This window comes from Streptomyces sp. NBC_00483, from assembly GCF_036013745.1.
Classification (GTDB): Bacteria; Actinomycetota; Actinomycetes; order Streptomycetales; family Streptomycetaceae; genus Streptomyces.
The window spans coordinates 1,653,953-1,882,160 of the sequence record NZ_CP107880.1; the positions used below are offsets into that span (position 1 = coordinate 1,653,953).

Annotated in this window: 202 protein-coding genes and 1 pseudogene (2 of these 203 cut by a window edge); 101 read left to right on the forward strand and 102 right to left on the reverse strand. The window is 71.0% G+C overall.

Annotated features, from left to right (window positions below; translation table 11 throughout):
* From OHA73_RS07110 to OHA73_RS07130, 5 genes are all read left to right on the forward strand, one after another.
* On the forward strand, positions 1–756 hold the 3' portion of the coding sequence (locus OHA73_RS07110) for an FAD-dependent oxidoreductase (protein WP_327654550.1). 645 nt of this gene lie to the left of the window's left edge; only the last 756 of its 1,401 coding nucleotides appear in the window; its start codon lies beyond the left edge, outside the window; it ends in the stop codon at positions 754–756.
* Positions 753–1,940 carry a CaiB/BaiF CoA transferase family protein gene (locus tag OHA73_RS07115; protein WP_327654551.1) on the forward strand — a complete coding sequence of 396 codons (1,188 nt, stop codon included), beginning with the start codon at positions 753–755 and terminating at the stop codon, positions 1,938–1,940. Before OHA73_RS07110 ends, OHA73_RS07115 begins: the two co-directional genes overlap by 4 nt.
* On the forward strand, positions 1,937–2,755 hold the full coding sequence (locus OHA73_RS07120; protein WP_327654552.1) for an enoyl-CoA hydratase-related protein: 819 nt from the start codon (positions 1,937–1,939) through the stop codon (positions 2,753–2,755). The genes OHA73_RS07115 and OHA73_RS07120 overlap by 4 nt, the downstream gene beginning before the upstream one ends.
* Positions 2,756–2,787: 32 nt before the next feature.
* The gene (locus tag OHA73_RS07125) at positions 2,788–3,699 is read left to right on the forward strand and encodes a dihydrodipicolinate synthase family protein (protein WP_327654553.1); all 912 of its coding nucleotides are present in this window, start codon (positions 2,788–2,790) and stop codon (positions 3,697–3,699) included.
* 122 nt (positions 3,700–3,821) lie between these two features.
* Positions 3,822–4,595: an SDR family oxidoreductase gene (locus OHA73_RS07130; RefSeq protein ID WP_327654554.1), complete on the forward strand. Its 774-nt coding sequence runs from the start codon at positions 3,822–3,824 to the stop codon at positions 4,593–4,595.
* A 12-nt stretch (positions 4,596–4,607) separates the two neighbouring features.
* Here the strand turns inward: OHA73_RS07130 and OHA73_RS07135 are convergent, their stop codons facing one another.
* The 3 genes from OHA73_RS07135 to OHA73_RS07145 all read right to left on the reverse strand — a co-directional run bounded on the left by OHA73_RS07135 (position 4,608) and on the right by OHA73_RS07145 (position 7,833).
* Positions 4,608–5,006: a nuclear transport factor 2 family protein gene (locus OHA73_RS07135; RefSeq protein ID WP_327654555.1), complete on the reverse strand. Its 399-nt coding sequence runs from the start codon at positions 5,004–5,006 to the stop codon at positions 4,608–4,610.
* 88 nt (positions 5,007–5,094) lie between these two features.
* On the reverse strand, positions 5,095–6,615 hold the full coding sequence (locus OHA73_RS07140; protein WP_327654556.1) for a class I adenylate-forming enzyme family protein: 1,521 nt from the start codon (positions 6,613–6,615) through the stop codon (positions 5,095–5,097).
* Between the two features lie 99 nt (positions 6,616–6,714).
* Entirely contained in the window at positions 6,715–7,833 is a 1,119-nt protein-coding gene (locus OHA73_RS07145; protein ID WP_327654557.1) for an alpha/beta hydrolase, read from the reverse strand.
* Positions 7,834–7,956: 123 nt separating this feature from the next.
* Between OHA73_RS07145 and OHA73_RS07150 the strand changes: the two genes are divergently transcribed.
* The 3 genes from OHA73_RS07150 to OHA73_RS07160 all read left to right on the forward strand — a co-directional run bounded on the left by OHA73_RS07150 (position 7,957) and on the right by OHA73_RS07160 (position 10,810).
* On the forward strand, positions 7,957–8,529 hold the full coding sequence (locus tag OHA73_RS07150) for a VOC family protein (protein ID WP_266716240.1): 573 nt from the start codon (positions 7,957–7,959) through the stop codon (positions 8,527–8,529).
* Between the two features lie 3 nt (positions 8,530–8,532).
* On the forward strand, positions 8,533–10,035 hold the full coding sequence (locus OHA73_RS07155) for a class I adenylate-forming enzyme family protein (RefSeq protein ID WP_327654558.1): 1,503 nt from the start codon (positions 8,533–8,535) through the stop codon (positions 10,033–10,035).
* An 88-nt stretch (positions 10,036–10,123) separates the two neighbouring features.
* Positions 10,124–10,810: a TetR/AcrR family transcriptional regulator gene (locus tag OHA73_RS07160; protein WP_266716236.1), complete on the forward strand. Its 687-nt coding sequence runs from the start codon at positions 10,124–10,126 to the stop codon at positions 10,808–10,810.
* 110 nt (positions 10,811–10,920) lie between these two features.
* Here OHA73_RS07160 and OHA73_RS07165 read toward each other — a convergent pair whose 3' ends face one another.
* Together OHA73_RS07165 and OHA73_RS07170 are read right to left on the reverse strand one after the other, a co-directional pair.
* Positions 10,921–11,772 carry a class II fructose-bisphosphate aldolase gene (locus OHA73_RS07165; protein ID WP_327654559.1) on the reverse strand — a complete coding sequence of 284 codons (852 nt, stop codon included), beginning with the start codon at positions 11,770–11,772 and terminating at the stop codon, positions 10,921–10,923.
* A 34-nt stretch (positions 11,773–11,806) separates the two neighbouring features.
* Positions 11,807–12,724 carry an SIS domain-containing protein gene (locus OHA73_RS07170; RefSeq protein ID WP_327654560.1) on the reverse strand — a complete coding sequence of 306 codons (918 nt, stop codon included), beginning with the start codon at positions 12,722–12,724 and terminating at the stop codon, positions 11,807–11,809.
* A 192-nt stretch (positions 12,725–12,916) separates the two neighbouring features.
* Here OHA73_RS07170 and OHA73_RS07175 point away from each other — a divergent pair, with 192 nt between their 5' ends.
* The 3 genes from OHA73_RS07175 (at position 12,917) to OHA73_RS07185 (ending at position 15,873) form a co-directional block, all read left to right on the forward strand.
* Positions 12,917–13,696, forward strand: a complete 780-nt coding sequence (locus OHA73_RS07175; protein WP_327654561.1) for a DeoR/GlpR family DNA-binding transcription regulator — start codon at positions 12,917–12,919, stop codon at positions 13,694–13,696.
* Between the two features lie 159 nt (positions 13,697–13,855).
* Complete coding sequence (locus OHA73_RS07180; protein ID WP_443063041.1) at positions 13,856–15,067, forward strand: MFS transporter; 1,212 nt, start codon at positions 13,856–13,858, stop codon at positions 15,065–15,067.
* Positions 15,068–15,123: 56 nt separating this feature from the next.
* Positions 15,124–15,873 carry a maleylpyruvate isomerase family mycothiol-dependent enzyme gene (locus OHA73_RS07185; RefSeq protein ID WP_327654562.1) on the forward strand — a complete coding sequence of 250 codons (750 nt, stop codon included), beginning with the start codon at positions 15,124–15,126 and terminating at the stop codon, positions 15,871–15,873.
* A gap of 21 nt (positions 15,874–15,894) precedes the next feature.
* Here the strand turns inward: OHA73_RS07185 and OHA73_RS07190 are convergent, their stop codons facing one another.
* The 3 genes from OHA73_RS07190 to OHA73_RS07200 form a co-directional block, all read right to left on the reverse strand.
* On the reverse strand, positions 15,895–16,560 hold the full coding sequence (locus OHA73_RS07190) for a response regulator transcription factor (RefSeq protein ID WP_327654563.1): 666 nt from the start codon (positions 16,558–16,560) through the stop codon (positions 15,895–15,897).
* Positions 16,557–17,819 (reverse strand): sensor histidine kinase, encoded by a 1,263-nt coding sequence (locus tag OHA73_RS07195; RefSeq protein ID WP_327654564.1) that lies wholly within the window; start codon positions 17,817–17,819, stop codon positions 16,557–16,559. The genes OHA73_RS07190 and OHA73_RS07195 overlap by 4 nt, the downstream gene beginning before the upstream one ends.
* Before the next feature lie 78 nt (positions 17,820–17,897).
* On the reverse strand, positions 17,898–18,623 hold the full coding sequence (locus tag OHA73_RS07200) for a TetR/AcrR family transcriptional regulator (RefSeq protein ID WP_327654565.1): 726 nt from the start codon (positions 18,621–18,623) through the stop codon (positions 17,898–17,900).
* Between the two features lie 149 nt (positions 18,624–18,772).
* Here OHA73_RS07200 and OHA73_RS07205 point away from each other — a divergent pair, with 149 nt between their 5' ends.
* Entirely contained in the window at positions 18,773–19,231 is a 459-nt protein-coding gene (locus OHA73_RS07205; protein WP_266716223.1) for a nitroreductase/quinone reductase family protein, read from the forward strand.
* 65 nt (positions 19,232–19,296) lie between these two features.
* Here OHA73_RS07205 and OHA73_RS07210 read toward each other — a convergent pair whose 3' ends face one another.
* Positions 19,297–20,535: a geranylgeranyl reductase family protein gene (locus tag OHA73_RS07210; RefSeq protein WP_443063042.1), complete on the reverse strand. Its 1,239-nt coding sequence runs from the start codon at positions 20,533–20,535 to the stop codon at positions 19,297–19,299.
* Positions 20,536–20,678: 143 nt separating this feature from the next.
* On the opposite strand from OHA73_RS07210, the gene OHA73_RS07215 reads away from it, so the two are divergent.
* Together OHA73_RS07215 and OHA73_RS07220 are read left to right on the forward strand one after the other, a co-directional pair.
* The gene (locus tag OHA73_RS07215) at positions 20,679–22,040 is read left to right on the forward strand and encodes a dipeptidase (protein ID WP_266716219.1); all 1,362 of its coding nucleotides are present in this window, start codon (positions 20,679–20,681) and stop codon (positions 22,038–22,040) included.
* Positions 22,041–22,112: 72 nt separating this feature from the next.
* Positions 22,113–22,874, forward strand: a complete 762-nt coding sequence (locus tag OHA73_RS07220) for an MBL fold metallo-hydrolase (protein ID WP_327654567.1) — start codon at positions 22,113–22,115, stop codon at positions 22,872–22,874.
* Here OHA73_RS07220 and OHA73_RS07225 read toward each other — a convergent pair.
* Positions 22,844–23,839 carry an NUDIX domain-containing protein gene (locus tag OHA73_RS07225; RefSeq protein ID WP_327654568.1) on the reverse strand — a complete coding sequence of 332 codons (996 nt, stop codon included), beginning with the start codon at positions 23,837–23,839 and terminating at the stop codon, positions 22,844–22,846. The genes OHA73_RS07220 and OHA73_RS07225 overlap by 31 nt on opposite strands.
* Positions 23,840–24,486: 647 nt before the next feature.
* Here OHA73_RS07225 and OHA73_RS07230 point away from each other — a divergent pair.
* Positions 24,487–24,915, forward strand: a complete 429-nt coding sequence (locus OHA73_RS07230; protein WP_267071619.1) for an STAS domain-containing protein — start codon at positions 24,487–24,489, stop codon at positions 24,913–24,915.
* A 102-nt stretch (positions 24,916–25,017) separates the two neighbouring features.
* Here OHA73_RS07230 and OHA73_RS07235 read toward each other — a convergent pair whose 3' ends face one another.
* The gene (locus tag OHA73_RS07235; RefSeq protein ID WP_327654569.1) at positions 25,018–25,980 is read right to left on the reverse strand and encodes an ROK family protein; all 963 of its coding nucleotides are present in this window, start codon (positions 25,978–25,980) and stop codon (positions 25,018–25,020) included.
* A 105-nt stretch (positions 25,981–26,085) separates the two neighbouring features.
* Here OHA73_RS07235 and OHA73_RS07240 point away from each other — a divergent pair, with 105 nt between their 5' ends.
* Positions 26,086–27,168 (forward strand): LacI family DNA-binding transcriptional regulator, encoded by a 1,083-nt coding sequence (locus OHA73_RS07240; RefSeq protein ID WP_266716209.1) that lies wholly within the window; start codon positions 26,086–26,088, stop codon positions 27,166–27,168.
* Positions 27,169–27,199: 31 nt separating this feature from the next.
* On the opposite strand, the gene OHA73_RS07245 is transcribed toward OHA73_RS07240, so the two are convergent.
* The 6 genes from OHA73_RS07245 to OHA73_RS07270 form a co-directional block, all read right to left on the reverse strand.
* The gene (locus OHA73_RS07245; RefSeq protein ID WP_327654570.1) at positions 27,200–27,673 is read right to left on the reverse strand and encodes an NUDIX hydrolase; all 474 of its coding nucleotides are present in this window, start codon (positions 27,671–27,673) and stop codon (positions 27,200–27,202) included.
* 88 nt (positions 27,674–27,761) lie between these two features.
* Positions 27,762–29,060 carry a DUF6986 family protein gene (locus tag OHA73_RS07250; RefSeq protein WP_327658425.1) on the reverse strand — a complete coding sequence of 433 codons (1,299 nt, stop codon included), beginning with the start codon at positions 29,058–29,060 and terminating at the stop codon, positions 27,762–27,764.
* 169 nt (positions 29,061–29,229) lie between these two features.
* A complete protein-coding gene (locus OHA73_RS07255) occupies positions 29,230–30,192 on the reverse strand; it encodes an electron transfer flavoprotein subunit alpha/FixB family protein (RefSeq protein ID WP_327654571.1) in 963 nt (320 codons plus the stop codon).
* Positions 30,193–30,251: 59 nt separating this feature from the next.
* A complete protein-coding gene (locus OHA73_RS07260; protein WP_266716203.1) occupies positions 30,252–31,040 on the reverse strand; it encodes an electron transfer flavoprotein subunit beta/FixA family protein in 789 nt (262 codons plus the stop codon).
* A 259-nt stretch (positions 31,041–31,299) separates the two neighbouring features.
* On the reverse strand, positions 31,300–31,806 hold the full coding sequence (locus tag OHA73_RS07265; protein ID WP_266716201.1) for a flavin reductase family protein: 507 nt from the start codon (positions 31,804–31,806) through the stop codon (positions 31,300–31,302).
* 236 nt (positions 31,807–32,042) lie between these two features.
* Entirely contained in the window at positions 32,043–32,363 is a 321-nt protein-coding gene (locus OHA73_RS07270) for a TlpA family protein disulfide reductase (protein WP_266716199.1), read from the reverse strand.
* Between the two features lie 186 nt (positions 32,364–32,549).
* Between OHA73_RS07270 and OHA73_RS07275 the strand changes: the two genes are divergently transcribed.
* Complete coding sequence (locus OHA73_RS07275; protein ID WP_266716197.1) at positions 32,550–33,278, forward strand: lysophospholipid acyltransferase family protein; 729 nt, start codon at positions 32,550–32,552, stop codon at positions 33,276–33,278.
* Positions 33,279–33,300: 22 nt separating this feature from the next.
* On the opposite strand, the gene OHA73_RS07280 is transcribed toward OHA73_RS07275, so the two are convergent.
* The 6 genes from OHA73_RS07280 to OHA73_RS07305 form a co-directional block, all read right to left on the reverse strand.
* Entirely contained in the window at positions 33,301–33,900 is a 600-nt protein-coding gene (locus OHA73_RS07280) for a transglutaminase domain-containing protein (RefSeq protein ID WP_327654572.1), read from the reverse strand.
* Between the two features lie 78 nt (positions 33,901–33,978).
* Positions 33,979–35,049: a threonine aldolase family protein gene (locus OHA73_RS07285; protein ID WP_327654573.1), complete on the reverse strand. Its 1,071-nt coding sequence runs from the start codon at positions 35,047–35,049 to the stop codon at positions 33,979–33,981.
* The gene (locus tag OHA73_RS07290) at positions 35,046–35,807 is read right to left on the reverse strand and encodes an SDR family NAD(P)-dependent oxidoreductase (protein WP_267071612.1); all 762 of its coding nucleotides are present in this window, start codon (positions 35,805–35,807) and stop codon (positions 35,046–35,048) included. The genes OHA73_RS07285 and OHA73_RS07290 overlap by 4 nt, the downstream gene beginning before the upstream one ends.
* Before the next feature lie 32 nt (positions 35,808–35,839).
* Positions 35,840–37,249, reverse strand: coding sequence for a DUF6421 family protein (locus OHA73_RS07295; RefSeq protein WP_327654574.1), 1,410 nt, complete (start codon positions 37,247–37,249; stop codon positions 35,840–35,842).
* Between the two features lie 81 nt (positions 37,250–37,330).
* Positions 37,331–38,353: an alpha/beta hydrolase gene (locus OHA73_RS07300; RefSeq protein ID WP_327654575.1), complete on the reverse strand. Its 1,023-nt coding sequence runs from the start codon at positions 38,351–38,353 to the stop codon at positions 37,331–37,333.
* A 131-nt stretch (positions 38,354–38,484) separates the two neighbouring features.
* Positions 38,485–39,615 (reverse strand): LLM class flavin-dependent oxidoreductase, encoded by a 1,131-nt coding sequence (locus OHA73_RS07305; RefSeq protein WP_327658426.1) that lies wholly within the window; start codon positions 39,613–39,615, stop codon positions 38,485–38,487.
* Between the two features lie 187 nt (positions 39,616–39,802).
* On the opposite strand from OHA73_RS07305, the gene OHA73_RS07310 reads away from it, so the two are divergent.
* The 4 genes from OHA73_RS07310 (at position 39,803) to OHA73_RS07325 (ending at position 41,923) form a co-directional block, all read left to right on the forward strand.
* Complete coding sequence (locus tag OHA73_RS07310) at positions 39,803–40,330, forward strand: FABP family protein (protein ID WP_327654576.1); 528 nt, start codon at positions 39,803–39,805, stop codon at positions 40,328–40,330.
* 40 nt (positions 40,331–40,370) lie between these two features.
* The gene (locus OHA73_RS07315) at positions 40,371–40,973 is read left to right on the forward strand and encodes a PadR family transcriptional regulator (RefSeq protein ID WP_327654577.1); all 603 of its coding nucleotides are present in this window, start codon (positions 40,371–40,373) and stop codon (positions 40,971–40,973) included.
* Positions 40,974–41,051: 78 nt separating this feature from the next.
* Complete coding sequence (locus tag OHA73_RS07320) at positions 41,052–41,177, forward strand: hypothetical protein (RefSeq protein ID WP_266716181.1); 126 nt, start codon at positions 41,052–41,054, stop codon at positions 41,175–41,177.
* A 62-nt stretch (positions 41,178–41,239) separates the two neighbouring features.
* Entirely contained in the window at positions 41,240–41,923 is a 684-nt protein-coding gene (locus OHA73_RS07325) for a glycerophosphodiester phosphodiesterase (RefSeq protein ID WP_266716179.1), read from the forward strand.
* A gap of 9 nt (positions 41,924–41,932) precedes the next feature.
* Here OHA73_RS07325 and OHA73_RS07330 read toward each other — a convergent pair whose 3' ends face one another.
* The gene (locus OHA73_RS07330; RefSeq protein ID WP_266716177.1) at positions 41,933–42,466 is read right to left on the reverse strand and encodes a GNAT family N-acetyltransferase; all 534 of its coding nucleotides are present in this window, start codon (positions 42,464–42,466) and stop codon (positions 41,933–41,935) included.
* A gap of 93 nt (positions 42,467–42,559) precedes the next feature.
* Here OHA73_RS07330 and OHA73_RS07335 point away from each other — a divergent pair, with 93 nt between their 5' ends.
* From OHA73_RS07335 to OHA73_RS07350, 4 genes are all read left to right on the forward strand, one after another.
* On the forward strand, positions 42,560–42,952 hold the full coding sequence (locus tag OHA73_RS07335) for a VOC family protein (protein ID WP_266716175.1): 393 nt from the start codon (positions 42,560–42,562) through the stop codon (positions 42,950–42,952).
* A gap of 240 nt (positions 42,953–43,192) precedes the next feature.
* Positions 43,193–44,623, forward strand: a complete 1,431-nt coding sequence (locus OHA73_RS07340) for an NAD(P)/FAD-dependent oxidoreductase (protein WP_266716173.1) — start codon at positions 43,193–43,195, stop codon at positions 44,621–44,623.
* Positions 44,624–44,782: 159 nt separating this feature from the next.
* Positions 44,783–45,295 (forward strand): hypothetical protein, encoded by a 513-nt coding sequence (locus tag OHA73_RS07345; protein ID WP_327654578.1) that lies wholly within the window; start codon positions 44,783–44,785, stop codon positions 45,293–45,295.
* A complete protein-coding gene (locus OHA73_RS07350) occupies positions 45,292–45,627 on the forward strand; it encodes a hypothetical protein (protein ID WP_327654579.1) in 336 nt (111 codons plus the stop codon). The genes OHA73_RS07345 and OHA73_RS07350 overlap by 4 nt, the downstream gene beginning before the upstream one ends.
* 61 nt (positions 45,628–45,688) lie before the next feature.
* On the opposite strand, the gene OHA73_RS07355 is transcribed toward OHA73_RS07350, so the two are convergent.
* Positions 45,689–47,086 (reverse strand): MFS transporter, encoded by a 1,398-nt coding sequence (locus OHA73_RS07355; RefSeq protein ID WP_327654580.1) that lies wholly within the window; start codon positions 47,084–47,086, stop codon positions 45,689–45,691.
* A gap of 453 nt (positions 47,087–47,539) precedes the next feature.
* Here OHA73_RS07355 and OHA73_RS07360 point away from each other — a divergent pair, with 453 nt between their 5' ends.
* Genes OHA73_RS07360 through OHA73_RS07370 form a run of 3 tightly spaced genes read left to right on the forward strand, consistent with a single transcriptional unit; the run spans position 47,540 to position 50,381 of the window.
* On the forward strand, positions 47,540–48,655 hold the full coding sequence (locus OHA73_RS07360; protein WP_327654581.1) for a Gfo/Idh/MocA family protein: 1,116 nt from the start codon (positions 47,540–47,542) through the stop codon (positions 48,653–48,655).
* Entirely contained in the window at positions 48,652–49,632 is a 981-nt protein-coding gene (locus OHA73_RS07365; RefSeq protein WP_327654582.1) for a PmoA family protein, read from the forward strand. The genes OHA73_RS07360 and OHA73_RS07365 overlap by 4 nt, the downstream gene beginning before the upstream one ends.
* On the forward strand, positions 49,626–50,381 hold the full coding sequence (locus tag OHA73_RS07370; protein WP_327654583.1) for a cupin domain-containing protein: 756 nt from the start codon (positions 49,626–49,628) through the stop codon (positions 50,379–50,381). The genes OHA73_RS07365 and OHA73_RS07370 overlap by 7 nt, the downstream gene beginning before the upstream one ends.
* Before the next feature lie 96 nt (positions 50,382–50,477).
* Here the strand turns inward: OHA73_RS07370 and OHA73_RS07375 are convergent, their stop codons facing one another.
* Positions 50,478–51,014 (reverse strand): MarR family winged helix-turn-helix transcriptional regulator, encoded by a 537-nt coding sequence (locus OHA73_RS07375; protein ID WP_327654584.1) that lies wholly within the window; start codon positions 51,012–51,014, stop codon positions 50,478–50,480.
* A gap of 56 nt (positions 51,015–51,070) precedes the next feature.
* Positions 51,071–52,747, reverse strand: coding sequence for an FUSC family protein (locus OHA73_RS07380; RefSeq protein WP_327654585.1), 1,677 nt, complete (start codon positions 52,745–52,747; stop codon positions 51,071–51,073).
* Between the two features lie 188 nt (positions 52,748–52,935).
* On the opposite strand from OHA73_RS07380, the gene OHA73_RS07385 reads away from it, so the two are divergent.
* The 5 genes from OHA73_RS07385 to OHA73_RS07405 all read left to right on the forward strand — a co-directional run bounded on the left by OHA73_RS07385 (position 52,936) and on the right by OHA73_RS07405 (position 56,998).
* Positions 52,936–53,493: a DUF5134 domain-containing protein gene (locus OHA73_RS07385; protein WP_327658427.1), complete on the forward strand. Its 558-nt coding sequence runs from the start codon at positions 52,936–52,938 to the stop codon at positions 53,491–53,493.
* Positions 53,494–53,579: 86 nt separating this feature from the next.
* Positions 53,580–54,515 carry a M56 family metallopeptidase gene (locus tag OHA73_RS07390; RefSeq protein WP_266716159.1) on the forward strand — a complete coding sequence of 312 codons (936 nt, stop codon included), beginning with the start codon at positions 53,580–53,582 and terminating at the stop codon, positions 54,513–54,515.
* A gap of 102 nt (positions 54,516–54,617) precedes the next feature.
* A complete protein-coding gene (locus OHA73_RS07395; RefSeq protein ID WP_327654586.1) occupies positions 54,618–55,298 on the forward strand; it encodes a phosphatase PAP2 family protein in 681 nt (226 codons plus the stop codon).
* A 79-nt stretch (positions 55,299–55,377) separates the two neighbouring features.
* Positions 55,378–56,073, forward strand: coding sequence for an HAD family hydrolase (locus OHA73_RS07400; RefSeq protein ID WP_327654587.1), 696 nt, complete (start codon positions 55,378–55,380; stop codon positions 56,071–56,073).
* A gap of 208 nt (positions 56,074–56,281) precedes the next feature.
* Positions 56,282–56,998, forward strand: coding sequence for a TetR/AcrR family transcriptional regulator (locus OHA73_RS07405; protein WP_327654588.1), 717 nt, complete (start codon positions 56,282–56,284; stop codon positions 56,996–56,998).
* Here OHA73_RS07405 and OHA73_RS07410 read toward each other — a convergent pair.
* The gene (locus OHA73_RS07410; RefSeq protein WP_266716151.1) at positions 56,986–58,485 is read right to left on the reverse strand and encodes an LVIVD repeat-containing protein; all 1,500 of its coding nucleotides are present in this window, start codon (positions 58,483–58,485) and stop codon (positions 56,986–56,988) included. The genes OHA73_RS07405 and OHA73_RS07410 overlap by 13 nt on opposite strands.
* A 108-nt stretch (positions 58,486–58,593) precedes the next feature.
* Here OHA73_RS07410 and OHA73_RS07415 point away from each other — a divergent pair, with 108 nt between their 5' ends.
* The 3 genes from OHA73_RS07415 to OHA73_RS07425 all read left to right on the forward strand — a co-directional run bounded on the left by OHA73_RS07415 (position 58,594) and on the right by OHA73_RS07425 (position 62,152).
* Positions 58,594–59,238 carry a DUF305 domain-containing protein gene (locus OHA73_RS07415; RefSeq protein WP_266716149.1) on the forward strand — a complete coding sequence of 215 codons (645 nt, stop codon included), beginning with the start codon at positions 58,594–58,596 and terminating at the stop codon, positions 59,236–59,238.
* Positions 59,239–59,332: 94 nt separating this feature from the next.
* Positions 59,333–60,679 (forward strand): NADP oxidoreductase, encoded by a 1,347-nt coding sequence (locus OHA73_RS07420; RefSeq protein WP_266716147.1) that lies wholly within the window; start codon positions 59,333–59,335, stop codon positions 60,677–60,679.
* Positions 60,680–60,766: 87 nt separating this feature from the next.
* Positions 60,767–62,152: a nucleobase:cation symporter-2 family protein gene (locus OHA73_RS07425; RefSeq protein WP_327654589.1), complete on the forward strand. Its 1,386-nt coding sequence runs from the start codon at positions 60,767–60,769 to the stop codon at positions 62,150–62,152.
* Here the strand turns inward: OHA73_RS07425 and OHA73_RS07430 are convergent.
* Positions 62,072–62,446 carry an ArsR/SmtB family transcription factor gene (locus OHA73_RS07430; protein ID WP_327654590.1) on the reverse strand — a complete coding sequence of 125 codons (375 nt, stop codon included), beginning with the start codon at positions 62,444–62,446 and terminating at the stop codon, positions 62,072–62,074. The two genes, OHA73_RS07425 and OHA73_RS07430, sit on opposite strands and share 81 nt — an antisense overlap.
* Positions 62,447–62,645: 199 nt before the next feature.
* Here OHA73_RS07430 and OHA73_RS07435 point away from each other — a divergent pair, with 199 nt between their 5' ends.
* Positions 62,646–63,728 carry an NADH:flavin oxidoreductase/NADH oxidase gene (locus tag OHA73_RS07435; RefSeq protein WP_327654591.1) on the forward strand — a complete coding sequence of 361 codons (1,083 nt, stop codon included), beginning with the start codon at positions 62,646–62,648 and terminating at the stop codon, positions 63,726–63,728.
* Positions 63,729–63,779: 51 nt separating this feature from the next.
* Here the strand turns inward: OHA73_RS07435 and aztD are convergent, their stop codons facing one another.
* The 4 genes from aztD to aztB are packed head-to-tail and all read right to left on the reverse strand — an operon-like array spanning position 63,780 to position 68,089.
* Entirely contained in the window at positions 63,780–64,979 is a 1,200-nt protein-coding gene (gene aztD, locus OHA73_RS07440) for a zinc metallochaperone AztD (RefSeq protein WP_327654592.1), read from the reverse strand.
* Positions 64,980–65,013: 34 nt separating this feature from the next.
* Positions 65,014–65,979 (reverse strand): zinc ABC transporter substrate-binding protein AztC, encoded by a 966-nt coding sequence (gene aztC / locus OHA73_RS07445; protein WP_327654593.1) that lies wholly within the window; start codon positions 65,977–65,979, stop codon positions 65,014–65,016.
* Positions 65,976–67,199 (reverse strand): hypothetical protein, encoded by a 1,224-nt coding sequence (locus tag OHA73_RS07450; RefSeq protein WP_327654594.1) that lies wholly within the window; start codon positions 67,197–67,199, stop codon positions 65,976–65,978. The genes aztC and OHA73_RS07450 overlap by 4 nt, the downstream gene beginning before the upstream one ends.
* Positions 67,196–68,089, reverse strand: coding sequence for a zinc ABC transporter permease AztB (gene aztB / locus OHA73_RS07455; RefSeq protein WP_327654595.1), 894 nt, complete (start codon positions 68,087–68,089; stop codon positions 67,196–67,198). The genes OHA73_RS07450 and aztB overlap by 4 nt, the downstream gene beginning before the upstream one ends.
* A gap of 14 nt (positions 68,090–68,103) precedes the next feature.
* Between aztB and aztA the strand changes: the two genes are divergently transcribed.
* Positions 68,104–68,847 carry a zinc ABC transporter ATP-binding protein AztA gene (gene aztA / locus OHA73_RS07460; protein WP_327654596.1) on the forward strand — a complete coding sequence of 248 codons (744 nt, stop codon included), beginning with the start codon at positions 68,104–68,106 and terminating at the stop codon, positions 68,845–68,847.
* A 69-nt stretch (positions 68,848–68,916) separates the two neighbouring features.
* Here aztA and OHA73_RS07465 read toward each other — a convergent pair whose 3' ends face one another.
* Both OHA73_RS07465 and OHA73_RS07470 read right to left on the reverse strand, forming a co-directional pair.
* Positions 68,917–69,408, reverse strand: a complete 492-nt coding sequence (locus tag OHA73_RS07465) for a nuclear transport factor 2 family protein (protein WP_327654597.1) — start codon at positions 69,406–69,408, stop codon at positions 68,917–68,919.
* A 9-nt stretch (positions 69,409–69,417) separates the two neighbouring features.
* Positions 69,418–70,251, reverse strand: a complete 834-nt coding sequence (locus OHA73_RS07470; protein ID WP_327654598.1) for a helix-turn-helix domain-containing protein — start codon at positions 70,249–70,251, stop codon at positions 69,418–69,420.
* Between the two features lie 118 nt (positions 70,252–70,369).
* On the opposite strand from OHA73_RS07470, the gene OHA73_RS07475 reads away from it, so the two are divergent.
* Positions 70,370–70,729, forward strand: coding sequence for a nuclear transport factor 2 family protein (locus OHA73_RS07475; protein ID WP_327654599.1), 360 nt, complete (start codon positions 70,370–70,372; stop codon positions 70,727–70,729).
* A gap of 20 nt (positions 70,730–70,749) precedes the next feature.
* On the opposite strand, the gene OHA73_RS07480 is transcribed toward OHA73_RS07475, so the two are convergent.
* From OHA73_RS07480 to OHA73_RS07490, 3 genes are all read right to left on the reverse strand, one after another.
* Positions 70,750–71,538: an amino acid ABC transporter ATP-binding protein gene (locus OHA73_RS07480; protein ID WP_327658428.1), complete on the reverse strand. Its 789-nt coding sequence runs from the start codon at positions 71,536–71,538 to the stop codon at positions 70,750–70,752.
* Positions 71,539–71,648: 110 nt separating this feature from the next.
* Positions 71,649–72,437 carry an amino acid ABC transporter permease gene (locus OHA73_RS07485; protein ID WP_266719079.1) on the reverse strand — a complete coding sequence of 263 codons (789 nt, stop codon included), beginning with the start codon at positions 72,435–72,437 and terminating at the stop codon, positions 71,649–71,651.
* A 62-nt stretch (positions 72,438–72,499) separates the two neighbouring features.
* Entirely contained in the window at positions 72,500–73,333 is an 834-nt protein-coding gene (locus tag OHA73_RS07490) for a transporter substrate-binding domain-containing protein (protein ID WP_443063043.1), read from the reverse strand.
* Between the two features lie 216 nt (positions 73,334–73,549).
* On the opposite strand from OHA73_RS07490, the gene OHA73_RS07495 reads away from it, so the two are divergent.
* Together OHA73_RS07495 and OHA73_RS07500 are read left to right on the forward strand one after the other, a co-directional pair.
* The gene (locus OHA73_RS07495) at positions 73,550–74,500 is read left to right on the forward strand and encodes a LysR family transcriptional regulator (RefSeq protein ID WP_327654600.1); all 951 of its coding nucleotides are present in this window, start codon (positions 73,550–73,552) and stop codon (positions 74,498–74,500) included.
* A 116-nt stretch (positions 74,501–74,616) separates the two neighbouring features.
* Positions 74,617–75,447 (forward strand): transporter substrate-binding domain-containing protein, encoded by an 831-nt coding sequence (locus OHA73_RS07500; RefSeq protein WP_327654601.1) that lies wholly within the window; start codon positions 74,617–74,619, stop codon positions 75,445–75,447.
* Between the two features lie 12 nt (positions 75,448–75,459).
* Here OHA73_RS07500 and OHA73_RS07505 read toward each other — a convergent pair whose 3' ends face one another.
* Positions 75,460–77,034, reverse strand: a complete 1,575-nt coding sequence (locus OHA73_RS07505) for a M81 family metallopeptidase (protein WP_327654602.1) — start codon at positions 77,032–77,034, stop codon at positions 75,460–75,462.
* Entirely contained in the window at positions 77,031–78,218 is a 1,188-nt protein-coding gene (locus OHA73_RS07510) for an ROK family transcriptional regulator (protein ID WP_327654603.1), read from the reverse strand. The genes OHA73_RS07505 and OHA73_RS07510 overlap by 4 nt, the downstream gene beginning before the upstream one ends.
* Positions 78,219–78,481: 263 nt before the next feature.
* On the opposite strand from OHA73_RS07510, the gene OHA73_RS07515 reads away from it, so the two are divergent.
* The 5 genes from OHA73_RS07515 to OHA73_RS07535 all read left to right on the forward strand — a co-directional run bounded on the left by OHA73_RS07515 (position 78,482) and on the right by OHA73_RS07535 (position 85,490).
* Positions 78,482–80,323, forward strand: coding sequence for a peptide ABC transporter substrate-binding protein (locus OHA73_RS07515; protein ID WP_327654604.1), 1,842 nt, complete (start codon positions 78,482–78,484; stop codon positions 80,321–80,323).
* Entirely contained in the window at positions 80,320–81,270 is a 951-nt protein-coding gene (locus OHA73_RS07520) for an ABC transporter permease (RefSeq protein WP_266716111.1), read from the forward strand. The genes OHA73_RS07515 and OHA73_RS07520 overlap by 4 nt, the downstream gene beginning before the upstream one ends.
* A complete protein-coding gene (locus tag OHA73_RS07525) occupies positions 81,267–82,172 on the forward strand; it encodes an ABC transporter permease (RefSeq protein WP_327654605.1) in 906 nt (301 codons plus the stop codon). Before OHA73_RS07520 ends, OHA73_RS07525 begins: the two co-directional genes overlap by 4 nt.
* A 76-nt stretch (positions 82,173–82,248) precedes the next feature.
* The gene (locus tag OHA73_RS07530; RefSeq protein ID WP_327654606.1) at positions 82,249–84,288 is read left to right on the forward strand and encodes an ABC transporter ATP-binding protein; all 2,040 of its coding nucleotides are present in this window, start codon (positions 82,249–82,251) and stop codon (positions 84,286–84,288) included.
* A gap of 113 nt (positions 84,289–84,401) precedes the next feature.
* Complete coding sequence (locus OHA73_RS07535; RefSeq protein ID WP_327654607.1) at positions 84,402–85,490, forward strand: WD40/YVTN/BNR-like repeat-containing protein; 1,089 nt, start codon at positions 84,402–84,404, stop codon at positions 85,488–85,490.
* Between the two features lie 48 nt (positions 85,491–85,538).
* Here OHA73_RS07535 and OHA73_RS07540 read toward each other — a convergent pair whose 3' ends face one another.
* The 5 genes from OHA73_RS07540 to OHA73_RS07560 all read right to left on the reverse strand — a co-directional run bounded on the left by OHA73_RS07540 (position 85,539) and on the right by OHA73_RS07560 (position 91,139).
* The gene (locus tag OHA73_RS07540; RefSeq protein WP_327654608.1) at positions 85,539–86,459 is read right to left on the reverse strand and encodes a Gfo/Idh/MocA family protein; all 921 of its coding nucleotides are present in this window, start codon (positions 86,457–86,459) and stop codon (positions 85,539–85,541) included.
* Positions 86,456–87,688 carry an ROK family transcriptional regulator gene (locus OHA73_RS07545; RefSeq protein ID WP_327654609.1) on the reverse strand — a complete coding sequence of 411 codons (1,233 nt, stop codon included), beginning with the start codon at positions 87,686–87,688 and terminating at the stop codon, positions 86,456–86,458. Before OHA73_RS07545 ends, OHA73_RS07540 begins: the two co-directional genes overlap by 4 nt.
* 38 nt (positions 87,689–87,726) lie before the next feature.
* The gene (locus OHA73_RS07550) at positions 87,727–88,593 is read right to left on the reverse strand and encodes a carbohydrate ABC transporter permease (RefSeq protein ID WP_266719077.1); all 867 of its coding nucleotides are present in this window, start codon (positions 88,591–88,593) and stop codon (positions 87,727–87,729) included.
* A 32-nt stretch (positions 88,594–88,625) separates the two neighbouring features.
* On the reverse strand, positions 88,626–89,648 hold the full coding sequence (locus OHA73_RS07555) for a carbohydrate ABC transporter permease (RefSeq protein WP_327654610.1): 1,023 nt from the start codon (positions 89,646–89,648) through the stop codon (positions 88,626–88,628).
* Positions 89,649–89,732: 84 nt separating this feature from the next.
* Positions 89,733–91,139 (reverse strand): ABC transporter substrate-binding protein, encoded by a 1,407-nt coding sequence (locus tag OHA73_RS07560; RefSeq protein WP_327654611.1) that lies wholly within the window; start codon positions 91,137–91,139, stop codon positions 89,733–89,735.
* Between the two features lie 130 nt (positions 91,140–91,269).
* On the opposite strand from OHA73_RS07560, the gene OHA73_RS07565 reads away from it, so the two are divergent.
* From OHA73_RS07565 to OHA73_RS07600, 8 genes are all read left to right on the forward strand, one after another.
* A complete protein-coding gene (locus tag OHA73_RS07565) occupies positions 91,270–92,316 on the forward strand; it encodes a zinc-dependent alcohol dehydrogenase (protein WP_323179632.1) in 1,047 nt (348 codons plus the stop codon).
* 102 nt (positions 92,317–92,418) lie between these two features.
* Entirely contained in the window at positions 92,419–93,219 is an 801-nt protein-coding gene (locus OHA73_RS07570; protein WP_327654612.1) for a sugar phosphate isomerase/epimerase family protein, read from the forward strand.
* Positions 93,216–94,565, forward strand: a complete 1,350-nt coding sequence (locus OHA73_RS07575; protein WP_327654613.1) for an MGH1-like glycoside hydrolase domain-containing protein — start codon at positions 93,216–93,218, stop codon at positions 94,563–94,565. The genes OHA73_RS07570 and OHA73_RS07575 overlap by 4 nt, the downstream gene beginning before the upstream one ends.
* Positions 94,562–96,451, forward strand: a complete 1,890-nt coding sequence (locus OHA73_RS07580) for an amylo-alpha-1,6-glucosidase (protein WP_327654614.1) — start codon at positions 94,562–94,564, stop codon at positions 96,449–96,451. The genes OHA73_RS07575 and OHA73_RS07580 overlap by 4 nt, the downstream gene beginning before the upstream one ends.
* 73 nt (positions 96,452–96,524) lie before the next feature.
* Complete coding sequence (locus tag OHA73_RS07585; protein WP_266716087.1) at positions 96,525–97,202, forward strand: uracil-DNA glycosylase; 678 nt, start codon at positions 96,525–96,527, stop codon at positions 97,200–97,202.
* A complete protein-coding gene (locus OHA73_RS07590) occupies positions 97,199–98,167 on the forward strand; it encodes an N-acetylglucosamine kinase (protein ID WP_327654615.1) in 969 nt (322 codons plus the stop codon). Before OHA73_RS07585 ends, OHA73_RS07590 begins: the two co-directional genes overlap by 4 nt.
* A 140-nt stretch (positions 98,168–98,307) precedes the next feature.
* Positions 98,308–99,243, forward strand: coding sequence for a sirohydrochlorin chelatase (locus OHA73_RS07595; protein WP_266716083.1), 936 nt, complete (start codon positions 98,308–98,310; stop codon positions 99,241–99,243).
* Positions 99,244–99,347: 104 nt separating this feature from the next.
* Positions 99,348–99,998 carry a class I SAM-dependent methyltransferase gene (locus OHA73_RS07600; protein ID WP_266716082.1) on the forward strand — a complete coding sequence of 217 codons (651 nt, stop codon included), beginning with the start codon at positions 99,348–99,350 and terminating at the stop codon, positions 99,996–99,998.
* On the opposite strand, the gene OHA73_RS07605 is transcribed toward OHA73_RS07600, so the two are convergent.
* The 3 genes from OHA73_RS07605 to OHA73_RS07615 form a co-directional block, all read right to left on the reverse strand.
* Positions 99,995–101,035, reverse strand: coding sequence for a lactonase family protein (locus OHA73_RS07605; RefSeq protein ID WP_327654616.1), 1,041 nt, complete (start codon positions 101,033–101,035; stop codon positions 99,995–99,997). The genes OHA73_RS07600 and OHA73_RS07605 overlap by 4 nt on opposite strands.
* A 118-nt stretch (positions 101,036–101,153) precedes the next feature.
* On the reverse strand, positions 101,154–102,467 hold the full coding sequence (locus OHA73_RS07610; protein WP_327654617.1) for a nitric oxide synthase oxygenase: 1,314 nt from the start codon (positions 102,465–102,467) through the stop codon (positions 101,154–101,156).
* A 324-nt stretch (positions 102,468–102,791) separates the two neighbouring features.
* On the reverse strand, positions 102,792–104,282 hold the full coding sequence (locus OHA73_RS07615) for an FUSC family protein (RefSeq protein ID WP_327654618.1): 1,491 nt from the start codon (positions 104,280–104,282) through the stop codon (positions 102,792–102,794).
* A 620-nt stretch (positions 104,283–104,902) separates the two neighbouring features.
* On the opposite strand from OHA73_RS07615, the gene OHA73_RS07620 reads away from it, so the two are divergent.
* Entirely contained in the window at positions 104,903–105,196 is a 294-nt protein-coding gene (locus OHA73_RS07620) for a hypothetical protein (RefSeq protein WP_266719075.1), read from the forward strand.
* A 172-nt stretch (positions 105,197–105,368) separates the two neighbouring features.
* A complete protein-coding gene (locus OHA73_RS07625; RefSeq protein WP_327654619.1) occupies positions 105,369–106,328 on the forward strand; it encodes a phosphotriesterase family protein in 960 nt (319 codons plus the stop codon).
* A 44-nt stretch (positions 106,329–106,372) separates the two neighbouring features.
* Here OHA73_RS07625 and OHA73_RS07630 read toward each other — a convergent pair whose 3' ends face one another.
* The 5 genes from OHA73_RS07630 to OHA73_RS07650 form a co-directional block, all read right to left on the reverse strand.
* Positions 106,373–106,684, reverse strand: coding sequence for a hypothetical protein (locus OHA73_RS07630; RefSeq protein ID WP_443063202.1), 312 nt, complete (start codon positions 106,682–106,684; stop codon positions 106,373–106,375).
* Positions 106,681–107,415 (reverse strand): HNH endonuclease family protein, encoded by a 735-nt coding sequence (locus tag OHA73_RS07635; RefSeq protein ID WP_327654620.1) that lies wholly within the window; start codon positions 107,413–107,415, stop codon positions 106,681–106,683. The genes OHA73_RS07630 and OHA73_RS07635 overlap by 4 nt, the downstream gene beginning before the upstream one ends.
* Before the next feature lie 116 nt (positions 107,416–107,531).
* On the reverse strand, positions 107,532–108,113 hold the full coding sequence (locus OHA73_RS07640) for a hydrolase (RefSeq protein ID WP_267071551.1): 582 nt from the start codon (positions 108,111–108,113) through the stop codon (positions 107,532–107,534).
* A 46-nt stretch (positions 108,114–108,159) separates the two neighbouring features.
* Positions 108,160–109,479, reverse strand: coding sequence for an MFS transporter (locus tag OHA73_RS07645; RefSeq protein WP_443063203.1), 1,320 nt, complete (start codon positions 109,477–109,479; stop codon positions 108,160–108,162).
* Positions 109,480–109,556: 77 nt separating this feature from the next.
* Entirely contained in the window at positions 109,557–110,012 is a 456-nt protein-coding gene (locus tag OHA73_RS07650; protein ID WP_327654621.1) for a MarR family winged helix-turn-helix transcriptional regulator, read from the reverse strand.
* Positions 110,013–110,237: 225 nt separating this feature from the next.
* Here OHA73_RS07650 and OHA73_RS07655 point away from each other — a divergent pair, with 225 nt between their 5' ends.
* Complete coding sequence (locus OHA73_RS07655) at positions 110,238–110,822, forward strand: sigma-70 family RNA polymerase sigma factor (protein ID WP_267071550.1); 585 nt, start codon at positions 110,238–110,240, stop codon at positions 110,820–110,822.
* On the forward strand, positions 110,819–111,571 hold the full coding sequence (locus OHA73_RS07660; protein WP_327654622.1) for an anti-sigma factor: 753 nt from the start codon (positions 110,819–110,821) through the stop codon (positions 111,569–111,571). Before OHA73_RS07655 ends, OHA73_RS07660 begins: the two co-directional genes overlap by 4 nt.
* A 40-nt stretch (positions 111,572–111,611) precedes the next feature.
* On the opposite strand, the gene OHA73_RS07665 is transcribed toward OHA73_RS07660, so the two are convergent.
* The 5 genes from OHA73_RS07665 to OHA73_RS07685 are packed head-to-tail and all read right to left on the reverse strand — an operon-like array spanning position 111,612 to position 117,087.
* On the reverse strand, positions 111,612–112,430 hold the full coding sequence (locus tag OHA73_RS07665) for a DUF1295 domain-containing protein (protein ID WP_327654623.1): 819 nt from the start codon (positions 112,428–112,430) through the stop codon (positions 111,612–111,614).
* A complete protein-coding gene (locus OHA73_RS07670) occupies positions 112,423–113,754 on the reverse strand; it encodes a cyclopropane-fatty-acyl-phospholipid synthase family protein (RefSeq protein ID WP_327654624.1) in 1,332 nt (443 codons plus the stop codon). Before OHA73_RS07670 ends, OHA73_RS07665 begins: the two co-directional genes overlap by 8 nt.
* Positions 113,751–115,043: a cyclopropane-fatty-acyl-phospholipid synthase family protein gene (locus OHA73_RS07675; RefSeq protein WP_327654625.1), complete on the reverse strand. Its 1,293-nt coding sequence runs from the start codon at positions 115,041–115,043 to the stop codon at positions 113,751–113,753. The genes OHA73_RS07670 and OHA73_RS07675 overlap by 4 nt, the downstream gene beginning before the upstream one ends.
* Positions 115,040–115,795, reverse strand: coding sequence for a DUF1365 domain-containing protein (locus tag OHA73_RS07680; protein WP_443063044.1), 756 nt, complete (start codon positions 115,793–115,795; stop codon positions 115,040–115,042). The genes OHA73_RS07675 and OHA73_RS07680 overlap by 4 nt, the downstream gene beginning before the upstream one ends.
* A complete protein-coding gene (locus OHA73_RS07685; RefSeq protein ID WP_327654627.1) occupies positions 115,789–117,087 on the reverse strand; it encodes an NAD(P)/FAD-dependent oxidoreductase in 1,299 nt (432 codons plus the stop codon). The genes OHA73_RS07680 and OHA73_RS07685 overlap by 7 nt, the downstream gene beginning before the upstream one ends.
* Positions 117,088–117,313: 226 nt before the next feature.
* On the opposite strand from OHA73_RS07685, the gene OHA73_RS07690 reads away from it, so the two are divergent.
* Entirely contained in the window at positions 117,314–117,685 is a 372-nt protein-coding gene (locus OHA73_RS07690; RefSeq protein WP_266716054.1) for a DoxX family protein, read from the forward strand.
* 51 nt (positions 117,686–117,736) lie between these two features.
* Here OHA73_RS07690 and OHA73_RS07695 read toward each other — a convergent pair whose 3' ends face one another.
* The 4 genes from OHA73_RS07695 to pulA form a co-directional block, all read right to left on the reverse strand.
* Positions 117,737–118,378 carry a fasciclin domain-containing protein gene (locus OHA73_RS07695; RefSeq protein WP_327654628.1) on the reverse strand — a complete coding sequence of 214 codons (642 nt, stop codon included), beginning with the start codon at positions 118,376–118,378 and terminating at the stop codon, positions 117,737–117,739.
* Between the two features lie 66 nt (positions 118,379–118,444).
* On the reverse strand, positions 118,445–120,064 hold the full coding sequence (locus tag OHA73_RS07700; protein ID WP_327654629.1) for a molybdopterin-dependent oxidoreductase: 1,620 nt from the start codon (positions 120,062–120,064) through the stop codon (positions 118,445–118,447).
* 96 nt (positions 120,065–120,160) lie between these two features.
* Positions 120,161–120,973 carry a MerR family transcriptional regulator gene (locus OHA73_RS07705; RefSeq protein ID WP_327654630.1) on the reverse strand — a complete coding sequence of 271 codons (813 nt, stop codon included), beginning with the start codon at positions 120,971–120,973 and terminating at the stop codon, positions 120,161–120,163.
* Between the two features lie 46 nt (positions 120,974–121,019).
* Positions 121,020–126,338: a pullulanase-type alpha-1,6-glucosidase gene (gene pulA, locus OHA73_RS07710; protein WP_443063045.1), complete on the reverse strand. Its 5,319-nt coding sequence runs from the start codon at positions 126,336–126,338 to the stop codon at positions 121,020–121,022.
* A 217-nt stretch (positions 126,339–126,555) separates the two neighbouring features.
* On the opposite strand from pulA, the gene OHA73_RS07715 reads away from it, so the two are divergent.
* Positions 126,556–127,992, forward strand: a complete 1,437-nt coding sequence (locus tag OHA73_RS07715) for an alpha-amylase (protein ID WP_327654631.1) — start codon at positions 126,556–126,558, stop codon at positions 127,990–127,992.
* A gap of 4 nt (positions 127,993–127,996) precedes the next feature.
* On the opposite strand, the gene OHA73_RS07720 is transcribed toward OHA73_RS07715, so the two are convergent.
* The 5 genes from OHA73_RS07720 to OHA73_RS07740 all read right to left on the reverse strand — a co-directional run bounded on the left by OHA73_RS07720 (position 127,997) and on the right by OHA73_RS07740 (position 133,501).
* Complete coding sequence (locus OHA73_RS07720; protein ID WP_327654632.1) at positions 127,997–128,434, reverse strand: hypothetical protein; 438 nt, start codon at positions 128,432–128,434, stop codon at positions 127,997–127,999.
* Positions 128,435–128,506: 72 nt separating this feature from the next.
* Positions 128,507–130,168 (reverse strand): glycoside hydrolase family 13 protein, encoded by a 1,662-nt coding sequence (locus OHA73_RS07725; protein WP_267071538.1) that lies wholly within the window; start codon positions 130,166–130,168, stop codon positions 128,507–128,509.
* A 24-nt stretch (positions 130,169–130,192) separates the two neighbouring features.
* On the reverse strand, positions 130,193–131,116 hold the full coding sequence (locus tag OHA73_RS07730) for a sugar ABC transporter permease (RefSeq protein WP_266716041.1): 924 nt from the start codon (positions 131,114–131,116) through the stop codon (positions 130,193–130,195).
* Positions 131,117–131,135: 19 nt separating this feature from the next.
* The gene (locus OHA73_RS07735) at positions 131,136–132,128 is read right to left on the reverse strand and encodes a carbohydrate ABC transporter permease (RefSeq protein ID WP_327654633.1); all 993 of its coding nucleotides are present in this window, start codon (positions 132,126–132,128) and stop codon (positions 131,136–131,138) included.
* 98 nt (positions 132,129–132,226) lie between these two features.
* Complete coding sequence (locus OHA73_RS07740; protein ID WP_266716039.1) at positions 132,227–133,501, reverse strand: extracellular solute-binding protein; 1,275 nt, start codon at positions 133,499–133,501, stop codon at positions 132,227–132,229.
* 272 nt (positions 133,502–133,773) lie between these two features.
* On the opposite strand from OHA73_RS07740, the gene OHA73_RS07745 reads away from it, so the two are divergent.
* The 6 genes from OHA73_RS07745 (at position 133,774) to OHA73_RS07770 (ending at position 140,679) form a co-directional block, all read left to right on the forward strand.
* A complete protein-coding gene (locus OHA73_RS07745; protein WP_267071536.1) occupies positions 133,774–134,859 on the forward strand; it encodes a LacI family DNA-binding transcriptional regulator in 1,086 nt (361 codons plus the stop codon).
* 588 nt (positions 134,860–135,447) lie between these two features.
* Complete coding sequence (locus OHA73_RS07750) at positions 135,448–136,635, forward strand: hypothetical protein (protein ID WP_327654634.1); 1,188 nt, start codon at positions 135,448–135,450, stop codon at positions 136,633–136,635.
* Positions 136,632–138,830: a tetratricopeptide repeat protein gene (locus tag OHA73_RS07755; protein WP_327654635.1), complete on the forward strand. Its 2,199-nt coding sequence runs from the start codon at positions 136,632–136,634 to the stop codon at positions 138,828–138,830. Before OHA73_RS07750 ends, OHA73_RS07755 begins: the two co-directional genes overlap by 4 nt.
* Positions 138,827–139,390 carry a flavin reductase family protein gene (locus tag OHA73_RS07760; RefSeq protein ID WP_327654636.1) on the forward strand — a complete coding sequence of 188 codons (564 nt, stop codon included), beginning with the start codon at positions 138,827–138,829 and terminating at the stop codon, positions 139,388–139,390. The genes OHA73_RS07755 and OHA73_RS07760 overlap by 4 nt, the downstream gene beginning before the upstream one ends.
* Before the next feature lie 54 nt (positions 139,391–139,444).
* Positions 139,445–139,930, forward strand: a complete 486-nt coding sequence (locus OHA73_RS07765) for an Lrp/AsnC family transcriptional regulator (protein ID WP_266716029.1) — start codon at positions 139,445–139,447, stop codon at positions 139,928–139,930.
* Positions 139,931–139,962: 32 nt separating this feature from the next.
* The gene (locus OHA73_RS07770; protein ID WP_266716027.1) at positions 139,963–140,679 is read left to right on the forward strand and encodes an HAD family hydrolase; all 717 of its coding nucleotides are present in this window, start codon (positions 139,963–139,965) and stop codon (positions 140,677–140,679) included.
* Here the strand turns inward: OHA73_RS07770 and OHA73_RS07775 are convergent.
* Positions 140,627–142,291, reverse strand: a complete 1,665-nt coding sequence (locus OHA73_RS07775) for an AMP-binding protein (protein ID WP_327654637.1) — start codon at positions 142,289–142,291, stop codon at positions 140,627–140,629. The two genes, OHA73_RS07770 and OHA73_RS07775, sit on opposite strands and share 53 nt — an antisense overlap.
* 11 nt (positions 142,292–142,302) lie before the next feature.
* Complete coding sequence (locus tag OHA73_RS07780) at positions 142,303–142,956, reverse strand: TetR/AcrR family transcriptional regulator (protein ID WP_266716023.1); 654 nt, start codon at positions 142,954–142,956, stop codon at positions 142,303–142,305.
* 141 nt (positions 142,957–143,097) lie between these two features.
* Here OHA73_RS07780 and OHA73_RS07785 point away from each other — a divergent pair, with 141 nt between their 5' ends.
* The 3 genes from OHA73_RS07785 to OHA73_RS07795 all read left to right on the forward strand — a co-directional run bounded on the left by OHA73_RS07785 (position 143,098) and on the right by OHA73_RS07795 (position 148,521).
* A complete protein-coding gene (locus OHA73_RS07785; RefSeq protein WP_327654638.1) occupies positions 143,098–146,250 on the forward strand; it encodes an acetyl-CoA carboxylase family protein in 3,153 nt (1,050 codons plus the stop codon).
* A gap of 29 nt (positions 146,251–146,279) precedes the next feature.
* Entirely contained in the window at positions 146,280–147,347 is a 1,068-nt protein-coding gene (locus tag OHA73_RS07790; RefSeq protein WP_327654639.1) for a Ppx/GppA phosphatase family protein, read from the forward strand.
* Between the two features lie 112 nt (positions 147,348–147,459).
* Positions 147,460–148,521, forward strand: a complete 1,062-nt coding sequence (locus OHA73_RS07795; protein WP_327654640.1) for an FAD-dependent monooxygenase — start codon at positions 147,460–147,462, stop codon at positions 148,519–148,521.
* A 153-nt stretch (positions 148,522–148,674) separates the two neighbouring features.
* On the opposite strand, the gene OHA73_RS07800 is transcribed toward OHA73_RS07795, so the two are convergent.
* The 3 genes from OHA73_RS07800 to OHA73_RS07810 all read right to left on the reverse strand — a co-directional run bounded on the left by OHA73_RS07800 (position 148,675) and on the right by OHA73_RS07810 (position 150,827).
* Positions 148,675–149,721 (reverse strand): LLM class flavin-dependent oxidoreductase, encoded by a 1,047-nt coding sequence (locus OHA73_RS07800; protein ID WP_327654641.1) that lies wholly within the window; start codon positions 149,719–149,721, stop codon positions 148,675–148,677.
* Positions 149,721–150,233 (reverse strand): SRPBCC family protein, encoded by a 513-nt coding sequence (locus tag OHA73_RS07805; protein WP_266716015.1) that lies wholly within the window; start codon positions 150,231–150,233, stop codon positions 149,721–149,723. Before OHA73_RS07805 ends, OHA73_RS07800 begins: the two co-directional genes overlap by 1 nt.
* 96 nt (positions 150,234–150,329) lie before the next feature.
* Positions 150,330–150,827 (reverse strand): winged helix-turn-helix transcriptional regulator, encoded by a 498-nt coding sequence (locus tag OHA73_RS07810; protein ID WP_327654642.1) that lies wholly within the window; start codon positions 150,825–150,827, stop codon positions 150,330–150,332.
* A 168-nt stretch (positions 150,828–150,995) separates the two neighbouring features.
* Between OHA73_RS07810 and OHA73_RS07815 the strand changes: the two genes are divergently transcribed.
* Together OHA73_RS07815 and OHA73_RS07820 are read left to right on the forward strand one after the other, a co-directional pair.
* Positions 150,996–151,853, forward strand: a complete 858-nt coding sequence (locus OHA73_RS07815) for an AAA family ATPase (RefSeq protein WP_327654643.1) — start codon at positions 150,996–150,998, stop codon at positions 151,851–151,853.
* A complete protein-coding gene (locus OHA73_RS07820) occupies positions 151,850–153,205 on the forward strand; it encodes a vWA domain-containing protein (RefSeq protein ID WP_327654644.1) in 1,356 nt (451 codons plus the stop codon). The genes OHA73_RS07815 and OHA73_RS07820 overlap by 4 nt, the downstream gene beginning before the upstream one ends.
* A 60-nt stretch (positions 153,206–153,265) precedes the next feature.
* Here OHA73_RS07820 and OHA73_RS07825 read toward each other — a convergent pair whose 3' ends face one another.
* Positions 153,266–153,580, reverse strand: coding sequence for a hypothetical protein (locus OHA73_RS07825; protein WP_327654645.1), 315 nt, complete (start codon positions 153,578–153,580; stop codon positions 153,266–153,268).
* A 205-nt stretch (positions 153,581–153,785) separates the two neighbouring features.
* On the opposite strand from OHA73_RS07825, the gene OHA73_RS07830 reads away from it, so the two are divergent.
* The 4 genes from OHA73_RS07830 to OHA73_RS07845 all read left to right on the forward strand — a co-directional run bounded on the left by OHA73_RS07830 (position 153,786) and on the right by OHA73_RS07845 (position 158,687).
* A complete protein-coding gene (locus OHA73_RS07830) occupies positions 153,786–154,799 on the forward strand; it encodes an acyltransferase family protein (protein WP_266716006.1) in 1,014 nt (337 codons plus the stop codon).
* A gap of 155 nt (positions 154,800–154,954) precedes the next feature.
* Positions 154,955–156,289: a uracil-xanthine permease family protein gene (locus OHA73_RS07835; RefSeq protein ID WP_327654646.1), complete on the forward strand. Its 1,335-nt coding sequence runs from the start codon at positions 154,955–154,957 to the stop codon at positions 156,287–156,289.
* On the forward strand, positions 156,286–157,596 hold the full coding sequence (locus OHA73_RS07840) for an amidohydrolase family protein (protein WP_327654647.1): 1,311 nt from the start codon (positions 156,286–156,288) through the stop codon (positions 157,594–157,596). The genes OHA73_RS07835 and OHA73_RS07840 overlap by 4 nt, the downstream gene beginning before the upstream one ends.
* Before the next feature lie 101 nt (positions 157,597–157,697).
* A complete protein-coding gene (locus OHA73_RS07845; RefSeq protein ID WP_266716001.1) occupies positions 157,698–158,687 on the forward strand; it encodes an isopenicillin N synthase family dioxygenase in 990 nt (329 codons plus the stop codon).
* Positions 158,688–158,735: 48 nt separating this feature from the next.
* Here the strand turns inward: OHA73_RS07845 and OHA73_RS07850 are convergent, their stop codons facing one another.
* Positions 158,736–160,199: an aminotransferase class I/II-fold pyridoxal phosphate-dependent enzyme gene (locus OHA73_RS07850; RefSeq protein ID WP_327654648.1), complete on the reverse strand. Its 1,464-nt coding sequence runs from the start codon at positions 160,197–160,199 to the stop codon at positions 158,736–158,738.
* Positions 160,200–160,386: 187 nt separating this feature from the next.
* Between OHA73_RS07850 and OHA73_RS07855 the strand changes: the two genes are divergently transcribed.
* The gene (locus tag OHA73_RS07855) at positions 160,387–161,460 is read left to right on the forward strand and encodes a YihY/virulence factor BrkB family protein (protein WP_327654649.1); all 1,074 of its coding nucleotides are present in this window, start codon (positions 160,387–160,389) and stop codon (positions 161,458–161,460) included.
* A gap of 32 nt (positions 161,461–161,492) precedes the next feature.
* On the opposite strand, the gene OHA73_RS07860 is transcribed toward OHA73_RS07855, so the two are convergent.
* Genes OHA73_RS07860 through OHA73_RS07875 form a run of 4 tightly spaced genes read right to left on the reverse strand, consistent with a single transcriptional unit; the run spans position 161,493 to position 166,291 of the window.
* Positions 161,493–162,602, reverse strand: coding sequence for an XdhC family protein (locus OHA73_RS07860; protein WP_327654650.1), 1,110 nt, complete (start codon positions 162,600–162,602; stop codon positions 161,493–161,495).
* Positions 162,595–164,724: a xanthine dehydrogenase family protein molybdopterin-binding subunit gene (locus OHA73_RS07865; protein WP_327654651.1), complete on the reverse strand. Its 2,130-nt coding sequence runs from the start codon at positions 164,722–164,724 to the stop codon at positions 162,595–162,597. Before OHA73_RS07865 ends, OHA73_RS07860 begins: the two co-directional genes overlap by 8 nt.
* Entirely contained in the window at positions 164,721–165,713 is a 993-nt protein-coding gene (locus OHA73_RS07870; RefSeq protein WP_266715991.1) for an FAD binding domain-containing protein, read from the reverse strand. Before OHA73_RS07870 ends, OHA73_RS07865 begins: the two co-directional genes overlap by 4 nt.
* Positions 165,710–166,291, reverse strand: coding sequence for a 2Fe-2S iron-sulfur cluster-binding protein (locus OHA73_RS07875; RefSeq protein ID WP_327654652.1), 582 nt, complete (start codon positions 166,289–166,291; stop codon positions 165,710–165,712). The genes OHA73_RS07870 and OHA73_RS07875 overlap by 4 nt, the downstream gene beginning before the upstream one ends.
* A gap of 213 nt (positions 166,292–166,504) precedes the next feature.
* On the opposite strand from OHA73_RS07875, the gene OHA73_RS07880 reads away from it, so the two are divergent.
* Complete coding sequence (locus OHA73_RS07880; RefSeq protein WP_327654653.1) at positions 166,505–167,104, forward strand: TetR/AcrR family transcriptional regulator; 600 nt, start codon at positions 166,505–166,507, stop codon at positions 167,102–167,104.
* 115 nt (positions 167,105–167,219) lie between these two features.
* Here OHA73_RS07880 and OHA73_RS07885 read toward each other — a convergent pair whose 3' ends face one another.
* Positions 167,220–168,014 carry a LysR family substrate-binding domain-containing protein gene (locus tag OHA73_RS07885; protein ID WP_327654654.1) on the reverse strand — a complete coding sequence of 265 codons (795 nt, stop codon included), beginning with the start codon at positions 168,012–168,014 and terminating at the stop codon, positions 167,220–167,222.
* 59 nt (positions 168,015–168,073) lie between these two features.
* Here OHA73_RS07885 and OHA73_RS07890 point away from each other — a divergent pair, with 59 nt between their 5' ends.
* Positions 168,074–168,478, forward strand: a complete 405-nt coding sequence (locus tag OHA73_RS07890; protein ID WP_266715985.1) for a DUF5997 family protein — start codon at positions 168,074–168,076, stop codon at positions 168,476–168,478.
* 97 nt (positions 168,479–168,575) lie between these two features.
* Here OHA73_RS07890 and OHA73_RS07895 read toward each other — a convergent pair whose 3' ends face one another.
* Complete coding sequence (locus tag OHA73_RS07895; RefSeq protein ID WP_327654655.1) at positions 168,576–169,805, reverse strand: MFS transporter; 1,230 nt, start codon at positions 169,803–169,805, stop codon at positions 168,576–168,578.
* Positions 169,802–170,389: a helix-turn-helix domain-containing protein gene (locus OHA73_RS07900; protein ID WP_327654656.1), complete on the reverse strand. Its 588-nt coding sequence runs from the start codon at positions 170,387–170,389 to the stop codon at positions 169,802–169,804. Before OHA73_RS07900 ends, OHA73_RS07895 begins: the two co-directional genes overlap by 4 nt.
* On the opposite strand from OHA73_RS07900, the gene OHA73_RS07905 reads away from it, so the two are divergent.
* Entirely contained in the window at positions 170,388–170,909 is a 522-nt protein-coding gene (locus OHA73_RS07905; protein ID WP_266715979.1) for a GNAT family N-acetyltransferase, read from the forward strand. The two genes, OHA73_RS07900 and OHA73_RS07905, sit on opposite strands and share 2 nt — an antisense overlap.
* A 36-nt stretch (positions 170,910–170,945) precedes the next feature.
* Here the strand turns inward: OHA73_RS07905 and OHA73_RS07910 are convergent, their stop codons facing one another.
* Positions 170,946–171,332 (reverse strand): ANTAR domain-containing protein, encoded by a 387-nt coding sequence (locus OHA73_RS07910; protein WP_267071512.1) that lies wholly within the window; start codon positions 171,330–171,332, stop codon positions 170,946–170,948.
* 318 nt (positions 171,333–171,650) lie between these two features.
* On the opposite strand from OHA73_RS07910, the gene OHA73_RS07915 reads away from it, so the two are divergent.
* The 3 genes and pseudogenes from OHA73_RS07915 to OHA73_RS07925 all read left to right on the forward strand — a co-directional run bounded on the left by OHA73_RS07915 (position 171,651) and on the right by OHA73_RS07925 (position 176,532).
* Positions 171,651–172,607: a helix-turn-helix transcriptional regulator gene (locus OHA73_RS07915; RefSeq protein ID WP_327654657.1), complete on the forward strand. Its 957-nt coding sequence runs from the start codon at positions 171,651–171,653 to the stop codon at positions 172,605–172,607.
* A 317-nt stretch (positions 172,608–172,924) separates the two neighbouring features.
* A pseudogene (locus OHA73_RS07920) lies at positions 172,925–174,028 on the forward strand (silent information regulator protein Sir2); the annotation flags it as partial.
* A gap of 140 nt (positions 174,029–174,168) precedes the next feature.
* On the forward strand, positions 174,169–176,532 hold the full coding sequence (locus OHA73_RS07925) for a phosphoketolase family protein (protein WP_327654658.1): 2,364 nt from the start codon (positions 174,169–174,171) through the stop codon (positions 176,530–176,532).
* 15 nt (positions 176,533–176,547) lie between these two features.
* Here OHA73_RS07925 and OHA73_RS07930 read toward each other — a convergent pair whose 3' ends face one another.
* Genes OHA73_RS07930 through OHA73_RS07945 form a run of 4 tightly spaced genes read right to left on the reverse strand, consistent with a single transcriptional unit; the run spans position 176,548 to position 180,928 of the window.
* A complete protein-coding gene (locus OHA73_RS07930; RefSeq protein WP_327654659.1) occupies positions 176,548–177,792 on the reverse strand; it encodes a Gfo/Idh/MocA family protein in 1,245 nt (414 codons plus the stop codon).
* 7 nt (positions 177,793–177,799) lie between these two features.
* Positions 177,800–178,648, reverse strand: a complete 849-nt coding sequence (locus OHA73_RS07935) for a carbohydrate ABC transporter permease (RefSeq protein ID WP_266715972.1) — start codon at positions 178,646–178,648, stop codon at positions 177,800–177,802.
* A complete protein-coding gene (locus OHA73_RS07940) occupies positions 178,641–179,630 on the reverse strand; it encodes a carbohydrate ABC transporter permease (RefSeq protein WP_327654660.1) in 990 nt (329 codons plus the stop codon). The genes OHA73_RS07935 and OHA73_RS07940 overlap by 8 nt, the downstream gene beginning before the upstream one ends.
* A complete protein-coding gene (locus OHA73_RS07945; RefSeq protein WP_267071507.1) occupies positions 179,630–180,928 on the reverse strand; it encodes an ABC transporter substrate-binding protein in 1,299 nt (432 codons plus the stop codon). Before OHA73_RS07945 ends, OHA73_RS07940 begins: the two co-directional genes overlap by 1 nt.
* A gap of 235 nt (positions 180,929–181,163) precedes the next feature.
* Between OHA73_RS07945 and OHA73_RS07950 the strand changes: the two genes are divergently transcribed.
* Entirely contained in the window at positions 181,164–181,973 is an 810-nt protein-coding gene (locus OHA73_RS07950) for a YhjD/YihY/BrkB family envelope integrity protein (protein ID WP_267071506.1), read from the forward strand.
* Here the strand turns inward: OHA73_RS07950 and OHA73_RS07955 are convergent.
* Positions 181,965–183,368 carry a DUF2252 domain-containing protein gene (locus OHA73_RS07955; protein ID WP_327654661.1) on the reverse strand — a complete coding sequence of 468 codons (1,404 nt, stop codon included), beginning with the start codon at positions 183,366–183,368 and terminating at the stop codon, positions 181,965–181,967. The two genes, OHA73_RS07950 and OHA73_RS07955, sit on opposite strands and share 9 nt — an antisense overlap.
* 134 nt (positions 183,369–183,502) lie before the next feature.
* Here OHA73_RS07955 and OHA73_RS07960 point away from each other — a divergent pair, with 134 nt between their 5' ends.
* Complete coding sequence (locus OHA73_RS07960) at positions 183,503–184,831, forward strand: diacylglycerol/lipid kinase family protein (RefSeq protein WP_327654662.1); 1,329 nt, start codon at positions 183,503–183,505, stop codon at positions 184,829–184,831.
* Between the two features lie 19 nt (positions 184,832–184,850).
* On the opposite strand, the gene OHA73_RS07965 is transcribed toward OHA73_RS07960, so the two are convergent.
* Complete coding sequence (locus tag OHA73_RS07965; protein WP_327654663.1) at positions 184,851–185,321, reverse strand: DUF7144 family membrane protein; 471 nt, start codon at positions 185,319–185,321, stop codon at positions 184,851–184,853.
* A 206-nt stretch (positions 185,322–185,527) separates the two neighbouring features.
* Here OHA73_RS07965 and OHA73_RS07970 point away from each other — a divergent pair, with 206 nt between their 5' ends.
* Together OHA73_RS07970 and OHA73_RS07975 are read left to right on the forward strand one after the other, a co-directional pair.
* Positions 185,528–185,800 carry a hypothetical protein gene (locus OHA73_RS07970; RefSeq protein WP_266715958.1) on the forward strand — a complete coding sequence of 91 codons (273 nt, stop codon included), beginning with the start codon at positions 185,528–185,530 and terminating at the stop codon, positions 185,798–185,800.
* A 133-nt stretch (positions 185,801–185,933) separates the two neighbouring features.
* Positions 185,934–186,410, forward strand: a complete 477-nt coding sequence (locus OHA73_RS07975) for a LuxR C-terminal-related transcriptional regulator (protein WP_266715956.1) — start codon at positions 185,934–185,936, stop codon at positions 186,408–186,410.
* Between the two features lie 22 nt (positions 186,411–186,432).
* Here OHA73_RS07975 and OHA73_RS07980 read toward each other — a convergent pair whose 3' ends face one another.
* From OHA73_RS07980 to OHA73_RS07990, 3 genes are all read right to left on the reverse strand, one after another.
* Complete coding sequence (locus OHA73_RS07980) at positions 186,433–188,724, reverse strand: LuxR C-terminal-related transcriptional regulator (protein WP_327654664.1); 2,292 nt, start codon at positions 188,722–188,724, stop codon at positions 186,433–186,435.
* Between the two features lie 162 nt (positions 188,725–188,886).
* On the reverse strand, positions 188,887–189,372 hold the full coding sequence (locus OHA73_RS07985; protein WP_266715952.1) for a DUF1269 domain-containing protein: 486 nt from the start codon (positions 189,370–189,372) through the stop codon (positions 188,887–188,889).
* Complete coding sequence (locus tag OHA73_RS07990) at positions 189,372–189,926, reverse strand: DUF1269 domain-containing protein (RefSeq protein WP_266715950.1); 555 nt, start codon at positions 189,924–189,926, stop codon at positions 189,372–189,374. The genes OHA73_RS07985 and OHA73_RS07990 overlap by 1 nt, the downstream gene beginning before the upstream one ends.
* Before the next feature lie 132 nt (positions 189,927–190,058).
* Between OHA73_RS07990 and OHA73_RS07995 the strand changes: the two genes are divergently transcribed.
* Genes OHA73_RS07995 through OHA73_RS08005 form a run of 3 tightly spaced genes read left to right on the forward strand, consistent with a single transcriptional unit; the run spans position 190,059 to position 195,679 of the window.
* Positions 190,059–191,492, forward strand: a complete 1,434-nt coding sequence (locus OHA73_RS07995) for a hypothetical protein (protein WP_327654665.1) — start codon at positions 190,059–190,061, stop codon at positions 191,490–191,492.
* Positions 191,493–191,516: 24 nt separating this feature from the next.
* A complete protein-coding gene (locus tag OHA73_RS08000) occupies positions 191,517–194,198 on the forward strand; it encodes an MGH1-like glycoside hydrolase domain-containing protein (RefSeq protein ID WP_327654666.1) in 2,682 nt (893 codons plus the stop codon).
* A 5-nt stretch (positions 194,199–194,203) separates the two neighbouring features.
* On the forward strand, positions 194,204–195,679 hold the full coding sequence (locus OHA73_RS08005) for an alpha-amylase family glycosyl hydrolase (RefSeq protein WP_327654667.1): 1,476 nt from the start codon (positions 194,204–194,206) through the stop codon (positions 195,677–195,679).
* A 68-nt stretch (positions 195,680–195,747) separates the two neighbouring features.
* On the opposite strand, the gene OHA73_RS08010 is transcribed toward OHA73_RS08005, so the two are convergent.
* The 4 genes from OHA73_RS08010 to OHA73_RS08025 are packed head-to-tail and all read right to left on the reverse strand — an operon-like array spanning position 195,748 to position 201,619.
* Positions 195,748–197,457, reverse strand: coding sequence for a SulP family inorganic anion transporter (locus OHA73_RS08010; protein ID WP_327658432.1), 1,710 nt, complete (start codon positions 197,455–197,457; stop codon positions 195,748–195,750).
* A gap of 25 nt (positions 197,458–197,482) precedes the next feature.
* The gene (locus tag OHA73_RS08015; protein ID WP_327658433.1) at positions 197,483–200,143 is read right to left on the reverse strand and encodes a cation-translocating P-type ATPase; all 2,661 of its coding nucleotides are present in this window, start codon (positions 200,141–200,143) and stop codon (positions 197,483–197,485) included.
* A 38-nt stretch (positions 200,144–200,181) separates the two neighbouring features.
* Complete coding sequence (locus OHA73_RS08020; RefSeq protein ID WP_327654668.1) at positions 200,182–201,153, reverse strand: polyphosphate kinase 2 family protein; 972 nt, start codon at positions 201,151–201,153, stop codon at positions 200,182–200,184.
* 46 nt (positions 201,154–201,199) lie between these two features.
* A complete protein-coding gene (locus OHA73_RS08025; RefSeq protein ID WP_327654669.1) occupies positions 201,200–201,619 on the reverse strand; it encodes a DUF7144 family membrane protein in 420 nt (139 codons plus the stop codon).
* A 160-nt stretch (positions 201,620–201,779) separates the two neighbouring features.
* Here OHA73_RS08025 and OHA73_RS08030 point away from each other — a divergent pair, with 160 nt between their 5' ends.
* Entirely contained in the window at positions 201,780–203,228 is a 1,449-nt protein-coding gene (locus tag OHA73_RS08030) for an MFS transporter (protein WP_443063046.1), read from the forward strand.
* On the opposite strand, the gene OHA73_RS08035 is transcribed toward OHA73_RS08030, so the two are convergent.
* The 3 genes from OHA73_RS08035 to OHA73_RS08045 all read right to left on the reverse strand — a co-directional run bounded on the left by OHA73_RS08035 (position 203,219) and on the right by OHA73_RS08045 (position 204,770).
* On the reverse strand, positions 203,219–203,674 hold the full coding sequence (locus tag OHA73_RS08035; RefSeq protein WP_327654670.1) for an RDD family protein: 456 nt from the start codon (positions 203,672–203,674) through the stop codon (positions 203,219–203,221). The two genes, OHA73_RS08030 and OHA73_RS08035, sit on opposite strands and share 10 nt — an antisense overlap.
* Entirely contained in the window at positions 203,671–204,354 is a 684-nt protein-coding gene (locus OHA73_RS08040; protein ID WP_327654671.1) for a hypothetical protein, read from the reverse strand. The genes OHA73_RS08035 and OHA73_RS08040 overlap by 4 nt, the downstream gene beginning before the upstream one ends.
* Before the next feature lie 101 nt (positions 204,355–204,455).
* Positions 204,456–204,770: a hypothetical protein gene (locus tag OHA73_RS08045; protein WP_267071495.1), complete on the reverse strand. Its 315-nt coding sequence runs from the start codon at positions 204,768–204,770 to the stop codon at positions 204,456–204,458.
* A 239-nt stretch (positions 204,771–205,009) separates the two neighbouring features.
* Here OHA73_RS08045 and OHA73_RS08050 point away from each other — a divergent pair, with 239 nt between their 5' ends.
* Positions 205,010–207,274, forward strand: a complete 2,265-nt coding sequence (locus OHA73_RS08050) for a penicillin acylase family protein (protein ID WP_267071494.1) — start codon at positions 205,010–205,012, stop codon at positions 207,272–207,274.
* Between the two features lie 47 nt (positions 207,275–207,321).
* Here the strand turns inward: OHA73_RS08050 and OHA73_RS08055 are convergent, their stop codons facing one another.
* A complete protein-coding gene (locus tag OHA73_RS08055; protein WP_327654672.1) occupies positions 207,322–209,358 on the reverse strand; it encodes a glycosyltransferase family 2 protein in 2,037 nt (678 codons plus the stop codon).
* Positions 209,359–209,390: 32 nt separating this feature from the next.
* Positions 209,391–210,743 (reverse strand): GDSL-type esterase/lipase family protein, encoded by a 1,353-nt coding sequence (locus OHA73_RS08060; RefSeq protein ID WP_327654673.1) that lies wholly within the window; start codon positions 210,741–210,743, stop codon positions 209,391–209,393.
* Between the two features lie 225 nt (positions 210,744–210,968).
* Here OHA73_RS08060 and OHA73_RS08065 point away from each other — a divergent pair, with 225 nt between their 5' ends.
* The 9 genes from OHA73_RS08065 to OHA73_RS08105 all read left to right on the forward strand — a co-directional run bounded on the left by OHA73_RS08065 (position 210,969) and on the right by OHA73_RS08105 (position 225,826).
* Positions 210,969–212,318, forward strand: coding sequence for a hypothetical protein (locus tag OHA73_RS08065; RefSeq protein ID WP_327654674.1), 1,350 nt, complete (start codon positions 210,969–210,971; stop codon positions 212,316–212,318).
* Positions 212,319–212,340: 22 nt separating this feature from the next.
* Positions 212,341–213,951 (forward strand): glycosyltransferase family 2 protein, encoded by a 1,611-nt coding sequence (locus OHA73_RS08070; RefSeq protein WP_327654675.1) that lies wholly within the window; start codon positions 212,341–212,343, stop codon positions 213,949–213,951.
* Between the two features lie 2 nt (positions 213,952–213,953).
* Positions 213,954–216,179 (forward strand): hypothetical protein, encoded by a 2,226-nt coding sequence (locus OHA73_RS08075; RefSeq protein ID WP_266715934.1) that lies wholly within the window; start codon positions 213,954–213,956, stop codon positions 216,177–216,179.
* Entirely contained in the window at positions 216,172–218,205 is a 2,034-nt protein-coding gene (locus tag OHA73_RS08080) for a glycosyltransferase family 2 protein (RefSeq protein ID WP_266715933.1), read from the forward strand. The genes OHA73_RS08075 and OHA73_RS08080 overlap by 8 nt, the downstream gene beginning before the upstream one ends.
* Positions 218,206–218,347: 142 nt before the next feature.
* Entirely contained in the window at positions 218,348–219,847 is a 1,500-nt protein-coding gene (locus OHA73_RS08085; RefSeq protein ID WP_266715932.1) for a bifunctional cytidylyltransferase/SDR family oxidoreductase, read from the forward strand.
* 29 nt (positions 219,848–219,876) lie between these two features.
* The gene (locus tag OHA73_RS08090; RefSeq protein WP_327654676.1) at positions 219,877–220,692 is read left to right on the forward strand and encodes a rhamnogalacturonan acetylesterase; all 816 of its coding nucleotides are present in this window, start codon (positions 219,877–219,879) and stop codon (positions 220,690–220,692) included.
* A 2-nt stretch (positions 220,693–220,694) separates the two neighbouring features.
* Entirely contained in the window at positions 220,695–221,504 is an 810-nt protein-coding gene (locus OHA73_RS08095) for an Ig-like domain-containing protein (RefSeq protein WP_327654677.1), read from the forward strand.
* A gap of 14 nt (positions 221,505–221,518) precedes the next feature.
* On the forward strand, positions 221,519–223,126 hold the full coding sequence (locus tag OHA73_RS08100) for a glycosyltransferase family 2 protein (protein ID WP_327654678.1): 1,608 nt from the start codon (positions 221,519–221,521) through the stop codon (positions 223,124–223,126).
* A gap of 165 nt (positions 223,127–223,291) precedes the next feature.
* Positions 223,292–225,826 carry a DUF7927 domain-containing protein gene (locus OHA73_RS08105; protein WP_327654679.1) on the forward strand — a complete coding sequence of 845 codons (2,535 nt, stop codon included), beginning with the start codon at positions 223,292–223,294 and terminating at the stop codon, positions 225,824–225,826.
* 176 nt (positions 225,827–226,002) lie between these two features.
* Here the strand turns inward: OHA73_RS08105 and OHA73_RS08110 are convergent, their stop codons facing one another.
* Positions 226,003–227,226: a macrolide family glycosyltransferase gene (locus OHA73_RS08110; RefSeq protein ID WP_267071483.1), complete on the reverse strand. Its 1,224-nt coding sequence runs from the start codon at positions 227,224–227,226 to the stop codon at positions 226,003–226,005.
* Between the two features lie 73 nt (positions 227,227–227,299).
* On the opposite strand from OHA73_RS08110, the gene aac(6') reads away from it, so the two are divergent.
* Complete coding sequence (gene aac(6'), locus OHA73_RS08115) at positions 227,300–227,773, forward strand: aminoglycoside 6'-N-acetyltransferase (protein WP_267071482.1); 474 nt, start codon at positions 227,300–227,302, stop codon at positions 227,771–227,773.
* Here the strand turns inward: aac(6') and OHA73_RS08120 are convergent.
* Positions 227,742–228,208, reverse strand: partial view of a hypothetical protein gene (locus OHA73_RS08120; RefSeq protein WP_267071481.1) — the 3' portion only. It continues 418 nt past the right edge of the window; only the last 467 of its 885 coding nucleotides appear in the window; the start codon falls outside the window, past its right edge; the stop codon is at positions 227,742–227,744. The genes aac(6') and OHA73_RS08120 overlap by 32 nt on opposite strands.

The window sequence follows — 228,208 nt, forward strand, 5'->3', positions numbered from 1 at the left end:
GCCGGCTACCTCACCACGCTCGTCTTCCGGCTCGGCGGCATCGACACCGACGCCGCCGAACGCTACGAGCAGGAGCACCCGCGCGAGGTCCGCGCCCTCAACCGCAAGATCAAGCGGATGCTGGGCGGCGCCTGGGAACTGTGGTGGCTCAAGACCCCGATCCCCGGCGTGGTGTGGTGCAACTGCCCCCACATGACCGGCTTCGACGGCACCGACCCTGCCTCCCTCACCGAAGCCGAGTTCGAGGCGCGGGACCGCATCGCGACCGCCCTCGACACCATCCGCCAGGAGCTGCCCGGCTTCGAGAAGGCGTACCTGCTGGACGTCGCCGAGCAGATGGGCGTACGGCAGACCCGACTCCTGGAAGGCGAGTACGTGGTGACCAAGGACGACATCACCGCGCGACAGCACTTCACGGACTCCGTTGCCCGCGGGCGCGACTACTACTACCCGTACCGGTCGCTGCTGCCGCGCGACGTCGACCAGTTGATCGTGGCGGGCCGGCACTATTCGGCCACCCCCGAGGCGCAGCGCATGTCCCGCGAGATACCGCCGTGCATGGCGATGGGGCAGGCGGCGGGGATCGCCGCGGCCACCGCCGTCGAACAGGGCGTTCTCGTACGCGATGTGGACCCGGCCGTGATCCAGCGCCGGATGCGCGACCAGGGGGCCGACCCCGGCGACGTACCCGCCGCGAACGCCACGACCGCCACCGCCGCACAGCCCTCGCAGCCTTCGCAGGAGGCCCTCGTATGACCACCACCCAGCCGCTCACGGGCGTCACCGTCCTCGACTTCACGCAGGTCTTCATGGGCCCGTCGGCGACCCAGCTCCTCGGCGACTACGGCGCCGACGTCATCAAGGTCGAGCGTCCGGGGACCGGCGACATCTCCCGGACCTCGATCCCCGACGAGGCCGGGCTCGACAACCCGATCTTCCTGTCGATCAACCGGAACAAGCGCAGCATCGCCCTCGACACCCGCACCGAGGAGGGCCTCGCGGCGGTGCGCGAGCTCGCGCGCACGGCCGATGTCGTCGTCTCCAACTTCCGCGCGGGCGTCATGGAACGCCTCGGCCTCGGCTACGAGGATCTGAAGTCCCTGAATCCGCGCGTGATCTGGGCGTGCGGCACCGGCTTCGGCAGCTCGGGACCGTATGCGCACAAGGGCGGCCAGGACGCCGTCGCGCAGGCCTACAGCGGGGTGATGTGGCGCAGGCCCGCCGACGACGACCCGGTCGGCCTGTACGCCACCACGCTGTGCGACTACACGACGGGCATGCACCTGCTCCAGGGCATCCTGCTCGCGCTGCTGCACCGCGACCGCACGGGAGAGGGGCAGCGGGTCGAGGTGTCGATGTACGACTCGATGCTGCACATGCAGATGCAGGAGGCCTGCCAGCAGCTCAACAGGGGCTCCGAGATCAACTGGGCGGCGATGCCGCTGACCGGCGTCTTCCCGACCACGGACGGCGCTGTCATCTTCGTCGGCGGCTTCCGGGACAACGCGCTGCATCACATCAGCATCGCCCTGGAACTGGACGAGGATCTTTCGCTCCGTCCCGAACTCGCCACGCTGGACCAGCAGTTCGCGGCACGGCCCGAACTCCAGGAGATCTTCCGCACGGCCGTCGCGGGACGCTCCACCGAGTACTGGGTCAAGCGCCTGGAGGAGCAGGACATCCTGTGCGCCCCGGTGCGCAGCCTCGCCGACGCGCTCGACGACGAGCAGACCGCCGTCAACGAGATGATCGTCGAGATGCGGCACCCGGTGGCCGGCACGGTCCGCGCGCTCAACGCGCCGATCAAGCTCTCGGCGGCCGAGGCGACGGTGCGGCGGGTGCCGCCCCGGCTCGGGGAGCACGGGGACGAGATCCTGGAATCCCTCGGGTACGACGCCGAGCGGATCGCCCTGCTCCGCGAGAAGGGGGTCCTGCGATGAGCGCAACCCCGGCCGAGGCGCCCCCGGTCGACGAGATCCGCTTCGAGCGGGACCGTGACGGCCATCTCGCCCGCGTCACCATCGACCGCCCCGCCGTCCTCAACGCCCTTGACGGCAAGGCGACTTCCCGACTGAACGACATCTGGTCCGAGATCGAGTCCGATCGCGCCATCCGCGCCGTGGTCGTCACCGGAAGCGGTCCCCGCGCCTTCTGCACGGGCGCCGACATGTCCGCCGACGCGGCCCCGAAGACGGGCCTCGAATACTGGGCCGACCTCGACCCGAACGGCTTCGGCGGCCTCGGCCTGCGCACCACGCTCGACGTCCCCGTCATCGCCCGCGTCAACGGCTACGCGCTCGGCGGCGGCATGGAGATGGTCCTCGGATGCGACATCGTCATCGCGGCCGAGCACGCCCAATTCGGCCTCACCGAACCCCGCGTGGGCCGCATCCCGCTCGACGGCGGCGTGTTCCAGCTCCTGCACCGGCTGCCGCACACCCAGGCGATGGGCCTGCTGCTGACCGGACGGCGCGCGCCGGCGGCCGAGCTGCATCGGATGGGCCTGGTCAACGAGGTTGCTCCGGACGGCGAGTTGGACGCGACGGTCGAGCGGTGGGTGGACGACGTACTCGCCTGCGCGCCCACGTCCCTGCGCGCCATCAAGCAGATGGTGCAGCGCGCGGGCCATCTGCCGCCCGGCGAGGCCCACGCGATGCGGCTGCCCGCGCTCACCGCCGCCCTCGACAGCGAGGACGGCGAGGAAGGTGTGCGCGCCTTCCGCGAGAAGCGCAGGCCGCAGTGGCCGGGCCGCTGACACACCCTTCCGTACGACAAGGAGCGCTCGACATGACACATCACCTCGCGCCCGGTGTCTGGGGCGTGGTGGCCACCCCGTTCACGGGCCCTTCGCTCGACGTCGACGAGGCCTCGCTGGCCCGTCTCGTGCGCCACTACGCGGGCATCGGCACGAGCGGCCTCACCGTGCTCGGCGTCTTCGGCGAGGCGGCCCGGCTCGACGCCGCCGAACGCGGCCGGGTCCTCGACACCGTGGTCGCCGCGGTGGACCTGCCTCTCGTCGTCGGTGTCACCGCGCTGTCCACGGCACCCGCCGTGGAGGAGGCCGCGCAGATCCGCGCGGCGCTCGGCGACCGGCTCGCCGCGCTCATGGTGCAGGTCAACTCGCCGCGCCCGGACGTGGTCGGCGAGCATCTTCAGGCCGTCCACAAGGCGACAGGCGCGCCGATCGTGGTGCAGGACTACCCGGTGAGCAGCGGCGTGCGGATCACGACGCCGGATCTCGTCACCGTCGTACGGGAGTTGCCGGCGGCGGCGGCCGTCAAGGCGGAGGCGCCGCCCACGCCCGCCGCCGTGGCCGCGCTGACCGAGGCCCTCGACGTGCCGGTCTTCGGCGGCCTCGGCGGACTCGGCCTGCTCGACGAGCTCGCGGCGGGAGCGGCCGGCGCCATGACCGGATTCTCCTGCCCCGAGGGCCTGTTGGCCTGTGTCGAGGCGTATCGCGTCGGTGGCTACGAGACGGCTCGCGCGGCCTACGAGCCGTATCTTCCGCTCGTCAATTTCGAGGCGCAGGCGGGTATCGGCCTGGCCGTCCGCAAGGAGGCGATACGCCGCCGCGGCCTGATCGAGGGGTCCGGGGTGCGGCCGCCGGCGCCGACCATGCCGGTGGCGCTCCACGCACAGCTGGACCGGCATCTGACGGCCACACCAGGCGCGTTGCCCTCGGAGAAGGAGGCCCGCTGATGGGGGTCGCAACGCGGGGGCCGAGCACGGCAGACACCGCGCGGACCGCCGGGCCCGGACACGACACACAACAACGCCCGCACCACGATCACCGTGCGGGCCGATTCACGGAGGTGCGCTGAATGGACTTCGGAATCAAGGGGCGCGTCGCCCTCGTCGCCGCCTCCACCGGTGGCCTCGGCCGTGCCGTCGCCGAGGCGCTCGCCGCCGAGGGCGCCCGGGTCGTGGTGAGCGGGCGGCGCGGCGAACAGGCGGCCGAGGTCGCCGCCGGACTGCCGGAGGCCGTCGGGGTCGCCGTGGATCTGCGGACGCCGGAGGGGCCACAGCAGCTCGTCGACGCGGCGCACGAGGCGTTCGGGGCACCGGACATCGTGGTGCTCAACGGACCGGGGCCGCCGCCCGGCGCCGCCGGGGACACGGACGGCGACGCGTATGCGGCCGCCTTCGACACCCTTTTCCTGGCCCAACAGCGGCTCGTCGAGCTGACGTTGCCCGCGATGCGCGCGAAGGGGTGGGGGCGGGTGCTCGCGGTCGGCTCCAGCGGGATCGCCGCGCCGCTGCCAGGACTCGCCGCGTCGAACGCGGGACGGGCTGCGCTCGCCGCCCACCTCAAGACCCTCGCGGCGGAGGTGGCGGCGGACGGTGTGACGGTGAATCTGCTGCTGCCGGGGCGCATCGGCACCGCGCGGGTGGCGGAGCTGGACGCCGCCAAGGCCAAGCGGCTCGGGAACACCCCCGAGGAGGTCGCCGCGGAGTCGCGGGCCACGATCCCGGCGGGCCGCTACGGGGAACCTCACGAGTTCGGCGCCGCGGCCGCGTTCCTGTGCTCGGAGCCCGCCTCGTACGTCACGGGGACGGCGCTGCGCGTCGACGGGGGCCTGGTGCGGAGCCTTTGACGGTTGCTCAGCTCACCCGGACTGCGCCTCCCGCGCCGCTCGGATCGTGGCGCGGTGGGCGGAGTCCAGGTACTCGTCGATGCGGCTGATCCGGCCGTCCTCGATCCGTACGTACATGGCGGCGTGCAGCGTCACCGCGGCGCCGCCGGGCAACGTGCCGTGCAGGACGTGTTGTTGGAGCACGCCGTCGTCGAGGCGGGCCCGGCGGACGATCTCGTAGCGCAGGTCGGTGACCGTGCGGTGCAGGCCGCGCAGCACCTTGAGGTTGTCCTCCACGGACTGTTCCACGAGGTCGTCGTTGTGCCAGATGACGGCGTGCGGCGCGTACAGCGAGCGGACGGTGTCGATGTCGCCGGCCTCGATGGCGGCGAAGAACCGGTCAATGAGCCGGTCGATGAGCCGGTCGTCCATGGGCACTCCTCTGGAGGGGATGTGGAGCGGTGAGCGACGGATCGATGCGAGGGGTCAGTGGGCGGTGCGGACGGATCACGGCCATGGGTCAGTCGGCGGTGCCGCGGCCGCGCAGCTCGCGCTTGAGTACCTTGCCGGTCGTGGTGCGGGGCAGCTCGGCGGTGAACTCGACGCTGCGGGGGCACTTGAAGTGGGCCAGGTGTTCGCGGGTGAAGGCGATGACCGCCTCCGCCGTAGGTGTGCTGCCGGCTGCCGGTACGACGACGGCGTGCACGGCCTCGCCCCAGCGTGTGTCGGGGCGACCGACGACGGCTGCCTCCGCGACGTCGGGATGGCGTGCGAGGACCGCCTCGACCTCCGCGGGGTAGACGTTCTCCTCACCCGTGATGATCATGTCGGTGGCCCGGTCGAGGATGGTCAGATAGCGGTCGGCGTCGAGCCGGGCGATGTCCCCGGTGCGGTACCAGCCGCCGTCCGTGACGGCCTCGGCCGTGGTCTCCGGGGCATTCCAGTAGCCGCTGAAGAGGCAGTCGCCGCGGATCAGGAGTTCACCCGCCTCGCCGGCGGGCACCGGCCGCCCCTCCGGGTCGACGATCGCGACCTCCCAGCCGAAGGAGATCCGCCCCGCCGTGGCCAGGCGCGGGTTGTCCGGCTGGTGGTCCTCCGGCGCCAGCAGGCTGATCATGCTCTGGCTCTCGGTGTTGCCGTAGATCTGCCGGAACCGGCAGCCGAACGTGGCGAGCGCGGCCGCCAGTGACGTCGGGGTGATGGGCGCGGAACCGTAGGCGATCTCGACCAGGCTCGACAGGTCGGGGGCGCGGTCACGGCCGCGTACCTCGGCGACGAGCATGTCGACGATGGACGGGCCCGCCGTGAAGAACTGGATGCGTTCGCGTTCGACCGTGTCGATCGCCGTCGTTGGGCGGAATGCCGTGGGGACTATCAATGTGCCTGCGGTGAGCAGCACTTGGAGGGCCTGGCCGAGGCCGCCCAGGTGGAACAGCGGCATCAATTGCAGGTGGCGCGCGCCCGCGACCTGGTCGCCGACCTCCAGGGCGAAGGCGGCGACGCTGGTGATCAGTGCACCGTGACGCAGTGGAACCGCCTTGGGCCTGCCGGTGGTTCCGCTGCTGTGCACGAGGGCCATGACCGCCTCGCCGCGCAGCTGTTCAACGGGCCGGGCGGGAGCGGGGGCGTCCAGGGTGTCGCCGTCGAGCCATCCCTCGGGGAGCGGGCCGCCGCCGATGCGGACACGTATGGGGAGGTCGTGGGGCGAGGCGAACTCGGCGTCGGCGGCGACGGCCACCGGCTGGAGGAGGTCGAAGAGGTTCTTCAACTCGGCTGGCGAGAGACGCCAGTTGACCAGGGCGGGGATGGCGCCGACGCGCATCAGCGCGAAGGAGTGGACGAAGAAGTCCGCACTGTTGCGTGCGATCACCGCGACCACGTCACCGGGCGCGACGCCCGCCCGCGCCCAGCCACCGGCCCGCCGTTCCACCGCGGCGAGCAGCTCGGCGTAGGTGAGACGGGTCCCCCGGTCGTCGATCAGTGCGGGAATGTCCGGGCGCGTGGTGGCCCGCCATTCCAGGACATGGATCCAGCTCTGCATCCGTGCGCCTCCATCCGTCGACGTGACTCTCCACTCGTTTCCGTACGTCTCCAGCCGGCTACGTACGCCTCTCTCCCCGGCTCCGTACGTCTGTTGGTGTCACGGCGTGCGTTCCGCCACCCAGTTCGCGATCAGGTCGGCGGCCAGGGACCGGGTGCCGTCCGGCTCCTGGAGGTAGTGGTCGGACTTGACGGTTTCGAGGCGCTTGTCCGGGGCGGCGAGATGGCGGAACAACGCGTCCGCGTCGCTGTCGTACACGCAGGCGTCGGCCGTGGCGTGCACCACGAGGGACGGCACGGTGATCCGGGCCAGGTGCGGGGCGGCGATGCACTGCGAGGTGCGCAGGCTCCACATCGACAGCCAGGTGCGGAGCGTGGAGAGCGTTCCGATGCCGAACATGCCGTAGTTGGCGCGGGCGGGATCGCCCAGATAGCACCAGTTGGGGCGGCGGTCCGACGGCTCGATGGCCGGGTCGATCATCCGCAGGTCGGCCCAGGTGCGGTGGAGTTGGAAGAGCTGGTCGCGGGCGCGCGTGCCGCGCAGCGCGTCGAGCCGCTCGAGCACCCAGTCGGTGATCCGCTCGTTGCGGGCCCGCTGCGCCGCCCGGTAGCGCCGCTGGAAATCCGCGTCGTACGGGGCCGGATTGCGCGGGCCGAAGGGGTCGAGGTCCGGATCGACGGAAAGTGCGTCGGTCTCGTCCGTGACCGACGGGTCCATCCAGTTCGTGAGCACCTCGGGACGCCCCGAGTGCGCCGCGAGGGCCACGAACAGGTCGCCGGCGTCGAGGTGTTGGATGGCGTCCACGGGACGGCCGCCCGCCGTGGGCAGCACATTCGGCTCGACCGCCTGCGACTGGTAGGCGGCCATCAGGGAGCCGCCGCCGGAGTTGCCGAGCAGCACGACGCGCTCGACGCCCGCGACCTCCTTGAGCCAGCGCACCCCGACACCGATCTCCGCCAGCGCGTGGTCGAGGAGGAAGTACGGCTCGTTCCCGCGGAACCGGGTGTTCCAGCCGAGGAAGCCGTAGCCCCGCTCGGCGAGATACGACGCCAAGTAGTGCTCGGAGAAGTCCACGTTGTAGTGGGTGGCGATGAACGCCGTGGTCGGGCGGCGCCCCTCGGGGCGGTGGTAGATGCCCTGGCAGGGATGGCCACCGGCCCCCGCCCGCCCCACCAGCGGCGATGCCAAGCCGACGAATTCCCTGGTGATGTCGTGCACTGCGCTGCCTCCTCTGACGAGAACGGCTCCCGAACGCCTGATGCGTCGGCACCCTAGCGCAGTTCTGAATCTGAGTTTAGATTCAGAACAGGATTCACCGGTCGACGACAGGAGGTCCGGCACATGACATGGCGGAACCCGAAGTACGAGCTGGGCGGGGTCAACCATCTCGCCCTGGTGTGTGCGGACATGGAGCGCACGGTGGACTTCTACACACGGGTCCTCGGCATGCGCCTGATCAAGACGATCGAGTTCCCCGGCGGCGCCGGGCAGCACTTCTTCTTCGACATGGGCGGCGGCAACGCGCTGGCGTTCTTCTGGTTCGCCGACGCGCCCGACGCCGTGCCGGGCGTGAGCCGGCCGGTGACCGTGCCGGGCATCGGCGAGTGGATCTCGGCGGTCGGCACCATGAACCACGTCGCGATCAACGTGCCCGAGGAGCGGTTCCTGGAGTACCGCGCCAAGCTCAAGGAGGACGGCGTCCGGGTCAGCCCGGTCATCGACCACGACGACAGCGAGGACGGATACGCCGAGAAGCTGCACGACGGCGTCTTCGTGCGGTCCTTCTACTTCCAGGACCCGGACGGCATCCTGCTCGAATTCGCCTGCTGGCGCCGGGAGATGGGCGAACCCGGCGATGTCGCCCACACCCCGCGGACCGCGGCCGACCGGGTCCCTCCGACTACGGCCGGCTGACCCGTGCCGGCCTGGCAGCACGTACTGGACTGGCGCGCCGCGCACGACGCCGACCGGATCGCGCTCAGCGACGACCGGGGCGGCGAGCTCGGCTACGCGGAGCTGGCGGACGCGGTGGAGCGCGAGGCGGCGCGCCTCGCGGCGGCCGGGGTGGCGCCGGGCGACGTGGTCCCGCTGCTCGCGCACAACAGGGTGGAGTGGGCGGTCGCGCTCTTCGGCCTGCTCCGGGCCGGGGCGCTGCCCGCGCCGGTGAACTGGCGGCTCGCCGCGCCCGAAGTCGCCGTGCTGCTGGACATGATGAAGGTACGTCATGTGGTGACGGACGAGGCAGGGGCCCAACTCCTGGGCGAGGGTGGCGGGTTCGGCGGTACTGTCCTTTCGCTGACGCCCTACGCCCCCACCGGCGACCCGACCCCCGTACGCCCTCACGAACGCATGCTGACCTCCGCTCCTTGCGCGCTGCTGCACACCAGCGGCACGACCGGGCGGCCCAAACTCGTGCCGGTCACCCACGAGATGCTGATCTCGGCGGCCACCTTCATGTCACTGGAAGTGCCAGAGGCCGTGCCGGGCGCCCGCCACCTGAGCGCGCTGCCGCTGTTCCACGTCGCGGGGCTCGTCAATCTGGGCTACGCCCTGTTCACCGGCGGCCATCTGCACCTGCTGGACGGTTTCGCGCCGGCCCGGTTCGTGGACGAGCTGGTCGCCCGCCGCGTCCAACTCACCCAGCTCGTACCGACGTTGGTGGACGCGGTGACGGCGGAAGTGGCCTCGCGCGCGACACCGCCCGACCTGTCCGCGCTGGTCGAGGTGGTGTACGGGGCGTCGGCGATCCGGCCCGAGGTGCTGGAGCGGGCCGTCGCCACGCTGGGCTGCCGGTTCCGGCAGGCGTACGCGAGCACCGAGACGGGACCGCTGCCGATCAGCTCGCTGACACCCGCCGACCACGACGTGTCCCGCGGGCGCCTCGCCACCGCGGGCCGCCCCTCACTGGGCTGGGAGATACGGCTCGGTGAACACGGCGAGGTCCAGGTGCGCGGGGCGGCCCCCTTCCCCGGCTACTGGAACGATCCCGACGCCACCCGCCAAGTGCTCACCGACGACGGCTTCTACCGCACCGGGGACATCGGGACGATCGACGACGAGGGCTATCTCACCCTCGTCGACCGGCTCAAGGACATGATCGTGTCCGGCGGCGAGAACGTGTACCCGGCGGAGGTGGAGGCAGTGCTCGCGGCGCATCCCGCGGTCCGCGAGGTCGCGGTCATCGGCGTTCCGCATCCGCGCTGGGGCGAGACGGTGCACGCCGTGCTCGTCCCCGTCGACGCGGAGGGCGGGTTCGCGCCCGAACCGTTCCTCGCCTGGGCGCGTGAGAGGCTCGCCCATTTCAAGACGCCGACCGGCATCACCGTCGCCACCCGCCTGCCGCGCAATGCCACGGGAAAGGTGCTCAAGGGGCCGTTGCGCGAACCGTTCTGGGCCGGGCACGCGCGCCGGGTGTCGTAACACCGCCCAACGGCCCCCGTCCCACCCGTCGTCCCTGGTACGGGGCCGATCCGGATAGCATCGCGGCGGCAAGAGGGGAGGCCGCAGCATGCGGAGACACACCGTCAGGCCCGCGCGCAAGGCGACGACGGCGACCCGTCCCGGCGCCGAGCGCGCGGCGAAGGCGACCCGGAAGGGGCGGGAGACGGACGAGGCGTTCCGCGCCGCGGCCCGGACCGTGTTCGCCAGGGACGGCTACCTCAACTCCCGGATCAGCGACATCGCGGCCGAGGCCGGCAAGTCGGTGGCGTCGTTCTACAACTACTACGACACCAAGGCCGACCTGCTGGCGGCGCTCGCCGAGGACTTCCACCACGAGGCGTCCGAGCTCACGAAGCGGCCCTACCGCGCGGGCCTCGCACCCCAGGAGGCGCTGCGCGAGGCGGTGGCCGCGTTCTGGCACACGTACCGCAGGCACCGCGGCGAACTCGTCGGGGTGTTCCAGGCGTCGATGCTGGAGGAGGAGTTCCGCGAACGGTGGCTGGCGATCCGCGCCGAGGGCACCGGGATGATCGCGGCCGAGATCCGGCGGGCGCAGAAGGACGGGTACTGCCCCGGGGCCGACCCCGAGCTGACGGCGTCGGCCCTTTCGGCGATGCTGGAGCACTCCTGCTACATCTGGATGGGGCACGGCGACAGCGGGACCGGGACCGCAGCGGACACCGCGGCGGACGAGGAGCGCGCCATCGACGCGCTCGCCACGATCTGGGTCAAGTCCGTGTACTGGCGCCCGTAGGACGGCCGTTCAGGCGCGTACCGCCCCGATCGGTTCGCTGTCCTCAGGCGCGTACCAACCCGAGCGGTTCGCTCCCTCAGCCGCGTACCGCCCCGATCAGCTCGCTCCCTTCAGCCGCGCACCACCCCGATCAGCTCGCTCACGGTGCGCACCATCGCCTCGCGCGCCACCTTGAGGTACTTGCGGGAGTCGACCGCCTCCGGGTGCGCGGTGAGGAACTCGCGGATGGCGGACGTCATCGCGATGTTCAGGGCCGTCCCCACGTTGACCTTGGCGATGCCGCCGCGGACGGCCGCTGCCAGCTCGTCGTCGGGCACGCCGGACGAGCCGTGCAGCACCAGCGGCACGTCGAGGCCGTCGGCCAGCCGCTTGAGCAGGTCGTGGTCGAGCGTGGCGGTGCGGGTGGTCATCGCGTGCGAGGAGCCGACCGCGACGGCGAGCGCGTCCACGCCCGTGTCGGTGACGTAGGCGCGGGCCTCGCCGGGGTCGGTGCGGGCGCCGGGCGCGTGCGCGTCCAGGGGCGCGGCGCCGTCCTTGCCGCCGACCTGGCCCAACTCCGCTTCCACCCAAAGGCCGTTGGCGTGCCCCCAGTCGGCGGCGGCACGCGTCGCGGCGAGGTTCTCGTCGTAGGACAGCCGCGCGGCGTCGTACATCACCGAACCGAACCCGGCGTCGGCGGCCTGCCGCAGCAGCTCGTCGCTCTGTACGTGGTCCAGGTGCAGGCCCACGTCGACGCGCGCCGACTCGGCCGCCGCGACCGCGGCGCGGGCCAGCGGCAGGAGCCGGCCGTAGCGGTAGCGCACGGCGTTCTCGCTGATCTGGAGGATGACGGGGGCGTCCGCCGCCTCGGCGCCCGCGACGACCGCCTCGATGTGTTCGAGGGTGATCACATTGAACGCGGCCACGGCGCCGCGCCGGGCCGCCGCCGCGCCGACGAGGGTCCCTGTTGCTGCGAGGGGCACTGCCCCTCCCTTCTCAAGTCCTGTACAGAGAGGGTCAGTTGGCGTCGAGGATCACCGAGCGGGTGAGGTGGCGCGGGCGGTCCGGGTCGAGCTCCCTGCGGGCCGCGACGGCGACCGCGAGGCGCTGGGCGCGGACCAGTTCCGCCAGCGGGTCGAGGCCGCCCTCGATCCAGAGCCCGCCGGTCGTGGCGACCTGCGCGGCAAGACCCTCGGGCGCCTCGCCGAGCATCCACGTCGCGGTGCCGGAGGTGGTGATGCTGATGGGGCCGTGGCGGTACTCCATCGCCGGGTACGCCTCGGTCCACGACAGGGATGCCTCGCGCATCTTGAGCGCCGCCTCGTTCGCGAGGCCGACCGTCCAGCCGCGGCCGAGGAAGGTGAACTGCTCGCAGTTCACGAGGCCTTCGGGCAGCGGCTCGGCGAGCGCCGTGCGCGCGTCCGCGACTGCCTGCTCCGAGTGCAGGCCCAGGTGCGCGCGGAGCAGCGTGAGGGCCGTGGTGGCGAAGCGGGTCTGGACGACCGACTGCTCGTCGGCGAAGTCGAGGACGACCAGGTCGTCCGCGGCGTCCGCGATCGGGGTGGCCGGGTCGCCGGTGATCGCCGTGGTGCGGGCCCTGCCCCGGTGGGCGGCGAGGAGGTCGAGGACCTCGGTGGTGGTGCCGGACCGGGTCAGCGCGATCACGTGGTCGTAGGAGCGGCCCGCCGGGAACTCCGACGCGGCGAACGCGTCGGTCTCACCCTGCCCCGCCTGCTCGCGCAGCGCGGCGGCGGCCTGCGCCATGAACCACGAGGTGCCGCAGCCGACGATCGCCACCCGCTCCCCCGCCGCGGGCAGCGCCGCCTTGTGCCGGGTGGCGAGCCCGGCGGCCCGCGTCCAGCACTCCGGCTGGCTGTTCAGTTCGTTCTCGACGTGGCTTTCCTTGTGGCCCGTCCGGCCTTGGTCGTTGCTCATGCCGTGCCCCCACTCCGCGGTTGGTCACGCCTCTGGGGGCGCGCTCACTGGATGCGTGTTCTTGCAAGATATAGCGAGCTTTCGCGCACAATCAAGCATTCGTGCGCATGCCAGTTAAGGTCGTGACACCGACGTGCCACCGAATGCACCACCGCACGTACCACCGAAACGAACGACGAGTTGGAGCCGCCGATGTCCCGCGACGCCCGCTGGAAGTCCCTCCTGGAACTGCTGGTCGAGCGCGGGCGCCTGGACGTGGAGGACGCGGCGAGCGAGCTCGGCGTCTCCGCCGCGACCATCCGCCGCGACTTCGACGGGCTCGCCGAGCAGCAGATGCTGGTGCGCACCCGCGGCGGCGCTGTCGTGCACGGCGTGAGCTATGAACTCCCGTTGCGCTACAAGTCCGCGCTCGGCGCCGCCGAGAAGCAGCGGATCGCGAAGGCCGTCGCCGAACTCGTCACGCCGGGTGAGGCGGTCGGCCTCACCGGCGGCACGACCACGACGGAGGTGGCGCGGGCGCTCGCCGTCCGGCCCGACCTCGCGTCCGGGACGCCCGCCCTGACGATCGTCACGAACGCGCTCAACATCGCCAACGAGCTCGCGGTGCGGCCCCAGTTCAAGATCGTGCTCACCGGCGGGGTCGCGCGCCCGCAGTCGTACGAGTTGATCGGTCCGCTCGCCGACGGTGTGCTCGGCCAGGTCACGCTCGACACGGCGGTGCTCGGCGTCGTCGGCCTCGACGTCACGCACGGCGCGTCCGCGCACGACGAGGCGGAGGCGGCGATCAACCGGATGCTGTGCGAGCGGGCGGAGCGCGTGGTGGTCGCGGCCGACTCCAGCAAGCTGGGCCACAGGGCGTTCGCCCGGATCTGCGACGTGGCGCAGGTGAACATCCTCGTCACGGACACGGCGGCGGACAAGGCGACGCTGGGGCGGTTCGAGGAGGCGGGCGTGCGGGTGCTCACTGTGTAGCCCTCACGCACCTGCGGGCGCCCACCGTGCAGCCCCCACACACCTGCGGGCGCCCACCGTGCAGCCCCCACACACCTGCGGGTGCCCACCGTGTAACCCACACACACCCGCCAACAAACCCCCTTGTTCAGCCACGGAGTCCCGCTCTACTCTGACTTTGTGCCGCTACTGAACAAACTCCGGGCCGTCACCGCCGACGCCCCCCGCGCCGCGTCCCTGGCCCGCCTGCGCCTGGCCCTCACCGCGTTCTTCGCGCTCGACGGCTTCGTCTTCGCCGGCTGGGTGGTGCGCATCCCCGCCGTCAAGGCGCAGACCGGGGCGTCCGCGAGCACCCTCGGCCTCGCGCTGCTCGGCGTCTCGGCCGGCGCCGTCATCACGATGATGCTGACCGGTCGGCTGTGCCGGCGCTTCGGCTCGCACGCGGTGACCGTCGCGTGCGGTGTGCTGCTCCCGCTGACCGTGATCCTGCCGCCGCTCACGCACTCACCCCTCGCGCTCGGCCTCGTCCTGCTGGCGTTCGGGGCGGCGTACGGCGGCATCAACGTGGCGATGAACAGCGCCGCCGTCGACCTGGTCGGCGCCCTCGGCAGGCCGATCATGCCCAGCTTCCACGCCGCGTTCAGCCTCGGCGGCATGATCGGCTCGGGCCTCGGCGGACTGGTCGCGGCACACCTGACACCCACGAAACACCTGATGGCGATCGCCGTCATCGGCCTGGTCGTCACCGCGTGCGCCGCCCCGACACTGCTGCGCCACCCGGCACCGGGCCCCGTGGACCGTACGCCCGACACCGAGGCTCCCCGCACCAGCACGCGTATCGACAACCGCACCCGCCTCCTCGTCCTGGTCTTCGGGCTCATCGCGCTGTGCACGGCGTACGGCGAGGGGGCGCTGGCCGACTGGAGCGCGCTGCACATGGAGCAGGACCTGCACGCCCACCCGGGCATCGCGGCGGCCAGCTACTCGTGCTTCGCGTTCGCCATGACGATCGGCCGGCTCACCGGCACGTCCCTGCTCGAACGGCTCGGCAGGACACGGACGTTGGTGGCCGGCGGCCTGACCGGCGCGGTCGGCATGCTGCTCGGCTCGCTGGCGCCCACGGTGTGGCTCGCGCTGATCGGCTTCGCAATCACCGGGATCGGCCTCGCGAACCTCTTCCCCGTCGCGATCGAACGGGCCGGGGCGCTCGCCGGGCCCACGGGCGTCGCGGCCGCGTCCACGCTCGGCTACGGCGGCATGCTGCTCGGGCCGCCCGCGATCGGCTTCATGGCGGACTGGTTCTCGCTGTCCGCGGCCCTGACGAGCGTGGCGCTGCTCGCCGCCGTGGCGGCCACGATCGGCTTCGCGACGCGGCGCGCGGCGACGACGTAGACCAGGTATTGGAATTGGCTTGCGTTGACGCACACGTGTAGCGGCAGACTCCGCGTATGCAGATTGCCGAACACATTCACATCGTCGACGACGAGGGCCAGTTGCTGGCAGCGGCCGCAGAAGAGGCGGGCGTCGACGCCAAGGTGTCGACGTGCCCCGGCTGGCAGGTGCGCGATCTCCTACGTCACCAGGGTGCGGTGCACCGCTGGGCGACCTCGTACGTGGCGCAGGGGCAGCTCAAGCCGCACGGGATCGACGAGCACGACACCGCACTGGACGGCGCCGACCTGCTCGCCTGGTTCCGCGAGGGACACCGGCAGCTCGTCGACACGCTGACGAACGCGCGGCCCGACGTGGACTGCTGGGCCTTCCTCCCGGCCCCCTCGCCGTTGGCGTTCTGGGCCCGCCGCCAGGCGCACGAGACGACGGTGCACCGCGTGGACGCGCAGTCGGCCCTGAACAGGGCCACGCACGACGAACCCGCCCCGATCACCCCGGAGTTCGCGGTCGACGGGATCGACGAGCTGCTCACCGGTTTCCACGCCCGGGGGCGCAGCCGGGTACGCTCGGACGTCCCCAGGGTCCTGCGCGTACGGGCCACGGACGCCGGCCCGGACGCCGTGTGGACGGTGCGGATCACGCAGGATCCGCCGGCCGCCGAGCGCGGCGTCTCGGGCGATTCGGAGTGCGAACTCGCCGGCCCCGCGGCGCGGTTGTACCTGGCGCTGTGGAACCGGCTGCCGTTCCCTGACGTGAGCGGGGACTCCGCGCTCGCCGCACTTTGGCGGGAGCACTCCGGGGTCTAGTGTGCGGCGCCGCGATCGGTCTCAGCCCAGCCATCCCGGCCGCACGAGGCCCGACTCGTAGGCGAGGACGACGAGTTGGGCCCGGTCGCGGGCGCCCAGCTTCACCATCGTGCGGCTCACATGGGTCTTCGCGGTGAGCGGGCTGACGACGAGGCGGCGGGCGATCTCCTCGTTGGACAGGCCGATGCCGACGAGCGCCATCACCTCCCGCTCCCGCTCCGTCAGTTCGTCGAGCGGCGCGGCGGCCGCCGGCTCCTTCGAGCGCGCTGCGAACTCGGCGATCAGGCGCCGGGTGACGCCCGGCGAGAGCAACGCGTCGCCATGAACAACTGCCCTTACGGCGCGCAGTAGTTCCTCCGGCTCGGTGTCCTTGACGAGGAACCCGGAGGCCCCGGAGCGGATCGCCTCGAAGACGTACTCGTCGAGTTCGAAGGTGGTGAGCATGACCACCTTCACCGTCTCCAGGTCGGCATCCGCGCCGATCCGGCGGGTCGCCACGAGGCCGTCGAGCAGCGGCATCCGGATGTCCATGAGCACGACGTCGGGGCGCAGTTCGCGCACGAGGCGCACCGCCTCCTCGCCGTCCGCCGCCTCGCCCGCGACCTCGATGTCGCTCTGCGCGTCGAGCAGCGCCCTGAACCCGGCGCGGACGAGCGACTGGTCGTCGGCGAGCAGTACGCGGATCACTGGAGCTCCTCCGGTGCGGCGGCGGTCGTGGTGAGCGGGAGCCGGGCGACGACGCGGAAGCCTCCGTCGGCGCGCGGGCCCGCCTCGATCGTGCCACCGAGGGCGGCGGCGCGCTCGCGCATTCCGGCGAGCCCGTTGCCGCTGCCGCCCGCGTCGGCGTGGGTCGAGGGCCCGTCGTCGTCGACGGTGAGCGTCAACGCGTCGCCCCCGTACGACAGTTGCACGCGCGCGTGGCGTGAGCCCGAGTGCCGTACGACGTTGGTGAGCGCTTCCTGCACGATGCGGAACGCGGCGAGGTCCGCGCCCGGCGGCAGCGTGGGCGGCACCGTCGACGTACCCTCCGTGTTGACGTCGACGGTGAGCCCGGCGCCCGCGGCCTGGTCGACGAGTTCCGGGAGGCGGTCGAGGCCGGGTGCGGGTGCGCGGGGCGCGTCGCCGGGGGTCCGGAGGGTGTCGAGGACCTGCCGCACCTCTCCCAGCGCCTCCTTGCTCGCGCTCTTGATGGTGGTCAGCGCGGTGCGGGCCTGCTCCGGGTCGGTGTCGAGCAGGGCGAGCCCGACGCCCGCCTGCACGTTGATCACGGAGATGGAGTGGGCGAGCACGTCGTGGAGTTCGCGGGCGATGCGCAGGCGCTCCTCGTCGGCCCGCCGCTTGGCCGCCTTCTCCCGCTCCACGCGCGCGTGCTCCCACTGTTCGCGCCGCACCCGCGCCAGCTCGGCGATCGCCATGATGGCGAGCACCCAGGCCGCGACGATCCCCTCCTGCGCCCACGGGGCGGGCCCGTCGCCCGAGGGCGGCAGATACGCGTACAGCCAGTGCCCGATGAGCAGATGCCCCAGCCAGAGCACCCCGGCCGCGCCCCACGCCGCCCACCGGCGCCCCGCCACGATCGCGGAGAAGCACGCGAGGGCCACGAGCAGGAACACAGGACCGTACGGATATCCGGCGCCCAGGTACACGGTCACGCACGCCGTCGTGCCGAACGCGACGGCGACCGGGTACCGCCGGCGCCACAGGAGCAGCACGCCCCCGACGAGCATCAGCAGCCGCGCGAGCACATCCAGGTCCGCGCGCTCGCCCACCTGCCCGTGCGCGGCGAAGTTGGTCCCCCCGAGGACGAACGCGGTGACGAGCAGCGTGGACCGCCACGGCCACCGCCGGTCGCCCTCGACGGACCTGCGCCCCCACCGGTCGCGCAGCCACGGTGGCCCGCCCCACTGCCGGGGCGGGCCACCGTCACGTACGCGCTGCTCGTCCATGCCGCCACGCTAAGCGCCCCGGGCGGCGTCGGGCGTCCGCCGTGCGAGGTGATCACGTGTACTTCCGCGGGAGTACGGCTACCCGGGGAGCCCGACGTCCTGGGCGAGCCGCGACACGGCGTGGGCGAAGAAGGCGGATCGGTCGTCGACGACGCGGTTGAACTGGCCGAACAGCTCGAAACCGATGAGCCCGAACAGTTGCGCCCACGCGGCGACGAGCGCGGCCACCACCCCCGGTGGCAGGTCCGGCGCGAGATCCGCGGCCATGCGCTCGGCCTCGGGCCGCAGCGCGTCGGAGATCGGGGGCGGCGTCACGCCGCCGCCCTGGTGCGCGTCGCGGACGATCCCGATGAGCAGTTGCCCGACGCGCGCGGCGGCCCTGACCGTGCTGTCCGGAGCCGTGTATCCGGGCACGGGGGACCCGTAGATGAGGGCGTACTCGTGCGGGTACGTCAGGGCCCAGTCCCGTACCGCCCCGCACACGGCGCTCCAGCGCTCAGTGGCCGCCGACGTCCGGACGAAGCCGACGTCGGCGCCTTCGGCGGCCTCGCCGAGGGCGTCGTAGGCGTCGATGATGAGCGCGGTCAGCAGGTCGTCGCGGCTGGGGAAGTAGCGGTACAGGGCCGAGGAGACCATGCCGAGTTCCCGGGCCACGGCGCGCAGCGAGAGCTTGGCCGCGCCACTCTCGGCGAGCTGTCTGCGCGCCTCGTCCTTGATGGCGGTGGTGATCTCTTGCCGGGCGCGGGCGCGGGCTCCTTGAGCGGCACTCGTGGCTCGTGGGGGTGTGCTGCGGCGCGTACTCATGGTTCGAGTGTTCCACGGATATGGAGCGGTGCACACATTGCAGTGCGGCGCTCAAAAAAGAGAGCACCGCTCTTGCTTTGGATCATCAAACCCGTGCAGACTGCTCTCAAGCGAGAGCACCGCTCTCGAAATCACTCCGGGGGGTCGCCATGACCGCACAGTCCGAGCCTTACTACCTGAAGGCCAACCCGACCGCCGTCCGCCTGAACCGGGTCATCGGCTGGCTGGCCCGCCGCGGACTCAGCCTCGCCGGCTCCGCGGAGCTCTCCGTCCGCGGCCGCAAGAGCGGCGAGATGCAGCGCATCCCGGTCAACCCGCACACGTACGAGGGCAAGCAGTACCTGATCTCGGCGCGCGGCCACTCGCAGTGGGTGAAGAACATGCACGCCGCGGGCGGCGGCGAGCTGCGGGTGGGCCGCAAGGTCCGCACGTTCGAGGCCGTCGAGCTGTCCGACGACGACCTCAAGCGCGACGTGCTGCGCACGTACCTGGAGCGGTGGGGCTGGCAGGTGAACGACTACTTCAAGGGCGTCACGGCGAAGTCGACGGACGCCGAGCTGTCCGCCGCTCTGCCGGACCACCCGGTCTTCCGCGTCACGGTCAAGTGACCGTGACGCGGCCCGGAGCACGGTCAAGTGACCGTGACGCGGCCCGGAGCACGGTCAAGTGACCGTCAGCGGTCGAGCCGCGACAGCGCCCGCCCCGCCATCGGATGCGTCCGCACGAGCTCGCCCAGGGAGGACGAGCCCCGCGTGATCCTCGCGAACGCGTTCCACGCGGGGCGCACCGAGGTGAGTACCGCGTGCAGCAGCCCCGGCTTGCGCTCGAAGACGGCCAACATGCTCTTGCCGACGGCCATTTCGACGCCGAGCCCGGCCTTGACGGCGAACGCGTAGTTCAGCGCCTGGCGCCGCGCGTCCACCGCGTCGTGCGCCTCGGCGACGCGCACCGCCCACTCCCCCGCGAGCCGCCCCGAACGCAGCGCGAACGAGATGCCCTCCCGGGTCCAAGGCTCCAGGAGTCCCGCCGCGTCGCCGCACACCAGGACGCGGCCGCGCGAGAGCGGCGAGTCGTCGGCGCGGCAGCGCGTCAGGTGCCCGGACGAGATCGACGGCTCGAAGCCGGCGAGCCCGAGGCGCGCGATGAAGTCCTCCAAGTACCGCTTGGTGGCGGCGCCTTCCCCCTTCGCCGAGATCACGCCCACGGTGAGGGTGTCGCCCTTCGGGAACACCCACCCGTAACTGCCGGGAATCGGCCCCCAGTCGATGAGGACCCGCCCCTGCCAGTCCTCGGCGACGCTCTGCGGTACCGGGATCTCCGCCTCGAGGCCGAGGTCGACCTGGTCCATCTCCACGCCGACATGCGCGCCGATCCGGCTCGCGCTGCCGTCGGCGCCGACCACGGCCCGCGCCAGGATCGTCTCGCCGCCCTGCAGCCCGACCGCGACGGTACGCCGGTCCGGCACGGCGCTGCCGTGCTGCTCGACGCTCGTCACCGTGGCACCGGTGCGCAGCTCGGCGCCCGCCTTCTGGGCGTGCTCGACGAGCTGGGCGTCGAACTCGGGCCGGTTGATGAGCCCGAACAGCATCTTCTTGGAGCGCCGGGTGCGGGTGTACCTGCCGTTCAGGGAGAACGTCACCGCGTTGATCCGGTCCTTGAACGGCAGCACGAAGCCGGGCGGCAGCGAGTCCCGCGAAGGGCCGATGATGCCGCCGCCGCACGTCTTGTAGCGGGGCAGTTCGGCCTTCTCCAGGAGCAGCACCCGACGCCCCGCGCTCGCGGCCGCGTACGCGGCGGAGGCGCCGGCCGGGCCCGCGCCCACGACGACGACGTCCCACACACTCCCGGAGGGCCCGCCGTCGCCCGTCTCGTTGCCGTCCGTGCCGTCCGTCGCCGGATTCTCGCTGCTCACGATGGTCTGCTGCTCCCGTTTCGGCCATCTTGGAATGCCTGCCGCACCTGTCCCAGGCATCCTACGGCGGGCAGTGCGTCGGCCCTCTATGGGAGGATCTTCCGCACACCCTGCACAACGTCGCACCTACGAGGAGCGTGCCCATGTCGCCGCATCCGATCGCCGAGACCGTCGCCTCGCTCATGCCGAGGGCCAAGACGGAGCTGACCGAACTGGTCGCTTTCAAGTCGGTGGCGGACTTCGAGCAATACCCGAAGAGCGAGAGCGAGGGCGCCGCCAACTGGGTCGCCGACGCACTGCGCTCGGAGGGTTTCCAGGACGTCGCACTGCTCGACACCCCGGACGGCACGCAGTCGGTGTACGGATTCCTGCCCGGCCCCGCGGGTGCGCCCACGGTGCTGCTGTACGCGCACTACGACGTACAGCCGACGCTGGACGAGTCGGCGTGGGTGACACCCCCGTTCGAACTGACGGAGCGCGCGGACGGCCGCTGGTACGGGCGCGGCTCGGCCGACTGCAAGGGCGGCGTGCTGCTGCACCTGCTGGCGATCCGTGCGCTGAAGGCGAACGGCGGGGTGCCGGTCAACGTCAAGGTGATCGCGGAGGGTTCCGAGGAGCAGGGCACGGGCGGCCTGGAGCGCTACGCCGAGCAGCACCCCGAACTGCTCACCGCCGACACGATCGTCATCGGCGACGCGGGCAACTTCCGCGTCGGCCTGCCGACCGCGACGGCGACCCTGCGCGGCATGACGCTGGTCCGCGTCCAGGTCGACACCCTCGAAGGCAACCTGCACTCCGGCCAGTTCGGCGGCGCCGCCCCGGACGCGCTCGCCGCCCTGGTCCGCGTCCTGGACTCGCTGCGCGCCGAGGACGGTTCGACGACCATCGAAGGACTGGACTCCGCGGAGTCCTGGGACGGCCTGCAGTACGACGAGGAAACGTTCCGCAAGGACGCGAAGGTGCTCGACGGCGTCGGCCTGATCGGCTCCGGCACGGTCGCCGACCGCATCTGGGCGCGCCCCGCCGTCACCGTCCTCGGCATCGACAGCCCGCCCGTCGTCGGCGCGACGCCGTCCGTGCAGGCGGGTGCCCGCGCGCTGATCAGCCTTCGCGTCCCGCCGGGCGTCGACGCCTCGGAGGCCACGAAGCTCCTCATGGCGCACATCGAGGCGCACACCCCGTGGGGCGCCCGGGTCGCGGTCGAACAGGTCGGCCAGGGCCAGCCGTTCCGCGCGAACACCTCGAGCCCCGCGTACGCGGCGATGGCCGACGCCATGGCGCAGGCGTACGACGGCCAGGAGATGCAGTACGCGGGCCAGGGCGGCTCGATCCCGCTGTGCAACACGCTCGCCTCGCTCTACCCGGAGGCGGAGATCCTGCTCATCGGCCTGAGCGAGCCGGAGGCCCAGATCCACGCGGTCAACGAGTCGGTGTCCCCGGAGGAGCTGGAGCGTCTCTCGGTGGCGGAGGCCCTGTTCCTTCAGAAGTACGCGGCCGCCAACTGACCCCGCGCAACCCGTCTCTGCCCTGAGCCAAGTCGTACGCGGCTCGGGGCAGGGGGCTCGTACGGTCGCGGCATGGACACCACCGACGCGTACCCGGTCGTCGAGACCATCGACGTCACACCCCGGCTCCGGTTGCTGCGGTTCGCCGTCGGCCAGGCTTATCTCTGGCGCGACGCAGCCGGGTTGACGCTCATCGACGCGGGCGCGGTCGGCGCGGCGCGCCCCATCGCCGACGCCGTACGCGCGTGGGGGCACGAACCCGGCGACGTACGGCGGATCGTGCTCACGCACTTCCACAAGGACCATGCGGGCGGGGCCGGGGAGTTCGCGCGCCTCAGCGGGGCCGAGGTGTCGGCGCACCGGCTCGACGCACCCTATGTGCGCGGCGAGGCGGTGGGGCCCGAGCCGGTCCACGAGGACTGGGAACGTCCCCTTCACGCGCAGGCGCTGGCCCAGCTCCCGCCGCGTCCGGCCGACCCTGTGCTCCCTTACTACGTAAGGGATTTGGACGACGGTGACGTGCTCGACTTCGGCGACGGGGCGCACGTCGTCGCGGCGCCGGGACACACCGAGGGCTCGATCGCGGTCCATCTCCCCCGGCACGGCGTGCTGTTCACCGGCGACGCGATCGCGGCGTCACCGCTGGACGGGCAGGTGATGCTCGGCGTGTTCAACCGGGACAAGGAGCAGGCGATCGCCTCCTACCGGCGGCTCGCCGGACTCGACAGCGAGGTGGCCTGCTTCGGGCACGGCGATCCGGTGGTGGGCGGCGCGGGCGCGGCGCTGCGGGCGTCGGCGCGCGCTCACCCCACCGGCACCCCGGCCTCCAAGTAGTGGGCGGCGCCGCGCTCGCGCGCCCTGAGGGCCCAGCGCAGCCGCTCGAACCGTACGGGCGGCAGCAGCACGGCCGCCTCGCTCTCCGTCACGAAGCGCCATGCGCGCAACTCGGGCCCCGGTAGCAGCACTTCGTGAGCCCGCGAGCCCATGAGCCGGCCGCCGTCGAAGAGGAGCCGCAGGCCGCCGTAGCCGGGCGGCACGGGTGCCTCCCAGTCGACGACCAACAGCCGTGGCACGTCGTCGAGTTGGATCCCCGTCTCCTCCGCCACCTCACGCACGCCCGCGCGCGCGGGCGCCTCGCCCGCCTCGACGACACCGCCGGGGAACTCCCAGCCCGGCTTGTACGTGGGGTCGACGAGCAGCACCCGGTCCTCGTCGTCGAAGAGCAGCACACCCGCGGCGACCGTCTCCGCGGTGGGCTCGGGCGTCTGCACGATGTCGCAGGACGGCGCGTCCCCGGTGCGCAGCGCCGCGGCGATCCGGACGGCGGTCTCGTACGGGGACAGTGCGCTGTTGTCGACGGGGTAGGCGTCGGCGGTGAGCCAGCCGGCGAGCGCGGCCCGGTACGGCTCGATGTCGGCGGGGGCCTCTCCGACGGGGTCACGGGCGCGCAGGATCGTTTCCCCAGGAGCAAGGAGCACATGACACACAGGAATCCGCCGGGCCGCGAGCCCACCGAAGACCTCGTCGCGGTACTCCTCGCGGAGCAGCCCCATCGGCACCACGAGCACGCCGCCCAGCTCGGCGAGGAGCGCAGCGGCGGTGTCGACGACGAGGCGGCGCCAGATCGGCAGGTCCTGATGGTCGCTCACCTCGGCAAGGCGCTTGGCGGGCAGCAGCCGCTCCAGCTCCCCGTCGATCACCTCGGGGTCGAAGAGTGTGCAGTCGGGGATCAGGTCGATCAACTCCCGCGCCGCGGTGGTCTTCCCCGCGCGGGACGCCCCGTTGATCCAGACGATCACGGCTCCCCCTCATCCATCGGCCCCCTGTGGCTTGCCCGCAACACCCTGTCACGGAAACCAGCCGCTGATGAGGGGATCGATGTATGGACCAGCGACCTCTCGGGGGAGTTTGAAGGCGGGCCCCAGGGCCCGTCGTACGGAGAGCCCGCCCACCACCCAGGGAAGTCGCGGCAGGCGGGCTCTCCGTACCAGGCGGTCGCACGCCATGACACCGCCCGCGCGACTCCGGGTATCGGGGGAGCCCCGGAGTCGCACGCGAGAGACCCGTCGGCCGGATGACGCCCACCGCTGCCCGACGGTCGACGACCGGCCCTGATCATGACCTCCCGCGTTTTCTTCGAGCCAGTCAAGCGCGCCCCGGCGGAGTGCGACACCGTGTGTGCACATCCGGTGACGGTGCGGAGTTCACACGGGGTGTGCACAGAACACACGGGTAGCGCCCTTAGCGGAACAACCCCGAACGTCAAGTGATTTCACAGTTATTCACCCCATCAAGTGACGTGAGCTGCTCAGGAATCGTTACGCCTCCACAGCGAGGGAATCCTCCGACTAGCGTGATCGACCAGGCACCCTGGACCCCGGTGGCCTCGTTCCGCCCGCCCGGTACCGTCCTCGGACCCGGCCGGGCTCGTGACCCGGGGGGCCAAATGCTACAGAGCGGGCAACAGGACTGCGCCTTCAGCGCTTTCGGAGCCATCGACATCACGTCCGCGCTTGAGGACGGCACCCCCGCACCCCGGTTGCGTACCGTCGGGGACTGCGTCGTGGTCGAACTGACCGGCGAGATCGACATTTTGACGTTCCATCAGATCTCCCCGATCCTCAACTCGGTGGCAGCCAAGCCCTACCGTGTGGTGGTCGTCGACCTGACCGGCACCACGTTCTTCGACTGCTCCGGCCTCAGGCTCCTGGAGCTCGCCGCGAAAAGGGCCCGCGAGCACGACGGCCGCGTCACCGTGGTCTGCCGCCACCGCCTCACCCTCCGCCTCATTTCCCTGGCCGGACTGACCGGGCTGCTGGCGCCGGCCTGGACGGTGGGCGAGGCGGTGCGCAGGGACCGCCAGCTGCCCGGATAGTGGACAGCGACGGAGAGCGTGGCGGGTCTTTCCTTACGTGTGGCGGTCTTCCGTACGTGTGGCGGTGCGTCCGTACGTGACGACGGTGTGCCCGCCGGTGCCTCAAACCGCCTGCCGGCGCACCCCGTTCACACTCGGACCCACGCGCAGCGCCGCTGCCGCCGCGCCCACGAGACCGGCGTCCGTGCCCGTCGACGCCGGGGTCACCGTAAGGCCCTGCACGAAGGAGAGCGTGGCGTAGTCGCGCAGTGCGCGGCGCAGGGGTGTGAACAGCACGTCGCCGGCCTTTGCCACGCCACCGCCGATCACCGCGATGTCGATCTCCACGAGCGTCGCCGTCGCCGCGATACCGGCCGCGAGCGCCTGTGCCGCGCGCTCGAAGGAGGCGATCGCCACCGGGTCACCGGCGCGGGCCGCGCGGGCCACGGCGGCGGCCGTGGCGTCTCCGTCGGACCCCGGCTGCCAGCCCTCGGCGAGGGCGCGACGGGCGATGTTGGGGCCGCTGGCGATGCGCTCGACGCAGCCGCGGGCGCCGCACGGGCACGGGTCGCCGTCGAGGTCGACGCTGATGTGGCCGATGTGCCCGGCGTTGCCCGTCGGGCCGGGGTGCAGTTCGCCGCCGAGGATCAGGCCGCCGCCGACACCGGTCGACACGACCATGCACAGCGCGTTGTCGTGGCCCTGGGCCGCGCCCTGCCAGTGCTCGGCGGCCGTGATCGCCACGCCGTCGCCGATCAGCTCGACGGGCAGCTCGCCCGTCACCGCGCGAACCCGGTCGACCAGCGGAAACCCGCGCCAGCCCGGCACGTTGACCGGACTGACCGTGCCCCGCGAGCGGTCCACGGGTCCGGCGCTGCCGATGCCCACGGCGCGTACCCGCGGCCACAGGTCGGAGGCCGTGAGCTCGCCGAGCACCTCCTCCACCGCGCCCATCACCGTCTCGCCGTCCTCCTGCGCGAGGGTCGGCCGCTGCGCTCGCAGAAGGAGGTGGCCCCGGTCGTCCACAAGGGCACCGGCGATCTTGGTGCCGCCGATGTCGAGCGCGGCGACGAGGTCCATGTGCATCAGTGTCTGTTCCCCTGGAAAGGCAGGTCGGATGGGCGGCTGCGAGTGGACAACCGATCAGTGATGGACAGTCTCTCTCGCATCTGACAACGTTGTCCAGGCCCTATGCTCGACGCCACACGCCGGGACGACAGGACAGGACAGCGCACAGTGGACCGTACCGCCCGCCGCACCGAGAACCGCTACGGCAACCGACCGACGATGAAGGACGTCGCCGCGCGGGCCGGGGTCGGCCTGAAGACGGTCTCCCGCGTCGTCAACGCGGAGCCGGGTGTCACCGAGGACACCGAGCGCCGCGTACAGGAGGCGATCGCCGCGCTCGGCTTCCGGCGCAACGACAGCGCACGCGTCCTGCGCAAGGGACGTACGGCGAGCATCGGACTCGTCCTAGAGGATCTGGCCGACCCGTTCTACGGGCCGCTCAGTCGCGCCGTCGAGGAGGTCGCGCGGGCGCACGGGGCGCTGCTGATCAACGGGTCGAGCGCCGAGGACCCGGAGCGGGAGCAGGAGTTGGTGCTCGCGCTGTGCGCGCGGCGCGTGGACGGGCTCGTGGTGATCCCCGCGGGCACCGACCACCAGTACCTGGCGCCGGAGATCGCGGCCGGTGTTGCGACCGTCTTCGTGGACCGGCCCGCAGGGAAGATCGACGCGGACGTGGTGCTGTCCGACAACTTCGGTGGCGCGCGCGACGGTGTCGCCCACCTCATCGCCCAGGGCCACCGCCGGATCGGCTTCATCGGCGACCAGCCCCGCATCCACACGGCGATCGAGCGTGTGCGCGGGTACCGGGCGGCCATGGAGGACGCCGGGCTCGCCGTCGACGACCGGTGGGTGTCGCTCGGTGCCACCGAACCCGAGCGGGTGCGGCGGGCGGCCGAGGACATGCTCACGGGCCCCGACCCGGTCACGGCGATCTTCTCGGGCAACAACCGTGTGACGGTCACGGCCGTCCGGGTCCTGTCCGAACACGAACGCCCCGTGGCCCTGGTCGGCTTCGACGACATCGAGCTGGGCGACCTGCTGAAGCCGGGCGTGACGGTCGTGTCGCAGGACGCGGCGCAACTGGGCCGCACGGCGGCGGACCGTCTCTTCCTTCAGCTGGACGGGGCGGCGCTGCCGCCCGAGCGGATAGAGCTGACGACGCGCCTGATCCAGCGCGGCTCGGGCGAACTGCCGCCCTCCGACTGAGCGGGCGGTCGGGGGGCGGTCAGCGGTCGGCTCAGTGCTCGATCAGACCGCCCACCGGCACCGGCGCGACGTGGCCGGTCGCCGGAGTGGTCAGCGCCAGGGCGAGCCCGATGTCGAGCAGCGAGGAGCGGGCGAGGGCCGCGACGTCGGCGAGCGGTGTCCAGAGCGACTCGGCCGTGTCCCCGTTGGGTTCGGGCCGCAACGTTCCGCCGGTGATCCGGACCGCGTAGAAGACGCCGACGTTGTGCAGCGGGGGTGATCCGGGCACGCGGCGCTCCGCCGCGGGCACGACCCGCGAGTCCACGCCCAGCAGCCGTTCGACCTCGCCCGTCAGGCCGGTCTCCTCGGCGACCTCGCGGACCACCGCGTCCACGGGGTCCTCCGCGCCCTCGACGCGCCCGCCGGGCAGCGTCCACGTCCGCTCCCCGCAGGGCTTGACGGCGTGTGCCAGCAGCACCCGCCCGTCCTCGATGCACACGGCGTAGGCCGCCAGCCGTAGATCCATCCCGGGAGACTAGGCGCGCGCGGGTGCCGAACGCACCGCTGCCCTCCCCCGGCCGTCCCCGGGGAAGGGCAGCGACGAACTGTGTGTCCTACTCCGCCGTGGCCGTCAGGTCGCCGCGGCGCGGGGCCGAGTAACCCTCCAGGTCGGCGCGGGTGAGGCCGGAGCGGCGGGCGACCTCGGCGACGTCGAGCGCGCCGCAGTCGAGGCCGCGCAGCAGGTAGCCGGCGAGGGCCTTCGCGGTGGCGGGCTCGTCGGCGATGTCGCCCTCGGCCTGGTTGGCGTAGGCCGACAGGCGCGCGGCGGCGGCCTCGAAGCCCTCGCGGTAGAAGGCGAAGACGGCGGCGTAGCGCGTCGGGATGTGGCCCGGGTGCATGTCCCAGCCCTGGTAGTAGGCGCGGGCGAGGGCGCGCCGGGTGAGGCCGAAGTGCAGGCGCCAGGCGTCGTGCACCTTGGCGGTGGAGCCGACGGGCAGCACGTTCGTCGAGCCGTCCGAGACGCGGACCCCGGTGCCGGCGGCGGCGACCTGCATGACCGCCTTCGCGTAGTCGGCGGCCGGGTGGTCGCTGGCCTGGTACGCGGCGGAGACGCCGAGGCAGGCGCTGTAGTCGAAGGTGCCGTAGTGCAGGCCGGTCGCGCGCCCCTCCGCCGCCTCGATCATGCGGGCCACCGTGGCGGTGCCGTCGCCGCCGAGGATGGACTGGCTGGTCTCGATCTGGATCTCGAAGCCGATCCGGCCGTCCTCGAGACCGTGCTGCTTCTCGAACGCCTCCAGGATCCGCACCATGGCGGTGACCTGCTCCGGGTACGTCACCTTGGGCAGGGTGAGCACGAGGCCCTCGGGCAGGCCGCCGTGCTCCATGAGGCCGGTGAGGAAGATGTCGAGGGTGCGGATGGCGCGGTCGCGGACCGCCTCCTCCATGCACTTCATGCGGATACCCATGTACGGGGCGGCCGTGCCGTTCGCGTACGCCTCGGCGATGACGCGGGCGGCGCGCGCGGCGGTCTCGTCCTCGTCGGCGTCGGAGGCGGGCCGGTAGCCGTCCTCGAAGTCGACCCGCAGGTCCTCCACCGGCTCGTGCTCCAGCTTCGCGCGTACGCGGCTGTAGACCGGCTCGGCGAGCTCCTCGCTCAGGCCGAGGACGGCGGCGAAGGAGGCGGCGTCCCGGGCGTGCTCGTCGAGCTGCGCGAGCGCCTTGTCGCCCCAGGTGCGGATGGTCTCGGCGTCGAAGGCGTCACCGGGGACGTACACCGTGTGGACGGGCTGACGGGTGCCGGGGTCTCCCGGGTAGCGGCGGGCGAGCTCCGCGTCGACCGGGGCGAGTGAGGCGCTGATGCTCTCGCTGACCGCGCCCGCGAGGCTCGTCGACACCTTCTCCTGCTGACCCATTCGTGCACTCTCCATATGCTCGATGTTTCCACTTCACGGAATCAACAATCCGTATAGCGAAGTTAACCGTCGGCGTGATCGGCGTCAATGGGTCTTTTTCGTCGTCCCGTCACGCGGACGGGGCCGCGCGGTGTGATCACCACGCGGCCCCGTCGACGTCGGAACTGTCTCAGCCCTTGCGGGTCTTGACCTCTTCGGTCAGGGCGGGGACGACGTCGAAGAGGTCGCCGACGACGCCGTAGTCGACGAGGTCGAAGATCGGGGCCTCGGCGTCCTTGTTGATGGCGACGATCGTCTTCGAGGTCTGCATGCCGGCGCGGTGCTGGATCGCACCGGAAATGCCGGAGGCGATGTACAGCTGCGGCGAGACACTCTTGCCGGTCTGGCCGACCTGGTTGGAGTGCGGGTACCAGCCCGCGTCCACCGCGGCGCGCGAGGCACCCACGGCCGCGCCGAGGGAGTCGGCGAGCGCCTCGATGACCGAGAAGTTCTCGGCACCGTTGACACCACGGCCACCGGAGACCACGATCGCGGCCTCCGTCAGGTCCGGACGGCCCGTGGACTCACGCGCGGTGCGCGAGGTCACCTTCGTGCCCGTGGCCTGCTCCGAGAACGACACGTTCAGGGCCTCGACGGCGCCGGCGGCCGCGGCCGGCTCGACGGCGGCGGAGTTGGGCTTGACGGTGATGACCGGCGTGCCCTTCGAGATGGTCGACTTGGTGGTGTACGAGGCGGCGAACACCGACTGCGTCGCCACCGGACCGCCGTCGCCGGCCTCCAGGTCGACGGCGTCGGTGATGATGCCGGACCCGATACGCAGCGCCAGACGCGCGGCGATCTCCTTGCCCTCCGCGGAGGACGGCACCAGCACCGCGGCCGGGGAGACCGCGTCGTAGGCGGCCTGCAGCGCGTCCACCTTCGGCACGACCAGGTAGTCGGCGTACTCGGCGGCCTCGTGGGTGAGGACCTTGACCGCGCCGTGCTCGGCGAGCGCGGCGGCGGTGTCGGCGGCACCGTTGCCGAGGGCGACGGCGACCGGGTCGCCGATGCGGCGGGCCAGCGTCAGCAGCTCCAGGGTGGGCTTGCGGACGGCACCGTCCACGTGGTCGACAAAGACCAGAACTTCAGCCATGGGACTTCAATCTCCTGCAATCACAAAGAACTTGGGCGACTTAACTGGACGGCTGAAGCTCAGATGAACTTCTGGCCCGCGAGGAACTCGGCGAGCTGCTTGCCGCCCTCGCCCTCGTCCTTGACGATCGTGCCCGCGGTGCGCGCCGGACGCTCATCGGCGGACGCGACCTTCGTCCAGGCACCCTCCAGGCCGACTTCCTCGGCCTCGATGTCCAGGTCGGACAGGTCCCACGCCTCGACCGGCTTCTTCTTCGCCGCCATGATCCCCTTGAACGAGGGGTAACGCGCCTCACCGGACTGGTCCGTCACCGACACCACGGCCGGAAGGGACGCCTCGAGCTGCTCGGAGGCGGTGTCACCGTCGCGGCGGCCCGTCACCTTGCCGTCGGCCACGGCGACCTCGGACAGGAGCGTCACCTGCGGCACACCGAGACGCTCGGCGACCAGCGCCGGGACGATGCCCGCGGTGCCGTCGGTGGAGGCCATGCCGGAGACGACCAGGTCGTAGCCGGCCTTCTCGATCGCCTTCGCCAGCACCAGCGAGGTGCCGATCGCGTCCGTGCCGTGCAGGTCGTCGTCCTCGACGTGGATCGCCTTGTCCGCGCCCATCGACAGCGCCTTGCGCAGCGCGTCCTTGGCGTCCTCGGGACCCACGGTCAGGACGGTGATCTCCACGTCGTCGTCGGAGTTCTCCGAGATCTGCAGCGCCTGCTCCACCGCGTACTCGTCGAGTTCCGAGAGCAGACCGTCGACATCGTCACGGTCCAAGGTCAGGTCATCGGCGAAACCCCGGTCGCCCGTGGCGTCCGGCACGTACTTCACGGTGACAACGATCCTCAAGCTCACGCCGGCTCTCCTACTGCAATCGTCTTTATCTGGGCGGCTGTCTTGCTACCAGCTGTACTGGCCACGCCTTTGCTGTACTGCTGCGGCTGAAAACGCCTTCTCGCAGGCAGCATATGCGCCTTGTGCGGACTCTTCCGGTCGGGGCGGCCCGCGCTCCGAACAAAAGGTTACTCGCCAGTACACCCAGCTTACGCCCACTAAGCAAGCGCTTTGAACTGTGACCTTGCCAACGCTGTGTAACCGCGCCGCACAGGAACTTTCAGTCGCGCAGCCCGTTGAAGCGGCCCTGGTGGTACAGCAGCGGACGACCGGCGCCCGCAGGGTCGCCGCAGAGCGCCTCCGCGAGCACGATCTGGTGGTCCCCCGCGGGCACCCGCGCGATGACCTTGCAGACGAGCCAGGCGAGCACGCCGTCGAGGATCGGCACGCCCTGGGGCCCCTCGAACCATCGGGTGGGCCCGCCGAAGCGGTCGGCGCCGCTCTTCGCGAACGTCGCGGCGAGATCGGCCTGGTGCTCGCCGAGTATGTGCACGCCGACGTGCTCGGCCTCGGCGACGGTCGGCCAGCTCGACGAGCCGAGGCCGATGCCGAACGAGACGACGGGAGGCCTCGCGGAGACCGAGGTGAGAGAGGTGGCGGTGAAGCCGACGGGGGCCGCACCGGGCGCGGTGACCACCGCGACGCCTGCCGCGTGCTGTCGGAAGACGGAGCGGAACAGGTCGGGGGTCGCTGCCTGGGCGGTGCGCAGGTCGGGCGTGGCCGTCATGGAGTTGTCCTTCTGGCAGGAGGGTTCGAGCGAGGGTCCGTGGCTGCGTCAGACACGCGGACAGCGGGCGCTCGAACAGCGAGCCAGGTCGACATGGACCCGCTCGACGAGAAGGAGTTCCGAAGGCATACGGTCACCCTGACGATACGTGGCGCGTGCAGTCAAGTGCGTTCCGTCATCTGGGAGATGCGTCACGCGGCGCCCACCGCCCCTCACGCGCGGCGACCATCGGCACGTCAGACCGCTTCGCCCAGCGCCGCGATGACGTCCACCTTGCGCGGCTGTCCCGCCGCCCGGCGCACCTCGCGGCCGCGCGCGTCCAGGACGAGCACGGTCGGGGTCTTGAGGACGCCCACGTCGCGTACGAGGTCGAGGCGTTCCTCCGCGTCGATCTCCACGTGGGAGACGCCGGGCACCATCGCGACGACCTCGTCGAGGACCCGGCGGGTGGCCCTGCAGGGGGCGCAGAACGCGCTGGAGAACTGGACGAGCGTCGCCCGCTCCCCCAGCTCCTCGCCCAACTGCGCGGCGTCCCAAGTCTGTTCATCGACCGCCACTCTGCTCCTCCTCCATTCCGCTGCTTTCTGTGCAGCGATTTCCGGACGTTCCCGTATTCCCCGCACGTGACAAGGATCTCGTACGGTGCTGGAACCAGGACTGGCCACCCGGCCGTTGATGGGGCACGATCTGCGCAAGCCGGAAAACCTACGGCCGCGTAACTTACTGAAGGGCCAACCCCCTCCATGGCAGAGCTCGTCTACCCTCCGGTCATCGGCGCCGCCCGCACGATGTTCAAGGCGCTCGACCTGAAGATCGACCTCAAGGGCTCGGAGAACATTCCGCGTACCGGCGGCGCAGTCCTGGTCAGCAACCACATCAGCTACCTGGACTTCATCTTCGACGGCCTGGCGGCCCTGCCGCAGAAGCGTCTCGTCCGCTTCATGGCCAAGGAGTCGGTATTCCGGCACAAGATCTCCGGCCCGCTGATGCGCGGCATGAAGCACATCCCGGTGGACCGCGCCCAAGGTGAGCACGCCTACCAGCACGCGCTGCACTCGCTGCGATCCGGCGAGATCATCGGCGTCTTCCCCGAGGCGACGATCTCCGAGTCGTTCACACTCAAGAGCTTCAAGACGGGCGCCGTGCGCCTGGCCCAGGAGGCCGGCGTTCCGCTGATCCCGATGGCGCTCTGGGGCACGCAGCGACTGTGGACCAAGGGCCGTCCGAAGAACTTCAAGCGGCAGCACATCCCGATCACGGTCCGCGTCGGCGAAGCCATGGAGGCACCGAGCGACCAGTACGCGGGAGCGATCACGCGCCGCCTGCGCACGCGCATGCAGGAACTGCTCGAGGCCGCGCAGCGCGCCTACCCGGTGCGCCCCAAGGGACCCGACGACACGTGGTGGATGCCGGCGCACCTGGGCGGCACCGCCCCGACCCCGGAAGAGGTCAAGGCCGCCGAGGCCGGCTAGGACCCTTCTGAAGGGTCCTGAGTCACCCCGGGATCGCGTCCGGAAGGTGCTCCCACAGATACGGACGGTCCGGCGCTCCGCGCAGCGCGTCGAGCACCGCCGGGTGCGGCGCGTCGTGGAGCGCCGGATAGTCCGCCTCCCCGGCCTTCGGGTCGGGTATCCACGCCAACCGCTCCCCGCCCAGGGAGAATTGGGCGTCGACGCCCGGCTTGTTCCCCCGGCAGTCCTGCCGGTGCCACGCACCGCGCAGCCGTACGGCCACGAGGCCGTGCACGCACCAGCCCGTCCCCGCGTCGTGCGACAGCCGCTGGTAGCAGAGCGCGGTCGGGATGTCCTCGGCGCGCAGCAGCGCCGCCAGCGCGTGCGCCTTCGCGTGGCAGATTCCGGTGCCCTTCTCCAGGACGTCCGACGCCCGCCAGGTGACGCGCAGGTCTCCGCTGTCGGCGGAGTGCGGAATCGTGTCCCGTACGAATTCGTAGGCGGCGTGAGCGTATGCATATGAATCGTCGACGCCGCGCGCGAGGCGCGCCGCGGTCTCCCGTACGAGCGAATGATGATGGTCGATGACGTCGTCGGCCGCCAAATACGCGGACAGATCGGGGTTCTGCTGGATCAGCTGCATGGCACGCGAGCATAGGAACGCGGCCGACCGTTCGTCAATAGATTTACGGTCGACCGCATACCTATGCGGATTCGGTGGCTAGCGAGCCATCTCCTCCTTGAGGGCCGCCACGAAGGAGTCGATGTCCTCCTCGCGCGTGTCGAAGGCGCACATCCAGCGCACGTCGCCGGCCGCCTCGTCCCAGAAGTAGAAGCGGTACTTCTTCATCAGGCGCTCGGAGACGTCGTGCGGGAGGCGGGCGAAGACGCCGTTGGCCTGCACCGGGTAGAGGATCTCGACGCCGTCGACGGCGCGGGCGCCCTCGGCGAGGCGCTGGGCCATCTCGTTCGCGTGCCGGGCGTTGCGCAGCCACAGGTCCTTGGCGAACAGCGCCTCCAACTGCACCGAGATGAAGCGCATCTTGGAGTGCAGTTGCATGGACAGCTTGCGCAGGTGCTTCATGTGGCGCACGCGGTCCTGGTTGAGGACGACGACGGCCTCGCCGAACAGTGCGCCGTTCTTGGTGCCGCCGAGCGACAGGATGTCGACGCCGACCGTGTTCGTGAACGTCCGCATGGGGACGTCGAGGGATGCCGCGGCGTTGGATATCCGGGAGCCGTCGAGGTGCACCGTCATGCCGCGCTCGTGGGCGTGCTCGCAGATCGCGCGGATCTCGTCCGGCGTGTAGAGCGTGCCCAGTTCGGTGGACTGCGTGATCGAGACGACCTGCGGCATCGCCCGGTGCTCGTCGTCCCAGCCGTAGGCCTGCTGGTCGATCAGCTCGGGGGTGAGCTTGCCGTCCGGGGTCGGCACGGTGAGCAGCTTCAGGCCGCCCATCCGCTCGGGGGCGCCGCCCTCGTCCACGTGGATGTGCGCGGACTCGGCGCAGATCACCGCGCCCCAGCGGTCGGTGACCGCCTGGAGCGCGACGACGTTGGCGCCCGTGCCGTTGAACACCGGGAACGCCTCGGCGGTCGGGCCGAAGTGGCTGCGGATGATCGTCTGGAGATGGTCCGTGTATTCGTCCCCGCCGTACGCGACCTGGTGCCCGCCGTTGGCGAGGGCGAGCGCCGCCATCACCTCGGGATGGCCTCCCGCGTAGTTGTCGCTGGCGAACCCCTGCGTGGTGGGGTCGTGATGCCGGTGGGCATCGGTCTTCGGAGGGTTCACGGCTTCTCGGTCAGCCACAGACGGGTCCCGTTCAGTTCGGCGGCGGGCCGCTCCCAGACGCCGGTGATGGCCTCGGCCAGCTCCGTGACGTCCGTGAAGCCCGCGAACTTCGCGTTGGGGCGTTCGGCGCGCATCGCGTCGTGCACCAGCGCCTTGACCACCAGGATCGCAGCCGCCTGCTGCGGCCCGGCCTCGCCCCCCGCCTTGCGGAAGGAGTCACCGAGCGCGAGCGTCCACGCCTCGGCGGCGGCCTTGGACGCGGCGTACGCGGCGTTGCCCGCGGTCGGCTTGGAGGCGCCCGCGGCGCTGATCAGCAGGTAGCGGCCGCGGTCGCTGCGGGACAGGCCCTCGTAGAACGCGAGGGACGTGTGCTGCACCGTGCGGATCAGGAGCTTTTCGAGCAGGTCCCAGTCGGCGAGGTCGGTGTCGGCGAAGGTCGCGCCGCCCCGCCAGCCGCCCACCAGGTGCACGAGGCCGTCCACGCGGCCGAAGTCCTTCTCGATGCGTCCCGCCCAGTCACGGGTGGCGTGCAGGTCGAGCAGGTCGACGTTGTCGCCGATGACAGTGGCGCCGCCGTGCGCGTAGCGCGCCTCGTCGACGGCCGCCACCAGGCGCTCGGCGTCCGCGTCGGCCCCGATGACGGTGGCGCCCGCCTCCGCGAGCCGCTTGAGGGTGGCCTTGCCGGCCGGTCCGGCCGCTCCGGCCACCGCGATCACCGCACCGTCCAGCGTGTCCCTGGTCCCATGGGTGTCGGTCATGACAGTCGCCTCCTGCTGCTGTTCGCCGTGGCTCACGCGGCCACCTTCTCGGCACGCTCCGCGGTGATCCCCTTCGTAGAAGCGATCACGGTCTTCAGCTTCTTGGAGAGGGCCTCATAAAACATGCTGAGCGGAAACTCGTCGGGAAGCACCTCGTCCACGAGTTTGCGCGGCGGCAGGGACGTGTCCAGGGCGTCGGGACCCTTCGCCCAGGTGGATCCCGGGTGCGGGGACAGATACGTGGACACCAGGTCGTACGCGGCGAACCAGTGCACCAGCTTCGGGCGGTCGATGCCGTCGCGGTACAGCTTCTCGATCTCGCCGCACAGCTGGTTGGTCACCTCGGGGGCGCGTTGCCAGTCGATGTGCAGCTTGTTGTCCGTCCAGCGCACCACGTCGTGCTTGTGCAGGTACGCGAAGAGCAGCTGGCCGCCGAGGCCGTCGTAGTTCTTGACGCGGTCGCCGGTGACCGGGAAGCGGAACATCCGGTCGAAGAGCACGGCGTACTGCACGTCGCGCGCCTGCGGGACGCCGTCGGCCTCCAGCTTCACGGCCTCCTTGAAGGCGGTGAGGTCGCAGCGCAGCTCTTCGAGGCCGTACATCCAGAACGGCTGGCGCTGCTTGATCATGAACGGGTCGAAGGGCAGGTCGCCGTGGCTGTGCGTGCGGTCGTGGACCATGTCCCACAGCACGAACGCCTGCTGGCAGCGGTCCTGGTCGGCGACCATCGCCTCGATGTCCGCGGGCAGTTCGACGCCGAGGATGTCGACGGCGGCCTCGGTGACGCGGCGGAAGCGGGCCGCCTCGCGGTCGCAGAAGATGCCGCCCCAGGAGAAGCGCTCGGGCGCCTCGCGCACGGCGATCGTCTCCGGGAAGAGCACCGCCGAGTTCGTGTCGTACCCGGAGGTGAAGTCCTCGAAGGTGATGCCGCAGAACAGCGGGTTGTCGTAACGGGTCGCCTCCAGCTCGGCGAGCCATTCCGGCCAGACCATGCGCAGCACGACGGCTTCCAGGTTGCGGTCCGGGTTCCCGTTCTGCGTGTACATCGGGAAGACCACCAGGTGCTGGAGGCCGTCCCGGCGCTGCGCGGCGGGCTGGAAGGCGAGCAGCGAGTCCAGGAAGTCCGGGACCTCGAAGCCGCCCTCCGCCCAGCGGCGCAGGTCGCGCACGAGCGCCTCGTGGTACGCCGCGTCGTGCGGCAGCAGCGGGGCGAGCTCCTCGACCGCGGCCATGACACGGCCCACGATCCGCTCGGCGTCGGCCTTCGCCGGGGCGCCTTCGGCCTCGAAGTCGATCGACCCGTCCTTGCTCTGCAGGGGCCTGAACTCCTCCACGGCGTCCTTGAGCAACGGCCAGGCCGGGTGATCCACCACCCTGGGTCCGACCACCTGGACCGGAGAATCCGCCCCCTCCGCGCCAGCCTGCACAAGAATTTCCGTCATGTCCCAACCTCCACGGGAGAACCTCGCGTAAGAACACCGTATGCACGCGAGGTTCCCGACCACAAGGGGGGTCTCGGGAAATTATCCTGCGTTACCCCCTTGATCACCGCTGTTTTTCCTGTGACGGGCGGTAACCGCAATCACCTCTGCCGCACCGGCCAAGGCCTGCCGGGAGTCCTCGAGGAGTTCGGGGAACCCGAAGAAGCCGTGGAACATCTGCGGGAAATGGCTCTCCGTGACCGCGACGCCCGCGTCCCGCAGCGCCTTGCCGTACGCCCGGCCCTCGTCGCACAGCGGGTCGCAGCCGGCGGTGACGATGTGCGCGGCGGGCAGCCCGGCGAGGTCCTGCGCGAGGAGCGGCGATACGCGGGGGTGGGCGGGGTCCCCGTCCGCGCCCAGGTACTGCTCGCGGAACCAGCCGCAGTGGGCGGCGGTGAGGAAGTAGCCCTCGGCGTTGACGTCGAAGGAACCGGACTTCTGGCGGGCGTCGGTGGCCGGGTAGACGAGGACCTGGCGTGCGATGTCGGGGCCGCCCTCGTCGCGCGCGATCTGCGCGACGACCGCGGCGAGATTTCCGCCCGCACTGTCGCCCGCCACGGTCAACGCCCCTGGATCCGCCCCCAGTTCGGGCGCGTGGTCGGCGACCCAGCAGACGGCGGCGTACGCGTCCTCGACGGCGGCAGGGAACGGGGCCTCGGGCGCGAGCCGGTAGTCGACCGATACGACGACGGCGCCCGCGTCCCTGCACAGGGCGCGGGCGGTGTGGTCGTGGCTGTCGAGGTCGCAGATGACCCAGCCGCCGCCGTGGAAGAAGACGACGACGGGGCGGGGTTCCGGCGCCGCGTCCGGCTCCGGCTCCGCGTCCGGTTCCGGCAGATACACGCGCACGGGGATCGCGGGCGCACCCGGCGGCCCGGGTATCTCCCGGTCCTCGACGGCCCCCACCACGGGCGCGGGGAACGGCGACTCGGGTGCGGCGGCGAGGATCCTGCGGGCCTCGACGGCATCGGTGACGGCGCCCCCGAGGTCGGGGAACGCGGCGGCGATGGCATCGACGAGGGGCCGGGCCTCTGGGGCGAGGCGGTCGACCGGGTCGGGGGTCATGGGCGGCTCCTGGGTCGGTGTGACGGTCGTGACGGTGCGGGGTGGCGGCTGTGACGGTGGTGGCGGGGCGGGACGGCGGCCGTGCTGTAACGGTGCGGGGTGGCGGACGGATCCCTGCCCAGCGGCGGGCGTCACTCACCGACTTCCCCACGGAAGTACGGGATCACCTTCTCGCCCCACTGCCGCAGCGTCTCCATGCACGCCTCCTGCGGCACCGTGCCCATCTGGATCAGGCACATGATCTCGTCGGCGCCCGCGTCACGGAGGCGCTCGACGTAGGCGATGGCGTCGTCGGCGGTGCCGTACGCGTGGTCGGCGTTGAAGGTGGCCGTGGCGGTGGGGCGGACGGGGATGTGGTGCTCGTGGAGCCGGGCGACCACCTGCTCGGCGGCCCTGCGCATCTCCTCCGCCTCGTCCGCCCCCTCCACGACGGCCTCGTCGGGGATGCCCGCGCCGCCGTACCAGTGCCCGATGGACTGCGCGAAGAAGCGCTGGCCGCGGATGCCGATGCTGCGGGCCGTCTCCCGGTCGTCGAGCACGATCGTCGGACAGAGCACGGAGAAGTGGTCGTTGACGACCGAGGACACGAGGCGCTCGGGGGTGCGGGCCGCGACCGCCGCGTCGTAGGCGCCGCGCATGTCGGCGATCGCCTCCGGGCCCGCGAAGCCCATCACCAGGGCGCCGACGCCGAGTTCGGCGGCCTGGCGCAGCGTCTCCGTACGACTGCACGCGAGGAACAGCGGCGGATGCGGGGCCTGTGCGGGGCGGGGCAGGATCGGGTGCGGGTCGATGTCGAGGAGCGGGCCGTGGTGCTCCAGCTCGTCCTTCTCCCACGCCTTCCCGATGATCCGCAGCGCCTCCTCGACCTCCTGCGTGGTCCGCTCCTTGTCGACCCCGCACAGCGACGTCTCCTGCGTGGTGCCGCCGCGCCCCGCGCCGAGGTCGAGCCGGCCACCGGACAACAGGTCGAGCATCGCGGCGCGTTCGGCCACGCGCGCGGGGTGGTTGAAGTTGAACGGCATGCACACCACGCCGTGCCCGACGCGGATGCGGGAGGTGCGTGCCGCGACCCAGGTCAGGAAGATCTCCGGCGCGGACATGTGGGCGTACCACTTGAGGGAGTGGTGCTCGACCGCCCAGATCCGGTCGAAGCCCATCTCCTCGGCGAACACGGCCTGTTCGACGCTGTCGCGCAGCAGTTGGTGCTCGCGTTCGACGGTGGGGTCGGCGAGCTGGGCCTCGAAGATGACGCTGAACTTCACGGTGCCTCCCGAGCGGTCGGTGCTGTCGATGCCGTGGATGCGGCGTGCTCCATGCACTCCATGTGCTCCATATGACTAATAGCTATATGACGGCCCGTCAGAGAAAGGAAGGGGCACGACGCTCCGCACGGGCGGTGCTGGCACGCTCTACGCTTCCCCGGTAACCCCCTAGCCCCAGGAGCCACCCGTGTTCGACCCCGCGCCCGCGCCTTCGTACCCGTACGAGGAGATCCCCGAGCCGCACCCGCTGCTCGCGCCCGTCCTCGGCCTCCTCGGCAGCTGGCACGGCCGGGGGCGGGGCGAATACCCCACCCTGGACGGCGACTTCACGTACGCGCAGGAGGTCACGTTCAGCCACGACGGCAGGCCGTTTCTGCGGTACGAGGCGCGGGCCTGGCTGATCGACGCCGATGACGCGCCCGTGCGGCCCGCGGCGCGGGAGAGCGGCTGGTGGCGGATTCAGCCCGAGGGGCGCGTCGAGGCGCTGATCACGCAACCCACCGGGATCGCGGAGATCATGGTCGGCACCGCCGCCGACGGCACGGTCGAGCTCGCCACGCACACCGTGGGCCTCACCCCGACCGCCAAGCACGTCGACGCGACGGGGCGCCGCTACGCGCTCACCGACGACGACACCCTCACGTTCACCCACGACCTCGCGGCCGTCGGCCAACCCCTCCAGCACCATCTTTCGGCCCAGCTGCGCCGGAAGTAGCTCTTGCGCCCGTGACCTCCGCTGACTTCAATGCGGAGCCATGCCGACCTCTCCGCTGCCACCGACCGCCTGGGCCGTGCTCGGACTGCTGTCCTTCCCGCCCGGCGAGCGGACCGGGTACGAGCTGAAGAAGTGGGCGGACGCGTCGCTGCGCTTCTTCTACGGCTCCCCCGCCTTCAGCCAGATCTACGCCGAGCTGCGCAGGCTGGAGCGGCTCGGCTACGCCACGTCCAGGCGCTCGGGCCCGGAGGAGCCGCGCACCAAGCGCACGTACGCCATCACGCGCGCGGGCAGGGACGCGCTCGCCGCGTGGGCGGCCGACGACCGGGACCCGGCCGCCGTGTCGCTGCGGCACCCGGTGCTGCTGCGCGTATGGCTGGGGCATCTCGCCGCCCCGGGACGGCTGCGCACGCTCGTCGAGGAGCATGTGGCGCGCGTCGAGGGCGAGTTGAAGGAGGTGCGGGACGCGGCCGCGCGGGCGGAGGGCGTGGAGGCGTGGGCGCACCCGCAGATCGCGCTGCGCTGGAGCGAGCGGCACCTCGCGGCCGAAGTCGAGCTCGCCCAAGGCATGTTGGCGGACCTGGACGCGCTGCCCGCCGCCCCCGAAGTCAACGCCGCCGGAGACGCGCCCACCACCGGGTGAGCGGACTCGCGCGGAGAGTGACCTGCCCGGTAGGACGGTCGGCACCCCCTGCCCGTACCGTCCGGAGGCGCATCCGCCGTGAGTACCCGTGCCATCCTCGTCGCCGCCGTGATCACTGGACTGATCCTCGGTGTGGTGGGCACCAGAACCCACGACTCCGGTCCTTCTCGCAGGCACGGTTCCCTGACGCAGACGGCCCGTTAGTGTACGAGTCTGTCGCGTCCGCGCGGCAGCACAGAGCCGCAGTCGACGGAGGCGAGACGACCTTGAACTTCCTCACCATCGGGCATCGCGGAGCCATGGGTCTCGAACCCGAGAACACCCTGAGGTCCTTCGTCGCCGCCGAGCGCGGGGGACTCGACATAATCGAACTCGACCTGCACCTGAGCAAGGACGGCGCGCTCGTCGTCATGCACGACGCCGACGTCGACCGGACCACGGACGGCCACGGGCCGATCGCCGAGAAGACCCTCGCCGAGATCCGCGGCCTCGACGCCGGGCGCGGCGAGCGCGTGCCGGTCTTCGAGGAGGTGCTCGACGCGGTCGGTACCCCGTTGCAGGCGGAGATCAAGGACACGGCGGCGGCGCGGGCGCTCGCCGATGTGATGCTGCGCCGCGATCTGGTGCACCGGGTCGAGGTGATCTCGTTCCACGACGAGGCGATCGCCGAGATCGCCCGGCTCGTGCCGGGCGTGCGCACGGCGCTCGTCGCCAGCCGCTACGGCACCGGAGTCGTCGAGCGGGCCGTCACGGCGGGGGCCACGACGCTGGTGCTCAACATCCGGCGGCTCACGCAGGAGATCGTCGAGCACGCCCGCAAGGCCGACCTGCGGATCATCGGCTGGGTCGTGAACACCCAGGACGATCTGCGGCTCGTGCGGGCGCTCGGCCTCGACGGCGCGACCACGGACTATCCGGAGATCAAGCGCACGGGCCGCTTTACCGCGTGACCTTTGCGCCTACGCGAGCGGCTTGACGAGCAGTTCGAACTTGAGGTCGTCGCGCTGCGGGATACCGAAGCGCTCGTCGCCGTACGGGAAGGGGCTGAACCGTCCCGTACGGCGGTAGCCGCGGCGCTCGTACCAGGCGATGAGCTCCTCGCGGGCGTCGATCACCGTCATGTGCATCTCGCTGACGCCCCACGTCTCGGCCGCCCTGCGCTCGGCCTCCGTGATGATCGTCTTGCCGAGGCCCGCGCCCTGCTGGGCGGGGCTGACCGCGAACATGCCGAAGTAGGCGTGCTCCCCGCGGTGCTCCAGCTGGCAGCAGGCGACGACCGCGCCGTCCCGCTCCACCGTGAGCAGCCGGCTGTCGGGGTCCTCGATGACATCGAGGACGCCCTGCGGGTCGGTCCGCTGCCCCTCAAGGATGTCCGCCTCCGTGGTCCACCCGGTCCGGCTGGAGTCGCCTCGGTAGGCCGACTCGATGAGGGCGACGAGCACGTCGACGTCCTCGGGCCGGGCGTCACGGAAGACGAGGTCGACGGTGGTCATGAGAGGGCCTCCAGGTTGAGGGACGGCGAGTGTGCGGGCGCCGCATGTGCGGGCGCCGTCGAGGTTAACGCGAGCGGACTACGCTGCGTCGGCATGGTTCATGTACTGAGCAGCAGGGTTCTGATCCGGCCGACCGATCCCGAGCGGTCGCGGGCGTTCTACGGGGAGGCGCTGGGCCTCGCGGTGTACCGGGAGTTCGGCACCGGGCCCGAGCGGGGCACCGTGTATTTCCTGGGCGGCGGATTCCTGGAGGTGGCGGGCCGCTCCGCGGAGCCTCCGGTGCCGAGCCTCAAGCTGTGGATGCAGGTGGCCGACGTGCACGCGGCGCACGAGGAGCTGGCCGGGCAGGGCGTCACGGTGGTCCGGGAGCCGGTCAAGGAGCCGTGGGGCCTCATCGAAATGTGGATCACGGATCCGGACGGCCACGAGATCGTCCTCGTCGAGGTGCCGCAGGAGCACCCGATCCGGTACCGGCCGGGGATCTGAGCCGCCCTGGACGCCCTCCCCTCGCCCGAACGGCCTAGGCCGCCGAGCCCCGCGCAAGGGGTCGTTCGGGGGCGGTGGGGCGCGGGTCGGGTGTCTCGTACGGTTCCCGCGAACGCGTGCGGTGAACCGGTCGGGGGCAGAGGATGGCGTGAGTTCGGGATTCGGGTGTGCCGAATCCGGATACGCAGGGATCGACGACGCCCACCGGTCCTACGCAGCCCACCCCAGGAGAGATCCGACATGACCACTCCGCGGAACACCAGCGCTTCCCGTACGTCGTCCGTCCCCCGGATCCTGATCATCGGCGCGGGATTCGCCGGGATGGAGTGCGCGCACAAGCTGGAGAAGGAGCTCAAGCCCGGCGAGGCGGTGCTGCGGCTCATCAGCCCCACCGCGCACCAGCTGTACCTGCCACTGCTTCCGCACGTGGCCTCCGGCGTGCTCACCCCGCAGTCCGTGGCGGTGCCGCTGCGCAGGATGCTGCGGCGCACCCAGATCGTGCCGGGCGGCGCGATCGGCGTGGACCCGCAGGCGAAGGCCGTCGTCGTACGGAAGATAAACGGCGAGGTCAGCGTCGAGCACTACGACTACCTGGTGCTCACGCCGGGCAGCGTGACGCGCCAGTTCGACATCCCGGGTCTGGACAAGTACGCGGTGGGCGTGAAGACGCTCGCCGAGGCGGCCTGGATCCGCGACCACGTGATCACGCAGCTGGACCTGGCGGCGGCCAGCTCCGACCCCGCCGAGCGCGAGGCGCGGCTGCAGTTCGTGGTGGTCGGCGGCGGCTACGCGGGGACGGAGACGGCCGCGTATCTGCAGCGGCTCACGACCGCCGCGGTCAAGCGCTATCCCGGGCTCGACCCGGCGCTCATCAAGTGGCACCTGGTCGATGTGGCGCCCAAGCTCATGCCGGAGCTGGGCGATCGGCTCGGCGACAAGGCGATGGACATCCTTGAGCGGCGTGGGCTGCACGTCTCGCTCGGGGTGTCGGTGGCGAGCGTCACCGAGGACACGGTGACGCTCACGGACGGGCGCGAGCTGCCCTGCCACACGCTGATCTGGACGGCCGGCGTCGCGCCCAGCCCGCTCGTGGCGACCCTCGGTTCGGAGACCAACCGCGGCCGGCTCGTGGTGTCGCCCGAGCTGACCGTGCCCGGGCTCGACGGGGTGTTCGCGCTCGGCGACGCGGCAGCCGTCCCGGACCTCGTCAAGGGCGGCGACGCGATGTGCCCGCCGACCGCGCAGCACGCGATGCGGCAGGGCTGGGCGGCGGCCCGCAACATCCTCGCCTCGGTGCGCGGCAACCCGCTGGTGCCCTACCGCCACAAGGACCTCGGTCTCGTCGTCGACCTGGGCGGCATCCAGGCCGTGTCGAAGCCGCTGGGCATCCAGCTGACCGGGCTCCCGGCCCAGGTCGTGGCGCGCGGCTACCACATCGGCGCGCTGCGCACCCTGACGGCCCGGTTCCGCACGGCGGCCAACTGGGCCCTCAATGCGGTCGCCGGCGACGACTTCGTCCGCACCGGCTTCCAGCGGCACCGTCCCGCGACGCTCAGGGACTTCGAGATGACCGACGCGTACCTCTCCGCCGAGGAGCTGCAAGAGGTGATCGCGGCGCGGGTCGACGGCCGCTCCATGTCCCCCGAGAAGCCGGAGCTTCCGATCACCTGACGACACCGGGGCGCATGGCCCCACCCGTCACCACGTGGGCAGCCCCGATCTCGGGGCTGCCCACGTTTTCATGGGGGAGATCGTCATGGGTGCCATCGTGTTCGGCTTGGCCATCTGCGCGACGCGGCGGCGGTCGAGGGGCGCGTCGTCACCACCTCCATGCCCCACGGCGACATGGGCGACGGCTCCAGCGACGACAGCAGCAGCTCGACGTACGCCGTGTGGGCAGTCCAACTCCCGTACCGGGTCGGCACGTTCATGGTGCAGCGCACCGGGATGCTGCGGCGCGCGTTCGGGGCGGGCGACGATGCGAGCATCGGGCACCCGGCGTTCGACGAGCGGTTCACCGTGCGGACGCTGCAACCGTCCGTCGCCGCCGCCGCGTTGAACGGGCCGCTCGCCGAGTTCCTGCTCAATGATCCGCGGGCCGCGAAGTATCCGCTGCGGTTCACCGACACGGAAGTGATCAGCTGGGACAAGGACGAGCAGTCGCCGCAGGAGATCGAGCCGGCGCTGGAGTTCCTGAGCGACGTCGCCGATCTGGTGGCTGCTCAGCAGCCCGTCGGTGGCGGGCAGTTGGGGCAACGGGTCGGCGTCGGTGTTGCGGGGCCCGCGTGGGGCCCGCCGGGTGCCGGTGACGCCGCGACCTCAGGCGGCGACGCGTCCGCGTGACGCCGGACGGCGGCAAGCGCAGGTTCACGGTCACCTACAGCGGTCACCCGCTCGGCCCCGACGGGGGCCTGGGCCCCAGGTCCTGGAACGGACAGGCCGGCTGGAAGGAGTTCCAGCGCGTGACGAACGCCGGGGCCGCGGCGCTGGATCCGGGCCCGCACAACGAGGACTTCGGCGTCGCCGTCGTCGCGCAGGTCGGCGCCAAGGCGGGGTGGCGCGGGCCCGGCAAGGGCAATGACTGGCTCGGGTACGTCGTGATCGGCATCGCCGCCGTGGGTCTGCTCGGCGGGATCGCGGCAGGTCTTGCCGTGTTGCTGGGCGCGGCGCACTGAGGACCGAATCGGGTGCGGGCGTGGGGCCTGTGATAGCAGGCCCCACGCCCGCACCGCCGCCTCACTTCCCTGCGGCGCGCAGCTCCTCGTACTCCTCACGGGACAACGGCTTCGCGCCCGGGGTGCCGAGCCGGTCGAGCGGGATGCGGTACGTCTCCGGGGACTTCCACGTCGCGATCGAGGCGACGACGGTGATGACGAGGCAGAGCGTGCCGATGGTGAGCGGCACGTTCGAGGAGCCGGGCGGCGCCACCAGCGTGAAGATCGTCGGCAGGAAGGCCACGATCGCCAGGCCGATGTTCTGCGCCAGCGCGAACCCGGTGACGCGGCGGGCCGCCGGGAACAGCTCCTGGAAGAAGCAGGCGAACGTCGCGTTCCAGGACTGGTAGGCGACGCCCCAGGAGAGCACCGCGAGCGCGAAGGTCAGCGGCACGTTGTTGGCGCCGACCGCCCACAGGTACGGGTAGCAGAGCAGGCCCGCCAGCAGACCGCCCCCGATCATGATGGGGCGGCGGCCGAACCGGTCGGAGAGATGGCCGAATACCGGGACGACGAACATGCCCGCCACGTTCGCGGCGATCTGGATCCAGAGGTAGACGCTCGTGCTCATGCCGACGCCGTAGCCGGACTGCGTCGCGTAGGCGCCGCCGAACACCGAGACCGTGACACCGATGACGTTGACGAGCGTCATGCACACCGCGCGGAGGATCTCGCGCCAGTTCTCCCGGAACGCCTCGACGAGCGGCACCTTGTGCGCCTCGGGGCCGGTCTCCTGCTGCTCCTCGAAGGTCCTGGTCTCCTCGACGCGTCGCCGGATCAGGAAGCCGGCGATGACGACCACGGCGCTGAGCACGAACGGGACGCGCCAGCCCCAGGACTTGAAGGCCTCGTCGGACAGCAGCATCGACATGGGCAGGAAGATCGCGGCACCGAGGATCTGCCCGGCGACGGTCCCGTGCAGGGCGAAGCTCGCGAGGAAGCCGCGCCTGCCGTGCGGAGCGTGCTCGATGATCATCGCGCTGGCCCCGCTCAACTCGCCCGCCACGGCGAAGCCCTGCACGAGGCGGACGAGGGTGAGGAGGATCGGGGCGATGATGCCGACCTGGCTGTACGTGGGCAGCAGCGCCACCACGAACGTGGAGACGCCCATCAGGAGCATGGCCAGGACCAGGACGTTCTTGCGGCCCTTCTTGTCTCCCCAGTGGCCGAGCACCGCGGCGCCGATGGGGCGCGCGACGTAGCCCACGGCGTAGGTGCCCAGGGACGCGAGTACAGCGATCGTCGCGTTGCCCTCCGGGAAGAAGATCCCCGGGAAGACGAGCGCCGCCGCCTGGGCGTAGATGAACCAGTCGTAGTACTCGAGGGCACTGCCGATCCAGCCGCTGGCCGCGGCTTTCCTCGACATCGCCCGCCCGGTGGCGGGCGCGTCCGCGGTACGCGACTCCTTTGACGCGGTCACGCTCATGGCTCTCCTAGGTGTGATCCGGCCACCGCACGACGTAGAAAGCGCTTGCACGGCGTACCTCCGCAGCCGTTTTTGAAACGCTCCATTGATGGCGGCTCGCCCGCGGCGGCGACGCTGCTGGAGGCGGGGCTCGCGGCACCCGCACTCGGCAGCGGCAGACAGTCGCACCCGACGACCGTGACCCGCAGGCGGGTCCCATACGAACCCGCCGCGGACGCACCTGTCAATGGATTCCGGCGGCTTTCCCGGCGTGGAGGGGGAAATGACTGAGTCGTTTCAAAAACGTCGCACGAAACTGTTCAAGTCGCGCCCACGATCGAGATGCGGGGGCCGGAGCCGAACCCTGCGGCCGAACCCCTGGGCCCCTTGTCCGGACCCGCAACCCCCGCTTAGGGTCGGCCCCAACGGAAAGCGCTTTCCCCCGATAGCTCTCCGCGAGGAACCCGCATGCCAAGCCCTTCCCGCCAGGGATCCCGTCTGCGTGCCGCCGTCGTCGGCACGGGCGCGATCGTCACCGGTAGCCACCTGCCCGCCCTCACCTCCCTGCGCGACCGCGTCGAACTCGTCGCCGCCGTCGACGTGGACCAGGACCGACTCGACGGATTCCGCGCCCAGGCCGCCGAGGCCGGGTTCGCGGACGTCTCCGTGCACACCGACCTGACCGCGATGCTCGAAGAGGCGAGGCCCGATCTCGTCCTCATCGGCACCCCGCCGGTGTTCCACCGCGAACAGACCGTCGCGGCGCTCAAGTCCGGCGCCTGGGTGCTGTGCGAGAAGCCGCTCACCCTCTCCCTCGCCGAGTACGACGAGATCGCCGCAGCCGAGGAGGCCAGCGGCGCCTACGCGTCCGTCGTCTTCCAGCACCGCTACGGCTCGGGCGCCGTGCACGCCCGCTCGCTGCTCACCGAGGGCACGCTCGGCCGCCCGCTCGTCGCCCACTGCCAGACGACCTGGTACCGCAACACCGCCTACTACGAGGTGCCTTGGCGCGGTAAGTGGGCCAGCGAGGGCGGCGGCCCCGTGATGGGCCACGGCATCCACCAGTACGACCTGATGCTGCACCTGCTCGGCGAGTGGACCGAGATCCGGGCGATGGCGGCCCGCCTCGTGCACGACACGGAGAGCGAGGACGTGTCGACCGCGCTCGTCCGCTTCAAGGACGGCGCCCTCGGTACGGTCGTCAACTCCGTGCTCTCGCCCGACGAGACGAGCCGCATCCGCATCGACTGCGAGAAGGCCACCGTCGAGCTGACCCACCTGTACGGGCACGGCAACGACGACTGGCGCTACACCCCGGCCCCCGGTGCCGAGCAGCCGCCCGCGCCCACCGCCGACGTACCCAGCTCGCACACCGCGCAGCTGACGGCGCTGCTCGACGCGTACGACGCCGGCACCCGCCCGCCCGGCAGCGGCCAAAGCGCCCGCAGCACGCTGGAGTTCGCCGCCGCGCTGTACAAGTCGGCGTTCACCGGTGCCACGGTCGCGGCCGGCGAGATCGGCCCCGGCGACCCGTTCTACGCCGCGATGCACGGAGACCACCCGGATTGGAGCCCGAAGCAGTGAGCAGCGCCGAGAATTCACTCGAGGTCATTCACACCCACGGCGACCGCGTCGTGGTGCGCTCCGCCGCGACCGGTACGGACCTCTTCTCCTACGTCTACAAGCCGGACCCGGACGCCTTCGAGGCCCGCAAGCCGTACGTCCACCCGCTGCGCACCCTGTCCGGCAACCTGGTCTCGGGCTACCGGCCCAACGACCACCGCTGGCACAAGGGCCTGCAGATGACGGCCAGCCACCTCTCCGGGCAGAACTTCTGGGGCGGCAACTGCTATGTCCACGGCGAGGGTTACCTCCCGCTGCCCGACCGCATCGGGTCGATGCGGCACGACGGCTTCGACGCCGTCGAGGCCGGTGCCGACGAGCTGAACCTCACCGAGCGCCTGACCTGGATCGAGAACGGCGGCGACGAGTGGGCCCGCGAGAAGCGCGGGGTGCGTGTGCACTCGGTGGACCCGGAGTCCGGCTCGTACGCCATCGACTGGTCGATCGAGCTGACGAACACCCGCGCCGACGGCGAGGCCCTGCGCTTCGGCTCGCCGACCACGGCGGGGCGCGAGATGGCCGGATACACGGGGCTGCAGTGGCGCGGACCTCGCGACTTCACGGGCGGCAAGGTCTTCGGGCCCGAAGAGCCTGCGGACGCCGCCGGGTCCGTCGCGACGTATGACGCGCCCGGCGCGCTGATGGGCACGCAGGGGCCGTGGCTCGCCTTCACCGCCGAGCACGACGACGTGGACGCCCACTCGACGCTGATGTTCGAGCACGCTCCGGAGAACCTCGACGAGCAGGCCGCGATCCACGCCTCGCACTGGTTCGTGCGCGCGGAGCCGATTCCGACGGTCGCGTTCTCCTGGGCCTTCTTCGAGGAGTTCGCGCTGCCGGCGGGTGAGACGTTCCGCTACCGGTACCGGATCGTGGTCGCCGACGGCGCCTGGGACAAGGAGCGGGTCGCCGCCCGTCTGAAGGAGCTCCCGTGGTGAGCCCGGACGCCTCGGGCCTCGACCGGCCGCTGCCCGGCGGGATCGGCCTCTCCCACATCTCCGCGTACGACTGGCAGGCGGCGGACGGTGTCTGCGGCGGCAGCCCGCATCTGCACCTGGTGTGCACGGAGGCGTACGTCGTGACGGGCGGGCGCGGCGCGGTGCAGACGCTGAGCCCGGACGGCTACCGGGACACGCCCCTGGAGGCCGGTTCGCTCGCGTGGTTCGAGCCGGGCACGGTGCACCGCATGGTGCAGGGCGAGGATCTGCGAATCACCGTCCTGATGCAGAACAGCGGGCTGCCGGAGGCGGGCGACGCGGTGTTCACGTTCCCGCCGGAGTACCTGGCGGACCCGGAGAAGTACGCGGCCGCGGCGGCCCTGCCCGCCCCGGCGGGGCCCGAGGCGGAGGCGGCCGCGCGTCGCCGCCGGGACCTCGCGGTCGAGGGTTACCTGCCGCTGCGCGAGGCCCTGGCGGCGGGTGACGCGGAGCCGCTGCGCGCGTTCCAGCGGGCGGCCGCCGCCCTGGTCCGCCCGCGCGTGGCCGCGTGGCGCGAGCTGTGGCGCACCGGCGCCCTGGCCGCGGCGGAGCGGACCGGGGCCCAGCTCGACGCCCTGGAGAAGGGCGATGCGGACGGCTACCTGTCCGCGTCGACCACGCACACGTCCACGCCGACGCGCCACGGCGGCCTGGGCATGTGCGGCCGGCGCGAGGAGTACGGCATCGAGGGGGCGACGGTGCCGCGCTGAGGGCGCCGCACGTAGCCGCACGTATGCGAAGGGCCGTCGGTGGGACACGCATCCCCCGACGGCCCTGGGCGTGCCCTGGGCGTGCCCTGGACGGCTCTAGTGGGGACCGCTCCCCAGCCGCCCCTCCAGCTGGAGCAGCAACTCCCCCAGCAGTCCGCTGAGTTGCGCGTCCTTGCCCTCGCCCAGACCCGAAAGGACCGCCCCCTCGTACGCGAGTTGACTCGGCAGGATCTCGTCGACGAGGATCCGGCCCTCCTTCGTCAGGCTGAGGTGGGAGACGCGGCGGTCGCGGGTGTCGCCGCGGCGGGAGATGAGGCCGCGTTCCTGGAGCTGCTTGAGGCGCTTGGTGACGGCGGCGCCGGAGGCGAAGGTCTCGCGGGCGAGGTCGCCGGGGGTGAGTTCGCGGCCGGTCCTGCGCAAGGTGCCGAGCAGGTCGAACTCGGCCCTGGTGAGGCCCGCGTGCCGCAGCGGCGCGTCCTCGGCCTGCTGGAGCAGCGCGGCGCACCGGTTGATGCGCCCGATGATCTCCATGGGGCCGGTGTCGATGTCGGGGTGCACGGTCTGCCACTGCCGTACGACGGACGACACGATGTCGAGCGGCCCCGTTGCCCCCGCGCCTTGCTGCGTGCTCATTCCTGCCTGACCGGACCTTCCTCATGGGCCGAACGTTGTGCGTCCGCCACTATCCGCTACTGCTGGGCGCCCGCACCACTCGGGGAGGCGGCGACGCCCGCTTCTGCCGCCTGCCGGCGCACCGTGGCCGCGAGCGTACGGTGCCCGGACTGTTCGGCGGCGAGCACCCGCTCCTCGGGCAGGGCGCGCTGCCACCACTCGCCGGCCGCGGTGTCGGCGGCGGCGCGCAGTTCGACGAGTGCGGCGGTGAGGCCGCGGCGGGCCGTCTCCAGCGCGGCGTGGCCGGGCGTGGGCAGCGCGAGGGTGCGTTCGGCGGTCTCGCGGGCGGTGTCGCTCGCGGCGAGCGCCTGCTCGATGCCGTCCGTGGCGCGCCGGTTGGTGACGGCGATGGCCGCGACGACGCCGAGCACGGCACCGACGAGGGTGTCGAGGAGACGGTCGCCGATCAAAGCGCCGGGCTCCTGGTAGCGGGCGAACTGGGTGACCAGCAGCGCCATCGGCGTGACGCACAGGCTGCCCAGCCAGTAGTTGCGGGTGATGAGCGCTTCCGCCCCGAAGGCGCAGGCGAGGCAGCACAGCACGAGGGCGAGCCGGCTGGCGTGCGCGAGCGGGACGACGGCGGCGAAGACGAGGACACCGGCGATGTTGCCGACGACGCGCTGGATGCCGCGGTTCCAGGACAGCGTGAGGTTGGCCTGGTAGATCGACGCGGCGGTGACGAGGGCCCAGTAGGGGCGGCCGACACCGAGGGCCAGCGAACCGTATCCGGCGAGGGCGCAGCCGACGAACGTACGCAGAACGATGGGCAGCACCGGGGAGCCGGGGCCGATCCGCCGCCACAGCGAGAGCTTGCCGCCCGCGAGCTCGGCTTCGATGCCGAGGAGTTCGTCGTCCATCCCGGCGATGCGCGCGGGCCGCGGCACCGAGCCCGCGCCTCGCAGGCCGCCCGCCCAGGCGCGCAATTGGTCCGCGTCGGCGTCGCCGGGTGCCGCGATGGCGACCTCGGCGCGCAGCACGAGCCGCTCAAGGGCGCGCCGGGCCTCCGTGCGCGCCCCGGTGGCGAGCAGCGACTGCCACGCGGCGTGCACGGCCGCGGCCGCCGCGCCACGGGCGGGCGCGTGCTCGGGCCGCTCGACGTACGCAGCGGCGGCGTTCAGCGCGCGGGCGGTGGCGCGGCGCTCGGGCCCGTGGGGCCGGACGAGGACGGGGGCCATCCCGACGATCCAGGACACGGCGCCGGCGGCCAGCGTCAGCGCGAGGTGGCCCGGTACCTGCCCGAGCTGCTGCGGCGCGAACAGGGTCGCGGAGCTGATGAACGTGAAGATCAGGTGTCCCGGCGGGCCGATCCGGGTGGCGTCGCACAGGCCCTTCTGCGCGGCGGCGAGCAGCGCGCCGATGGCGACGAGGACGGCCGCGGACGAGGTGAGCGAGGCGGAGACCATCGCGACCCCGACGCTCGCGAGCATGCCGACGACCACCCACGCGAGGGCACGCGCGCGTGCCGCGTACGGGAGGTTGTGGGCGTACAGGGCGCACAGGCTGCCCGCCATCGTGTACATGGCCAGGTCGAGCCGGCCGAGGGCGAGCAGCGCCATGTTCGGTATCGCGGTGGCGACGACCACGCTGGTCGCGGGCTTGAGCCAGACGTCCGACGGCTTGTTGAGGCGCAGCACTCCGGCGAGCGGGAGGCGATGGACGGCGGGGGTGCGAGGTGACGGTGGTGTGCTGCTCATAAGGAAACCTTAGCAGGTGTTTTACCTGTAAATGATTCCACGTGATCGGTCCCACAGGGGCGCGCACCCCACCCGCGCGACCACCCGTGCTCCCCTGCGCCGCCATACGCCCCCGCCCGCCCGGGCATCTCCTGGACGGGACACCGACGACGAGACGTGACGACGAGACGGACAAGATGGGGGACCCGGTGCACGGACCGCTCTCGGCCGCCTGGCTGCTGGTCGCGCTGTGCGCGGCGACCGGCGCGTACTGCCTGCTGCGCCTGCGCAGCGACGTCGAGGAGCAGCGCCGCACGGCCGGCGGCGAGGCCCTGATGGGATTCGGGATGGCGCTGATGGCCGTCCCCGCGGCGGTGCTCACGCCGCCGCACTGGGCGTGGCTGCTGTACGCGACCGTGTTCGGGGCCGCCGCGCTCCGCGCCCTGTGGGCCTCCCGGACGGGCACCCATCACCTGCACCACTTGGTGGGCACGTTCGCCATGGCGTACATGGCTGTGGCGATGGCCGTCCGCCCGGAGGCGCACGCGCACCACGGCGGCGCGGGCGCCCCGGCCCTCACGGGTGCGCTCTTCCTCTACTTCACGGTCTACGTCCTGTGGTCGGGCGCCCGCCTCGTTCCCGCCGCGACGGCCGCAACAGCCGGGTCGGAAACGATGGCCGCCGGCTGGGGCGACCGCCCGGAACTGGCGCGGGCGTGCCGGCTCTCGATGGGAATCGGCATGCTCGCCATGCTGCTGACGATGTAGCGCGTCGATCAACGAAACCGTGGCGTGCGTCACTTGACGCCCCAGGCCATACCCGTGGGTAGCGCTCGCCTCATAGGGTGACGGCCATGACGGTCCCCGTAGCACTGTTGCTGCTCGGCGCCCTTGCCGCCCTGGTCGCGCCGAGGTTGCTCGCGCGCGCGGACTGGACGGAGCGGGAGCCGATCGTCGCGCTGTGGGCGTGGCAGTGCGTGGTGGCGGGCGTACTCCTGTGCTGCGCCCTGTCGATGACGTTGAGCGCGGCGGCCGCCTGGGGCGCCGTGCGCGGCCATGTGTTCGCGGCGGCGCCGCACGGGGTCGTGGACGCGTACGCGCTGCGCGCGGCGGGACCGTGGGCGGCGACCGTCGCCGTGACGCTCGCCCTGGGCGGGGCGTGGACGGCGGCGATGCTGGTGCGCGAGGTGCGCGGCGCGCGGGCGAGGCGGCGCGCGAGGCGGGCCGAACTCCTGGAGCGCGCACCGCTGTTGCCGGGCGAGGAGCCGGGCCCCGACCGCCTCGTCATCCTGGAGGGCAAGCGCCCCGACGCCTGGTGGATGTCGGGCACGACGCCCCAACTCATCATCACCACCGCCGCGTTGCAGCGCCTGAAGGGGCGTCAACTGGACGCGGTGCTCGCGCACGAGATGGGTCACGCGCGGTGGCGGCACGACTGGCTGCTGCACTGCTCGGGCGCGCTGGCCTCCGGTTTTCCGCAGGTTCCGGTGTTCGCCTCGTTCCGGGACGAGATGCACCGGCTCGTGGAGCTGGCGGCGGACGACGTCGCCTCGCGCCGCTTCGGGCGCATGAGCATCGCGCTCGCGCTGGTCGAACTCAACGAGGACCGCGGTGTGTTCGGCCCCTGCCCGACGCCGCACGCGCAGGTCCCGCAGCGTGTGCACCGGCTGCTCGCGCCGCCCTCGCGCCTGACGCCCGCGCGCCGGCTGCGCCTCACGGCGGCCGCGGCGCTGGTCCCGCTGGTCCCCCTCCTGGTCACGTTCGTCCCCGCCCTGCGAGCGTTGGGATAGCGGGATAGCGGGATAGCGGGATAGCGGGATAGCGGGACCGCACCACGCCGATCCGTCCACCGGGATGGCCCGCGCGGCACCCGATGGGCGAGGATCTTTCCCATGCACCCGGTACGGCCCGACTCCCCGCCCCGACGCCCCCGACCCGTCCTCGCGCTCACCACCGCACTGGCCCTGTCCTGTGTCCTGCTGCTCGTTCTGGTGGCGATGCGGTGGAGCCCGCTGATGCGCCTCGACCGGGACATCGTCCGCTCGCTGCACGGCCGGGCCCTCGCCGAACCGGGCGTCACGCAGGTCAATCGCGTGCTGACCGACTGGGTGTGGGACCCCTGGACCATGCGGCTCCTGTGCGCGGTGATCGTGCTGGTCCTCGTCTGGCGCTTGCGGGGCTGGCTGCTCGCGGGCTGGGTGGCGGCCACCTGCCTGGTCGGCTCGCTGCTGCAACAGGGCCTGAAGGCGGCCGTCGACCGGCCGCGCCCGGTGTGGCGCGATCCGGTGGACTCGGCGCACTACGCGGCGTTCCCTTCGGGCCATGCGATGACGGCGACCGTGGTGTGCGCGCTCGTCCTGTGGCTGCTGCGGCGGTACGGGGCCGGGCGCACGCTGTGGCGCACCGCGCTCGCGCTCGCCGTGGTGTCGGTGCTCGGCGTCGGGCTGACCCGCCTGTGGCTGGGGGTGCACTGGCCGTCGGACGTTCTGGCCGGCTGGCTGCTCGGGGCGCTGACGGTGACGCTGTCCACGGCGGCGTACGGCAAGTGGGTGGCGCCCAACGCCCGCGCTTGACCCGGGCGTTCCTTGTCCGTGCGTTCCTTGACCGTGCATTCCTTGACCTGTGCATTCGACGCGCCGGAGGATCGACGGCATGACGATCAAAGCCGTGCTGTTCGACTTCTCCGGGACGCTCTTCCGCATCGAATCCACCGAATCCTGGCTGCGCGCCGTGCTCGACGAGAGCGAACTGACGCTGCCGCAAGCGGAGTTCACGCGTGCGGCCGAGGGCCTGGAGGCGGCGGGGGCGCTGCCGGGCGGCAGCACAGATCCGGTGAACGTCCCCGAGCACCTCACCGAGCTCATCGCCGTCCGCGACGTGGACGCCTCGCGGCACCGCGCCGCGTACACGAGCCTGGCCCGCCAGGTGCCGCTGCCCGACGAGCGGCTCTACGACGCCCTGTACGACCGGCACATGACGCCCGCCGCCTGGCAGCCCTACCCGGACGCCCGCGAGGTGCTCGCCGGACTGCGCGAACGCGGCGTACCGGTGGCCGTGATCACCAACATCGGCTGGGATCCGCGCCCGGTCTTCGCCGGTCACGGCCTCGACGGGTTCGTCGACGCGTACGTCCTGTCGTACCGGCACGGCGTCACGAAACCGCATCCGCGGCTGTTCGCGGCGGCCTGCGAGGAGTTGGGCGTGGCGCCCGGTGACGCGCTGATGGTGGGCGACGACCGGCGCGCGGACGGCGGGGCCGCGGAGCTGGGCTGCGCGGTGCACTTCGTGGACCATCTGCCGACCGGGGACCGACCGGACGGGCTGCGGCCGGTGCTCGGCCTGATCTGAGCGGCCTTCACCTGACGCGACCGTACATACGCGGTCGTACATGACGCGGCGGCCCCTGACGCCCCCACACATGACCCAGCCGTATTCGGACGATCCCCCGCGTCGCCCGAATACGGCCGGCCCTCCCGCGCACACCTCGCCCAACAGGCCGGTGGCCGGGAAGCGCTGAGTATAGTTGGCTCAGAGCCAGTCAACGCAGGAGTCAAGAATGTCCCCCCGCAGCGCATCGGTCAATGAGGAGTTGCGCCGACGTTCCCGCGAACGGCTCCTGCAGGCGACGTTGGAGCTCGTCGGGGAGCGCGGGTACGACGCGACGACGCTCGGCGACATCGCGGACCGCGCCCGCTCGGCGCGCGGTCTGATCTCGTACTACTTCCCCGGGAAGCGGCAGTTGCTGCAGTCCGCCGTGCACCGGCTGATGCACCGCACCCTCGAGGAGATGCTGGAGCGGGAGCCGCGGCCCGGATTCGACGACGGGGACGAGCGGCTTGCGCGCGCCATCGACGCGATTCTCGGCCTCGCCCGGGATCAACCCGTCCTCATGCGCACGCACATGGCGGGGATCCTGCAGGCCGAGGGCTTTGTGCAGTGCCCTGAGCAGCAGCGGCTCGCGGCGCTGCTGCGCGACACCGTCGTGCGGCACGGGACGCTCGACGTCGACACGGACTATCCGATGCTGCGCGCCCTGTTGATGGGCGCCGTGTTCTCGATCCTGGTGCCCGGCGTGCCGATGTCGATGGCGGCGCTGCGCGCCGAGCTGTTCCGCCGCTACGGGCTGGAGTGGCAGTGGGGCTTCCCGCCGGACGACGAGGATGACGCGTCGTCCGACGAGGGCCCCGCTCACGGCAGACCGGCCGATTTCTCACGGTACTTCGAGCCGCTGTCACCGGCCGTCAACGGTGAACGGACCAGTCAGCCGAAGTAGTCGGGCTGCGTCTGGACGTTCAGCTCACCCAGGCGGATCTTCTTCGCCGGGTCGGTGCGGGCGTCGTTGACCTTCAGGACGTCGAAGCCCTTCGCGATGTCGTTCGAGTAGATGTAGCCGTTGTAGTAGTACGCCGACCACGAGCCGCCCGTCGTCATCGCGTCCGTGGTGAGCGGGCCGCGCTCGAAGTAGCCGATCTCCTTGGGCTTCGCGGAGTTCGTGAAGTCCCAGACGGAGACGCCGCCCTGGTACCAGGCCTGCACCATGAGGTCCTTGCCCTTGACCGGGATCAGCGAGCCGTTGTGCGCGACACAGTTCTCGGTGTCGGCCTGGTGGCGCGGGATCTTGAAGTAGCTCTTGAAGACCAGCTTGCGCTTGTCGCCCTTGCCGGTGATGTCGTAGATGCCGTCGGCGCCGCGGTCGGGCCCGATGGCCTCGTTGCAGGTGGCCGCGCCACCGCCGCCCAACTCGTCGGTGAAGACGACCTTGTTGGCCTTCTGGTTGAAGGTCGCCGAGTGCCAGAACGCGAAGTTGACGTTGTCCTGGACCTGGTCGATGACCTTCGGGTTCTCCGGGTCGGCGATGGAGAACAGGATGCCGTCGCCCATGCAGGCGCCCGCCGCGAGGTCCTTGGAGGGCAGCACCGTGATGTCGTGGCAGCCGGTGGTCTTGGAGACACCCGGGTTGGTGGGCGCGCCGGGGTTGCCGCCGCCGTCCTCCCCGGCACCGGGGAAGAGCACCGGGAAGTTCACCACGGCCGCCTTCTGCGGCGACTTGCGGGGCACCTTGATGACGGAGATGCCGTCGTGCGGCGGCTTGCAGTCCGGGAACGTCGCGCTCGGCGAGTACGAGGAGACGTACACGTAGACGTTCTTCTTCTCCGGCACCAGGGTGTGCGTGTGCGAACCGCACGCGGTCTCGACGGCGGAGACGTACTTCGGGTTCGCCTTGTCGCTGATGTCGAAGACCTTCATGCCCTCCCAGGACGACTTCTCGGTCGCCGGCTGGGTGGTGGAGGCGCAGGAGTCGTCGCTGCGGGAGCTGTCCGTGGACAGGAACAGCAGGTTCCCGGAGACGGAAATGTCGTTCTGGGAGCCCGGACACAGCACCTGGGCGACCGTCTTCGGCGCCTTCGGGTTGCTGATGTCGAAGACGCGGAAGCCGTCGTAGTTCCCGGCGAAGGCGTACTTGCCCTGGAAGGCGAGGTCCGAGTTGGTGCCGGGCAGCGCTTCCTTGGGGATGTTCGTGACGTGCTGGATGTTGTCCGAGTGGACGATCTCGTCCTGGCCGGGTATGTCGCCGGCGGATATCGCCTTCTCGACCTCGGCCTCGGTGCTCTTCGAAACGCTCTTGGGGGCCGACGACTTGTCGCCCGGGTCGGGCGTCGCCGATACGGGTCCCGCGGCGAGCAGTGCCGCGAGGAGTCCGACCGCCGCTGTGGCAACTCCCAGGCGTCTGCGCCGTGTTCGGGGGGAGTACAGGGTCACTGTTGTCTCCTTGGGTGACGGTGACTTCGCTCGTACGTGAACGATTCACGGATCTCCCCGAGTATCGTCTTCCTCATGCACAGATCAATAGCTGGCAACGCAATCGTCATGAAAGTTGCCGCCGTCGCGCTGGTGGCGGCGTCGACGCTGGCATTGACCGCGTGCGACTCGGGGGGCTCGGGCGACGCCGACAAGGCCAACTCCCCTGCGTCCGCCGGGCCTTCGGTCATCGCGCCGGGCAAGCCGGGCGACGTGGCCGAGACCCTTTCGGCCAAGGACGCCGAGCGGCGCGGGTCGGACGACACCCCGAACTCCGCCGACGTCACGTACGCGCAGATGATGATCCCGCACCACGAGCAGGCCCTGAAGATGACCCGACTGGCCGCGAAACAGGCCAAGTCGGCGAAGATCAAGGGGCTCGCCGAGCGGATCACCGCCGCGCAGGGGCCGGAGATCGAGACGATGCGCGGCTGGCTGCACAAGTACGACCGCGACACCGAGCCCAAGGGCCACCAGGCGCACGACGCGATGCCGGGGATGGCGACGGAGTCCCAGCTGAAGAAGTTGCGGGCCGCCCGGGGCCAGGCCTTCGACGAGCTGTTCCTGAAGCTGATGATCACGCATCACCAGGGCGCCGTGACGATGGCCACGGAGGTCAAGAGCGGCGGGAACAACGTACAGGTGGAGGAGATGGCCGACGACGTGATCGCGCAGCAGACCAGCGAGATCGACCGGATGCGCGACATGTCCTGAGCACCATGTCCTGAGCCCTGCCGCGCCCCCTCCCCCACCGCGCCTCCCGGTGTCATGCTGAGACACATCAGCACCCCGGCGGAGGGAGCCTCCCGTGCCGCACATCGCTGTCGTCGGCTCGGGCCCGAGCGGGGTCTACACCGCGCAGGGCCTCGTGGGGCAGGGCCGCGTCCCGGACGTCCGCGTCGACGTGCTCGACCGACTTCCCTGCCCGTACGGCCTGGTGCGCTACGGCGTCGCCCCGGACCACGAGAAGATCAAGTCGCTGCAGAACAATCTGCGGGCGGTCCTGGAGGACGAGCGGGTCCGCTTCCTCGGCGGGGTGGAGATCGGCCCGGCGCTGCCGCCCGCCAAGCTTCTGGAGCTGTACGACGCGGTGGTGTACTGCGTGGGCGCGGCGGCCGACCGGCGGCTCGGGGTGCCGGGCGAGGACCTGCCGGGCAGCTGGTCGGCGACCGACTTCGTGGCCTGGTACAGCGCCCACCCGGATGCGATCGAAAGCGGCTTCGTACGGGGCGTGCGCACGGCCGTCGCCATCGGCGTGGGCAATGTGTCGGTGGACGTGACGCGGATGCTGGCCCGCGGCGTCCCCGAGCTCCTGCCCACCGACATGCCGCGCGCAGCCCTCGACACCCTCGCCGCGAGCGAGGTCCGGGATGTGCACATGGTGGGTCGGCGGGGCCCCTCGCAGGCCCGCTTCACCACGAAGGAGCTGCGCGAGCTGGGCGGCCTCCCGGACACCGAAGTCCTCGTCGACGAGCGCGAGTTGGCGCTCGACCCGCTGTACGCCGACCCGTCCACCCTGCCCGCCGCGCAGCGGCGCAACGTGGAGGTGCTGCGCGGCTGGGCCGCCGAGCCACCACGGGGCGCGCGCCGACGGATCCATCTGCGGTTCTATCTACGGCCCGCCGAGCTGCTGGCGGGCGACGACGGCCGGGTGGCCGGGGTCCGCTTCGAGCGGACGCGGCCCGACGGGCACGGGGGCGCGACCGGCACGGGGCTGTTCGAGGAAATCGGCGCGGAACTGGTGCTGCGGTCGGTGGGCTATCGCGGAGTGCCCATGGAGGGCCTGCCGTTCGACGAGGGCAGCGGCACCGTGCCGCACGAGGCGGGGCGGGTGCTGCGGGACGCCCGGGTGGCGCCGGGCGAGTACGTCGCCGGGTGGATCAAGCGCGGCCCGACGGGCGTGATCGGCACCAACCGCCCTTGCGCCAAGGAGACCGTAGCGTCCCTCCTGGACGATGTCCCCGCCCTCGTACGCAGCGGGGGTGCGACGCGGGATCCGCTGAGTGGTCTGATCGCGGCCGGGGTGCGGCCCGTGCAGTGGGACGGGTGGCGGGCGATCGAGCGGGCCGAGGCGGAATTGGGGCGGGGGCTCGGGCGGGGCTCGGTGAAGATCCCCGACTGGGAGGGCCTGTTGGGCGCGGCGCGGGGTTCGTAGACAACTCAACGCAGCTCTGGGGTAAGGACACGTACCGGCAACACGACGGAAATCAACAAAACGTTCAAGCTCATTACGTTCTCGTGCATGACAACGCACCCCGTGGACCAGGTCCCGCCCGCGCGCCAGTTGGCGGCGTTCGGGCTGCAGCACGTTCTCGCCATGTACGCGGGCGCGGTCGCCGTGCCGCTGATCGTGGGCGGCGCGATGAGGCTGTCGCCCGCCGATCTCGCGTATCTGATCACCGCCGACCTGCTGGTGTGCGGCATCGCGACGCTCATCCAGTGCGTGGGTGTGTGGCGCTTCGGCATCCGGCTGCCGATCGTGCAGGGCTGTACGTTCGCGGCCGTGTCGCCGATGGTGCTGATCGGCACGACGGGCGGCGGCCTCCCGGCGATCTACGGGGCGGTGATCGTCGCGGGCCTCGCCATGATGCTCCTCGCCCCGGTCTTCGGGCGGCTGCTGCGCTTCTTCCCGCCGCTGGTCACCGGCACGGTGATCCTGATCATCGGCCTGTCACTGCTGCCGACCGCGGGCACGTGGGCCGCGGGCGGCTCAGGGGCGAAGGACTTCGGCGACCCGAAGAACATCGGGCTCGCGGCGCTCGTCCTGGTGCTCGTGCTCGGCGTGCAGCGGTTCGCGCCGCCGGCCCTGAGCCGGGTCGCGGTGCTCGTCGGCATCGTGGTGGGCACGGCGGTGGCGATACCCACCGGCTTCACGGACTTCTCCGCCGTCGGGGAAGCGCACTGGTTCGGGATCAGCACGCCGTTCCACTTCGGTGCCCCGGAGTTCCACGCGGCGGCGATCGTTTCGATGTTGATCGTGGCTCTGGTGACGATGACCGAGACCACAGGTGACTTCATCGCGGTCGGCGAGATGACGGGCCGCCCCGTGGACCGGCGCGCGCTCGGCGACGGACTGCGCGCCGACGGCTTCTCGACCGTCCTCGGCGGCGTCTTCAACACCTTCCCGTACACGGCGTTCGCGCAGAACGTGGGCCTCGTCGGCATGACGAAGGTGCGCAGCCGCTGGGTGGTCGCCGTCTCCGGCGGCATCCTGATCCTGCTCGGGCTGCTGCCGAAGCTGGGCGCGGTGGTCGCCGCGATCCCCTCGCCCGTGCTCGGCGGCGCGGGCCTGGTGATGTTCGGGACGGTCGCGGCGAGCGGCCTCAGGACCCTGGCGAAGGTGGACTTCGAGGGCAACAGCAATCTCACCGTGGTGGCCGTCTCGGTCGCCGTCGGTCTGCTTCCGGTGGGCGTGCCGACGATCTACGAGCACTTCCCCAACTGGTTCCAGACGGTGATGGACAGCGGCATCAGCGCGGGCTGCCTGACGGCGATCGCACTGAACCTGCTGTTCAACCACCTTCCGCAGAAGGCGGGTTCGGCGCCGTCAGCTGTCGCCGAGCCGGTCCTCCTGCCGGGTAGCCGCGTCGAGCACGGCGTCGAGAAGGCCGGGGAAGAGCGCGTCTAGGTCGGCCCTGCGCAGGCCGTTGAGCTTGGCGGTCCCCCGGTAAACCTGCTCGATCACGCCTGCCTCGCGCAGCACGCGGAAGTGGTGCGTGGTGGTCGACTTGGTGACGGGCAGGTCGAAGGCCGAACAGGACAGCTCGGCCTGGGCCGAGGCCGCCATCTCCCGGACGACGGCCAGGCGCATCGGGTCGGACAGCGCGTGCAGCACCGCTTCGAGCCGGATCTCCGTACGGGCGGGGTGCGCGAGCGTGCGGCCGCCGGCGGCGGTCCCGGTGTGCGGTGCTGCGGTCGTCATGGACGACTCCCCTTTGCGGTCCGTGTGGTCCGGAGTGGTGCGGATGGCTCGATGCCTGCGATGCGGGCGGCGCCTCAGGGCCATTGTACGAGAACCATCGTAGTTTGACATCCGCCGTACTACGGTGGCTATCGTACTAGGGAGGTCCTCGCCGCCATCCGCGAGGCAATTCCGCGATCCACACCGAATGGAGTCCGCCGTGAGCGCACTGTTCGAGCCCTACACCCTGCGGTCCGTGACCATCCCCAACCGCGTGTGGATGCCGCCGATGTGCCAGTACAGCGCGGCTCCCGAGGGCCCGTTCACCGGCGCTCCGAACGACTGGCACTTCCAGCACTACGGGGCGCGCGCCGCGGGCGGCACCGGCCTGATCATCGTCGAGGCGACGGCCGTCTCCCCCGAGGGCCGCATCTCGCCGCAGGACCTCGGCATCTGGAACGACACCCAGGTCGAGGCCTTCCGCCGGATCGCGTCGTTCCTGAAGTCGCAGAACACCGTGCCGGGCATCCAGCTGGGCCATGCCGGCCGCAAGGCCTCGACCGACCGGCCCTGGAAGGGCGGCGCGCCGGTGGGCCCGGACGCGTACGGCTGGGAGGCCGTGGCGCCCAGCCCGGTGCCCTTCGACGAGCAGCACCCGGTCCCGGCCGAGCTGTCGGTCGAGGGCATCAAGGAGATCGTCCAGCAGTTCGTCGACGCCACCCGCCGCACTCTGGAGGCCGGTTTCGAGGTCATCGAGCTGCACGGCGCGCACGGCTACCTCATCGGCGAGTTCCTCTCTCCGCACTCCAACAAGCGCACCGACGAGTACGGCGGCTCCTACGAGAACCGCACCCGTTTCGCCCTGGAGGTCGTGGACGCGGTCCGCGAGGTGTGGCCGGAGGAGCTGCCGCTGCTCTTCCGTATCTCCGCGACCGACTGGCTGGAGGAGGGCGAGGGCTGGACCGCCGACGACACGGTCCGTTTCGCCTCCGAGTTGCAGGCCCACGGCGTGGACCTGATCGACGTGTCGACGGGCGGCAACGCCGCGGGCGTCCGCATCCCCCTCGGCCCCGGCTACCAGGTCCCCTTCGCGACCCGTGTCCGTAACGAGGCCGGCGTCCCGGCCGCCGCGGTCGGTCTCATCACCGAGCCCGAGCAGGCCGAGAAGATCCTCGCCAACGGTGAGGCCGACGCAGTCCTCGTCGGCCGCGAGCTCCTTCGCGACCCGTCCTTCGCCCGCCACGCGGCGCGCGAACTGGGCTCCGAGAGCCACGTGCCGGACCAGTACCACCGTTCCGTCTGAGCGCACGGCCGTACGCCCCCGTGGTTCGTGAACCGCGGGGGCGTACGCATGTCAGTGCCCGGCCACCGTGCCGGACAGCTCATTGGTGCTCTTCGGCAGCTTCACGGATGTGAGCTTCTTGCCGGTGTCCAGGTCGATGGCGTGCAGGGCCTTCTCGCCGGGGTCGGCGACGTACGCCGTGTGGTCGCGGACGAACAGTGTGGGCCGGGGCTGCTGCCAGTCCAGGGGTTCCCGCCACTCGCCGACGGCGTCGATCTTCTTCTCGGCCTTTCCGGTTGCCGGGTCGATGACATGGATCTTCCCGTCGGTGCCCAGGACCAGCGCCTCGCCCTCCGGCCCGCGGGCCAGCGAGCGGAACGAGTAGCTGGTCCCCAGGTCGACCAGGCGGAGCTTCTTCTTCTCCGTGTCGACGAGGGAGACGCGGGTGGGGCGTTCCAACTCGGCCTCCGCGTCGGTCTTGTAGTCGCCGAGGAGGACCGGGGAGGCGTCGCTGCCGGCCTGGTTGCCGATGCGGCCGTAGTCGTCGGGGGCGTCGACCTTGGTGAACTCGCCGTCCTTGTAGACGAGGATGCCGTCCTCGCAGCCGACGCCGATCGCCTCGCCCTTGGCCGCGGCCTCGCCGTGCACGCCGGGGCACTTCTCGTTGCGCGCGATCTCCTTGTTGTCCTTGTCGAGGACGAGCACGCCGGTACGTGTCTCCTTGTTGCCCAGGGTGCTGAGGAGTTCGCCGTTCTCCAGCTCGATGGCCACGCCGTGGTGGGCCTCGGCCGAGGTGTAGGTGCGGCCCTTGGGCTTCGTGCCGCTGCCCAGGTCTGCGGGGTCGAAGACGTCGACCTCGCCGGTGCCGTCGGTGAAGAGCACCGTCTTGCCCGCGTGCCGTACGACGTGTCCCGGCTCGGAGCCCTTGTACGTGATGTCGGTGAAGCGCTGACCGGCGGCGTCCAGGACGCGGAAGCCGCTGTCGGTGGAGACGACGACGTGGTCCTCGTCGCCCGCGGGGTTGAGGCGGTTGAAGCCGGGCAGGTCGATCGTCCTGCTGAGCTCGAGGCTCTTGCCGTCGAGTATGTAGAGGCCGCCGTCGAAGCCGGCGACCAGCGGATCCTTGACCGCGGCGGCGGGTGTGGCGCCCTTGGCCCTGGACGAGGCGGTGGTGTCGTCCTCGCTCCCGCAGGCGGTCAGCACCGTGGCGAAGGCGAGGGCGCAGACCGTTCCCCCGAGGGCTCTCCTGCGGGTTGTCGGGGTCGTGTTCACTTGTGTTCTTCCTTCCCTGTCGAACAGTCGTGGGTCAGCGGGCCGTCAGGCCCTTGGTCATCGCCGTCGTGTTGGCGCGCATCATCCGCAGGTACGTGTCCGCGCCCTCGCCCTTGGCCGTCAGGGACTCGGAGTACAGCTTCACGACCTGGACCCCGCCGCCCATCTCCTTGCGCAACACCTCGGCGAGGCGCGTGGGTTGGGAGGAGTCGGCGAAGACCGTGCGGACGCCGGCCTCGTCCATGGCCTGCGTGAGGGAGCGCAGGTCGGAGGAGCTGGGCGAGGCGAGGGTGGTGCCGCTGGGGACGACGGCGCCGACGACGCGGAGGTCGAAGCGGTCGGCGAGGTAGCCGAAGACGTGGTGGTTGGTGACGATGGCGCGCCGCTTCTCGGGGACGCGGTCGAAGGACTTCTCCATCCAGGTGCTGAGGTTCGCCAACTTCTTGTCGTAGCGGTCGGCCTGGGCGCGCACCGCGCTGTCGTCGACGCCGTCGACGTGCTCGGTGATCTGGTCGGCGATGAGGCCCGCCGCCTTGCGCATGCGGTCGGGGTCGGTCCAGAAGTGCGGGTCGACCTGGCCGTCCCCGGCGTCGTCGCCCGTGTGGAAGGTGAGCGGGTCGACGGCCTTGCCGACCTCGAAGGTGGCAACGCCGGACTCGCGGGCTGCGTCGACGTGGCGCAGCACGTTCTCCTCCAGGCCGAGGCCGTTGTGGACGACCAGGTCGGCCCGTTCGATGTCGGCGGCCTGCCGTGCGGAGAGCCCGAAGGAGTGCGGGTCGGCGTTGGGCTTCATGAGGACGGTGACCTCGGCCTGGTCGCCCGCTATCTGCCGGGTGACGTCGCCGAGGATGTTGGTGGTGACGACGATCCGGGGCCGTTCGCTGTCGGTGGCGCAGGCGGTCGCGGTGGCGGCGGCCGCCAGGGTCAGCAGGCCGAGCAGCAGGCTGCGCAGCCGTGCCGTGCCCACACGGACGCGCTTCTTCGCCTCGTCCGCGCTCATCGGCCGGTCTCCGCCATCAGAACCGGTTCGACGTCGAGGTCGAAGGTACGGGCGATGCGCAGGTCGTCGTTGTAGTCGATCTCGAACACCCGCTTGCCGTATGGGTCGTTGACGTAGGCGCGGCTGCGGTCGACCTCGATGACCGGGGCGTTTCGGGTGTGCGGCTTCCCGGTCAGGAGCTTCTTGGTGCGGGTGGTCTCCTTGCCCGTCTTGATGTCGTAGCCGTGCAGCCTGCCGTCGGTCTCCAGGACAAGGAGCGGCGCGCCCTCCCCTGCGGTGTTCGCGGCGACGACGGGCCCGGTCTCCACCCGCGTCCAGGCGCGCTCGCCGACGTCCAGGACCCATACGGCGTCTCCGGCCGGCGCGGTCAGGGTGTCGCTGCCGGGGCGCTGCCGGAACTCAGCCGCCCGCTCACTGTCCAGCACGTCCTTCTCGTAGGGGATGGACTCGGCGGTGAACTTCCCGCTCTCCTCCCGTACGAGCAGCGCCCCGTCGGCGCAGCCGAACACCACGCCGCGGCGGGTGACGGCGTCGCCCTTCGGGCTCTCGCACTCGGCGTCCGGCGCGGCGACGCGCTTGCCCTTGCGGTCGAACACGGTGAGCTTCGCGGCGTCCCCCTTGCCGGCGAGGGCCAACAGGTGCTCCTCGTACGGGACTACGGGCCCGGTGGCCGTGCCGGGCAGCGTCCCGGTGCGCGCGATGTCGCCCGCGTCCAGCTTGCCGCGGTCGTACAGGACGGTCCGCCCGCCCTTGTCGGTCACCGCGGTCACGGCGGCGTCGCTGCGCACCAACGCACCTTCTCCGACGGGCAGTTCCCCTACGTCGCGGATCGCCGCACGGTAGTAGTGGACGTGGTCGCCGTGGTCCACGGTCCAGGAGCCGCCGTCGAGGACGTGGGTGGCGCCGGAGGCGTGGAGGTAGCCGAAGCGGCCGTCCGTGGCGAGATCGGCGGCGCCCGCGACCTTGTCCGTCTTCGCCACCTTGCCGGTGATGAGGTCGAGGACGCGGGTGCTTCCGCTGTCGGGGTCGTTGAGGACCAGCCGGGACTGCTGCTCGGCGCCCTCCTTCGCGCCCTCCACGTAGCCGTGCGGGGTGGCGGACGGTGAACTCGCCGCGGCTTTCGGGTCGTTGTCCTCCTGCGCGGAGCAGCCCGCGGCGAGCAGGGCGGTGAGCGCCAGCGGGACAAGGGCCCACTTCGCGGCGTTGATTCGGGCGGTCAAGACATTGCCTCCGACTTCCTTCGGTCGACTTCGGGAACGGGAGCGGCAGCGGCGCCGTCGGCGGCACGGCTCGTACGGCGGTGGCGGACGCCGGAGGCGAGATGGGAGAGGAAGAAGAGACTCACCGCGAGCGCCGAGACGGTGGCTCCGGCCGCGGTGCCGAGGTGCCACGACAGGAGCAGCCCGCCGAAGGTGGCGGCGGCCCCGAGGAGGGCGGCGCCCACCATGACCCCGCGCACACTGCGCGCCCAGGGCAGGGCGGCCGCGGGCGGCGCGATCAGCAGGCCGAGGACGAGCAGCGTGCCCACGATGTGGAACGAGGCGACGATCGCGAGACCAAGGAGACCGAGCAGCACGGCGTGCGCGAGCCGCGGGCGCAGGCCCAGCGTCTGGGCCTTGCGGGCATCGAAGGTCAGAGCAAGAAAGGCCCGATGCCCGAGGACCGAGACGACGAGCGCCACGAACAGGGCCACCCCCAGCACGGCGAGGTCCTGTCCGCGCACCGCGAGCACATCACCGAAGAGGAATCCGGTCAGATCCACCGCGAAGGACTGCGAGCGCGACACGATGATCACGCCGAGCGACAGCATGCCGACGAACAGCAGCCCGATCCCGGTATCCCGGGACAATCGCCGTGCCCTGCCGAGGACGGTCACCCCCGCCGTCATCACCGCCGCGCTCGCGACCGCGCCCACCATCAGGTTGCCGCCGAACAGCGCGGCCAACGCGACACCGGGCAGCAGCCCGTGGGACATGGCGTCCCCGAGGAAGGCCATCCCCCTGAGCACCACCCAGGTCCCGGCCAGCGCACAGATCGCCGACACCAGGATTCCGCCCCACAGGGCGCGCTGCACAAAGGCCACCTCGAACGGGGCCGTCAACCACTCCATGCGAGGACAGTACAATGAAAACCATGTTCAACAAACCGGCCATCGTTCCGGCCCCACGACAGAACCGGACCACCCGCGTCCACCTCAACGAGCTGTGCGGGGGTTATCCCGGCCGCAAGGTTCTCCATCAACTGACCACCGACATAACGGAGTTGGCGAACGTCGCGCTCGTCGGGCCGAACGGCAGCGGGAAGTCCACGCTGCTCGGTGTGGTCGCCGGTGTGATCCGCCCTACATCGGGAGAGGTGCGGCACCACGGGGAACGGCGGCCGGCCTTCGTGCCGCAGCGCGGAGCCGTCGGGGACGCGCTTCCCCTGACCGTGCGTCAGACGGTGGAGATGGGGCGCTGGGGCGGGCTCGGGTCCTGGCGCAGGCCGTCGCGGCGGGACCTGGCGGCGGTCGACGCGGCGCTCGACCGGCTCGGCATCGGCGACCTCGCCGGGCGTCAGTTGGGCGAGCTGTCGGGTGGGCAGCGGCAGCGCACGCTGGTCGCGCAGGGGCTCGCCCAGGAGTCCGACCTGCTGCTCCTCGACGAGCCGACCACGGGGCTCGACCCGGAGGCCCGCGGCCGGATCGGGGCGCTGCTCACGGAGCTCGGGGGCGAGGGCGTGACCGTCGTGCAGGCGACCCACGACCTCGAGGCCGCGCGGGCGGCGGACGTCTGCTTGTTGCTGTGCGAGGGGCACCTCGTCGGGCAAGGTCCGCCCGACGAGGTGCTCACGGAGTCGGCGCTGGCGCGGGTCTGGCAGCCGGCGTGATCTGGGGTGCGCGTCTGGCTGTGTCCGGCTCGGGTGCGCGTCCTACTGTGCCCAGCTGGGGTGCGCGCCCTACTGCGCCGGGTCGGCCCCACCCACTTGTTCGGTGGGCCCGCCGAAGGGGAGGGCCAGCGTCCGGCTCGCCATGAGCCAACGGCCGTCCACCTTGCGGAAGGTGTCCTCGTAGTGGCCGACGTTCGCGGGCAGCCGGGTCGGGACGATCGCGCCGCTCGTGTAGCCGTCGACGCGGTAGGTGGCGAAGTATGTGGTGGCCGTGGCGGTGTCCGGTGTGTCGACGGTGACCAGGATGTTCGTGCACATCCGCCGGGACAGGCGGTCGGCCGGGCGGCCGCCGAAGTAGGCGCGCAGTGCCCCCCTGCCCTCGATCCTCCGGCTGTCGTAGGGCCACTCCCAGACGCCGTCGGGGGTGAAGAGTTCACAGACCGTACCCGGGTCCCCGAGGTCGAGGCGGCGCACGAGTTCCAGGATCAGCCGCTCACAGGCGCGTTCCCCCAGGAGGCGTTCCAGTGGGCCGAGTTCGTCCGCCGTGTCTTCCTTGGTCATCCACCAGTCCTACCAAGCAGAGCCGTGCGCCTGCGAGTTCTTTTCGAAGCGGCGCCGGGTCGCGTCGTCCGCCGGCAGGAACGTCTCCAGGTGCAGTCCCTCCAGGGCGGCGTCGGCGGGTGTGGTGAGCTGCGCGGAGGTGCTGAAGAAGCGCAGCGGTGCGGCGTCCGGCACGGTGAGTTCCAACGTGAGGACGGGACTGCCGGTGGGGGCGGTGCGGGGCATGGCGGCGAGGTGCCGCGCGGTTTCCTCGGCGAGGGCGAAGTGGCGCGGGTCGTGGGTGCGTTCGGCGCGGTGGACCAGCTGGTGGTGCAGGTGGGAGGCCCACTGCGTGAAGTTGCGGATCCGCGGGGCAAGGCCCTCCTCGTGCACGCACAGCCGGATGACGTTGATCGGGGGTTCGAGGAGCCGGGGCGCACACCCTTCGAGTAGCGCGGCCACGCCCTCGTTGGCGTCGACGACGTCCCAGTAGGTGTCCAACAGCAGTGCCGGGTACGGCATATGGGCGTCGAGGAGCCCCCGGAGACCGTCCATGACGACCGCGAGCGAGGCGTCCGCCAGGTCCCGGTCCCGGTAGTGCGGCGCGTAACCGCCCGCGAGGAGCAGCTCGTTGCGTGCGCGCAGCGGGACGTCGAGGTGGTCCGCCAGGTGCAGGATCATCTCGGGCGTCGGGTGCGCCCTGCCGGTCTCCACGCGGCTGAGGTGCCGGGTGGAGACCGCGGAGCGGTTGGACAGCTCCTGCTGGCTGAAGCGGCGCCGCTCGCGCCAGCCGCGCAGCAGCGGGCCGACGGTGCGGGCGTCCACGGGGTCCGCCGGGGCGAGGGAGTCCACGAGGGTGCTCATGACGGCAGCGTACGGGGCCGGGGCGCGCGCTCCATGACCTCTGAGGTCATGGAGCTTCCGCCACGGCCCGGCCACTGTGATGGTCGTCAACACACCGCATCCCACCGGAGGTTCGACCATGACCGCACAGCACGCCGTCGACGCCTACCTCGCCACCTGGAACGCGCAGGGTGAGCAGCTCACGAAGCTCATCGCCGAGCACTGGACGCCCGACGCCACCTACACCGACCCGCTGGCCGAGGTGGCGGGCCACGCCGCGCTCGCCGCGCTGGTCGACGGGGTGCACCAGCAGTTCCCAGGCATGGCGTTCACGGAGGTCGGTGAAGTGGACGCGCATCACCAGCAGTTGCGGTTCCAGTGGGGCCTGGGCCCCGAGGGTGCCGAGCCGCTGGTGATCGGCTTCGATGTCCTGGTGCTGGACGAGGAGGGCCGGATCCGGGAGGTCCGCGGCTTCCTGGACAAGGTGCCCGCGGCCTGACACCACGCCATCGCGCGAGGCTACTTGGGCGACTCCGCGTCCGCGGGCTGCGCGTCCCCGGGTTGCGCGTCCCCCGGGTTCACGACCCGTGCGAGGAACGAACGAGTGCGTTCCTCGCGGGGGTTGCCCAGTACCTCGTCCGGGGTTCCCTCCTCGACGACCACGCCACCGTCCATGAACACGACGCGGTCCGCGACCTCGCGGGCGAAGCCCATCTCGTGGGTGACGACCATCATCGTCATGCCCTCGTCGGCGAGCGAGCGCATCACGGCGAGCACATCGCCCACGAGTTCCGGGTCGAGCGCGCTGGTCGGCTCGTCGAACAGCATCAGCTCGGGGCCCATCGACAGGGCGCGGGCGATGGCGACGCGCTGCTGCTGGCCGCCGGAGAGCTGGGCGGGATAGCTGGTCTCCTTGTCGGCGAGGCCGACGCGGTCGAGGTTGGCGCGGCCCGTCCGCTCCGCCTCGGCGCGGTCCCGGCCCAGGACCCGGCGCTGCGCGATGGTGAGGTTCTCCAGGACGTTCAGGTGCGGGAAGAGGTTGAACTGCTGGAAGACCATGCCGATCCGGCGGCGTACGCGGTCGATGTCGAGGTCCGGGTCCGTGAGGTCGGCACCCGCCACCACCACCCGCCCCGACGTGGGCTCTTCCAGCAGGTTGGTGCAGCGCAGCAGGGTGGACTTGCCGGATCCGGAGGGGCCGATGACACACACCACCTCGCCGTGCGCGACGGTGAAGTCGATGCCGCGCAGCACCTCCAGGTCGCCGAAGGACTTGTGCAGTCCCTGGATCTCGATGGCCGCGGTCATGCCGGTGTCCTCGTCCTCGGTGCCGTTCGGTGTGTCCTTGGTGTCCTTCGGTGCATCCTCGGTGCCGTTCGGTGCGTCCTCGTTGCCGGTGTCGTGCGTCATGACCCCGCTCACCTGGCCTTCGCGTGCCGCGCCTCTAGGCGGCGCACCAGATAGCCCAGAGGGACGGTGACGAGCAGATAGCACAGGCCCGCGACGAAGATGGGTGTGCTGTTGGCGGTCTCCCCCGCCAAGTCCCGGCCGAACTTGGTGAGTTCGCGGGTCTCCAGGGAGACGCCGAGGAAGAGGACCAGCGAGGAGTCCTTGAACAGCAGGACCAGTTCGTTGGTGAGCGGCGGCACGATGATGCGGAAGGCCTGCGGGATGACGATCGAGCGCATCGCCAGGGTCTGCGACATGCCGAGCGTGCGGGCGGCCTCCATCTGGCCGCGGGGCACGGCCTGGATGCCGGCCCTGATCGTCTCGGCCATGTACGCGGCGGCGACCAGGCCGAGCGCGATGGCCACCTGCCCGTACACGCCACCGGGCAGGGCGGTGCCGGGGAAGGCGAGCGGCACGCCGACGCCGATGAAGATGAAGATCAGCAGGGCGGGCAGGCCACGGAAGAACTCGATGTAGATGGAGGCGAGCCACCGGTAGGGGGCCACCGACGACAGCCGCATCAGGGCGATGACCAGACCGAGCACGAGGCCGACGACGAACCCGGTGAGGGTGTAGATCACCGTGTTGACCAGCGCGGTCGTGATCAGGTCGGGGAACATCCGCCGGGCCACGGACGGTTCGAGGAACTGGTGCTGGAGCTGCCCCCAGTCGGCGAGCGTCGCGGCGAGCAGCACCGCGACACCGAGGATCACGTACTGGACGACGCGCGTCACCTTGCGCCTGCGACGCGGCGACATGCGCCTGCGCGGCGTGGCATCGCCCCCTGAACTCCCGTTCACCGGGGGCGTCTTGACGGTGCTCACTTGGCGGCCCCGTCCTTCGGCATCGGGCCGATCCACTTCTCGTACAGCTTCTTGTACGTGCCGTCCTTCTTGGCCTGGCCGATCGCCTTGTTGATCGCGGCGAGCAGCTTCGGGTTGCCGCCCTTCTTCACGGCGAAGCCGTACTCCTCGCCGGTGGGAACGGTGTTGAGGAGGACGAACTTGTCCTTGACCGCGGAGTCCTTCAGCCAGTTCTGGACGACCGGGTAGTCCTGGACGAGGACGTCGACCTGGCCGGTTCGCAGCCCGTTGAGCTCGGCGTCGGAGCTCTCGAAGGACTGCGGGTCGACGCCCTTCTTGTGCGCCAGGTCCTCGCCGGTGGTCGCGGCCTGGGAGCCCAGCTTCAGCTTGCCGCTCTTGATGTCGTCGAGGGTCTTCGCCTTGACCCCCTTGCGGGCGAGCAGCGCCTGGTCGGCGTCGAAGTAAGGGGCGGAGAAGTCGAGGTTCTGCTTGCGCTCGTCGGTGATCGTCATGCCCGCGGCGGCGACGTCGCACAGGCCCGCGTTGAGGTCGGCCCCGGTCTTGATGGTCTCGAAGGACTTGTCGATGATGTCCTGCTTCACCCCGAGCTTCTTCGCGACGAGGTCCATCACGGAGACGTCGAAGCCGACGACCTTGCCGTTCTTCTCCGACTGGAAGGGCGCGTACGGCAGGTGCGTGCAGGTCGTCAGCTTGCCCTTGTGGACCAGCTTCACCCCGCCCGCGGTCGTCGTGACGTCGTCGCTCTTGCTGCACGAGGTCGTCAGGGCCACGAGGCAGGCCGCGACGGCGAGCGGGACACAGCGGCGGGCGAGGCGTGCGGTTGAAGTCACGGGGCTTCCCTGGGACATGGAGGAGCGGGCGATGCCCGGCACGGACGGCCGAGAGCACGTCGGTCCGGACTGCGGGACCGGCACTGACCTCGGAAAACATGAGGTTCGGACACACTGACGCACGGGGCGCGGCAAGGTCCACATCACATTTCTTTGCCCACCCCAAGAAACGCTTACCGATCTTGACTTGCGGGATGAACTCCATAGCTTGTACCCATGTTTGACTCGCGGCACATCCAGACGTTCGCCGAAGTCGTGCGCACGGGCTCCTACGCGGCGACCGCGCGGGACCTCGGGTACACGCAGCCCGCCATCAGCCAGCAGATGAAGGCGCTCGAACGCGCCGCGGGCACGCCGCTGTTCGTCCGGGCGGGGCGCGGTCTGCGGCTCACGGACGCCGGGCAGGTGCTGGCCCGGCACGCCACGGGCATCCTCAGCACCATCGCGACGGCGCACGGCCAGTTGAAGGCGATCACGCGCCTGGAGTCGGGGCGCGTCCGCGTCTGCGCCTTTCCCGCCGCGAACGCCACCCTGCTCCCGGCGACCGTCGCCCGCGTCGCCGCGGCCCACCCGGGCATCCGCGTCGAGCTGTTGGAGGAGGAGCCGCCCGACTCGCTGCGCGCGCTGCGCGAGGGACGGTGCGATCTGGCGCTCGCCTTCTCGGCGGGGCACGGCGGCGACGCCGCGGAAGCGGACGGCGACAGCGACGAGGGTCTGGTCGAGTTGCCGCTGCTCGACGATCCGCTGATGGTGCTGCTCCCGGCCGGCCACGTCCTCGCGGAGAGCGGCCGCGTGGAGCTGGGCGAGCTGGAGCGGGAGCGCTGGATAGCGGGGTGCCGGCACTGCCGGGGCCACTTCGTCGCCGCCTGCGCGGAGGCGGGTTTCGCGCCGGACATCGCCTTCGCCACCGACGACAACCTCGCGGTGCAGGGGCTGGTGGCCGCCGGCGCGGGGATCGCGCTGGTGCCCGGCATGACGCTGCCGCTCCTGCGGCACACCGAGCTCGTGGCCCGCCCGCTCGCCCCCGCGGGCGGGCGCCGCGTCTCGGCCTTCGTCCTCGAGGGGCACGAGACGGCGCCGGTCACCGCGCTGCTGCTGCGGACGCTGAGTGAGGCGGCGGTGGACATGGAGCGGGCCGCTTCTGGTTTTCCCCGGCCCGAGGCCTGATCCGCGGAGGCCATCCGAGCCATGGACACCGCCTTCACCGGCGCGAACTCTTCTGACATGGTGAGCCACCGGACGATCAGTTCACCCTGCAACCACCGTGTCGAGGAGTAGTCGAGATGAGCCGCCGCACGTCCAGACAGCGTGTCGCCACCCTGTCCGCCCTGGTCTGTCTGCTGGGCCTGACCGCTGCCGCGCCCGCGGCGCCGTCGGCCACCCAGCAGTCCGCCAAGAAGCAGCCGACCAGCCTGCTCGACTCGGTGCCCAAGTCCGGTGTGCTGCGCGTGTGCACGACCGGTGACTACAAGCCGTTCACGTACAAGGACCCGAAGGACGGGTCGTACAGCGGCATCGACATCGACATGGCGAAGGACCTGGCCAAGAGCCTCGACGCCAAGGCCGAGTGGGTGGACACCACGTGGGCGAATCTGACGAAGGACCTGTCGGACGGGAAGTGCGACGTCGGCGTCGGCGGTGTCTCGATCACGCTGCCGCGCGCCCGCCAGGTGTACTTCAGCGAGCCGACCCGCGAGGACGGCAAGACGCCGATCGTGCGCTGCGCTGACAAGGACAAGTACCAGACGCTCAAGGACATCGACCAGGCGGGAACGACGGTCGTCGTCAACCCCGGTGGTACGAATGAGCAGTTCGCCCGGGCGCATCTCCAGAACGCCACCATCAAGGTCCACCCGGACAACCGCACGATCTTCGACGAGATCGTGGCGGGCCGGGCGGACGTGATGATGACGGACGCGAGCGAGACGCTCTACCAGGCCAAGCTCCACCCCGAGCTGTGCTCGGTCCACCCCGACAAGCCGTTCAGCTTCGCGGAGAAGGCGTACGCGACGCCGCGCGGCGACCGCGACTTCCAGGGGTACGTCGACCAGTTCGTACACCTTGCGACGCACGATGGCACGTACAAGAAGTACGAGGCGGAGTGGCTGAGTTGAGCCCCGGGCGGCTCAGAGGATGACGGGTGTGAGGTCGGGGCCGGCCCCGGCCTCGTACGCGTCCTCGTCGAACGGGTACAGCGGGCGTTCCACCCGGTGGTGTCCCAAGCGCAGCAGGTCCTGGTCGACGCCGCCGGGGGTGAGCGCGAGCAGCCAGTCCGCGGCCATGTCGTGCAGCTCCGGCTCCAGGTAGCCGATCTTGACGACGACCACGTCGTACGTCCGCGGGTCGATGCCGAGGCCGCCCTCGGCCGGGCCCGTGAAGTCGGCGAGCGTGTGGAACGGCTTGCGACGCCCGACGAGGATCACGGTGAGGCCGCCGACGCGGACCGCTGCCATGTCGACACCGCGGTCGTACGCGCCACCCTCCGCGCGGTCCTTCTGGTCGGCGGCGCGCTGCAACGCCTCGACGGTGCCGGTGAATTCGTACGGTCCGCCGTGGTTCGCGTCGACCTTGCCGCCGACGGAGAGCGTCACCTCGGCGCCCACCCCGGCCTCGAAGCAGGCCGCCACGGCGACGGGGTCGGTGATGCCGGGGTGGACGGCCGTGACCTTCCCCGTGCGAATCGCGTCGTTCTCCAGCAGCTTGCCCAGCATGTACGCGAGGTCGCCCGCGCCGCCCGCGGTCGGGTTGTCGCCGGAGTCGCTGATGAGGAAGGGACGCTTGTCGGAGGCGACCGCCTTCTCGATGCACTCCTCGGCTCCGCCGGTCGGGCCGACGAAGAGGAAGTCCTTGCGGGCGTCCCAGTAGCGACGCGCCAGCAACTCGGCTTCTTGGGAGGCCAGTTCGGCGTCCTCGCCGGTGACGACGATCGCTGCCTTGCAGCGCGGCTCGTCGGCCCAGGCGTAGCCGACCCACATCGCCGCGTCGAGGATGCCGTCCTTCTGCTCGATGTCGGCGAGCGAGGCGTAAAGGGACTTGGCGGGCTCCAGGCGGGTGCTGGTCTTCTCGCCGGGGAGGAGCACCGGGACCTGGACCCAGGCGCGGTGCGGGCGGGTGCCCTCGCGCAGGCAGTGCACGAGGTTGCGGGCGGCACGCTCGCGGGTGTCCCAGGCGTCCTCGTGCGGGGCGAGGCGGTGCGCGGTGAGCAGGTCGATGGGCTCGGCGAAGCGGCGCGAGACGTTGCCGTGCAGGTCCATGCCAGTGGAGATCATCGGGCGGCCCCGAGCCGGGTCGTCCGGGGTGCCGTTGTGGTCGAGCGCCGCGCGGACCGCCTCGGTGAGGTCGCCCTCGGCGTCGGTGAGGCCGATGACGCTCATGGCGCCGTGGATGTCGTAGACGAGACCGTCGAGCGGGCCCGCCTCCCGTATCCGGGTGACGAGTTCGTTCTTGAGGATCAGGTACGACTCGGCCTCCACCGGGCCGCCGGGCAGCGAGGTCGCGTGCAGCAGCGGCACCCACTCGACCAGCTCCGCGAGGTCGGAGTCGGCTTGCGTCCACGTGTAGCGGTCGAGGAGGTCCTGGCCGCGCGTCTGCCGGAAGTCGTCCGTGGTGGAGCGGTGCGGGCAGAACGTGGACGACTCGATGCCGATGCCGCCGATGCCGATGCGCAGGCGGCGGCCGGTGATCGGGGTGGTGCTCGTCATGCGTGGACGCTCTCTTCCTTGAAGGCGGGGGCGGTGGACGACAGGTTGTTGAGCAGCGCCGTGAGACCCGCGCCGAGCAGGCCCGCGTCGCGGCCCGCGGCCGTCGTGGTGATCTCCAGGTCTGCTGTGGCGAGCGGCAGACAGCGCTCGTAGAGCACGCCGCGGACGGCGGCGACGAGGGGTTCGGCGGTGGCGAGGACGCCGCCGATGGCGACGGCCCGCGGGTTGAAGAAGTTCACGACGACCGAGAGGACCGTGCCGATGTGCCGTCCCGCGGCGCGGACCAGCGTGGTGGCGAGGGGGTCGCCGTCGGCGACGAGCTGAAGCAGCTCGGTGGTGTTCGTCACGTCGACGCCCTGCGCCGCGAGTTCGCGGATGAGGGCGGCGCCGCTCGCGACGGTCTCCAGGCAGCCGATGTTCCCGCAGGAGCAGGGCCGCTCACCGGCCTCCTCCACGCGGACGTGGCTGATGTCTCCGGCGCTCCCGTTGGCACCGTCGTGCGGCCGGCCCGCGACGATGACGCCGCTGCCGATGCCGCGGCCGGCCTTCACGACGACCATGTGGTCGAGCTCGGGCCGGGAGGTGCGGTGCTCGCCGACCGCCATCATCGTGGCGTCGTTGGCGACGGTCACCGGCATGCCGAGCCGCTCGGTGAGGACGTCGCGCAGCGGGTAGCGGTGCCAGCCCGGCATCCGCGACGGGCTCAGCACGCGGCCGTCCGCCGGGTCGACGGGGCCCGGGAAGGAGACGCCGAGCGCGCGCACGGTGCGCCCCGACTCCTTCTGCTTCGCGGCGAGTCGAGCCACTTGACCGCACAGCCAGTCGACGGCGGACTCGGGTCCCGCGGTGATGTCGTGCGGCAGGTCGACGGCGTCGTGCACGGCCGCGCCGAGGTCGACGGCGCCGAGCCGCGCGTGCCGGCTGCCGAGGTCGGCGGCGAGCGCGACGCCGCCCTGCGCCTTGACCCGCAGCAGCCGGGGCCTGCGCCCGCCGCGCGAGGCGCCTTCGCCGGACTCGGTGAGCACACCCTGGGCCACCAGCTCCTGCACGCGCAGCGAGACGGTGGAGGGCGCGAGGCCCAGTTCCCTGACGAGGTCGGCGCGGGAGGAGGCGGCTCCGGACGAGACGAGCCGGAGTATGTGCCGGGCCGAACCCGGCTCGCCTTCGTTCGCGGTGTCCGTCATCCGGTCCCCCTGGGGTCGCACTTCGCTGCGTACCTAGATGTGTACCTAGCTGCGTACTTAGTTGCGTACTTACTTCGACTAGTTTGTTCGATGCCGGACCGAACACTAGCCGCACCCGAACCAAGTACGCCAGACCCCGGGGTTTTTGGATTACTTTCCGAATGAACCTATTGACTTGTTTCGAACGGTCGACTTAGCGTTCGGGCGCCCCTCGTCGAATCTTCACACGGGGCCGCACCCCTTCCCCTTGGAGGCCCTTCGGCATGCGTTCCCTCAGGTCAAAGGCGTCCGCGGCGCTCGCCCTCGTGGCGGCGCTGGTGGCGCTCACCGGCTGCACGCACGAGGCCGGCAGCATCGCCATGGGCCGCACGGGCGGCACTCCCGTCGAGGGAGGCACGGCCACCATGGCCCTGCCGCCCGCGGCGACCCCGAACTGGATCTTCCCGATCGGCGCCCCCGGCTACGGCGGCTCCTACAACTACGCGATCCAGTCGCAGCTCTACATGCCCGTGTACGACGCCGTGCAGGAGAAGGGCGAGCTGGTCACGCACGGCCCCAGCACGCTGGGCCTCGAGCCGAAGTACAGCGACGGCAACAAGACGGTGACCGTCCCGCTGCGCAAGGGCGTCAAGTGGTCCGACGGCACCGAGGTGACCGGCCGCGACCTCGAGTTCTGGTTCAACCTCGTCAAGGCGAACAAAGCCGACTGGGGCGGCTACTCGGTCGGCAACATCCCGGACAACGTCAAGAAGTTCGAGCTCGTCGGCGACCACACCGTACGGCTGCACCTCAAGCGCGCGTACAACCCGGACTGGTTCACGGCGAATCAGCTCTACTACATGCGCGCCCTGCCCCAGCACGCGTGGGACGCCAAGACCGACGGCGGCAAGGTCGGCGACTTCGACCGCACCACGAAGGGCGCCAAGGCGGTCTTCGCGCGGCTCACCCAGCATGCCAAGAGCCTCGGCTCGTACGGCACCGACCCGCTGTGGAAGACCGTCAACGGGCCGTGGAAGCTGGCTGGTTGGCGGGACAACGGGCAGGTGACACTCGTCCCGAACGAGAAGTACACCGGCCCGAAGTCGGAGCGCCCGCACCTCGACAAGGTCGTCTTCAAGCCCTTCACCACGGCCGACTCCGAGTACAACGTGCTGCGTTCCGGCGGCGTCGACTACGGCTACATCCCGCCGTCGGTGATGGCGCAGAAGGAGAAGTTCGAGAGCAAGGGGTACCGCGTCGACCCGTGGGAGGGCTGGGCGGCCACCTACATCGTCTACAACTTCAACTCCACCCACGCGGGCCCGGAGATGAACCAGCTCTACATCCGGCAGGCGATGCAGCACCTCGTCGACCAGAAGGCGATGAGCAAGGTCATCTGGCAGGGCAGCGCGACCGAGACGCTCGGCCCGGTCCCGGTCACGCCGAAGAGTCAGTACCTGTCGAAGGAGATGGCGCACAACCAGTACCCGTTCTCCGTCTCGAAGGCCAAGTCGCTGCTGTCCGCGCACGGTTGGAAGACCGTCGACGGCACTGCGCGCTGCGTCCGGCCCGGCACGGGTGACGACGAGTGCGGCCAGGGCATCGGGAAGAACGACCCTCTGGAACTGACCCTGCTCTCGCAGTCCGGCTCGACCGAGACGACGAACATGATGCAGGAGCTCAAGTCCTCGCTCAGTAAGGCCGGCATCGATCTGACCGTGCGTCAGCAGCCGCTCAACTCCGTGCTCGGCAACTCCGTTCCGTGCAAGGCGAAGGACTCCGGCTGCAACTGGGACATGTCCTTCTTCGGCACCGCCGGCAGCTGGTACTACCCGCTCAACCCGAGCGGCGAGCAGCTCTTCTCCACGGGCGCCTCCTCCAACTTCGGCAACTACAGCGACAAGAAGGCCGACCGTCTCATCAGTGCCGTGCAGTACGCGCCCGACATGAAGGCCATTCACGAGTACGGCGAGTACCTGGCGGAGCAGCTGCCGGTGATGTGGATGCCGAACCCCGCGTACCAGGTGTCGGTGATCCGCAACGACCTGCGCGGCATCGAGCAGAACCCGACCGTGACCTTCCAGCCGTCGCACTGGTACTTCGTCAAGAAGGGAGCCGAGAAGTGACCGGCTTTCTGGTCAAGCGTTTCCTTCAGGCGCTCGTCGTCCTGTTCCTCGTCTCGATCATCGTCTTCACCCTGCTGCACCTGCTGCCGGGCGGCCCCGCCCGCGCGATCCTCGGCCCCAAGGGGACGCCGCAGCAGATCGAGCACTTCAACCACGTGCAGGGCTACGACCGTTCACTGCCGACGCAGTACCTGATGTACCTGAAGCGCCTGCTGACGGGCGACCTCGGCGAGTCGTACAAGCTCAACTCGCCGGTGATCGACCTGCTCACCCAGCGCCTGCCGAAGACGCTCCTGCTCACGCTCATGTCGACGGTCCTCGCGGTCGTCATCGCGGTGCCGCTCGGCCTGCTCCAGGCGGTGCGGCGCGGCAAGGCGTCCGACTACGCGCTGACCGGGCTCGCGTTCCTGCTGTACGCGACGCCCGTGTTCTTCCTCGGCCTCATCATGATCATCCTGTTCGCGCAGGTGCTGCCGATCTTCCCGGCGGAGGCACCGCAGGGCGAGACGATCGGTCAACTGCTGGGCGACATACCCGGGTTGATCCTGCCGGTCGTGACCATGGCGTTCGGCATCGTGGCCATGTTCAGCCGCTACATGCGCTCGGCGGTCCTCGACAACCTCACCGAGGAATACGTGCGCACGGCCATGGCGAAGGGCCAGTCGAGCCGCCGGATCATGGTCAAGCACGTGATGCGCAACGCCCTGATCCCGCTCGCCACCCTCCTCGGCCTGTACCTGCCGACGCTGTTCAGCGGCGCCCTCGTCGTCGAGTCGATGTTCAACTACCCCGGCATGGGGCTGCTGTTCTGGAACGCCGCGCAGGGCTCGGACTTCCCCGTCCTCCTTGGCGTGACCCTCGTCGTCGGCATCGCGACCGTCCTCGGCTCGCTGCTCACCGACATCCTGTACGCCGTCCTCGACCCGCGGATCCGGAGCGTGTCATGACCACTGCTGTGACGACCTCTGCCATACCGGGACAGGAGGAGACCGCGCAGGCGACACCCTCGCTCGCCCGCCGTACGCTGCGCGTGTTCACGGGCAACAAGCTGGCGCTGAGCGGCGTCATCCTGCTCGTGCTGCTGCTGGCCTTCTGCTACCTGGGCCCGCTGGTCCACCCGACCGAGCAGATCCACACCGACCTGTCGCAGGCGAACCTGGCGCCGGGCGCGTCAGGTCACCTCCTCGGCACCACCGACCTCGGTTACGACATGGTGGGACGGCTCATGGTCGCGGGGCAGACGTCCCTCGAGATCGGCCTGGCGGCAGGCCTGTTGGCGACCCTGTTCGGCACCGTGTACGGCGCCGTCGCCGGATACTTCGGCGGCTGGGTCGACGCGACGATGATGCGTATCACAGACGCCGCGCTCGCCATCCCGGCGATGTTCCTGCTCGTGGTCGTGGCCGCGATCATCACGCCCAGCAAGGGCATCCTGATCCTCATCATCGCGGCCGTCGCCTGGCTCTCCCCCGCCCGCCTGGTGCGCGGCGAGGCGCTGTCGCTGCGCAACCGCGAGTACGTACAGGCGATGCGGATGATGGGCGGTGGCGGCGCGCGCGCCGTGTTCAAGCACATCGTCCCGAACGCCATCGGCACGGTCATCGTCAACTGCACGTTCCAGATCGCCGACGCCATCCTCTACGTCAGCTACCTGGCCTTCCTCGGCCTGTCGATCCCGCCGCCGTCCGCCGACTGGGGCTCGATGCTGTCCGCCGGCATCACCTACACGCAGAACGGCTACTGGTGGCTGATCTTCCCGCCGGGCATCGCGATCGTCCTGGTCGTCGCCGCGTTCAACTTCATCGGCGACGGGCTGCGCGACGCGTTCGAAGTACGGCTGCGCAAGTAGCGCTCACGTCGGAGGACCGCTGCGCGACCAGCGGTCACGTGGGATCAGGCAACGCAAGGGATCTAGGAAAGCTGACATGACCGAGCCTCTGCTCAGGATCGACGACCTGCGCGTCGACATCTCCACGCGCGACCGCACCGTCCACGCCCTCGACGGCGTCTCGCTCGAACTGGCGCCGGGCGACGCACTCGGCATCGTCGGCGAGTCCGGCTGCGGAAAGACCATGACGGCGCTCAGCGTCCTCGGTCTGCTGCCGTCTGGCGGCGAGGTGACCGGCGGACGCATCATGTTCGACGGGCAGGACCTGGCGACGGCGCCCGCGCCTGTCCTCCAGGACGTGCGCGGCAACACCATCGGCATGGTGTTCCAGGACCCGCTGACCTCCCTGAACCCGACGATGACGATCGGCGCGCAGGTCGCGGAGCCGCTGCTGCTGCACCGGGACGTGTCCAAGAAGGAGGCGTGGGCGCGCGCCGAGGAGACGCTGCGGCTTGTCGGTATGCCGCAGCCGGCCGAGCGGATGAAGGCGTATCCGCACCAGTTGTCCGGCGGCATGCGCCAGCGCGTGGCCATCGCCATGGCGCTGGTCTGCGAGCCGAAGCTGCTGATCGCGGACGAGCCGACGACGGCGCTCGACGTGACGACGCAGCACCAGATCCTGGAGCTCATCGACGACCTGCGCGAGCGGCTCGGCATGGCGATGATCCTGGTCACACACGACCTCGGCGTCATCGCGAACCGGGTCGACCGGGTGGCCGTGATGTACGCGGGCCAGGTGGCGGAGCAGTCCGATGTACGCGGCCTGTTCGCCCGCCCCCGGCACCGTTACACGGAGGCGCTGTTCGCGGCGCTGCCCGAGCGCGCGGCGGACAACGAGACGGAGCTGCACACCATCCCCGGCCTGCCGCCGAGCCTGACGGTGCGGCCCACGGGGTGCCGGTTCGCGCCGCGCTGTCTGTTCGCGACGGACGACTGCCGAACCCTTGAGCCGTTCCTGGAGGAGGACGAGGTGCAGGGCGCGGAGCACCGGTTCGCGTGCTTCCACCCGGTGCCGACGGCGGCGGACGCCGCCTCCCCGGACGAGGTGGTGACACCCACGCCGATCCCTGCGCAGGACGCGTCCACCTCCGATGTGCTGGTCGAACTCGACGCGCTGGTCAAGGAGTTCCCCCTCAAGGGCGGCCCGTTCTCGCGCAGTCGCGGCACGGTCAGCGCGGTCGGCGGGGTGTCGCTGAGCATCCGCAAGGGCGAGACGTTCGGCATGGTCGGCGAGTCGGGCTGCGGCAAGACGACGCTCGGCCGGATCGTGGCGGGCCTGGAGGAGCCGACGGCGGGTTCCGTACGGTTCGAGGGCCGGGACCGCGCTTCGCTGTCGCGCTCGGAACGCCGGGCGCACCGCCGCGACGTCCAGCTGATGTTCCAGGACTCGACGGCGGCGATGGACCCGCGGATGCGGGTCGGCGAGATCCTGCGCGAGCCGCTCGTCATCCAGGGCGTCGGCGACAAGGCCGAACAGGAGAAGCTGATCGGCGAACTCCTCGACGCGGTGGGCCTGCCGCGCGGTGCGGTGCACCGCTACCCGCACGAGTTCTCCGGAGGCCAGCGTCAACGCCTGGGCCTGGCGCGGGCGTTGACGCTCTCCCCCGACCTGGTGGTGGCGGACGAACCGGTGTCGGCGCTCGACGTGTCGGTCCAGGCGCAGATCCTGAACCTGATGCGGGAGCTTCAGCGCGAACGCGGCCTCACCTACCTCTTCATCTCGCACGACCTCGCGGTGGTCCGCTACCTCGCGGACACGGTCGGCGTGATGTACCTGGGCAAGCTGGTGGAGGTGGGCCCCGCCGAGCAGGTCTACTCGCACCCGCTCCACCCCTACACACGCGGCCTGCTCGACACGGTGAACGTGCCGGACCCCGAGGCGACCGTCGCCTCCGGGTCCCCGCTCACGGGCGAGACGCCGTCGGCGGCGAAGCCCCCGTCGGGCTGCCGGTTCCGTACGCGCTGCCCGATCGCGCAGGACGTCTGCGCGACGACGGAGCCGCCGGAGTCGACACCGAACTCGGCGGGCCACCGGGTCGCGTGCCACTTCCCGCTGGCGGTGCCTTCGCCGGCTTGACTGGCGGTGCCGACACCGGCCTGACCTGCGGCAATGTCCGGTACGGGGCCATTGTCAGTGGCGGGGTGCAGACTGACCGATACCTGGAGACAACGACGTTTCGGAGGTTCGGCATGACTGACGTACTGCTGGCAGTGGGCACCCGCAAGGGCCTCTTTCTGGGCCGCAAGCGCGACGGCGGCCCGTTCGAGTTCGACGAGAGCCCGTACTTCAACGCACAGGCGATGTACTCGGTCGCCATCGACACCCGCGGGGAGCGACCACGGCTCCTCGCGGGCGGCGACAGCACACACTTCGGGCCGTCCGTCTTCCACTCGGACGACCTGGGCCGCACCTGGACCGAACCGCCCGCGCCCGCCGTCAAGTTCCCCGATTTCACCGGGACTTCGCTGGAGCGGGTGTGGCAGCTGCACCCGTCGGCCTCGGAGCCGGACGTGGTGTTCGCGGGCACGGAACCGGCGGCGTTGTACCGCTCGGAGGACCGGGGCGAGACGTTCGAGCTGTGCCGCCCGCTGTGGGAGCACCCGACGCGTTCGCAGTGGGTGCCGGGTGGCGGCGGAGAGGGCCTGCACACGATCCTGACGGACGAGCGGGACCCCGGCGCGGTGACGGTGGCGGTGTCCACGGCCGGCGTCTTCCGTACGACGGACGGCGGCGCGAGCTGGGACCCGGCGAACAACGGAGTGGCCGCGGTCTTCCTGCCCGACCCGAACCCCGAGTTCGGCCAGTGCGTGCACAAGGTGACGCGGGACGCCGTCGACCCCGACCGCCTCTACCTCCAGAACCACTGGGGCGTGTACCGCAGCGACGACGGCGGCGGAAAGTGGCTCGACATCGGCGAGGGCCTCCCCTCGACCTTCGGCTTCGCCGCGGCCGCGCACCCGCACCGGGGCGACACGGCGTACATCTTCCCCATCACGGCGGACATCGACCGCGTCCCCGCCGACCACCGCTGTCGCGTCTACCGCACGCAGGACGCCGGCACCACTTGGGAACCCCTCACTCACGGCCTCCCGTCGAACGACCACTACGGCACGGTCCTGCGCGACGCCCTGTGCACGGACGACAACGACCCGGCGGGCGTCTACTTCGGCAACCGCAACGGCGAGGTGTACGCGTCCCCGGACGACGGCGACACCTGGAAGCGGGTGGCGTCGCATCTGCCGGATGTGTTGTGTGTGCGGGCGGCTGTGGTGGGGTGACGGCCGCCCGGGGGCGCGGTCACGGGGCTCCGCCCCGGGCCCCGCTCCTCAATCGCCGGAGGGGCTTGAATTTGCCAGCAAGCGCTGTAGGTAGAGACCCCTTTGCGCGTTCAGTTCGCTGGACCGTCCCAGCCGAACGGCCTCCGCGAACTCCCGTCGCAGGATCGGCCAGCACTCCTCGTGGTCGATCTCGGCCGTGTCGTAGGTCAACTCGGGGCCCGGGCCGAAGAGTTCGACTCGGGTGAGGGCGCGGTCACGCGCGACGCTGCCGGACAGGGACGCCTGGCTCACCGCGCCGTTCTCGTGTTCGCAGGTCAGTTCCAGCCAGCGGCGGGAGTCGCCGGTGGCACGGATGGAGGCGATCGGGCCCACCGCCGCGTCGAGGAGGTCGAGGAGGTGCGGGCCCAGGTCGTAGAGGGCGCCGTGTTCCAGGCGCCAGGACGTGGCGAAGTCGCCGCCCAGGAAGGCTCCGTGGAGGTAGCAGGAGCGGGCGCCCGTCACCGACATCCCCTGCGCCTGCTCGATGAAAGCGCGCGTCGTCGGGTGGTAGCGCTTCGTCAGGACGAGCTGGGACACCACGCCCGCTTCGTCGATGGCGTCCACCATGCGTTCGGCCGATGCAAGGTCCAGGGCGAGGGGCTTCTCCAGGAGCAGTGCCTTGCCTGCCTTTGCCGCCCTCGGCGCCAACTCCGCCTGCACGGACGGCGGTACGGCGAAGGCGACCGCCTCGCAGGTGTCGAGGAGTTCGTCGAAGCTGCCCGCCACCGCCGCGCCATAGGGTTCGGCCGTCGCGCGGGCCGCGTCCGTGCGGCGGGCCCAGACGGCGGTGAGCCGGGTCTCGGGGCCCGCGGCGAGCATGCGGGCGTGCATGGTGCGGGCCCAGGGACCGGCGCCGACGAGTGCGACCCGGACGGGGTCGTGGGGCCATGCGGCGTTGTCTGTCACTGCGTTCCTTGAGGTGCTTGTCATGCTTGTGCGTCGGCAGATTCGGCGAGCGCGCGCAGGCGGGCGTCCGCGCGTTCGGGGGCGTAGAGGACGTCGACGACCATCGCCGCCGCGCCGATCAGGCCCGCGTGGTCGCCGAGTCGGGAGGTGACGACGTCGAGGTGGGCGGTGGTGCGGGGCATCGCGCGCTGGTAGAGGAGTTCGCGCACGCCGGTGAGGAAGGGGATGCCCGCCAGGTCGCCGGCGAGCATCAGGACGCCGGGGTTGAGGAGGGTCACGACCGTGACCAGGACCTCGCCTGCGCGCTGCCCCGCCGCCCGGGCGAGGCGGACCGCGTCGGGGTTCCCCTGTTCAAGGAGTGCCTTGACGTCGGTACCGGTGGACACCTCCATGCCCTGGTTGGAGAGGTCCTTGGCGAGCGCGCGGCCGCTGGCCACCGCCGCCAGGCAGCCGTAGGACCCGCACATGCACAGGGCGTCGGGCTTGTCGTGGAGACGGATGTGGCCGATGTCGCCCGCTCCGCCGTCGATGCCGCGGAAGATCTCGTTGTTGACGACGACGCCCGCGCCGATGCCGGTGGAGACCTTGATGAGGACGAAGGCCGAGCAGTCGGGGTGGCCCGCTTGCTGTTCGGCCAGGGCCATCAGGTTGGCGTCGTTGTCGACGAAGACCGGGATCGGCCGGCCGCCCGTCGTGTCCTCCATCGAGGCGCCGACATGCTCGGCGTACGCCTCCTGCATGCGTTCCCTGATCGGGAAGCGGTCCCAGCCCGGCATGATCGGCGGCTGGACGACCTGTCCCGTCTCCCAGTCCACCGGGCCGGGGACCGACAGGCCGATGCCGCAGACCCGCTCGGCCGGGGTGCCTGAGGTGGCGAGCAGCTCCGGGAAGCAGCGGGCCAGCCCGTCGAGCACCCGGTCGGGGCCGTCGCCGATGTCGAGGTCGACGGTCCGCTCCGCGAGGACCGTGCCCCCGAGGTCGAGCACGGCCACGCGCGCGTACCGGGTCTCCAGGTCCACCGCGAGGACGGCGGCGTGGCCGGGGTCGAAGACGATGCGGTGCGAGGGCCGCCCGCCGGTGGACGTGCCGGTGTCCTGGCGCAGCCAGCCCGCCCGGTCGAGTTCGTCGAGGCGGAGCCCCACCGTGGAGCGGGACATGCCGGTCGCGCGTTGCAGGTCGGCGCGGGTGTTGGCCTGGCCGCCGCGGATCAGCTGCAACAGCCGGCCCGCGCTCGTCGCGCTGGGCGTGCTCATCGTCTTCTTCCCCCTGTTCACCGGGTCGTTCCCCCCGGTCAGCTCTTGTCCGCGCCGGCGGTCAGACCCTCGGTCAGCAGGCGTTCCGCGGCGAAGAACAGGATTACCACGGGGATCGTCAGGACCACGGACCCGGCCATGAGCACCGTCTTGGACACCTCGATGCCGTTCGACAGCTGGGCGAGGCCGAGCGACACCGTCCACTTGCCGGGGTCGGCGGCCAGGAAGAGGAGCGCGAAGAGGAATTCGTTCCACGCGATCATCAGCACGTAGAGGCCGGTAGCCATCAACGACGGGAGGGCCAGCGGGAGGATGACCTTCCGGACCGTCTGCAGGCGGCTGCAGCCGTCGAGCGCCGCCGCCTCCTCGATCGAGTACGGGATGGTGACCAGGTAGTTCTTGAGCATGTAGATCGCGACCGGGACCGTCTGCGCCACGTAGACGATCGCCAGGCCCACGAGGCTCGACGACAGGCCGATCTTCGCGAACATCACGAACAGCGGCACCGCGAGCAGCGTCGACGGGAACATGTAGACCGCGAGAAACAGCGCGCTGACCTGGCGGTTGCCGAAGAACTTCAGGCGGCTGATGGCGTACGCGCCGGGGACGGCCGCGAGCAGGGTCAGCGCGACCGTGCCGAGGGACACCAGGGCGGAGTTCTTCAGGAGTTGGAGGAAGCCCTGGCCGCCGTCGTCGGTGGAGCGCAGCACCTCGGTGTACGTGTCGAGGGTGAACTGCTTGGCCGAGACCCACAGGGAGCCGGGGTCGAGCAGCAGTGCGTCGATCGGCTTCACCGACAGCAGCAGCATGTAGTAGAAGGGCACGATCGTGATCAGCGCGAGGAACGCGATGACCACCCAGCGTGCGACGCCGAAGAACCGCTCCTCGAACTGGGCGCGCGTCATGGCCGGCCTACCGGTACGCGTACTGGTACTGGTCACGACTCCTCCTGGACCTTGTTGCCGAAGAACTTGAAGTACAGGCCCAGCAGGACCATGAGGGCGACGGCCAGGACGAGGGCCTGGGCGGCCGCCGCGCCGACGTCGTAGCGCGAGGTCAGGAAGTCGTAGACGCGCACGGCCGCGACGTCGGTACCGGCTCCGCCGCCGGTCAGCAGGTAGACGTCGTCGAACTTGTTGAACGTCATGATGAAGCGCAGCACGCAGAGCAGCGCGATCACCGGCATCAGCTGCGGCAGCATGACGTGCCGGAAGCGCTGGGTGGGCGTGGCGCCGTCGACCTTCGCGGCTTCCTCCAGGCCGTCCGGGACCGCCTGGAGGCGGGCGAGGATGAAGAGGAAGGCGAAGGGGAAGTAGCGCCAGCACTCGAAGGCGATGACCGTGAGCAGGGCGAGCGGGATGTCGAAGTGCAGGCCGAGCAGGTGGACTTCGTACTCGCGCGTGGACAGGAACGCGATGGGGTCGTCCCAGCCGAAGAGCTTCTGGCCCCACTCGTTGACGATGCCGTACTGCGGGCTGAGCGCGACCTCCCACACGAACGCGACGGCCACGACCGGCGCCACGTACGGCAGCAGCATCGCGGCGCGCAGCAGGCCACGCCCCCGGAAGGGCTTGCGCAGGGCGAGCGCGGCGATCAGGCCGAGGGCGACGGAGCCGAAGGTGGCGCCGACGGTGTAGAGGAGCGTGGTGCCGAGGCTGGACCAGAAGCCCGCGGAGTCGAAGACCTGCGAGAAGTTGCGCAGGCTCCAGTTGCCGAACAGGCCCATGCCCTGGATGTCGACGAGCTTGGCGCGCTGGAAGGCGAGCAGCACCGTCCACAGGATCGGCAGCACCACGACGACAAGGACGACGAGGAAAGTGGGGCTGACGAAGGCGAGGCCCGCCCGGTTGGTGCGGCGGCTCGCGGTCATGGGCCTGCGGGGGCGGCGGCCGCCGGACGGGGCCGGTGATCCGTCCGGCGGGTTGGTGCGCTGCTTCGCGCCGGTGGTGGCTGTAGTCATGGGGAGGCTTTCGACGAGAAGGTCACGAGGGAAGGCGAGGAAGGGCCGGGGCGGGCCGCTGCTGCAGGGACTTCTGGCGGGCCGCTATTGCAGGGACTTCTTCAGGGCGGCCACCTCTTCCTCGGCCTCGCGCGAGGCCTCGCGGGGTGAGGTCTGGCCCGCGGTCATGGCGCCGATGGCCTTCGGCACCGGCAGTTCGCCGTTGGTGGCGCCGACCAGTGCGCCCTCGCCCTGCTCGATGCCCCAGCGGCGCAAGTCGCCGATGCCGTCGGCCAGTTGGTCGAGGACCTGCGGCGAGTAGACCTCGTCGAGGGGCTTGCGCTCGCCGACGCCGATCTTGCTGTGCCGCCAGGCGGCCATGTACTTCTCGGGCTCCGCGGCGGTGCCCCGGCGGACCGGGATCTTGCCCTCGGGGGCCTGTCCGAACCAGGACTCGTAGCCGCTGCCCATCATGTACTCGATGAACTCGCGGGAGGCGTCCGTCTCGGCGGTCTTGGTGGTGACCCAGGACGTGATCTCGCCGAACTGTGCGGCCTTCTTCGCCTTCGCGCCCTTGAGCGCGGTGACGATGCCGGTGTTGTCGGCGAGGAACTGCTTGTCCTTGCCTTCGCACTGCGGGCAGCTCGGCAGGGCATCCTTGCGCAGGCCCGCCAGTTCGTCGAGGAGGAACGAGGACCAGATCATCATCGACGAGCGGCCCGCGAAGTAGGTGGCGCGCGTCGAGTCGACGGTCTGGGTGCCGGGGGCTCCGTACTCGCGCGCCAGCTGGTCGTAGGTGTGGAACGCCTTGACGCACTGCGGGGAGTCGAGGGTGACCTTGCCGTGGCCGTCGACGAGCTGGCAGTCGTTCGCGAGCGCGAGGCTCTCGAAGCTCTGCGAGGTGAAGACGTCCGAGGGGTCGGTGGCGGCGGAGACGCCGTCGTGGCCCTTGGTGGTGAGCTTCTTGGCGGCCGTGACGAGCTTGTTGTACGTGTCCGGCTTCTTGAGTCCCGCCTCGGCGAAGTCGTCCTTGCGGTAGACGAGGAGCTGCAGCCAGGCGTCGGAGGGGACGCCGAGGCTGACGTTGCCGTCGCTGGTGAGCTTGAGGGCGTTCTTGTCGAACGTTCCCCGCCCCAGCTTCTTGACGATCTGCCGGGGTATGTCCGTGTTGAGCAGGCCGTTGCTGTACATCTGCCAGGTCTGGCCCATGGGGGCGGCGCCGATCACGTCGGGCAGATGGCCGGACGCCGCCGCGGACATGATGAGTTGGGGCATCTGCCCCTCGTCGACGCCGACGAGATGCACCTTGACGCCGGTCTTCTTCTCGAAGCCGTCGATGATCTTCTGCGTCGCCGCGACGCGGTCCGGGAGGTTCTCCTGGGACCACACGGTGATCTCACGGTCCGGTGTGCCCGGCCCTGTGCTGCTCGCGCAGCCGGTGAGCAGTCCTATGCCCAAGGCTGTCGTGGCGCCGACCGCGATCGCCTTCGACCGCCGCGTCCTGGTGCGCATTACCGTCCCCATCGCCGACTTACGTCTATCAAGCACGCATCTCAGCACTACTTTTGCCTGTTGACAAGACATAAGTTGCGGATATTGTCGACCCAACCAACAGGCACACCACCCTTTTTCGGAGCCGTCCGTGGAACGCGTCGTTCAATTCACAGGTCCCCGCCAGGTGGAGGTGGCCGAGCACGAGAGCCTGGAGCTGCCGCCGGGCCACCTGCGCGTCCACACCCGCTATTCGGGCATATCGGCCGGCACGGAGCTGACCGCCTACCGCGGCACGAACCCCTATCTGACCCGGACCTGGGACGCCGACGCCCGCCTCTTCCGCGACGACGAGGCCGGCATCTCGTACCCGGTCGTCGGCTGGGGCTACTCCGAGGTCGGCGAAGTCACCGAGGTCTCCCCGGAGTTGGTCGGCACGCCGGGCATGCCCGAGGTCGGCGACCTCGTGTGGGGCATCTGGGGCCACCGCAGCGAGGGCATCGTCCCGGCCGAGCGCATGATCGGCCACACGCTCCCGGCGGGCCTCGAACCCCTGGCCGGAGCGTTCGCCCGGGTCGGCGCCATCGCGTACAACGCGATCCTGGCCGGCGGCATCAATCTCGGCGAGGACGTCGCCGTGTTCGGCCAGGGCGTCATCGGCCTGATCGCCACCCGCCTCGCCCAGCTCAGCGGCGCCCGTGTCACCGCGGTCGACGCGATGGACGCCCGCCTGGAGTCGGCGAAGAAGTACGGCGCCCACGCGACGCTCAACGCCCGCACGGACGCGGTCGCCGAGCGCATCCGCGAGGCCACCGGGGGCCGCGGCACCGACCTCGCCATCGAGATCAGCGGCGTCTACCCGGCGCTGCACCAGGCCGTGCGCTCGGTGACCGTCGGCGGCCGCGTCGTCGCCTCCGGCTTCTACCAGGGCGACGGCATGGGCCTGCGGCTCGGCGACGAGTTCCACCACAACCGCGTGGAGATCGTCTGCTCGCAGATCGGCGGCGTCCCGGCGCAGCTGTCCGGCCGCTGGACCGTGGAGCGCCTCCAGCAGACGTTCCTGCGGCTCGTCGCCGAGGGCCAGGTCGACGTGGAGTCGCTGGTCAGCCATGTCGTCCCGGTCGCGGACGCGGCCGACGCGTACGTCCTGCTCGACGAGCGCCCCGCGGATGCCCTCCAGGTCGTCCTGGAATTCTGAGAAGTTTCGAGACGGCCCGATCCACACGACAGGGCCCAGGCCCGAGACGGCCCCGTAGGCCCGAGACGGCCCCCGGAGGGCCTGAGAGGTACCGAGAAAGACATGCTGAAGATCGCTGCCCAGGAACAGTTGCTGCCCGGCGAGAGCCTCCAGGAGAAGTGGGAGTTCGCGCAGGGCGCCGGGTACGGGGCCATCGAGCTGCGCGCCAAGGGCGACCTGCACTTCGCCTCCCGGCTCCCGGAGTTGAAGCAGGCCCTCAAGGACGGCGTGGTCATGCCGACCGTGTGCGTCGACATGCTGCACTTTTTCGGCGCCTTCGACGACGAGCTGCGCCGCGACGCGATCGTCCAGATGAAGTCGCAGCTCTCCGTCATCGCCGAGATCGGCGGGCTCGGCGCGCAGACCCCGGCCTCGTACGGGATGTTCTCGCGCCGCCTGCCCCCGTTCGAGCCGCCGCGTTCGGAGGAGCGGGACCGCGAGGTCCTGCTCGAAGGCCTCACCGAGCTGGGCGAGCACGCGTCCGCCGAGGGCGTCACGCTCTACCTCGAACCGCTCAACCGGTACGAGGACCACATGGTCAACCGCCTTGAGCAGGCAGCCGAGTTGATCAAGGAGGTCGGTCTGGACGCGGTCCGGATCGGCATCGACAGCTACCACATGAACATCGAGGAGACCGACCCCGCGCAGGCGATCCTCACCCACGCCCCCTACATCGGGCACGCCCAGGTGTCGGACTCCAACCGCTTCCAGCCGGGCGCGGGACACCTCGACTGGCAGGCGTGGCTGGGCGCCCTGCACACCGCCGGCTACGAGGGGTACCTCGCGGCCGAGTGCCGGCTGACCGGCGACCCGGTCGAGGCGGTCCGGTCCGTGCCCGCGTTCCTCAAGGGGTCCGGCGCGTGACCGCTCTTCTCGACGGGCCCGCCCGCACCGCCGCCGCGGACCTGACCCTGCGGCGCGGTGCGGGCCGGGTCCTCCTCGACAACTGGGTGGGCACGAGCACGGTGCCGTCCCGAACCCTGTATCCGCACCAGTGGAGTTGGGACTCCGCGTTCATCGCGATCGGCCTTCGGCACCTGTCCGCGCGCCGGGCGCAGCGCGAGCTGGAGTCGCTGCTCGGGGCGCAGTGGGGCGACGGGCGTGTGCCGCACATCGTGTTCAACTCGGCGGTGCCGAACGGGGCGTACTTCCCGAGCCCCGACTTCTGGCGCTCGTCCACGGCGGGCGCAGGGGTGGGCGCGCCGGTCTCGCCCGAGACGTCGGGCATCGTCCAGCCGCCCGTGCACGCGCTGGCCGCCTGGCTCGTGCACCGCGCCGACCCGGCCGAGTCGCACCGCCGCGACTTTCTGGCCCGGGTGTATCCGCGCCTCGTGGCCTGGCACCGCTACCTCCTCGACCGGCGCGATCTGGGCGGCGGTGGCCTCGCGGCGATCGTGCACCCGTGGGAGCCCGGCATGGACAACAGCCCTTGCTGGGACGCCCCGTTGGCCCGCATCACCCCGGCGGACCCCGGCAGCTACCGGCGCGCCGACCTCGACCACGGCCACCCGGCGGACCGCCCCACGGACCTCGACTACGGCCGCTATGTGCGGCTCGCCGTCGACTACCGCGACGCGGGGTACGACGACCGTGCGGCCGAGCACCCCTTCCGCCTCGAAGACCCGTGCATGAACGCCCTGTTGATCGCGAGCGAGCTGGCGCTCGCCGAGATCGCGGGCCGCGTGGGCGGCGACGCGGCCGTCCACGAGGCGGGGGCCGCGAAGCTCACCGACGCGCTCGTGACGCGCCTGTGGGACGACGGGGCCGGCCTGTTCCGGGCCCGCGACCTGGTCGACGACACCTTCGTGCCGGCGCGCAGTGTGGCGGGGCTCGTTCCGCTGCTCGCGCCCGGTCTGCCCGAGGAGGTCGTGGACCGTCTGGTGTCGACGCTGGACGGCCCGGCCTTCCACGCCGACTCCACGGCTCTCGTGCCGAGTTACGACCTGACGGGCCCGGCCTTCGACCCGACCCGGTACTGGCGTGGGCCTGCCTGGTTCAACACCGCGTGGCTCATCGAGCGCGGCCTGCGCACCCACGGCCGGCACCTGCACGCCGACCGGATCCGCGCCGCGCTCCTCGACACGGCGGGCGCGTCCGGGTTCGCGGAGTACGTCGACCCGACGACGGGCGCGGCGCGCGGCGCCCGCTCATTCTCCTGGACGGCCGCGCTCGCCCTCGACCTGCTGAACTCCGAGGAGGCAGCCCGATGAGCGGCGCCACGCAACGCACTCAACTCGTGCGCGACGCCACGTTCGCGCACATCGACGCGGACGGCGGTGTCACCGGTACGCGCGGGGCCACGCCGGACGGATTGTTCGTGCGCGACGCCCGACATCTGAGCCGCTGGCAGCTCGCCGTCGACGGCACCGCGCCCGCCGTGCTCTCCCCCGCCGGGTCGGCCGGGGAGTGCGTACTCACCCCGGAAGGGACCCGCGACGCACCGCCCACGTACACCGTCTTCCGCCAACAGGCCGTCACGGCAGGCGAGTTCACGGACGTCCTGCAGCTCGTCAGCAACAGCCCCGACCCGCTCGCCGCCGAGGTCGTCATCACCGCGGACGCCGACTTCGCCGACACCTTCGAGCTGCGCGCGGACGAGCGCAGCTACCCCAAGCCAGGTGCTGAGCGCACGGCTCACCGCACGGACACGGGCGTCGAGTTCGACTACCGCAGGGCCGACTGGCACTCCCGCACGGTCGTGTCCGCGTCCCCCGCGCCCGACTCCGTACGCGGCGACGGGCCGTACGAGCTGGTGTGGCGCCTCGCCCTGGCGCCGCACGGCCGGGTCGAGCTGCGGCTGAACGTCGCGGCGCATCCGCACGGCGGTCCGCAGCTCGCGGCGGACCGGGTGCGCGGCGGTGCGGCCGAACTCATCGACGTATCCGACGACTTGGACCGGGCGTGCGCCCAAGGGCTCGCGGATCTGGACCTGTTGACGATCTCCGCTCCTGGCGTGGACGGCGAGCCCGTCAGCATCCCGGCGGCCGGTGTGCCGTGGTTCCTCACCCTGTTCGGGCGGGATTCCCTGCTCACCTCGTACTTCATGCTCCCCTACCGGCCCGCCCTCGCGGCCGGCACGCTGAGCGCGCTCGCCGCCACGCAGGGACGGGAGTGCGACGCGTTCCGCGGCGAGCAGCCCGGCCGGATCGTGCACGAGACGCGGCGCGGCGAGCTCGCCCACTTCGGGCAGGTGCCGTACGGGCGTTACTACGGGACGATCGATGCGACGCCGCTGTTCCTGGTGCTGCTGCACGCCCACTTCGAGGCGACGAAGGACGCGGCGCTCGCCGCCCGTCTGGAGACGCACGTGCGCTCCGCCGTCGACTGGATGCTCGGCGACGGCGGCCTGCGCGAGCACGGCTATCTCGTCTATGAGCCGGACCCGAACGGTCTCGTCAACCAGAACTGGAAGGACTCCGCAGGCGCCATCTGCTTCAAGGACGGCACCCAGGCGGAAGGCCCCATCGCCGTATCCGAGGCCCAGGGCTACGCGTACGACGCTCTGCGTCGCACGGCCCGCCTCGCCGCGCAGGTGTGGCAGGACGCCGCGTACGCACGGGAGTTGGACCGGCTGGCCGACGATTTGCGGGCGCGCTTCGCCCGTGACTTCTGGCTGGCCGATGACGATTTCCCGGCGCTCGCCCTCGACGGGGAGGGCCGCCAGGTCGACGCGCTCGCCTCGGACGCCGGGCATCTGCTGTGGTCCGGCATCCTCGACGAGGACCGCGCGCGACGCGTGGGCGAGCGGCTGCTCACACCGGACTTCTTCTCGGGCTGGGCGATCCGCACGCTCGCCGCGGACCAGCGTCCCTACCACCCGCTGTCGTACCACCGCGGCAGCGCCTGGCCGCACGACAACGCCGTCATCGCGCTCGGCCTCGCCCGCTACGGGCTCGGCGACGAGCTGCGCCGGATGGCGTCCGGGCTGATCGACGCGGCGGCCGGGCACGGGCACCGGCTCCCCGAGGTGCTCGGCGGCTACGCGCGCACCGATGCCGCCCGCCCGGTCCCCTACCCGCACTCCTGCTCCCCGCAGGCGTGGGCGGCGGCGACGCCGTGGGCGCTGCGCACCGCCCTTACCGCGGTGGGAGGTTGACGCCTTACCACGACCAGTGGTCGACGGGCGGCCGGTTGAGTCGGGGTGCCGGGGCGGCAGTAGGGTGACGCCCGTGGCACCACGACCTCTGCATGAAATCGTCGAAGCGGGCTGGGCGAAGGCCCTCGAGCCCGTGGCCGGGCAGATCTCCGCGATGGGGGAATTCCTCCGCGCGGAGATCGGCGCCGGGCGCACCTACCTCCCGGCGGGCGCCAACGTGCTGCGCGCCTTCCAGCAGCCGTTCGACGACGTGCGGGTGCTGATCGTCGGGCAGGATCCCTACCCGACGCCGGGGCACGCTGTCGGTTTGTCCTTCTCGGTGGCTCCTGACGTACGCCCCCTGCCGCCCAGCCTCATCAACATCTACCGCGAGATGAACGCGGACCTCGGGCTGCCGGAGCCTTCGAACGGGGACCTGACCCCGTGGACGCAGCAGGGCGTGCTGCTCCTCAACAGGGCGCTCACGGTGGCCCCGCGCCGTCCGGCCTCGCACCGCGACAAGGGCTGGGAGCAGGTCACCGAGCAGGCGATCCGCGCCCTCGCCGCGCGCGGGACGCCGCTCGTGTCAATCCTGTGGGGCCGTGACGCGCGCAATCTGCGGCCGCTGCTCAGCGACTATCCGGCGGTCGAGTCCTCGCACCCCTCCCCCATGTCGGCGGATCGCGGCTTCTTCGGCTCCCGCCCGTTCAGCCGGGCCAACGACCTTCTCGAACGCCAGGGCTCGCAGCCCGTCGACTGGCGGCTGCCGTGACCGAGGGCCCGGCCGAGTGGGTGCTCGGGGTGGACTCGGGCGGCTCGGGACTCCGGGCCGCGCTCGCGCCCGTCGACGACATCGGGCGCGCGCTGACGAACACTTCGTCCGTACCTGTACGTACGTCGGGCTCCGGCATCGATCCCGGGCACATGGTTGAGCAACTCGTGCCGATGGCGCGGGAGTTGCTGGGCCACGCCGGGGAAGTCGCCGTGTCCGCCGTCGCGTTGGGGGCGGCCGGGATGGCGACGCTCGGCGACGGGCTCCGGGCCGAGTTGCCGGGGGCGCTCGCGCGTGAACTGGGCGTCGGGCGGCTCGCGTTGGCCGCCGACGGGGTCACCGCGTACGCGGGTGCGCTCGGGCAGCGGCGCGGGGCGGTCGTCGCCGCGGGCACCGGGATGATCGCGCTCGGCACCGACCTCGCGGGCTGGCGGCGGGCCGACGGGTGGGGACATCTGCTCGGCGACTGCGGCGGCGGCGCGTGGATCGGACAGGCCGGGCTCGACGCCGCGATGCGCGCCTTCGACGGGCGGCGCGGCGGGAGCAAGGAGCTGCTCGCGCTCGCCGAGGAACGCTTCGGGCCCGCCATCGAACTGCCGGGCCGCATCTACCCGCGCACCGACCGTCCGGCGGCCCTCGCCGCGTTCGCCCCCGACGTGGCACGTTGCACCCTCGACGACCCGGCGGCCGCGGACATCCTGCGTCGGGCCGCCGCGCACATCGCCGAGGCGGCCGCGGCGGTCTGTCCGGCCGACGGCGGCGAGGTCGCCCTGACCGGTGGCCTTTTCAAGCTGGGCGAGCCGCTGCTCGGCCCGCTGCGGGAGGAGCTGACCGAGCAGCTTCCGCAGGCCACGGTCGTGCCCGCCGCCGGCGACCCCCTGCACGGGTCCCTCGTGATCGCTGCCGCGCTCGCCGCGGACGGACTCCGGCTGCCGCTCGACCGACGCCTGCTTCATGTGCCGTAATTCACTTCGAATATCCCGCACACCCCTCCGGACCAGGACACTTGCAGGATTCGTAACTGAAAGGACAATCTCGGACGGAAACCGCTCATGTGCACCCTGACCGAACAACGAAGCCGGTCGAGCCAGTAGCATGCGGCGCCATGAGCACCCCCACTGGGCCCGCATCCGGCCTGCCCGTACGAATGCCGCGACCCCGACAGCCCGGACGCCACCGTCGCCCGGAACCCGTGGCCGCCCCCGAGGGCGCGCCGTCTCTTGTGCTCGCGGTGCCCGGCACGCCCAGCGCCGCCACGCGCATGCTCGCCGACGAGGTGGTGAGCATCGCCCGGTCCGAGCTGCCCGGTCTGGACGCGCGGGTCGGCTTCGTGGAGGGTGAGCTCACCGACTTCCCGATCTCTGCCGAGTTCCCCTCGCTGGCGTCCGTGCTCGCGCACGCCGCGAAGGAGCGCACCGCCCGCTACGAGCAGGCGCTCGCGGCCGGTGTCGAGGCGCAGGAGCCGGCCGGGCCGGTCGGCGTCGTCGTGCCGCTGCTCGCAGGACCGGACAACGCCCAGCTGCGGCAGATCCGGCAGGCCATCGCCGAGAGCCGGGTCGCCGCGGAGCTGACCGATGTGCTCGGCCCGCACCCGCTGCTCGCGGAGGCGCTGCACGTGCGGCTCTCGGAGGCCGGCCTGGCCCGCGCCGACCGCGCCCGCCTCTTCGCCGTGACCACGGCGGCGGACGGGATCATCCTCGCGTCCATAGGCGGCGAGGAGGCGGTCCAGGCCGCGGGGATCACCGGCATGCTGCTCGCCGCGCGTCTCGCCGTGCCGGTGATGGCGGCGGCGCTCGACGAGGAAGGGGCGGTTGCCGCCACGGCCGAGCAGCTGCGCGGTTCCGGTTCGCAGCAGCTGGCGCTCGCGCCGTACCTCGTCGGTCCCGAGCTCGACCCGTCCGTACTTGAGGCTGCCGCCAAGGATGCGGGGTGTGCCGTCGCGGAGCCGTTGGGGGCGTATCCGGCGATGGGGAAGCTCGCGCTCGCGAAGTACGCGACGGCGCTCGGGATCACGCCTCAGCCGGTTGCCTCTGGCAGCTGAGCGGTTGGGGGTTCGGGGTCCGGGACGATGTCCCGGACCCCGTTTTTTTGTCCTCAATCGCCGGACGGGCTTGATGGGTGATCGTTGGCCGTTACGGTCGGGGGATGACCCTCGATGACGCCCTGGTGACGGAACAGCTGGCCTACTACCGGGCGCGGGCGCCCGAGTACGACCGGCCCTATGCGCAGCGGGCGGACTTGCAGGAGTTGTTGCGGGGCAGCGCGGAGTGGCCCGTCCGCGGGGACGTGCTGGAGCTGGCCTGTGGGACCGGGCAGTGGACCGCGCGGTTCGCGCCGCGGGTCACGTCGGTGACGGCCGTCGACGCGTCGGAGGAAGTGCTCGCGATCGCACGGGAGCGGGTGTCCGCGCCCAACGTCCGCTTCGAGCAGGCCGATCTGTTCGACTGGCGGCCGTCGCGGCGCTACGACACCGTGTTCTTCGGATTCTGGCTGTCGCACGTGCCGCCGGCCCGGATGCCGGGGTTCTGGAGCTCGGTCGCCGCGTCCCTCGCTCCCGGCGGCAAGGTGGTCTTCGTCGACGACGGCCCGTCCATGGCCGCGGACGAGGAGCTGCTGACGGACGAGTCCGCCCCGGCCGCGGTGCGCGAGCTCGACGACGGCAGCCGGTACCGCATCGTGAAGGTCTTCCACGAGGCCGAGGCACTGACCGGTGACCTGGCCTCCCTCGGCTGGGCGGCGGACGTACGCCCTGCGGCGCGGAACTACCTCGTGGGTGTGGCGGAGCCTGCCGTCTAGCCGAAGACCACGCAGGACGCCGCCGGCACCGGTGCGCTGCCGCCCCGCACCGGGACCCCGGACTCCCGGTCGACCGTGAACCACGTGACGTCGCCGGAGCGCTCGTTCGCGGCGTAGAGGAACCGGCCGGACGGGTCGAGGGCCAGGTCGCGGGGCCAGTTGCCGCCGCAGGGGACGGTGCCGTGGAGGGTCGGCCGCTCGCCGGTCGGGTCGAGGGCGAAGAGGGAGAGCAGGTCGGCGCCGCGCGTCGCCGTCCACAGGAAGCGGCCGTCGGGGGCGACGACGAGCGCCGAGGGGTACGCGTCGCCGGCCGGTGCGCCCGTCAGAACCGGGGTCTCCGTGAGCGGCTTGAGGGCGCCGTCCGCGGCGTTCCACGCGCAGACCGTCAGCGTGGGGGCGAGTTCGTTGAGGACGTACACGTAGTCGCCCGACGGGTGGAAGGCCAGGTGGCGGGGGCCCGAGCCGGGGCGCAGGGCCGTCTCCTGGTGCGGCAGGAGGCCGCTTCCTTCGGGGTTCTTCGCGTACACGTGGACCGAGTCCGTGCCCAGGTCGACCGCGAGGGCCCAGGCGCCGGTGGGGTCCGGCAGGATCTGGTGGGCGTGCGGGGACTGCTGGCGCTGCGGGTGCGGGCCCGAACCGGTGTGGCGGTGCGCCTCGGCCGCGCCTCCGGCCGGGATGCCGTCGGCGCGCAGCGGGACCGAACTGACGCTGCCGGAACCGTAGTTGGCGGTCAGGACCCGCCCGTCCCAGACGGACAGATGGGTGGGGCTCTCGCCGCCCACCGGCACCGGCGGCGCGGCGGGCGTCAGCGGCGCCGAGTCCGTGCGGAACGCGGCCACCGCCCCGTCGGCCGTCTCGCTCACCGCGTACAGCAGGCCGCCGGAGACCGTCAGGTACGAGGGGTCGGGCAGCTCGTCCGTGGCGTCGAGGAGCGTGAGCGAGCCGTCCTTGGGGTCGAGCGCCGCGGTCACGATGCCGCGCCCGCCGGCCGCCGTGAACGATCCGATGTACGCCCGCTCTGCCTGACTCCCGGTCACTGCGTCCCCTTTCGGCGTGCGGACCCGGCGCCCGCGCCGCCGACGGTAGCAGCGGGCCAGGGCCTGCCGTTTGGACCGGCCCCGCGAGCCCGGCCTGATCCGAACGGCAGGCCCTGGGTCAGAGCAGGTCCCGCCAGGGCCTCGTGGGGCGTTGCGTGGCCGGCTCCTCGCCGCGGGCGCGGGTGTGGGCGTCGGGGTGGTGGACGTAGGCGGGGGTGGCCGGTGCGTCGTCGTACGTGCGGTGGAAGACCGGGGTCGTCGAGCCGGAGAGCGGCGGGACGATCCAGGACCAGTCGGCGCCGACGGCGCGGCCGCGGGACTCCTCGCGGGCGACGTGGGTGAGGAAGCGCCGGGACTCGGTGTGGTGGTCGGCCATGGTGACGCCCGCGCTGTCGAAGGAGTGCAGGACGGAGCGGTTCAGCTCGACGAGGGCGCGGTCCTTCCAGAGAGACCGGTCGCTGGAGGTGTCGAGGCCGAGGCATTCGGCGAGGTAGGGCAGGAGGTTGTAGCGGTCGGTGTCGGCGAGGTTGCGGGCGCCTATCTCCGTGCCCATGTACCAGCCGTTGAAGGGCGCCGCGCCGTAGCAGACGCCGCCGATCTCCAGGCACATGTTGGCGAGCGCGGGGACCGCGTGCCAGCGCAGGCCGAGATCGGACCACCAGTCGAACTCCGGGTGCCGCAAAGGGACTTCGAGGATCGCGTCGGAGGGGAGGTCGAAGCAGCGGGGCGGGCGGCGCGGGTCCGCCTGGACGAGCAGCGGCAGTACGTCGAAGGGGCTGCCGGCGCCGCCGCGCCAGCCCAGGCGGCGGGCGTACGCCGTGAGTCCGGTGCCGCGCGGGTCCCCGACCACATGGCCGTCGCGCTGGACGTAGCCGGCGTAGCGGATGAGTTGTTCGTTCCAGATCCGGGGGCCGGAGTGGTCCGGCCGATCGGGGGCGAAGACCGTGATGAGCGGGCGGATGCGGCCGCCGGGGGCCGCCTCGCGCAGATGGTCGGCGCAGGCCTCGGCGATCTCCTCGGCGGCGGTGAGGTGCCGCAGGTCGCGTACGCGCAGGGACTGCCAGTAGAGGCGGCCTATGCAGCGGTTGGCGTTGCGCCAGGCGACGCGGGCGCCGAAGACGAGTTCCTGCGGTGTGTGCGTGTACGTGCCCGTGGCCGCGAGCTCGGCGTCGACCTCGGCGAGGCGGGCGGACGGGTCGCCGAGCCCCTGCTCCGCGTGGTGCTGGCGGACGAACGCGGCCGCGGCGTGTGCGACTTCGCCGGTGCCGCGTGGGGTGGGGGTGGCGGGCCTGGGGCGGGTGCCATCGGCGGTGACCGGGCAGCGGTCGTGGCGGGGCGGTTCGGGGGCGCGGGGGCCGGTGTGCCGGTTCGGGGCGAGGGCCAGCCAGCCGGCGGCGTCCGCCGGGTCCGTCGTGCTCCTCGCGTTCGTCACGTCCTCCACGGCTCGTGTTCCGTTCCGGCGCAGGTTGCTACGCATGGTGCACCCCCAGCGACTGGTCATCGGCGCGCGGCCCGCTCCCGCACGGACGTGCGCCCTGGATTCGATGGCGCGGGGTCTACCCGTCGGGCGAACTGATCCACCCTGTATGTGCCCCGGACACGTGCCTCAAACGATGCGGCGGTGTCCACGCCGCTGCGAGACAACCACAAGCCGACCCCGGTCGGCGCCCGGTTACGGAGGCGCGGGGAGCGCATGGAACTGCGCCTGGGGCGCGCGCGGCCGACTGCGCGCCCGGCCTGATCCAAACGACAGGCCCTACGCCTCCCGAGCCCCGCGCAGCGGTACCGCCAGCTCCACCAGCGCGCGCTCGAGCGCGTGCAGGTGGGCCAGGACCGGATGCCCCGCCTCCGCGACCTGCGGAACCGCAACCGCCGCGCGAGCGTACGGCGCGGGAGCCGTGAGCGCCTCGACCGCCGCCTCCACCCGCTGGCACGCCGCTGCGAGCCGCGCGTCGTGGGAGGCCTCCGGGTCCGCGGCGACGGACGCCAGCCCCCGCACCTCGCGCGCACAGTCGTCGAGCAGCGTGAGCACCTGCCGGGCCCGGCCCTTCCGGGCCTTCACGGGGCTCAGCGGATGCACGAGCGGCGACAACGACAGCCGTACCCGCCCGAGGATGTGCTCCAGTTCCGCGACGCGCGGCGCCGGATCGGCGCTCGCGTCGCCGCTCAGCCGCGCCGCCGTCTCGGCCGCGCACGCGTGCACACACCGCAGCGCCCGCTCGACCCATGCCTCGGTCACGGAGTGCGTGGTCACGGGCAGCAGGAGCAGCACCGCGAGCGCGGCGCCGAGCGAACCGACCGCCGTCTCCCCCACCCGGAGGGCAAGCAGCGCCGGGTCGAGCACGCCGAGGAGCCCGTACAGCATGCTCGCCATCACCGTGACCGCGAGCATCATCCAGGTGTACGAGACGTGCGCGGTGTAGAAGATCCCGAAGACGCTGACCGCGACGATCACGGCGGCGGCCACCGCGTGGTCGTGCAGCGGGACGGCGACCAGGAACCCGAGCACGATGCCGAGCACCGTCCCCAGGAACCGCCGGAAGCCCCGCACCACCGTCTCCCCGCGCGACGTCGTCGCCACGAACACCCACCACGTCGCGCCCACGGCCCAGTACCACCGCTGGTCCGAGAGCAGCTGCCCGATGCCGAGCGCGAATCCCGCCCCCACGGTCGCCTGCACGGCCTGCCGCGTCGTGATCCGCGCGAGCCCCGTGCCCCCGGTCGGCGCGGGCACGCCGACGGGCGCCGGGAGCCGCCGCTCGTAGCACCACACCCCGAACCGGACGACCGCCGCCGCGCCGAGCGACAGCAGCACGGCGACGTACAGCTCGGGCAGTTGCCGCGGCACGGTGTGCAGGAACTGGGAGGCGAAGAAGGTCATGAACGCGAAGACCCCGAGCGAGTGCCCGCGCGGCCCCCACCGCCGCGCGTACACGCCCGCTCCCACGACGGCCAGGAAGGCGAGATCGCGGGCGAGGGGGATGTCGTGCAGGGCCGCGGCGAGCGCGAGCACCGGCAGCCCGACGGCCGGCAGCAGCGCCGTCGTGACGGCCTGCCCGCGCACCGTCGCGTCGGTCACCGTGAACAGCGCGAGCAGCGCGGCGAGGCCGCCCGTGATCGCACCGGTCAGCGACTGCCCGACCGCGCCGCACAGCGCGACGGCGAGCCCGATCCCCAGCACGGCCCGCGTCGCGAACCGCAGCCGTATCCGCCCCGGATCCGCCGCCACGAACGCCCTCTTCAGCAACGTGCCCCGCCCCTTCCGTACCGCGTCCGTCTCCTGACATGGAAAAGGCGCCGCGGAGACCCTCCCGGGTCCGCAGCGCCATCGACAGGCCCATCTCAGCACCTGTGGGGCCCGTGGTTCAACAGAGCCCGGAATCGCTGGGCCATTGGCCCAGTCCCCGGCTCCCGCCCCGTCGCCCCACCGGACCATCTGTCCAGCCGGGCCGCCGACGCGACTTTCTCTCGACAGGACGTCCGTGATGCGCGGTGTCTGTGGAGTGACGGTGAAGCGGGTTTCGGCCGCTCGGGACGGGCAACATGCCGCCCGTGACTCACCCCAGCGACGGCATTCCGAACAATGCCCCATACGGTTCCAGCCCGAACAGGCCTCCACATAGGGGCCCTTATCCCGCACAAGGCGGAGACACCGCCCCGATACACGGCGGCCCCGGAACTCCGTACGACGGCGGCCCCGGCGCCCCGTACGACGGTGGTCCCCGCGCCCCGTACGACGGTGGCCAACGCCCCGCGTACGACGGTCCCCCGCCGCCCGCCTACCGCCAGGACCCGGACGTGCCGTACCAGCCCGTCCCCCACACCGGCTACGGCCAGAACTCCGGGTTCACCCCGTCCGGCCGCCCGGTGCGCAACCGCAGCGGCCGTGGCGCGGACCGCTTCGCCCTGATCGTGCACACCCTGGCCGACATCGCCGCGGTCTTCCTCGGCCTCTGGATCCTGCTGTACCTGCTCGACGCGAACCAGTCGAACGTGTTCGTCGACTTCGTGCACGGCATGGCCGACTGGCTCGCCGGCTGGTCGCAGGACATCTTCACCATGGACACCGAGGGGCTGCGCGTCTTCTTCAACAACGCACTGCCCGCGGTGATCTATCTCGTGGTGGGCCACGGCGCCGCCGCCTGGATCCGCCGCCTGTGAGTCGCTCGTCGGCCGGACTTCGGGGCGGCCCCCAACGCCCTGGAGACTCCGCCGACGGGCCTTCTTCCGATCACACCCGTCGCACACCTTGACGCCCGCGGGCACCCGGCGGGACGCTCGGCTCACCTTGAATCCGACGTCAACTCCGACGTCCACATCGAGAGGCGCGCCGATGACGCAGGTCTGGACGGTCCGCGGTCCGATCGACTCCAGCGAACTCGGGAACGTACTCGTCCATGAACACGTCGTCATCGTCGGCGAGGAGTTCCGGCAGAACCACGCGGAGTGGGACGAGCAGGCCGTCGTCGACGACGCCGTCGCCCAGCTGAACGAGCTCAAGGGTCTCGGCATCGACACCATCCTCGACCCGACGGTGCTCGGCCTCGGCCGGTACATCCCCCGCATCCAGAAGATCGCCGCGCGCACGGACCTCAACATCGTCCCCGCGACCGGTCTCTACACGTACAACGACCTGCCGTTCCAGTTCCACTACAACGGTCCCGGCACCCTGTTCGGCGGCCCCGATCCGCTCATCGACCTGTTCGTGAAGGATCTGACCGAGGGCATCGCGGACACCGGTGTGCGTGCCGCGTTCCTCAAGTGCGCCATCGAGGAACAGGGCCTCACCCCCGGCGTCGAGCGGGCCATGCGGGCGGTCGGCCAGGCGTCCGTACGCACCGGGGCGCCGATCACCGTGCACACCCACCCGGCATCGGAGTCGGGGCTCGTCGCGCAGCGCGTGCTCGCCGAGGAGGGCGTCGACCTCACGCGTGTCGTGATCGGCCACTCCGGGGACACCGCTGACCTGGACCACCTGATGCGGCTCGCCGACGCCGGCTCGTACCTCGGCATGGACCGGTTCGGGCTCGACACACCACTGACCACCGAACAGCGCGTCGACACCATCGTGGAGCTGGTGCGCCGCGGCTACACCGACCGGATCACGATCTCGCACGACGCCGCGTGTCTCATCGACTGGTTCGGCGACATCGACCGCGCCGAGGTCGCCCCGCACTGGAACTACCGGCACATCAGCGAGGACGTACTGCCCGCCCTCGCCGACAAGGGTGTGTCCAAGGACGACATCGACACGATCCTGCGGGCCAACCCGCGGCGCCACTTCGAGAGTTAGGTCCTGTCGACAGGCCGTGGGGCCTGTCATCAGGACCCAGCGCCTCAGGGGCTGACCGCGCCTCCCCCGCGCTCCACGCTGCGCAGCACCTCCGCGTGGAGGGCGGCAAGGCCGCCGGGCGGCACCGTCGCGGGGCTGCCGGTGAGGGTGTACCACTCGTCGGCGCCGGTGTACTGGACGGCGATCCGGGCCCGGTCCCCGGCCTCCCGGACGGTGGCGACGGTGAGGTCCCCGGTGACCACGCCGACCTCGTCGGTCATGGCGCCACCGGGACCGGCGTGTACGTCGCCGGTGAGGGTCTCGGCCTTCTTCTCGTCCCCGCTCATGTCGTCCCCGCTCATGTCGTCCCCGCTCATGCGGAACACGTGCCCAGCATCGTGGTCAGCTCGGCCTTCTCGGCGTCGGTGACCGTCAGTTCGTACGTCGACTTCACCGACACCCAGGAGCGGGCGTACGTGCACCAGTAGTCCTTGACGTCGGGCTGCCACTCGTCGGGCCCCTGGTCGCCCTTGGAGCGGTTCGAGTGGGCGGACACCGACAGGAGTTGGGGGTGCTTCAGGTCGTTGGCGAACGTCTTGCGCTGCTCCTGCGTCCACTGGTCGGCGCCGGAGCGCCAGGCGTTGGCGAGCGGCACGGTGTGGTCGATGTCGAGGTCCCCGGAGTCCGTGAACTTCTCGCCGTCGTAGACGCTGACCCAGTTCCCGGAGACCGCGCGGCACTCGTCGTCCGTCTTCACGTCCTTGCCGTCGCGCTTGAGGACGGCTTCGCGGGTGGTGCAGTTGTCGCCCTGCTCCTCCCAGTGCGGGAACTTGTCACGGCTGTAGCCGGACATGGAGCCGTGGGGTGCCACCTTCAGTTCGGCCAGTTCGGCTCGGGCGTCGTCCGCGCTCGGCACGCCGGGGAGAGTGCCCTCCTGCGCGGGGGCGCCGGTGGTCGCGCTCGCCGACGTCGAGGGTTCGGCGCCCTGCGCCGGGTCGTCGGACCCGCTGCCGACCCCCTGGCACCCCGCGAGCAACAGCACCGTGAGCGCTGCCGGCACCGCCGACCGGCCCAACCGCCCGAACCGCGTACGTTCCTGAAACCCCATGCCCCGCAACTACCTTCCGTCGGCCGCTTCGAACACTCGAAGCGTACGATGCGGCCGACGGAGCGTCAGGGACCAGGCGCGGCCGGGCCCTGTCGCAGGCAACCGTGGAGTGCGAACTAGCGAGTCGAGGCCAGCAGCTTCAGCACCTCGTCCGTCGTGCCCGTCTCCCCCAGGCGCGGGAAGATCCGCTCGACGCTGCCGCGGTGCCCCTCCGGGTCGAGGTCGGTCATGGCGTCGGTGGCGAGGGTGACGTGGTAGCCGTGCTCGTGGGCGGCGCGGGCCGTGGACTCCACGCCGATGCTGGTGGCGACTCCGGTCAGGACGACCTGGGTGATGCCGCGGCGGCGCAGGTGCAGGTCGAGGTCGGTGCCGTAGAACGCCGACCAGTTCCGCTTGGTGACGGTGATGTCCTCCGGGTGCCCGGCGAGCGCGTCGGTGATCTCGTCCCAGCCCTCGGGCATGGCACGGCCACTGCCGGGCGTCTCGGTGCGGCCGGGCGTCGCGTCGGAGCCGTCGGCGGCGAAGCTGACCCGGACCAGGACCACAGGGAGCCCCGCCCCGCGGAAGGCATCGGCGAGGCGCGCGCTGCGGTCGACGACGTCGGACACGGCGTACGGGGCGCCGGACACACCCATGAGGCCCTTCTGGAGGTCGACGACGACGAGGGCGGTCTTGGGGTCGAGCGTGGTGAGAGACACGTGAACTTCCTTAGGGACGAGCAGTGTTGACAGATGAGTAGTGGTGTCAGTCCCGGCCGACCCGGCGCACCGCCCGGTCGGCCGCGGTCACCAGGAGCAGCAGCACGGAGACGACAACGAGCATCCAGGCCAGCTCGTGCAGACCAGCCGTGTTGGCACCGGTCTTGAAGAACGCGGCGTTCCCGGCGGAGGCGAGCAGCGCGCCGAGGTAGGTGAACGTGCGCAGCAGTCCGGCGGACGCACCCGTGCGCTCCGGGTCGGCCTGGGCGTAGAGGGCGTTCTGATTGGCGAGGCCGATGAGGCCCTGCGGGATGCCGAAGATGGCGCCGACGACGACGAGGACCCAGATCGGGCTGTCGGAGTTCAACCCCAACAGGGCGGCCACTCCGACGAGTTGGGCGATGCCGCCGACGAACAGCTTGCCGCGCACCTGCGGTCGGCGCCCGGTGAGGACGGTGACACCGATGGCCATCAGGGACATCGGGAGCAGCAGAAGTCCTGCCTGTTCGGGGCCGAGGCCGCGGCCGTCCTGGAGCCACTGGCTGTAGCCGTACAGGAACGCGTACGACGTTGTGTAGGCGAGGAGTTGGCGCGCGTACGTGGCGAGCAGCGGGGTGTTGCCGCTCAGCACGCGCAGGTCGATGAAGGGGTCGGCGGAGGCCAGTTCCCTGCGGGCGAAGACCGCGCCCGCGACCGCGCCGATCACCGGCAGGTACCAGTGCGCGACCCCCGGCGACGTGAGGAACAGCATGAACGCGGTGAGTGATCCGGCGAACAGCAGCATGCCGGGCACGTCCGCCGAGGTGGTGGCATCGGCTTCGCGGCCCGCCCTCACGTGCTTCGGCAGCCGCAGCGCGCCGAGCACCAGACAGGCGAGCGACAGCGGCACATTGATCGCGAAGATCAGGTGCCAGCCGCCGAGGCCGATCAGTACGCCGCCGAGGGTCGGGCCGATGACGGCGATGACCTGGTTGGACACCGACAGCGCGGCGAGGATGCCACTGGGGCTCTTCATGCCGGTGCGCTCGGACTCGGTGCGCAGCAGATACATGGAGGCCGGGTACGCGGCGGAGGTGCCGAAGCCGAGCAGTACCCGGGAGACGATCAGCACCCAGAAGCTCGGTGCGAGTACGCCGAGCAGGCCCGCGACACCGACGAGCGCGGTGCCCAGCAGATAGAGCCTGCGCGGTCCGAACGCGTCGACGAGCCGGCCGATGACGGGCTGGCCGACGGCCGTGGCGAGATAGAGCGCGGAGACGAGCCAGGCCGTCTGGGACGGCGGGACGCCGAAGGCGTGGCCGATCGGGACGAGCGCCACGGCGAGCATCGAGGAGTTGATCGGGTTCAGGATCGACCCGAACATCATCGGCGCGACGAGGCGCCGGTCGAACCCGTCGCCCGCGCCCCGCCTCCGCCCGCTGCGGACGCGCTCGACTATGCCGCTCACGCCTGCGTCACCTCGTCGAGCAGCGCCATCGCCGTGATCACGGCGCGCAGCTGCTCCTCGCTGCCGCGCTCGACGAGCTGCCCGGCGAGCCACGCCTGGCGGGCCCTGCGCACACCCTGACGGCGCTCGCGCCCCACCTCGGTGAGCGCGACCACGCGGCGGCGCCCGTCCTCGGGGTCCGCGTGACGCTCGACGAGGCCGCGCTCCTCCAGGGCGATGACGTGCTTGGCCATGGACTGCGGCCGCACGTTCTCGATCGCCGCGAGGTCGCTGGCGGTGGAGGGCCCGTACCTGTCGAGCCGGGAGAGCACGGACGCCTGGGCGGGCGAGAGCTCACCCTCGGGGTCCACGTCGAGCGCCATCAGCTTGCGGCGGAGCCGGCTGATGATCACCCACACGTCGTCGGTGGCCCGCGCCGCGAGCTCCTCGATCGGTGCGCTGTCGTCGTTCATGCCTCCACGGTAGATCGACAGCCCAGGCTGTGCAACTTTGACTGCACAGTTTTCCTGTCGAGTACGTCGTGCGGGCCCGGGTCGTGGCGGCGCATCCGCGGGGCCGCCCCCACGTGAAAGTAATGACGTACGAAAGTCCGGCCCATCCGTCGGGCCTTCGGCTCCGGATTACCTCTGCACCCGCGATGACGCGCGTACCGGCACAGCGCCTTGGAGGACCTGAACGTGAAGGAAGCCGTCCACATCGGCCCGGGCCCGGCACCCGGGCCCGATCTGCAAGAACTCATGGCCGACGTGGCCAGGGGCGACCAGGAGGCATTCGCGTCGGTGTACGACGTCGTCGCCGGGTCCGTGCTCGGCGTCGTGCGCAGCGTGCTGCGCGACCGCGCGCAGTCCGAGGAGGTGGCGCAGGAGGTGCTCGTCGAGGTGTGGCGGACCGCGGCGCGCTACCGGCCCGACCGCGGCACCGCGATCAACTGGGTGCTGACCCTGGCGCACCGGCGCGCGATCGACCGGGTCCGGTCGGTGGAGGCCGCCGCGGCCCGCGACCACCGCGCGGCGCTCCTCGAGCGGACACCGGAGTTCGACGAGGTGACCGAGGAGGTGGAGGCCCGACTGGAGCGCGAGCAGGTACGCCGCTGTCTGCGCATGCTGACCGAACTCCAGCGTGAGTCCGTATCGTTGGCGTACTACCGGGGTCTGACCTACCACGAAGTGGCCGAGTTGCTGACGGTGCCGCTGGGGACCATCAAGACGCGGCTGCGCGACGGTCTGATCCGGCTCCGTGACTGCCTGGGGGTGAGCGCGTGAGCGCCGCGGATCTGCACACGTTGACGGGCGCGTACGCGCTGCACGCACTCACCGAGGCCGAGCGGGAGGAGTTCGAGCGGCATCTCGGCCCCTGCGAGTCCTGCGCGCAGGAAGTGGCGGAGCTGTCCGCCACGGCCAACCGGCTCGGCCTGGGCCTCTCGATGGTGCCTCCGGCCGGATTCAGGGACCAGGTGCTGCAGCGGATCACGACCGTCCGCCAAGAGGCGCCGCGCACCTCCCCGGACGCCCCGAAGGCCCGGCTGTCGTGGCGGGCGCGGCGCGTTCCTCGCTGGACGCTGGCCGCCTGCCTCGCCGGTGTCGTCGCGCTGGGCGGTACGACGGTGTGGCAGTACCAGGAGGCGCAGGACGCGCAGCAGCGGGCGCGGACCGCGCAGGCGGGCACGGACGAGGTGGCGGCGGTCCTCGCCGCGCCCGACGCGAAGGTGCGCACGGCGTCCCTCGACGGCGGGGCGAACGGCACCGTCGTGGTCTCCGGGCAGCAGGACAAGGCGGTGTTCGTGGCGTCCGGGATGACGGCGCCGCCGCGCGGCAAGGTGTACCAGCTGTGGTTCGACGACGGCGGCACGATGCGCTCGGCCGGCCTGATGGACCCGGGGCGCGAGTCGCAGACCGTGCTGATGGCCGGCGCGGTGGGCGACTCGACAGGTATGGGCATCACGGTGGAGCCGACCGGTGGTTCGGACCGGCCGACGTCGAAGCCGCTGGCGTTGATGTCACTGCCGACGTGAGGACGTACTGGGCTCCGGTCGTCCGGGGGACGATCGGAGCTCAGCCACGGCGGGGCGGACGCGGGAAGAAGCCGCTGGTGCGGGCCGCGTACGCGGCGTACCCCGGGCGCTCCGCCATGTGCCGCTCCAGCAGCGCCTTTCCGCTGCCGCCGATCAGCAGATAGCTCATGGCGAGCGGGGAGACGAGGGCGAGCAGGGCGGGCAGCGGGCCCGCTTCGCATGCGATGAGGAACAGGCCCCACCAGACGCAGAAGTCCCCGAAGTAGTTGGGGTGCCGGGTCCAGCTCCACAGGCCGCGGTCCATGAGGCGGCCCCGGTGCGCGGGATCGGTCTTGAACCGGGCGAGTTGACGGTCGCCGACCGCTTCGAAGAACAGGCCCACGGCCCACACCACCGCTCCGGCGACCACGAAGAAGGACAGCGGCAAGGACAGCGGCCGGGTCGCGTACGCGGCGATCTGCACCGGCAGCGACACCAGGACGATGAGGGCTCCCTGGAGCAGGTACACCATGCGCAGCGCGTACCACTGGCGGTTTCCGGGTGCCTTGGCGAGGAGTTGCTCGTAGCGCGGGTCCTCGCCGTGCCCGCGCGAACGCCGGCCGATGTGGACCGCGAGTCGCACACCCCACACGGCCGTGAGCACCGTGACGAGCAGCCGCCGCGCCGCGTCGCCCTCGCCCGCGGAGACCCCGTACGTGGCGACGGCGACCGCCGCGAACCCGAGACCCCACGCCACATCGACGCCCCGGTGCTTCCCCGTCCGTACGCCGATCAGGAACGCGGTCAGGACGACGGCGAGCACCACGCCCGCGCTGACGGCGACGTTCCATCCGAACGCGCTCCAACTCAGCTCACTCATGGCCGCTCCAGGTGCCGAGGCGCAGCGGCAGCGCGGCGCCGCCCTTGGGATCGGGGCGCACGGCCAGGATCTGGTCGACGCCCATCCGGCGTTCCGCGAAGGCGAGTTGACCGCCGACGAGGTACAGCCGCCACACCCGCGCACCCTCCTCGCCGAGCAGCCGCACCGCGTCGTCCCAGTTCTCCTCCAGGGTCCGGTGCCAGGCGTCGACCGTGCGGACGTAGTGCTCCCGCAGGGCCTCGACGGAGCGGACCTCCAGGCCCGCCTGTTCGAGGAGCGTCACCGTGTCCCCCAGCGGACGCATGTGCATGTCCGGGGCGATGAACGCCTCGATGAACGCACCGCCGCCGGGCGCGGTGTGCTGCCGCGACATCTGCTGGACGAGGATCCGGCCGCCCGACCTGACCCGGTCGTTCAACAGCGCTGCGAACGCAGGGTATTCGGCGTCGCCGACGTGTTCGCCCATCTCGATGGTGGCGGCCGCGTCGTACTCGCCACCCGCGGGTTCCCGGTAGTCCTGGCAGAGCGCCTCGACGCGCTTGTCCAGGCCTCGCGCCGTCGCCTGTTCCTTTACGTAGGCGGCCTGTTCGGCGGCGAGGGTGACCGCGGTGACGTGCACGCCGTGCTGTTCGGCGGCGTACAGCGTGAGCGAACCCCAGCCGCAACCGACGTCGAGGAGGCGGTCGCCGGCCTTCAAGTCGAGCTTGCGGCAGACGAGTTCGAGCTTGGCGCGCTGGGCGGCGGCCAGGGTGGTGGGCGGGGCGTCGCCCCGACTGTCCTCCGGTGTCTCGTCCGGCTCATCCGGCCAGTACGCGCACGAGTAGGCCATCGTGTCGTCCAGCAGGAACTGGTAGAAGGCGTTCGACAGGTCGTAGTGGTGGCTGATGGCGGCGCGGTCGCGGGCCCTGCTGTGCAGTGTGCCGCGCAGGCGGGCCTGGCCTGCCGGGGGCGCGGGCGGGGGCCCGACGGCGCCGAGGCGCAGCAGTGTGCGGGCGGCGCGGGCGCGGACGGCGAGGGTGATGCGCGGCGCGTGCACGGACCGGTCGCGCGCGGCCCGCCACATCGTGCGCAGGGCCTCGCCGAGGTCCCCTTCGACGTCGATGTCGCCGGTGATGTACGCCTGGGACAGGCCGAGTTCGCCCGGATTCCACAGGAGACGGCGCAGGGCACGGCGGGTACGGATCACGGCCACGGGGGTGCCGGCCGGGCCCGCCTCGCTGCCGTCCCAGGCGCGCAGGCGCAGCGGGAGCGGACCGCCGAGCGCGTCCTCGGCGAGTGCGGCGAGCCGGTCCGCGGCGCCTGTTCGGGTGGGCTTCGGGGTCATCGGCGCGCACTCTCCTTGGTGAACAGGAACTGCTGGACATCGAGGTACCCGGAGCGGAACCCGGCCTCGGAGTAGGCGAGATAGAGGGTCCACATGCGCCGGAACGTCTCGTCGAAGCCGAGGACCTCGACCTCGTCGGCCCGTTCAGTGAAGCGCTCGCGCCACAGCCGCAGCGTCTCGGCGTAGTGCGGTCCGTACGCGTCGCGGCGTGCGGTGCGCAGCCGGGTGTGGTCGCGGGTGATCCGGTCGACGGCCTCGACCGACGGCAGCAGCCCGCCGGGGAACACGTACTTCTGGATCCAGGTGTACGTGTCCCGGGTCGCGAGCATCCGGTCGTGCGGCATGGTGATGGCCTGGACGACGGCCCGGCCGCCGGGCTCCAGCCGGTCGTCGAGGGTGCGGAAGTAACCCGTCCAGTACTCCTCGCCGACGGCCTCGACCATCTCGACGCTGAGCACGGCGTCGTACGTGCCCGTGCTCTCGCGGTAGTCGCGCAGCTCGACGCTCACCCGGTCGGTGAGGCCCGCCTGGTGGATGCGGCGACGGGCGAGGTCCTGCTGCTCGGCGGAGAGCGTCAGCGAGGTGACGTGGGCGCCGCGGGCGGCTGCGCGCACGGCGAGTTCGCCCCAGCCGGTGCCGATCTCCAGGACACGGGTGCCGGAGCCGACCTCGGCGAGGTCGAGCAGCCGGTCGATCTTGCGGTGCTGCGCGGCGGCCAGGACGGACCGGTCGGCGGGGAAGCCCCGGAAGACCGCCGAGGAGTAGCTGAGCGTGTCGTCGAGGAACAGGGCGAACAGGTCGTTGGAGAGGTCGTAGTGGTGGCTGATGTTCGCGCGGGAGCCCTGCACGGTGTTGCGCCGGGCGTCGGGCTGGCGCTGCGCCCACAGTCCGCGCAGCCGCTGCAACGGGGCGGGCACGAGGCTGCCCACGTGCCGGGCGAGGACGGTGAGCACGGCGACGAGGTCGGGCGCGTCCCACTCCCCCGCCTGGTACGACTCGCCGAAGCCGATGAGGCCCCGGGCGCCGATTCTGCGGTGGAACGCCTCCGGATCGCGTACGTCGAGCACGGGGCCTCCCAGACCCACCGGATCCTCCCCCAAGTACCGTACGCTCAACGGGAGTCGGCGCAGGGCGGAGCGGACCACGGCTGCGGCGACGGCCGTGCGGGCCCGTGACGCGGGCGGCAGCGCGGCGACGTCGGGCCAGCGTGCGGCGTCCACTGCGGTGCGGGCGGCGGGCGGGATGGCTGTCGAGCTCGCGGTCGCGGTGGAGGTCGCGGTGAGCCTCATTTCATGCCTTTCTGCGGCTGGTGACGGGGGCGGGGCACGATGCGCAGGCCGCGCAGCAGCAGCCGTACGCCGTGCCACCGGATCGCGGCGGACACCGCGCGCGTGGACAGGGGGTGACGCAGGACGGTGCGCGCGATGCCGAGCGGGGTCGCGGCGCGGCGCAGGCCGCGGACGGTGGCCGTGAACGGCGGTGCGGAGCCGCCCTCCAGACGGATCGTCAGGTCGAGGCGTTCGCCGGGTGGCGCGAGCCGCATCCGGTAGTGGCCCTCGACCTCGAAGAACGGCGAGACGTAGAACTCCTTGTCCGCACGCGCCCGGTGGTCGGCGTCGGGGCGCAGCAGATAGCAGTGGCGTTCGCCGTACGTGTTGTGGACCTCGGCGACGACGCAGCGCGGCGGTCCTTCCGGGGCGTCGGCGTCGTGGCACCAGTAGACCGTGAGCGGGTTGAAAACGTGGCCGAGGACGCGGGCGTGGGCGAGCATCTCGACCCGGCCGCCCGCGAGGTCGACACCGTTCGCCGCGAGGAACGTGTCCAGGCGCCCGCGCAGGGTGGGTGCGTCGCCGCCGAGGTGGTCGCGTGCGTCGAAGCGGGCGAACCAGCGCAGCGGGTACGGGAGTCGGGGCGGCCGGTCGATGTCGATGAGCCACAGGTACGTGCGGTGGCGCAGGGTGTGGCGCACCGGGCCGGTGCGGACGTGGGCGACGGTGCAGGGGTAGAGGGCCGGGAGGCCGGTTCGCCGGGGCGTCACCACGTCACCCCCAGTGCGGCGGCGGCCGCGACGCCCGACCGGCAGCCGTCCTCGTGGAAGCCCCAGCCGTGGTAGGCACCGGCGAACGCCGTGACGGGGCCGTTCAGTTCGGGGAGCAGGCGCTGGGCGGCCACGGATTCTGGGGTGAACACGGGGTGTTCGTAGACCATGCGCGCCAGGACGCGGGAGTCCGCGACGCGGCCGGCCCCGTTGAGGGTGACGAGGAACCGTTCGGGGGCGTCGAGGCGTTGCAGCCGGTTCATGTCGTAGCTGACGCGGACGCCCGCCGCGTCCGTGTCGCACGACGGCATCAGGTAGTTCCAGGAGGCCCCCGCCGCCGGACTCCGCGGCAGGACACGGGTGTCGGTGTGCAGGAGCGTCGGGTTGCGGGAGTAGCGGAACGCGCCGAGCACGGCGCGTTCGCGCCGGTCGGCGTCGGCGAGCAGCCGCAGCCCCTGGTCGGGGTGGGTGGCGAGGACGACGGAGTCGTACGTGACCGTGCCGAGCCGGTCGGTGGTGACATCGGCGCCGGTGGTGTGTCGCCGCACGGCGCGCACCGGGGTGCCGGTGTGCACGGCGTCGAGACCCTTGGCGACGCGTTCTACGTAGCGGTGGGAGCCGCCGGTCACGGTGCGCCAGACCGGCGAGCCGGAGACCGCGAGCATCCCGTGGTGGTCGAGGAACCGGAAGAGGTGGGTGGCGGGGTACTGCCGGGCGGTGTGTCCGTCGCACGACCAGACCGCGGAGACGAGAGGGGTCATGAAGTGGGCGACGAAGTAGGGCGAGAAGCGCTCACGTTCGAGGAACTCACCGAGGGTGAGCGGCAGTTCGCCCTGCCCGGTCTCCGCGAGGAGTCGCCCGGCCTCCGCAAGGAGTCGGCGGGCCGCCCGGTGGAAGCGCGGCACCTCCCCCAGCATGCGCAGATAGGAAGGTCGCAGCGCGCTGCGCGGCCGGGCGAACAGTCCGCGCGGTCCGCGAGCACCCGCGTACTCCAGGCCGCAGCCCTCGCAGCGCACGGACATGCTCATCTCCGACGCCTGCGTGGCGACGCCAAGTTCATCGAAGAGGCGTAGCAGGTTCGGATACGTACGCCGGTTGTGCACGATGAACCCGGAGTCCACCTGATGCACCCGGCCGTCCGTCGACGCCAGGTCATGGGTGTGCGCGTGCCCGCCGAGCCGGTCGTCGGCCTCGTACAGGGTCACCTGGTGGCTGCGCCCGAGAATGTGCGCCGCCGTAAGACCCGCCACTCCGCTGCCGATGACGGCCGTGTGCCGCCTCGCCCCGCCTGACATCGCGCTCCTCCCGACCGGCCCCGCTCGGGCCTCTCACCTGTGATCCGGAGCGGGGGCGTGCGTGGATTGGCCGGGCCGCTCAACATCCTTTCGGGTGATCGGGGTGTCGGGGATGCACCTGTGGTGTCCGTGTGGCCCTCGACGCCGATGGTTACCGCCGAGTAAGATCACGCGGACCGCACAGCACACCGCACCGCACGCCACTCCCCGCAGCCAGGAGGCACCCTTGCGTCGCGCCCGTTCCTCCGACCTCCTCGCCGGCCTGCTGGCCGGGGCCGGAGTCGCCCACTTCCTGATCCCGAAGCAGTTCGACGCCATCGTGCCGCGCCGGCTTCCCGGCTCCCCACGCTTCTGGACGCAGGCCAGCGGGGTGGTGGAGCTGGCGCTCGCGGCGGGCATCGCCGTGCCGCGCACCCGGGCCCGCTCCGCCACCGCGGCCGCCGCGTTCTTCGTCGCCGTCGTGCCCGCCAACATGAAGATGGCGGCCGACTGGAAGGACCGCCCCGCGCCGCTGCGGCGGGCCGTCCAGGCGCGGGTTCCGCTGCAGATCCCGCTGGTGCTGTGGGCGCGCAAGGTGGCGCGCGACGCGACGCGCTGAGGGCGGCGGGCCGTCTACCGGCCGGCCGCCCCGCGCCACGCGATCCGTGCGTCAGCTCTTCGGCATCAGCACGGTGTCGATGAGGTAGACGTTGGCGTTGGCCGTCTTGACGTTGCCGCAGACGACGTTCGCGGAGTCGTTGACCTTGTAGGACTCGCCGGAGCCCGAGGTCGTCAGCTTCGACTTCTCCAGCGTTTCGAACGAGCCCTTCTCCAGGTCCTTCGGCTCCAGCTTCTGACCCACCACGTGGTACGTGAGGATCTTCGTCAGCTGGGCCTTGTCGTTCAGGACCTTGTCGAGGTCGGCCTTGGGGATCTTCGCGAACGCGTCGTTGGTGGGCGCGAACACGGTGACGTTCTCGGCGTTGTTGAGGGTGTCGACCAGGCCGGCCTTCTTCACCGCGGTGACGAGCGTGGAGAGCGCCGGGTTGTTCGACGCGGCGGTGGCCACCGGGTCCTTGGCCATGCCGTCGAAGGAACCGGCACCGTCCTTGGGCACCGACGCGCACCCCGGGCCGAAGGGCTTGCTCTTCGAGGACATGTCCTCGGAGGGCGAGGCCTTGGAACTGGACTTCTTGGCGGTGTCGGAGGCGCTGTCCTTGGTGTCGGTGCCCGAGCAGGCGGTGAGGGCCAGCGGGAGCACGGCGGCCGCGGCGAGGGCGATTGCTGCGCGGCGGGTACGGAGGGTGTTCATCGTTGTCTCCTGGTGGTGACGGTGTTGGGACAAGGGCTTTGGGGCTTTGGGGCTCTGGGGCTCTGGTCAGTCCACGGTGACCACCACCGTGTGTCGTCCGGACGCCCCGTCGGGGAAGGTCCCGGCGCGCTGCGCGGTCTGGACGTCGCCCGTGCGGTCGGTGGCGCGGACGGTCAGGTTGTGACCGCCCTTGGTGGCCCGCCAGGCGTACGACCACTGGCGCCAGGTGTCCCTGGAGTCCTCGGCGGCCAGCTCTGCGGCCTCCCAAGGCCCGTCGTCGACACGGATCTCGACCTTGTCGATGCCGCGGTGCTGCGCCCAGGCCACTCCGGCGACCATCACGGTGCCGGTCTTCGGGTGGGCGAAGGGCTTGGGTGTGTCGATGCGGGCCTGGGTCTTGATGGGCGCGCGGCGGGCCCACTTCCGCCGCACCCAGTACGGGTCGTAGGCGTCGAACGTGGTCAGTTCGAGGTCGGTGAGCCACTTGCACGCGGAGACGTAGCCGAAGAGTCCCGGCACCACCATCCGCACCGGGAAGCCGTGCGCGAAGGGCAGCGGCTGCCCGTTCATGCCGACGGCCAGGAGCGCGTCGCGGCCGTCCATGACGTCGTCGACAGGAGTGCCGATGGTCATGCCGTCGACGGAGCGGGCCACCAACTGGTCGGCGGGACCGCCCTCTTGGGGTGGGCGCACCCCGGCCCCACGCAGCAGCGCGGCGAGCGGGACGCCGAGCCAGCGGGCGTTTCCGGCGTAGGGTCCGCCGACCTCATTGGAGACGCAGGTCAGAGTGATGTCGCGCTCGATGAGATCGCGGCCGAGCAGGTCGTCGAGGGTGAAGGTCACCGGCCGCGACACACCCTTGCCGTGCAGCCGCAGCCGCCAGGTACCGGCGTCGACCTCGGGGACGACGAGGGCGGTGTCGACGCGGTAGAAGTCACTGTTCGGCGTGCGGAAGGGGCTGATGCCGGGGATGCGCAACCGGGTCCCCTTGGGCACGGGCGGCGCGGGCGAGGTCGGGGCGGGGAGGGTGAGCGCCTCACGGGAGGCGCGGGCACCGCTGCCGCGCGAGCCGGCCAGTCCGCGCCCCAGGGCGCCGATTGCGACGCTGCCGACTGCCGTGCCACCTACGGCGAGCAGGAAGGGGCGCCGGGCGAGCAGGTTCCGGGGTGCGGGTGCTGCCTCATCCGTAGGTGCGGCCACCACCACATCTGCGGCCCGGTCCCTCGCCGCGAGACCGCTCAGCCAATACAGGACCAGCGCACCCACCACGGCCGCCACCAGCGACGGCAGGGTGTCCAGTGGGCCGGCCGCGTCGGGGCGGGTCAGTGCCGCGGCGGCCCCGACGAGGCCGATCAGCAGCACGCCCGCCGAGCCGGCCCGCCGGTGCCGTACGGCGACGACGCCGAGCGCGCACGCGAGGACCAACAGGACGGCCACGATGCCGAGTTGCAGCATCGGTTTGTCGTCGGTGCCGAACGTGCGGATCGCCCATTCCTTGACCGGGGTCGGCGCACGGTCGATGGCGGCGCCGCCCACGACAGTGAGCGGCGCCACCTGCGGACGCACCAGGGCGGCCACCGGCTCGGCGGCCGCGAGCGCGGCGCACCCGGCCACGCACCCGGCCACCGCGCCGCGCACCGCACGGCGGAGCCGCGTCCCGCGTCGTTCACTTCCCTCTGCTGTCACATGGGGAATACGGAACCGACGGGTGCGTGGATGGGGTTCTCATTCGATCGAGTGAGAACCGGTGGGAACGGGCAGGTCGGGGCGGGGGTGCTCGGCTCAGGCCAGCGGCTCCTGCAGCTCGGTCACCCACTCCTCCTGGTCCTCGGGGCACTCCAGGCTGATCTCCCTCGGGTAGCCGGCCGACCGGTGCGCGTGCGCGTCGATCCAGCGGGCCAGGGTCTGGGCCGACGGCAGGACCGCGTCCATGGAGCCGCGGTGCACGAGCGTCGCGGCGCGTTCGACGGGCGGGACGTCGAGGATGCGCAGTCCGCCGTCGTCGCGCGGCGCGGCGGACACCTCGACGCCCGCGTGGACGAGGATGCCGCCGCCGGGCACGTCCTCGTAGCGGGCGATGCCGGGCCCGGTGGGACGGATGCCCGCCGCGTCGAGGCGCTGGAACAGCTCCCCGTACAGCGGCTGGATCACCGGGCCGATGGAGCCGGGCTCGAAGTCGGGTGCCACGGCGGTCAGTTCGGCCACGCGCACACCCGGCAGGGGTTTGATGACGACGTCGTCGGTGGGCATGAATCCCTCGCTCTCGATCGATCGGAGCCGCGCCTCGACGCCGGTCAGCCGGGCCGCCGCCGCGGCCATCTCCGCCTCCAGGTCCGCGCGCCGCATCCGCAGCATGGCGCGCAGCTGACCTGAGTCGATCTTCTCGTCCAGCAGCTCCCCGACCTGTTCCAGCGTGAAGCCGAGGTCCTTGAGCGCGATCACACGGTTGAGGCGGGCGAGCTGGGCGGCGGTGTAGTGGCGGTAGCCCGTGGCCGGGTCGACATGGGCCGGGCGCAGCAGCCCCATGGCGTCGTAGTGACGCAGCATGCGGACCGACACACGCCCGTGCCGGGCGAACTCTCCGATGGTGAACATGATGTCTCCCAGTCCACGGGCTCACACGGTGTGAGAGTCAAGCCGCCTACTTCGTGGTGAACACCGCCACCGTACGGGCCGGTACCTCGAAGGTGCCCGAGCCCTTGGCGTACGAGGCCGACTTCACCCCGTCGTCCGAGCCGCCGGCCTGCACCGGATGGAGCCGGTACCCCTCCCCCGCGAGGTCGGTGACCGTCTGCTTCTGCCGGTCGGGCGTCGCGTTGAAGACCACCACGAGGTCACTGAGCCGCATCGTGATGACACCTGGTGTCTCGGCCTTGCCGGAGAGCGGGAAGGAGAGGGACTTCTGGACGTCTGCGGACGTGGACAGCTGGAAGGCCGGCTCGGTGGTGCGGATCTTCAGGAGGTCCTGGTACGCGGAGGACGTCCCCTCGATGTCCGCACAGCCCGGCACCTTCACCGCCGCCAACAGGGGCTTCGCGTAGGGCCACTTGGGTTTGTTGTCGGCGGCCATCGGGAGGCCGCGGCCGAAGCCGTTGCCCGCGCGGCAGTCCCAGTGGATCGCGTTGAACCAGTCGCCGCTGTCGAACGAGTTGCGGTCGAGGGACTTCGAGCGCAGCAGGTCGGTGCCGGCCTGGGAGAGTGCCGGGCCCTGCGAGAGGGCCGCCGTGGCCATCGCGAGGACCTGCATCCGGGAGCGGGCCGCCGTACTCGTCGTCGCGGGCAGTTTGTACGTCAGCGTGTCGTAGAGGGACTCGTTGTCGTGTGCGTCGGCGTAGGCGAGGGCGTCGCCGGGGGCGTCCGCGTAGCCGGCGGGCGCGCCGTTGTAGTCGACGTCGGAGCCCTTGACCGTGCGGCCGCCGGTGTCCGTGAACTCGTAGGCCGCGAGGTTCCCCGACAGGCCCACCTTGATGAGGTCCTGGTAGTGCAGCAGGCGGGCCTTCTGTTCGGCCGAAGTGCCGTTCGCCTTCGAGGTGTTGGGGTCGGTGTAGAGGCCGGACGCGAAGCCCTGCACGCCCGGGTCCTCGTCGAACGGTGAGCCGCCGCGCACCGCGTCCCGCGCCCGGTCGGAGAACGTGGCGATGCCGGTGCCCGCCATGTTCTTCTGTGTGGCCTGGACGAAGCGGGCGTCGTCGGCGATCTCGCCGAAGTTCCAGCCCTCCCCGTAGAGGATGATCTTCTTGCCGTCGACGCCGTCCTTCTTGAGGGTCAGGGCGTCGAGGGCCTTGCGAACGGCCAGGATGTTGGCCTTCGGGTGGTGTCCCATCAGGTCGAAGCGGAAGCCGTCGACCTTGTACTCGCGCGCCCAGGTCACGATCGAGTCGACGACCAGCTTGCCCATCATCTTGTTCTCGGGCGCCGTGTTGGCGCAGCAGGTGGAGTTCGCGACCGAGCCGTCGGCCATGAGCCGCTGGTAATAGCCGGGCACGGTCCGGTCGAGGACGGAGGTCTTGTCCTGGCCACTGGCCGCCGTGTGGTTGTAGACGACGTCCATGACGACCCGCAGGCCGTCCTCGTTCAGCGACTTGACCATCTTGCGGAACTCGACGGTGCGTTCGGTGCCGTCGGGGTCGCTCGCGTACGAGCCCTCGGGGACCGTGTAGTGGTACGGGTCGTAGCCCCAGTTGTAGGCGTCCTTGCCGGCCGTCTTGCCGACGCACTCCTGTTGTTCGTCGCTGTCGGGCGCGGATGACGTCAAGTCACAGTCCGGCGTGGCCTGTTCGGACTTCTTCTCGGGGATCGTCGCGATGTCGAAGGTCGGCAGCAGGTGCACGTACGAGGTGCCGGACTTCGCGAGCTTGCGCAGGTGCTTCGAGCCGTCGGTGTTCTTGTCGGTGAAGGCGCGGTACGTGCCGCGATCCTTCACCGGTGTCGTCTCGTCCTCCACCGAGAAGTCCCGGACGTGGAGTTCCTGGATCTGCGCGTCCTTCATGGGGACGGCCTTGGGCTTGGTCAGACTCAACCATCCTTGCGGCGCGAGGGACTTGTCGTCGAGGTCGACGACGAGGCTGCGCTCCGAGTTCGTGGTCAGCGCCACGGAGTACGGGTCGGTGACCTTGTTCATGACGAGTTTCTGGACGCTGGGCGCCCACACCCGCACGGCGTACCGGTACTCCTTGCCGCGCCACGCGGCCGCGGACCCGGTCGCCGACCAGACGCCGCTCGCGTCGTCGCGGCGCATGGGCAGGGTCTTCCCGGCGAGTTCGAGGGACACCTCACGGGCGGTCGGCGCCCACACCGACAGTGTCACCTTTCCGTTCTTGAACACCGGGCCCAGGGACGCCTTTTGGGCGGCGTCCGCATAGGTGGCGTCGAGAACGCCCGGCGTCTGTACGCCGGTCGCCGCGAGCAGTGCCCCGTTCGCCGCCCGCTGCGTGGCGATCAGCTGGCCGCGCAGCGCCTCACGCACTCGGTCGCGGTCGCGCGGGTCCACGGTGAACGCCGGATAGTCCTTCAGGTGAGGGTACTTGGCCTTCTGTGCGTCGCTCAACGCACCGGGGTTCAGCCGCAGCCACCGGCCCTCGTCGGTCAGGGCGCCGTCCTCGACGCCGATCCCGCCCTCCGGCGCGTACACCAGCTGCTGACTGGTGGCGGCGGTGGCCTTCACCTTCCAGACGACGGTGTCGGAGTCGATCCACTGCGCCTCGGCCTTCGAGAGGTCGAGGTCCGCTCCCGAACCCATGGACGGCAGTAGGTAGTTGGTGTCACCGGAGTTGAGCCACGCCTCCTTGCCGTATGTGGCGAAGTCGAGCCTGCGGTCCGTGGCGATGTCCTTCTCGTCGCCCTTGTGGAGGATGTAGCTGAGCGAGGTCGCGCCGTCGGCGAGCGGCACCTCGAAGGTGACCCCGTATGCGTCCTTGCCGGTGGGCTGCAGCGGCTTCGACCAGTCGGTGGGGTTCGCGGCGCCGGTCCACGTGTGCAGGCCCCAGCCGTCGTAGTCGCCGTCGGGGCGGTGCACGTGGATGACGGCCTTCTTCTCGTCCTGCGGCGGGTAGGCACCGTCGGGCCTGGTCGCGGACTGCGTGTCCTTGCCCTGCTCGACCCAGACCTCGCCGGTCTTCCCGAGGTCGACGGTGCGCTGCGGACCGTCGGCCGTGCCGGACTTGTCGATCGTGTACGACACCGATCCCGCGCCGTCGGGGACCTTCACCCAGGCGAAGGCTCCGTACGCGTCCCGCCCCACGAACTCGGCCGACGTGTCACCGGACTTGAGCCGCCAGCCGTCGTAGTCGCCGTCGGCACGCTTGTAGTGGACGACCGCGTAGTCACGGTCGACGGCCGTGGGCTTCTCGGGCGCGGGTGCCTGCCCCGCCGTCGTGTCGGCGAGGGCGCTCGCGGTGCGTCCGGCGCGGTCGACCACAACTGCCTTGTACCGCAGGGGCGTTCCTGCCGCCACCGTGTCCGGGACGTGCTGCGTGATCTTGTACGGGGCGTGGTCGACGGAGCCGAGCGTGCGCCACTTGCCGTCGCCCACCTGTGCGGCGAAGACGACGCGGGCCGAGGCCGTGTCGCCGGGGTCGGCGGAGAGGGCGACCGTGCCGGTGGCTCCGGCGGCGGGGGCCTTCAGGGACAGCGTGGGCTTCGCTGCCGGCGCGGGGAGCTTCGACGAGGCACGCAGGACGAGCGAGGACAGGGCGGGGACGGTGACCTTCATGCGGCCGCCGGACGCCGACTCGACGCCCGAACCGCCGTACAGCGACTGGAACTTCGTCGACTCCACCGGTATCTCGACCGACTTCGCCTCGCTCGCGTTGTTCACGGCGACGACGTACTCGCGGTCGTCGCCGGTGCGCGAGAAGGCGTACACGGAGTCCTTCGCGTACAGCTCCTTCTGTGCTCCGTCGGTGAGCGCCGGATTGTCCTTGCGGAGCTTCGACAGCGCGGCGACGGACGTGAACAGCGGGTGCTTCGTGTCGTACGCGGCGTCGGCGTGTGTGCGGTCGGTGCCGAGCTCGTCGTCGTCGAGGTAGTCCGCGACCTTCGAGCCGAACATCGTCTGCCGGGCGTCCTTGTCGCCGCCCGCACCGGTGAAGCCCTGCTCGTCGCCGTAGTAGACGACGGGGTTGCCGCGTGACAAGAACATCAACTCGTTGGCGAGCTTGTCGCGTTGGACGAGTTCCGCGTCGGACGCCTTCGGGTTGTCGGACTTCAGGAACGTGCCGATGCGGCCCATGTCGTGGTTGCCGAGGAAGGTGACCTGCTCGTACGCGTTCGCCTTGTCGGTGGCGTACTTGTAGTCGTCGGCGAAGACCTTGGCGAGCTTGTCCGCCGAGGCGCCCTGCGAGGTGTAGGCGCGGGCCGCGTCCTGGAACGGGAAGTCGAGCGTCGCGTCGAGCCGGCCCTGGGTGACGTACGGCGAGGTCACGTCGGTGTCGGCGGAGTAGACCTCGCCGAACATGAAGAAGTCCTTGCGGCCGCGTTCGGCGGCGTACTTGTCGAGCGCCGTCGCCCACTGCGTCCAGAAGTCCATGTTCACGTGCTTGGTGGTGTCGATGCGGAAGCCGTCGACGGCGAAGTCCCGCACCCACTTCTCGTAGATCTTCTCCATGCCGGAGACGACCTCAGGGCGTTCGGTCCACAGGTCGTCGAGGCCGGAGAAGTCGCCGTACGTCGTGGACTCGCCCTCCCAGGTCGAGTCACCCCGGTTGTGGTACATCGTCGGGTCGCCCAGCCAGGACGGCACCATCTCGCCGGTGTTCTTCGGTGTGTACGGGAAGGAGTCGGTGTCGACCTTCGCCTTGACACCCTTGCTGTCGTCGAAGGGGCGGCCCTTGGTGTCGAGGTACGGGTAGGCGCCCTTGGGGCGGTAGCCGTACTTCTTCTCGGCGTAGTCGACCGTGTTGGCGGTGTGGTTGGTGATGACGTCGAAGAAGACCTTCATGCCCTTGCCGTGGGCCTTGGAGATCAGGTTCTTGAGGTCGGCGTTGCTGCCGAAGTGCGGGTCGACCTGCGTGAAGTCGGTGATCCAGTAGCCGTGGTAGCCGGCCGACGCGTCCTTGCCCTCGCCCTGCACGGGCTTGTTCTTGAAGATCGGGGCCAGCCAGATCGCCGTGGTGCCCAGGTCCTTGATGTAGTCGAGCCGGTTCGTCAGGCCCTTGAGGTCGCCGCCCTGGTAGAAGCCCTTGTCGGTGGGGTCGTAGCCGGTCGCGAGGCGTGAACCGGTCAGCCCGCCCTTGTCTTTGGCGGTGTCACCGTTCGCGAAACGGTCAGGGAGCACGAAGTAGTACTGCTCGCGGGTGAGGTCGTGGCGGGCCGGCTCGGCCGCAAGCTTTGCATCCGACGGTGGCGGGGGTGGCGCGGCGGCGCGGGCCACCAGGGGCTGGGCCAGCGTCACGAGGAGCGCCGCGGCCGCGGTGTACGCGGCGGCGCGTCTGTGCGGTACGCGAATCGGGCTGCGGCTCACGTCATGAACTCCTCGCGGGATGCGGCGTATTGGGGCGGACCGGCCACGCGCGTGGGGAGGTGGGGCCGGCCCGCCGCGTGACGGTAACGCCTGCCGGAACACGCCTGCAAGAGTTGCGAAAGATGTAGCAAGAATTTTCAACTGCCCATTGACGGGGCCCACTCGTCTGCCCCACGCTCACGACGCGCCACCAGAACCCCACATTCAGGAGCCGCACATGCAGCACGACACATCCCTCACACCCAAAAGCCCTCGTCGGCGCCGCCGCACCGCCACCGCTGTGGCCCTCGGCGCCCTCACCCTCGGCGGCATGGTGACCCTGCCCGCCCCGACCGCGACCGCCGCCGACACCGGCACACCCAACGGTGATGTCATCGCCAACCTGTGGCAGTGGAACTGGACTTCGGTCGCCAAGGAGTGCACCGACACCCTCGACCCGGCCGGCTACGGCGCCGTCCAGGTCGCTCCTCCCCAGGAGTCCCTCAAGCAGGCCGACCTCTTCTGGTGGGACGTCTACCAGCCGTACTCGTACAAGCTCGACAGCCGCTTCGGCAGCGCGAGCGACTTCAAGTCCATGGTCGACACCTGCCATTCGGCCGGCATCGAGGTCTACACGGACGCCGTGATCAACCACACGGCGGCGCAGACCGGCACCGGCTACGCCGGCACCGCCATCTCCAACAAGTACGACACCCCGGACTTCGACCCGGCCGACAGCGACGACTGCACGAAGACCATCTCCAACTGGTCTGACCAGCACGAGGTACAGCACTGCGAGCTGCTCGGCCTGCCCGACCTGGACACGTCCGAGTCGGGCGTCCGCGAGAAGATCACCGGGTTCCTCAACAAGCAGATCGACCTGGGCGTCGACGGGTTCCGCGTCGACGCCGCGAAGCACATCGAGACCGGCGACCTCAACGCGATCGTAGGCGCGCTGCACACGACCACGTCGGGCGACGCCCCGTACATCACACAGGAGGTGTATCCGGGCACACCGCCCGCGACAGGCGACTACTACGGCAACGGTGACGTCCTCGACTTCACGTACGCGGCCGCCATGAAGTCACAGTTCGGCGGTGGTGACATCGCCAACCTGTCGTCGTTCGGCAGTAGTTGGGGCCTGGCCGACGAGGAGCACTCCAACAGCTTCGTCACCAACCACGACACCGAGCGCAACGGCTACACGCTCAGCTACAAGGACGGCGCGACCGCCACCCTCGCCAACGTCTTCCAGCTGGCGCGTGGCTACGGGCGGCCCTCGGTCTACGCGGCATGGAAGTTCAACCAGAGCGACGAGGCGCCGCCGAACAACGGCAGCGGCATGGTCACCGGCACCGACTGCTCGGGCGCCTGGTCGTGCCTGGACCGCGACAAGGCGATCACCGGCATGGTGGGCTGGCACAACGCGGCGACCGGCAAGGCGGTGGCGGACTGGCAGTCACCGGCCTCGAACGTGATCGGCTTCGGTCGCGGCGACGCCGGCTTCGTCGCCATCAACAACTCGTCCGCCGAGAACACGCACACGTACACGACGAGCGTGCCCGACGGCACGTACGACAATGTCGTCGGCGAGGGCTCGGTGACGGTCACCGGCGGCAAGGTGGAGCTCAAGGTGCCTGCCAAGGGCGCGGTGGCGTTCCACACGTCGTCGTAGCCACTCAGCGCGGGTCGCGGGCGCGCCGCATCGCCCACATCACGTAGGCGGTCGCGCCCGCGACGGCGAGCGCGGCGCCGTAGCCGAACACCATCGCATTCTCGGGTGGTGCCTCGTCCACATGTGCCGTACCGGAGGCGGAGACCCAGATGCGCAGCGGGCCGAGCGTCTGCCCCGGTTCGAGCGCCTCGTCGTAGTACCCCTCCTCCCCGAGGCCGTGCACGATTCCGTGCACGGCCTCTCCGTGCGGCGACCTCCACACGAAGGTGTCACTGTTCTCCGCCTGCTCGTTCGCCGTGGCCCAGTACCCGTCCACGTACGCACGTGTCGCCACCAACCCATGGCGCAGCGGCAGCGCGAAGGAGACGAGCACCAGCGCCCACACCGCAGCCCGCACGGCCCAGCGGGCGCCCGACACCCGGCCGCCCCTCCCCTGTGACATCACATCGGGGAGCCTATGCCGCAGGGGCGGCACCCGGCCGGGTGCCGCCCCTTACTGGTGCCGTGTCGGGGGTCAGGCGATCTCCCACCACACCGTCGTGTCGGCGGGCAGTTCTACGTGACCGTCGGCCACCTCCACCGGCGCGGACGCGAGCAGTACGTCGCCCGGGGCGGGGATGCGGACCGCGGCGCCCGTGGTGTTGACCGTGCAGGCGAAGCCGGAGCGCTCGAAGTGGAGCACGCCCTGCGGGGCGTCCCCGTGCCACTTCACACCGTCGCCGGCGCCGAGGCCCGGCGTGGTCCGGCGCAGCGCGAGAGCCGAGCGGTACATCTCCAGGGTCGAGTCCGGGTCGCCGGTCTGCGCCTCGACGCTCAACTCCCCCCAGGTGTCGGGCTGCGGGAGCCAGCTGCCGCCGTCACCGAAGCCGTACGAGGATCCGTCGCGCGTCCACGGGATCGGCACCCGGCAGCCGTCACGGAAGCCGTCCTGGCCCTCGGCGCGGAAGTACGAGGGGTCCTGGCGGACCTCGTCGGGCAGGTCCGTGACGTCCGGGAGGCCGAGCTCCTCGCCCTGGTAGATGTACGCCGAGCCGGGCAGGGCGAGCATCAGCAGGGTGGCGGCGCGGGCGCGGCGCAGGCCGAGTTCGCGGTCGCCGGGGGTGCGGATCTGGGTGCCGCCGGGCGGGTTGGCGTAGCGGGTGGCGTGCCGGGTGACGTCGTGGTTGGAGAGGACCCAGGTGGCGGGGGCGCCGACGGGGCGCATCGCGTCGAGCGAGCTGTCGATGATCTCGCGCAGGCCCTCGGCATCCCAAGGGGCGCCCAGGTACTGGAAGTTGAAGGCCTGGTGCAGCTCGTCGGGACGGACGTAGTTCGCGGTGCGCTCGACCGTCGGGGTCCACGCCTCGGCGACGAAGATGCGCTCGCCGTCGTACTCGTCGAGGATCGTGCGCCAGGAGCGGTAGATCTCGTGTACGCCGTCCTGGTCGAAGAACGGCATCACGTCGTTGCCGAGGAGCTTCAGCTGCTCACCGCCGCCGAGGTCCGGCAGTCCCTCCGCCTTGACGAGGCCGTGCGCGACGTCGACGCGGAATCCGTCGACGCCCATGTCCAGCCAGAAGCGCAGGATGGAGCGGAACTCGTCGGCGACCGCCGGGTGTTCCCAGTTGAGGTCGGGCTGCTCGGGCGCGAAGAGGTGCAGGTACCACTCGCCGTCCGGGAGCCGGGTCCAGGCGGGGCCGCCGAAGATGGACTCCCAGTCGTTGGGCGGGAGTTCACCGCCCGCGCCCTTGCCGGCGCGGAAGTGGTAGCGGTCGCGCAGCGGCGATCCGGGGCCGTCCGCGACGGCCCGCTTGAACCACTCGTGCTGGTCGGAGGAGTGGTTGGGGACCAGGTCGACGATGATGCGCAGGTCCAGGGCGTGCGCGTCGCGGATCACCGCGTCGGCGTCGAGCAGGGTGCCGTACATGGGGTCGACGGCCCGGTAGTCGGCGACGTCGTAGCCGCCGTCGGCCTGCGGCGAGGCGTAGAACGGGGACAGCCACACCGCGTCCACGCCCAACTCGCGCAGGTGCGGCAGGCGTCGGCGGATGCCTTCGAGGTCACCGGTGCCATCGCCGTCGCTGTCCGCGAAGCTGCGCGGATAGACCTGGTAGATGACCGCGTCCCGCCACCAGTCGGTGGCCTGGCGGGTCGTGGTGGCGGCGGCCACCGGCTCGTCCGTGGAGTGCTGGCTCATGATGTCCTTGCTGCGTAGCCGGGTTCAGCCCTTGGTCCCGCCGGCGGTCAGGCCGGTGACCAGGTGCTTCTGGACAAGGTAGAAGAAAGCGGTCACCGGGATGGCGATCAACACCGCGGTCGCCGCCATCAGGTTCCACTGCGCGTCGTGCTCGCTGACGAAGCTCGACAGGCCGATCGCGAAGGTGTACTTGGTGTCACTGAGCATGAAGGTGTTGGCGAAGGCGACCTCGGCGAACGCCGTGATGAAGGCGTAGAACGCGGCGACCGCGATGCCCGGCTTAGCGAGCGGCAGGATGAGGCGCCAGAAGGTGCCGAACGGGCTGAGCCCGTCGATCCGGCCCGCCTCGTCGATCTCGCCGGGGATGGTGTCGAAGTAGCCCTTCAGCAGCCAGGTGCAGTACGGCACGATCGTCGTGCAGTTGATGAGGATGAGGCCCTGGTAGGTGTCGATCAGGCCGAGTTCCGAGAAGATCTCGTAGATGGGCACGATCAGCACGGCGATCGGGAAGGCCTGCGTGAGCAGCAGCATCCACATCAGCGGGCGGTAGCCGGGGAAGCGCATACGGGAGACGGCGTAGCCGGTGGTCGCCGCGAACAGCACGCCGACGAGCGTGGTGCCGAGCGCCACGATCAGCGTCGACGCCGCCCAGTAGAAGAACTGGGTGTGCTCCAGGACGTAACTGTAATTGTCGAGGGTCGCCTTGCTGAGGATGTTGCCCGGGTGCAGATAGTCGTCCTTGTCGGGCCCCAGCGACAGATACGTCAGCCAGACGACGGGGAACAGCGCGATGAGGCTCGCCACGGCGAGGATGCCGTGCGTGAGGGCCTTCGCGAGCGGGCTGCGCTCGCCACGCCTGCGTACGCGCCGGTTCTTCGCGGCAGCGCCGTCGGTCGCGGATCGCTGTGCGGGGATCCGCGACGCGGAGCGGGTGGTCGTGGTGCTCATGATGTCGGCTCCTGCGGCGTCAGAGGGCGAGCTGCTCATTGCGCTTCAGCCAGCGGTAGTAGAAGGACGTGAAGACGGTGAGGATCGACAGGAGCAGCACCCCGTACGCGGCGGACTGCGCGAAGTCGCGCGGCTGCTGCCCGAAGCCGAGCCGGTAGGCCCAGGTGACGAGGATCTGCGCGTCCGGTGCCGTGTTGCCGAAGAGCAGGAAGATGATCGCGAACTGGTTGAACGTCCAGATGATGCCGAGCAGGACGACGGTCGAGCTGACCGGCCTGAGGCCCGGCAGCGTGATGTGCCTGAAGCGCTGCCAGGCCGTCGCGCCGTCCATCTCGGCGGCCTCGTACAGCGACCCGTCGATGGACTGGAGCCCGCCGAGCAGCGAGATCATCATGAACGGCACACCGCACCACGTGTTGACGAGGATCGCGGCGATCCGCTGAAAGGTCGGGTCCTCCAGCCAGCTCGGCTGCGGCAGATGCAGCGAGCCGAGGGCCACGTTGATGATCCCGGAGTCGGCGAGCATGATGCGCCACGCGAAGACGGTGACGAAGGTCGGGACCGCCCACGGCAGGATCAGCAGCAGCCGGTAGATGGTGCGTCCGCGCAGCTTCTCGTTGAGGAGCAGCGCGAGGCCGAGCCCGATGCAGTAGTGCAGGGCGACGCAGATCGCCGTCCATGCGATGGTCCACACGAAGTGCGACCAGAAGCGGTCGTACGAGGAGGGGCCCCACAGGATGTCGGCGTAGTTGTCGAGGCCGACGAACTTGTAGGTGGCCTCGATCTGGTTGACGCCGATGGTACGGGCCGAGTTGAGGCTGTTGGCGTCTGTGAGCGTCAGGTAGAAGCCGCGCACCAGCGGGTAGACAACGAGGACACCTAGGACGACGACCACCGGGGTGATCATCGCGTACGCGTACCAGTACTTGCGGTACGAGTCCTTGAAGCGCCGGATCGGGCCTGGGCGCGGCGCGCGCTTCTTCGCGGCCGGGCGGTCGACGGCAAGGGTCATGCGGGGCACCTTCTGAATCGAGCTGCGGCAGGGCTGTGACAGGGCTGTGCCGGTTCGCGCCCACCCCTCCGGGGCGCGAACCGGCGTTTGCTAGCAGGTCACTTGGAGAAGCCGGGCAGCAGCTTGGCGAACGAGGTCTCCAGGCTGCTCACGCCCTGGTCCAGGGACTCCTTGCCGGTGGCGACCTTCGGCAGCTCCTGGTCCATCGGCGTCCACAGCGAGCTGTACTCGGGCAGCTCCGGGCGCGGCTGCGCGCTGCCGAGCACCTTCTGGTAGCCGGCGATGCCGGGGTCGGCGGTGACCTTCGCGGTGTACGCGTCCTGGCGGGTGGGCAGCGTCGCGTTCTTCAGGGCGACCTGCTCCTGCGTCTTCGCCGACGTCATCCACTTCACGAACTTCAGCGAGGCCTCCTGGTGGGCCTTGTCCGAACCCGCGTACAGGGACAGGTTGTGGCCGCCCGTCGGGGCGCCCGGCTTGCCGCCGGATCCTGCCGGGACGGTGGCGATGCCCAGGTTCTTCTTGTCCTTGAACGCGGAGCCCTTGTAGAAGTTGGTGATCTCCCACGGGCCCTGGATGGTCGAAGCGACCTTGCCGTTCACGAACGCGTCCTGGATGTGCGCGTACGCGTCGGCGGTGGCGTCGGCCTTGTGCAGGCCCTTGCCGCTGAACAGGCCCTTCCAGGTGGTGAGGCCCTTCTTGGCGGCGGCGGAGCCGATGGTGATCTTCTTGCCCGCGGGGTCGACGGTGTCGGTGCCCTCGCCCATCAGGAACGGCTCGGCGTAGTAGCCGGCCGTGGAGCCCCAGAAGCCGTCGGCGCCGGTCTCGGCCTTCACCTTGGCCGCGTCCTTCTTCAACTGGTCCCAGCTGGTGGGCGCTTCGGTGATGCCCGCCTTCTTGAAGAGGGCCTTGTTGTAGACGAAGGCGAGGGTGTCGGTGACGAGCGGGACGCCGTAGGTCTTCCCGTCGAACTGGGCCTGCTTGATGAGGGACGCCTGGAACTTGTCCTTGTCGGCGAGTGCCTCGGTGCCGTCGAGCGGCAGCAGGTAGCTCTTCTTGGCGAACGCCGGGGTCCAGCCGACCTCGGCGCGCAGCACGTCGGGGGCGCCGCTCGCGCCGGCCGCCGTGTCGAACTTGTTCTGCGCCTGGTCGAAGGGCACGTTGACGTACTTGACCTTGATGTCCGGGTTGGCCTTGGTGAAGTCCTTGGCCAACTGCCGGTACGTGGGGGCCTCGTTGGTCGCGTTCGACGTGTCCCACCACGTGATGGTGACCGGGCCCGACGCCTTGTCGCCGCTGTCGTCACTTCCACCGCAGGCCGTCGCCGCGAGTGCGAGGGACGCCACCACCGCGGTGGCCACAATGCCACGCCGCATGAGAACTCCTAGAGGGTTGGGCCCGACTGGGCGACGTGAACGTAACAGCGCTGCAAGCCCGAGGAAAGACCTTGCTGAAAAATATTGCAGAGATGAGGGGAGGTTACGGCTTCGTGACCTCCAAGTTGCGGCACTCCCCGGGTGGTTATCGCCCGTTACATGGGCTTATGTGGCACTGCAAGGGTCTGCAAGCTCTTGCCACGGGGCGGTGTCACAGGGATCATCGGGACTCTTGCCAGCTCCCCCAGCTCTTGGCCCCCACAAGGAGTGCGATGACCCAGCTGCCCGCCCAGGCCGCCCGCAAGGCGGTCCCGGCCCCGCCCGCGACCGCGCGCCTCGCCGACATCGCGGCGCAGGCGGGGGTGAGCGAGGCGACGGTGAGCCGGGTCCTCAACAGCAAGCCGGGCGTCGCCGCGGCCACCCGCCAGTCGGTCCTCGCCGCGCTCGACGTGCTCGGCTACGAACGGCCGGTGCGGCTGCGCCGGCGCAGCGAGGGGCTCGTCGGCCTGATCACGCCGGAGCTGGAGAACCCGATCTTCCCGGCGCTCGCCCAGGTCATCGGCCAGGCCCTGACCCGCCAGGGCTACACACCCGTCCTCGCGACACAGACCCCCGGCGGCTCGACCGAGGACGAGCTGACGGAGATGCTCGTCGACCGTGGTGTCACCGGCATCATCTACGTGTCGGGACTGCACGCGGACACCACCGCGGACATGCGGCGCTACGAGCAACTCCGGGCGCAGGGTGTGCCGTTCGTGCTCGTGGACGGGTTCTCGCCGCAGGTGCGGGCGCCGTTCATCTCGCCGGACGACCGGGCGGCCATGCAATTGGCGGTCACCCACCTCGGCTCGCTGGGCCACACGCGGATCGGTCTGGCGCTGGGGCCGAAGCGGTTCGTGCCGGTGCAGCGGAAGATCGAGGGCTTCGTGCGGGCGATGCGGGACCGGTTCGACCTCTCCCCCGACGACATCGAGCGCGAGTTCGTCCAGCACTCCCTGTACACACTGGAGGGCGGGCAGGCCGCGGCCTGCGACCTGATGGACCGCGGCTGCACGGCGATCGTGTGCGCCAGCGACATGATGGCGCTCGGCGCGATCCGGGCGGCGCGGCAGCGGGGGCTCGAGGTACCGGACGACATTTCGGTGGTCGGGTTCGACGACTCCCCGCTCATCGCGTTCACCGATCCGCCGCTCACGACGATCCGCAAGCCGGTGCAGGCGATGGGGCAGGCAGCGGTCCGCACGGTTCTCGAGGAGATCGGTGGGACTCCCGCGCCGCACACGGAGTTCGTGTTCATGCCGGAGCTGGTGGTTCGGGGGTCGACGGCGTCGGGGCCCAACATCGTGGCTCGGCGCTGACCGCGAGGCACAAAGCACTGACCGCAAGGCACAAAGCGCTGAACGCTGCGGCGCCCCGCTCCGTATCCTGCACTGAGCCCGGGGCGCACCGGGCTACTACGGGGGCCGTGCGGGAGGTACGGATGGCACGCAGAGCGCACCGCTGATCACGGGTGGCGCGGACGGCCGAGGGCGCCGCGCCCGTTTCGATCTCTTCTCCTTGCTTACCAAGTGAACTCTGCTTTCTTTTTTCCCCGTGTGAGGAGTGCCGCTTCCCCCTGCCCGAAAACAGCGGGAAAGCGGCCGCGAAAACAGTTCCGGAAGTTATGTACGGATGCTTCAATTCCGCGTTGACATGCCCGAATTCGCATGTCAAAGCTTGCTCCAGCACCGCGATTCCGGAATTCGCCACAACTCCGATGCCCCGGAAGGGGGAACACCATGAAGAAGATTTCTGTCCGCAAGGCAGGGCCCATCCGTCTGACCACGGCCTGCTACTACCTCTGCGGCGACGCCGCGTAATTTGCGCCTCCTCGGCCGGGGCCGGACCGCCTTCGGGGTCCGGCCCCGGCCACCTGACTTCCATCTCCTACAAGGGGGGTGTGCCGGATGAACGACACCGTTCGTCTGCACCGGCTCACGATGGTCGCCGAGGACGACGGCGTGATGGTCGGCCGGCCCGACACCGGTTCGTACGCGGTGTTCCCCGAGGAGGGGGCACAGGCGCTGCGGATGTTCGCCGACGGGGCGTCCGTCGGCGAGGTCGGGGACTGGTACGAGCGCACGTGCGGCGACCCGCTCGACATGGACGACTTCCTGGAAACCCTCGCCGACCTCGGTTTCCTGTACACCGGCGAGCCGGTCGCGGAGCCGCGGCGGGTGCGCAGGCAGGGGCTCGGCAGAGCGTTGTTCTCCTGGCCGGCCTGGGTCGCGTACGGCGTCCTGGTGGCGGCCGCGGTCGCCATGATGGTGCGCGAGCCCGGGCTGCGGCCCTCGTACCACCAGGTGTTCTTCACGCACTATCTGACGCTCATCCCGCTGACCGTCTTCGCGCTCGCGCTGCCGTGCATCGTCGTGCACGAGGCGTTCCACGCGCTCGCCGCGCGGCGGCTCGGCCTGCCGTCCACGCTCGGGATCGGACGCAGGCTCTACTACATCGTCGCGGAGACGCGGCTCGATTCGCTGCTCAGCGTGGAGCGCAGGAAACGCTATCTGGTCTTCTGCGCGGGCATGTTGGCGGATGTTGTTCTGCTCTGCGGGTTCACGCTGCTTTCGCTCGCGCTTGACACAAACGCAATTCCGTCGTGGATTCACAAACTCTGTCTTGCTGTCGCCTTCACCTGTGTCCTGCGTCTCATCTGGCAATTCCTGTTCTATTTGGAGACGGACATCTATTACGTGGTGACGACCGCCACCGGATGTACGGATCTGCAGAATGCGTCGCGGTTCCGGGTCCGTACCGGGTTCCGCAAGGTACTGCGGCTCGCGCCGCCGACGGCGGACACCGAGTGGTCGCGGCGCGACCGCGCCGTGGCCCGCTGGTACGCACCGCTGCTCTGCGCCGGATACGGGTTCTCGCTGGCTTCGCTGGCCTGGGCCGGGATCCCGACCGCCACACGCTTCTGGACGACGGTCGCCGACCGGCTCGGCGACCCGCACACCCCGTTCTGGGACCTGGTCGACGCGGCGGGCTTCCTGCTCCTGTCCGGCCTGCAGATCGGGCTGCTCGTCCACGTCACGCTGCGGGACCGACGGAACCGGTCCCGTACCAACTCACCTCAAGGAGCCCTGACATGACCTCTCACCTGTCGACACACCACTGGTGGTTCGACGCCACCGCGGACACCACCGCCGCCGAGTCACCACCGTCCCCGTCCCTGGAGGTCGCCTGCCACCGCCGGTTACGCGGCCCGTTCACCGCCGCGCACTTCCTCCTCCACCAGGCCGTACCCCAACTGGTCGCACAGGACAGCGAGTTGGTGGCTTCGGCACGGGCGGCCGAAGTGGAGTCGATCGCCCCGGAGCTGATGGAGATCGTGCCGACGCCGCCGCAGACCCTCACCAACCTCGCCGACGCCAAGGAGCGCACCCGCTTCTATCCGGCGCCCCGCGCCCTGCGCATCGCGCACGGCGTGGCCGAACTCCTCATGGACTGGGCGCGGTCGGCCCACCCGCGCGGCCTCACCCTCGCCTTCCGTGGCCTGGACGAGGCCGATCCCACGGACCGCGATCTGGTGGCCGTGCTGCTGCGGCGCTGCGATCCCGCCACCCTGACCGTGGTCGTCGACGGCGCGGGGGCGTCCGACGACCTGCTCGGCAAGGCGCTCGCCGCACACACCCACCGGGTCCCCCGACTCCCCTTCGTGGACGCGGAGTTGCTGCCCGACACGGACCTCGCGCAACGCTACATCGACAGCGACGGCACCAGCGACGACGCCCGCCTGCTCAGGGCCTACGAAGCACTGCCCGCCGCCGAGCGGGCCCGCCGGCACACCGCACGCGCCGAACTGCTCGCCGGGCGGGACGAGCCGACACTGCGACTCGGGGCGATCCCGTACCACCTGGAGCACGGCACGGACCCGCGGGGCGCGGGCGTCGAGGCGATCGTCCACGCCGTCAACGCCTGCTTCAACAAAGGGTTCTACGAGGCGGTCGTCGACCTCGCCGAACGCGGCCGGGCGCTGCTGACCGGCGTCGAGCCCGACCGTACGTACTGGAACCTGACACACAAGACCGGCGCCTGCCTGTGCTATCTGGGGCGCGGCGCGGACGCGTTCGCGTACTTCGAGGAGATGCGGCGCGGCTCCACCTCGCAGGACGCGCACATGGGCACCGCGTACCTCATGGCGATGCTGTACACCCGGTTCCTGCCGAAGGACGCGCACGACGAGGACCTCGCGCTGGCCTGGGTGAACACGGCGATCGCGATCGCGGACGTGCACCCCGATCCGCACAAGCGGGTCCTGGTGCGGGCGTTCATGCGCAACGCACGGGCCCTGGTCGAGCTGCACCGCGGCAACGCCGACGGTTCGCTCGCCCTGGTCGAGGAGGCGATGGCGATCACGGACGCCGACTTCGGCCCGGACGAGCAACTCCTGCACCGCTCCGTCCTGTTGTACAACCGGGCGCAGGTACGCGGCGCGCGCGGCGACCACACCGCTTCGCTGGCCGACTACGACGAGGTGATCCGCCGCGACCCGGACTACGGCGACTACTACTTCGAGCGGGCCGCCCAGCACCGCGCGCTCGGCGGGACCCACGAGGCGCTCGCCGACTACGCGACCGCGATCCGTCTCACACCGCCGTTCTACGAGGCGCACTTCAACCGGGCCGATCTGCTGCGGGAGTTGGGCGACGACGCGGGCGCGCTGCGCGATCTGGACCACGCCCTCTCCATCGAGCCGGACCACCTCGACTCACTGCTGCACCGCGCGAACCTGTCCCTGGAGCGCGGCGACTTCGACCGGGCCCGCGCGGACATCGACCACGGCCTGGACATCGCGCCGGACAACTCCCAATTCCTCGCTACACAGGGCGCGTTGCACTCCGAACTGGGCGACACCGGAGCCGCGTACGAGAGCTATTCGGCGGCGCTGAAGGCGGACCCGCGCTGCCTCGCCGCCTGGGCGAACCGGGCCGTCCTCGCCTTCGACGCGGGCCGCCCCGCCGAGGCCGTCGCCGACCTGGACGCGGCCCTCGCGCTCGACGACGACGCGGAGCTGCGGGCCAACCGGGCCGTGGCGCTCCAGTCCCTCGGCCAGCACCGGCGCGCGGCCGCCGACCTGGACCGTGCGATGGCCTCGGCCGGCGGCGTGCCCGACCCGGAGCTGCTGTACCTGCGGGGCGTCAGCCGCTTCGCCCTCGACGACCCGTCCGGGGCGCTCACGGACTGGCGCGCCCACCTGGCCGCGTACGACCGCGGCGGCGCCTCCCCGCACGCCGAGGAGATCCACGCCCGCGCCGGGGCCGCGCTGCGGGAGGGCGCGGCGTGACCGCCGAGGCGACGAGCCCGCCGGGCGTCGAAGCGGCCGAGCCCGACCTCGTACGGTCCGCGCTGCGGCGCCATGCCAAGGGGGTCGCCGTGGTCACCGTCGGCGGGGAGCGGCCCGCCGGGTTCTGCGTCACCTCGCTCGCCTCGCTCTCCCTCGACCCGCCGCTCCTGTCGTTCACGGTGGGCCTGCGGTCGGGTTCGTGGGAGGCGGTGCGGGGCGCGACGCATGTGATGGTGCAGCTGCTCGCGGCCGGTCAGGAGGAGGTGGCACGGGCCTTCGCGGGCCCGCGCCATGCCCGCTTCGGGCCGGGCACCTCCTGGCACCGCGACCCGCTGGGCCTGCCCGCCCTGGACGGCGTACTGGCCCGCTTCGTACTCACGCCGGTCAGCATGCGCCCGGTGGGCGACCACGCCCTGCTCATCGGGCTCGTGGTGCGGGCGGACCGGGTCACGGAGGCCGGGCCGCTGGTGCACCACGCCGGGACGTTCGTCGACCTCCCGAGGCCGCCGAGCACGACCGGCGCGACAGGCACCACCGGCACGACCGGCGCCCGGCACTGAGCCATTGGTACAGTCGGCGGCGTTCCGCCGCGCCACCGAAGGAGCCCGACGCCCATGGCAGTGGACCAGCTCGACACCCGCATCCTGCGGCTCCTCCTGGAACAGCCCCGCACGAGCATGCGCGAGTACGCCCGGATCCTCGGCGTGGCCCGCGGCACGTTGCAGGCCAGGCTCGACCGGATGGAGCGGGACGGTGTCATCACGGGCGTGCAGCCGTCCCTCTCCCCCGCGGCCCTCGGCCACCCGGTGCTCGCCTTCGTGCACATCGAGACGACGCAGGGCCACCTGGGGGACGTCGGGGACGAGCTCGCCGGGGTGCCGGAGATCATCGAGGCGTACTCCACCACGGGCGGCGGCGATCTCCTCGCCCGCGTGGCGGCGCGCGACGCCGAGCATCTGGAGGATGTGATCCAGCAGCTCAACCGCCTGCCCGGCGTGGTCCGCACCCGTACCGAGGTGGCGCTGCGCGAGCGCGTCCCGCACCGGCTGCTGCCGTTGGTCGAGGCGATCGGGAAGGCGGCGGGGCAGCCGCGCGGATGATCGAGGGACCCCGGTCCTGCATCCTGGTTCCCATGAGCGACGCGAACCACCCCTCGTACCACTTCCGCGACACCGCGATCGTCTTCGATCTCGACGGCACCCTCGTGGACAGCGAGCCGAACTACTTCCGGGCCTCCCTGGCCACCCTCGCCCGCCAGGGCGTCAAGGACTTCACGTGGGCCGACCACGAGACGTACGTCGGGATCTCCACGCTGGAGACCATCGGCGTCTGGAAGCGGAAGTACGGCATCGACGCGCCGGACGGCGAGCTGCTCGAGGAGATGAACGCCCGCTATCTGGACCTCGCGCGCGCCGACACCCATGTCTTCCCGCAGATGCGGCTGTTCGTCGAGCGGCTGCACGCGGCGGGCGTGCCGATGATCGTCGCGTCGGGTTCGTCCCCGGAAGCGATCGACGCGATCCTCACCGGTACGGGGCTCGGGGCGCAGCTGCCGCTGTATGTGTCGGCGGACGAGGTCGAGCACGGCAAGCCGGCGCCCGACGTGTTCCTGGAGGCGGCGCACCGGCTCGGCACGCAGGCCTCGCACTGTGTGGTCCTGGAGGACGCGGCGCCGGGGGCCGCCGCCGCGCACGCGGCCGGCATGCGCTGCATCGCGCTGCCGTATGTCGCGGCGCAGGCGGAGGACCCGGCGTTCACCACGGCCGACCTGCTGTTCAAGGGCGGTCAGGAGGAGTTCACCGCACGGGCCGCGTGCGAGTGGCTCGAGCGCTCAGCTCCGTCTTTCTGATCTTCCCGGTGGGGGTGAGCGGCAGCTCGTCGAGTATCTCGACGATGTGCGGGACCTTGTACGTCGCCATGGCCCCGGCCGCCCACTCCTTCAACGTGTCCCCGGTGAGCGCGGATCCGGGGACGGTGCGCGCGAACGCGTACGGACGCTGACCACTGTCCGGGGCGTCGACGGCGACGACCGCGGCGGCGAGCACGTCGGGGTGCTGGGCGAGCAGTGTCTCCACTTCCGTCGGGAAGACGCTCATGCCCTTCACCTTGATCATGTCCTTGTCGCGGCCCAGGTAGTGCAGGCACCCCTCTTCGTCGAGGGCGCCGATGTCCCCGGTGTGCAGCCAGCCGTCGCGCAGCGCCGCCTCCGTCGCCTCGGGCGCGCGCCAGTAGCGGGTGAGCACGGACGGGCCGCGCACCACGATCTCGCCCCGCTCGCCCAGTGGCAGTGGCTCACCGGTGGTGAAGTCGACGACCATGAAGTCCGTTCCTGGGACCGGGAGTCCGCAGAACACCGGGTCGCTCAGCAGATCGTGGTCGCCGTCCTGGAAGCCGAGTGTGTTGGTGTCACTGGTGTGCGTCTCGGTCATCCCGTACGAGGCCTCGCGCAGCACACTGTGCTCGCCGACGGCCTCCTTCCACCGGGCGCGCAGGGCCGGGGTGAGCTTGCGGATGAAGGAGACGGTGAGCGGGCTCGACAGGCTCGTCAGGTCGTGGCGCGCGAAGTCGGGGTGGTCGAGGAGTTCGAGGTAGTTCTCGACGGTGCCGGCCATGGTGGTCGCGCCGTGGGTCTCGATGGCGTCGAGGACCTCGGCCGCGTTCCAGCGGGTGAGCAGGATGCTGGTGCCGCCGGAGACGAGCGGGGCGAGGATGCCGAGGTTCTCGCCGGCGATCCAGAAGATGGGCAGGTAGCAGACCGAGACGATGCCGCGCTCGCGCTCCGCGTCCGTGGCTGTGCGGCCGTTGTCGATGGCGGTGGCCGTGTAGACCATGTGCCGCTGGGTGTGCTCGCAGCCCTTGGGGAGTCCGGTGGTGCCTCCGGTGTAGTTGAGGGCGGCGAGCGCGTCGAGGTCGTCGGCGATGGGCTCGTGGCGCTCGTGGGCGACGGCCCGCGGCCAGTCGGCGTCGGCCAGCACGGTGCGGACGGGGGTGTCGGCGCGCGCCTCGTCGACGGCGGGCAGCAGCGCGTCCCGGGTGACGACCAACTCCGGTGCTGCGTCGTTCAGTTCGTGCCGCAGGTCCGCCGCGCGGAACATCGGGTTCACCGGCACGTGCACCGCCCCGATGCGCAGCACGGCGAGCAGGGCGACGACGAAGCGGGCCCCGTTCGGCAGGAAGACGCCGACGCGGTCGCCGGGCCGCACGCCCTGTTCGGTCATCCACCCGGCCAACCGGGCGCTCTGGTCGTCGAGTTGCCGGTAGCTGAGGGTCTCGGCCGCCGTGACGATCGCGGGCCGGTCCGGATGGCGCGCGGCCGAGCGGGCCACATGCCCGGGGAGCGTCAACTCCCCTGCCTCGTGGCGGGTTTCGGACGACTGGCGGCCGGACCTGGACCTGTCCTGGCGGGCGCGCAGGTCGCGCAGATACGCCTCTGTGTCGATGGTGGACGTGCCGTGAGACAACGTGCGGCTCCCTACTGCTGCGGTGCTGCTCCGATACCGAGAAGGTGCAGATACATGACGGTCGCGTCGGCGACCGCCTGGTCGTACGTGGCCGGCCGCTCGGCGACGAGCCGTGCGAACTCGATGCTCATCCCGCCGACGGCACGGGACAGGGTGAGCGGGTCGACGACCGGGTGCGCCCTGCCCTCCGCCGCGACCCGGCGTACGTAGCGGGCGGCGCGGCGGACCGGACGCTCGCGGATCTCCTCCCACAGGGCGCGCACCTCGGCGTCGCCCCGCGCCTGCTGTTCGAGCAGGACGAGCAGGGGCAGGTGTCGCGCGTAGGCGGCGATGAAAGCGGCCGTGGAGGCGCGCGCGACCGCCGCCACGTCGTCGGGGTCCACCCCGGGCACGTCCTGCGCGGTGAGGAACGCGTCCCGTACGCGCCCCGCGAGCACCCGGAAGACCTCTTCCTTGGACGCGAAATAGACGTAGAAGCCGGCCCGTGACACCTCGGCCTGCGCCGTGATGTCCGCGATGGTCGCCGGGCCGTAGCCGAGCCGCGCGAAGACCTGCTCGGCCGCGTCGAGCAGCCGTCCGCGCGCCGGGGCGTCGGTCCGGTCGCGGGCGGTGCGGGTCGCCCATTCCTGCCGCCGGGGCGGTCTGTCCTGCTGACTGCGTGCCACAGCGCCAGAGTATTGACGTTGACGTCAGTGTCAATGAGCATGACGGAATCCGCGTTCGGCACCTCGGAACCTTGGCCCCTTCGAACCTCGGGACCTCGGGCCCTTGGAGCCGAACCCGACTTCGACATCCCGGAGGGGCACATGGGGTCTGCCGCCGTACTCGTCGCCAACCGAGGGGAGATCGCCGTACGGGTGCTGCGCGCCGCCGCCGAACTCGGGCTGCGCACGGTGGCCGTGCACGAGCCGGGCGACGAGGCGCACCTGCACTTGGCGGACGAGGTCGTGCCGCTCGCTTCGGGCGGCTATCTGGACGCCGAGGCGCTGGTCGCGGCCGCGCGCCGTTCCGGTTGCACGTATCTCCACCCCGGTTACGGCTTCCTGAGCGAGTCCGCGGCGTTCGCCCGTCGGTGCGCGGGCGCCGGGCTCACCTTCGTGGGCCCTTCGCCGGAGGTGCTCGACCTGTTCGGGGACAAGGCGCGCGCCCGTGCGCTCGCGGTCGGGACCGGGGTGCCGGTGCTGCCCGGTACGGAGGGTGACACCACGCTGGAGGAGGCGCGGGCGTTCCTCGCCGAAGGGCCGGTGATGGTCAAGGCCGTGGGCGGGGGCGGCGGGCGCGGGATGCGGGTCGTACGGGACGCGGCGGAGCTCGACGAGGCGTGGGAGCGGTGTGCCTCCGAGGCTCAACAGGCTTTCGGTCGCAGCGAGTTGTACGTGGAGCGGCTGTGGGAGGGTGCCCGGCACATCGAGGTGCAGGTCGTCGGCGACGGTGACACCGCGAGCCACCTTTGGGAGCGGGACTGCAGCGCGCAGCGGCGCCACCAGAAGCTCGTCGAGATCGCCCCGGCGCCGGGCCTCGACGCCACCGTGCGCGGCCGGCTCCTCGACGCTGCCCTGCGGCTGGCCGGCGCCGCCCGCTACGCAGGCGTCGGCACGGTCGAATTCCTGGTCCGGGGCGAGGAGTTCGTGTTCATGGAGGCCAATCCGCGCCTCCAGGTGGAGCACACGGTGACGGAGGAGGTGACGGGTGTCGACCTGGTCGCGGCGCAGTTGCGGATCGCGGCGGGCGAGACCCTGGCCGACCTCGGCCTCGCCGGGGAGCCGCCCGCGCCCCGCGGCTTCGCCGTGCAGCTGCGGGTGAACGCGGAGGTCACGGACCCTGACGGTGCGGTGCGCCCGTCGGCGGGGCGGCTCGCGCGCCTCGACGTGCCGACGGGCCCCGGTGTGCGCGTCGACACCGCCGCCCGCACCGGCACCGAACTCGGCACGCGCTACGACTCCCTCCTCGCCAAGGTCGTCGTGCACGCGCCGGCCGGTGACTTCGCGGCGGCGTGCGTGCGGGCGCGGCGGGCGCTCGACGAATTCACGGTGGAGGGCGTGCGGACCGGAATCCCCTTCCTGGCCAGGCTGCTCGACCACCCCGGCTTCACGGCGGGCGGCTTCGACACCGGGTTCGTACAGCGCCACCTCGCGGAGCTCGCACCGCCGGCCGACGCCGCACCGGAAGGCGGCACGGAGCCGGGTACGGTGACCGCACCCATGGCGGGCACGGTCGTCACCGTGGACGCCGAGACCGGCCAACTCGTCGCGGCAGGCGCCACCTTGCTCGTACTGGAAGCGATGAAGATGGAGCACGTGGTGCGCGCCGAGCACGCGGGTGTCGTACGTGCGGTGGGTGCGGAAGTCGGCGAAACAGTCGCCGAGGGCGCCGAGTTGGTGCTCCTCGACGTGACGGAGAGCGGCGCCGCCCAGGAGGACGCGGCCGAGGAGCTCGACCTCGACGCGGTGCGCCCCGACCTCGCGCAGGTCGTCGCGCGGCACGCCTTCGGCCTGGACGAGAACCGCCCCGAAGCGGTCGCCAAGCGGCATGCGACCGGGCTCCGTACGGCCCGCGAGAACATCGAGGACCTGTGCGACCCGGGGACGTTCACCGAGTACGGCGCGCTCGCGGTGGCCGCGCAGCGGCGGCGCCGCCCGCTGGACGACCTGATCCGCTCGACGCCCGCCGACGGCATGGTCACCGGCACGGGCCGGATCGGCGGCGCGCCCGCGGTCGCGATGTCGTACGACTACACCGTGCTCGCCGGAACGCAGGGCCACAACAACCACCGCAAGACCGACCGGATGCTGCACCTGGCCGAGGACCGCGGACTGCCCGTCGTGCTGTTCGCGGAGGGCGGCGGGGGCCGGCCCGGCGACACGGACACGTCGTCGATCGCGGGCCTGGACGTCATGACGTTCCATCAAATGGCGCGGCTCAACGGCAAGGTGCCGCTCGTCGGCATCGCGTCGGGCCGCTGCTTCGCGGGGAACGCGGCGCTACTCGGCTGCTGCGATGTCATCATCGCGACGCCCGAGGCGAACATCGGCATGGGCGGACCCGCGATGATCGAGGGCGGCGGCCTCGGCGTGCACCGACCGGAGGACATCGGCCCGCTGTCGGTGCAGGTGCCGAACGGGGTCGTGGACCTCCCGGTCGCCGACGAGGCGGAGGCGGTGCGCTTGGCCCGCGCCTACCTCTCGTACTTCCAGGGCCCGCAGGCGAGTTGGGAGGCTCCGGACCCGCGACGCCTGCGCCACGCGGTGCCCGAGAACCGGCGCCGCGCCTACGACATCCGCGCCGCGATCGAGGGACTCGCCGACACGGACTCGGTGCTCGAACTGCGCCGCGGCTTCGGCGTGGGCGTGATCACGGCGCTGGTGCGGATCGAAGGCCGTCCGATGGGCCTGGTCGCCAACAACCCGGCGCACCTCGGCGGCGCCGTCGACCGGGACGCCGCGGACAAGGCGGCACACTTCCTGCGGCTGTGCGAGGCGTTCGGTCTCCCGGTCGTCTCGCTGTGCGACACACCGGGGTTCATGGTCGGCCCGGACTCCGAACGCACCGCGACGGTAAGGCAGTTCGCGGACCTGTTCGTGGCGGGCGCCCGCCTCACCACGCCGCTGGTGTGCCTCGTACTGCGCAAGGCATACGGGCTCGGGGCGATGGCCATGATGGGCGGTTCGACGCGGGCTCCGCTCGGCACGGCGGCCTGGCCGAGCGGCGAGTTCGGCGGGATGGGCCTGGAGGGCGCGGTACGGCTCGGCTACCGGCGCGAACTGGAGGCGATCGCCGATCCCGCCGAGCGGGAGCGGGCGTTCGAGGCGCGGGTCGCCGAGATGTACGAGCACGGCAAGGCGGTGAACGCGGCGGCGGCGCTGGAGATCGACGCGGTCATCGACCCGGCGGACTCAAGGAGTTGGATCATGTCGGCACTGGACGCGCCGACCGTGACCTCAGTCATGCCCGCGCATTGATGCACGCCAAGAGGGGTACTCCGCCGATCATGCGTATCAGTGTGGTGGATGTCGGTTCGAACACCGTGCGCCTCGCGATCGCGGACGCCCGCGACGGGGCGCCGCTGCCGGTGCACACGGCCAAGCGGCGGTTACGCCTGTCTGAGCTGGTGGACGCCGACCGCAGACTTTGTCCCGAGGCCGTCGAGCGTCTGGTGGAGGCGGTGCGGGCGGCGGTCGCGGAGGCCGAACGGTGGGGCAGCGACGAGCCGTTCGTCTTCGCCACGGCCATCGTCCGGGACGCGCCGAACCGGGACGAGGTGCTCGACGCCGTCGAGCAGGGCACCGGGGTGCGGCCCCGGGTGCTGCCCGGCGAGGTGGAGGCCGAGCTGACGTTCCTCGCGGCGCGGCGCTGGATGGGCTGGCGGGCCGGGCCGCTCGGCGTCCTCGACATCGGCGGCGGCTCGCTCGAGGTCGCCTTCGGGCGTGGTCGGCTGCCCGAGTTCGCGATCTCGCTGCCGCTCGGGGCGGGGCGACTCACCCGCGAGCATCTGCCGGCCGACGGCTCGCCACCCACGGAGCAGCAGTTGAAGGCCCTGCGGCGCCATGTGCGGCACCAGCTCAGGGACGTCGCGGCGCGGATCCGCTGGGAGGGGCCGCTGACCGCGGCGGCCACGTCCCGCACGTTCACGCAGCTGGCGCGCCTGTGCGGGGCACCGCCCGGACGTCATGGTCCTTTCGTGCCACGCCAGTTGAGCCGCAGGGCGCTGGGCTTCGCGGTCACCGAGCTGGCGGCGCTCCCGGCCGATCGCCGCGCGGAACTGCCCGGCATCTCCGCGCCCCGGGCGTCGCAGTCCCTCGCGGGAGCGCTCGTCGGCCACACGGCGATGAAGCTCATGGGCATCAGCGAGCTCACGGTCTGCCCGTGGGCGATCCGCGAGGGCATTCTGCTGCGCCACATCGAGGGAGACGTGGGATGGGGCGGTTCGCCGGTACCAGCGCTCCGCCTGGCAGCCGGCGACACCCCCTCACCCCGCACCGGGGCCACCCCCTGGGGCCTGACCCCCCAAACCCCTCGCCGCCCTACGGGCTCCCCTTCAAACGCCGGCAGGGCTTGACCGGACCGACCGCCCTCCTGGTTTCCAACAGCACTGACATGAGGCCGAATTGGCCATTTGATGGTTCTAAATGAGCAGACCGAGGGTCCGAACGGGACTACCGTCCTGCCCCATGACGAACACCACGGTCCTCATCTCGGGCGCCGGTGTCGCGGGCGCCGCCCTCGGACACTTCCTGCATCGCGACGGCTACGACGTCACCGTCGTCGAGCGCGCCCCCGGCCTGCGCGGCAGCGGTTACGCCGTGGACTTCCGCGGCGCCGCCTTCGATGTCCTCGACGAACTCGGCATCCTGGACGAGATCCGCGGCCACGACACCGCGATGCGCGGCACCGTGCTGGTCGACGCGGACGGTGCCGAAATGGGCCGGCTGCCCGCCGAGACGTTCGCCGGTGAACTGGAGGTCCCCAAACCCGAGCTGACCAGGATCCTGCACCGCCTCACCGAACCCGAACTCGCCTACGTCTTCGACGACTCCATCACCACGCTCGCCCAGCACGACGACGGTGTCGCCGTCGAGTTCGAGCACGGGGCGCCCCGGACCTTCGACCTGGTGGTCGGTGCGGACGGACTCTTCTCCAAGGCCCGTCGACTGGCCTTCGGCCCCCACGAGGAAGCGCTGCGTCACCTGGGCATGTCGGGCGCCGGGTTCACCGCCGACAACATTCTCGGCCTCGACCACAGCGGGGTACTGCAGACCGGCGACGGCACCGCCATCTACGCGTTCAGCGGCGCCGACGCCGACCAGATGTCAGTGAGCCTGTCGTTCGCAACCGACGCGCCCGCCCTGGATCGCCGCCCGCGTTCCGAGCAGGAGGAGGCCCTGAAGGGCGCGTTCGCAGGGGCCGGCTGGGTCGCGCCCGAGCTGCTGAAGGCGATGTCGGCCGCCGACGACTTCTACTTCTCCTCCTCCACCCAGGTCCACCTGGACGCCTGGTCGACCGGACGGGTCGTCCTCGTCGGCGACGCCGGATACTGCGCCGCACCGACCGCCGGCATGGGTACCTCACAAGCCTTGATCGGCGCCCGCACCCTGGCCCGGCAGCTCGCCGCGGCCGACGGCGACCACCCCACCGCGTTCACCGCCTACGAGGCCGAACTACGCCCGTACGTGCGGGAAAACCAAGTGAAGGGCCAGGAGGGCGCCGCAGCCTTCGGCGGCCGCGACGAGTGACCTCTACGGTGCCGGCCAGACCGGCCCCGCCTTGGGCGGCAGGGTGGGCAAGGCGGGAACCGGCGCGGCCGGAACCGGCAGGGACCGTGCCGCGGATCGGTGCCGCATGGGTCAGCCCCGACACCCGGCCGACGTCAAGCGCAGCGGGACCGCTCAGCCCACCCCCCGTACCAGCTCGATCGCCCGCCCCAGCGTCGCCAGCCGCGCGTCCACCGTGTCTCCGGCCGGGTACAGCCGCACCGTGTCCACCCCCGCGTCCCGCCACACCTTCAAGCGGTCCCGCACCATGTCCTCCGTGCCGATGAGCGTCGTGGCGAGGACCATGTCGTCGGTGACCAGGGCGGCCGCCCCCTCGCGGTCGCCGGCCTGCCAGCGTTCGCGGACCGCCGCGGCGACGTCGGCCCAACCCTGCCTGCTGTACGCCTGGTTGTAGAAATTGGTCGAGGCGGAGCCCATGCCGCCGAGGCTGAAGGCGAGCTCCTTCTTCCGGCTGCCCACCACCGCGGCCAGCTCCTCCTCGTCCTCGACGAAGTTCACCTCCGCCCCCTGGCAGATGTCGAGGTCGGCCCTGGTCCGCCCGGACGCCGCGAGCCCGGCGTCCAAGTGGTCGAAGTACGCCTCCTTGGCTCCCTCGGGCACGAAACTCGTCCCGAGCCACCCGTCGGCGACCTCCCCGGTGAGCCGCAGCATCTTCGGCGACAACGTGGCCAGGTAGATGGGAAGTTCGTGCTCCGCCCGCATCGACAGCCGCATCGGCTTCGCATCGCCACCGGGCAACGGCAGCGTGAACTCCCGCCCCTCGTAGGCAAGTTTCTCGCCCGTCGCCGCCATCCGAACGATCTCGACCGTCTCCCGCATCCGGCCCAACGGCCGCGCGAACGGCACCCCGTGCAGCCCCTCGATCACCTGCGGCCCGGACGGACCGAGCCCGAGGAGGAAGCGGCCCTCGGAGATGTTCGACAGCGTGATCGCCGCGCGCGCGATGGCCGCCGGAGTGCGGGTCGCGAGCTGGATGATGCCGGAGCCGAGCAGCATCCGCTCGGTGCGCGCCGCCAAGTACCCCAGCGGGGACGGCGCTTCGGAGCCCCAGGCCTCCGCGACCCAGCAGATGTCCAGCCCAAGACGCTCGGCCTCGGTGACGAAGTCGACGGTCTCCCGCCAGTTCCCGCCGGACGCCTCGATGGTGGTCGACGTACGCATCAGGCAGCCGCCCCTTCCGCGAGGTCCTTCAGGGCGTCGAGCGTGGCGGTCATGCCCTGCTCGAACTCCTTCAGCCGGACGTGGACGATCTTCTGCTCCTTCTCCGGCATCCGGTCGATCGCGAAGGAGAGGCCCGAGCGGCCCGGCCCCATCCGCACCCACTGGGCCAGCTCCGTCGCCCCGTCGTCCAGCGCGTCGAGGGTGAACCGCCAGACGGCGCTGGGAACTTCGGGGTCGGAGACCGCCCACGCGAACACGCGCGGCGCCGTGCACTCGACGACGTACGAGGTGGTCTCCCACGCGCCGAACGCCTCGTGCCGATTGCGTCCCACGAACCGGGCGCCCACACCGCGCTCCTCGCCGAGCCACTCGGCGGACTGCAACTCGGCGCTGAACCGCGGCATGAGGCCGATGTCCGTCACCAGCTCCCACACCCGCTCCGGCGACGCCTCGATCCTGCGCCGCACCTCGACGGTCGGGGTGTCCGCATAGCGCGCGCCCGTCCACTCCATCGTGGCCCACCTCTCTCTCGTATCGGCTCGAAGCATGAGAGTTTCGTAGTTGGACTCACCACGTCAAGGGGGGTGCGGGCCCCTGCGGGGATCCGTTCAGCGGGTGAAGCGCGCCGCGATGTCCGGGCGCCGCGCGAGCTTCTCGGGGTAGCCGGGGCCCATCCGCGCGTGGGTGTCCTCGGCGGTCATCGGCTCGCCGCAGTGCCCGCACACGACCTCCGCCTCGGTGGCATGACCGCACCGGTCGTGTTCGAAGACGACGGGCGCGCCCTCCTCGCCGGACAGCCAGCGATTGCCCCAGGCGTTCATCGCGGCGAGGACGCCGAAGAAATCGCGCCCCTTCTCCGTCAGGACGTAGTCGTGCCGCACCGGAGCACTGTCATAGGCCCGCTTCTCCATCAGCCCCGCCTCGACCAGCCGCCGCAGCCGCTCCGCCAGAGTCGTCCGGGCGATACCGAGCTCCTGCTGGAACACGTCGAACCGGGTGATGCCGTAGAACGCCTCGCGCAGCACGAGCGGCGTCCACCAGTCCCCCAGGAGGTCCATGGTGCGGGCGATGGAGCAGGGCCAGTCGGCAAAGGAAGTGCGCCTCATGCCGTCAGGATACGAAGGGTCTGCAAGTAGGTCCGTTTACGAGACGGAGCCGGTCACCACCGCCCGACATCGGGAGTGACGTTCACCATGAACAGCGCGAGCCCATTGTGAAGGGGCCCCGTACCTGATCACCTAAAGGTTCGACAACGCACCGAGCAGGAGGCCCCGTTGTTCGCTTCCGTGGACGAAGTCACCACGCGCCTGGCCGGGACCGGCTATCTGGCCTCGCCCGCCGTGGCGACCACCGTCTTCCTGGCCGCCAAGCTCGGCAAGCCACTGCTCGTCGAGGGCCCGGCCGGCGTCGGCAAGACGGAACTCGCGAAGGCGGTGGCCGCGATCAGCGACGCCCGCCTGATCCGCCTCCAGTGCTACGAGGGCGTGGACGAGAGCCGCGCGCTCTACGAGTGGAACCACGCCAAGCAGCTGCTGCGCATCACGGCGGGCCGCGACGAGACCTGGGACCAGACCCGTACGGACATCTTCAGCGAGGAGTACCTCCTCTCGCGCCCGCTCCTGACCGCGATCCGCGGCGAGGACGCCAAGGTCCTCCTCATCGACGAGATGGACAAGGCGGACGTAGAAGTAGAAGGTCTCCTCCTCGAAGTCCTCTCCGACTTCCAGGTGACCGTCCCCGAGCTGGGCACCATCGCCGCCACCCGGCGCCCCTTCGTGGTCCTCACCTCCAACGCGAGCCGCGAACTGTCGGAGGCGCTGCGCCGCCGCTGCCTCTTCCTCCACATCGGCTTCCCCGAGGAGGAGTTGGAGCGCCGCATCGTCGCCCTGAAGGTGCCCGAGCTCGACGCGGTGCTCGCCGAGTCCCTCGTACGGGTCGTGGGTGCGCTGCGCGCGATGGATCTGCGCAAGGTGCCCTCGGTCGCGGAGACGGTGGACTGGGCGCGCACGCTGCTGGCGCTCGGCGCGGACCGCCTGGACGAGGAGGTCGTACGGGCGTCCCTCGGCGTCGTCCTCAAGCATCAGGAGGACGTGAACACGGCAGCGGCGAAGCTCGACCTGGACGCGGTGTGAGCACGGCGCTCTCGGTCGCGGACCGGGTCACCTCGCTCGTCCGGGCGCTGCGCGCGCACGGCATCCGGATCGGCACCGGCGAGAGCGTGGACGCCGCACAGGCGGTGGCGGCGCTGGGCCTGGACAGCCGGGACCGGCTGCGCGAAGGGCTGGCCTCCACGCTCCTCCACGACCAGGGCCAGCGCGCGGTCTTCGACCCGGTCTTCGACGTGTACTTCCCGCACGCGGTGGGCGCGCCCGGCGAAGCCGGCGCCACCGACAGGGACAGCCTCCGCGAACGCCTCACCGAAGCCCTGACCAGGAACGACAGCGCCGCCCTCGCCCGCCTGGCAGCCGCGGCGGTGGACGCCCTCGGCGGCTACGACACGAACGGCTGGTCGTCCCAGCAGACGCTCGACCGGCTGCGCCCGCAGACGCTCCTCGCGCCCGTCATGTCGGCGATCCGCGCGGGCGGCAGCGGCCAGTCAGGGGCGTTCACCGACCGCATCGAGGCGGACGAGATCCGGCGCCGCATCGAGGCCTTCCGCGAAGGGGTGCGCGGCGAGGCCCGCCGCCGCGTCGCGGAGGCCCGCAACCGCGACGAGCTGGCGCGCCGCATGCCGGTCCAGACACCCGACCGCACCCTGTTCCTCTACGCGGACAAGGCCCAACTCGCCGAGCTGCGCCGCACGGTCCACCCCCTGGCCCGCAAGCTGGCCACCCGCCTCGCGGCCCGCAGACGCCGCGCGGCCCGCGGCCACATCGACCTGCGCCGAACGCTGCGCGGCTCCCTGTCGACGGGCGGCGTCCCCATGAAGCCCGTCCTGCGCAAGCGCCGCCCGACCCGCCCGGAACTGGTCCTGCTCTGCGACGTGTCGGGCTCGGTGGCCGGCTTCGCGAACTTCACGATGCTCCTGGTCCAGGCCCTGCACGACCAGTTCAGCAAGATCCGCGTCTTCGCCTTCGTCAACCGGATCGACGAGGTCACCGACCTCATCGCGCACGGCGCCGCGGACGCGGAGGGCCTCGGCGCCCGCATCGCCTCCGAGGCCACGCTGACCGGCTGGCACGGCAGCAGCGACTACGGCACGGCGCTCGGCGAGTTCGTCGAGCGCTACGAGTCCGCGGTGGGCCCCCGCACCACGGTCCTCATCCTCGGCGACGCCCGCAACAACCAGCAGAACCCGAACCTCCCGGCCCTCCGCCGCATCACCCACGCCTCCCGCCGCACCTACTGGCTCAACCCGGAACCCCGCTCCCAGTGGGACACGGGCGACTCCGCGGCCTCCACGTACGCGGAAGTGGTGGACCTGTACGAATGCCGTAACGCGCGCCAGCTGAGCACCTTGGTGGGCCGCCTGCTTCCCGTCTAGCGGGCCCCGTCTAGGCGGACCCGTCCAGCGGGGCGCGTCCAGCGGAACTGTGACGCCTCCCTACGACTCCATCGTGGTCAGCCGCCACAGTCCCCAGCGGCTCGCCAGGGTGAGGGAGAAGTAGGCGCAGGTGATGGCGGTGACGAACAGCAGGCGCACCATGATGCCCGTGGGCCCCAGCAAGGTGACCGCCAGGAGGCCCACGCCGATCCACAGCAGCGCGCCGAGCCCGAAGGTCACCATGCGCCGCGCTCTGGACGCGGAGCGCGTGGGCTCGAAGCGGACGGCGGCCGCGGGACTCGCGGGCGTCACGGCTGTCATGGGACTCGCGGGCGTCACGGCTGTCACGGGCGTCACGGGCGTCACGGGCGTCATGGGCAAGGGGCCACCTTCCAAATGCGAATCGCGCAAATCGTGCAAGTGGGGCTAATCAGAGTACATGCGCAACTTCTACTCGCCCAGCGCGCTGATCCTGCGTCCGCGCACGGCCGCTTCGCACCCTGCGTAGCCCTCTCACTTGCGCAATCGTCGGGGTCCGTGAAGCGTGAGCGGGAGGTTCACCGACCGGGACGGAGACCGCATGAAGGCGGACGGCCGTGACGCGTACTTCGACAACGCCAAGTACCTGGCGATCGTCCTCGTCGCGCTCGGGCACGCCTGGGAACCGCTGCGTGGCGACAGCCGTGCGGCCTCCGCGCTGTACTTCACCGTCTACACGTTCCACATGCCGGCGTTCATCGTGATCTCCGGATACTTCTCGCGGTCGTTCGACGCGAGCCCCCGCCGGATGAAACGCCTGGTCACGGGCGTACTGGTGCCGTATGTGATCTTCGAGGTGGCGTACACCTTCTTCAAGCGCACGGTGGGCGACGACCCGGACTACCCGATCAGCCTGCTCGACCCCTGGTATCTGACCTGGTTCCTGATCGCGCTCTTCATCTGGCGGCTCACCACCCCGCTCTGGAAGATCATCCGGGCGCCGCTGCCGCTGGCCCTCGCGGTCGCCGTGCTCGCCGCCGTCTCCCCCGACATCGGTGACGACCTGGACCTTCAGCGGGTGCTCCAGTTCCTGCCCTTCTTCGTGCTCGGGCTGTGCCTCAAGCCGCACCACTTCAGCCTGGTGCGGCGCCGCGAGGCCCGCCTGCTCGCCGTGCCGGTGTTCGTGGGCGCGCTGCTCGTCGCTTACTGGGCCTCGCCGCGGATGACCGCCGCCTGGTTCTACCGCCGTGACAGCGCGCAGGAGCTGGGCGCGTCCGGCTGGACGGGCGTGGTGATGACGCTCGCACTGTTCGGCTGCTCGGTGATCCTGATGGCCTGCTTCTTCGCGTGGGTGCCGGGGCGCAGGCTGTGGTGCACGGCGCTCGGCGCGGGCACCCTGTACGGCTATCTGCTGCACGGCTTCCTCGCGAAGGGCTCCCGCTTCTGGGGCTGGTACGACCACGACTGGGTGCACACGCCGCTCGGCGAGATCACCGTCACCGTGATCGCGGCGAGTGTCATCACCGTCCTGTGCACCCCACCCGTCCAGCGGCTGTTCCACTGGGCCATGGAGCCCGAGATGAAGTGGGCCTTCAAGAAGGATCCAGCTTCCTAGGTTCCGCGCCGGTTTCCTGAGCGCAACGCCGACGAAACACCCGCTCCCTACCGTCCCCATCACACCGGTCATGGCTGCAACGGCCAGTGGGCGCCCACGCGTTGACCCGCCACGGCGCTAACCAGCCATCTTCCACCGAGCTGTGAGGAGGAACGATGGCTGTTGTCGAGCATGCCGTCGCGCCCGCACACCAAGGACCCCACCCCGTCGACGCCCGGCCGCCGCTGCGGCGGCTCGTGCCGCTGAGCATGCAGCATCTGCTCGTCGCGTACGCGGGCATGGCGACGATGCCGCTGCTGGTGGGGACCGCGCTGCATCTCCCCGAGGACCGGATTCGGCTGCTCATCAGCGCCAATTTGTTGGTGAGCGGGGTCGCGACCGTATTGCAGTCGATGGGGCTGAAGTGGTTCGGGGCGCGGCTGCCGATCGTGATGGGGTCCACGTTCACCGCGATCACCCCCGCCATCCTCATCGGGCAAGAGCACGGGCTCGCCGCCGTGTTCGGCGCCACGGTCGTGTCGGGTCTCGTGACGCTGGCCATCGCGCCGTGGTTCGGGCGGTGCCTGCATCTGTTTCCGCCGCTGGTGACCGGGACGGTCATCGCCGTGATCGGGTTCTCGCTCGTACCGTCGGCGGCCGGCCTTGTCACCGGCGACGGCAGGGGCGGAAAGGGTCTCGCGCTCGCCGCCGCGACCGTGCTGCTCGTGGTGGTCGTGGAGCGCGTCGCGCCGCCCGCGCTGGCCCGGTTCTCGGTGCTCGTCGCCATGGCCGTGGGGACCGTGGCCGCGCTGCCGCTGGGGCTGTTCGACGGGTCGGGGGTCGCGGACGCGCGCGTCGTCACGGCGCCCGATCCGACCGCCTTCGGGGCGCCCACGTTCGTGGTGCCCGCGATTGCGGCGATGCTCGTCGTGCAGCTCGTGAACATGGTGGAGTCCGTCGGCGACACCCTCGCGGTCGGCCAGATCGTCGGCCGCGGCGACGACGCGCCCACCGTCGTACGGGCGCTGCGCGCGGACGGGGCCGCCACCGTGCTGTCGGGGGCGCTCGCCTCCTTCCCCATCGTGACGTTCGGGCAGTCGGTGGGCCTGGTGAGCGTGACGCGGGTGAAGAGCCGTCATGTCGTGGCGCTGTCCGGGGTGTTGATGGTGGTGCTGGCGTTCGTGCCCGTGCTCGGGGCCGCCGTCGCCGCCGTGCCGGGGCCGGTCCTCGGCGGGGTGTCGCTCGTCATGTTCGGGACCGTGGGCGCCGTCGGGCTGCGCATCCTCGCGCGCGCCGATCTGACCGAGCCGCGGAATCTGCTGACCGTCGCCCTCGCCTTCGCGCTCGGCATGATCCCGCTCGGCGCGCCGGACTTCTACGCGCCGCTCCCCTCGTACGTACGCACCGTCCTGGACAGCGGCATCGCCGTCACCGGGATCGTGGCGTTCCTGCTCAATCTGCTGTTCCACCACACGGGCCCGGCCCGCCTCCGGAAGGAGCCCGCCCGATGAACCTCCGGACGATCACGGACGTCACCGTTTACAGCGGGGGCCGCTGGCTGCCCGGGATGGATGTGCACATCGCCGACGGGCGAGTCACGGCGCTGGTGTCGCACGGTGAACTCCCTTGTGTTGGCGCGGTACTGGATGGCGGTGGCGGACATCTGACGCCCGGCCTCGTCAACACTCACACCCACCTCTTCCAGGCCGGGCTGCGCGGTATCGGTGAGGGGCTCGGGCTGCTCGCGTGGCTGAGCGCCGTCGGCGAGGAGGCCGCGCTGCTCACACCCGAGCGGGCCTACGCGACCGCTGCCGCCGCCGCGGCCGAGGCGCTGCGCAGCGGCACCACCACGCTCGTCGAGCACATGTGGCCGCACCCGTCGCCCGAGGTGCACGACGCGGTGCTGCGGGCCCTCAAGGACAGCGGCGTACGGGCCGTGCTGTGCCGGGGCGTCGCCGACCGGCCGGACCGGAGCCGCAAGTGGGGCTTCGACCCTCGGCTGATGCAGCCGCTGAAGGAGGCACTCGCGCACACGGACGAGCTGATCGCGCAGGCGCGCGGCAGCCGGGTGGACGTGGGGGTGGCCGTGCCCAACCCGCGGTGCCTGACACCGGACGGGATGGCCGCCGTACGCGCGTACGCGGACGAGCGCGACCTGCCCGTCTCGCTGCACCTGTTGGAGACGATGACGGACGACGCAATGTGCCGTGACCATACGGGAGTCGGCGCCGTCGAGTATCTGGAGCGGGCCGGGTTCCTGTGGGAGCGGCTGCTCGCCGTGCACTGTGTGGAGCTGGACGCGGCGGGCCGCGGGACACTCGCCCGGCACGGCGTCGGTGTCTCGTACAACCCGCTGAGCAATATGCGGCTCGGCAGCGGGATCGCGCCGGTGCCCGAGATGCTGGAGGCCGGCCTGAGCGTCGGGCTCGGGGTCGACGGGGCCGCCAGCAATGACACGCAGGACATCCTTGAGGCACTGCGCATCGGCGCGTATCTGCAACGGGCCGCGCACCGCAAGGCGGATCTGTTCGGGTTCTCCGAGATGTTCGCGATAGCGGCGGGCGGCGCGAACCGGGTCCTCGGGATCGAGGAGAACCCGGACGGCGGGGTGCGGGTCGGGATGCGGGCGGACCTCGTCCTGCACCGCTTCGACCGGGACTACGCCTGCCTTCCGGTACGCGATCCGGGAGCGACGCTCCTGACGTGCGCGGGCAGCAGGACCGTGACGGCCGTCCTGGTCGACGGGGAGATCCTCGTACGCGACGGGGAGCATGTCCGGCTCCCCTCTCGCGAGTTGGCAGCGGCCCTGACCAATTGACCCAGATCAAGCCCCTGCGGCGATTGAGCAGCGGGGCCCGGGGCGGAGCCCCGAGTCCGCAACCACGGACCGCCCTCACATCTCAAGGAGCGAACCCCACGATGACCGACACCACCACGTACGACCTCGCCGAACTGACCAAGGAAACCCGGATGGGCGGCGCCGGGACGGAGACCTCCGCCCGGGAGATCCGCCGCATCGACCTCGCCGACTTCGAGAACCGCAAGGCCGAGATCACCGAGGAACTGTGGGCCGCCGCCACCGACATCGGCTTCTTCCAGCTGGTCAACCACGGCATCGAACCACGCGCCGTGGACGGCGCGTTCGCCGACGCCGAGGCCTTCTTCGCGCTGCCGGAGGAGACCAAGGCGCGACACGGCCTGAAGAAGGGGCTCAACTCCGGCTGGGAGTCGATGACCCAGGTGCGTCCTTCGATCGGGACGCCCGACCAGAAGGAGTCGTACCAGCTGACCCGTCCGCACATGGAAGGCCTGTGGCCGGACGACGCCCTGCCCGGGTTCCGGGAGCGCACCCTCGAATTCGAGGCGCGCTGCCGGGAGTTGGCGATGCGCGTCCTGGGCTGCTTCGCCGACAAGCTGGGCCTGCCGGACGGATTCTTCGCGCGGGCCCACGACCCGGCGAGCCCGCAGTACCAATCGACGCTGCGGATGCTGCACTACTTCGCCGTGCCCGAAGACGCCGTGATCCCCGAGAACGTGTGGCGGGCGGGGGCGCACACCGACTTCGACTGCCTGACGCTGCTGTTCCAGCGGGACGGGCAGGGCGGGCTGCAGGTGTGCCCGGGCAAGGAGGCCGAGGCGCAGGAGTGGACGCCGGTCGAGCCGGCGGACTCCGTGATCACCTGCAACATCGGGGACATGCTGATGCGGTGGAGCGACGACCGGCTCCCGTCGAACTTCCACCGGGTCAGGTCACCGGGCCCTGACGACGATCGGTCGGCCCGCCACAGCATCGCGTTCTTCGCGCAGGCAGACCGTGACGTGGTGATCGAGGGCCCGGAGGGCCGCTACCCGCCGATCACCGCGGCCGACTACATCCAGCAGCGGATCGCTGCCAACTTCGCCCGATAGTCAGGTGGTTGACGTGACGATTCCCGCGAACGGCGGACGGCGGCCGGTTCAGGAGGGTTCCACCGCCACCCGGATTGTGCGCAGTTCCGGGTCCGCCGGATCGGGTACGTTCATGCCCGCCGTGAGGCCCGAACGCAGATAGGTGAGCACCGGGTCGGTGAGCCGCTCCCCCGGCAGCACCGTCGGGATGCCCGGCGGGTACGGGCTGGCCATTTCGGCGGCGACGCGTCCCGCGGCGCGTTCCAGCGGCACCTCCTCGATCGGCCCGAAGTACGCGTCGCGCGGCAACATGGCTTGTTCCAGGCGGAGTTCGGAGGGCTTCGGCACGGCGACAGTGGGCGCGCCGCGCAGTTCGGCGCGGTGTTCGGTGACATCCCGCAGGCCGTCGAGGAGGGCGGCGAGCGTCGCCGGGGAGTCCGCGAAGGTGAGTTGGGCACCGACCCTGCGGTGGTCGGCGATGTGCACGTCGAGGGCGCGGTGGGAGCGCAGCCAGTCGGCGACGCGGTAGCCGCTCGTGTCGAGGTCGGACACGTCGATGAGGACGGGCAGCGGGTCGAGGTCGTACGCGAGGCCGGGACCGGTGAGGTCGTCGCGGCCGTACACGTGCAGGCCGTCGATCGCGTCGATGGCCCGCCGCGCGTCCGCCGCGAGGTCGAGGGCGTCGCCCAGGAGCTCGCGGCCGTGCAGCCGCATCTGGCGCCGCCAGCCGTCGAGGCCCGCGTAGATGAGGACGGAGGGACTGGTGGTGCCGAGAAGGTCGGCGCGGGAGGTGAGCGTGTCCGGGTCGATGAGGTCGCCGCGCAGATGGAACACCGAGCCCTGCTCCAGGCCGCTGCCCATCTTGTGGATGCTGGTGACACACACGTCGGCGCCCGCGTCCATGGCCCACTTGGGCAGGTCGGGGTGGAACGGCAGATGCGCACCCCACGCCTCGTCGACGATCAGCGGCCTGCCGCGCGCGTGGCAGACCTCGGCGAGCCGTTCCAGGTCGCCGCAGGTCCCGTACGGGGTCGGGCTGGTGATCAGCGCTCCGCGCGCGTCCGGATGACGCTCGAAGGACTCCTCGTACGACTGTGGGGAGGGCGGGTGCGCGAGGCCCCGGTCGTCCCACTGCGGTTCGACCCACACGGGGTCGATGCCGCACAGGATCAGCCCGCTCACCACGGACTTGTGGGCGTCACGCCCGATGAGCAGCTGCTCGTGGGGCCCGGCGACGGCCAGCATCGCGGCCTTGACCGACAGGGAGCTGCCGCACGTGGTGAAGAAGGTGTGGTCGGCGTGGACCGCGTCGGCCATCAGCTCCTCGGCGCGCCGCAGCACCCGGCCGCGCATCCGGCGGTCGTCCAGGCCGCCGCTCGCGAGGACGTCCGAGTGGAAGGCGTCGCCGAGCACTCTCCTGGCCTGCTCGTCGGCGCCGCGCGCCTGCTTGTGACCGGGTGGCGTGAAGGCGAGCCTGCCGTGCGCGTGGTACGAGTCGATGGCTTCCAGAACGGGGGCGGAGGTGTGATCCATGGGACCCGGGTACCGGATATCGGGCCTGTTCATGCCACCTGCTCCTGCCGGGTCGTGCGGTGCGGAAGGGATTCGGCCGCGCGCCCGCCGGGGCCCGGTACCCGGATTCCGGGCTTGAGCAGCCCCTTCGAGGGGACTCGGGACGCATGACCGCCCCCTGGCGCCGACCGCGAGTTGAGGGAGCACCATGACCCACCACGAGCATCGCGGACACGACGAGGAAGGGCCCGCCGAGACGGCGACAACGGGTGAGCCGAGCCCGGACCCGAAGGGCCCGAAGGATCCGAAGGACCCGAATGGCCCGAAGGACCCGACGGACCTTCCGGCCCGCTCCTGGTGGGCGGTGCTGCGCCGCACCGGAAAGGAGTTCCTCGACGACGACCTGCCCGACCGGGCGGCCGCGCTGACGTACTACGGCGTCCTCTCGATCTTTCCCGCGCTGCTCGTCCTGGTGTCCTTCCTCGGCGTGGTCGGCGAGCGGGCGACGCGGGGCGTCCTGAACAACCTGCGTCACCTCACGCCGGGTCCCGTGCGCGATCTGCTGACCGATGCCGTGCGGCAGTTGCAGGACAGCGGCGGGGCCAGCGGGGCGGTCGCGATCGTGAGCCTGCTGACCGCGGTCTGGTCGGCCTCCCGCTATGTCGCCGCGTTCATCCGCACCTCGAACGCCGTCTACGACACGGAGGAGGGCCGCCCGGCCTGGAAGCTGACGCCGTTGCAGCTCGCGCTGACCGGCGCGCTGATGGTGCTGCTCGCGCTGAGCGCGATCATCATCGTGTTCACAGGACCGCTGGCCAAGCGCGCGGGCGACGCGCTCGGGGCGGGCGACGCGGCGCTCACGACGTGGCACATCGCGAAGTGGCCGGTGCTGCTCGCACTGGTGGTCCTGATGGTGGCGCTGCTGTTCTGGCGCGCCCCCAACGTCCGGGGTCCCGGCTTCCGCTGGCTGAGCCCGGGCAGCCTGCTCGCGGTGCTGCTGTGGCTGGCGGCCTCGGGCGGCTTCGCGCTGTACGTGACCTGGTTCGGCTCGTACAACAAGACGTACGGCACGCTGGCCGGCGCCATCATCTTCCTGGTCTGGCTGTGGCTGTCGAACCTGGCGCTGCTGCTCGGCCTGGAATTCGACGCGGAGCTGGCCCGGCAGCGCGCCATCGTCGGCGGCCTCCCCGAGGACCAGGAGCCGTACGTGGAGCCGCGCGACACCCGCAAATGGCCGGCACGGCTCCGCCGCAGGACCACCCACGGCGGCCGGCCGGTGTAGGGCCTGTCGTTCGGATCAGGCCGGCCGGCCGCTCAGCCGTGGATCGCCCCCTCGCCGCCGCGCAACGACTGCCCGCTCCCGCCACGCCGTGCCGCGACGATCTCCGCGCCGATCGACACCGCGGTCTCCTCCGGTGTGCGGCCGCCGATGTCGAGCCCTATCGGGGAGTGCAGGCGCTCCAACTCGGCCTCGCCCAGCCCGACTTCGCGCAGCTTCGCCATCCGGTCGTCGTGCGTGCGCCGCGAGCCCATCGCCCCGACGTACGCGACCGGCAGCCGCAACGCGACCTCCAGCAACGGCACATCGAACTTCGCGTCGTGCGTCAGCACGCACAGCACGGTGCGCTCATCGGTGTCGGTCGAGCGGAGATAGCGGTCCGGCCACTCCACGACCACCTCGTCCGCCTCCGGGAAACGGGTCGGCGTGGCGAAGACGCCGCGCGCGTCGCACAGGGTGACGTGGAAGCCGAGCAGCTTGCCGACCTTGACCAGCGCGCCCGCGAAGTCCACCGCGCCGAACACGATCAGCCGCGCGGGCGGCACGCTCGACTCGACGAACAGGGTGACGTCTCCCTCGCAGCGCGCCTTGCTCTCCGGCACCTCGCACAGCCCCGTGCGGCCGAGGTCGAGATAGGCGCGGGCCTGCGCAGCGAGCCCCGAGTCGTCGCCCTCCGTGAGCCGTCCCTCGTGCGAGCCGTCGGGACGGATCATCAACAGGCCGCCGATGGACGGGAGTTCACCCGGCCCGTCGAGGATGCGGGCCAGCGCCACCGCCTCGCCGCGCGCCGCGACGGCGAGCGCCGAGACCACCGTCGCCCGGGACGGCGAGTCGAGCCGCACCGGCTCGACGTGCACCTCGACCTCGCCGCCGCAGGTCAGACCCACGGCGAACGCGTCGTCGTCGCTGTAGCCGAACCGCTCGCGGGCCGGCGTACCGTCCGCGAGCGCCTGGACACACAGTTCGTATACGGCGCCTTCCACGCAGCCACCGGACACCGAGCCGATGACCTCGCCCGCCGAGTCGACGGCGAGGGCCGCGCCGGGCGGCCGGGGCGCGCTGCCGCTCACCGAGACGACGGTGGCGACAGCGAACTCCCGGCCCTGCGCGGCCCATTCGCTCAGCTCGGCGGCGAGGTCAAGCATTGCGCTCCGCCTCGGCCAGCAGCACCCGGTCCGGACGCAGCGGCAGATCGCGGTGCCGCACGCCGGTCGCGTGCCACACGGCGTTGCCGATCGCGGCGGCCGTGCCGACGATGCCGATCTCGCCGACGCCCTTGATGCCGACGGGGTCGTCCGGGTCGCTGTCGTCGACCCAGTGCGCCTCGACGACCGGCACGTCCGCGTTGGCGGCGACGTGGTAACCCGCGAAGTCGGCGCCGACATGCCCGCCGTCCGCCGCGTCCCGCACGGCCTCCTCGTGCAGGGCCATGGAGATGCCCCACGTCATGCCGCCCACCAACTGGCTGCGCGCGGTGAGGGGGTTGATGATGCGGCCCGCGGAGAAGACACCGAGGAGGCGCCGCACGCGGACCTCGCCGCTCGCCACGTCCACGGCGACCTCGGCGAACTGCGCGCCGTAGGAGTAGCGCTCCTTCTGCGCGAGGGCACCGACCAGCTCGGTGGTGTCGGTGCGGACCGTGAGGCCCTCGGTCGGAACGGCGGCGGTCGGGGACAGCCGGTCGCGCAGTTCGCGACTGGCCGCCATCACGGCCCAGCCCCACGAGCGCGTGCCCATCGAGCCGCCCGACAGCCACGCCTGCCCGAAGTCGCTGTCGGCGATCCGCACCCGCACCAGGCCCTGGTCGACGCCGAGTTCGTCGGCGGCGATCTGGGTCAGGGCGGTGCGCGCCCCTGTGCCGACGTCCGCGGCCGTGATCCGGACCGTGAACGTACCGTCGTGCTCGGCGGTGACGGACGCCGTGGACGGGGCGACACCGGACGGGAAGGAGCAGGCCGCCACGCCCGTGCCGAGGAGCCAGCGGCCCTCGCGGCGCACGCGCGGTCGCGGGTCGCGGCCCGCCCAGCCGAAGCGGCGCGCACCGTCCTCGTAACAGCCGAGGAGATTGCGGCTGCTGAAGGGCAGCCCGGAGACCGGACCGACCTCGGGTTCGTTGCGCACGCGGAGCGCGACCGGGTCCATGCCGAGCTTCTCGGCGAGCTCGTCGAGCGCGGATTCCACGGCGTACGAGCCGGGGGCCTCGCCGGGCGCCCGGACGAACGTCGGGGTCGGCAGGTCCAGGGGCACCACACGGTTCACGGAGTGGTGCGCGTCGGACGCGTACATCACACGCCCGTACCCGGCGCTCGCCTCGACGAACTCGCGGATGTTCGAGGTCAGCGACTGCGCGTCGTGCCCGAACGCGCGAAGCCGTCCGTCGGCGTCGGCGCCGAGCCGCATCCGCTGGGTGGTGGGGCTGCGGTAGCCGGTGATCGCGAAGACCTGACGGCGCGTCATGGTGAGCCGGACGGGGCGATGGAGTTCCGTCGCGGCCATCACTGCGGCGATGTGGTGCGCCGCCACGAGCTTGCCGCCGAAGGCGCCGCCGACGTGTTCCGAGCGGACGCGCACGGCGGACGGGTCGAGCGAGAAGGTCTGCGCCAGCTGGTCGGCGACGGCCTTGCTGCCCTGGTTGGCGTCGTACACCTCCAGCCGCCCGTCCTCCCAGCGCACGGTCACCGCGTGCGGCTCCATGGCGGTGTGGTGCGTCTCGGGGGTGGTGTAGCGCTCGTCCACGACGGCGGCGGACGCGGCGAGTTCGGCCTCCAGGTCGCCCTTGGTCGCCTCCGAGCCCTCGGGCGCGTAGGTGCCGGGCCTGTCGGCCTCGAAGGCGATGTCGTGCGGCTCGGTGTCGTACTCGACGACGAGCGCCTCCGCGGCCTCCCGGGCCTGCTCGGAGGTCTCGGCTACGACGAGCGCGACGGGCCAGCCGGCGTGCTTCACCTTGTCGTCCTGGAAGACGTGGAGGATGCCGTCGGGCGGCCCCATCAGGGTGAGGTAGTCGGTGTTGATGCGCGGCGCGTTGCCATGGTGCATGACGGCGAGGACGCCGGGCATGGCGCGCACGGCCTCGTCGCCGACCGAGCGGATCCGGCCGCGTGCCACGGTGGACAGCACGAGCCAGCCGTGCGCGAGGTCGGTGAACGGGAACTCGCCCGCGTACCGGGCGGCCCCCGTGACCTTCTCGCGCCCCTCGATCCGGCTGCGCCCGACACCCACCGAGCCCGATTTCGTCGTGCCGGCCGCTGTGGTGGTGGTCGTCGTCATCGGGTGGCCTCCGAGGCGAGTTCGGTGAGCAGCGCAACGATCAGATTGCGCATCAGGGGCACCTTGTACCTGTTGTCGGGCAGCGGCTTCGCCGCCGCTAGTTCGGCGTCCGCGGCGGCCGCGAACGTCGCGCCCTCCGCGGGCTGCCCGATCAGCGCCGCCTCTGCGGCACGGGCCCGCCACGGCCGCGAGGCGACCGCGCCGAGCGCGATCCGCGCGTCCCGTACGACGCCGTCCTGGACGTCGACGGCGGCGGCCACGGAGCCGATCGCGAAGGCGTACGAGGCGCGCTCGCGGACCTTGCGGTACACCGAGTTCGCCGCGACGGGCGCGGGCGGCAGGGTGACCGCGGTGATGAGCGCACCGGCCGGGAGGCCGGTCTCCAGGTGCGGGGTGTCGCCGACGGGCCGGTAGAAGTCGGCGAGCGCCAACTCGCCCTTGCCGTCGGCGGTTTCGTACTCCACGACGGCGTCGAACGCGGCGAGCGCGACACCCATGTCGGACGGGTGCACCGCCACGCAGTGCTCGCTCGCGCCGAGGATGGCGTGATTGCGGTGCTCGCCCTCGACGGCCGGGCAACCACTGCCGGGCTCCCGCTTGTTGCACGGCTTGCTGACGTCGGTGAAGTAGCCGCAGCGGGTGCGCTGCAGCAGATTGCCGCCGACGGTGGCCATGTTGCGCAGCTGCCCGGAGGCCCCGGCGAGCACGGCCTGAGTCAACGCCGGGTAGCGGCGCCGCACTTCGGGGTGGGCGGCGAGGTCGCTGTTGGTGACGGTGGCACCGATACGGAGCCCACCGTCAGCGGTCACCTCGATCTCGCCGAGCGGCAGTTCCCGCACGTCGACGAGGCGCGCGGGCCGCTCGACGCCGATCTTCATCAGGTCGACGAGGTTGGTGCCGCCGCCGAGGAAGCGCGCCTCGGGGTCGGCGCCGAGCACCGCCACCGCGCCCGACACATCGGACGCCCGCTCGTATCCGAACTCCCTCACGCCACGGTCTCCTTCGCGTCGTCGGCGGAGTGCGCGGCCGCGTGGGCGACCGCTTGCACGATCGACACGTACGCGCCGCAGCGGCACAGGTTTCCGCTCATCCGCTCCCTGATCTCCTCCGGGGTCAGCGGCCCGGCCTCGGGCCGCACGTCGCCGGTGGCCGCGGACGGCCAGCCCGCGGCGTGCTCCTCGATGACGGCGAGGGCCGAACAGATCTGGCCGGGCGTGCAGTAGCCGCACTGGTAGCCGTCGAGCTCGACGAACGCCTCCTGCACCGGGTGCAGTTCGCCGTCCGGGCCCGCGATGCCCTCGATGGTGGTGATCTCGCGGTCCTCGGCGGCGACCGCGAGCTGCAGACAGGCCACGGCCCTGCGCCCGTCGACGAGCACCGTGCAGGCGCCGCACTGCCCCTGGTCGCAGCCCTTCTTCGTGCCGGTCAGATCGAGCCGCTCGCGCAGGGCGTCGAGCAGCGTGGTGCGGTGGTCGACGGGCAGCGTGTGCTTCTCCCCGTTGATGTTCAAGGTGACGACGCTGGACGTAGCGGACACGGTCGTGCCGCCGGTGTCAGCTGGGGGCATGTGTGCAGCCTTCTTTCGCGTGTCTGGTGCGTGGAGAACCGGCGCTGTACGCAGGGTGGGATGCGGACCGGACATGGATGCGGTCCGGGGCCCGGACCACTATGGTGTGGACTCTAACCGGACAGCTGTCCGTTCAACGGGACACGAACGTAGTGGACAACTGTCCGCCTAGCAAGGACTATTCCCCGCCACGGCCGAAGGAGGAGAAGTCGCGTGGGCTACGCGAAGAAGTCGGCCGCGCTGCGCTCGGACGCGCAGCGCAATCGCGACCGCATCCTCGAGGTGGCCCTGGCCGAACTGACGCGCTCCGCGGACACGCCGTTGAGTGCGATCGCGAAGAAGGCGGGTGTCGGGCAGGGCACGTTCTACCGCAACTTCCCCAGCCGTGAGGCGCTCGTCCTCGAGGTGTACCGCTACGAGGTGGAGCAGGTCGCCGACGCGGCCTGCGAGTTGCTGTGCGGACGACCGCCGGAGCTGGCGCTGCGCGAGTGGATGGACCGCCTCGCCCAGTACGCGATGGCCAAGGCGGGCCTCGCGGACGCGCTCCGCGAGGCGACCAGCGCGCGCGGCACGATGAAACAGCTCGCGCACGCCCCACTGACCGAGGCGGTCACGCACCTCCTGGAGGCGAACGAAAAGGCGGGCACAATCCGCCCCGACGTCACCCCGGACGACTTCATGCTGGCCATCGCAGGCCTGTGGCTGATCGACCCCCACGGCGACTGGCAGGCACGGGCGGGCCGCCTACTGGACCTGGTGATGGACGGGCTGCGGGCGGGTGCGCCTGGCGCGTCAGACCCTTGCGGCGATTGATACTTCGGGCCTCGCCGACGATTGGCATTTCCAGCCCCGCCGGCGTTTGAGGCGCGGGGTCCGGGGCGGAGCCCCGTGACCGGAGGGCGGGCGACCCTGCGCGCGGACCGGTAGCTCAGGAACGCTTACGCGGCTTGCCGCCCTTGACGTTCTTGGCCGGCTTATTCGCACTCCGCTTCGACTGCGGCTTCCCGTCCTGCCGAATCCGCCCCGGCTTCACGAAGGCCTTCTTCCCCGGCAGCCTCTTCTTCTCCGCCGCCTTCTTCTCGGGCTCCGCCTGCGTACGACCCCGCGAACTGTTCACGGTCCGGCCGCGCACGATGCCGATGAAGTCCTCGACGAGATCCGTGGTGCGCTCCTCGGGCCACGCGAGCACCACGCTCGACTCCGGCGCGTCGGTGACCGTGCGGTACGTGAGGTCGCGCCGGTGGTGCAGACGGGCGAGCGACATCGGGACGACGAGCAGGCCCACGCCCGCCGCGACCAGCTCGATGGCGTCGGTCGTCGTGGCGGGGCGCTCGAAGGCGGGCTGCCCCGGCGGCCGCTCCCAGCCGAGCACGTCGTCGAGCGGATGCTGCACGATCTCGTCGGCGAGGTCGGCGAGGGTGATCTCGTCGGCGGCGGTCACGAGGTGGTCCTTCGGGGCCACGACCACGGTCTTCTCGGTGTAGAGCGGGATCGCGCTGAAGTACGTACGGTCCACGGGCGGCCGCACCAGGCCCGCGTCGGCGTCCCCGCGGCGCAGCACGTCGGGCACCTCGGCCGCGGTCACCTGCACCAGGTCGAGCGGCACGTCGGGCCGGCGCTCACGCCAGATCCGCACCCACTTGGCGGGGGTGGCCCCGGGAACGTAGGCCAGGCGGAAGCGGGGTCCTGAGGGCGGTGCGGGTGTCTCTTGCGTGCCGGTCACGGGCCCAAGGCTACCCGCCGTGGTCAGCGGGTCCCGTCACGATCGATACCCTTGACCTCATGAGTTCGAACCAGAGCACCCAGACCATGAAGCCCGCGACCGCGGCAAAGAAGCTGGGTGTGTTCCTCGACGCCACGCCCGCCGAGTTCCAGGAGGGCGTCGTCTCGCGCGCCGAGCTGACCGCGCTGCAGGCCGAGCCGCCGCAGTGGCTCGTCGACCTGCGCGCGAACGGGCCGCACCCGCGCCCCGTGGTGGCGCAGAAGCTGGGCGTCTCCATCTCGGGGCTCGCCCGCGGCGGCGTCACGGATGCGCTGACCACGGAGCAGATCGAGGCCATCAAGACCGAGAACCCCGAGTGGCTTCAGGCGGAGCGGGCCACGCAGGCGGATGTCCGCAAGGAGAACGTCCGCGTCAAGAAGCTTCACGCCGAGCAGGCGGAGCAGCGGGCGCAGCGCGAGGCGTGACCGGGTGGGGCGTTGAGGTCACCGGGTGGCCTGCGCCCCACCGCACGGGGCTCTGCCCCGGACCCCGCGCCTCAAACGCCGGCGGGGCTGGATCTGCTCAATCGCCGCAGGGGCTTGATGTGCTCACCCCCGCCTTGGGCATGGAGCGATCAGTCTCGGCAACAGGCTCCCCCGCCCACCGGGGAAGGACCACCAGCGCCCCCGCCACCACCAACGCCCCGCACACCACCCCGCTCGCCGCGCCCCAGCCGCCCGCCGCGACAAGCGGCGCCGCCAGGCCCGCGCCGAGGGCTCCCGCCAGGAAGTACAGGAGCAGGTAGACGCCGCTGAGGCTGCCGCTGCGGGCCGGGTCGATGGACATGACGCGGGTCTGGTTGGCGGCCTGGGCCGTGAAGCAGCCCGCGTCGACCAGGGCGAGGCCCACCGACGTCACCACGGGCCGGTCGAGCCCCGTGCACAACAGCCCCGCACCGGCGGCCGCCACCACCATGCTCCCGGCGATCACCGCACGCGGCGAGTACCGGTCCCCCAGCCGCCCGGCCACGGGCAACGCCGCGAACCCGAGCGCCCCGGCCAGGCTGTACAGGCCGATGTGCGCGGCATCGAGACCGTACGGCGGCTGCGCGAGCCGCACCGTGAGCGCGACCCAGACGAGGCTGAAGGCCAGGTACCAGAGGCTGCCGCTCAGCACCGCGAGCCGCAGCGCACGGTGCCGGCGCAGCAGTCCGGGCAGCGCGGCGAGCGTGCCGAGGTACCCACCGCCACCGCCCTCGGGCCGCTCCCCTGGCAGCCGCGCCCACGCGATCGCCCCGCAGACCACCACGAGCCCCGCGAACGCGAGCAGCATGCCGCGCCAGCCGAACGCGTCCGCGAGCGCCCCGCCGACGAGCCGGCTCAGCAGGATCCCCGCCGACATGCCCGCCGCGACGCCCGCGACGGCCCGCCCGCGCCGCTCCCCCGGCACCCCGCGCCCGGCGATCGTGGACGCCATCGCGCTGACGCTCGCCCCCGCACCCACCATCACGTACGCGAGGAGCAGCAGGCCGAGGCCGGGTGCGCAGGAGGCGAGCAGCAGCCCCGCCGTGAGCAGCGCCAACTGTCCCGCGACGAGCCGCCGTGGCGCCGCCCGGTCCGCGAGGGGCAGCAGGAAGGCGAATCCGGCGATGCATCCGCCGAGCGCGGCGGTCGTGACGAGGCCGATGGCGGCGGCAGAGGCGCCGGTGTCGTGGGCGACGTCGCCGAGCGCAGGCTGGATCGCGTAGTTGTTGGCGAGCGCCACTCCGGCGGTGCAGGAGAGCACCGCGACGCCTCCGCGCGGCAGCCTCACGGGGCCTCACCGCGCACCAGGACCACGGCGTAACGGCAGTCCCGCTGCGTCGAGTTGGCGAAGACGCAGGCCGTGGGCGGGCCCAGTTCGACCGTGTCGCCCGCGTCGAGTTCGTGCACGACGTCGCCCTCGTGGAACGTGAGATGCCCTTCGAGCACCCAGATGATCTGCCGGTGGAACGCGAACGCCGCTGCCGGGTACGGGACTTCGGCCCCGGCCGGGAGCCGGATCTCGGCCACCTCCGCGGGGAAACCGGGTCCCGACACCTGCCGCCGCGCGTATCCGGTCTCCGGGTCGCGCCACTGCGGAGCCGCCTCCGCCCGCCGCACCCGCTCCTCGGCCGACTCGGGCTCCAGTTCCGGCTCGGGGTCGAGCAGCGTCGCCACGCTCAGCCGGAACGCCGCCGACAGCTTGCCGAGGATCACGGCGCTCGGGCTGCTCTCGCCGCGCTCGATCCGGTGGATCATCGCCCGCGACACCCCGGACTCCTCGGCCAGCTCCGCGAGGGTCCAACGGCGCCGGTCCCGCTCCGCACGGATCCGGGCACCGATGCGCTCCACCAGGGGGTCTACGATATTGGACATGGATCCACGATACGAGACGCGGGCCCCGGCGGTGAAGGTCCGCCCGGCCCACGAGGACGACCTGGACGCCGTCCTCGCCATCCGCAATCACGCCATCGAGCACGGCACGGCGCTGTGGACGGACACGCCGCAGTCCCGCGAGGAGGGCGCGGCCTGGCTGGGCGCGCATCTTGAGCGCGGTTCGGCCTACGTGGCCGAGCTCGGCGGAGAGGTCGTCGGGTTCGGTGTCTACGGGCCCTGGAAGGCGTACTCCGGCTTCCGGCACACCGTGGAGAACTCGGTGTACGTCACCGGCGGCCACCAGGGGGCCGGCATCGGTTCCGCACTCCTGACGACGCTCGTCGACTCGGCCACCGCCGCGGGCCTGCACGTCATGATCGCCGGGATCGAGTCGGGCAACGCGGCCTCGATCCGCCTGCACGAACGGCACGGTTTCGAGCATGCCGGAACGGTCCGCGAGGTGGGCACCAAGTTCGGCCGCTGGCTCGATCTGACGCTCATGCGGCGGCAGTTGAGCTGACCGGCCGCGGCCGCCACCCCCACTGCTCCCCCGCCCTCACTCCGCGGACTGCTCCGACGACGGTGACGGTGACGACTGCGACGGCGACCGCAGCGCGGCATAGCGCACGACGGCCCGTTGCAGCTCCACCCGTTCGTCGTCCGGCAGGAGGCCGCCCTGGGCGAACTCCAGGAGGTGCTCGGCCACCAGGTTCAACTTGACGTTGGTGCGCTGCGACACGTCACGCAGCACGCGCCACGCGTCCTCGGGCGGGATCCGGCCGAGCACGACGACGACGCCGATCGCCTGATCCACGAGGGCGTGCGAGGTCACGGCCTGCTTGAGCTGGGCGACCTCCGTCTGCAGCCGTTCGTACTCCTTGGCGAGGTCGGTGGCGGACAGGAGGGTGAGCGGCCGCGTCGAGGACAACATGAAGAAGGCCATGGGGCCACCTGGTTCAGAAGCGGGAGCGGGCAGGGCGTTCACCTTTCTCAGACTGCGACGGGAGCGCCTGGCAGGCGCTCTCGACCCGTAGCCGCCACGGTACTTGGGCATGGGAAGGGCCGACCTCTTGATGCTCGGGCCTGCCGCACGAAAGCCGCAGTCCTCAGAACGAAGTGTCGGGCGAAGCTTCATCCAAATAACGAAAAGTGCAGGCTGCCCGCCCTCGCAGGTACAGGCCGTGACAGATGCCCCTGCGACGGTCGTAAGCTGACCGCGCCGGGCATATTCGGTGAGGATTCAGTGGGGAGGGCGGCGCACATGGGCACACTGCATTTCGACAGCAGCGACCTCGAGGTCACCGAGGATTTCCTCAGTCGTCACTATGCCCGCATGCGCATCGGTAACGGCACCCCTGAGTCCTGTCGGATTCGGATCCGGCGCGAGGCGATGTCGGGGGTGTCCGTCGACGAACTCGACCTCGACTTCGACATGCGCTACTCGGTGACGCCGCTTCAGAAGATCTGTCTGTGCCTCGTCCACGAGGGCACCATCCGGGATCACGCCTTCGGGGACGTCGAGGACTCCTACGGCCCCGGCGACGTGGTCTCCTTCGCCCCGCCCGAACTGCCCTACGAGGGGCGGGTCTGCGGCGCCCGGTACAACATCACCATGCTCGACCCCACCCTCCTGGGCCAGGTCGCCACCACCATGCCGGGAGCGGCGCCGGGACCGGTCCGGCTCACCGGCCACCGGCCGGTCTCCGACGCCGCGGCCCGGCACCTGAAGCGGACCATCATCCACGTCCGCGATCACGTGCTGGCCGACCCCGAGGTCGCCGCCGAGCCGTTGGTCGCCTCGACCGCCGCCCAGCACCTGGCGGCGAGCGTGCTGATCGCCTTCCCCAACACCGCGCTCATCCGGCCCACCGGGACGGATCGGCACGACGCCCACTCCGCGACGCTGCGGCGCGCCATCGCCCATATCGACGCGAACGCCCAGGAGCCGCTCACCGTCGCCGAGATCGCGGCGGCGTCCCATGTCACCGTCCGGGCGCTGCAGTACGCCTTCCGGCGGCATCTGGACACCACGCCGCTGGCGTATCTGCGCCGGGTGCGGCTCGCGCACGCGCACGACGAGCTGCGGGACTCCGATCCGGCGAGCGCGACGGTCACCGCGATCGCCGCGCGGTGGGGCTTCCACCACTCCGGCCGCTTCGCGGCGCTCTACCGCGACGCCTACGGACGCACCCCGCTTCAGACGCTGACCGGGACCTGAGACCTGCCGCGACCGGGGGTGGGCGGCCTTCCCACACCTTGATCGTTCATATTCACGAACAACGATCACATACATAGCCGTTGACGCGGACACGACGACAGTTCTACCGTCACGTCGACCGCCCGCAGAAAGGGCTTTCCCCCGCCGCGATTATGGCGCCTCAGGGCGGTCACGTTCACGGATTCGAACCAGCCAATTCACGCACCTGGAGACGAACGATGAACTTACGAGCCGCGAGACCCCTCGTCACCCTCACCTCCGCCGGCCTCCTGGCCGGCGCCCTCGTCGCCCTGTCCGGCAACGCGACCCAGGCCGCGACCACCCCGCAGGCGAGCGACGCCCTGTACGTGTCGCCGACGGGCACCGACAGTGCGGCCGGCACCGAGTCCGCGCCCACCACGCTGACTTCGGCGATCAGCCGCGTCACCGCGGGCGGCACCATCTACGTGCGCGGCGGTACGTACGCGTACTCCTCGACGGTCACCATCCCCGTGGCCAAGAACGGCACCTCCGCCGCCCGCACCACGCTCGCCGCCTACCCTGGCGAGAAGCCGGTGCTCAACTTCAAGGCGCAGAGCGAGAGTTCGACCAACCGCGGGCTCGCCCTCAACGCCTCGTACTGGCACCTCAACGGGATCATCGTGGAGCGCGCCGGGGACAACGGCATCTTCGTCGGCGGCAGCAACAACGTCATCGAGCGCACGGTGACCCGCTTCAACCGGGACACGGGGCTGCAGTTGGGGCGCACGACCTCCACCACGCCCGAGTCGCAGTGGCCGGCCAACAACCTGATCGTGAGCGCGGAGTCGCACGACAACGCGGACTCCGACGGTGAGGACGCCGACGGGTTCGCCGCGAAGCTGACCACCGGCACGGGCAACGTGTTCCGCTACGCCGTCTCGCACAACAACATCGACGACGGCTGGGACCTCTACACCAAGTCCGACACGGGCCCCATCGGCCCGGTGACCATCGAGGACTCCCTCTCGTACAACAACGGCACCCTGAGCGACGGCACCGTGAACTCGAACGGTGACCGCAACGGGTACAAGCTCGGCGGCGAGGACATCGGCGTCAACCACATCGTGCGCCGCAGCATCGCGTACAAGAACGGCAAGCACGGGTTCACGTACAACAGCAACCCGGGCTCCATGGCGGTGTCGAACAACCTCAGCATCGACAACCCGGAGCGCAACTTCTCCTGGGACAAGGGTACTTCGGTGTTCCGGAGCAACACCTCGTGCCGGTTCTCGGTCGACGGGTCGAACGACAAGACCGTCGGCAGCGCGGACTCCACGAACCAGTTCTGGACCGGCACCAACGGTTCGCGCTGCGCCTCCTACAGCGGCGCGCTCGCCTGGTCGTACGCGGCGGACGGCAAGCTCGTCGTGACCCTCGGCGGCAAGCAGGTCTCCCTGTAGCCGGCGTCACCCGACTCGCCCCTTCCCTGGGGCGGGTCGGCTCGTCGGCCCGGCACGATGGCCACAAGGGCTCTTCGTACGCGGCCGGGAGGGCGGCAGACTGGCGGCGCCGAGCACACCTCGCTACCGATGGAGCTGACATGGCGAAGGATCTGTCCAAGCACCAGGCCGCCGCGCTCGACGCGCACTGGCGGGCCGCCAACTATCTCGCGGCGGGCCAGATCTACCTCCTCGACAACCCGCTGCTCACCGAGCCGCTTGTCCCCGAGCACATCAAGCCGCGCCTTCTCGGCCACTGGGGCACGTCCCCAGGCCTCAACCTCGTGCACACCCACCTCAACCGTGTCATCAAGGAGCGCGGCATCGACGCCCTGTGCGTCTGGGGCCCCGGCCACGGCGGTCCCGCCGTGCTCGCGAACTCCTGGTTGGAGGGCACGTACTCGCAGGTCTATCCGGACGTCTCGCGGGACGCCGCCGGCATGGGGCGGCTGTTCAAGCAGTTCTCCTTCCCCGGCGGGGTGCCCAGCCATGTCGCGCCCGAGACGCCCGGCTCGATCCACGAGGGCGGTGAGCTCGGCTACTCCCTCGCGCACGCCTACGGCGCCGCCCTCGACAACCCGGAGCTGCTCGTCACGTGCGTGATCGGCGACGGCGAGGCCGAGACCGGGCCGCTCGCGACCTCCTGGCACGCGAACAAGTTCCTCGACCCGGTGCACGACGGGGCCGTGCTGCCGATCCTGCACCTCAACGGCTACAAGATCGCCAACCCGACCGTGCTCGCCCGCATCCCCGACGCCGAACTCGACGAGCTGCTGCGCGGATACGGGCACGAGCCCCTGCACGTGACGGGCGACGACCCGCTGCGGGTCCACCGCGACCTGGCCCACACCATGGACCAGGCCCTCGACCGCATCGCCCGCTTCCAGCGCGAGGCCCGCGCGGGGAACACGAAGGACCGCCCGCGCTGGCCGATGATCGTGCTGCGTACGCCGAAGGGCTGGACGGGCCCGGCGACCGTGGACGACGAACCCGTCGAGGGCACGTGGCGCTCCCACCAGGTGCCGCTGCCCGGCGTCCGCGAGAACCCGGACCACCTGCGGCAGTTGGAGGCGTGGCTGCGCTCCTACCGCCCCGAGGAACTCTTCGACGCCGAGGGCCGCCCCACCGAGCAGGTCCTCTCGTACGTGCCCGATGGCACCCGGCGCCTCGGTGCCACGCCGCACGCCAACGGCGGGCTGCTCACCCGCAAGCTGCCGATCGCCCCGCTGGAGCGCTTCGCCGTGCCCGTCGACAAGCCGGGCACCACACTCCATGAGCCCACCCGGGTGCTCGGCGATCTGCTGGCCCAGGTCATGCGGGACACCGCGGACCGCCGCGACTTCCGCATCGTCGGCCCCGACGAGACGGCGTCCAACCGCCTCCAGGCCGTCTACGAGGCCACCGGTAAGGCCTGGCAGGCGGGCACGCTCGCCACCGACGAGGACCTGGCGCGCGACGGCCGCGTGATGGAGGTCCTCTCCGAGCACCTCTGCCAGGGCTGGCTGGAGGGCTACAACCTCACCGGCAGGCACGGCCTGTTCTCCTGCTACGAGGCGTTCGTGCACATCGTCGACTCGATGGTCAACCAGCACATCAAGTGGCTGAAGACCTCGCGGGAGCTGTCGTGGCGGGCCCCGCTGCCCTCCCTCAACTACCTGCTGACCTCGCACGTCTGGCGGCAGGACCACAACGGCTTCTCGCACCAGGACCCCGGCTTCGTCGATCACGTCCTCAACAAGAGCCCCGACGTCGTACGGGTCTATCTGCCGCCGGACGCCAACACGCTGCTGTCCGTGGCGGAGCACGTGCTGCACAGCCGGGACTACGTCAATGTCGTGGTGGCCGGGAAGCAGCCGTGCTTCGACTGGCTGTCCCTGGACGCGGCCCGTGCCCACTGCGCGCGCGGCGCCGGGGTGTGGGACTGGGCGGGTACCGAGGACGGCAGCCGCGAGCCGGACGTCGTCCTGGCGTGCGCGGGCGACGTGCCGACGCAGGAAGTCCTCGCCGCGGCGGGCCTGTTGCGCACCCATCTGCCCGAGCTGGCCGTACGTGTCGTGAACGTCGTCGACATGACGCGGCTGCTGCCCCAGGGCGAACACCCGCACGGGATGCCGGACTTCGAGTACGACGCGCTGTTCACGGCCGACAAGCCGGTGATCTTCGCGTACCACGGCTACCCGTGGCTGATCCACCGCCTCGCGTACCGCCGCACCGGCCATGCCCAGCTGCACGTACGCGGCTACAAGGAGTCGGGCACCACGACCACGCCGTTCGACATGGTCGTGCGCAACGACCTGGACCGGTACCGGCTGGTCATGGACGTCATCGACCGGGTGCCGGGGCTCGCCGTGCGGGCCACGGCGGTGCGCCAGACGATGGCCGACGCCCGCACGCGGCACCGCGCGTGGATCCGCGAGCACGGCACGGACCTTCCCGAGGTCGCGAACTGGTCGTGGACCGGGTGAGGGGTTCCGGGCCCCTCAACTCTGGCCGTTGCTGAACCAGTCGGCGAGTTCGGGCGCGACCCGGGCCACCGTCACCGGCTGCCCGTCGGCCCGCAGCGACTCCGTGGCGGCGACGCCCGCGGCGACCGCCTCGCGGGCCGCCACGGGGCTGGTGTCGGTGGCGCCGCCCTCGCGCACGAAGCGCAGGAACTCGGCGACGAGCAGCGGGTCGGAGCCGCCGTGCCCGCCCTCGCCGGGCGAGGGCATCGGGACGACGAGGTCGGCGTCGGCGCGGTAGCCGCTGCGCCGCTTCCAGACGCGGACCTCGGCGCTCTCCCCGTGGTCGCCGAAGTTCTCCAGGCGGCCCTCGGTGCCGATGACCGTGTAGTTGCGCCAGTAGTCGGGCGTGTAGTGGCACTGCTGGTAGCTGGCGTGGATGCCGCCTTCGAGGCGCATCACCATCATGGAGAGGTCCTCGACGTCCACGACGGGGTTGAGCCCGGTGAGGGACTTCGGGGGCCAGTTGTTCTCGGGGTCGTACCAGTCGGGCATGGTGGCGCCGGGCGCCTGCCCCGAGCGGTCGGCGATGTCCCCGTAGACGGTGAGCCCGCCCAGCGCGCTGACCCGCTCCGTGTAGGCGCCGGCCAGCCAGTGGATGACGTCGAGGTCGTGCGCGCCCTTCTGGAGGAGCAGTCCTGTGGTGTTGCGGCGGTCGGCGTGCCAGTCCTTGAAGTAGAAGTCGCCGCCGTGCCCGACGAAGTGGCGGCACCACACGGCCTTGACCTCGCCGATCTCGCCGCGCTTGATGAGGTCGCGCATGACGCGGACCACCGGCATGTGCCGCATGTTGTGGCCCACGTACAGCCGGGCGCCGCTGGTCCGCGCGGCTTCGAGGACGCGGTCGCAGCCCTCGGTGGTGATGGCGAGGGGCTTCTCGACGAAGACGGCGACCCCGGCTTCGAGGAGTTCGACGGCGAGGTCCTCGTGGGTGTGGTCGGGCGTGATGACGAAGACGGCGTCCAGGTCCTCGGCGTCCAGCATGGCCCGGTGGCCCTCATAGGTGTGCACATCGTCGCCGAACCACTCGCGGGCCCGGTCGAACATGCCGGGCGAGATGTCGGCGGCGGCGACCACCGCGGAGCCCTCGCCGGGGTGGTGTGCCTCGCGGGCGACGGTGGCGCGCAGGCCGAGCCCGATGACACCGATGCGGAGATCACGGGTGTGCTGGGGCGTGTCCTGCGGTTCTCCCGTACGGAGGTCGGTGGTCGTATCGGTGGTCATGCGTGGTTCAGCCCTTCATGCCGGAGAAAGCGATGCCCTGGATGAACTGGCGCTGCATCGCGACGAACACCACGATCACCGGGAGCGTGGCGAGCAGGGACCCGGCCATCAGCACCGGGTACTCGGTGAGATGGGCGCCCTGGAGCGAGGCGAGGCCCGCCGACAGCGGCATCTTCGCCGGGTCGGTATTGACGATCATCGGCCACATCAGGTCGTTCCAGGACCACAGGAACGTCAGGATGCCGAGCGCGAGCAGGCCGGGACGGGCCAGCGGCAGCGCGATGCGCCAGAAGACGGTGAAGGGGTTGGCGCCGTCGAGCCGGGCCGCCTCCTCCACCTCTTCCGGGAGCCCCATGAAGAACTGGCGCAGCAGGAAGGTGCCGAACGCGGAGAACATGCCGGGGACGACGAGCGCCTGCATGGAGTCGAGCCAGCCGAGGTTCTGCATGATCTGGTACTGCGGCAGCAGGAAGAGCTGCCCCGGCACCATCAGGACGGCGAGGAACCCGAGGAAGATCGCCCCGCGCCCCGGGAAGCGGATACGGGCGAAGGCGTACGCGGCCATGGAGCACAGCAGCAGCTGGGCGGCGGTCCGCAGCAGCGCCATGACGAGGGTGTTCACGAACTGCCGCGCGAACGGGACGCCGTCGAAGACCTTCTGGTAGTTCGAGAAGTCCCAGTGCGCGGGCAGGATCGTCGGCGGCACGCGCACGGACTCGCCGAAGCTCTTGAAGGAGGTCAGCAGCTCCCACAGCAGCGGGAACACGGTGATCACGGCGCCGAGTACGAGCAGGACGTGGGCGGGCCAGATCCGCCCCTGGCGCATGCCCGTCGTACGCACAGTGGACTTACGCATAGTGGACCCACTTCTTCTGCAGCCTGAACTGGACGGCGGTCAGCGCCATGATGAGGACGAACAGCACGCACACGATGGCCGCGCCGTAGCCGCGCTGGTTGTCGAAGAACGCCTTCTGGAAGAAGAGCATCACGACGGTCTGCCCCTCGCCGTAGGCGGGGTTCTGCAGCGAGTTCTGTGTGTTGGCGCCGATGATCAGGTAGACGAGGTCGAAGACCTGGAGCGACTGGATCACCGAGAGCACGGTGGTGAAGAACAGCGTGGGGCTCAGCAGCGGCATGGTGACCGAGAAGAACTGCCGTACGCGGCCCGCTCCGTCGAGGGCGGCGGCCTCGTAGTAGTCGCCGGGGATGCTCTGCAGTCCGGCGAGCAGCAGGATCATGTTGTACCCGACGGTCATCCACACACCGACGACGGCGACCGCGATGCGGATGGTGTGCGGGTCGGACACCCAGTGGGTGCCGTCGATGCCGATCGTGGACAGCGCGTGGTTGAGGATGCCGGCGTCGCCGTTGTAGAGCCAGCGCCAGACCACGGCGACCGCGGCGGGCATGGTGACGACGGGCAGGAAGTAGAGGGTCCGGTAGATGCCGGTGCCGCGCAGCCCCTTCAGGTTGAGCAGTACGGCGATCAGCATCGAGAGCGGGATGCCGAGGAGGACGAGTCCGGTGTAGACGGCGGTGTTGCCGAGGGACTGCCAGAACTCCGGGTCGCCCACGAGGGTGCGGTAGTTGGCGGCGCCGATCCAGGTCGTCCCGCCGAAAGCGCCCCATTCGGTGAAGCTGTAGTACATCGTCTGCACGACGGGCCACAGGTAGAAGACGGCGAGGCCGATCCCGGCCGGGGCGATGAGGGCGTAGCCCCACCACTTGTCGCGGTGCCGGAAGCGACGCTCGCGGCGCTTCAACTCCCGCTGATTCAGCGGCTGTTGGTGACTTCGCTGCGCGGGAACCGCCGCTTTCGGCTGCGTGTCGACGCTCATCAGGCCCTGCCCTTCCTCTCCTGCGCGAGCAGCTGGTTCATGGCGTCCGCGAGGGAGTCGGTGGCGGAGTCGAGGCTCACCACGCCGCTCCACGCCTTGGCGAGCCACATCTGTTCCTTGTGCTGCCAGGCGGCACTGTTGGCGGAACCGGGGAAGGGCACCGCGTAGTCGAGCGCGTCCAGGTGTGCCTTCAGGTTGAAGTGCGGCATGCCCGCGGCCCACGGCTGCGCGGTGCCGTTGCGGGCGGGGATGGCGGTGCCGTACTTGCCCTGGAGGAGGGAGATGCGTTCGGTGCCGAGGAAGCGGACGAAGTCGCGGGCGAGTTCGGGGTTCGGTGTGCGGGCGTACACGACGTTGGCGAGGCCGTGCAGCACACCGGCGCGGTGCTTCCCCCTGGGCATCGGCGCGACGTCGACCTTGGCCCGCAGCTCGCGGTCGCGGTAGAACATCGCGGCGTTGTAGGACGCCTCGTAGGTCATGGCCAGCGTGCCCGACTGGAACATCTGGGTGGGGTCGGTGTCGGCCATCTGCTGGAGGGTGGGCGAGGAGCGGTAGCGGTGGATGAGGTCGATCCACAGCCGCAGCCCTTCGCGGGTCCGCTCGTCGGCGTACCCGGAGCTCCGCTTGTCGTCGGAGATGACCCGGCCGCCGGCCTGGGGTATGGAGTTGTAGTAGTTCTCCTGCGCACGGACGGGCGCCCCCACGCCGTAGATCCCCCGCCCCCGGTCGGTGAGCCGCTGGGAGTGCTCGATGAGGTCCTGCCAGGTCCAACTGCCGTCCGGGTACGGCACCTTGGCGCGGTCGAAGAGTTCCTTGTTGTACCAGAGGGCGACGGTGTCGAAGTCCTTCGGGGCGCCGTACTGGGTGCCCTTCCAGCGGTACAGGGAGACCAGATCGGCCGGGAAGTCGCGGGTCCGCAGCACGGCGTCGCCGCCCTCGGTGTCCAGGGGGAGCAGCTGCCCGGCGTCGGCGTACATGCCGAAGTTGGGCCCGTTCATCCAGAACACGTCGGGCGCGGAGCCGCCGGTGCAGGCGGTGCGCAGCTTCGTCCAGTACGTCCCGTTCGGGGTCAGCTGGACGTCGACGCTCACGCCCGGCCGCGCCCGCTCGAAGGCCCGGGCCGCGCGCTGCATGGCAGGCAGTTGGTAGACGTCCCAGACGCCGTACGTGAGATGGCCGCGCCGCGCGTCGCCACCGGCGGCGTCCGAGGCGTTCGACGAGGAGGGGCCGCAGCCGGACGTCAGCGGCGCCGCCGCGAGTGTCGTGGCGGCCGCGGCGAGGAGAGAGCGCCTGCGCACAGGGAGCCTTCCTGGTGAAGGGTCGACCGGAATGCAAGGACGCTATTTGCTCGAAGTTGATGGGTCAAGGCTTGTTTCGATCACCTTTACGCAAACGTGGGAGCGAACGGGAAGAATACGGGCATGCGGCGGCCGCAGCAGTCGAGGTGTCACCCGGCGCGGGCGACGTGCGTCCGGGCCGTGGGCCCGACAGTGCCCGGCAGGAGTGCTTGTCCCCCGCCGGGAGGGCGTTGTCATGACGATCACGGATACCGCCCGGCCCCTGGCGGGCCGGATCGTGCAGCAGCTGGTGCACGTCACCATCCTGGACATGGCGACACGCCTCGCGGCGCAGGCCTTCCTGGCCGCCCTGCCGATGCTCATCGCCCTCGCCTCGTTCTTTCCACAGCCGGTGCGGCACGAACTCCTGCGCTCGCTGCGTACGTTGCTCGGGGCGTCGGGACCGGTGGTGGAGCAGGCCAAAAAACTGACCGGGGGCGGCGACTCCGCCCTGCACAGCTGGGGCGCGGCCGGCGTGCTGGTCGCGCTGCTCTCGGCCACCGCGTTCGCCCGGGCCCTGCAGCGGCTGTGCGAGCGGGCCTGGGACGTGCCCCGCTCCGGAGTGCGTGTCGTGGCGTGGCGGTGGGCGGTGTGGCTGCTCGTGTGGGTGACGATGCTGATCGTGCAGGGCGCGCTGCTCCGGGCGTTCGGCGCGGGCGCCGTCATCGGCTACCCCTTGCAGCTCGGGGCGGCCGTCCTGATGTGGTGGTGGACCCAGCATCTGCTGCTCGCCGGGCGGGTGCCGTGGCTGCCGCTGCTCCCGGGGGCGCTGCTGACCGGGGCGGGTGCGGTGGCGTTCTGCGGGGTGTCGGGGCTGTGGCTGCCGCGGGCGCTGCGGATGAGCACGGACCGCTACGGGGCGCTCGGGTCGGTGTTCACCGTGCTGTCCTGGCTGATCCTGTTCTTCACCGTGGTGGTGTTCGGCGTGGCCGTCGGGCGCGTCCTGGCCCAGGAGGAGTTCCTGCGGCACAGGCTCGGCGGCACGACGGCCACCGGCTCACAATGACTCGACCGTGACCCTGCCTGCCCGCGCGGCCGCGGCCAGCGCCTCGTGGTCCCGCTCGTTCTGGTCGGCGTAGGCCTCCGCGAAGCGGCCGAGCGCCTGGTCGAAGCGGTCGGAACGGCCCAGGTAGGCAGCGAGGACGACTCGGTCGCCGGAACGGGCGTGGGCGCGGGCCAGCGTCGCGCCGCACGCCCGGCCGAACAGGCCCATGACGCGCGGGGTCATCAGATCCGCCTGCGGAATCACCTTCCAGTCCCTCAACTGCCGCACATAGAAGTCGCGTTGCTCACCGTCGAGCCCTTCCACCCGCTCCCAGCCGAGGAACATGTCACCGGCCGCCTGCATGAGGCGCTGGCCGACGACGACGCGTTCGCCCTCATTGGTGTGGTCGCCCTGCCCCGCGAAGTCCGCGAGCACGGAGGTCCCCGCCTCCTTCGCCTGCAGCAGCAGCGGATCCCGGTCGTCGCGGCCGAGCAGCAGAATGATCCAGCAGCGGGTGCCCACACTGCCCACCCCGACCACTTTGCGCGCCATGTCGACGACGTGGTACTGGGAGAGCAGCGCCCTGCGTTCGGCGCTGAGCGTGCGCGCGTACCGCTCGATCAGGTCCATCAACTGCGCTTCCAGCTGCTTGCGTTCGACGCCCGGCAGCAGCTGGTCGAGCGGGGTGATCAGAGGCGGATCGGCGGCGATGCGCAGTTCGCCGTCGACGACGTGGGCGAGCTTCTCCAGGGCCTGCATGTGGTCATGGCCGCGGGCCTTGCCGAGCGCATGCGACATGCGCCGCTTGGTGCGGCCGTCCAGCTTCGCGGACACCGTGGCGTACAGCTCGTCCGCCTCGATCCGCGAGTACCAGACGTCGAGCGTGCGCATCCCGGCGAACCGCTCCATCGACTGCCGGTACGAGGCCGCCGTGACCTGCACGACGCGCTCCCGCTCCGTGCGGCCGAAGCCGTTGCCGCGGCCCGCGATGACGAGGCTGGCGGCGAGCCGCTTGACGTCCCACTCCCACGGCCCGCGCAGCGTCTCGTCGAAGTCGTTGACGTCGAACATCAGGCGCCGCTCCGGGGAGGCGAGCAGCCGGAAGTTCAACAGGTGTGCGTCTCCGCACAGTTGGGCGCGCATTCCGGTGACCGGGGTGTGCGCCAGATCGGATGCCATGATCGCGGCAGCGCCCCGGAAGAACCGGAACGGCGACTCCAGCATGCGCCCGTAGCGGATCGGAATCAGCTCCTGGAGCCTGCTCGCCGACTGCTTCTCCAGGATGTCGACGGGATCGGGGCGGTCGGCGGCGGGGGTGTAGGCGTCGTGCCCGGAGCGCGGGACCCTGGACCTCGCGGACCTGCCCGTGCTCGCCCGCTCGCGCGCGGTGCGGCGCCTGCTCGTCATCTCGGTCATGGCGGAGCTCCCTTCCTGGCTGTGCGGCTGTGCCCACCGTGCGCCGGGCCGGGCGCCGCGACGTCACCCCGCCGGTGTGAGGTCGCCTCCCGGGGGTGAGTCCCCGGGGCCTTCCCGGTCGCAGACTGTCGGTCATGGAACCGACGAAACACCGGCGGACGACACAGCAGCGGGGGCAACGGTGGCTGGCGCGTGGGTCGTTGGCCGCCGCGGCGGCCGCCGTGCTGGTCCTGGCCGTCTTCGCGGGGCTGCGGACCTTCGCGCTGCTGGGCGTGGGGATCCTGGGGACGGCGGTCACGGCCGCCGCCGTGTGGTGGGTGCTCAGCAGGCGGGGCCCCGCGCGGTATCTGGCGCTGCTCCTGGCGCTCGCCGCGCCGGTATGGGTGGTGGTCGAGTACGCCCGCGGGCACCTGGTGTGGGTGGTGCTGGTGTCGGGCGGGCTGTGGCTGCTCGCCGCGGGTGCGGGCCGGGCGGCGCTGGGGCCGCGCTCGTCCCCCACCCCGATGCCCGAGGCGCCGGCTCCGGCGTTCCACCGGCCGGTGCTGATCATGAATCCGCGCTCGGGCGGCGGGAAGGTCGACCGCTTCGGGCTGCGCGCGAAGGCCGAGCAACTGGGCGCCGACGTCGTGCTGTTGGAGGGTCCTGAGCCGGTCGACGTGGCGGCGCTCGCCCGGGCCCGCGCCGCCGCGGGGGCGGACCTCCTCGGCGTCGCGGGCGGCGACGGCACGCAGGCCCTCGTCGCCGACGTCGCCGCCGAACTCGGCCTGCCGTTCCTGGTGATCCCCGCCGGGACCCGCAACCACTTCGCCCTCGACCTGGGCCTGGACCGCGAGGACCCGTCGAAGGCACTGGACGCGCTGTCCGACGGCGTGGAGCTGCGGGTCGACCTGGGCCGGGCGGGCGGCCTCCCGTTCGTCAACAACGTCTCGTTCGGGGCCTACGCCGAGGTGGTGCAGAGCCCGGCCTACCGCGACGGCAAGACGCGTACCACCCTCGAGCTGCTGCCCGATCTGCTCGCCCGGCACCAGGGCGCGGAGCTGACGGCACGGGTCGACGAGCACGAAGTCACCGACCCGCAGGCGCTGTTGGTGAGCAACAACCCGTACGGCGCGCGTGACATCGCGGGCCTCGGCCGGCGCACCCGTCTCGACGGCGGGATCCTCGGCTGCGTCGGCGTGCGGGTCACGAGCGCCGCGCAGGCAGCGGGACTGCTGCGGGGCAGCCGGTCCGCCGGCGTGACGACGCGGACCGCCGCCTCGGTGGTCGTCGACGCCGACCAGGACTCGATCCCCGTCGGCCTCGACGGCGAGGCGGTGCGCATGGACGTCCCCGTCCGTATCGAGGTGCGCCCCGGCGCGCTGCGGGTGATCGTGCCGAGGCAGCGCCCGGGAACGTACCGGGAACGCCCGCCGCTGGACTGGCGAGGCATCACGGGTCTCGCCCTGACGGTGCGGCGCCCCTGAGCGGCAGGGCCCTGTCCGCCTAGAGCGGCGCCCCGTAGACCTTGTGCGCCTCACGGTGTCCGTACATGGCGAGGGACCAGATCACGAGGATGTCGAGGGCGATGAGGATCGCCGACCACACGGGCTGGTACGGGGTGAAGAAGAAGTTCTCCAGCGCGCTCATCGCAGCGATGATCATGACGACGATCCGCGCCCAGGTGCGCCCGCTGAAGAGGCTGACCGCCGCGGCGAAGACGATGACCCCGGTGATCATCTGCACCCAGCCGCGGGCGTTGACGTTGAAGTCGAACGCGTAGTCGTCCTGCGCTTGGTAGAAGTTCTCGTTGAGTATCGCGGCGAGGCCGGCGATCGCGTGATAGGCGCCGATGATGCCCATCACGAACGCGGCGAAGACGACTCCCCCGACGACACCCACGTTGGCGCGGGGCGCCGGCTCGGGCGCGCCGGAAGGGCCGGAGCGCGCCGGGCCCGGCGACATCTGCTCGGTCATGTCGAACCTCCTCCTCGACGGCCCCGGCTCGATGGCCGCGGAGCCGATGGACCCGGAGCATGCGGCCCGCACCGCCCGGCCCGGTTCACCCGCAGCGGATGAGCCCCGCCCCACGCGCGGCTGTCACCCGTCCGAGGTGATGCCCCCGACCGTGCGTTCGCCGGGAGAATGGCACGCGGGGTGATGCTCGCACTGGAGGTGACGTCATGGACGGGTCACACTCGGGTCCCGGACCCGATCGAACCGGAACGCCCTCCGGAGGCAGCGACTTCGAGATCCGCGTCAGGGGCAGGCTCGGCGATGCCTTCCGGTCGGCGTTCGGCGAGCTGACGGTCGTGCTGCGCCCCGCCGAGACGGTGCTGGTCGGCGCGGGACTCGACCAGGCCGCCCTGTACGGGATCCTCGACCGCATCCAGGGCCTCGGCCTCGAACTCCTCGAGGTCCGCCGGCTCCCTGGGCCGCGGGACCCGAGGGAGTAGCCGGACACACGGCCCCTTTCGGCCGCGCAACGGGCCGAACCTCCCGGAAAACGGCGCGGAAGACCCCTTCCGCCGGGCTCGCGCGGGCCCCACCGTGGTGGGGTGATGCCCTCCACATGGGGAGGTGAGGGGCATGCCCACAGTACTGTGCCCACGCACGGTCGATGATCCGGGAAATTCGGGGCGCGCGTCCGCGCTGCGCCTCCAGCTGTGCTCGCTCAACCAAGAAGGTACGGCGGCGGCCGACGCCGCCCTGACGACCTGTCTGATGTGGGTCGCCGGGGTCCTCGTGGAGATCGCGGGGGACGTGGCTGATCCGCGGACCGCCGGTGCGCTGGTGCACCGGGCCTCGGACGCGCTCGCCGCGGTGCCGGCACCGGCGCCCGTCCCACAGGCGAACGGCACACTGCCGTCGCCACAGCGGCTCACCGGCCGTGAACTCGCCGTGCTCCAACAGTTGCAGGAGGAGGTTTCGCTGCGGCAGATCGCCGACGATCTCTACGTCTCGCACAACACGGTCAAGAGCCACACGCGCGCCGTGTACCGGAAGCTGGGCGCGCGCTCGCGCGCCGAAGCGCTGGTCCGGGCACGGGAGTTGGGGCTCGTCTGAGACGCTGCCCGGCCCGGCATGCTCACAGGATCTGGAGCTCGCGGGCCCGGCGGACCGCCGCCGAGCGGCGGGACACGGCCAGTTTGCGGTAGACGCTCTTGAGGTGTGTCTTCACCGTGTTGACCGAGAGGTAGAGCTCATCGGCTATCTCCTCGGTGGTCATCATCTGCGCGAGCCGGCCGAGGACATCGCGTTCGCGTGCGCTGAGCCGCTCGGCGGGAACCTGCGCGAGCGGGTCCTGCTCGGGCGGCGCGGCGGCGTGGGCGCGGTGCGGCTGCGCGGGGCTCAGCAGCCGGGCGCAGGTCGGCGCGACCGTCCGTTGCACCGTCTGCGGCAGCCGGGACACCGTCACCGCGTTCGCGACGGCCTCCGCGCCCCGGCCCCCGCGCTCCACCGTGCCCGCGATCCGGGCGACGATCCCGCCGATCTCGGCGAGGAACGTGTCGGAGCCCTTTCCCAACGCCGCTTCGCTGTGGGCGAGTTCGTGCCGGGCCCGGACGGGCTCACCGCGCGCCAGGGCACCCCAGGCCCGCACCAGGTGCAGGGTGGCGCGCGAGGGTTCGCCCGCGGTCCACGGCGGCATCGGCGGCTGGACGGCCTGGGCGGTGAGCTCGTCCGCGGCCCGGAAGCGGCCGCGCAGCGCCTCCAGGAGCGCGAGTTCGACGAGGCAGTCCCGGCGCAGCGCGCCGTTCCCCGCGGCGCCCGCCGCCTTGAGTCCCCGGGTGAGGGAAGCCTGGGCGGCCTTCAGGCTGCCGGCCCGCAGCTCTCCGCTGCCCCGCACGGTCAGGATGAGGGCCGGGATCTCGGGGCGCTCGGCCAGCAGGGTGTGCGGCACTTGCGGTGCCGCCGCCTCCGCGTCGGCCGCGGCGACGCCTGCGCGGCGCGGATCGTGGCAGCGCAGCCGGTCCATCCGGATCACGGCGTGGGTGAGCCGGCACCGTGCGACGCGGTCGTCCTCCCCCTGCGGCAGCCGGTCGAGGAGTTCGGCGGACCGCTCCAGGTTCGTGGTGCACGCCTGGTCGTCCTTGCGGGTCCTGGCGACGGCCGCCGCGAGCAGCGCGGACTCCGGTTCCTCGGCGGGCAGTTCGTCGGGCGAGGGCCGGCCCGCGTCGACGGACAGCCGGGTCCTGGCCAGGCCGAGCACCTGCCCGATCGCGAGGTGGTGGACGATGAGCCGGGCCGCCTCGTCCCCGTCGCCCGCGGCGAACAGGTGCCGCACGGCGTCGGCGAGCAGACCGCACCCGGCGAGCCACGCGGCGGCCGTGCGGTGCAGGGGTGCCACGAGTCCGGGCGTCTCGTGCCGCAGGCAGGTCCGCAGCACGTCGGCGAACATCTGGTGGCAGCGGTACCAGCCCTGCCCCACGGGCCGCAGGAAGGAGTTCTCCCGGACGAGTCCCGCGAACAGGGCGCCGTCGGTGTCGCCCGCGAGTTCGGCGGCCAGTTCGGCGTTCACCCGGTCCAGGATGCTCGTCGTCAGGAGCAGCCTGCGCATGCCGGGCGACTGCTGGTCGAGCACCTCCTCGACCAGATAGCTGGAGATCGCCTCGTCGTCCCCCGCGAGCTGCGCGACGAACCGTTCGGGGTCGCCGCGCCGCTCCATGGACATCGCGGCGAGCCGAAGGCCCGCGGCCCAGCCGTCCGCGCGCCGCCGCAGCGTGCTCACCGTCTGCTTCGTCACGTCGATGCCGTGCTGGGCCAGGAGGGCCGTCGCCTCCCGGTCGTCGAAGGCGAGGTCCGCGGTGCGTACTTCGGCGACCTCGCTGGTGAGCCGCCCGCGGTACAGGTGCAGGGGCGGGTCGCGGCGGGCGAGCACCACGAGACGCAGCTTGTCGGGGGCGTGCCGGAGCAGATGCGTGACGCCACGGGCGATCGGCGAGTCGAGGGCGGGCTGGAAGTCGTCGAGGACGAGGACCGACGGGTCCCCGTGCTCATTGAGGCAGGTGGCGAGGGTCGCGACGAGCAGCGGGCCGTCGTCGCTCGATGCGGGTTCGGGCACCGTGACGCCCGCGGCGCGCAGCGCGCCGAACACCCGCTGCCAGAACACGCCGGGGTGCTCGGCGGGCCCGTCGCAGGCGACCCAGGCGAGCGGCCAGGGCGGGCGCCGGGTGTGCGCCCACTCCAGGGCGAGGGCCGTCTTGCCCGCGCCCACGGGGCCGACCACGACGGTGAGCGGACCGCGCACGCCCCTGGCCAGTTGGTCGGTGAGGCGGGGGCGCGGAACGATCCAGCCGGGCAGCGCGGGCACGGAGTCGGTCTGCTCCGCGCTGTGCTCGCCGTGCTCGCCGTCCGGTGTGCGGTGTGACCACTCGGCCATGGTGCCCCTCGCTCTCGCAGCGCAGTGGACCCGCCCCGTTGCGGCAAGTGTGGGGGCGGGGGCGCTGCGTCCGGCACATGCCAAGCGCCATCTCACCCGGGTGAAGTTCCGGTGTGAGACGGCGCGTCGACAACGAGGGCGGCCCGGTGGGCGACCCGGCGACTACTTGGACTGCAGAGCCTCGACCAGCTCCTCCTCCCGGTCCTTGGTGAGGGAGGTGTGGATCACGGTGGGGCTGAAGGGGCGCAGCGCTTCCTGTACCCGGTCCGGCGTGGTGCGCCTGACGAGCGTGAAGAGGGCGGCGCGGCCGGGTTCGAGGGCGCGCGCGGTCTCCTTGACGAAGGCGTCGTTGATGCCGATGTCGGTGAGCTTGCCCGCGGCGGCTCCGGTGGCCGCGCCCACGGCGGCGCCGAACACGGGCATCAGGAAGAGCATCCCGAACAGCGCGCCCCACAGGGCGCCGCCGGCCGCTCCCGCTCCGGTGGTGCTGTGCGTCTGGTGGACGTGCAGCTTTCCGTCCATGGTGCGCCAGGCCACCACGGCGTCCTCGAGCTCGAGCAGCTCCTGCCGGGACAGCTCGCCGGCCAGGCGCAGCACCGATTCGGCCTTTTCCTTGTCCGAGAATCCGAGTACGACGAGTTCGGCCATCAGGTCCTCCTGGGACGGTTGCCGGGTTTGGGTACGGGAGTGGGTTTGGGGGCGACCGGATCGCCCAGGCGCTCGGCCGCGGCGGCGAGTTCGACGGCCACGGGCTCCAGGGCCTCCTCGGTGAGGAAGCCCTCGGCGACGGGCACGCCGCCCGCGTCCCTGACCGCCTTGCGCAGATGCTTCGCCCAGACGTGTTCGAGCAGGATGTACGCCGCCGACGTGCCCGGGTCCTGGGCCTCGGCCATCTCCCTGATCTCGCCGGTGCTCAGCCCGAACGCGTTGCCCTCGGTCATGCTCGGATACGCGTCCTGCACGGCGCGGATCCGCTCCCGGGAGATTCCGAGCAGGGCGGCGACGGTCTCTCCCATCCCCTCCTGCTGGAAGTCGAGGGAGAACAGGCCACCACTGGGCTCCTTGCTGACGAAGAGCACATCGAGGACGCGGATCTGTTCGTTCGCCTCGAGAATCGCCAGTTCCTCGATGATGCGCCCCTCGAACTTGGCGTCGGGCCCGAACTCGATGGTGAGCAGCTGAACCGGTCCGATGACCGCCATGGCGTCTCCCTCCGACTGTCGACGGAATCTCCACCGTCATCACATCGTTGCCGCCCGCGCCACGCGTCACCCGCCGCAGGTGAGCACCGCGACGCGGACCGCCGCGACGCTGGCCGCTGGAGGTGCCACGCCATGAGCGATGACAAGGCCCCCGGCCCCGGCGAAGCCGCGTCCGGCCCACCGTCCGCCACCGATTCGGAACTGGAGCGGCTGCGCGCCGAGGTCGAGGTACTGCGTGATCGCGCCGGCAGCCAACGCAGGCGCCACGCCCGGACGTTCGCGGTGCGGCGCACGATCGCCGCGATCCTGATCGCGCTCGTCGCGGTGCTCGCGGTCACCTCCGTGGTGGGTGGGTGGGGTTCGCGGACCACCCTGAACACGGACCGCTGGATCTCCACGGTCGGCTCGCTGCCCGAGGACCCGAAGGTGAACGCCGCGGTCTCCAAGTATCTGGCGGACGAGATCTTCGATCAGCTCGACGTGGAGCAGCGGCTGTCCGATGCGCTGCCACCGCGCGCCTCGTTCCTGGCGGGCCCGGTGACGGGGGCCGTGCACGACTTCATGCACGACAAGATCTCGGAGCTGATCGCGACCGAGCGGTTCCAGGAGCTGTGGCGGACCACGAACCGGTTCGCGCACGAGCGCATCGTCGCCCTCCTGGAGAAGCGCAACGAGAACATCAAGGTGAAGGGCGACACGGTCACGCTCAACCTGCTGCCCGTGGTCAACAATCTGCTGGGCTCCCTGGAGACCGAGCTGCCGTCCGTCTTCGGCAAGAAGATCGACCTTCCGACGCTGTCCTCCGGGGAGCTGCCGCCCGGTCTGCACCAGCGGATCGAGAAGGCGATCGGGAGGGACCTGCCGGAGAACTTCGCGCAGATCCGCCTCTACAACCGGAACGAGCTGGGTCAGCTCCAGGACGCGGTCCTGCTGTTCAAGAAGGCCGTCATCGGTCTGCTGATCGCCGTCCCGGTCCTCCTCGCCCTCTCCCTGTGGGTGTCACCGAACCGGCGGCGCACCCTGCTCCAGCTCGGTCTGTGGCTGGTGGTGTCGGTCACGGTGCTGACGGCCGTCCTACGAGGCGTGCGCGACCAGTTGCTGGGTCAGGTGCCGGAGGGCGTCTACCGCGACGGACTGCGCTCGGCGCTGTGGACCATCTTCACGATGCTGCGGGAACGGGGCGATCAACTGCTGTGGCTCGGCGTCGCGATCGCCGTCCTCTGCTATCTGATCGGTCCAGGACGGTTGCCGTCCGCGCTGCGCAGGTGGACCGCGCAGGGCGCCCGCGCCACCGGACACGGGGTCTCGAGGGCGAGCGAACATCTTGGGAAGAACAAGCAGTTGAGGCCGTGGCTGGCCCGGCACGTGGATGTGCTGCGCGTCGGCGGGGCCGTCCTGGCGGCCCTGATGTCGATCCTGCTGTCGTCGTGGACCGCGCTCCTCGTCATCGCCGTGCTGCTCGCCGCGTACGAGATCGCGGTCACGCTCGCGGCCCGTGCCGGGAGCTCACCCCCGGAAGGTGAGGCGACCCCGCGACCCCCTGCCGAGACTGGCGCCCCGGGCTGACCCATGAGCACGTGGAGGGTTCACATGAAGAAGGAATCGCGCGTCGGGCCGACCGGCGACGGAAGCGGACGCTCGCGCCTGTGGGGCCCGTACCTGAGCGAGCGGCAGTGGGGAACGGTGCGTGAGGACTACAGCCCGGGGGGCGACGCGTGGTCGTACTTCCCGCACGACCACGCCCGTTCGCGCGCCTACCGGTGGGGCGAGGACGGCCTCGGCGGCCTCTGCGACGACAAGCAGCGCCTGTGTCTCGCGGTCGCCCTGTGGAACGGCCGCGACCCCATCCTCAAGGAGCGCGCCTTCGGCCTGACCAACGCGGAGGGCAACCACGGCGAGGACGTCAAGGAGTACTACTTCTACCTCGACGCCACGCCCAGCAACTCCTACCTGAAGTACCTGTACAAGTATCCGCAGGCCCCGTACCCGTACAACGACCTCGTGGCCGTCAACGGCGGGCGCTCCCGGCAGGAGTTCGAGTACGAGCTGCTCGACACCGGAATCTTCGGCGAGCAGCGGTACTTCGACGTGACGGTGGAGTACGCCAAGGCGGAACACGACGACATCCTGATGCGGATCACCGTCGACAACCGGGGCCCGGAAGAGGCGACGCTGCACGTCCTGCCGACGCTGTGGTTCCGCAACACCTGGTCGTGGGGCGAGCACTCCGCCGCGGGCCAGAAGCCGGTGCTGCGCGCGGCCGAGGGCTCGCGCTCCACCCGCACGATCCGTGCCGACCACCCGGAGCTCGGCAGCTACGACCTGCGCTGCGACGCCACGGCCGAGCTGCTGTTCACGGAGAACGAGACCAACAGCGAGCGGCTGTTCGGCTCACCCAACGCCTCCCCCTACGTCAAGGACGGCATCGGCCGGTACGTGATCGAGGGCGACGAGGGGGCCGTCGACCCGGAGCAGCAGGGCACCAAGGCCGCCGCCCACCACAAACTCACCGTGCCCGCCGGCGGGTCCGAGACGCTGCGGCTGCGCCTCGGGCCCGCCGGTGCCCAGCTCAGCCTGGCCCGCGGCTTCGACGCGGTGTTCCGCGACCGGATCGCCGAAGCGGACGCGTTCTACCGGGAGTTGACGCCGAAGGGTAAGAGCGAGGACGAGGCGCGGGTGATGCGCCAGGCGCTCGCCGGGATGCTGTGGTCCAAGCAGTACTACTCGTTCGACCTGGAGACGTGGCTCGCCGAGCACCACATGACGCCGTGGAGCATGCCACGGGCCGGCGTGCGCAACCGCGAGTGGTTCCACATGGTCAGCGACGACATCGTGTCCATGCCGGACAAGTGGGAGTACCCGTGGTTCGCGGCCTGGGACCTCGCCTTCCACGCGGTGGCCCTGTCCGTCGTCGACATCGACTTCGCCAAGCAGCAGATCGAACTCCTGCTGCGGGACTCCTTCCAGCACCCCAACGGGCAGATTCCGGCCTACGAGTGGAGCTTCGGCGACGTCAATCCGCCGGTGCACGCCTGGGCCGCGTACTTCGTGTACACGGTGGAGAAGGAGACGACCGGCCGCACGGATCACGAGTTCCTGGAGCGCACCTTCCAAAAGCTCCTGACGAACTTCACATGGTGGGTCAACCGCAAGGACCCGACCGGCCGCAATGTCTTCCAGGGCGGCTTCCTCGGCCTCGACAACATCGGCGTCTTCGACCGCAGCGCGCCCCTGCCCACCGGCGGCTCCCTGGAGCAGGCCGACGGCACGGCGTGGATGGCCCTGTACTGCCAGTCGATGCTCCAGATCGCCCTCGAACTCGTCGAGCAGAACGAGATGTACGACGATCTGGTCCTGAAGTTCGTCGAGCACTATCTGTGGATCTCCGCGTCCATGGACCGGCTCGGCAACCTCGGTGACGAACTCTGGGACGAGGAGGACGGGTTCTTCTACGACGTGCTGCGGCTGCCCGACGGGGAGGCGGTGCGGCTGAAGGTCCGCTCGATGGTCGGCCTGCTGCCGCTGTGCGCGTCCACCGTCTTCCAGCCGCAACAGCTGGAGCGCCTCGACGGCCTCGGTGAGCGGTTGCAGCGGTTCGCCTCGCGCCACCCGTCCCTGTCCGTGACGCTGTCACAGGCGCAGGCCGGCAAGGCGGGCGGGCCCCGGCTCCTCTCCGTCGTCGACGAGAAGAAGCTGGTGCGCGTCCTGTCCCGGGTGCTGTCGGAGGACGAGTTCCTCAGCCCGTACGGGATCAGGGCGCTGTCCAAGTACCACGAGGAGAACCCCTACACGTTCACGGTGCACGGCCAGGAGTACTCAGTGGGCTATCTGCCCGCCGAGTCCGACACCGGCATGTTCGGCGGCAACTCCAACTGGCGCGGCCCGGTGTGGATGCCGATGAACGCCCTCGTCATCCGGTCCCTGCTGCATCTGTACGGCTTCTACGGCGACGAGCTCACCGTCGAGTGCCCGACGGGCTCCGGGGTGCGCATGAACCTCTTCGAGGTCGCGGAGGAGATCTCCACGCGGCTCGGCCGCATCTTCCTGCGCGACGAGGACGGGAACCGCCCGGTGTACGGCGGCCAGGCGATTTTCCGGGACGACCCGCACTGGCGCGACCTCATCTCCTTCTACGAGTACTTCCACGGCGACAACGGGGCCGGCATCGGCGCCTCGCACCAGACGGGGTGGACGGGGCTCGTCGCGGCCCTGACGAAGATCTTCGGCACGCTCGGCCCCGACGCCTTCCGACCGCGCAACACCAGGAGGTAGCAGCGATGGCCGCTTTGCCGGCACAGCCCGTCATCCATGAGGTCAACACCCGTGTGTGGCTGCGGGAGACGGGACGCAGGCTCGGCCGCGAGATCGGCCTCGCGGACGTGCCCAAGGACATCTGGGACGAGATCACCCCGTCCGGGGTCGATGTCGTCTGGCTGATGGGCGTGTGGGAACGCAGCCCGGAGGGCCGCGCCATCGCTCTCCAGAACCCCGCGCTGCGGGCCGCGTTCCAGGCGGCCGTCCCCGGCATCGGCGAGCAGGACATCGCGGGCTCCGCGTACTGCATCCGCCGCTACGAGGTGGACGGCGCGCTCGGCGGGGCCGTCGGCCTCACCGCGGCGCGCGCCGAACTCGACCGCCGCGGCGTGGGGTTGCTGCTCGACTACGTGCCGAACCATGTGGCGCCCGACAACCCGTGGGTGGGCGAGTACCCGCAGCTGTTCGTCCGCGGCGACGCCGAGGACCTGCGGCGGGATCCGGACGGCTTCCTCGACACGGGACGCGCGGTGCTCGCGCGGGGCCGGGACCCGTTCTTCCCGCCGTGGCCCGACGTCGTCCAACTCAACGCATTCGCACCGGAGTTGCGGCATTCGACCGTCGAGATCCTCGACCACATCGGCCGGTTCTGCGACGGCGTCCGCTGCGACATGGCGATGCTGATGACGAACGACGTCTTCGAACGCACCTGGGGCGAGCGGGCCGGGAAGCGTCCCGCGGAGGAGTTCTGGGTCGAGGTCATCGGCGCGGTCCACCGCGAGCGCCCGGACATGATCTTCGCCGCGGAGGCGTACTGGGACCTCGAATGGACGCTCCAGCAGCAGGGCTTCGACTTCTGCTACGACAAGCGGCTCTACGACCGGATCCTCGCCCACGACGCCGCGTCCGTGCGGGCCCACCTGCACGCCGACGAGACGTACCAGCGCGGGCTCGTCCGCTTCCTGGAGAACCACGACGAGCCGCGGGCCGCGCACACCCTGGCCCCGGACAAGGAGCGGGCCGCGGCCGCGCTGATCGCCACGCTGCCCGGCGCGACGCTGTGGCACGAGGGCCAGTTCACGGGCCGCCGGGTCCAGCTGCCGGTGTTCCTCGACCGGCGCCCCGAGGAGCCGGCCGACGACGAGCTGCGCTCCTTCCACGAGCGACTGCTGTCGGCCGTGCACGTCAGCGGCATGCGCACGGGCAGCTGGCGGCTCCTCGACTGCGCGGGCTGGCCGGACAACGACTCGGCCGCGGCGCTGGTCGCGTCGTGCTGGACGGGCCCGGCGGGCCGCTTCCTGACGGTGGTCAACCTCTCCGACCACCGGGCACAGGGCCGGATCCGCCTCCCGTGGTCCGAACTGGGCCCGGAGACCTGGCAGTTGACAAGCCTCCTCGGCACGGACCGCTACGAACGCGCGGGCGCGGAGCTACTGGAAACGGGCCTGTACGTGGACCTGCCGGCGTGGGGAACGCACCTGCTGGCGGCAGCCACTTAAGCCCCGCCGGCGATTGAGGCGCGGGGCCCGGGGCAGAGCCCCGCAACCGCACCCCCGGCCCCCGCGACTCAATCGCCGCGGGGGCTCGCCGGCGTGGCCGACCACTCCACCCCGGCCCTCTCCCGAAACGCCTCCACCGCACTCTCCACGGTGGGGTAGAACGCCTCCGGCCCGAACGTCCGGGCCAACCCGTACCGCTCGATCTTCCTCCGCACCGGATCCTTCAGCTCGGCGAACACCAACTCCACCCCCCGCTCGCGCAGCGCCTCGTGGAGCTCCTCCAGGACATCCGCCGCGGTCGTGTCCACATCGGTCACCGGCTCCGCGGCAACCACCACGCACCGCGGCTCGACCGCCTCCCACACCGCCCCCCGCACCTCGTCGCGGAACGACTTCGCGTTGGCGAAGAACAGCGGCGCGTCGAAACGCAGCAGCACGAGCCCCGGCAGCCGCTGCGCACCGGGATGTGAACTCACGTCGTGGTAGCCCTCGAGCCCCGCCACCCGACCGAGCACCGCACTGTACGGCCACCACGCGCGCCGGAAGACGTTCAGGATCGACAGGCCGACCGCGACCGCGATCCCCGGCAGCACACCGAGCAGCGCGACGCCGAGGAACGCGGCCATGCACAGCCAGAACTCGGCCTTGCGCTGCCGCCACAGCCGCCCCGCACCCGACAGGTCGGCCAGCGAGAGCGACGCCGTGATGACGACGGCGGCGAGCGCGGGCTGCGGCAGGTTGCGGAACAGGCCGGGCAGCAGGACGAGCATGAGCAGGATCAGCGCCACGCCCACGAGTCCCGTCAACTGCGTCTTGGCGCCCGCCCGTTCGGCCACCGCGGTCCGCGATCCGCTGGTGCTCACGGGGAAGCCCTGGAAGAGACCCGCGGCCGCGTTCGCCGCGCCGATGGCGATCATCTCGTTGTTGCCGCGGACCTCCTGGCCGCTGCGGTTCGCGAACGCGGTGGCGTTGGAGATGGTGTCGGCGAGGGAGACCAGGGCGATGCCGAGAGCGCCCACGAACAGCGGGCCGAGGTCGTCCCAGCGGATGTCGGGGACGGTGAACGGCGGCAGTCCCTTCGGCAGCCGGCCGACCAGCTTCACCCCGTGCTCCCCGAGGTCGAACACGACGGTCGCGCCGATGGCGAGCACCACCATCACGAGGACGGCGGGCACCTTCGGCAGCAGCCGCTGCAGCAGCAGGACGAGCGCGATGCAGCCGACGCCCACGCCCACCGCCGCCGGCACCGCCGCCCCGTCCGCCAACCCCCGTACCAGCGCGTCGACTTCACCGATCAGACCGTCCGCGTCCACGGAGAACCCGAACAGCTTCGGCAGCTGGCCGACGAGGATGGTCAGGGCGAGCCCGTTCATGTAGCCGATCATCGTGGGCTTGGAGATGAGGTCGGCGATGAAGCCCAGGCGCCCCACGCCCGCCAGCATCGTGATCGCCCCGACCATCAGGGCGAGCACCGAGGCGAGGGCGATCGCCCGATCGCTGTCGCCGCCCGAGGCGACCAGCGGCAGGATCGTCGCCGCGATCATCGGCCCGAGCGAGGAGTCGGGGCCGAGGACGAGGATCCGGGACGGCCCCGCGACGGCGTACGCGAGCAGACACATCACCGACGTATAGAGCCCGGTGATCGCCGGAAGCCCGGCGAGCTCGGCGTACGCCATGCCCTGCGGCACGAGCAGCGTGGTCAGGACGACGCCGGCGACGAGATCCTTGACCAGCCAGGAGCGCCGGTAGGTGCGCAGCGTCTGCACACCGGGCGGCATCGGCAGGGACTTGGGCACCGCTGGGTCACCTCCGCCGGACGATCAGCTTGCCCAGCTCCCACAGCGCGAGGAGCGCGAGGGCGGGCAGCAGCGCCCAGCCGAACTGGCCGATGTGCAGGGGGACGGTGCCGAGCAGCCGGTTGAAGACATCGGTCTGTGTGACGAGCACGGCGAGCACGAACTCGCCCAGGATCGTCCAGTTGAGCTGCTTGCTGTCGAAGGTGTCGACGGTGAGCACGGTCCCGGTCTGGCTGCGGCACTCGACCGCGGCCACGATCAGGCACAGCGCGAACGCCGCGAACGCGATGGAGTTGCCGATGCGGACGCTGTCGTAGCGGGCCTCGCCGAGCTTGATCAGGCTCAGCAGCGCGACGGCGATGCCGGCGCCCACGAGCCCCACCGTGAGCATCAGCGCCGGAGTCATCACCGGTTCGCCGCGCGGCCGCGGGCGCCGTGTCATGAGCCCCGCGCCGACCCGGTCGAAGCCGAGGGAGAAGCCGAAGGCCGCGTTGACGACGAAGTGGATCCACAGCACCTGGGCGGGGTTGAACGGCTCGGCGTCCGCGATGTCGAAGAGCGAGGCGCCGAGGAACGTCAGGACGAACACGACCAGCAGGATCAGCACGAAGCGGATGTACTTGGTGAGGTTGTCGTAGATCTTGCGGCCCTGTTCCACCGCGTGAATGATCGTGGCGAAGTTGTCGTCGGACAGAATCATCCGCCCGGCGTTCTTGGCCACCTCCGTGCCCGATCCCATGGCCACGCCGATGTCGGCGGCCTTGATGGCGGGCGCGTCGTTGACGCCGTCGCCGGTCATGGCGACCACGTCGCCCTTCTTCTTCAACGTCTCGGCGAGCAGCACCTTGTGCTCGGGCGCGACCCTGCCGACGACGCCGATCCGCTCGATCCGTTCGAGCCGCTCGCTCTCGGGCAGCGCCGCGAACTCGGCGCCGAGGATCGCCTCTCCGCCGATCCCGATCTGCTCGGCGATCGCCGCGCCGGTGATCACGTCGTCGCCTGTCACCATGCGTACGCGGATATGGGCGGCCTGGGCCGCGGCGACGGCCGCCTTCGACTCGGGGCGCGCCGGGTCGACCATGCCGACGAGGCTCGTGATCCGCAACTCCCGTATCACGTCGAGGAGTTCACCGTCCGGCTTGAACGTCTCCGGGTCCAGGTCGCGCGTCGCGGCGGCCATGACCCGGCGGCCGGCCCGCTCCATCCGCTCGACCTCGGTGTCGGCCCGGCCGCGCAGTTCCGCGTCGAAGGGGATACCCGCGCCGTCGGACAGGGCCGTGGTGGTGAGCGCGAGCACGGCGGGCGCGGCGCCCTTGATGAAGCAGCGCACGACGGGCCGCCCCAGCCCGTCGTGCGCCGCGTGGAAGGTGGCCATCAGTTTGTACGCCGGGTCGAACGGCAGGGTGGCGAGGCGGGGCAGCCGCTCGCGCGTGGCGGCCACGTCGAGGCCCGCCTTGTGCCCGAGTACGAGCAGTGCGCCCTCGGTGGGGTCGCCCACCACTTCGCCGTCGACGAGCGAGGTGTCGCTGGCGACGAGGTACGGAAGGATCGCGTCCTCGATGCCGGGCGAGCTGCCCGCCGCGTGGTGGATCCTGCCCTCCAGGCCGTAGCCGGTGCCCGAGACCGTGTACCGGTCGAAGGCGTCGACGACCTCGACGACGGTCATCTGATTCATCGTCAGGGTGCCGGTCTTGTCGGAGTTCACGGCCGACGTGAAGCCCAGTGTCTCCACGGACGGCAGGTCCTTGACGATCGCGTTGCGCTTCGCCAGGTCGAGCCCGCCCATCGAGAGGATGGTCTGTGTCACCGTCGGCAGCGCCTCGGGCACCGCGGCGATGGCCAGGGACACCGCGCTGACGAACAGCGCGTCCCAGGGCTCGCCGCGGCCGCGGCCGAGCGCGAACATCACGACCATGGTGAGCGCGGCCGCCCCGACGATCCACAGGGTGAGCCGGTTCAACTCCTTGGACAGCGGCGACATTTCGCGCGGTGTCGCCGTCAACATCCCCGAGATACGGCCCAGTTCGGTGGCGGACCCGGTGGCGGTCACGAGCAGCACACCACTGCCGTGCGTCACCGGAGTGGTCATGAACGCCATGTCGCTCTGGTCGGCCGGGCCGAGCTCCTCACCGAACACCGGGTTCGCGTCCTTGGCCGCGGGCACGCTCTCGCCGGTGAGCGCCGACTCGTCGATCTGCAGCGCGGTCGCAGAGACGATCCGGCCGTCCGCCGGCACCTCGTCCCCGGCGGCGAGCAGCACCACGTCCCCGACGACGACGTCCTCCGCGGGGATCTGGGCCTCCCTGCCGTCCCTGCGCACCCGTGCGGTGGCCTTCGTCATCGCCTTCAGGGCGTTCATGGCGCTGTCCGCCTTGCCCTCCTGGCGCAGGCCGATGACCGCGTTCAGGACGGACAGGGCGAGCAGCACCACCGCCGTGCCCCACTCCTGGATGGCGAGGGACACGGCCGCGGACACGACGAGGATGATCTGCATGTACGAGGTGAACTGGCCCAGGAGCCGGCGCAACGCCGGTGTCGGCTTCTCCTCGGGCAGGGCGTTGGGCCCGTACTTTTCGCGCCGCGCCGCCGCCCGCGCGGTGTCGAGTCCCTCGGCCGGGTCGACACCGAGTTCGCGGGCCACCGAGTCGGCGGGCTCGGCGTGCCACAGGCGCGCCGGCGGAGCGCCGGGCCCGGTCGCCGCCGCGGTCACCGCGCCCGCCTCCGGGCAGCGTACGGGTCGGCCGCGGATCCGGACGGCGCCTCCTTCTCCAACTGCCGCTTCTCCAGCTCCAGTTCGTGACGGGCCTTGTCGCCGACGACCGGATACTGCGGATCGATGTCCATCAGGGTGTGTGCGAGCACGGCCGCCGAGCAGGTCCGTGCGTACCACTTGCGGTCGGCGGGCACGACGTACCACGGGGCCCAGCGTGTGCTCGTGGCGGACAGCATGTCCTCGAACGCCTCCTGGTAGTCGTCCCAGCGGGCGCGTTCACGCGCGTCCGCCGCCGAGAACTTCCAGTTCCGCTCCGGTACGTCGATGCGTTTGAGGAATCGGACCCGCTGCTCCTCCTTGGACAGGTTCAGGAACAGCTTGACGAGCCTGTATCCGTTGTCCGTCAGATACCGCTCCCACTGGTTGATCTCGCGGTAGCGCCGGCGCCACAGCGCCTTGCCGCTCTGCTTGCGTCCCGGGAGCCGCTGGCGGTCCAGGAGTTCGGGATGCACCCGCACCACCAGGACCTCCTCGTAGTGGGAGCGGTTGAAGATGCCGATCTCCCCGCGGCGCGGCAGGCCGCGGGTGTAGCGCCAGAGATAGTCGTGGCTCAGTTCGTCGTGCGAGGGCACCTTGAACCCCGCCACGCGTACGCCCTGCGGGTTCACGCCGCTCATGACGTGACGGATCGTGCCGTCCTTGCCGCCGGCGTCGATCGCCTGCAGACACAGCAGGACGCCGTGTGTGCCCTCGGCGGCCAGCCTGCGCTGGTGGTCGGCGAGCAGGGCGACGCCCTCGGCCAGCAGCTCCCTGCCCTGCCGCTTGTTCTTCAGGCCCGACGTACGGGCGGGATCGAAGTCCTTGGACAGGTGCACCTTCGTTCCGGGCTCGACCCGCAGGGGTGCGATGAACTCGGCGATCCGCTCGGCGCGCTTGTCCTTCGTGCGCGCCCGTCCGTCCTTCATGAGCCACCTCGCTCCGTGTCCGCCGCGGGTCGAGCCGGTCCGGTCACTACAACGTGTCCCGCTTCACCACGCACAGGCCCCAGATGACGAGCGCGTTCATCGCGATCAGCGTCAGGGACCAGAACGGGTAGTACGGGATGGAAAGGAAGTTGCCGATCATGACCAGGACGGCGACGACCACGCCGAGCACCCTGGCCCATTTCATCGCGACGAACAGGCCGAAGCTGACGACCACGGCGACGATGCCGAGGAGCAGATGGATCCAGCCCCAGGTCGTGAGGTCGAACTGGAAGGTGTACTCGGGCGTGCTGAGGAACACCTTGTCCTCCAGAACCGCCATCAGACCGCGGAAGAAGCCCATGGTCCCAACGATGAAGAGCATGACCGCCGCGAAGATGGTCAGCCCGCCGGCGGCCGCTTCCCTCGCGCCGCCCATGCCGTGTTGCGAAGTGGTCGAGGTGGCCATCACAGGACCCCCAAGGGTTGAGGAGGGTGCCGATTGCACCGCTGTGCCGCCGAGTGTCATGGCCCGGAGGAGCCGCGGTCGTCACCCTCCGGGGGTGACGACCCGACAGTGCGCCGCGCGGAGGCTGTCGGGGATCCGGCCCGCAAGCTGAAGCGAGGCGATGAGCGTGGCAAGCACTCCCGGGGCGGCCGACGGCCAAGGGCCCCTCCCAGAAGCCGGACCCGGCCCTGACCGAAGTCGGCAGCGCCGCATTCTCGCGCCGCTCGCACTGGCCCAGTTCATCTGCAGCTTCGCAGGGTCGAACATGAACGTGATGATCAAGGACATCAGCAAGGACCTGGACACCACCGTGCAGGGCGTACAGACCGCGATCACCATCTTCCTGCTGGTCATGGCGGCGCTGATGATCCCCGGCGGGATCCTCGCCGACCGCTACGGCCGCAAGCGCTGCCTCGTCATCGGGCTCTCGATCTACGGGGTCGGGGCGCTGATCAGCGCGGCGGCGCCGGGCCTCGGCGTGCTGATCCTGGGCAACTCGATCCTGGAGGGCATCGGCACCGCCCTGCTGATCCCCCCGGTCTACATCCTCACCACCCTCCTCTTCACCGAAGTGACGAGCCGCGCCAAGGCGTTCGGCACGATCATGGCCTTCGCCGGCATCGGCGCCGCCACGGGACCGCTCCTCGGCGGCCTGATCACGTCGGCGATCAGCTGGCGGGCGGCGTTCGTGTTCCAGGCGGTGGTGGTGGCGGTCATCATCGTGCTGAGCCGCAAGCTCGAGGACCCGCTCCCGGCCGACCCCTCCCTCGACTTCGACACCGTGGGCGCGATCCTGTCGGCGACCGGACTCGTCCTCGTGGTCTGCGGGATCCTCGCGGCGGACGACAACCTCTGGCTCATGGGCGGGCTGCTCCTGGTCGGCACGCTGGTCCTGGTGGCGTTCTTCCGCTGGGTGAAAAGGAGGGAGCGGACCGGAGCCCAACCGCTCCTGCCGACCTCGCTGTTCCGCAACCGGACGTCGAACCTCGGTCTGATCACCCAGCACACCCAGTGGCTGATGCTCATGGGCGTGTCGTTCGTGGTCGCCGCGTATCTCCAGGTCGTCCGCGGCTACAACGCCATCGACACCGGCATCATCTTCACCGCGTCGACCGTGGGCCTGCTCATCAGCTCGCTCGGCGCGGAGCGGTTCGCCAAGCGCCGCGAACAACGCACCCTCATCATGGCCGGTTTCATCGTCACGGTGTGCGGCATCGGCGTGCTCCTGGCCGTGGCGGACGTCTCGTCGAAGGCCTGGGCCTCCACGCCGGGACTGCTCCTGATCGGCCTGGGCGTCGGCCTCATGCTCACGCCGTCGGTCAACGTGGTGCAGTCCAGCTTCCCCGAGGACATGCAGGGCGAGATCTCCGGGCTGTCGCGCAGCGTGTCCAACCTCGGCTCCTCCGTGGGCACGGCGCTCGCCGGCACGATCCTCGTCGCCGACCCGTCCGCCGGGCCCTACGCCGTCTCGCTTGTGGTGCTCGCGGTGATCGGTCTGGGAGGCCTGGCCGCGGCGGCCCGGCTGCCACGGATCCCGCCGGCGCCACCGGCACCGACCCCTCACCCGTAATCGCGGTCGTACGACACGGCGCTGCGCACCACGAGGTCCTGCAGCGCCGCACGATGCTTGCTGAACGGTATCCAGAGCAGCCCCAGGGGAAAGGTCACCGACACCGCGGCCCGTACGAGGGCCCGCACCGTCCGCAGCCGCCGCCCCGCCCGGTCCGTCACGCACACGCCCAGCAGCCGGTCTCCGGGTGTGGCCCCGACCACCGCCCACGAGCCGCCGAGATAGCAGACGGCCAGGGTCCAACCGATCGGACCGGCAACCCAGTTGGGCACGTCCGGCACTTGGAACGGCGGCCCGACGACCATCAACCGCGCACAGCCCGCGCCGACTTGGACGATCAGACCGATCACGGCGAGCACGAGCACGTCGACCAGGGCGGCGAGGCCACGCGAGACGATTCCGGCGGGCCGGGAGCGGAGAGCGGGTCTGCTGTCGGCCGCGGTCACGGGGAGCGCTCATCCGAAGGCCCGGCACGCCGCAGCATCCTGTCGGCGAACCGGTTGACGCTCCGGTCCCCGCGCTGCCCGAGCAGGCGCACCGCCTCGGCCGCCTCGACGGTGAGCCCTCCCCCGGTGTCCCGCACGATCCGCCCGAGATCGATCTCCCGCAGCACTCCACGGGTGATCCCCACCAGGTCGAACCGGGCGAGCACGGCGTCGACGTCGAGTCTGGCGGCGATGTGGTCGACGTCCACGCGGGCGACGATGCGGTCGACATCGACGCGTGCCGCGATCCGGTCCACGTCCACTCGCGCGGCGACGCGGTCCACGTCGACGCGGTCGGCCACACCGTCCACGTCGACGCGGCGGGCGACCCGGTCCACATCGACGCGGTCCGCGACGGCGTTGACGTCGACGCGGGCGGCGACCGCCGCCACGTCCACCCGAGCGGCGACCGCGTTGACGTCCACCCGGCCGACGACCGCTGCGATGTCGAGCCGTTCGGCGATCCGGTTCACGTCCACGCGGTCGACCAGCTCGTCCAGGTCGAGGCAGTCGAGCACCACCCCGACCGACCGCCGGACCACGACCCGCGGCACCTTCCCCAGCACACCGAGCACACCGAGCACCCCCCGTGCCATCCGACCCGCCACCGCCACCGCGCCGTCCGCACTCACCTCGACCATGCCGCGACCGAAGCAGCCGGCGGCGCGCCCGGCATCCTCCGCGACGGGTGAGTGACACGGGTCCGCGGACCCGCGCCCCCGTGGACGTAGGACAACGGCAGTCATCCCGGCGGCAGTTCGGGCACCGGACGAAGGTCCCCCGCGAAACCGAACGCCACGCCACGCTGCGCGGCCAGCAGCCGGGCGAGCCGCAACACGCTGAGCCCGCTGACCCCCAGTTCGCGCGCGTGCCGCAGGTCGACCACGACGCCCGCGACACCCGGTCGGATGGCCGCGTGCAGCACCTGCCCGATACGGGCCTCTGCGGCGGGTCCGATCGCCTCGAACACCTCGATCACCAGACAGCCCGCGACGCGCCGCACCACCACGGGTGGGGCGTCGGAACGGGGCAACACGGCCTTCGGCCTGCGAGTCACGAGCGGAACGTTCCATGCCATGAATAAGTCCCCCCGAGTGCGCCGGACTTGGGAGAACAGCATCGTCACGCCGGACGGCGGCGGCATCGCTCCGCGAGGGTGAGCGGGTTCGACGGGATCGGCAACGACGGTTCCCGTCCGCACTGTTGATCATCGCCCGGGAGGTTCTTAGTCTCGACCCGTCGCACCGTGGACACGTTTCCACGCCCCGCACGGCCTTGACGAAGGTGGAACCCCGCATGAGTCACGCAAATGAGGCACAGCAGGACCAGCAGGCACAGCACACCGGCCCGAGCCGCCGCCGAGTGATCGGCGGCGCGGCCACGCTGGCCGTCGCCGCGACAACGTTGCCCACCGGCATCGCGTCCGCCGCCCCTGACCGGTCCTCCCCCTCCGACCTCGCCCGCTGGAAAAGACAAGCGGCCCGGGTGACGATCACCCGCGACGACTGGGGCATCCCGCACGTAGTGGGCAGGACGGACGCCGACGCGGTGTTCGGGATGATGTACACGCAGGCCGAGGACGACTTCAACCGCATCGAGCGCAACTACCTCGTCAGCCTCGGCCGCCTCGCCGAGTCCGAGGGTGAGAGCGCGCTCTGGCAGGACCTGCGCCAACGCCTGTTCATCGACCCGGAGGAGCTGAAGAAGGAGTACGCGAAGTGCCCGTCCTGGCTTCGCGCCCTGATGCGCGGCTGGGCCGACGGCCTCAACTACTACTTGGCGACCCACCCCGACGTACGCCCCCGGGTGCTCACCCACTTCGAGCCGTGGATGCCGCTGAGCTTCTCCGAGGGCAGCATCGGAGGCGACATCGAATCGGTGGCGCTGAGCCAGCTGGAGGCGTTCTACGCACAGCGCGAGATCCCCTGGACAGACGAGGAACGCGGCCTGAAGTTCCGCGAACCGTCCGGCTCCAACGGCATGTCGATCGCCCCCGGCAACACCCGCGACGGCAACGCCCTCCTCCTGATCAACCCCCACACCAGCTTCTTCTTCCGCGCGGAACAACACGTGACGAGCGAAGAGGGTCTCGACGTCTACGGCGCCGCGACCTGGGGCCAGTTCTTCATCTACCAGGGCTTCAACGAGAACACCGGCTGGATGCACACGTCGAGCGGCGTCGACAACATCGACGAGTTCGCGGAGACGGTCGACCGCACGTCGGACGGCACGTACACCTACCGCTACGGCAAGGACCACCGCCCCGTAACAACAAAGGACATCACCCTCACCTCCCGCACGGAGAACGGCGACACGGAGCGCCACACCTTCACGACGTACGCGACCCACCACGGCCCGATCGTCCGCGAGGCGGACGGCAAATGGATCGCATGCGCCCTGATGAACAAGCCACTGGAAGCCCTGAAACAAAGCTACTTGCGCACAACGACGCGCAACTACACCGAGTACATGAAGGTGGCGGAGCTGAAGGCCAACAGCTCCAACAACACGCTCTTCGCGGACTCGAAGGGCGACATCGCCTTCCTGATGCCGCAGTTCATGCCGGTCCGCAATGACCGCTTCGACTACATGAAGCCGGTCGACGGCAGCGACCCGGCCACCGACTGGCACGGCCTGCACACCCTGGACAGCATGCCGCAGGCGGTGAACCCGAAGAGCGGCTGGGCGTTCAACAGCAACAACTGGCCCTGGACGGCGGCCGGCGCGGACAGCCCGCACGCGTCGGACTACCCCCGATACTTCGACAAGGCGGGCGAGAACCCCCGCGGCCCGCACGCGATCCGCGTCCTCACCTCCAGCCGGAACTTCACCCCCCATTCCCTCATCAAGGGCGCCTTCGACCCCTACCTGACGGCATTCGCCCGCCTCCTCCCGGGCCTGGTGAAAGCCTGGGACCACCTCCCGACGGGCAGCGCCCAGAAACGCAAACTCTCGTCCCCCACCGCCCTGTTGCGCGACTGGGACCACCGCTGGTCGGCCGCATCGAAGGCGACATCACTCGCGGTGTTCTGGGGCGAGGCGCTCTGGGCCCTGGTCTCCAAGGCGGCAGCGGACGCGGGCCTCTCGGTCTGGGACTACATGGCGGACCGCGCCACGGACACCCAACGCCTCACGGCCCTCGAATCGGCGGTCGACCGCCTGACACAGGACTTCGGCGGCTGGCAGGTCCCGTGGTCCGAGATCAACCGCTACCAGCGCAACGACGGCGCGATCACCCAGACCTTCGACGACACCAAGCCCAGCTACCCGGTCCCCTTCACCTCCGCCCAATGGGGCTCCCTCGCCTCCTTCGGCGCGAAGCGCTACCCCGGCACGAAGCGCTACTACGGCACGAGCGGCAACAGCTTCGTGGCGGTCGTCGAATTCGGCCCACGCCTCCGGGCCTGGGCCATCACAGCCGGCGGCGCCAGCGGCCACCCGGACTCCCCGCACTTCGGCGACCAGGTGAAGCGGTACGCGAGCGGGGACCTGCGGCCGGTGTACTTCTATCCGGAGGAGTTGGAGGGGCATGTGGAGCGGAGGTACCGACCGGGCGAGTGAGGCGACGCACGCGGGGAGCGCAGCAGTTGAGCTCTCCCCTTGGTCGACTACTTCCCCGGACCGAAGTACTTCCCGACGCCGTCAATGGCCGCGTATCCCCTGGCCGTCAGGTACGGCGTCACGTAGCGCGTGGCGCCGTTCGCCGGGTCGGGTCCTGACCACGTCCTGCCACGCTCGGGCACCTGGGAGTCTCCGCGTGCGGCGTGCAGACGGAGGACGCGCGGCGTCAGGCCGTCCGCCTCGAAGACGACCCGGAGATCCCAGATGTCGGGGGCCTCGACGGAGTCGTCCGTCAGGCGGCGCGGGGCGACGACTGCGTCGAACGTGGCGTGTTCGCCGTCCTCGCCGGCCCGATGGGCTGGCACGGTCAACTCCGCTCCGTGGATGCGGCCCAGCAGAGAGAGCGAGGCGCGGGCACCGTCGACACGGACACCGCCGGCCGCGGAGACGACGAAGGTGAACAACTCGTCGTCTCCCTGCTGCTGTTGCACCATGAGCACGGCGTCGAGAGGCGCGGTCTCCCCGCCGATGTCGAGGACTCCGAGGCCGCCTCTTGTCCGCAGAGCGCGCCAGTACCGCCCGCCGTGCGGAGTGTGCCGGTGGGCCGACATGGGCCAGGCGGCATCCGCGGGTGCGGTCAGCGGGACGTCGCGGACGAGACCGCCCCCGCGCAACCGGGCCCACAGCGCCCACACACCGTCGCCCGGTTCGGACAGTGCCAGCTGTGCGCTCCACGAAGCGTCCGGCCCTTCAGTGTCAGTGTCGGTGTTCGTGGGCAGAGCACGAGAGGTACCGTCCACGCGGTGGCGCAGCTGGACCTCGACGTCGGGCGCTCCCTCGTGGCCGGGCAGCCGCAGCACGGCATTCCCGGTGAGGCTGAGGGTGCCGTCCTCCTCAGTGAGGGTGGCAACAGTGGCACGGGCCGGGATGGTGTCGGTGACGTCGTAGACGTCGTCCGGGATGCGCTCCTCGGGGGCGTCGTGGAACCGGAAGAACGGCCACGTCCGGTACGCGCGGCCGCCCTCGATGAGCAGGTCGACGTCCGCTCGATGAGGGTGGAACCAGCCGAGGTACAGCAGCTCGTCGAGCTTGCCGCTGGTCAGGCAGTGCACCATGAGTCGCTCGTAGGGGCCGATTTCGGAGGCGAAGTCATCGCTCCAATAGCGGTCGAAGAGATCCAGCGTGGAGGCGAGGATCTCGGCGGTGTACGCCTCGTCGTAACGGGGTCCGGTGCCGGGGTCGAAGCGGGAGAAGCCGATCACCGGCAGCAGAGTCTTCCCCAGGATGTTCCTGAAGTGCCGGCCGAGGAGCGTGCGCCGCCCACGCGGATCGCTCACCCGCTCGTCCACCATGCTCAGCAGCCGCTCGAACATGACGACCCGCTCCTGAGCGGACTTGGGGCGCTTGCTCAGGTTCTGGCCGTCGTCACGGGCGCGCGCGTAGTAGCACGTGTAGTCGCCGACGACGGAGATCGTCCGGGCCGACAGCAACGCATCGGTCACGAAGACCTGGTCCTCGCCCAGCCACAGGTCCGTGTCGAACCGGATGTGGTTGTCGTCCAGGAGGGAGCGCCGATAGAGCTTCGTCGGACCCAGCGAGCGGTACACCTGACTGGTGTACAGGTCAGCGCGCGGAGCGTGCCGGAAGGCCGCTTCCGCCATACGGCGACCGCCGACACCGGCCATCTTCCCGACCACCACGTCACTGTCCTGCTCGTCGGCCATGGCCACCATGCGAGCAAGCGCCTCGTCACCCAGGTAGTCATCGGCGTCCATGAGAAACACGTAACGGCCGCGGGCCTGGTCGATGCCCTGGTTGCGGGGAACGCTGGGCCCACCGGAGTTCCGCTCGCGGGCCACGACACGGACTTGAGGGTGGCGGTCGGCGAAGCGCCGCAGCTCCTGGAGGCTCGCGTCGGTGGACTTGTCCTCGACGGCGACGATCTCCATCTGCTCGATTCCGAGTGTCTGCCCGACGAGGGAGTCGAGACACTCGGTCAGATACGGCATCGCGTTGTACACGGCCACGACGACCGAGACGGCCGGGGGCGTGGGCTCGCCGGCGGAGGCTTGGGGATCGGTCACGATGGCGCCTATCCATTAAGTGGGCCGGTCGGTCAGGCGGGCTGGGGCCACGGCGAGGGTGCGGCTCGGCCCAGATCGTGGACGCTCACGGTGTGCGCCGCGGCCGGCGACACAAGCGGGCCGAACACGGCGACGACACTCAGGTGGTGCTCGCCGGCGTGCCACGGCTCCTCGCCGAGGAAGGACCAGGAGCCGTCGGCGCGCACCGGGGCCCGACCGATCCGCCGTTCGCCGTCGAACAGGACGACGGCCGACGCGTGCGGCGCCCGGCCCCGGATGCAGGGGTGACCGCCCGACAGCCGTCCGGGCCGCGGCATCGTTACCCGGGGGGCTTCCAGAGCGTCGACGACGTGCACGGGGTGGTCGACCGGTGCGGTGAGGACTCCGTCGGCGCGCTGTCCGACGAGGGTGAGGACGTGCTCACCGGGAGGCCAGTACGTCGTTCGCCGCCACGTCCATTCGCCTTTGGGGCCGATCAGCGTCGCACCGATGCGGGAGCCGTCGAGGTAGAAGCTGATGCGCGTGAGGGTGCGGTCGGCGACGCCGGCGAACTTCTGGGCCGGGACGATGCGCCGCCCGGCGCGCGGTCCACGGATCTTGATGCGCCCCGGTGCGGTACCCGTGCGATCCGAGTGGAGGGGAAAGGTCTCCGCGGTCCTCCCAGGATGGGCGGGCAACTCGGGGGCCTGGGGCGACACGGCACGGAGCACGTGCTCCGAAAGCACCTCCAGCCGTACGAGCTCCGCGGCGACGCGCTGAGCCACACGCCATGCTCCGGCCCGGTTCAGGTGCAGTGAGTCGATCCGGCCGGCCGGGACGTCGGGGTGCCCGCCCGCGTCGTACCAGCGGAAGTGGCGGCGCGTCTCCTCGGGGCCGAGCTCCTGCCACAGCTGGGTGGTCAGCCGGTGGAGGTCGAGCAGGGGGACGCCCGACTCCACGGCCGCCGCCCGGGCGTGCTCGGAATATCCACCGGTGGTGTCCGCCACCGTGCCGTCCTCGGTGAAGTCGGCGGGGCAGAGCTGCGTGACGACCACGGGGACACCTCCGCGTTCGGCGACCGCGGCGGCGAACCGTCGAAGGTTGTCGCGGTACACCCGCGGCGGCACGTACCAGTTGTCACGGCCTAGCTGCTGATCGGTGTTGCCCAAGGCGATGAGGCACACGTCCCCGGGTCTCATCAGGTTGACCAGCGTCGCGGCACGGTGGCGGAGGAACGTCGAGCTGTTGTGCCCCTCCTGCGCGTAGTTGAACAGGGGCGGCTCGGGCACGACGAAGCGCGGCAGGTGCTGGGGCCAGCCCGAGAGGGGATCACTGTCCTTGGCCCGCTGCTGGGTCACGGAGTCACCGGCCACGAAAAGAGCTGGCACTTCCCTGGTGTCCGTCATGCATTCCACTCTCCATGTTCCCCGGGGCGGCCGCCACAGAAGTCGCGCAGTCCCCGGTCCGGTTGGCGGACCGCCCGGACGTGTGTTGGTCTGATGGCTGGAGCGGACTCCCGAACGGACGAAATGGAGACTGCCATCGATACCGATATGCGCGCGCATACCGATATGCAGGAGCGCTGGAATTGCGCGCCGGCCGTCTACATCCTCGGAGATTCCGTAGCCAAAATGGTCGCCCCGAAACGCCGCGACCGCGCCGGCTGGGGCGAAGAACTCGAGCGGCTTTTCACCGACGAAGTACGCGTCTACAACTTCAGCAGGAAAGACTGGTCGATTCTCAGCGCCGCGGAGATATTTCTGCCCTCCGTCCTGAACACCCTGCGCCCCGGCGACATCGTCCTCATCGCCTACGGCCACGTCGACCAACAGCTCCACCGCCACGACCGCTACGTCGCGCCGGCCGACTTCTGTTACGTCCTGTGCCGGATGGCGCGGCAGGTCCGCGACCGTGGTGGGGTTCCCGTGTTCGTCACGCAGGCCACCCGCGCCGGGTTCTACGAGGACGGCACCGTGATCGACGCGACCGGGGGCTACGCCGACCTCGTGCGCGAGACCGCCGCCGCGCACGAGGTACCCGTGCTGGACCTGAGCGAGCTCACCGCACGCCTCTTCCGCTCGCTCGGCCCTCGCGAGACCCGCCTCTACTTCAACTGGTTCGCCGCCGGTGAGCTGCAGGAACTGCCGGACGGCCAGATCGACACCAGTAACTTCAACCGGGCCGGCTGCGCGCGCATCGCCGTACTGATGGCCGAGGAGCTGAAGGCCCAGGGCCTCGTCGAGGCTCGGTGGTTCCTTCTCCCCGCCCCGGTTCCGCCCCCGCTGCCGGGCCGCCCCGAGTGGGACACCGCGCAGATCGAGGCCGAGCTGGCCCGCCGGGCGGTCGTCCCCGAGCTCCCGGTCGAGGTGTCCTTCCAGGATCCCGCCCCGGGAGCCGTCGTCCTGCCGCGCCGCGTCTTCCGCGGGACCGCGGGCCAAGGCGTCCGGCACATCGTCTTCTTCAGCGACGGCCGGCCCGTGGGCGAGACGAGCGTCGGCCCCCAGGGCACCTGGCTGTGGCGGCTCGCGTACTACTGGCCGCCCGGCCCGCACACCCTCACCGCGGTCGGCCTCACCGACAAGGCAGCCACCACCCCGGTCGAACTCCCCCTGCGGGTGATTGCCTCGATCGAGGCGCCGACGGTGACACATCCGCTGCCGGGCCGGGTCGTGCCGGGCACGCCGGTGATCGCCGGAGTGGCCAGGAACGCCTCGAAGGCCGTGTTCCTCCACCACGGCCGCCGTATCGGAGAGACCAAGGTCGACGACGGCGGCCGCTGGTCGTTCACACCGTCCGAGCCCTGGCCCGCCGGGCGGCACACGGTCCGTGTGGTCGCCTGTCACGGCATGGTCATCTCGCCGCCCGCCGACTGGGAGATCGAGGTCGTGGACGCCGTCGCCCCGCCCGCTGAGCTGCCCGGCACGGACACGCTCCCCACCGAGGTCCATGGGTGGCGGCCCGCGCTTCGAAGCGACCGGTAACCGGAAGGGGAGGCCCATCACCATGCGTACCGAGACCGTGTCCGGCGGTCCACGCCCGGCGGATGTCAGCGTTCTGCTCGCGGTCCGGAACGGCATGCCCGAGCTCGGCACGTGTCTCAAGTCGCTGGGCCGGCAGACCCTGGCTTCCGAGCGCATGGAAGTGATCGTCGTGGACGACGCGTCCACCGACGCGAGCGCCGGGGAGGCGGAGGCCTTCGCGTCCGGAGCGGGGTGTCCCGTCAGGATCGTCCGCCGCGAAACGGCCGCCGCCGTCCCCGGACTCGTACGCAATCAGGCACTCGCCCAGGCCACCGGACGGTACGTGCTGTTCCTCGGAAGCGCGGACCGTCTCGGCGACGAGGCTCTGGAGCGCATGCTCGCCACGGCGGACCGCGACGACAGCGACGTCGTCGTGGGCAAGGTCGTGGGGGGCGGTCTTCGCGGGTTCGAGAAGCAGGCGTTCAAGGCCAAGCCGGGCGAGGAAGGGGCGCGCGCCCAGGCCCTGCGACACCTCGGGGTCATGAAACTCTTCCGCCGCGAACTGCTGTCCCGAAACGACATCCGCTTCGACGCGTCGCTGTGCGGTGGGGACGACGTCGTCTTCGTGACACAGGCCGTGGCCGCCGCCGACCGGGTCTCCTTCGTGTCCGACTACGTCTGCTGCCGCATCGGGCAGGCTCGCGAGCCGGAGGACGGAGTCGTGCCGTACGCGTGCGACTGCGCGGAACGGTCGCTCCCCTTCTTCCGGGCCGCCGCGGCGGTGGCGAAGCGGGCCCGGAGCCAGGTCGAGACCGAGCGGATGCTGTCGGTCCTGCTCGCGCACCACATCGACGAGATGCTCTCGGTCGTCGACTCCGACGCTTCGTACAACGAACGACAGTCCGCGGTCCTCGAGATGCAGCGCATGCGCCAGGCGTACTGGACCAACGGGGTCGGCAGGAGAGTGGGCCTCTATCCCGGCCTGTGCTCGTTCGCCGCCGCCCGCGGGCTCTTCGACGAGGTCTGCTACCTGGCGGTCAACCGCCGCTTCTCCCACCGTGCCCGGACCGTGGTGGAGGGGAACCGCGTCTACCGCGCGTTCCCGTTCTTCCGGGCCCACCGCGGTCCCGGGAACCTCCTGCCCGACCACGTCTTCGAATGCACCGACCGCCTCAGGGCCAGGGGCGAACTGCTCCAGGCCGTGTTGTCGGGACCGACCAAGGTGGTGCTCTCCGGATTCGGTTACGTGGGGTCCCTGGACAGCTCCAAGTGCACGGTCACCCTGCACCTGCGCAGGCGCGGCGGCGGAGGAGCCCTGGTGCTCCCGGTCGAACCGTCCCCCACACCGTTCCTGACGCGCGAGCGCGGTGACGGCGTGCACGACTACGACGACGCCGGCTGGCGCGCCGAAGTGGACTTCGACCGGGTCGACTGGTCCCGGAAGAAGCACGGTCCGTGGGACTTCTGGGTCATCGTGTCCTCGGCCGGGATGGCCAAGGAGGCACGGCTGAAGGCTCCGGCGAGCGTCGGGAGGGCCCTGGACAACGGCCTTTTCACGGGCAACGACTCGACGCGGGTGCGGGTGTACCGGACCCCTGGCGGCTATCTGGCCTGCGAGATCTCCGCGGCCGCTGGCGGCGGGGGGTCTCGATGACGGTGCCCGGCACACGATCCGCGGAGGGGACGGCGACCGATCCCGAGGAGGACGAGGGGCAGGGGCAGGAGGCCGCCGCGTCCCCGGGGCGTCGGCTGCGGCACGCGCTGCGCTTGTCCGGCCGGTGGCTCATGGCGAACACCCTGCTGCTGGCCCTGCTCGGCGCTTACGTGGCCATGGCCTACGGCGTCGCCACGCTGTCCAAATGGTTCTTCGCGACCGGCATCGTCGTCAGCTACGGCGTCGATCTCGCCCTGCCGTACGTCAAGTCCAACGCTCTGTCGCTGCTGCGCAAGAACCGCTTCGGGCTCACGATGCGTTTCCTCATCCGCCAGCTTCTGCTCATCGGGTTCTTCGGTGAGCTGCCACTCTTTCCCCGCCATGCCACCGCGATCCTGGCCTGCGGGTTCATCTACCTCTTTGTTTTCCTGGTGCTGTACGGGCTGCCTCTGGAGACCGCGAAACGGAAACACCGGATGATCCCGGTGACCGTACGGACCCTGGACCTCGGCGAGGCCATCCCGCCACCGCTCCCCCGCAACCTCGTCTACCGGAGCTACGTCCGCAAGATTCTGTATCTCGACGTCCTGATCTCCGCGGGCGCCACGGGGGCGATCGTCACCGACCAAGTGGCTTTCCTGTACGGGGGAATCGGGGCGCTGGTTCTTGTTTCGTTCGTCGCCATGACCGTCATGCTGCCGCAGGCGGCTCGGGCGCACCGGGTGCCCGAGCGCGAGGATTCGCTCGCCGCGGTCAACCGGGCTCTCGGATACGCCGGTCCCGAGGTGGTCGTGTACTTCAGTTTCGCCTCGGCCACGAGCGACTTCATGTACCAGGTCAACATGTGGCTGCCGGTCCTGAAGAGCACCCGCAGAAGCTGTCTGGTCGTACTGCGTGAACGCCGCTCGATGGAACTCCTCGCCCCCACCGACATTCCCGCCATTTGTGTGCCGAAGGCGGATGACCTGGGCGAGATCGAGCTCCCGCACGCGCGGGTCGTGCTCTATCCCGGAAATGCCGGAAAGAACGTGCACATGCTGGGGCGTGCCGAAATGAAGCATGTCTTCGTCGGCCATGGCGACAGCGACAAGCTCGCCTCCAGCAACCGGGTCAGCAAGACGTACGACGAGATCTGGGTGGCCGGCCAGGCGGGCCGGGAACGGTACCGCCGCCTGCGCGGCTCCATACCCGACGAGGCCATCGTGGAGGTCGGCCTGCCGCAGCTCGACGAGGTCGAACCCGCCGCTCCGCAGGCCAAGGAGCACCCGGCCGTCCTGTACGCGCCGACGTGGGAGGGCTGGACCCGGGAAGGGGACTACAGCTCGGTCCCGGACCTCGGCGTCCGCATCATCACCGAACTGCTCCGGCTGAACCCGGAGGGCCGCATCGTCTACCGGCCCCACCCGATGCTCGGCTATCGCTCCCCGGAAGCGGCCGAGGAGCACCGCAAGATTCTGGCGATCCTGGAAGAGGACAACAAACGGCGGCTCACCGAGAACCCCGGACTCGTGGCGGATGCGACGGTCCTCAAGGAAATGGCCGCGCTGGAGGAACGAATGGCGGAACTCCAGGACCGCAGCCGCGACTCACCCGCGTACCACCTGACCGAACAGGAGCGGGTGGTACGCCAGGAATTCGCCATCTCCCGCTGGTACGAGCTCTTCCCGATGGTCAACAGCCCGCGCCTGCACTTCCACAGCACGGGACGGCTGCCGGGCCTGTTCGCCGTGTTCAATGCGGTCGACGGAATGATCAGCGACATTTCCAGTGTGGTGTCCGACTTCCTGGCCAGCGGAAAGCCGTACTCGCTGTCGAACCCGCGCGACCTTTCGGTGGCCGAGCTGACGGAACAGGTGTCCGTGGCGGGCGCCGCGTATCTCGTGCCCGTGGGCGAGGATCTGGCGGTGGGTGACTTCCTGGAGGCCGTACGGGCCGCGGGCGACGACCGGCTCGCGCAGCGCCGCCGCGTTCTGCGGACATTCGTCCTGGGCGGGCCCGAGGCCCAGAAGCGCTTCACGTACGCGGTGGACGATCTGTACGAGCGGGGAATCAGGACGTTCCCGGCCGGCGAGGTCCCGGTGCCGACGGTGGCCACGCCCTTCAATCAGGAGGACACCGAGCAAGAGGACGTTCCACCGGAGATCCAAGAAGAAATCCCGCCGGACATCCAGGAAGAAATCGAATCAATGCCCACCGCGACACGGGAAGGGGATCTCGGCAATGGTTGACATCAGCGTCATCGTTCCGGTGTACAACGCGGAAACCACCATTGAGCGGTGCATCACCTCCGTGGTGCGGCAGAGCATCGGGGTGGACAGGATCGAGCTCATCGTCGTCGACGACGGTTCCATCGACGCCACCCCTACGGAGCTGAGCAGGCTCGCCGCGCTGCACCCCGTGCTGACCGTGCTGACGATCGACCACCGGGGAAAGCCCGCGGCTGCGCGGAACACCGGGATCGAACACGCCCGCGGCCGATTCCTGTACTTCCTCGACGCGGACGACTGGCTCGGCGAGGAAACGCTGGAACGCACACTCACCCTCGCGGAGCGCGGCGGCGCGGACATCGTCCTGGGGAAGATAGTGGGCGTCGGCGGCCGCAGGCCCGCCACGTCGATGTTCCGGGAGACCGTGACCCTCGGGAACATCTTCGACACGTACGCCTATCGGAACCAGGTCGTCTTCAAGCTCTTCCGACGCGAGTTGATCGACCGGCTCGACCTCCGTTTCGACGAAGAGGCCGGTTACGGCGAGGACATCATCTTCGTGTCGACCGCCTACCTGGCGGCCCGCGATTCCATCGGCATCGTGTCGGACTACGACTGCTACTACTGGACCCGGGCCCAGGGTGACCAGCAGGAGCTGTCCCGTACGTACCAGGCGCCGGAGCGCGTCACCAACATCATCGAGCCCGTCCGGCAGATCCAGGAAGCCGACCTGGACCCGGACCAGCGGGACGCCATGATGTCGCGGCACTTCAAGGACGTGGTCGGCTTTCTGCGTCGCTGGGTGGGGGTGCAGGGCGTACCGGCCTCGGAGGCGGCGTTCGACCGTATCGCCACGGTGATCTCCCCTGTCCTCACCGATGGGGCGCTGCTGCACTGCGATCCGTTCGAGCGGCTGTCGGTCGTGCTCCTCACGAAGCACCGCCGAGATCTCCTCTCCGAGCTCTACACCACGGATCTCGTCTCCCACCGCCCGGCGCAGGCGAAGTTCTCGTCGGGCGGACGGTTCTACGCCGATCTGCCGTATCTGCGCGACGCCGAGGCCGCAGTTCCCGACCTGGTCTACGACGTCACGGACTCGCTCGAGGCCTCCGCCGCGCTGGAATCCGCCTTCCACGACGAGGGCGACTTCGCTCTCACCGGCCGCACGGAGGTGCCGGGCCTGCCGATCCGGGACATGGAATTCCACCTGCTGCTGACGCGACGGGACAGCACCGAGGAGGTCGAGCTCCCCCTCACCCCACTCTCGTACGCCGCCTTCGACCTGATGACCTGGCGCGCGCGAATCCCTCTGACCACCTGCAACGAGGGGTCGATCCTGACGCCCGGGGTCTGGGACGTCTCCCTCGTGGGCCGCCTCGGGGAGGCCACCGTCCGGGGCCGGCTGCACGGCGGCGACCTGGGCAGCCATCGAGTCCCCACCCCCGTCTTCGCGGAGCCCCTGCCCGGATACGGCATGTACGAGGCGGAGATGTACGCGACCTCGCGCGCCCACTACGTCGCCATCGGTGTCGCGGGCCGCCACCGGACGCCGGCCAGGGCCTTCCTGGCCGGCGTGACCTGGAAGGACGACTCCGCGCAGCTCGTCGGAGGTGGCTGGAGCGGCCGGGACAGCACGATGCCGCTGACCGCGAGCGTGGTGCTCTCGGAGCGCGGCACACGCCGGGAGATCGAGCTCCCCACCACCGTCACGGACTTCCCGCCCCTCCTGGACCCCCCGGCCGCCCGCGCCCCGCAGAGTCCCGACGGAGGAGCGGACCGGCCCGCGACGGAGACCCCCTGGGCGCCCCCGGTACCCGACTGGGCCATCGGGTTCACGGCCACGTTCACCGCCGAGCTGCGCGAGGGCCTCGACGGCACGTGGGACTGCTATCTCAGACTGCGGCGCGGCAGGGACCTGCGTGACATCCGCGTCGCGGCACCCACGTACGCGGTCTCCGCCGATCTCCAGCCCTTGACCCGTAAGGCGAAGGCGCTGCACTGCAGCCCGTACGTCACGGACAAGCGCAATGTGAGCCTCCGACTGTGAACCAGCACCACCGTCAGCAGACCCTAAATGCCCGGTTTGACGGGTTAGTTCCAGTTGATGCAGCCTGAGTACATTCGACGATCAGACGGCCGACGACACCCGCAGTGACGCAACGCCTACCACTTGCAGTCTGGGGAACGACGTGAATCAGCAGCACGAAAGCGAACAGCAGACCGGCCGTACCGTCGCCGTCATTCTCGCTGGAGGCACGGGCACCCGGGTCGGCCTCGCCGTGCCGAAGCAGCTGGTGAAGATCGCAGGCAAGACGATCATCGAGCACACCCTGGACATCTTCGAGCGAGCGCCGGGCGTCGACGAAATCGTCGTCCTCATGACGAGCGATTTCGTCCCCACGCTGCAGAAGATCGTGGACGCCGCCGGATACACCAAGGTGAGCCGCGTGATAGCGGGCGGAACCTCCCGCAACGAGACCACACGACGCGCCCTCGGAGCCCTGGGGGCCCAGGCCGGCACTCCCCCCGAGGACAACATGAAGGTCCTCTTCCACGACTCGGTGCGCCCCCTCCTCTCCCAGCGGATCGTCGCCGACTGCATCGCCGCCCTGGACCGCTACGACGCGGTGGACGTGGCCATCCCCTCCGCGGACACCATCGCGCACTGCCGCACCCACGGGACCGACGGCGAGTTCATCACCTCGATCCCCGACCGCACCCGGCTCCGCCGTGGCCAGACACCCCAGGGCTTCCGCCTCGCGACGCTCTGGCAGGCCTACGAGAAGGCCTCCGGCGACCCCAACTTCGAGGGCACCGACGACTGCTCCATCGTGCTGCGCTACCTCCCCGACGTGCCGGTGCACGTCGTACGCGGAGAAGAGCAGAACATGAAGGTCACCCACCCCGTCGACGTGTTCCTCACCGACAAACTGTTCCAGCTCTCCTCCAGCGTCGCTCCCGAGGCCCTGGAAGAGGAGGAGTACCGCAAGCGCCTCGACGGCCGCACGGTGGTGATCTTCGGCGCGAGCTACGGCATCGGGGCGGACATCGCCGACATCGCCCGCAGCCACGGCGCGAAGGTCTTCGCCAACAGCCGCTCGGGAACCGGCACTTACGTCGAGCACCCCGAGCACATCGAACGCGCGCTGACCGAGGCGTACGAGGAGACGGGACGCGTCGACTACGTCGTCAACACCGCGGGCGTGCTCCGCATCGGCAAACTCGCGGAGAGCAGCACAGAGACCATCGAAGAGGCCACGGCGGTGAACTACCTGGCCCCCGTGCACATGGCCCGCTTCGCCCACCGCTACCTGGCCGAGACCAAGGGCCAGCTCCTCCTCTACACCTCCAGCAGCTACACCCGCGGCCGCGGCTCGTACAGCCTCTACTCCTCCGCCAAGGCCGCCACCGTCAACCTCACCCAGGCCCTCGCCGACGAATGGGCCCCCGACGGCATCCGCGTCAACTGCATCAACCCGGAACGCACCGCGACCCCGATGCGCACCAACGCCTTCGGCGACGAACCGTCCTCCTCCCTCCTCACCTCCGAGGCGGTGGCCCAGTCTTCGGTCGACGTCCTGGTGTCACCACTGACCGGCCACGTCATCGACATCCGCCGCCAGGACCCGACACTGAACACGGTGGGCGACGACTTCTACGCGGCGTTGGTGGCCGGGCTCGAGGAGTAGGCGAGGCCTCGGACGTCCGGAAGAGCGATATGAGCAGCCCCCAGCCACAGGCTTCGAACCACGCCCCGCGCGTCTTCGTCGCCGGCGATTCCACCGCTGTCACACGCCCGAACACCCATCTGCCCATGACCGGCTGGGCGCAGGCGCTGCATCTCTTCCTCGCCGACGAGGTGGAGGTCGTCAACTGTGCCCGCGCGCGGTCGAGTTCGAAGAGCTTCCGGGAGCGCGGCCGACTGCGGTGGATCCTCGAACAGCTCGCTCCCGGGGACTACTTCATCGTCGGCTTCGGCCAGATCGACTGGAAGCCGGACCCGGGCCTGCACACCGAGCCGTTCGACGACTTCCAGGAGCACCTGCGCGCCTACATCTGCGGCACCCGGGACGCCCAGGCACATCCGGTGATCCTGCTGCCCTACGAGCGGCGCCGGGTGGACCGCCACTCCAATGTCTCCCGCTTCCTCGGTGACTACCCGCTGGCCATGCGGGAGTTGGCCCGCGAGGAGCACGTTCCCGTCGTCGACCTGTACGGGCAGAGCGTCGCCTGGTGGGAGGAGCTGGGGCCCGAGGACTCGAAGCGGGCCTTCACCTATCTGCGTCCGGGGGAGCCTCTGATGGGGGTCGTCCTGGACGCCGACAATGTGCACGTGCGGCCCGAGGGTGCCATCGAGTGCGCCCGCTTCGTCGCCCGCAGCCTCCTCGAACAAGAAGTGCTCCCCGCCCGCCTTGTGCAGGACCTCGGCCGCCGCACGTTCTCGTACGAGGAGCTGGGCTGGCTGGACGAGGCCACGTACGACCGGCTGACCAAGGAGCGGGTCTCGCGTCGGCCCGCCCCGGAAGGGCACTGACGATGCCTCACGAACTGTGCCGGGGCCGGGTCACGGGACACTCCACCGCCGACGGGGTCGTGTCCGCCGCGGTCTTCTCCTCGGCGGATCCGGAGCTCGGCGTCCGGCCGGGCGAGGAGCTCCATCTGACGCTCTCCGTGTCCTGCGACGAGCACGCGCACCTGGGGTTCGGTTACCTGCTGGCGAACTCGCTCGACGGGGTGGCGACCGTGGCCGGGTTGCAGGACGTCGAGTACTTTCCGCAGCAGGGCTGGTACCGGGTCCGCGCCGAGCGGCAGCAGACCGCCACCGGAAGCGTCACCGTACGGATCGACGACCGGCCGAAGACCCCGCGCCTGCGTCCTGTCCTCGCCGCGACGCTCCGGCTGCCCACCACCGGCGAGCGGATCCGCGTCAAGCGGCTGACCCACGCCGCGCTGCCGATCCGGGCAGCCGACGTCCGCGGCCTGCGCCTCACGACCGACATCGGCGCACCCGTGTCCGTACACCCCTGGGACAGCCGCCCGGACGCGGGTTCCGTGCTGTCGGTGACCCAGCCCGCGCACGGCGTCGTCGAGCACCCGGGAGACGACTGGATCCACTACCGGCCCACGCCCGGGTTCACGGGCTACGACCGGTTCACATACACGGCCGTGGACGCGAACGGCATTACGGCGACCGCCCCGGTCAACGTCTTCGTGGGGGAGCTGGGCCCGACGCCCGGTGTCTTCCCCGTCGAACCACCGGCACCCGCCTTCACCCCCTGGCAGTGGCCCGAACTCACTGGGAGCCTGCCCTGGCCCGGCATCCCGACCAAGGCATCGCACGGCTGAGGAGCCGCACCCCCATGAACGCCAACTCCGCTCCCCCTGTGTCGCTCCCGGACGCGACCGTCGCACTCCGGGTGCAGAACCAGGACGGCCGGCTCGGCGCGTGCCTGGACTCGCTGTTCGCGCAGACATTGGGGACGGACCGGATGCAGATCGTCGCCGTCGACGACGGTTCGTCGGACTCCAGTGGCAGCCTGCTGCGGGAGCTGTCCGCCGACCGGCCAGAGCTGCTCACCGTGGAGCTGCCGCGGCGCGGCGCCACACCCGCCGAGGCCCGCAACACGGCCATCGAGCACACCCGGGGCCGATACGTGATCTTCCTTGACGCCTCCGACCAGTTGGCCCCCGACGCCCTGGAGCGCATGGTCCGGGCAGCCGACCGCAACGAGGCCGATGTCGTCCTCGGCAAGCCCGTCGCGCTGGGCAAGCGATCCGTACCGACGTCGATGTTCCGCAAGAGCAGCACCTACGCCGCCCCTCTGACCAGCAGGGTCTACTGGACCCTCACGCCGGACAAGCTGTTCCGCACCGAGCTGCTTCGCCGGGCCGGTCTCAGCTTCCCCACCGACCTGCGGTTCGGTGAGGACCAGCCGTTCACCGCCGCCGCCTACCTCGCCGCCGACGCGGTGTCCGTCGTGGCGGACGGTCCGTGCGTCCTCAAGGGCTCCCCCGCGCCGCCGGCCGCACCGGTCGGGCCGTCCGACCGGTGCGGCCTGGCCGAGCGGATGATGTCGATGGTCCACTCCCTCGTCCCGGAGGGGCCGGGCCGCGATCGGCTCCTCTCCCGCCACCTGGAAGTGGAACTCGGCAAGGCGACCGGTGCCGCCCTGCTCGCCAGTGACTCCCCCGAAGAGCGACGGCAGACCCTCACGCATGCCGAGTCACTGCTCAACTCCCTTGCCACACCGGGATCGTTGGCCCTGCTGCCACGGCCGCTCGCCGTCCGGTACGCACTGCTCGCCGGGGGCCACCACGAGCACGCGGTACGGATGGCCGAATACTCCGCCGCGGCCGACCGCCCCACGCCGAAGAAGGTGGTGGACGGCGGCAGGGTGTTCGCCGCTCTGCCGTACTTCCGCGATCCCGCTGTGGAGCTTCCCGACTCCGTTTTCGACATCACCGACCAGATGAAGGTGATGATGGAGCTTCAGACGCTCCGGTGGAGCGGGTCGATCCTGCACCTGGAAGGCTTCGCCTTCTTCGACCAGCTGAGCACCGCGAGCCGCCGAACCCATGTCCTCCTGAGACACCGCGACACCGGGACGGAGGAGCGTTACTCCGTCACCGCCCACCGGGACGACAAGCTCGTCAATTCCAAGGGTCGCCCCCGCGCCATGGGCCGGTTCGCCGCACGCGTCAATCTCGCGCAGAGCTCCGACGGCTGGCCGCTCGCGCCCGGCATCTGGGACGTCCTGCTCTCGGTGAGCTTCGAGGGCGTCACCAGGGAAGTCCCGCTGGGCGCGCGGCGCGCCGCTTCGGTGGATGTCGTCTCGCGCCTGCCGCAGGTCCTGGGAGACTCGCCGCGCACCGAAGACCACCAGCTGGTGGCCGTACCGGCATACACGGAGAAGGGTCACCTGATCCTGGAGATCTCGGAACGGCTGCCGCTCCCGCAGCTGGACTGAGGCAGCGGCCGACCCGGCCGGAGCACACGCCGGCGGCATACGCATATGCCTTATATAAGTCCATATAGGTAAAACCGACCGCGTCAGGCGTTGCCGTACCAGACTTCCCCGCCGGCGCACGTCACCCTTCCAACGGACACACCCGTCTCTGGAGGAAGGGCGCCGATGGACCGCAGCAGACGACCGGCCTGGGGGGTGAGGCTGCGGCGGCTCACCCCCGCACTGGCCGTGACCCTCGGCACGGCGATGGGAACGGCCGTCGCGCTCCCGGCCCTGGCCGAAGCACCGTCAGCCACCGCACAGCCGCAGGAGCACACTCGGGCGGCCGCCGCCGCCCAACCGGGAGTTCCCGAGGACCCGACCGTCGTGTACGGCGAGGACTTCGAGAACAATCCGGCCCCGCAGCCCATCAAGCTGACCGACTACACCGGTGGCGCCGCGGCCCAGGGGATGACCTACACGGCGGACGACGCCTGGCTGAACAACTGCAACGGCTGGGTCCTCAACAAGACGGACTCGGACGGCTTCGCCCCCGGCATCCAGGAGTGCGCCGCCAACACCACCAACTGGAACAACCTGCGCAACATCACCGACGCCATCGGGATGTACAACGGCACGGGCAACCCGCCGGACAACCACGCGGTAGCGGCGTACACGTCGGCGGATCCCGGCGCCGACAAGGTGGAGTTCGAAACCGAGCGCCAGATCCCGCTGACCTCGAGAAACCGGTTCCTCACCGCTTCGGTGACCTCGGGTGCATCCGCCTGCTCGGTCTCGGCGCCCGAACTGAACTTCTTCCTGCTCGACGGGGGCACCTCCTACCCGGTCTCCGACAAGCCGATCAATCCCTGCACCGACCCCAAGGCGACGACGTACCCGGCGTCCGAAACCGGCTTCGCCAAAGACATCAACGTCGTGAACAACAGGGCCGACGCCCCGATGATCTACCCCGGCGCCAGCCTGGGCATCCGCATGACGAACGCGAACGGCAGCTACAGCGGCAACGACGCCGCCTTCGACGACATCAAGATCGAGGACGTCACCCCGCACGTCGAGAAGTCGTTCAGCCCGGACGCGGTCGCCGTCGGAGGTACGTCGAAGCTGACGTTCACCGTCACGAACACGTCGGACCTCATGAAGAAGGAGGGCTGGTCGTTCACCGACGACCTGCCCGCCGGGCTGACCGTCGCCGACCCCGCCGGCACCGAGACGACGTGCTCCAACGGTGCGGTCGACACGTCCGCCGGCAGCGGCACCGTGGACTTGAAGGGTGACCTGAAGGAAGGTCAGACCTCCTGCACGCTCAGCGTCGATGTCACCTCCGACCAGGCCGGCTCGTACGAGAACTGCGCCGAGAGCAACATGGCCAACCTGCAAGGTGTGAACCCGCAGGGCTGCGCCCTCGTTGTGTTCGACAAGCCCAGCTACACCCTGTCCAAGACATCGACCCCGGCCGACGGCAGCACGCTCTCCCAGGGCGACACGGTCGAGTACTCGGTGAAGGTGGAGAACACCGGCGACGTGCCGGTCGACGCCACCGCCAACGACGATCTGAGCGATGTCCTGGACGACGCGAAGTACAACGGGGACGCGAAGGCCAGTACCGGTGATGTGTCGTACGACGACCCGAACCTGAAGTGGTCCGGGACCCTCGATCCCGGTGAGACGGCGACCATCACCTATTCGGTCACCGTCGAGGCCTCGGACGGGAGCAACGCCCACCTGGGCAACGCGGTGACGGGCAACGACTACTCGAACTGCGACACCGGCACGGAAGACGGCTGCAACGACCAGCACGACGTCATGGACCTGGACATCACCAAGTCCGCCGACACCGCCACGGCCAAGGCCGGCGACAAGGTCACGTACACGGTGAAGGTCACCAACCACAGCGCCGACGACGTCAGTGGCGCCGAGGTCAGCGACGATCTGAGCGGGGTTCTCGACGACGCCGCGTACAACGGGGACGCCACGGCCTCCTCCGGTTCGGTGTCGTACGACGATCCGAACCTGAAGTGGTCCGGTGACATCCCGGCCGGCGAGACGGTGACGATCACGTACTCCGCCACGGTCAACAGCCCGGACAAGGGCGATCACCAGCTGACCAACACGGTCACAGGGCCCGGCGATTCGAACTGCGCGAAGGGTTCGGACGACACGGACTGCCAGACCCTCGTCCCGGTCGCTGAGCTCCAGATCGCCAAGACCTCCGACGCCGACAAGGTCAAGCCCGGTGACAAGGTCACGTACACGGTGACGGTCAAGAACGTCGGCGAGGCCGACTACGACGGGGCCACGCTCACCGACGACATGTCGAACGCGCTCGACGACGCCGTCTACAACGGCGACGCCGCCACCGACACCGGTGACGTCTCCTACGACGCGCCGAATCTCACCTGGTCCGGCGACCTGCCCTCCGGTCAGACCGCGACGCTGACCTACTCGATGACCGTCAAGGACCCGATCACCGGCAACGGCACACTCGCCAATGCGGTGGTCGGCCCCGACGGCTCGAACTGCGCGGCCGGCTCGGACGACCCCGCCTGCGGCACGAGCGCCGAGGTCACCCCGGACAACTCGGGCGGCGAACTCCCGGACACCGGGCCTTCGACCGGCACGCTGATCGCGGCGCTGGCGTCCGTGTTCCTGCTGGGGCTCGGTGTGCTGCTGACGACGGCTGTGCGTCGGTCGCGGAAGTGATCACGACTCTCACCGGCTGACGGCGACAACCGACAGCCAATAGCCGATAGCCGATAGCCGATAGCCGATAGCCGAACAGCGTCGTACGACGTCGGTGGGGCCGCCCTCTTTCCGGAGGGCGGCCCCACCGACGTTTGCGGAGACACCTGGGCGTCGACACAGGCGCGGCGCCGCTGTCAGCAGTCCTCCAACACTCCTTGGATCAACTCCGCAGCCCGCCCCGCCCCTCCCTCCGCATGGAACCGCCGCCCCATCCCCGCGGCCGCTCCGCTCATCCCCGCATCCCCCAACACCCGCTCCACCGACGCCCGCAGCGCAGCAGCCGGTACGGGGCGGTGGGACAGGGGCTGGCGGAGGACCACCGCCGCGCCGCGTTCCGCGACGGCTCGGGCGATCAGCAGTTGTTCCACCTGTTGCGGGACGACCACCAGAGGTACCCCGCAGTGGAGGGATTCGAGCGCGCTGTTCATGCCGCCGTGGGTGACGAACACCGATGCCTCGCGCAGGACCGCGAGTTGAGGGACCGTGCGGCGGGCGAGGGTGTTCGGCGGTGTGGGCCCCAGGTCGGCCGGGTCGACTCCACTGCCGGTGGCGAGGACCACGCGGACGGGGAGGTCTCCGAGCGCGGCGCAGCAGGTACGGAAGAAGGACGCGCCGCCGTCGTGCAACGTCCCCAGCGAGACCAGGACGACCGGCTGTCCGCCCGACAGATGGGCGGAGAGCTCGGGGTCCAGCGGTGTGGATACGGCGTCCGGGGTGGTGGTCGGGCCGGTGAAACGGCAGCTGGAGTCCAGGCGCGGGTCGGGTGACTGGAGTTCCTCGGGGATCGGGAACAGCGTGAGGTCGCCGCGCAGCGGCAGCATCGGCGAGGGCGGGACGGCGGCCGTTCCGAACTCCTTGACCAGCGCGCGCCGGGCCCGCAGCGCGGCGGGCATGTCGCGCAGGGTCGGCCCGATGGCCGTCAGGTTCTCCCGCACCGTGAGGGCCTTCACCGCACCGGCTCCGACGAGGAACGTCGTCATGAAGGAGACCGTGGGCAGGCCCAGGGTGGTGGCGGCCAACCGGCCCCAGAGCGCGTTCGAGTCGTGCATCAGGGCCGACGGGCCAAGCGATTTGGCCTGTTCGACGACGAACGGGACGAGCGCCGAACACGCCCTCAGGACCTTCACCACCACCCCCACACTGCTGCCGGCCCTGGTGGCCTCCGCGATGTCACGGGACGTCAGCACACCCTCGGGATACGGCACGAACCCCGCACCCGTGCCCCGGATGCGGTCCTCGAACTCGGCGTCGCACAGGTACACGGCGTCGACGCCGGCGCCGACGAGCTCGGTGACGACGGGAAGGGTGGGATTGACGTGTCCCGCGGCCGGCATGCCCGCGATCAGCAGAGTGGTCATGGAATCGACCATAGACATGGACACCGTGAGACACCGTGGTCCGCTAGACCGGCGTCAAGGGATGATGAGGGGCATGGAGTTGAGCGGGGACAAGGTTCTTCTGCGGCCAGTGGCCGGCGGCGAGGCGGAGATTCTTGCCGGGATCGTGCGCGAACCGGAGGTCGCGGCGTGGTGGCCGCCCCCGGACGGCTACGAGGGCATGCTCGTCGTCGTCCACGAGGGGGAGGTCATCGGCGCGATCCAGTTCGACGAAGAGAACGACCCGGAGTTCCGCCGCGCCGGCATCGACATCTTTCTGACGGCGCGGCAGCACGGGAAGGGGCTGGGGGCCGACGCGGTGCGCACGCTGGCCAGGTGGCTGGTGCGGGAGCGCGGTCATCACCGGCTGACCATTGATCCCGCCGCGGCCAACACCGTCGCGATCCGCAGTTACCGCAAGGTCGGCTTCAAGCCCGTGGGGGTCATGCGGGCGTACTGGCGCAACCATCGGACGGGTGTCTGGGAGGACGGGCTGCTCATGGATCTGCTGGCCGAGGAGTTGACCTGACCGGCTCGGTCCGGGGCAGCGGCAGGTACGCGCCCTTCGCCAGGATGCGGTCGATCTCGCGCCCCTCGGTCACGGTCACCCGCTTGTGCGGGAGGGGCACGCCCACCATGTGTGCCAGGCGGCGGAGTTGGAGGTCCACGGCCGCTTCGCAGGCGAGGCAGAAGTCGTCGGCTCCGCGGCGTCCCTGGGACCAGCCGAGAAGGATCAGAGTGAGGGCGACGGCCGCGGCCGGCCACCAGAACAGCGCGAGCGCGGCGTAGGGCAGCGCCCAGGCGACGCGGACCGTGGCGGCGGCGTACTCGTCCCACGCCGCGGTGACGATCTTGGGGCTGCGCAGGTCGTGGAGTTGCCACAGCCTGGGCCACACCCTGGCGAGCGAGATGCCGTACTGCGCGGCGACCCGCTCGTCCACCAGGGCGAAACGGTCGCCGATCC

What these genes read in the sequence shown, in the direction of transcription:
- OHA73_RS07345 (WP_327654578.1), top strand. Translation starts at nt 44,783, where the DNA reads ATGCCCCACGGCGACATGGGCGACGGCTCCAGCGACGACAGCAGCAGC.
- OHA73_RS08065 (WP_327654674.1), top strand. Translation starts at nt 210,969, where the DNA reads ATGGTCGCCCCGAAACGCCGCGACCGCGCCGGCTGGGGCGAAGAACTC.
- aztC (WP_327654593.1), bottom strand. Translation starts at nt 65,979, where the DNA reads ATGAGCGCGGACGAGGCGAAGAAGCGCGTCCGTGTGGGCACGGCACGG.
- OHA73_RS07360 (WP_327654581.1), top strand. Translation starts at nt 47,540, where the DNA reads ATGCCAAGCCCTTCCCGCCAGGGATCCCGTCTGCGTGCCGCCGTCGTC.
- OHA73_RS07240 (WP_266716209.1), top strand. Translation starts at nt 26,086, where the DNA reads ATGCTCGACGCCACACGCCGGGACGACAGGACAGGACAGCGCACAGTG.
- OHA73_RS07750 (WP_327654634.1), top strand. Translation starts at nt 135,448, where the DNA reads ATGAACGACACCGTTCGTCTGCACCGGCTCACGATGGTCGCCGAGGAC.
- OHA73_RS07215 (WP_266716219.1), top strand. Translation starts at nt 20,679, where the DNA reads ATGTCGCCGCATCCGATCGCCGAGACCGTCGCCTCGCTCATGCCGAGG.
- OHA73_RS07675 (WP_327654625.1), bottom strand. Translation starts at nt 115,043, where the DNA reads ATGAGGCTCACCGCGACCTCCACCGCGACCGCGAGCTCGACAGCCATC.
- OHA73_RS07630 (WP_443063202.1), bottom strand. Translation starts at nt 106,684, where the DNA reads ATGAGCGGGGACGACATGAGCGGGGACGACATGAGCGGGGACGAGAAG.
- OHA73_RS07645 (WP_443063203.1), bottom strand. Translation starts at nt 109,479, where the DNA reads ATGATGTTCGGGTCGATCCTGAACCCGATCAACTCCTCGATGCTCGCC.
- OHA73_RS07800 (WP_327654641.1), bottom strand. Translation starts at nt 149,721, where the DNA reads ATGCGTACGTCGACCACCATCGAGGCGTCCGGCGGGAACTGGCGGGAG.
- OHA73_RS07825 (WP_327654645.1), bottom strand. Translation starts at nt 153,580, where the DNA reads ATGACGCCCGTGACGCCCGTGACGCCCGTGACAGCCGTGACGCCCGCG.
- OHA73_RS07200 (WP_327654565.1), bottom strand. Translation starts at nt 18,623, where the DNA reads ATGAGTACGCGCCGCAGCACACCCCCACGAGCCACGAGTGCCGCTCAA.
- OHA73_RS07595 (WP_266716083.1), top strand. Translation starts at nt 98,308, where the DNA reads ATGAGCACCCCCACTGGGCCCGCATCCGGCCTGCCCGTACGAATGCCG.
- OHA73_RS07315 (WP_327654577.1), top strand. Translation starts at nt 40,371, where the DNA reads ATGCCGACCTCTCCGCTGCCACCGACCGCCTGGGCCGTGCTCGGACTG.
- OHA73_RS07500 (WP_327654601.1), top strand. Translation starts at nt 74,617, where the DNA reads ATGAGCCGCCGCACGTCCAGACAGCGTGTCGCCACCCTGTCCGCCCTG.
- OHA73_RS07430 (WP_327654590.1), bottom strand. Translation starts at nt 62,446, where the DNA reads ATGACGACCGCAGCACCGCACACCGGGACCGCCGCCGGCGGCCGCACG.
- OHA73_RS07785 (WP_327654638.1), top strand. Translation starts at nt 143,098, where the DNA reads ATGGGGTCTGCCGCCGTACTCGTCGCCAACCGAGGGGAGATCGCCGTA.
- OHA73_RS07545 (WP_327654609.1), bottom strand. Translation starts at nt 87,688, where the DNA reads ATGAGCACGCCCAGCGCGACGAGCGCGGGCCGGCTGTTGCAGCTGATC.
- OHA73_RS07980 (WP_327654664.1), bottom strand. Translation starts at nt 188,724, where the DNA reads ATGGCCGAGTGGTCACACCGCACACCGGACGGCGAGCACGGCGAGCAC.
- OHA73_RS07465 (WP_327654597.1), bottom strand. Translation starts at nt 69,408, where the DNA reads ATGACCAAGGAAGACACGGCGGACGAACTCGGCCCACTGGAACGCCTC.
- OHA73_RS07745 (WP_267071536.1), top strand. Translation starts at nt 133,774, where the DNA reads ATGACCCAGCTGCCCGCCCAGGCCGCCCGCAAGGCGGTCCCGGCCCCG.
- OHA73_RS07555 (WP_327654610.1), bottom strand. Translation starts at nt 89,648, where the DNA reads ATGACTACAGCCACCACCGGCGCGAAGCAGCGCACCAACCCGCCGGAC.
- OHA73_RS07480 (WP_327658428.1), bottom strand. Translation starts at nt 71,538, where the DNA reads ATGACCGCGGCCATCGAGATCCAGGGACTGCACAAGTCCTTCGGCGAC.
- OHA73_RS07505 (WP_327654602.1), bottom strand. Translation starts at nt 77,034, where the DNA reads ATGACGAGCACCACCCCGATCACCGGCCGCCGCCTGCGCATCGGCATC.
- OHA73_RS07550 (WP_266719077.1), bottom strand. Translation starts at nt 88,593, where the DNA reads ATGACGCGCGCCCAGTTCGAGGAGCGGTTCTTCGGCGTCGCACGCTGG.
- OHA73_RS08110 (WP_267071483.1), bottom strand. Translation starts at nt 227,226, where the DNA reads ATGACCACTCTGCTGATCGCGGGCATGCCGGCCGCGGGACACGTCAAT.
- OHA73_RS07580 (WP_327654614.1), top strand. Translation starts at nt 94,562, where the DNA reads ATGAGCGGCGCCACGCAACGCACTCAACTCGTGCGCGACGCCACGTTC.
- aztA (WP_327654596.1), top strand. Translation starts at nt 68,104, where the DNA reads ATGAAAACCATGTTCAACAAACCGGCCATCGTTCCGGCCCCACGACAG.
- OHA73_RS07515 (WP_327654604.1), top strand. Translation starts at nt 78,482, where the DNA reads ATGCGTTCCCTCAGGTCAAAGGCGTCCGCGGCGCTCGCCCTCGTGGCG.
- OHA73_RS07140 (WP_327654556.1), bottom strand. Translation starts at nt 6,615, where the DNA reads ATGCAGAGCTGGATCCATGTCCTGGAATGGCGGGCCACCACGCGCCCG.
- OHA73_RS07960 (WP_327654662.1), top strand. Translation starts at nt 183,503, where the DNA reads ATGGAACCGACGAAACACCGGCGGACGACACAGCAGCGGGGGCAACGG.
- OHA73_RS07855 (WP_327654649.1), top strand. Translation starts at nt 160,387, where the DNA reads ATGACCCACCACGAGCATCGCGGACACGACGAGGAAGGGCCCGCCGAG.
- OHA73_RS07160 (WP_266716236.1), top strand. Translation starts at nt 10,124, where the DNA reads ATGCGGAGACACACCGTCAGGCCCGCGCGCAAGGCGACGACGGCGACC.
- OHA73_RS07170 (WP_327654560.1), bottom strand. Translation starts at nt 12,724, where the DNA reads ATGAGCAACGACCAAGGCCGGACGGGCCACAAGGAAAGCCACGTCGAG.
- OHA73_RS07685 (WP_327654627.1), bottom strand. Translation starts at nt 117,087, where the DNA reads ATGTCAGGCGGGGCGAGGCGGCACACGGCCGTCATCGGCAGCGGAGTG.
- OHA73_RS07150 (WP_266716240.1), top strand. Translation starts at nt 7,957, where the DNA reads ATGACATGGCGGAACCCGAAGTACGAGCTGGGCGGGGTCAACCATCTC.
- OHA73_RS07770 (WP_266716027.1), top strand. Translation starts at nt 139,963, where the DNA reads ATGAGCGACGCGAACCACCCCTCGTACCACTTCCGCGACACCGCGATC.
- OHA73_RS07230 (WP_267071619.1), top strand. Translation starts at nt 24,487, where the DNA reads ATGCTACAGAGCGGGCAACAGGACTGCGCCTTCAGCGCTTTCGGAGCC.
- OHA73_RS07375 (WP_327654584.1), bottom strand. Translation starts at nt 51,014, where the DNA reads ATGAGCACGCAGCAAGGCGCGGGGGCAACGGGGCCGCTCGACATCGTG.
- OHA73_RS07195 (WP_327654564.1), bottom strand. Translation starts at nt 17,819, where the DNA reads ATGGACGAGCAGCGCGTACGTGACGGTGGCCCGCCCCGGCAGTGGGGC.
- OHA73_RS07510 (WP_327654603.1), bottom strand. Translation starts at nt 78,218, where the DNA reads ATGACGGACACCGCGAACGAAGGCGAGCCGGGTTCGGCCCGGCACATA.
- OHA73_RS07120 (WP_327654552.1), top strand. Translation starts at nt 1,937, where the DNA reads ATGAGCGCAACCCCGGCCGAGGCGCCCCCGGTCGACGAGATCCGCTTC.
- OHA73_RS07625 (WP_327654619.1), top strand. Translation starts at nt 105,369, where the DNA reads ATGACGCAGGTCTGGACGGTCCGCGGTCCGATCGACTCCAGCGAACTC.
- OHA73_RS08030 (WP_443063046.1), top strand. Translation starts at nt 201,780, where the DNA reads ATGAGCGTGGCAAGCACTCCCGGGGCGGCCGACGGCCAAGGGCCCCTC.
- OHA73_RS07380 (WP_327654585.1), bottom strand. Translation starts at nt 52,747, where the DNA reads ATGAGCAGCACACCACCGTCACCTCGCACCCCCGCCGTCCATCGCCTC.
- OHA73_RS07290 (WP_267071612.1), bottom strand. Translation starts at nt 35,807, where the DNA reads ATGACCGACACCCATGGGACCAGGGACACGCTGGACGGTGCGGTGATC.
- OHA73_RS07295 (WP_327654574.1), bottom strand. Translation starts at nt 37,249, where the DNA reads ATGACGGAAATTCTTGTGCAGGCTGGCGCGGAGGGGGCGGATTCTCCG.
- OHA73_RS08000 (WP_327654666.1), top strand. Translation starts at nt 191,517, where the DNA reads ATGAAGAAGGAATCGCGCGTCGGGCCGACCGGCGACGGAAGCGGACGC.
- OHA73_RS07275 (WP_266716197.1), top strand. Translation starts at nt 32,550, where the DNA reads ATGGCAGAGCTCGTCTACCCTCCGGTCATCGGCGCCGCCCGCACGATG.
- OHA73_RS07185 (WP_327654562.1), top strand. Translation starts at nt 15,124, where the DNA reads ATGCAGATTGCCGAACACATTCACATCGTCGACGACGAGGGCCAGTTG.
- OHA73_RS07840 (WP_327654647.1), top strand. Translation starts at nt 156,286, where the DNA reads ATGAACCTCCGGACGATCACGGACGTCACCGTTTACAGCGGGGGCCGC.
- OHA73_RS07735 (WP_327654633.1), bottom strand. Translation starts at nt 132,128, where the DNA reads ATGACCCTTGCCGTCGACCGCCCGGCCGCGAAGAAGCGCGCGCCGCGC.
- OHA73_RS07255 (WP_327654571.1), bottom strand. Translation starts at nt 30,192, where the DNA reads ATGGCTGAAGTTCTGGTCTTTGTCGACCACGTGGACGGTGCCGTCCGC.
- OHA73_RS08070 (WP_327654675.1), top strand. Translation starts at nt 212,341, where the DNA reads ATGCGTACCGAGACCGTGTCCGGCGGTCCACGCCCGGCGGATGTCAGC.
- OHA73_RS07910 (WP_267071512.1), bottom strand. Translation starts at nt 171,332, where the DNA reads ATGGCCTTCTTCATGTTGTCCTCGACGCGGCCGCTCACCCTCCTGTCC.
- OHA73_RS07975 (WP_266715956.1), top strand. Translation starts at nt 185,934, where the DNA reads ATGCCCACAGTACTGTGCCCACGCACGGTCGATGATCCGGGAAATTCG.
- OHA73_RS07985 (WP_266715952.1), bottom strand. Translation starts at nt 189,372, where the DNA reads ATGGCCGAACTCGTCGTACTCGGATTCTCGGACAAGGAAAAGGCCGAA.
- OHA73_RS07940 (WP_327654660.1), bottom strand. Translation starts at nt 179,630, where the DNA reads ATGAGCGTCGACACGCAGCCGAAAGCGGCGGTTCCCGCGCAGCGAAGT.
- OHA73_RS07965 (WP_327654663.1), bottom strand. Translation starts at nt 185,321, where the DNA reads ATGACCGAGCAGATGTCGCCGGGCCCGGCGCGCTCCGGCCCTTCCGGC.
- OHA73_RS08010 (WP_327658432.1), bottom strand. Translation starts at nt 197,457, where the DNA reads ATGCCGCCCGGTGTGCAGACGCTGCGCACCTACCGGCGCTCCTGGCTG.
- OHA73_RS07715 (WP_327654631.1), top strand. Translation starts at nt 126,556, where the DNA reads ATGCAGCACGACACATCCCTCACACCCAAAAGCCCTCGTCGGCGCCGC.
- OHA73_RS08020 (WP_327654668.1), bottom strand. Translation starts at nt 201,153, where the DNA reads ATGAAGGACGGACGGGCGCGCACGAAGGACAAGCGCGCCGAGCGGATC.
- OHA73_RS07915 (WP_327654657.1), top strand. Translation starts at nt 171,651, where the DNA reads ATGGGCACACTGCATTTCGACAGCAGCGACCTCGAGGTCACCGAGGAT.
- OHA73_RS07650 (WP_327654621.1), bottom strand. Translation starts at nt 110,012, where the DNA reads ATGAACGACGACAGCGCACCGATCGAGGAGCTCGCGGCGCGGGCCACC.
- OHA73_RS07245 (WP_327654570.1), bottom strand. Translation starts at nt 27,673, where the DNA reads ATGGATCTACGGCTGGCGGCCTACGCCGTGTGCATCGAGGACGGGCGG.
- OHA73_RS07400 (WP_327654587.1), top strand. Translation starts at nt 55,378, where the DNA reads ATGACGATCAAAGCCGTGCTGTTCGACTTCTCCGGGACGCTCTTCCGC.
- OHA73_RS07865 (WP_327654651.1), bottom strand. Translation starts at nt 164,724, where the DNA reads ATGACGACGACCACCACCACAGCGGCCGGCACGACGAAATCGGGCTCG.
- OHA73_RS08105 (WP_327654679.1), top strand. Translation starts at nt 223,292, where the DNA reads ATGGACCGCAGCAGACGACCGGCCTGGGGGGTGAGGCTGCGGCGGCTC.
- OHA73_RS07925 (WP_327654658.1), top strand. Translation starts at nt 174,169, where the DNA reads ATGGCGAAGGATCTGTCCAAGCACCAGGCCGCCGCGCTCGACGCGCAC.
- OHA73_RS07795 (WP_327654640.1), top strand. Translation starts at nt 147,460, where the DNA reads ATGACGAACACCACGGTCCTCATCTCGGGCGCCGGTGTCGCGGGCGCC.
- OHA73_RS07470 (WP_327654598.1), bottom strand. Translation starts at nt 70,251, where the DNA reads ATGAGCACCCTCGTGGACTCCCTCGCCCCGGCGGACCCCGTGGACGCC.
- OHA73_RS07810 (WP_327654642.1), bottom strand. Translation starts at nt 150,827, where the DNA reads ATGAGGCGCACTTCCTTTGCCGACTGGCCCTGCTCCATCGCCCGCACC.
- OHA73_RS07250 (WP_327658425.1), bottom strand. Translation starts at nt 29,060, where the DNA reads ATGGGTCAGCAGGAGAAGGTGTCGACGAGCCTCGCGGGCGCGGTCAGC.
- OHA73_RS08100 (WP_327654678.1), top strand. Translation starts at nt 221,519, where the DNA reads ATGAACGCCAACTCCGCTCCCCCTGTGTCGCTCCCGGACGCGACCGTC.
- OHA73_RS07600 (WP_266716082.1), top strand. Translation starts at nt 99,348, where the DNA reads ATGACCCTCGATGACGCCCTGGTGACGGAACAGCTGGCCTACTACCGG.
- OHA73_RS07335 (WP_266716175.1), top strand. Translation starts at nt 42,560, where the DNA reads ATGGTTCATGTACTGAGCAGCAGGGTTCTGATCCGGCCGACCGATCCC.
- OHA73_RS08060 (WP_327654673.1), bottom strand. Translation starts at nt 210,743, where the DNA reads ATGACGGACACCAGGGAAGTGCCAGCTCTTTTCGTGGCCGGTGACTCC.
- OHA73_RS07570 (WP_327654612.1), top strand. Translation starts at nt 92,419, where the DNA reads ATGCTGAAGATCGCTGCCCAGGAACAGTTGCTGCCCGGCGAGAGCCTC.
- OHA73_RS07905 (WP_266715979.1), top strand. Translation starts at nt 170,388, where the DNA reads ATGGATCCACGATACGAGACGCGGGCCCCGGCGGTGAAGGTCCGCCCG.
- OHA73_RS08040 (WP_327654671.1), bottom strand. Translation starts at nt 204,354, where the DNA reads ATGGTCGAGGTGAGTGCGGACGGCGCGGTGGCGGTGGCGGGTCGGATG.
- OHA73_RS07205 (WP_266716223.1), top strand. Translation starts at nt 18,773, where the DNA reads ATGACCGCACAGTCCGAGCCTTACTACCTGAAGGCCAACCCGACCGCC.
- OHA73_RS07525 (WP_327654605.1), top strand. Translation starts at nt 81,267, where the DNA reads ATGACCACTGCTGTGACGACCTCTGCCATACCGGGACAGGAGGAGACC.
- OHA73_RS07330 (WP_266716177.1), bottom strand. Translation starts at nt 42,466, where the DNA reads ATGACCACCGTCGACCTCGTCTTCCGTGACGCCCGGCCCGAGGACGTC.
- OHA73_RS07425 (WP_327654589.1), top strand. Translation starts at nt 60,767, where the DNA reads ATGACAACGCACCCCGTGGACCAGGTCCCGCCCGCGCGCCAGTTGGCG.
- OHA73_RS07665 (WP_327654623.1), bottom strand. Translation starts at nt 112,430, where the DNA reads ATGAGTGAGCTGAGTTGGAGCGCGTTCGGATGGAACGTCGCCGTCAGC.
- OHA73_RS07135 (WP_327654555.1), bottom strand. Translation starts at nt 5,006, where the DNA reads ATGGACGACCGGCTCATCGACCGGCTCATTGACCGGTTCTTCGCCGCC.
- OHA73_RS07405 (WP_327654588.1), top strand. Translation starts at nt 56,282, where the DNA reads ATGTCCCCCCGCAGCGCATCGGTCAATGAGGAGTTGCGCCGACGTTCC.
- OHA73_RS07265 (WP_266716201.1), bottom strand. Translation starts at nt 31,806, where the DNA reads ATGACGGCCACGCCCGACCTGCGCACCGCCCAGGCAGCGACCCCCGAC.
- OHA73_RS07540 (WP_327654608.1), bottom strand. Translation starts at nt 86,459, where the DNA reads ATGACAAGCACCTCAAGGAACGCAGTGACAGACAACGCCGCATGGCCC.
- aztB (WP_327654595.1), bottom strand. Translation starts at nt 68,089, where the DNA reads ATGGAGTGGTTGACGGCCCCGTTCGAGGTGGCCTTTGTGCAGCGCGCC.
- OHA73_RS08080 (WP_266715933.1), top strand. Translation starts at nt 216,172, where the DNA reads ATGGTTGACATCAGCGTCATCGTTCCGGTGTACAACGCGGAAACCACC.
- OHA73_RS08005 (WP_327654667.1), top strand. Translation starts at nt 194,204, where the DNA reads ATGGCCGCTTTGCCGGCACAGCCCGTCATCCATGAGGTCAACACCCGT.
- OHA73_RS07875 (WP_327654652.1), bottom strand. Translation starts at nt 166,291, where the DNA reads ATGCCCCCAGCTGACACCGGCGGCACGACCGTGTCCGCTACGTCCAGC.
- OHA73_RS07235 (WP_327654569.1), bottom strand. Translation starts at nt 25,980, where the DNA reads ATGCACATGGACCTCGTCGCCGCGCTCGACATCGGCGGCACCAAGATC.
- OHA73_RS07950 (WP_267071506.1), top strand. Translation starts at nt 181,164, where the DNA reads ATGACGATCACGGATACCGCCCGGCCCCTGGCGGGCCGGATCGTGCAG.
- OHA73_RS07495 (WP_327654600.1), top strand. Translation starts at nt 73,550, where the DNA reads ATGTTTGACTCGCGGCACATCCAGACGTTCGCCGAAGTCGTGCGCACG.
- OHA73_RS07175 (WP_327654561.1), top strand. Translation starts at nt 12,917, where the DNA reads ATGTCCCGCGACGCCCGCTGGAAGTCCCTCCTGGAACTGCTGGTCGAG.
- OHA73_RS07900 (WP_327654656.1), bottom strand. Translation starts at nt 170,389, where the DNA reads ATGTCCAATATCGTAGACCCCCTGGTGGAGCGCATCGGTGCCCGGATC.
- OHA73_RS07765 (WP_266716029.1), top strand. Translation starts at nt 139,445, where the DNA reads ATGGCAGTGGACCAGCTCGACACCCGCATCCTGCGGCTCCTCCTGGAA.
- OHA73_RS07670 (WP_327654624.1), bottom strand. Translation starts at nt 113,754, where the DNA reads ATGACCCCGAAGCCCACCCGAACAGGCGCCGCGGACCGGCTCGCCGCA.
- OHA73_RS08095 (WP_327654677.1), top strand. Translation starts at nt 220,695, where the DNA reads ATGCCTCACGAACTGTGCCGGGGCCGGGTCACGGGACACTCCACCGCC.
- OHA73_RS07890 (WP_266715985.1), top strand. Translation starts at nt 168,074, where the DNA reads ATGAGTTCGAACCAGAGCACCCAGACCATGAAGCCCGCGACCGCGGCA.
- OHA73_RS07220 (WP_327654567.1), top strand. Translation starts at nt 22,113, where the DNA reads ATGGACACCACCGACGCGTACCCGGTCGTCGAGACCATCGACGTCACA.
- OHA73_RS07415 (WP_266716149.1), top strand. Translation starts at nt 58,594, where the DNA reads ATGAAAGTTGCCGCCGTCGCGCTGGTGGCGGCGTCGACGCTGGCATTG.
- OHA73_RS07485 (WP_266719079.1), bottom strand. Translation starts at nt 72,437, where the DNA reads ATGTCGCCGCGTCGCAGGCGCAAGGTGACGCGCGTCGTCCAGTACGTG.
- OHA73_RS07930 (WP_327654659.1), bottom strand. Translation starts at nt 177,792, where the DNA reads ATGACCACCGATACGACCACCGACCTCCGTACGGGAGAACCGCAGGAC.
- OHA73_RS08025 (WP_327654669.1), bottom strand. Translation starts at nt 201,619, where the DNA reads ATGGCCACCTCGACCACTTCGCAACACGGCATGGGCGGCGCGAGGGAA.
- OHA73_RS07725 (WP_267071538.1), bottom strand. Translation starts at nt 130,168, where the DNA reads ATGAGCCAGCACTCCACGGACGAGCCGGTGGCCGCCGCCACCACGACC.
- OHA73_RS07805 (WP_266716015.1), bottom strand. Translation starts at nt 150,233, where the DNA reads ATGGAGTGGACGGGCGCGCGCTATGCGGACACCCCGACCGTCGAGGTG.
- OHA73_RS07790 (WP_327654639.1), top strand. Translation starts at nt 146,280, where the DNA reads ATGCGTATCAGTGTGGTGGATGTCGGTTCGAACACCGTGCGCCTCGCG.
- OHA73_RS07635 (WP_327654620.1), bottom strand. Translation starts at nt 107,415, where the DNA reads ATGGGGTTTCAGGAACGTACGCGGTTCGGGCGGTTGGGCCGGTCGGCG.
- OHA73_RS07970 (WP_266715958.1), top strand. Translation starts at nt 185,528, where the DNA reads ATGGACGGGTCACACTCGGGTCCCGGACCCGATCGAACCGGAACGCCC.
- OHA73_RS07830 (WP_266716006.1), top strand. Translation starts at nt 153,786, where the DNA reads ATGAAGGCGGACGGCCGTGACGCGTACTTCGACAACGCCAAGTACCTG.
- OHA73_RS07115 (WP_327654551.1), top strand. Translation starts at nt 753, where the DNA reads ATGACCACCACCCAGCCGCTCACGGGCGTCACCGTCCTCGACTTCACG.
- OHA73_RS07730 (WP_266716041.1), bottom strand. Translation starts at nt 131,116, where the DNA reads ATGAGCACCACGACCACCCGCTCCGCGTCGCGGATCCCCGCACAGCGA.
- OHA73_RS07705 (WP_327654630.1), bottom strand. Translation starts at nt 120,973, where the DNA reads ATGTTCACCATCGGAGAGTTCGCCCGGCACGGGCGTGTGTCGGTCCGC.
- OHA73_RS07740 (WP_266716039.1), bottom strand. Translation starts at nt 133,501, where the DNA reads ATGCGGCGTGGCATTGTGGCCACCGCGGTGGTGGCGTCCCTCGCACTC.
- OHA73_RS07935 (WP_266715972.1), bottom strand. Translation starts at nt 178,648, where the DNA reads ATGCGTAAGTCCACTGTGCGTACGACGGGCATGCGCCAGGGGCGGATC.
- OHA73_RS07395 (WP_327654586.1), top strand. Translation starts at nt 54,618, where the DNA reads ATGCACCCGGTACGGCCCGACTCCCCGCCCCGACGCCCCCGACCCGTC.
- OHA73_RS07720 (WP_327654632.1), bottom strand. Translation starts at nt 128,434, where the DNA reads ATGTCACAGGGGAGGGGCGGCCGGGTGTCGGGCGCCCGCTGGGCCGTG.
- OHA73_RS07530 (WP_327654606.1), top strand. Translation starts at nt 82,249, where the DNA reads ATGACCGAGCCTCTGCTCAGGATCGACGACCTGCGCGTCGACATCTCC.
- OHA73_RS07130 (WP_327654554.1), top strand. Translation starts at nt 3,822, where the DNA reads ATGGACTTCGGAATCAAGGGGCGCGTCGCCCTCGTCGCCGCCTCCACC.
- OHA73_RS07995 (WP_327654665.1), top strand. Translation starts at nt 190,059, where the DNA reads ATGAGCGATGACAAGGCCCCCGGCCCCGGCGAAGCCGCGTCCGGCCCA.
- OHA73_RS07695 (WP_327654628.1), bottom strand. Translation starts at nt 118,378, where the DNA reads ATGAACACCCTCCGTACCCGCCGCGCAGCAATCGCCCTCGCCGCGGCC.
- OHA73_RS07280 (WP_327654572.1), bottom strand. Translation starts at nt 33,900, where the DNA reads ATGCAGCTGATCCAGCAGAACCCCGATCTGTCCGCGTATTTGGCGGCC.
- OHA73_RS07560 (WP_327654611.1), bottom strand. Translation starts at nt 91,139, where the DNA reads ATGCGCACCAGGACGCGGCGGTCGAAGGCGATCGCGGTCGGCGCCACG.
- OHA73_RS07340 (WP_266716173.1), top strand. Translation starts at nt 43,193, where the DNA reads ATGACCACTCCGCGGAACACCAGCGCTTCCCGTACGTCGTCCGTCCCC.
- OHA73_RS07850 (WP_327654648.1), bottom strand. Translation starts at nt 160,199, where the DNA reads ATGGATCACACCTCCGCCCCCGTTCTGGAAGCCATCGACTCGTACCAC.
- OHA73_RS07755 (WP_327654635.1), top strand. Translation starts at nt 136,632, where the DNA reads ATGACCTCTCACCTGTCGACACACCACTGGTGGTTCGACGCCACCGCG.
- OHA73_RS07475 (WP_327654599.1), top strand. Translation starts at nt 70,370, where the DNA reads ATGACCGCACAGCACGCCGTCGACGCCTACCTCGCCACCTGGAACGCG.
- OHA73_RS07860 (WP_327654650.1), bottom strand. Translation starts at nt 162,602, where the DNA reads ATGCTTGACCTCGCCGCCGAGCTGAGCGAATGGGCCGCGCAGGGCCGG.
- OHA73_RS07535 (WP_327654607.1), top strand. Translation starts at nt 84,402, where the DNA reads ATGACTGACGTACTGCTGGCAGTGGGCACCCGCAAGGGCCTCTTTCTG.
- OHA73_RS07390 (WP_266716159.1), top strand. Translation starts at nt 53,580, where the DNA reads ATGACGGTCCCCGTAGCACTGTTGCTGCTCGGCGCCCTTGCCGCCCTG.
- OHA73_RS08090 (WP_327654676.1), top strand. Translation starts at nt 219,877, where the DNA reads ATGAGCAGCCCCCAGCCACAGGCTTCGAACCACGCCCCGCGCGTCTTC.
- OHA73_RS07300 (WP_327654575.1), bottom strand. Translation starts at nt 38,353, where the DNA reads ATGACCCCCGACCCGGTCGACCGCCTCGCCCCAGAGGCCCGGCCCCTC.
- OHA73_RS07835 (WP_327654646.1), top strand. Translation starts at nt 154,955, where the DNA reads ATGGCTGTTGTCGAGCATGCCGTCGCGCCCGCACACCAAGGACCCCAC.
- OHA73_RS07955 (WP_327654661.1), bottom strand. Translation starts at nt 183,368, where the DNA reads ATGACCGAGATGACGAGCAGGCGCCGCACCGCGCGCGAGCGGGCGAGC.
- OHA73_RS07845 (WP_266716001.1), top strand. Translation starts at nt 157,698, where the DNA reads ATGACCGACACCACCACGTACGACCTCGCCGAACTGACCAAGGAAACC.
- OHA73_RS07990 (WP_266715950.1), bottom strand. Translation starts at nt 189,926, where the DNA reads ATGGCGGTCATCGGACCGGTTCAGCTGCTCACCATCGAGTTCGGGCCC.
- OHA73_RS07125 (WP_327654553.1), top strand. Translation starts at nt 2,788, where the DNA reads ATGACACATCACCTCGCGCCCGGTGTCTGGGGCGTGGTGGCCACCCCG.
- OHA73_RS08050 (WP_267071494.1), top strand. Translation starts at nt 205,010, where the DNA reads ATGAGTCACGCAAATGAGGCACAGCAGGACCAGCAGGCACAGCACACC.